The organism is Achromobacter sp. 18P8.1.1, from assembly GCF_057799415.1.
This window is the reverse complement of sequence record NZ_JBYOKH010000003.1, coordinates 57,672-260,261: the sequence shown is the minus strand read 5'-3', so window position 1 is coordinate 260,261 and position 202,590 is coordinate 57,672. Positions and strand designations below refer to the sequence as shown.

Genomic DNA, 202,590 nt, shown 5'->3' with positions numbered 1-202,590 from the left:
CCATCGCGCGCATCGACGCCGATATCGCGGACAGCGAACTGCGCGCCCCGCGCGACGGCCGCGTGCAATACCGCGTCGCGCAACCGGGCGAAGTGCTGGGCGCCGGCGGAAAAGTGCTGAACATGGTGGACCTGTCCGACGTATACATGACCTTCTTCCTGCCCGAGCAGGCGGCCGGACGCGTAGCGCTTGGCCAGGACGTGCGCATCATTCTGGACGCCGCCCCGCAATACGTCATTCCGGCCAAGGTGTCGTTCGTGGCCAGCACCGCGCAGTTCACGCCTAAAACAGTAGAGACCGCCAGTGAACGCCAGAAGCTGATGTTCCGCGTCAAGGCGCAGATCAGCCCGGACTTGCTTGCGCAGCATCTGAAGCAGGTCAAGACCGGCCTGCCGGGCGTGGCCTGGCTGAAGCTGGACGCCGACGCGGCATGGCCCGCCAACCTTGAAGTCCGCGTGCCCTGATGGACACGTCCGCCCCTCCCGTCGTCAAGCTGGCAGGCGTCAGCCTGCGCTACGGCAAGACCGTGGCCCTGGACGGCATCACGCTGGACATCCCGGCCGGTCGCATGGTGGGCCTGATCGGCCCCGACGGCGTGGGCAAGTCCAGCCTGCTGGCGCTGGTGGCGGGCGCCCGCGCCGTGCAGGAAGGGCGCATCGACGTGCTGGGCGGCGACATGGCCAGCAGCCGCCACCGCGACGCGGTCTGCCCGCGCATCGCCTACATGCCGCAGGGCCTGGGCAAGAACCTGTACCCCACCCTTTCGGTGGAAGAGAACCTGCAATTCTTCGGCCGCCTCTTCGGCCATGATGAGGCCGAACGGCGGCGGCGCATCGACAGCCTGACGCGCAGCACCGGCATGTCTGCATTCCTGTCGCGCCCAGCCGGCAAGCTGTCGGGGGGCATGAAGCAGAAGCTGGGCCTGTGCTGCGCGCTGATCCATGATCCCGACCTGCTGATCCTGGACGAACCGACGACCGGCGTGGATCCGCTGGCGCGCGCGCAATTCTGGGACCTAATCAACGAGATACGGGGCGAACGCCCGGGCATGAGCGTGATCGTCGCCACCGCCTACATGGACGAGGCGCAGCGCTTCGACTGGCTGATCGCCATGGACGAGGGCCGGGTACTGGCCACCGGCACCCCGGTAGCGCTGACCGAGCGCACCGGCGCAGACGGCTTGGAAGCCGCCTTCATCGCGCTGCTGCCCGAGGCCAAGCGCCGCGGCCACAAGCCGGTGGAAATCGTGCCGCTGGCCATCGACGACCAGGCCGAAATCGCCATCGAAGCCCGCGACTTGACCATGCGCTTCGGCGACTTCGTGGCCGTGGACCACGTGAACTTTCGCATCCGTCGCGGCGAGATCTTCGGCTTCCTGGGATCCAACGGCTGCGGCAAATCCACGACGATGAAAATGCTGACGGGCCTGTTGCCCGCCAGCGAAGGCCAGGCATGGCTGTTCGGCCAGGAAGTCGACCCGAAGAACATCGACACGCGCCGTCGCGTCGGCTACATGTCGCAGGCCTTCTCGCTGTATGGCGAGCTGACCGTGCGGCAGAACCTGGTGCTGCACGCGCGCCTGTTCCATGTGCCGGAAGCCGAGATTGCCGGCCGCGTGGACGAGATGGTGGCGCGCTTTGACCTTGCCGACGCGTTGGACAGCTTGCCCGAGAGCCTGCCGATGGGCGTGCGCCAGCGTCTGTCGTTGGCGGTGGCTATGGTGCATAAACCCGAACTGCTGATCCTGGACGAACCCACCTCGGGCGTGGACCCGGTTGCGCGCGACAATTTCTGGCGCTTGCTGATTGCACTGGCCAGGCAGGACCAGGTCACCATCTTCATCTCGACGCACTTCATGAACGAGGCGCAGCGCTGCGACCGGATGTCATTGATGCATGCGGGCAAGGTGCTGGTCAGCGCATCGCCCGCCGAAATCACGCGGCTGCGCGGTGCGAAGACGCTGGAAGAGGCGTTCATCGCGTATCTGATCGACGCCGGCGCCGGCACGCAGCCCGAAGACGGGGCCGAAGCGGCCGATGCCGCGCCCGCCGACGCGCCCGCCCCGGCGCCGCATCGCGGCTTCAGCTTCCAGCGCGCCCTGAGCTACATGTGGCGCGAATCGCTGGAGCTGCGGCGCGACCCGGTGCGCGCCACGCTGGCCCTGGTGGGTTCCCTGCTGCTGATGTTCGTGATGGGATACGGCATCAGCCTGGACGTGGAAGACCTGCGCTACGCCGTCATAGACCGCGACCAGACCACGCTTAGCCAGAACTACAGCCTGAACCTGTCCGGCTCCCGCTACTTCATCGAGCAGCCCCCCATCAAGGACTACCAGGACATGGATGCGCGCATGCGCAGCGGCGAGCTGTCGCTGGCGATCGAGATCCCGCAGGGTTTCGCCCGAGATGTGGCGCGCGGCAAGCCGGCGCAGATCGGCGTCTGGATTGACGGCGCCATGCCACAGCGCGCCGAAACCATCCGCGGTTATGTGCTGGGCATGCATCAGGGCTGGCTGATGCAGCAGGCGCGCGAACGGCTGGGGGCCAACGCCCCGCAGCCAGTCAGCATCGAAACGCGGTTCCGCTACAACCCCGACGTGCGCAGCCTGCCGGCGATGGTGCCGGCGGTGATTCCGCTGCTGCTGCTCATGATGCCCGCGATGCTGACCGCCCTGGCCGTCGTGCGCGAAAAGGAACTGGGATCCATCATCAACCTGTACGTCACGCCGGTCACGCGCCTGGAATTCCTCCTGGGCAAGCAGGCGCCCTACGTGGCGCTGGCGATGCTGAATTTCCTGCTGATGACCTTGCTGGCGGTCACGCTGTTCGGCGTCCCCATCACCGGCAGCTTCGCGACCTTGCTGGCGGCCGCGCTGATCTACAACGTGGTGGCCACCGCCATCGGTCTCTTGGCCTCGACGTTCACGCGCAGCCAGATCGCGGCGCTGTTCTTCACCATGATCGGCACGCTGGTGCCGGCCGTGCAGTTCGCCGGCCTGCTTAATCCGGTGTCGTCGCTGGAAGGCGGCGGACGGTTGATCGGGCAGATCTACCCCGCCACGCACATGCTGACGATCAGCCGCGGCGTGTTCAGCAAGGCGCTGGATTTCACGGCGCTGCAAGGGTCGTTCTGGCCGCTGTTGGCCGCCATCCCGATCATCCTGGGCGCGTCGGTGCTCCTGCTGAAGAAACAGGAGGCATGAATGAGACACTTGGCCAATATCTTCCGTCTGGGCGTCAAGGAGCTGTGGAGCCTCGCGCGCGACCCGATGATGCTGATCCTGATCGCCGTGTCGTTCACGCTGATGATCTATACGGCGGCCACGGCGATGCCCGAAACCCTGCACAACGCGCCCATTGCCGTGGTGGACGAGGACGCCTCCCCGCTATCCGCGCGCATCGCGTCGGCCTTCTATCCGCCGCACTTCACGCCCCCCGCATTCATCACCGCGGCCCAGGCCGATGCCGGCATGGATGCGGGCAAGTACACATTCTCGGTGAACATCCCCCCGAACTTCCAACGCGACGTGCTGGCCGGCCGTCCGGCGGAAATCCAGCTGAACGTGGACGCCACCCGCATGAGCCAGGCGTTCACCGGCAGCAGCTACATCCAGCAGATCGTCACCGACGAGATCAACGAATTCGTCAAACGCTACCGCGCCCCCACCGAACTGCCGGTGGAGCTGGCCGTGCGCATGCGCTTTAACCCTAACCTGACGCAGGCGTGGTTTGGCGCGATGATGGAAATCATCAACAACGTCACCATGCTGTCCATCATCCTGACCGGCGCCGCGCTCATTCGCGAACGCGAACACGGCACCATCGAGCACCTGCTGGTGATGCCGGTCACCCCCACCGAAATCATGGTGGCGAAGGTATGGTCGATGGGGCTGGTCGTACTGGCCTCCGCTGGGCTATCGTTGACTTTCATCGTGCGTGGCCTGTTACACGTGCCGATCGAAGGGTCCGTGGCGCTGTTCCTGGCGGGAGCGGCGCTGCACCTCTTCGCGACTACCTCCATGGGCATCTTCATGGCCACGCTGGCGCGCAGCATGCCGCAATTCGGCATGCTGCTGGTACTGGTCCTGTTGCCGCTTCAAATGCTGTCCGGCGGCACCACGCCGCGTGAAAGCATGCCGGACTTTGTGCAGCACATCATGCTGGCCGCCCCCACCACGCACTTCGTGGAACTCGGCCAGGCAATCCTCTACCGCGGCGCGGGCTTAAGCGTCGTGTGGCAGCCATTCCTGGCGCTGGCGCTGATCGGCACAGTCCTGTTCGCGTTTTCTCTGGCGCGTTTTCGCAAGACCTTGAGCCAGATGGCTTGAGGCTGATTCGTTACCCCTTACCACTTTCTTAAAAGGACGGATGATGAAGAAGACTACTGCCCCCACGACCCAAGGCATCGCCGGCGCCAATGCCGCCTACTGCCAACGGCTGGCCCAGCTTGCGCAAGAAAGCCAGCAACGCTGGATGGAACTTGGCCGCCGGTTGGCCGACGACAACGCCGCCCGGTACCTGGACACCCTCGGCCCGCTGAAGCAAGGCGGAGATTGGCAACAGATCGCCCCGGCCCTGGGCGAGATCACGCGCAAGCAATGGCAATGCCAGCTGGAAGCCAGCCAGGCCATCACCCATGCCGCGCTGGAAGAGCAGGCCGCGCTGGCGGCCGGTCTGGGCGAAGCCATGAGCGGCTGGTTCAAGAGCGCCACCGGCGCCGGCATGGCCGCCGGCACGTCGCCCCTGACGCAGATGTGGTCCACGATGTCGAACCAGATGGCCGCGGCTTGCTCGGCCATGCGCGACGCCAGCCAGCCGGGTGGGCGCCATGACGGCTAAGCGCACAGCGCTGGTCACCGGCGGCGGCGGCCTGGGGCGGGCCATCGCCCTGGCGCTTTCCGAGGCCGGACACGACGTCATCGTCACCTACCACGCCAGCGAAGACGCCACGCGCGCCTGGGTCGACGAAGAAGCGGCCAAAGGACGGCGCTTCGCCATCTATCAGGTGGACGTGGGCGACTACGCCTCGTGCCAGGCGCTGATGCGGCGGCTGGAACGCGACGGCCGCCAGATCGACATCCTGGTCAACAACGCCGGCATCACCCGTGACGCCCGGCTGCGCAAGATGAGCTTCGAAAACTGGTCCGAAGTGATGCACAGCAACCTGGATTCGATGTTCAACATGACGCAGCCATTGTGCGGCGGCATGGCGGACCGCGGATGGGGCCGCATCGTGAACATCTCATCCGTGAACGGCAGTAAAGGCGCGTTCGGACAGACCAACTACGCCGCATCGAAAGCCGGGATACACGGCTTCACCAAATCGCTGGCGCTGGAGCTGGCCAGCAAGGGCGTCACGGTCAACACCGTGTCACCCGGTTATCTGGACACGCGCATGGTGCAGGCGGTACCCGAGGAGGTGTTGAAGGAAAAGATATTGCCGCAGATCCCCGTGGGCCGATTGGGCCAGCCCGAGGAAGTCGCGGCACTGGTCGCGTTCATCTGCAGCGACCTGGCGGGCTTCATGACGGGTAGCAATGTGGCCATGAACGGCGGCCAGCACATGTATTGACGCCTGGCGGGCGCGCGGCGGTCAGGGCTGGCGCGCGCCCAATTCTTCCACCAGGAAATCCACAAACGCGCGCACCTTCGCCACCATGTGGCGGCGCGACGGATAGACGGCATAGACGTAGGTCTCGACCGGTAGCCAATCGGGCAGCACGGCTTGCAGCGCGCCGCGGTCCAGATCTTCCTGCACGTACACGCGCGGCACGAGGCTGACGCCAAAGCCCGCCCGCAACGCATCGCGCACCGCCAGGCTGGAACTGACCTTGTACCGCCCATGCACGGGCACGCGTTGCGTCTGCCCCGCGCGCGTGAAGACCCACTCATCGGCATGGCCCGACAACGTGAACTGCACGCGCTCCATGCCCCGCACGGCCTCGGGCGACGCCGGCACGCCCACGCGCCGGAAGTAGGACGGCGCCCCGCACAGTACGTGATCCAGCGTCATCAGCTTTCGGGCCACCAGGCTGGAGTCTTCCAGCCGGTCGGTGCCGCGGATCGCCAGATCAAAACCTTCCTTCACGATGTCGACGCGGCGGTCTTCCAGGTTCAGGTCCAGCGACACCTGCGGATAGCGTTCCAGGAACGCGGGAACGGCGGGACAGATGCGAAGCAGGCTCAGCGACATGGGTGCGCTTACGCGCAAGAGTCCGGCGGGTTCGCGTTGCATGGGGCCCAGCGACTGTTCGGCCTCTTGCAGATCATCCAGGATGCGGGCGACCTGCTCGTAATAGCGTGTGCCGGCTTCGGTCAGGCTCATGCGGCGGGTCGTGCGGTTCAGCAACCGCGCGGCGACGTGGCGTTCAAGCTCGGCGATGTTCTTGCTGACGGCGGCAGGCGACAAGCCCAGTTGGCGCGACGCCGACGCGAACCCGCCCTGCTCCACGACCTGCCTGAAGACCTTCAACGCCGTCAGATGATCCATTGATTATTCACCTACAGTGAATGATATTGCGAATGGAATGGATATTATCGTATAGCGGCGATTCAATTAGCCTGTGGGCATGGATCCGGCAATGCGTAGATGCCGCCGGCAACACCCCCTACCCATTGGACGACCCAGATCATGAGCCACCCGCTGACCGACGCCATCGCCGCCCGCAATTCCGCCAACTTCTTCGATCCGGCCCGCGGGCTGGAAGACGAGCAGATCCACACGCTGATTTCCTGGGCAACGCGGGCACCCACCGCCTTCAACCTGCAGAACTGGCGCTTCATCGCCGTGCGCAGCGACGCCGGCAAGCGCCGCTTGCGTGAATTGGCCTGGAACCAGCCCAAAGTCACCGACGCGGCAGTGACTTTCATCGTGGTGGGCGTGCTGCCCCAGGCCGCCTGGACGGCCGATCGCCTGCAGCCGTCTGTCGCGGCCGGCTTCATGCCCGCCGGGATGATCCCTGCCTGGGAGGCCGCCGCCAGCCAGCTCTACACCGATGCCCCGCAAACCCAGAGAGACGAAGCCGTGCGCAGCGCCACCTTCGGCGCGTCCACCCTGATGCTGGCAGGCCAGGCGCAAGGGCTGTCCGCCAGCCCGATGACCGGGTTCGACCCCGTAGGCGTGGCCGGCGCGTTCGGCTTGCGGGCCGACGAAGTGCCGGTCATGCTGGTCGCCATGGGTTACGCCACCCCGGCCAATTGGCCGCAGAAGCCGCGGCGCCCGGTATCCGACGTGCTTGAGCTGGCCTGAGCCAAACGGGAGCGACCATCATGAGCCGCAGTTCCGATCTTCTGCTGACCGCCCTGGCGCCCGCCATCTGGGGCAGCACCTACGTCGTCACCACCTTGATGCTGCCCGCGGACTATCCGCTGACCGTCGCCATGCTGCGTGCGCTGCCGGCCGGCATCCTGCTGCTGCTGGCCGTGCGCCAGTTGCCGCAAGGCATCTGGTGGCTGCGCGCGTTCATCCTGGGTGCGCTGAATTTCTCGGTGTTCTGGGCGCTGCTGTTCGTTGCTGCATACCGCCTGCCTGGCGGTGTGGCTGCGACCTTGGGCGCAATCCAGCCGCTGGTGGTGATCCTGCTGGCCCGCACGTTGCTGGGCTCGCCGATCCGCAGCCTGTCCGTCGTGGCGGCGCTAAGCGGCCTGGCCGGCGTGGCGCTGCTGGTGCTGACGCCCAAGGCCGCGCTGGATCCGGTGGGCATTGCCGCCGGCTTGGCCAGCGCCGCATCCATGGCGCTGGGCACCGTGCTTAGCCGACGCTGGCAGCCGCCCGTGTCCGCGCTGACCTTCACCTCGTGGCAATTGACCGCCGGCGGCATCCTGCTGCTACCCGTGGCGCTGATTGCCGAACCCGCCTTGCCTCCGCTTACCGCCCTGAACGTGACGGGCCTGGCCTATCTGGGGCTGATCGGCGCGGCGCTGACCTATGTGCTGTGGTTCCGCGGCGTCGCAAAGCTGGAACCTGCGGTGGTGTCATCACTGGGCTTTCTCAGCCCGATTTCGGCAGTGCTGCTGGGCTGGGGCGTCCTGGGCCAAAGCCTCTCCGCCGCACAATTGGCCGGCATGGCGATTGTGGTGGCCAGCGTGTGGCTAAGCCAGCGCGCCCAGCGGCTTCCGGCCGCCCCGCTCGCCGCGCGGCAGACGCCTTGACCCGCAGCGCTCGGACGTCAGTTTTCTTGCCGCATGCGGTGCATGGCGACGAGATTCTTCTTCGTCTCAAGAATGTGCGCTTGAACCAGGCTTGCCGCCAACTCGCCGTCCTGCTTGCGGCAGGCCTCCAGGATGCGGTGGTGATCCGCCTGCGGGCTGTCCATGCCCGCCGCTTGCGACATCACCTCGTAGGTGTAGCGGGCAGTGTTCAGGCCGTACTCCTCGATCAACCGGCGCAGGCGCGTGTTATTCGCCGGGGCGCACAGAGCCAGGTGGAAACGGCGAATCGCGTCGACCCGATCCGGCACGGAATCCGCTTCGTCGTAGGCGCGTAGCAGGGCTTCCAAGGCTTCCAGGTCGGCCCGCGCCATGTTCGGCACGGCGGCGCGCACCGCATAGCCTTCCAGCGCGATCCGGATGTCCAGCAACTCGCAGATCTGATCCACGTCCATGCGGATGACGACCGCGCCGCGGTTCAGGGGATACGCCACCAGGCCTTCCGTTTCCAGTTGGCGCAGCGCCTCGCGCACCGGGATGCGGCTGGCCTGGAAACGGGCGGCCAGTTCATCTTGCTTGAGCGGCGTGCCCGCAGGCAAGGCGCCGGTCAAGATATCGAAACGCAGCTGATCGCGGATCCGGTGCGGCAAAGCCTGGGCTGGATTGGACGAGCCCTTCTTCTGGGTAATGCTCATGACGATCGGGTGTCTCTGCGGCGAAGGACGACGGCCTGCGCCAAATGTGGGGGTGGCTCCGACGGGCGGGCCCCCATCGTAGCCCAGCGGGCAAGGTGGGCGATTGCCGCGCCTGCCGGCATTCGCAAGCGCGCGCCGCGATAGCGAAATTTGATGATGCGGCGCGCGCTTCCCGGGCATGATCGTTGCTCTTGCCCCACTGGAGACACATCATGAGCAGCAAACCCAGCATCATCCTGGTCCACGGCTTCTGGGGCGGTGCGGCCCATTGGGCCCGCGTCATCCTGGAACTGTCGCGCAAGGGCTATCAGGACCTGCACGCCGTCGACATGCCATTGACCTCTCTGGCGGATGACGCCGAACGCACTCGCAAGATGATCGCGCAGCAGAAGGGGCCCGTCCTGCTGGTGGGCCACTCCTATGGCGGCGCCGTGATCAGCGTCGCCGGCAACCAGCCCAACGTCGCGGGCCTGGTCTATATCGCCGCATTCGCCCCGGATGCCGGTGAAAGCCCCGGCGGCATCACGCAGGAACACCTGCCCGCCGCCGCTCCCCATCTGGCCCCCGATAGCGACGGCTACCTGTGGGTCCGGGCAGACAAGTTCCACGAGAGCTTCTGCCAGGACTTGCCCGCCGACGAAGGGCTGGTCATGGGCATTACTCAGAAGGCGCCGCTGGCAAGCACCTTCGGCGACACCGTCGCGACGCCCGCTTGGCGCAACAAGCCGTCGTGGTACCAGATATCCAGCCAGGACCGCATGATCGCCCCCGAAAACCAGACGCGGATGGCCAACCGGATGCAAGCCCGCAAGGTGATCACGCTGGATGCCAGCCATGCCTCGCTGGCGTCGCGCGCGGCGGAAGTCGCCGGCTTGATCGACGAAGCCGCACAGGCCTGCGCAAGCTAAGCCCTCGGCAGGGAAGGCTTGCCTTCCCTGCCTGAGCGGATCAGGGGACGCACCCCGCTATCTGTACTGTCTTTTTTGTAACGTCGACGAATCCAAAAAAACTGAGCTGCCAGCCTTTTCCCTATGAAGGAGCAAGCTATTGCGTGGATTCGCCCTAACTGATCCGCTTTTTTTCTCAGATTCTGAATCTGTACCAATCAGCGCACATATCCTAACTTCGTGGTGCAGGTTCAACACCCGTCTGCGCCTGCCGTCTTGTGACGGAACCCTCGCGCCGGCGACGAAGTCAGGAAGACCGCTATGGATAGCGACGCGCTATTGCTTGCCCGAATACAGTTCGGCTTCACCATTTCTTTTCACATCGTTTTCCCCGCCATCACCATCGGCCTGGCCAGCTATCTGGCCGTCCTGGAAGGCCTGTGGCTGCGGACGCAGAAAACCGTCTATCGCGACCTCTACCATTTTTGGACCAAGATCTTCGCCGTCAACTTCGGCATGGGTGTCGTGTCCGGCCTGGTGATGGCCTATCAGTTCGGCACGAACTGGAGCTTCTTCTCCGATTTCGCCGGCAGCGTCACCGGACCGCTGCTGGCCTATGAAGTGCTGACCGCCTTCTTCCTGGAAGCCGGTTTCCTGGGCGTCATGCTGTTCGGCTGGTCGCGCGTGGGCCCGGGCCTGCACTTTTTCTCGACCGTCATGGTGGCGCTGGGCACGCTGGTGTCGGCCACCTGGATCCTGGCGTCCAACAGCTGGATGCAGACGCCCGCCGGCTACGAGATCCTGGACGGCCGCGTGGTGCCCACCGATTGGCTGGCTGTGATCTTCAACCCCTCGTTCCCGTACCGCCTGGCGCACATGGGCATCGCCGCTTTCCTGGCCACCGCGCTGATGGTCGGGGCCTCCGGCGCCTGGCACCTGCTGCGCGGCGACCGCAGCCCGGCCGTGAAGAAGATGTTTGCGATGGCGATGGGCATGCTGCTGCTGGTTGCGCCGCTGCAAGCCGTGGTGGGCGACATCCATGGCTTGAACACCCTCAAGCATCAACCCGCCAAGATCGCCGCCATCGAAGGCCATTGGGAAAACGAGCCGGGCGCGGGCGTGCCGCTGACGCTCTTCGGCATTCCCGACATGGAGCGCGAAGAAACGCGCTTTGCGCTGAACGTGCCGCGCCTGGGCAGCCTGATCCTCACGCATAGCTGGGACGGCCAGTTCCCCGGGCTGAAGTCGTACCCGCCCGAAGACCGGCCCAACGCGACCGTGGTGTTCTGGTCGTTTCGCATCATGGCCGGGCTGGGCACGCTGATGATCCTGCTGGCCGGCTGGGCGCTGTGGACCCGGTGGCGCGGCCGCTTGTATGAGTCGCGCGCGCTGCAGCGGTTTGCGCTGTGGATGGGGCCGTCGGGCATCATCGCGATGCTGGCTGGCTGGTACGTCACCGAGATCGGCCGCCAGCCCTGGATCGTCTATGGCGTGATGCGCACGGCGGATGCGGCCACGCCCCACGGGTTGGGTGAACTGACCCTGACGCTTGCCCTGTTCGTGGTGGTCTATCTGCTGGTGTTCGGCGCCGGCGTGTCGTACATGCTGCGCCTGATCCGCATGGGCCCCAGCCCCGCACCGGGCCACGCCCCGCTGTCCGGCGGACCGGGCGAACCGCGCCAGCCGTCGCGCCCGCTGTCCGCCGCGTCCACCTTGGCGGGCACCGAGCCCGCGCAACGCAAGCATTCAGGAGTCTGAGGCCATGGGCATCGATCTTGCACTGATATGGGCCGTCATCATCCTGTTCGGCGTGATGATGTATGTGGTGATGGATGGCTTCGATCTGGGCATCGGCATCCTCTTTCCGCTGATCCGCGACCGCGATGAACGCGACGTCATGGTCAACACCGTGGCGCCCGTCTGGGACGGCAACGAGACCTGGCTGGTGCTGGGCGGCGCGGGCCTGATGGCGGCGTTTCCGCTTGCGTACTCCGTCATCCTCAGCGCGTTGCACCTGCCGCTGGTCTTCATGCTGCTGGGCCTGATCTTCCGCGGCGTGGCGTTCGAATTCCGCTTCAAGGCCGACGAGCACCATCGCCCGCTTTGGGACCGCGCCTTCGTGTTCGGCTCGGTGTGCGCCACTTTCTTCCAGGGCGTGACGCTGGGCGCCTACATCGAAGGCATCCCGGTTGTCGACCGCGCCTATCAAGGCGGCGCATGGGACTGGATCAGCCCGTTCTCGATCTTCACGGGCCTGGGGTTGCTGGCGGGTTATGCGCTGCTGGGCTGCACCTGGCTGATCATGAAGACCGAAGGCCGGTTGCACCGCCACATGTGCGACATCGCCCGGCCGCTGACGCTGGCGCTGCTGGCCGTCATCGCCGTGCTCAGCATCTGGACGCCGCTGGCGCAGCCGCAGATTGCGCAGCGCTGGTTCAGCCTGCCCAACATGTTCTGGTTCTTCCCGGTGCCCGTGCTGGTGGCGGCCGCCGGTTTCGACCTGATCCGGCGCGTGCGTGGCATGCCCGCCGCGGGGCCCTTCATGCTGTCGCTGTGCCTGGTGTTCCTGGCCTACAGCGGCCTGGGCATCAGCATCTGGCCGGCGATCATCCCGCCCGACGTGTCTATCTGGACCGCAGCTGCGCCACCGCAAAGCCTGGGCTTCGCATTGGTGGGAGCCTTGCTGATCATTCCCATTATCCTGATGTACACCGCTTGGTCGTACTACGTCTTCCGCGGCAAGGTCCGCACCGGCGAGGAGTTCCACTGATGAATGCGATGAACCGCCCCTCTCACCCGCTGCCGTCGTGGCGCAGCCGTCTGTTGTGGCTGGCGCTGATCTGGGCAGGCAGCGTCGCCGCGCTGGGCGTGACCGCCTACGCGCTGCGCCTCGTGATGCGCGCCGTCGGTATGTCGCTGTGAATGCCCCCACGCTGCACACGCTGCGCGTGCTTGCTGCCCCCCGAGGGGGCGCTTTTTACCTTGGGGCGGCCCGGCGGAAAAAAGGGCCCCCACGCTGCGCATGCTATCTGAACCGCGTAAATAGGACCTGCCATGAAGCGCTATGAACGGCTGACAGAAGACATCACCGCCTCGATCCGATCGGGCCTGCTGCAAGTGGGTGACCGCTTGCCCTCGGTGCGGCAGACCAGCACCAGCCGCGGGGTCAGCCCGTCTACGGTGTTCAAGGCCTATTACCTGCTGGAAGCGCGCGGGCTGATTCGCGCGCGCGACCGTTCCGGCTACTACGTCCTGCGCGACCCGCATGGCGCCCTGCCCGAACCCGAGGCGCTGTCGACCGCCAGCGCGGGCCGCCACCCCGTGGACGTCAGCGACAACGTGCTGCAGGTGCTGAACGCCACCTTGCGCCGCGACATGATCCCCTTCGGCTCGGCCTTTCCCAGCCCGTCGCTGCTGCCCTACGGCCGACTGGCCAAGTTCATGGCGTCCACCGTACAGCGGCTGGATCCGTGGGGCTCGATCGATGACCTCAGCCCCGGCGATCCGGCGCTGCGCCGCGCGATCGCGCTGCGCTACCTGGCCGACGGCGTGTCCGTGCCGGTGGACGACATCATCATCACCAACGGCGCGCTGGACGCGCTGAACCTGAGCCTTGCCGCAGTCACGAACCCAGGCGACGCGGTGATCGTGGAATCCCCCACGTTCTATGCCGCGCTGCAATCGCTGGAACGCAATCAACTGCATGCCATCGAAGTGGCGACGCATCCGCGCGAAGGCATCGACCTGCAAGCGCTGGAGCAGGCCATCCTGCAGCACCGCCCGCGCGCCTGCTGGCTGATGACGACGTTCCAGAATCCGTTGGGCAGCCTGATGCCCGACAGCAAGAAGGAAGCGCTGGTCAAGCTGTTGACCAAGCACGGCGTGGCGCTGATCGAAGACGACGTCTACGGCGAACTCTACTTCGGCGAAACGCGGCCGCGCCCGGCCAAGGCGTTCGACAAGGAAGGCATCGTGATGCACTGCTCGTCTTTTTCGAAGACGCTGGCGCCGGGCTATCGCGTAGGCTGGGTGGCGGCCGGGCGCTACACGCGCAAGATCATGCGCAACAAGCTGACCACCAGCCTGGCCACCGCCGCGCCGACCCAGGCCGCCATCGCGGCCTATCTGGAAAAAGGCGGCTTCGACCGCCACCTGCGGCAATTCCGGCAGACGCTGGCCTTGCAGCAGGGCGAACTGCTGCAAGCCGTGGCGCGCTACTTTCCCAAAGGCACGCGCGCGACCCGGCCGGCGGGCGGCTACTTCGTGTGGGTGGAACTGCCCGCCCATATCGACACGCTGAAGGTGCACCGCGCCGCGCTGGACCATGGCATCAGCATCGCGCCGGGGCCCCTGTTCTCGTCGTCGGGCGCGTTCGGCAATTTCCTGCGCTTAAATCACGGCCACCCGTGGAGCGTGGACCTGGAACAAGGAATGGCGACACTCGGCAAACTGCTGGGCAGTGCGTGATGGGCAAGTGATTAACACGTTCAAGACATGAAATTCCGATTCTTGATACAGATCGACACCGGGGCTGCCGCAGCCATCCTTTAGAGTTCGAGGCCTTTCATTTTCCTGCGGTGCCGCGTCGCGGCCCCATGCCTATGACCGCCTCATTTCCCCGTGTTCTGCCGCGTTATGCGTTGGGCTGCTACGCCGGCGCATTCGCCCTGCTTTACCTGTTCAGCGCCCAGTTGCTGGCCACGTTGGACATCTGGCTGCTGCCGCGCAGCCTGCTGATCGAAATGCTGCGCTATCGCGCGATGTGGCTGGTGTTCTTCCTGACTTTGCCGACCGTCGGCTATCTGCTCTGGCGCGGGTCGGATCTGGTCGCCTGGTGGCGCGCGCCTACCGAACTGACGCTGGACAGCCACGCCCTGCACATCGGCCCCCGCACGCTGGCCTATACCGATGTGGCATCGATCCGGCATCAACACAATCGCGACCATCTGGTGCTGACCCTGCGAGACGGTGAACGCGTGCGCATCCGCCTGACCATCTGGGAAGACGGCTATGCGCTTGCCGACCAGCTGGAAGAATCGGTCGGCGGCAATCTGGAGGCCACCACGCTGCGCCGGCTACAGGCCCAAGACACGGTCGGCTTCGGCCCGCTGTCCATGAATGCGTCGGGCCTGACCTACAAAGGACACATGATCCCGTGGGCCGCCATCGATTCCATCCGCACGCAATCAGACAGCGAAGGCATGGAGACCGACGAGACCCTGATCATCGTCGCGCGCGGCAAGACCCACAAGATCGACCGCTCCAAGATCGTCAATGAACCGGTCATGCTGGCCTGCCTGCGCCAGTACCTGCCCGGAGCCTGAGCGACACCCATCTCCCGGCGCCTCGCGCCCACGCCCCCTTCCCCTCTTTGTGCAGCCCCAGTCATGGAAATCTACAGCTCTACCGCCCAGCAATCCCAGACGCTCGCCGATCGTCCGGTGTACTTCTCGCGCAACCGCCTGATCGCCGGCGCCGTCGTCTGGACCCTGGCCACCGCGGCCTTCGGCGCCCTGACATTGAACGCACGCGGCAACACCGGCGCGATGGCCTTCTTCGGCGCCATCACCGCGATCGCCATCTGGCTGGTGGTCAAATGCCTCAAGCGTGCGTTCGGCCCTGCCACGCCCGTCATTACCTTCACGCGCGGCGGCCTCAAGCTGACGGACGGCACCGTCATCCCCTGGCACGCCATCAACGAGAACACCTACGTCAACCAGAACTACGTGGGCATTCCGACCGCCAAGCAGATCCAGCTGAAGACCTCATTGCCGGACAGGAAGCGCGTGCTGATTTCAGCGATGGCGCTGGAGATCAACGGCGACGAGTATCTGGCGCTGTGCGATGCGTATCAGGCGCGGTAACGCGGCAAGCACGCCTGCCGGCAGCGAGGTCATCGGGCAGCAGCACGCGCCGCCTCGACCTCGCGCAACAGGGATGCCGCGTCTGGCCGCAGCGGCAGGACAAGCCGGCCCTGACGGTCGATCGCGCCCCACTCGCCGCCCGACATGAAGCTGTGTTCGCCGTCTGGCGTGAAGGACTTGCGGCAGCCTTCACACACGACGGCCAGGCCGCCGCTGAAGCGGTCAACCCATTCAAACGGCGTGGTCAGCACGCGGTTCAGATCGGTGTCGTAGTAGGCCATGCCGCCAGACCAAGGCCCGCGCGTCAGGCCGGCCTCGAAATCGTCCGCGAAGTTGTCGTAGGTCAGCACCGGCACCGACTTGCCGTCGGGCCGTACCCAATGCCAGGAACGGTGCGCAAACACCGGCGACAAGCCATCGGCGTTGAAATCCATCACGCGCAGGATCTCGGACTGGAACACCAGTTCATCGCCCTCTACGCGGGCGCAATGCTCGGCGGATTCGATCATTCCGCCGGCATCTTTCTGGGCGTAGTGGCAGGCCAGGTCGAACGTGGCGCCGCCCCCCGGGGCGGCCGCCAGCAGTGAAAACAGCAAGGTCGTCAGCATGCCGGGAATCCTAGCATGCGGTCGTGCGCAGGCCGCGCAGGCGCCTGCCTGCCCTCAGTTCGCCGTCGCGCCCGAGTCCTTGACGGCTTGCGCCCACGCGGCGATTTCAGACTGGATGAACGTGCCGAATGCAGTGGTGTTCACGCTGGACGCCTGCGCGCCCTCCTCCATCAGGCGCTGCTTGACGGCAGGCGCGGCCAAGGCGCCGCCCAGCGCCGCATTCAGCGTGGCCACCACCGCGTCCGGCGTGCCGGCCGGCGCGACGATGCCGTGCCACGACACCGCCTGGAAACCGGGCAGGCCGGATTCCGCCATCGTCGGCACGTCGGGCATCGCCGGCGAACGCTGGGGCGAGGTCACGGCCAGCGCGCGCAAGGTGCCCGCCTTCACGTGCGGCAACACGCCGGGTATGGTGGTGAACATGAAATCGATCTGACCGCCGATCAGGTCAGTGATGGCCGGGCTGCCGCCCTTGTACGGCACGTGCGTGAATTGCAGCTTGGCCGCGCTCTTGAACATCTCGCCGGCCAGATGGCCCGGGGTGCCGGCGCCCGCCGATCCCATGTTGGTCTTGTCGCCCTGCGAGCGGATGTACGCGATCAGCTCCTGCACATTGGCGGCCTTGACGTTGGGGCCGATAACCAGCACGTTTGGCACGGTCGCCAAGAGCGTGACGGGTTTGAAGTCCTTCACCGCATCGTAAGAGATGCGCGAGTACAGCGACGGATTGATGCCGTGCGTGCTGGCGGTAGCCAGCAGCAGGGTGTAGCCATCCGGCGCCGAGGAGGCCACCTGCTTGGCGGCGATGGTGCCGTTGGCCCCGCCCTTGTTGTCGATGACGATGGTCTGGCCCAGCGTCTTGGCCGCTTCGGCCGCGACCGTTCTTGCCAGGATGTCGGACGTGCCACCGGCCGAATGCGGCACCACGAGCGTGATGGGTTTGGTGGGAAAGGATTGCGCGTGCGCCGCCGGCAATGCCGGCGACAGACAGGCGGCCAGCGCAACGCGCGCCAGCAGTCGGGTACGGAACATGGAAGTCTCCTGGGTTGTTGTTGAATGCGGCGCCTTCAAAGGACGCCGTCATGCCCGCGCGGGACGGGTCCGGTCAATCGGACCCCAGTTGCAGCTTGTTGGGCTGGCGCTTTTCAATGGACCACTTGAGCAGCGCGGCAGACCGGTAGATGCCGTGCGCGAACTTGCCGTAGGGCAGCGTCAGGAACAGCGCCATCACCACGCCCAGGTGTATCGCCAGCAGCAAGGCCATCGCACTGCCGTCGCGTCCCGCAAGCAGCGCCAGGCCCGTGGCGCTGGTCAGGAACAGCAGCATGATGAAACCGCGGTCCATCGGTTTTTGCGCCGCGTCGCCTTGTTCCGGATGCCGTTTGACGTTCAGCCAGAGCAGCCCCGCCGGCCCGATCAACAGGCCGATGCCGCCCGCCGTGCCCAACAGCACCGGCGCGCTCAGCAAGGGATACGGCGCCTGCTGGCCCAGCAGGTAGTGATAGAGCGTCGCCACGCAGGTGGCCGCGAAGCACAGCATGAAGCCGTAGAACGTGAAGTGGTGGAAGCGTCGGCGCCACAGGGTGAAGGCGTCGTCCGCGTTGTTGCAGCCCTTGCCGTGCCCGCCATCCAGATAGCGCAGGCGCAGCGCGTCGTGCGCCGCCTCCGCCACCGCGGCGCCGGACGCAGCACCCGGGCTGACGTTGCGCCAGAAGCGCGTGACCCCCACGCCCAGCGCCAGCATCGAAAAGCCGAACACCACGCCGAACATCAGCGCCAGCGTGTTGTGCGGGAACACAGCATAGAAGTTGCCGGCCATTGGCGCGTGGAACAGGCCGCCCGCCATCAGCACCGCCAACACCAGGAACAACGCCAGGCCGCCTGCCGTGGCCAAGGACAAGGCCAGGCCATTGCGCTTGTACAGCGCGCCCAGCGCGCCGGGCCAGGCGTAGTCGGTATAGGTCTGCACCCGCACTCGGGCCATGGCCTGCGGCACGTTCACCGCGAATTCATGCGGCGGCGCGTACTGGCAGGCGTGCAGACAGGCGCCGCAGTTGTGGCACAGGTTGGCCAGATAGTTCAGGTCGGCCTTGCCGAATTCCAGGCGGCGGGTCATGGCCGGGAACACCGCACAGAAGCCTTCGCAATAGCGGCAGGCGTTGCAGATCTGCATGACGCGGGCGACTTCGGTTTCGTCGGCGGTCAGCAATTCCGCTTGAGGCTTTGCGTGCTTGCCCAGCCAGCGCACCGGCTGCTCGGTCATGGCAGGCGCGGCCTCGGCATGCGGGGTGGAAAAAGACTGCGCCTCGCGGGCCAGGGCTTCAAGCTGCTTCATGGGGTGCTCTTCGCAAGGGTCTGGGCGCGCGCGGCGGCGGCAGCCCGGGTGCCGGCAATGCGGCCAAACGCCGTGCCGATGGACATGCCCACCCCGGCCGTGTAGCCCTTGCCCAGCACGTTGCCGGCCATCATTTCGCCGGCCACGAACAGGTTGTCGCTGGGCACGTCGTTGAACCGCACCGCGGCGGTGTCATCCACCTTCAGGCCCAGATAGGTAAACGTGATGCCCGGGCGCAGCGCGTAGCCGTAGAACGGCGCGGTGTCGATTGGCCGCGCCCAGTGCGTCTTGGCGGGCGTGACGCCCTCGGTATGGCAATCGTCCAGCGCGGTGTGGTCGAACGTGCCGACCCGACAGGACGCGTTGTAATCGCCCAGGGTCTGCGCGAACGTGGCGGGGTCCAGGCCCAGTTTTTCAGCCAGTTCGGGCAGCGTATCGGCCTGCACGCCCGGAAACACCGGCGGCATGAAACGGCCGATGGCCTTGGCGTCGATGATGGAATAGGCAATCTGGCCGGGCTGCATGGCGGTCAGCCTGCCCCAGATGGCGTAGCGCTTGGGCCAGAAGTCCTCGCCTTCGTCGTAGAAGCGCACGGCGTCGCGGTTCACCACCACGCCCAGCGACACGCAATCGATGCGGGTACAGATGCCGCCGTCGTACAGCGGCGCACGCGCATCGATCGCCACGCAGTGCGATTGGGATGGGTCGCCGATGCTGTCGGCGCCCGCGTCCAGCATGAATTTCAACAGCACGCCCATGTTGAAGCGCGTGCCGCGGATCAGGAAATTGTCGGCCGGCCATTCGCCGCGCTCGTTCTGGCCCCACGCTTCACGCAGCCATTTCCGGTTGGACTCGAAGCCGCCCGCGGCCAGCACACAGGCGCGCGCCTCGATGCGTTCGTCGCCGATGCGCGCCGCCTTGAAGCGGCCGTCTTCAAGCTCCAGGGCGTCGACCGGGGCGTTGTAGCGGATCTGCACGCCCAGCGCCTCGGCGCTGCGGTAATAGGCATTCACCAGCGCCTTGCCGCCGCCCATGAAGAAAGCATTGGTGCGCGCCACGTGCAGCGCGCCCGACAACGGCGGCTGGAAGTTCACGCCATGCCGGCGCATCCAGTCGCGGCAGGTAGCCGATTCGCGGATGACCAGGCGCGCCAGATGCTCATTGGTCAGCCCGCCAGTGACCTTCAACAGGTCCTGCCAGTATTCCTCTTCGGGATAGGCGTCGGTCAGCACGTCCTGCGGCGCGTCGTGCATGCAGCGCAAATTGCGCGTGTGCTGCGAATTGCCGCCACGCCATTCACGCGGCGCCGCTTCCAGCAGCATCACGCTTGCGCCGGCCTCGCGCGCCATCAGGGCCGCGCACAGCGCCGCATTGCCCCCTCCCACCACCAAGACGTCCACCATGCCATCGTCCCCGAATCAAGGGACCGACTGTACCCAGCGGGTGGCGGTTGCGATATCAGCCGGGCGTCAATGGGTGTTCACGATTCGTGAAGGGCCACCACCGCCCACTTGCCGTCGCGCGCCAGCGTGCGCGACACATCCGCCAGCACCAGGCGCGCAGCCAAACCGGCAGGTGACAGCTCGTCGTCGGACAGGCTGGCCAGCAGATTGGGGCGGAACAGGTGGGCATCTTCAATGCGCGCCATGTGCAGCTGGCCGGGCGCAATGCGGGCCGTGGCCGAACTGGGCTGGATCGTGGCGGCGTTGCCCAGCTGCACCACGTCCATCAGCAACGACAGGCCATCGACTTCAGCCACCACGCGCGGCGTCTGCCCCATTTGCTGGAACGCGTTGTTGACCAGCGCGCGCAAGCCGTGCCGGCCGCTGGGCAGCACCAGCGGCAGATGCGCAATGGCGTCCAGCCGCGTCGTGTCGCCGTCGGGCACGCCCGGCATGTCGCGCCGGGCGCAGAGGTACAGCGGTTCGTCCAGGAGCGGCATGATGCTCCAGCGCCGCGCGGACTCGGCGTGAAACACGATGGCCAGGTCCAGCAAGCGGCCGTTGAGCATGTCGGCAAGGTGTCCCGACAGCGCCTCGACCAGATGCAGGCGGATGTCGGGATAGCGCTCGTTCATGGCTTGCAGGAACGGCGCGCCCAGAATGGCCGCCGTGGTGGATGGCAGGCCGACGCTGACGTGCCCGGCCAGCCGCGCCTGCTGGGCGGCCGTCACCGCATCGTCGGCGTGGCGCAGGGCCAGCTGGGCCTGGCGGAAAAACGCCAGTCCCGCGTCCGTCGGCACGACGCCACTGGCGCTGCGCTGCAGCAGCCGGGTCGAGAGTTCACCTTCCAGCCGGCTGATCTGCTGGCTGAGGGCCGAGGTGACCATGCCCAGGGACATGGCCGCCCGGCCGATGCTGCCCGCCTCTACGACGCGGACGAAGTAACGCAACTGGCGCAGTTCCATGGCGACCCTGGTTCCTGGAAGAATGACAGGGCCGATTGTAGAAGCTCAGTAGCGCGAGTCCTTGGGTTTCTTGCCGTTGGGGAAATCCTTCTCCTTGCCGGCGAAGTCCGGACGCGGCATGTGGGTGAAGTATTCGGCCACGTCCACGGCGTCCTGGTCGGACAGCACGTCGCCCTCGCCCCAGTTGCCGTGCGTGTTCACGCCCATCGGCATGCTGTTGCGAATGAATGCCGCCGCCTTGTACGTGCGCGCGAGACCGGCCCCGATGTTGAACGATTCGTCGCCCCACAACGGCGGAAACACGATGTCGCCCGCGCGGTCCTTCTTGCCTTCGCCATTGGCGCCGTGGCAGGACGCGCATTGCGCCGCATACAGGCCCTTGCCCCGCACCGGATCAGGCACAAGCTTGGTATCGATCGGCCAGGCGTTTTCGATCTGCACCTTTGCGCCATGCGGCACGTCTTGGGCCAGCCACTTCATGTAGGCAATCATCGCCTTCATTTCGGCAGAATCCTTCTCTAGCGGCTTGCCGTTCATCGACCGCATGAAGCAGCCGTTGATGCGGTCTTCCAGCGACACCACGCGGTTCGCGCGCGGGTTGAACTGCGGGAAGGTGTTGACCGTATTGATGTACGGCGCCCCCATCGGCTTCTTGCCCTCCTGCACGTGGCAGCTGTTGCAGTTCATGCTGGCGCCCGTGTTCTGCGGCAGCAGGCGGCGGGTTTCGTTCAAGAGGCGCTTGCCGTGGTTGATCTGGTCCGCGTTGGGTTCGCCCGCGATCTGCGTATCCGACGGGATCGTGTAGTCGGGCAGTCGTTTGCCGTCCTTGTCGATCACCGCGTACGTGTTGCGGGCGCCGGCCTGCGCGCCCGGCGCCGGCGTATCGGGCGCCGCGCTTGCGGCCATCCAACCGCCGGCGGCGACGGCAAGCGCCAACAGCGTGGCGATTCGGGTGTGCTTACTCATGCTTGCCTCCGGCGACGATGTTGGGCTTCTTGCTGGCCAGGAAATCGCGGATATGCGCGACATCGTTGTCGGCGATCGGCGGCGCCTGGTTCGTCCATGCCGTGCGGATGAAATTGATGACGTCGGTGACGTCCTGGTTGCTCAAGTGCCTGAAGCCGGGCATCGCGAACGCCATCGCGTCCGTCTCGTTAGCCGGCATCTTGCCGCCTTCCAGCGTGATCTGGATGATGGACTGCGGGTTCTGCGCGTACACCGCCGAATTGCCCGCCAGCGCGGGGAAAATGCGCGGCATGCCCTGCCCGTCCGCCCGATGGCAGACCACACATTGCTCCATGTAGATGACCGCGCCGCGCGAATCGTAGCGGCCGTCGCGCAAGGCCGCGGTGGTGGTGTCGGCCTTGGGCGGGAACGCCGCAAGCTTGCCCGCGACCGGAGGCAACTGCTTCAGATAGGCCGCGATGCTGGCCAGGTCGCCGTCCGTGAAGTAGCGCGTGCTGTGCTCGACCACATCGGCCATCGCGCCAAACGCGGCGACCTTGTCGGTGCGACCCGTCTTCAGAAACATCACGATTTCTTCTGCGCTCCACGATTGCAGGCCTTGCGCTTCGCCGCGCAGGCTCTTGGCGCGCCAGCCGTCGATGACGGCGCCCGACAGGAAGGCGTCGCCGTCGGCCAGCGACAGCGCCTTTTCCTGATAGGCCAGGCCGCGCGGGGTATGGCAGGCGCCGCAGTGGCCGGGGCCTTCCACCAGGTAGGCGCCGCGCACCAGCTTTTCATCGGCGCCGGCCGGTGCCGCGAAGTCGCGCTTGCCGGCGAACAGCAGTTGCCACCAGGCCATGGGCCAGCGCATGTTCAGCGGCCAGGGGATCGTGGAATCGGCGCTGGGCTGGCTGACGGGTTCGACCTGCGACATGAAGTACGCATACAGCGCCTGGATGTCCGCATCCGGCATGATGGCGTACGACGGGTACGGCATGGCCGGGTACAGGGGCGTGCCGTCCTTGCGGATGCCAAACTGCACCGCGTTCTTGAAATCAGCGTAATCGTAGTTGCCGATGCCCGACTGCTTGTCAGGCGAGATGTTCGACGAATAGATCGTGCCTACGGGCGTCTGCATCGCCAGGCCGCCCGCGAAGGGCTTGCCGCCTGGCACGCTGTGACAGGCCACGCAATCGCCCGTGCGCGCGATGTAGGCGCCGGCCTCGATCAGCCGCCGGTCCTGGATGTCGACCGATGCGGCCGTGTCCACCTTGCGATTCGCGGTCAGCAGCTGCGCGCCGCCGATTGCCAGGCCCGCGGCCACCAGCAGGCCGGCCACCGCCTTGATCCCGAATTTCCTCATTACTACCCTCCGTATCCGCTGGGCAGCGTGCACGTCGGGGAGTTCGTACGGCCTGTCCAGCTTATGGAGGAAGCTTACGCCTTTCAGTAATAAGCTTATGACCGAAAAGCATAACTTCTGCGGGCTTGTTTGATCTCTCGCAAACCCGCATCAGGCGGCCCGGAAAGGGCCATGCTGCGGCCGCCGCATCAGGCGGCCGCAGCCATCCACATGCCGTCAGGCAGCCGGAATCGTCAGGCCCTTCACCACGGCCGGACGCGCCACAAAGGCTTCCAGCACGCGGGCCACGTTCTTGAACTGCGAGAACCCGACCAGGTCGCCGGCCTCGTAGAAGCCGACAAGGTTGCGCACCCAGGGCAGGATGGCGATGTCGGCAATGGTGTATTCATCGCCCATGACCCAGTCGCGGCCTTCCAGGCGCTGGTCCAGCACGGCCAAGAGGCGCTTGGATTCGGCTACATAGCGGTCGCGCGGACGCTTGTCTTCGTATTCCTTGCCGGCGAACCGATGGAAGAAGCCCAGCTGGCCGAACATGGGGCCGATGCCGCCCATCTGGAACATGACCCACTGCAGCGTTTCGTAGCGCCCCGCCGTATCCGCCGGGATGAACTGGCCCGTCTTGCTGGCCAGATAGACCAGGATGGCGCCGGATTCGAACAGCGCCAGCGGCTTGCCGTCCGGGCCATTGGGATCCAGGATGGCCGGAATCTTGTTGTTCGGGCTGAGCGACAGGAATTCAGGCGAAAACTGGTCCTGCGTATCGAAACTGACGCGGTGCGGCTCGTAGGGCAGACCCAACTCTTCCAGCAGGATCGACACCTTCACGCCGTTGGGCGTGGGCAGCGAATACAGCTGGATGCGGTCGGGATGCGCGGCGGGCCACTTCTTGGTGATGGCAAACGAATCAAGGGAGGTCATGCGAGGGGTTCTCCAGGGGAGCGGAAACTGCAGCGGGAATTTGCGCGGTAATCCTAGCGCAAATACGGGAAATTCCGCGACATTCCCGGGTTGTCGACCGGGCTGAATGCAAGCTGTCCTAGCCCGCGCGCCGGGCGCACAACCGCCAAAATACCGCCCTGAACGCCACCACGGCCAGTGCGAGGGGCAGCACCAGGTGCCACTGCGCCAGGAACAGCTCGCGCGTCGCCTCGCCCGGCGCCCAGGTATTGCCAAACACCACGGGCGCGGGCGGCGCCAGGTAGAGGGCGATGAGCGCGGCGGCCAGGGTCGCCGCCAGCCGCCCGGCCAGCGACCGGCGCACCGCCTGGAAGCGTTCGGCCAGCATCAGTGCGATCAGCCCGGCCAGGCCTGCCATGACGGCGTCAGCGTAGAAGTCGCGCGGCCCGTACACGTATGGGGCGTCGGGGACCACCCAGCCGTAGGCGTCGGTCGTCAGGATCGAGGTCAGGCAGGCGCCAAAAGACGCCGCGGCGGCGGCCAGCAGCAGCAGGTCACACACACGTAGCAGGAGGGTTCGCATTGCGGAAAGGCGTCGTCGCGCGGGTTGAAGATCGGCCGCAGCATGCCACAGGCCGGCCCCGGGCGCAGCCCACGCCACGTGCGCCCGTCCCGCGCTACAGTAAGCAGCCCCCTCTCCTGCCCCGGACGTCCATGCTTGCGCCCCGCCTGCTGCCAGCCTTGCTCCTGACCGCCGCCCTGCTGGGGCCGGCATCGGCCGCCCCGCTGATGGACCAGCGCTACGGGCCGGATACCGCCCAGATCGCCGACGTCTATCTGCCCGAAACTCCCGCCCCCGGCGGCGCCCCGGTGCTCGTCGTCGTCCATGGCGGTTCGTGGAAGAACGGCGACAAGGCCGCGCCCGAGGTCGTCCAGAACAAGTTGGCCTACTGGCTGCCGCAAGGCTATGTCATCGTGTCGGTCAACACGCGATTAATGCCGCAGACACGCCCCGAAGCGCAGGCCGAAGACCTGGGCCGCGCATTGGCATGGATCGGCCAACGCGCCCACACCTGGGGCGCCGACCCGGACCGGCTCATCGTTATGGGGCATTCCTCCGGCGGCCACTTGCTGGCGCTGCTGGCCGCCGATGAGCCCATGCGGCAACGCACCGGCGCGCGGCCCTGGCTGGCCAGCGTCGTGCTCGACGGCGCGGGGTTCGACCTGCTGGACGTCATGCCCCGCCCGCATGCCCCCTTCTACGACGAGGCCTTTGGCGCCGATCCCGCGCAATGGGCGGCAGCGTCGCCCGCCGCGCAACTGCGCGGCCAGCAGCCGCCTACCCTTTTCGTGTGTTCGACGCTGCGCCCCGATCCCTGCCGCCGATCGCAGCGCTATGCCGACCTACTGAAAGCGCACGGCGGCCAAGCGGAACTGGTGGGCATTGCGCGCAACCACGCCCAGATCAACGCCGACGTGGGCGCCGACAACGACGAGACACGCGCGATCCACGCGTTCATCGAGGCACAGCTGCGTCGATAGCGGCGCCTGGATTCGCCCCGGCGCGCGTTGTCGTGCACAATCCGGGCACGCGAACCTTCCCGCGGCCCCCCAAGCAGTCCCCATGACGCCTTTGCAGCACACCCCGATCACCGCGCTCGTGTTCGCCGCCGCCCTGTGGCTGCTGGCGCCGGGCGCCCACGCCGCCGACACCACCGCGCCTGAAAAATCCACCGTCCGTTCGACGACTCCGCCTGCCGGTATGCCGCAATATGGCGTGGGCACGCACGGCCGCAGCCTGACGCTTGCCTTGCCCGACAGGCAATCCATCGCGCCCGCCCCCAACACGCCGTACCGCCTGTTCCTGACCGGCAAGACCGACGCGATCCAGAACACCCCCAGCAATGACGGCATCCTGCACGGCGTCACCGACGCCCAGGGCCGCACCGCCTGGGTCTGGACCGAGCAGCCGCACGCCGCCACCGACTTCACGCTGATCCGTCGCGTCGGCGACGGCGCGTGGGGCCACTTCTTCCAGCTGAATTCCAGCGGCGACAACGCGCCGCTGCCCGCCTGGCCGTACATCCTGACGCTGCGTCAGCGCTGGGGCGAACAATGGGTCGACCTGGGCTACACCACCCGCCAGGGCTCCACGGCCTACTTCAGTCATGACATGCCAGCAAGCCCCTTATCCCTGTCGATCGAGGGCTCGGCCACCGACAACGCGGCGTGCTTTGCCGAACTGGACGCCATCAATCTCAAGTTCGCGCAGAAGGATGTGAACGGCGCCGAGCAATTGATCAGCGCCATGCGCTGCGCCGACACTTCGCAGCAGCAACTGGACCTGGCCCACCTGCTGTTGATGGTCGGCCAGCAGGACCAAGCCCGGCAATGGGTGCAGCGCGCCCGCCAGTGGCGCTTCCCGGAATCGCTCAAACGCCCCGCCAAGGCCGTGCTGCAAGACCGCCTGAACCTGGAACGCCTGCTGGGCATGCCGGAACTTGCACTGGCTGACACGCAGGTGCTGCAGCAACGCCAAGCCAAGCGCGACCGCGCACGGCAGCCCGACGACCCGGACCTGGCCAACGAAATCGCCTACTACCTGGCGGACTTTCCCGACTTTTTGCCCCAGGCCGAAGCGCAAGTGCGCGAGTCCATCCGCCGCACGGGCGCAAACCCGTACAACCAGGGAACCCTGGGCTGGATCCTGGCGCGGCGAGGCGACACGGACGAAGGCCTGCGCCTGATGCGCGAGTCCTATCGCGAGATTCCGCGCAACGAAGAAATCGTGGCCGACTATGGCCTGACGCTGTGGCAGCACGGCCAGCCGGAACAGGCGGCGCGGCTATGGGACCAAGCGCAAGCACAGTGCGTGTGGGGCCGGCGCATGTATGACGCAATGCGCCAGGCGGGATACCCACATCCGTACTTCCAAGCGTCGAGTTCCCCGGCCGTGGAGGGATATCGGCAGCGCTGCGATCGGCCGTGGGCAAAGCGCAAGGGGTGGCGGACGGACGCCGCCCTATAATCGTCCGCATACGCTGCACGCTACGCGCCTGCTGAGGGGCAGCCGCAGGAGACCGCCATGAATTCCCCGTTGAAGCACCTGATCGCCCTGCTTGCCGCCGCTTTCCTGCTTGGCGGCTGTGCCCCCGGCAACAGCGGCCCGCCCCACCCGGGCGCCGCCAACCCCTACAGCAACGGCGGCTTCCATGATGCCGGGCCCAATTACCCGGACACCGGCCGCTAGGCCATCCGCTTAGGCCGCGTCCCGGATCGCCGCGATCACGCTGTTCAGTTCCGCGTCGCGATCCGGTTCATTCGCGCTGGCGTAGCGCGGTTCCGGGTAGGCGGCCAACTGCACCACCACCAACGCGTGGCGGCGGTCGATGTAGATGCGCTGGCCGGAATGGCCCATGGCCATCATCGCGCCGTCTTCGCGCAGCCACCAGCTATAGCCATAGGCCGTCAGCCCCAGCGCCTGGCGGCTGGCGGAATGGAAGGCTTCGGGCACCGCATGGGCCACGGCACCGGCCTGGTCGATCCAGCCTTCGGGCAGCACCCGCTTGCCGCCGATCACGCCGTCGTCCAGCACGAACTGGCCCACCCGGCCCAGATCCCGCAAGGTCATGCCGGCGCGGCTGCCGCCGATCTCCTGGCCGTTTTCGGATTCCAGCGTGTAGAAGGCGTCGAACTCCATCCCGTAGGGCTGCCAGATCTTCTGCGACAGGTAATCGGCCAGCGTCATGCCGGTGGCGGCCGAAAGCAGCGCGCCCAGCAGATAGGTGTCGCCCGTGTTGTAGTGCCACACCGCGCCCGGCGCATGCAGCCGCCGGCACGCGCGCAGCAACGCCAGCACGCCGCCCGGCACCTTGTCCGCCAGCGACTTGCTGTAGCGGTTCACATCCGATTGCTTGTCCGTGTAGTCCTCGGTCCATTCCATGCCCGACGACATCGTCATCAGGTGCCGCACGGTCACCTGGTCGTAGGCGCAGCCCTGCATGGCGGGCAGGTACCGCGTGACGGGGTCGTCGATGCTGTGGATAGCGCCGTCCTGCACGGCCGCGCCCACCAGCAGCGACGTCACCGACTTGATGGTGGACATCGTGGACCAGCGGTCGTGCGGCTGCAGGCCCAGGCCGTAGCGTTCCAGCACCACGCGCCCCTCGCGCATCGCCAATAGCCCGGCCACGTTGTTGCAGTCCATGAATTCGGGCAGGCCGCGCTGCACACCATCGGACCCGTACTGCACGCGCGCTTCGGGGCCGCGCTCCAACTCACGCGTCGCCGGGCCACGCGCCACGCTGCGGGTAGCGAACAACTGGTCGACGATGCGGTAGCCATAAGCCTGCAGGCACGGCGGCCACAGCAGGAAGTCTTCGCTGCGGGGCAGATGGACGGCGGGCCGGGCGATGGCTGCGGCGGCGGAAGGAAAAGACAAGTCGGTCATGGGCAAGGCTCGATGCGTGGCGTCCCGCCGGCGATGCAGCGGTGCTGAAGGGATGAGACGGGGATCAATCGTTCTGGATGCCCAGCCGCTTGATGATCGGCCCCCAGGTCGCGGATTCGCGCTGCATGGCTTGCGCCACGGCCTGCCCGCCGAACTCGGCCGGCGGCAGCATGTAGATCTGCGCCATCTGCGCCCGCGCGTCGGGGTCGGCCCAGAACTTCTGCGTGGCCTCGGTCAGCCGCGCAAGCACGGCGGGCGGCGTCCCTTTGGGAGCCATCAGGCCGTACCAGCCGTCGCTGGGAAAATCGGTGGCGCCCACTTCGTAGATCGTCGGCACATCGGGAAGCTCGGCCACGCGCTGGCTGCCGAAGACCACCAGCGGCACCGCCTTGCCCGTCTTGATTTGCGGAATCGCCCCCGAGAGCGCATCCGCCGTCAGATCGATCTGCCCGCCCACCAGGTCCATCATGGCGGGCGCCGCCCCCTTGTAAGGCACATGCGACATGTCCAGCCCGAAATGCTGCGCCAGGAAGGCCACGTTCAAATGCGTCGAATTGCCCATCCCGGCCGAGCCGTAATTCAAGACGCCGGGCTTGTTCTTGGCCACCTTGACCAGGTCCTGGACGCTCTTGATGCCGCTGGCCGGATTCGTCACCAGCACCTGCGACGTGCCGGCAATCATCGTCACCGGGTCAAAGTCACGCACCGGGTTGTAGGCCAGGGTTTTGTACGAGAACGGGTTCAAGGACATGTTCGACGTGCTGCCGAACAACAGCGAATAACCATCCGCGGGTTGCTTGGCGACGAAGGCGGCGGCAATGCTGCCATTGGCGCCCGGCTTGTTCTCAACGATTACCGTGCCGCCGATCGCTTTGGACACATAGCTGGCCCAGGCGCGCGCCAGGGCGTCCGCCGCGCCGCCGGCCGACACCGGCACCACCACGGAAACCGGCTTGGCCGGAAAGCTCGCCTGTGCCCATACCGGGGCGGCCACGGCGGCGCTCAGGCCTGCCGCCACCATGAATCTGCATAGCGCCCCCCGCAGAAGGCCGATCGAAACGGCCGGGGCAGCAAAACGGGATGACAGCGTCGGGACCATGGCGGCTCACTGAATGGCGGGTGTCGGAATGCGACGGATGAGCAGCGATCTTAGGAGCGCCACTAATTGCCGTCCAATGCATAATCGGCTTACCTTCCATAATCAAAATGAATAATTCTGGCAGGCCGCATGAATCTTCAGCAGTTGGACCACTTCCTGGCCGTCGTGGAAACCCAGTCTTTCAGTCGCGCCGCCGACAAGCTGCACCTGACCCAGCCCGCGCTTAGTCGCAGCATCCAGGCGCTGGAAGAGGAGCTGGGCGGGCCGCTGCTGGAACGCGGCAAGAACAAGACACTGACTGCCCTGGGCGAATTGGCGCTGGCCCGCGCGCGGCGGGTGCGGGTCGAGCTGGCCGAACTGCGGCGCAGCGCCAAGATCCTGGCGAACGTCGAAGCCGGCACCCTGCGCCTGGGCCTGGGCCCTGCCCCAACGGCGATGCTGTCCGTGCACCTGCTGCAGCACATGATGCAGCGCTACCCCGCCATCAAGGTTCAGTTAAGCGGTGGCACCGCCGACATGCAACTGCAGGAACTGCGCGAAGGCGCCGTCGACGCGCTGATCCTGCACCGTAGCCAGGTCCCGCCGGACGACGACCTGAACCTGGACCTGTTCCCGCGCACCCCGCTGGGCTTCGTCTGCCGCGCGGGGCATCCGCTGGAGCACCGCCACGCGCTCAGCTTCGCCGAACTGCGCAAGTACCCGCTGGCGGCCAGCGGCCGCGCGATGAGCAATGACGTGATCCACCGCTTGAATGAATACTTCGGCAACCGCACGCACTTCTACGATGCGATCCAGTATCAATCGAACGATGTGAACGCCCTGGTGGAAGTGGTGCGCCGCACGGACGCCGTGTTCTTCGGCGTGCTGCAGGTGGCGCGCACCCTGCTGGACCGCGGCGAACTGGTGCTACTGCACCTGTCGCCGCCGCTATCGCTGAGTTCGGAATTCATGTTCGTGACGCTGGACGGCAAGACGCCACCGCCCGCGCTGGAAAAAATCCGCGACTGGTGCGCGGCGCAGATGGCGGGCTAGGCCTAGCCCGGCTGCGCCAGCAGGCGCTGGATCTCGGCCTCGGTCTCGGCATAGTTGCCTTCGCCAAAATGGCGGTAGACAATCTGGCCTTGCTTGTCGATCAGATAGACCGCCGGCCAGTACTGGTTGCGATAGGCCTCCCACGTGGCATAGCGGTTGTCCTGCGCCACCGGGTACGTGATCTTGAAGCGTTCCAGCGCCTTCTGGACGTTGGGCGTCGAACGCTCGAACGGGAACTCCGGCGTGTGCACGCCCACCACGACCAGGCCCTGGTCCTTGTACTTCTGATGCCAGCTGGTGACGTACGGCAGCGTGCGGATGCAATTGATGCAGGTGTAGGTCCAGAAATCCACCAGCACGACCTTGCCGCGTTGCGAGGCCAACGTCAGCGGCGGGCTATTGAGCCAGTTTTCGATACCGGTGAATTCAGGCGCGGGAACAGGCGTGCCAGCAGCCTGCGCAGCGCCCGGCACCACCGACGCCGCCAGCGACGTAGCAAGCAACGCGCCCAGCGCGATCTTCTTCATGGAAGCAAACATGGTCGGACTCCTTGGGGTCAGGGGAGAAAGGTCAGTTGAAAAGGTTGCTGATCCAGGCGTAGGCCAGGATGTCGTACTGGAAATAGATGGCGGCCGCGGTCAGGACCAGCAGCACGCCGAAGCCCTGTTGCAAGCGATGCGTGTAGCGCGACAGCCCGCGTACCCGAGCGGTGATGGCCTGGCCGCCATAGGCGATGGCCAGCATGGGAATGCCGGCGCCGATGGCGAACACCAGCAGCAAGGTGCTGGATTGCGTCAGGTCCTGCGCCTTGGCGGCCAGCACCAGGATCGATGCCAGCACGGGGCCCGCGCAGGGTGTCCACACGGCGCCCAGCGACAGCCCCAGCAGAAAGCCGCCCGCATTCCCGCTACCGGCTCCGCCGGCGCTGAACGCCAGCTGCTGCAACGGTCCGCCAAAGCGCGCGATCAGACGGTCATAGGGCTGCGGCCAGATCCGCACCAACCCGAACAGCGCCAGCAACGCCACCGAGGTGGACCGCACGGCTTCATGCACCGAGGCATTCAGGTTTGACAGCAGGCTGAGCGCGATGCCCAGGCCAGCGAACGCCAGTACGAAGCCGGACACGACAAACAAGGGACGCATCCGGTCAGAACGTTCCAGCGAGGTGCCAAGCAGCACCGGCAACAAAGGCAGCACGCACGGCGACGCGATGGTCAGCATGCCGGCCAGCAGGGCGATGGGGGTGTTGATCAGGTCCATGGGGTGTCCTTTGGAAAGAGGCCCCATTGCACCCGCGGCACGTATCCGGCTTGTGCCCGATTGGCGCAGTTTTTCCTGCTTATGTATCCGCTGCTGGCGCGTATACAGTACGACACACATCCCGGCTCGGGCGGCGCTATAAACCGTTCACCGCAGTCTGTGGAGCCCTTCCGATGAAACGCTTTCTTGCCGTCCTGTTGCTGCTGTTCGGCGGCTTTACCGCCGAAGCCGCCAAGCCATTCCAGTGCCAGCTGATCACCAATTCCCGCCCGCGCCGGGATCCCCTGCCCCCGGTATCATGAACGGCACGCCCTCCCACCCCAGAAAGGCATCCGCAGATGGATCACGTTGATCACGTCATGATCGTCGACGACGATCGCGAAATACGCGAGCTGGCCGGCAACTTCCTGAAGAAGAACGGCCTGGCCGTCACGCTGGCGGCCGACGGCCGGCAGATGCGATCGCTGCTGGAAAGCCTGTCCGTCGACCTCATCGTGCTGGACATCATGATGCCCGGCGACGACGGCCTGGTGCTGTGCCGCGAGTTGCGCAGCGGCAAGCACCGCCGCATCCCCATCCTGCTGCTGACGGCGCGCAGCGACGACATGGACCGCGTCATCGGCCTGGAAATGGGCGCCGACGACTACCTGGTCAAACCCTTCGTGGCGCGCGAACTGCTGGCGCGCATCAAGGCGATCCTGCGCCGCACGCGCATGCTGCCGCCCAACTTCCAGGTAACAGAGCCCGGCCGCGAGATCGCGTTCGGCAACTGGCGGCTGGACACCACCGCGCGCCATTTGCTGGATGCCGATGGCACCATCGTGTCGCTCAGCGGCGCCGAATACCGGCTGCTGCGCGTCTTTCTCGACCATCCGCAACGGGTGCTGAATCGCGACCAGTTGCTGAATCTGACCCAAGGCCGCGACGCCGACTTCTTCGGCCGGTCCATCGACCTGCTGGTCAGCCGCCTGCGCCAGCGCCTGCGCGAAGACGCACGCGAACCGATGTATATCAAGACCGTGCGCAGCGAAGGCTATGTGTTCTCGGCCACCGTCGACGTCTCGGAACCCGACCAGTGACTGCCGCCGCCCCGCGCCGCTTCCCTTGGCCGGGCACGCTGGTCGCGCGCCTGTTCCTGATCTTCCTCGTCGGCCTGCTGCTGGCGTACGGCCTGTCGTTCGCGTCGTTGTTCTACGAACGCTACAGCGCCACCAAAACCATGATGCTGGGCGACCTGGAACGCGACGTCGCCATCGCCATGGACATCCTGGACCGCCTGCCCGCTGCCGAACGCCCCGCCTGGCTGCCTCGCCTGTCCAGCGGCAACCGCGAATACCAGCTGGGCAACGGCGATGCAGACCAGCCGCTTGAACTGGATGCGGCCCGCAGCGTCGCGCAGTCCATCCAGGCAGCATTGGGCAACGCCCGCCCCGCAACGATACGGGCCATGGCGGACGACCCCCGCCATATCCAGGCGCGCGTCCTCTTGTCCGATGGGCAGCCCGTGATCCTGGACATTCATCTGTCGTCAATGCGCCCCGCGCCATGGCTGGGCGTCGTGCTGGCGGTGCAACTGCTGCTGTTGATCGGCTGCGCCTGGCTGGCCGTGCGCCTGGCGGTGCGTCCGCTGACGCGGCTGGCGCGCGCCGCCGAAGCGCTGGATCCGAACGCCAAGAGTCCCCTGCTTAGCGAACACGGCCCCGCCGAAGTGGCAAATGCTGCGGTCGCCTTCAACGCCATGCAAACACGCATCGCTGCCCACGTGGCCGAACGCATGCAGATACTGGGCGCCATCTCGCATGACCTGCAGACGCCGATCACCCGCATGAAGCTGCGCACGGAATTCATGGACGCCTCGGTCGACCGCGACAAGCTGGCGCAAGACCTGAACGAAGTGGAGCGCCTGGTGCGCGAAGGCATCGACTACGCCCGCAGTGCCCACGGCAAGGTGGAAACGCCCGTGCGCGTGGAGCTGGCCGCGTTTCTGGAAAGCCTGGTCTATGACTACCAGGACACCGGCAAAGCGGTCAGCCTGTCGGGCGACAGTGCCGGGCCGCTGTCGACCCGTCCACACGCCTTGCGCCGCGTGCTGGGCAATCTGATCGACAACGCCCTGAAGTTCGCGGGTGCGGCAGAAGTCCGTGTGGACGCTGCCGAAGGCGGTCCCGTGTCGATCTTCGTGCTGGACCGGGGGCCTGGCATTCCCGCGCATGAAATGGATGCCGTGCTGCAACCCTTCTATCGCCTGGAAAGCTCGCGCAACCGCGACACGGGCGGCACCGGCCTGGGGCTGGCCATTGCACAGCAATTGGCGGCAGTCCTAGGCGCGAAGCTGATCCTGAGCCCCCGCGACGGCGGCGGCCTATCCGCTGAACTGCGCATCGCCCGCTAGCGGCAACCCTGCCCCAGGAGCTCCCCATGAAACGCCTCTTCGCCCTCGCTCTACTGGTAGCGGCATCCACGGCGGGCGCAGCGCCCGCCAGCACGGTTGAAATCCTGTCGACCGGGCAGCAATTTGCCGAAGGCACTATCTTCGTCGGCTCGACGCTCTACTACGTGGACTACGGCCGCTCAGCCGTCTACCGCCTGGAGGACAAGCAGCCCCGGCAAGTCTGGCGGCAGGCCGGCAGCGGCGCCAACGGCTTGGTCCAGGACGGGGAAGACCTGCTGGTGGCGGGCTACGACAACGGCACCATCGTGCGCATCAGCCAAACGGGAGACACCCTCGCCGTCTATGACCACGACGATGCGGAACGCCCCTTTGTCCTGCCCAACGATCTGGCGTCGGACGGGCGCGGCGGCATCTACTTCACCGCATCGGGCGACGAGGGCGACACACTGGGCAAGGTCTACTATCTGGCGCCGGGCGAACTGCCGCATGAAGTCGCCGGCGATATCCACAACGCCAACGGATTGGTGGTCTCGCCCGACGGCAAGACGCTGTATGTGGCGGAGAGCAGCACCGACCGCCTCTTCCGCTTTGATATCGGCGCCGGTGGCACCCTGTCCCACAAACAGGAATTCCTGGCGCTGGATACCGTGCTGGCCGATGGCGTCAATCCGCGCCATACGCCCGACGGCGTCCGCATCGACCGGCAAGGCCGGCTCTTCGTCAGCCTGTATCACGGAGGCGGTTTCGCCGTATTCGCACCGGACGGCAAACTGCTGGCGCGGGTGGACCTGCCCGGTCAACATCACGCGAACCTGGCCTTGACGCCCGATGAAAAGTTCGTGGAAGGCACCATCGCCAACGACAGCGAGGTCGACGGCTACCTTGGGGCGTTGTACCGCGTCGCCAATCCCGTATCAGGCGGCTGAGAGCGCGCCCGACTTCAAGAGGGGCGCCAAGATGCCCGCCGTGTAGACCCGCGCCACCTTCTCCAGAAACGCCGTGAAGTCGGTCTTGGCGGCGTGGTCGGCGCGATCGGAAATCACGCGCATCACCGCAAACGGAATGCCGAACTCATAGCAGACCTGCGCCATCGCCGCGCCTTCCATCTCGACGCACAGCGCATCAGGCAAGCGCTTGCGCAATGCCTGGGCCTCGTCATTGTGGCTGACGAAGATGTCGCCGGTCGCGATCAACCCCGCATGGACCTTGGGCTGCGCAAGCGTGGCGCCCGCGGTATCGCCCGCTGCCCCGTAGCGCCGGACGAAGTCCTGGGCGCTGTCGTGTAGCAGCTTGCTCAGGGCGGCATCCGACTCGAACTGCACCCGGCCCAACAAAGGGATCTCGTGCTGGCCGAACAGCGGCCGGGCGTCCATGTCGTGCTGCATCAAGGTATTGGCCACCACCACGTCGCCCACGTCCACATTCGGATGCAGGCCGCCCGCCAACCCCGTGAAGATCACCTTCGACACCTGGAACTCCCGGATGACGATAGACGCCGTCGCTGCCGCCGCCACCTTGCCGATACGGCTGAGGGCGATGACGCATGGCGTACCCCACAACGTCCCCACGTGAAAATCGCGCATGGCGATACGGTGAATCGTCGCGCCCGGGTCCATCGCCGCCAACAGATCGGCGATTTCTTCGTGCAACGCGCCGAGGATGGCGAGACGTTCCATGGTGTCCTTTTTTGATCAATGCGTGAAAGGCGAAACATACTCGATCGTGGCCCATTTCTGAATCCCCCCTCGATAACCGAAGGCTTTGTATCGCAGCGTATCCGCCGAACGCGCCGATACACGAGCATGCGAGCCGGGATTCACACGACACATGGCGGATACACCCGCTTGATGCAATGCAGGCTCTCAAAACAAGTCCCTCAACGTCGCGGCCTGGCCGCAACCTTAGATCAGGAGCCATTATGGCCAAGCAACTTGAACAAGTGCTGTACACCGCCCACACCCACACCACCAGCGGCCGTGACGGCGCCGGCCGCAGCAGCGACGGCGCGCTGGACGTGCAACTGAGTCCGCCCGGATCGGGCAAGCCCGGCACGAATCCCGAACAATTGTTTGCGGTGGGGTATTCCGCCTGCTTCATGGGCGCCATGCGCCGCGCCGGCGCCACGCATGGCATCGCCATTCCCAAAGATGTCGCCATCGACGCCAGCGTGTCGCTGGGCAAGGTCGATAACGGCGAGAACTTTGCGCTGGGCGTGGTGCTGGCGGTGTCGCTGCCCGGCTTGGAGGATGACCAGAAGCGGCTGCTGGTGGAAGGCGCGCACCAGATGTGCCCGTATTCGCGCGCGATCAAGGACAACGTGGACGTGCGGTTCGAGATTATTTAAGACAAAAAAAAACCCGGCGATTTCTCGCCGGGGACGTCCCTGCACACACAACACAGCTTGCTCAGTTCGGGAACACCTTGATCTGGTCGCTTTTCAGCACGTCCGGCGTCAGGCTCTTGTCGATCCAGGCCATCGAGGTGTCCTCCACGCCCGGGGTGACCAGTTCGGCCGGCACGATGGTGATGTCGCCCAGCACCTTGAACGGGTACTTGTCGCTCTTCTTGGTCACGCCGAACAGTTGCGCTTCCAGGCCCTGGCCGTCGGCGCGGTGCATCTTGACGTCGCGGCCGTATCCCTTGAAGGTCACGTCGTGCATGGCGGCTGCCACTTGTTCCGGGCTGGGCCAGGCGCCGCCGTTGTCCTTGATGGCTTTTTCGTAGCCGGCTTTCAGGCCCTGGATGGCTTGCACCATGTGGTAGACCGAGTAGATCGGGTAGGCGCCGGTCTTGTCGTGGAATTTCTTCACGAAAGCCTGGTGTTGCGGATCGTCCTTGGTTTCCGGATGCAGGAAGTAGTGGTCGCCGCGAGCGCCCACGTATACGCCTTCAGGCAAGGCGTTGCCCAGGCGTTCCAGTGAGCTTTCGGCCAGCGACAGCACGAAGGTGGAGTTCTTGAACAGGTTGCGCTGGGACGCCTGGCGCACGAAGTTGTCCAGGTCGCCGCCCCATGAGGTGGACACGATGACGTCCGGGCGCAGCGCCTGCAGGCGGCTGATCTCGGTGGAGAAATCGGCGGCGCCGAACTTGGGGAACATCTCGGCCACGACCTTGACGTCCGGCTTGAACTTCTTCAACGCGGCCAGGAAGATGTCGCGCGAATCGCGGCCCCAGGCGTAGTCCTGGTTGACGATGGCGATGGTCTTGAAGTCGGGCTTGACCTTCATCAGGTACAGGACCTGGGCGACCATTTCCGTGGTGGCGTTGGCCTGGGTGCGGACGACGTACTTGTATTTCTTGCCTTCCAGCGCCTTTTCCGTGCCGCAGTCCCACAGCACGTTCAGCACCTTCAGGTCTTCGGCCACGGGTGCGACGATGTTGCAGTGGCCGCTGGAGATGGCCGACAGCATGACGCGGGTGCCGCCTTCTGCCAGGCGCCGGTACTCGGACAGCAGCTTTTCACCGCCGCCGCCTTCGTCGATGTAGCTGGGCACCAGTTTGACGCCGTCGATGCCGCCGGCGGCGTTGATGTCCTGGATCAGGATCTCGGCCGCGTCGCGGGCCGGCACGCCGAACACCGATGCCGACCCCGACAGGAAGGTCGAGATACCGATGTTCAGTTCCTTGGGCTTGTCGGCGGCGCCCGCAAGCGCCGTGAAGCCTGACAGCAGGGTGGCGCCCAAGAGGGCAGCCAGTCTTGAGGTTTTCATGGTCTTGTCTCCAGTGTTGTAGTCGGGTCTATGCCCTTAGAAAACGATGGCGTCGCGCAGGCTGCCGCCGGTAGCGAGGTGATCGAACCCCTCGTTGATCTGGTCCAGCGAAAAGGATTTGCCCATCATCCGGTCCACCGGCAACTGGCCGGCCTTGTACAGGTCGATATACCGGCTGATGTCGATGGCGGGCACGCCCGAGCCCAGGTAGCTGCCGCGGATGTCGCGCTCTTCGCCCACCATCTGCGACAGCGACAAGGGAAAGCTGAATTTGGGGTTGGGCAGGCCCGACGTGACGGTGGCGCCGCCGCGGCGGGTCAGTTTGTAGGCGGTCTCGAACGCGGGTACGGCGCCGGCCATGTCAAAGCCGTAGTCGACGCGGCCGCCGGCCAGGTCGAAGAGGTCGGCGTCCGTCTTCACCTGTTTGGGGTTGACGATATGGGTTGCGCCCAGCTCCTTGGCCAAGGCCAGCTTTTCGTCGCTGAGGTCGACCGCGACCACGCGGCGTGCACCGGCGGCCACGGCCGCCAGCAAGGCGCTTAATCCCACGCCGCCCAGGCCGACGATGGCGGCGGTGTCGCCGGCCTTGATGCGCGCACGGTTCAGCACGGCGCCGGCGCCCGTCAGCACGGCGCAACCGAAGAGCGCCGCTTCGCGATGGCTGAGTTCAACGTTGACCTTTACGCAGGACCGGCGCGACACCACCGCGTATTCCGCGAAGCAGGACACGCCGGTGTGGTGGTTGATGTATTCGCTGCCGATATGCAGGCGGCGGTCGCCACCCAGCAGGGTGCCTTGAGTGTTGGCGGCGGCGCCCGGCTCGCACAGCGCAGGCCGGCCTTCCATGCAAGGGTTGCAGCAGCCGCAGCTGGGCACGAACACCATGGCGACGTGGTCGCCCGACTTCAGGTCCGTGACGCCGGGGCCGGTTTCCACGACCTCGCCGGAGGATTCGTGGCCCAGCACGATGGGCACGCCGCGCGGGCGGTCGCCGTTGATCACCGACAGATCGGAATGGCACAGCCCCGCCGCCTTGATCTTCACCAGCACTTCGCCCGTGCCGGGCGGGTCCAGTTCGATCTCGGTGATGCTCAATGGCCGGGTCTGGGCGTAGGGGCCTTCCACCCCTACGTTACGCAACAACGCCGCTTTGATTTTCATGCGCCTGACACCCACGGTAGAGAGAAGACGCCCCGGCCTGTGCGGGGCCTGTCGAAAACGATCAGACGGTACGGCCGCCGTCCACGGGGAATTCCACGCCGGTGATGAATTCCGCCGCGTCACTGGCCAGGAATAGCGCCGCCGCCGCCACGTCCGACGGCTGGCAGAAGCGGCCCAGCGGGATGGTGGAGACGAACTTGGCGCGGTTCTCGGGCGTGTCGGGCAAGCCCATGAACAGTTCGAACATGCCGGTAATACCCATCACCGGGCAGATGGCGTTGACGCGGATGCCGTCGGGGCCCAGCTCCACCGCCATGGACTTCGACAGCACGTTGACGGCGCCTTTGGACGCGTTGTACCAGCTGAGGCCCGGCCGCGGACGGATGCCGGCCGTCGAGCCCACGTTCAGGATCACGCCGCGCTTTTGCTTGCGCATCACCGGCACGACTGCCTGGGCCATGTGGTAGATCGACTTCACGTTGATGTCGAACATGCGGTCGAACATGGCCTCGTCCACATCCAGCATCGGCTGATTCTTGTGGGTGATGGCGGCGTTGTTGACGACGATGTCGACCGAGCCGAACTTTTCTTGGCAGACGCGCACCACGTTGTCGATGTCGGCGCGGCTGGACACGTCGGCCTTCACGGCCAGCGCGGCGGCGCCGACTTCGGCCGCCACGCGGTCGGCGGCTTCCTTATTGATGTCGGCGATGACGACCTTCGCGCCTTCCTTGGCGTACAGCTTGACGATGCCTTCGCCGAAACCACTGCCGCCGCCCGTGACGATAGCAACCTTGCCTTGCAACTGACTCATGACTTGTCTCCGGATAGCTTGGCGATCACTCGCCATAGAATTGGATGATCGTTTTGGTCGTGCTCATTTCTTCCAGCGCGATAAAGCCCTTCTCGCGTCCGTGGCCGCTTTTCTTGACGCCGCCAAACGGCAGTTCCACGCCGCCGCCCGCGCCGAATCCGTTGATGTAGACCTGGCCGCACTTGATGCCGCGCGCGATGCGTTGCTGGCGCCCGCCGTTCTCGGTCCAGACGGCGCCCAACAGGCCGTAGTCGGTGGCGTTGGCCAGGCGGATGGCGTCGGCCTCGGTATCGAAGGGCAGCGCCACCAGCACGGGTCCGAAGATCTCTTCGGTCAGCAGCGTGCTGTCGTGCGACGGGGCGCTGAACAGCGTGGGTTTGACGAAGTAGCCGCCCGTCGGCACGCCGTCGGCGATGGCGCCTTCGGCCGCCACCTTCAGGCCGTCCGCCAGGCCCTTGGCGATGTAGCGGTTGACGCGGTCGAACTGCGCCTTGTTGACCACAGGGCCGCAGGTCAGGTCCATGTCCGGGGTGCCAGCGCGCACCTTGGAGAACTCCTCAGCCAGTGCCTTCATGAAATCGGCGTAGATGCCCTTCTGCACCAGCAGGCGGCTGCCGGCCGTGCAGGTCTGGCCTGCGTTGTGGACGATGCCTTTCACGATGGCGGGAATGGCCAGCTTGTAGTTCGCGTCGTCGAACACGATATGGGCGGACTTGCCGCCCAGTTCCAGCACGCACTTGACCGCGTTGACGGCGGCGGCCTGCTGGATCAGCACGCCGACCTCGTTGGAACCCGTGAAAGTGATGAAGTTGATGTCGGGATGGCGCGACAGGCTCGCGCCCGCCTCTTCGCCCAGGCCTGTGACAATGTTCAGCGCGCCGGCCGGAAAGCCCACTTCCAGCGCCAGTTCGGCCACGCGGACGATCGAGAGGCAGGCGTCTTCGGCAGGCTTGACCACGCTGGCGTTGCCCATGGCCAGCGCCGGGGCGACGCTGCGGCCGAACATCTGGGCCGGGTAGTTCCAAGGGATGATGTGGGCGGTGACGCCCAGCGGTTCACGGATCAACTGGACCGAATAGTCCTTCTGGAACGGGATGGCCTGGCCGTGCACCTTGTCGGCCGCGCCGCCGTAGAACTCGAAGTAGCGCGCCAGCACGGTGATGTCAGCGCGGGCGGTGAACATCGGCTTGCCGGTGTCGCGCGATTCCAGTTGCGACAGTTCTTCGTGGTGCGCCAGCACGGATTCGCCCAGGCGCAGCAGCAGGCGCCCGCGCTCAAGCGCCGTCATGCGGCCCCAGTCGCCCTCCAGCGCGGCGCGTGCGGCCTGCACGGCGGCGTTCACGTCGGCCTGCTGGCCGCGCGGGATGGTGGTGAACACCTTGCCGTCCACCGGCGACACCACGTCGATGGTGCGTCCGTCTGCGGCATCGGCCTGACGGCCATCGATAATCATCTGCGTCATGGAAAGTCTCCGGGTATTCAATTCAAGGTGATCGAGCCGCGCTCGATCGTCCATATCTGGTCGGGGATGTCGCCAAGCAACTTCACGTTGGACTCGGTGATCACCACGCATAGGTCGGGTTGCAGCTCTTTCAGACGCGCCAGCGCTTCCGTGTAGTCGCGCGCCAGCTTCGGGGCCAGGCCCTGGAAGGGCTCGTCCAGCATCAAGAGGCGGGTGCCGACCATGATGGCGCGTGCCAACGCCACCATCTTTCCCTGGCCGCCAGACAGCGCGGACCCGGAACGGTCCAGCATCGGCGCAAGCTGCGGCACCACCTTCAGCACCGTGGCGATGCGCGCGGCGATCTCGGCCTTGGACTGGCCCTGCACTTCGCACGGCAGGTTCAGGTTTTCTTCCACCGTCATGGTCGGGAAGATCACGCGGTCTTCGGGCGCGTAGCCCACTTTCAACGCGGCGCGCTTGTGGCCGGGCAAGGCGGTCAGGTCCGTGCCGTCGAAGGCGATCTTGCCGGACTTGATCCGAGTCAGGCCCATGATGGTGCGCAGCAGCGTGGTCTTGCCCGCGCCGTTGCGGCCCACGATGCCGATGGTCTTTGACGGTTCGAAGCTGGCGCTGACGTCGCGCAGGATGCGGTTGCCCGCCAGGTCGACATTGATGGCCGATAGATTCAACATGGTTCAGGCCCCCAGCACTTCGCTTTTGATCTGCGGGTTGTTCAAGACCTCCGCCGGTGTGCCGTCGGCGGCCACCTTGCCCGCAATCCAGGCCGCGACCCGGGTGGCATAGCGCGACACGATGTCCACATCGTGCTCGACGAACCAGCTGGTCACGCGGCGTTCGTCCAGCGCATGCATCACGGTTTCCATCAGCGCGAACTTGTCTTCGGACGCGACCCCGCTGGTGGGTTCGTCCATGATCAGCAGCTTGGGCTGCAGGGCCAGCGCCATGGCCACGTCCAGCAGCTTGCGTTTGCCTTCGGGCAGTTCGATGGACGCTTCGTCGGCTTCAGGCAGCAGGCCCACCAGGTCCAGCGTGGCATCCACTTCCTTTTCGTCGATGGTGCTTTCCAGCGAACGGAACCAGCTGAGCTCCTTGTTGCGGCGGGCGGCGGCGATCTGCACGCACTGGCGCACCGTGTGCTCGGTGAAGAGTTGCGGCAGCTGGAACGACCGGCCCAGCCCCAGGCGCACGATCTTGCGCGGCGCCATGGCGGTAACGTCGCGCCCGTCGAAATACACCTTGCCCTTGGACGGTGCCAGGTAGCCCGTGCAAATGTTGATGAAGGTGGTCTTGCCGGCGCCGTTCTGCCCGATCACGGCCAGCCGTTCGCCTTCGTGCAATTCGAAATCGATGTTGTCGGCCGCGACGACGCCGCCGAAGGCCAGATACAGGCCGGTGGTTTGAATGAGGGGTTTCATCTTCAGTTCCTCACCGAGGCTTGCGCATTGGCCTGGACCCGGGCCGCCACGGTGTCGTTTGCGCGTGCCTGCGCACGGGCCAGGTCCCGCTTCTGCGTGGCAACGCGCTTCATGATCTGGCCCACGAATCCGGTGGGGAACATGAAGATCACCAGGATCAGCGTCAGGCCCAGCAGGAACTGCCACAGGCCGGGGAAGTACGCGGCAGACACCAGCTTGACCGTTTCAAAGCCCACTGCCCCCAGGAATGCGCCCGCCGCATGGCCGGCCCCGCCCAGGATGGTGATGAATACGAACTCGCCCGAACGCAGCCACGAACCGATCTCGGGGGTGACCAGGCCCTGCATCAAAGCCAGAATGGCGCCCGAGAAACCCACCACCACGGCCGACAGCAGGTAGCCCTTCCACATGATGAAGTACGCGGAAAAGCCCAGGTATTCGATGCGCGTTTCGTTCGTCTTGATGGCCGAGAGGGCCTGGCCGCTACCCGACCGAAAGTAGCGCTGCACCCACCAGGCCAATGCCATCGACAGCACCAGCGTCAGCACCAGCAGCGCACGTTCGAACGACTCGCGCTCCATCAGGACGCCGGCCATGGAGGGGCGCACGATGCGCAGGCCGTCCGAACCGCCCGTCAAGGTGTAGAGCTTGCCCAGCAGCGCGAACAGCACCATGCTCAGCGCCAGGTTCAGCATGCCGAAGAAGATGCCGCGGTAGCGCACCACGAACAGGCCGATCACGATGGCGGCCACGAAACTGGCTGCGACGCCCGCCAGGATCAGCACCAGCGCATCGGTGCCCGGCATGGCGCGCGCCAGGAAGGCCACGGTATAGGCCGAGATGCACGAATACATTGCGTGGCCGAACGAGATCTGGCCAGCGCGGGCCATCACCGACACACCAAGCGCGGCAATGGCGTAGGTCAGGCCGATGACGATCGGCGTGATGGTCCAGGAATAGGTATAGCCCAGGAATAGCGTGACCAGCGCGGCCACGAGGCTGAGGACGGCAACTTTCATCAGATCCTCCGAGCCTGGGCGACGGTGAACAGGCCATGCGGCCGGATGATCAGCACCAGCACCATGATGATGTATGGCACTGCCACTTCCAGTTCAGGTGCGGCGTACACGGCGATGGCGCGGATGATGCCGATCAACAGCGCGGCGATCAGCGCGCCGGTGATCTGGCCCAGGCCTGCGGTGGCGACGACGGCGAACGACAGCACCGTCATGTCCGTGCCGGCGCCCGGCACCAGCGACGTGGTGGGGGCCGCCAGCGCGCCACCCAGGGCGCCCAGGATGGTGGCGATCACAAAGGTGACGTATCCGATCTTCTTGGCGTTGATGCCCAGCGACGTCGCGACCTCGCGGTTGTGCGTGGTGGCCACCGTCTGCTTGCCCAGCTTGGTGTGACGCAGGAAGAACTCCAGGCACACGTAGGCCAGCACGGCCGTCACCGGCACCACCACCAGTTGGTAGGTCGTGTAGGTGATGTCGCCGATTTCGATGTTGCCCAGCCGGTTGACGACTTCGCTGGCGCTGTAGGGCTGCGCGCCCCACAGCAGGCGCTGGATGTCTTCCAGCATCAGGAAGCCGCCGAAGGTGATCAGCAGCTTGAGGATGGGGTCGTAGTTCTGGGCCCGGCGGATCAGCACGAATTCCATGATGCTGCCCAGCGCCAGGCCGACGGCGATGGCCGCCACGAACAGGGCGGCGAACAACAGGATGGGGGAGTCGGTCTTGGGCGCCAGGAACATGACGAGGCTTGCCGCGGCATACCCGCCGAAAGCATAGAAGGCGCCGTGGGCGACGTTCAGGATGCCCATCACACCGAACACCAGGGTTAACCCCATCGACACCAGGAACAGCAGACTGGCGTACGCCACGCCGTCCACCAAGGCGAGAGGCAGTAGATCCAAGGTCAAGCGTCTTCTCCCAATACGCTAAGCACCTGCCGCAGCGGTGGACGTGTTGCCGCGGCAACGTGGATCCCCTGCACGGCGGTACGGGCATGTCGCCCTGGACGCGCTGGCGCGCCCTTGTCTCGTTATGGACCTTGCCGTGCTTGTCTCCGATGCGACGCGGAGCAGGCCGGAAGGCGTTTATGTGGACGGTTCCGCCGGCGGTTGACGTCGCCGATTCGTACCCGTCCGATAATGGAATCGAAGTATAGGTACGCCCCTATTCAGCGCCTATTTATCTTTGTGCAAGCCGGGTTTCACAAGCGATAGAGTGGGTCCAGACTACGGGCTTTCCGCACCCGGGTTTACCTGAAGCATCGCCGCCATCGGCGCCCGCGTCTGGTAGTCGGGGATGATGCGGATGTGCGGCTCATCGGGCAATTGCACATAACGGCCTAGCCCATCCGGCGCAAGCGCGCCCACCGCCATTCGGGCGAGCCCCACACCGCCGGCATCGCGGATGTCGATCCGCAATTGGGGCGGGTTCAATCCATACGACTGATCGTCGTGAGGCGTCAGGACGCGGTCGCTGCGGGCTTGTGAAAACAGGGCCAGGAACGCTGCGGCATCAAACCCCGCCGCGCGGTCCGCCGGCGCTGCCGCCCAGCCTTGGCCGCCGCGCGTCAACGTCACCGCGGCAGCGGGCGTGGCCAGCGTGACTTGCACGGCGTCTCCAGCGTCCCAGGAATACAGCCGCGCCGGCTTGCCGGCGTCATCGTGCAGATGCGTGTGGCCGCCGTGTCCGGCCGGCGCCTCCGTGGCCTCGTGCCACTGCCAGGCCGACAGCCCCACACCGGCCGCCAACAACAGCGGCCACAGGGCACGTGCCGGCTTCATCGGCGCCTCCACCACAATACGAGTCCGGTCATCAGCGCCAGCAAGGGCAAGGCCACCGTGCTGGTCCAGAACACCGTGCGCATCTGCCGGTTGGTAAGTTCGACGCGGCGGCCTTCGTAGTGGCGGGGCCGGATCGTCAGCAGCGCATCCTGGCCCGCCAGCAGCGTCACCGCGCTGGTGAACAGCGCGCCATTGCCCAGCGTGGCGAAATGCCGGTTGGTGGCAAAGTCGCTGTCGCCCGCCACCAGCAAGGTCGGGTGCGCGTCCCCGTCCGCGTTGGCTGCCTGCGCGTTGCGCGTGGCCAGCGCCATCAGGGTGTAGCGCGAAGGCGCTTGCCCAGGCAGATGCGCCTGGCTGGACGTTTGCGCCAAGGGGGTCACGACGACGCCTTTGGGCAGGCTGTCGCCAGCCGGCTCCAGGCCCGCTGCGCCGGGAAAGAAGCTCAAGGGCAAGCCGCGCGTCATCTTGTGGCGGGTGTAGTCGCTGACAGCGGGGCTGCCCGGATCATTGCGGTAATGGCTGCCCGGATCCGCCAACGCCCCAGGCGGCCGCGCGATGCCGAAGTCGGCCAGCAAGGCGTCCAGGCCATGACGCGTGTCCGGCTCAAGCAACAGCAGGGTCTTGCCGCCCGCGGCCGTCCAGTCGCGCAGCGCCTGCGCGTCATCGTCGCCAAATGGCGTGCGCGGTCCGGCCGCCACGACGACCGCGCAGGCAGGCAGCGCTTGCGCCAGGCTGCCGGCATTCACGCCGCGGGTGGCAAACCCCAAGGTCTGCAAGGCGTTGCGGGCCATCGCCATACCGTGCTGTTCGTGGACTTCGACGCGGGCCACCAGGTTTTCATCGTCGCCGTGGTCTTCCAGGTCGTCCAGCGACGTCAAGCTGTCCAGCATGGCTTCGCGGTGCCCCTGCGTGAAGCAGACCGTTTGCGCGCCGCGCTGGCTGATGCGGATCAACGCATTGGTGAAGTCGGTTTCCGTGCCGCCGTTGATCGTCAGCTTGCGGCGATCGGCCGTCAGCACGGCGCTGCCCGCGAACTGGATGCCCGCTTCGCGCGCCTCGGCCGGCCGCAGCGCCGGGTCCACACCGCGCACCCGGATCAGCGGATTGGCGTGCTCGTACTGGCGCAGCAGTTCCAGCGCATCGACCATGCTTTTGTTGCGCAGGTCGTAGAACCACGTCACCTCGACGGGCTGCTTCACCTGGCGCGCCACCTCGATGCTTTCCGGCGCCAGGCTATAAAGCCGTTGCGCGGTCAGGTCCACGCGCCCCAGGTTGCGGGCCGCCCACAGATTCAGCGCCAGCAGCAGTGCGGCCACCACTAACACCGGCAGCCACAGCGACAGGCGTTTGCCCGCACGGCGCCATTGCGCACGCGGCATCATCGCAGCCTCCAGCGCTTCAGATTGACGGCCGCAATCATCAGCGCCAGCACGGCAACGCTGGCCAAGGTCAAGGTTGCCGGCCCAGGCAACACGCCCCGGATGAAGTCCACGTGCTGCGCCGACAGCGACAACGCCTGAAAGAACGGCGACAGCGCCGGGAACGCATCGAGCGCCGCGGGATAGTCGATGAACCACAGCAGCACCAGGATGCCCCAGGTGGCGCTGGCCGCCACGATCTGGTTGGTGCAGGCGCTGGATACCGCGATGCCGATCGCCAGGAACAGCGCCCCGTAGAGAAACACGCCGATGTATCCGCCCAGGATCGGACCATAGTCAGGCTGCCCGTACCAGGCCAGCGGCAACACGGCGGCGGTCGTGCCCGCCAGCATCAGCGCCAGCACGGTCAGCCCTGCCGCGTACTTGGCGGCCACCAGCGCCGCATCCGACAGCGGCAGGGTCAGCAGCAGTTCCAGCGTGCCCTGGCGCGCTTCCTCCGCGAACGCCCGCATGCTGACCAGCGGCATCACCAGGATCAGCAAAATCGTCATGTTGTGGAATGCCGTCACCATCTGGCCGGTGCTGACGAAAAACAGGTTGAAGCTGAACAGGTAGCCCGACAAGGCCCAGAACACAGCCACCACCACCAACGCCACCGGCGACCCGAAATCCGTGCGCAGCTCTTTCCGGTACAACGCGGCAAACCCTGTCATGCCCGTCTCCGCATCAAAGGGTCGTTGGGCGCCAACGCGGCCAGCAGGCGAGTTTCCACCGCGTCGTGCAGGGTCAGCACGGCACGCAGTTCGGCGTGCGCCAGCGCAATGCGCAGCACCGCGTCGCAGGTGGCGCCGCCCGCGTCCGTATCCCAACTGATGCGCCACTTGCTCAGTTCGCCGTCCAGCGGGACGGCATCCACGCCGCGCACGCCCGGGCAGGCCGACAAGGCGGCAAGCAGGGCGGCGTGGCGGGCCGCCGGCAAGGCCAGTTGCAATTGCAGGGCCGCCTGCACCCCGCCCAACACCGTGTCTTCCACCAGCCGGCCCTGGCGCAGGATGGCGATACGGGTGCACAGCGCCTCCACTTCTTGCATCAGGTGACTGCTGAACACGACGGCGCGGCCTTCAGCGCAACGGCGGATCATGGCGCGCGCCTCCACGATCTGCACCGGGTCCAGGCCATTGGTGGCCTCGTCCAGCAGCAGCACCGGCGGGTCGTTCAGCACCGCCTGCGCCAAGCCCACGCGCTGGCGCTGGCCCTTGGAGAGCCGGCCGATTACCGTGCGCGCCACCCCTTGCAGATCAAAGCCGTCAATGGCGCGCTCGATGGCCTGGCGGCGCGCACGCGCCCCGCCCGCCACTTTGACGCCCGCCCCGAACTCCAGGTACTGCGTCACCGTCAGCGTGTCGTACAGCGGTGCGCGTTCCGGCAGATAGCCGATGTCTGCGTTGCCACGTCCCGGCGCCGGTTCGCGCCCGCGAATCGTGATGCGGCCGCTGTCCGGCGCATAGAACCCCGCCATCAGGCGCAAAGTCGTGGTCTTGCCGCTGCCGTTCGGTCCCAGCAGGCCCACGATTTCGCCCGGCCTGACCGACAGGCTTAGCGAATGCAGGACCTGGCGGGGCCCGAACGACTTGCAGACCTCGTGCAAGGCAACTGCGGGCTGCATGGCGTGGCCCGTCAGTCGAAGACTTTCGTCTTGGCGTTCTGCGCGTGCTGCTCCGCGTCATGGCTGTACCAGAGCTGGCCCTGACGCGCATCGCGGATCTGCTTCAAGCGATCTATGGCCTGCATGGACGCCGCCGTGTTCCAGGTGATGCCGGGAATCACGCCTGCTTCGTTCTCGCCCGTATAGATGGCATCCGCCGCCAGTAGCACCGTGCCCGTGTTCTTCAGTTTCACCTGCAGGGACTGGTGGCCTTGCGTGTGTCCCTTGGTGTCCAACAGCACGATGGTGCCGTCGCCGAACAGGTCGAAGTCGCCTTCCACCTGGATGAAGTCGTAGTCGCGCGTGGTGTCGAAATCCTTCATCACATAGGCGGCGCGCTGGAACTTTTCGGGCCACCAGGCGGCGCGCAGTTCGGCCTTCTGCACGACGTGCCTGGCCTTGGGGAACATCTTGATGTTGCCGGCGTGGTCCAGGTGGAAGTGCGAGTAGACGACGTACTTCACGTCGCTGACGTCAAAGCCGGCCGCCTTCAACTGGCGGTCCACGACTTCGTCGCGTCCCTGGATGGAATTGAAGGCGCCGCACAGGCCCTGCCCCCAATAGTTGGCGCAGTTGCCGTCGGCGGTGGCCTGGTTCATGCCGGTGTCGAACAGCACCAGCCCGCGCGGATGCTGGATCACATAGGCCGGCACGGGGATCTTGATCTTGGTGCCCACATCCACCATGGCGGTCATGAAACCTTTGTCCAGCTCGATCTTGCCAACCGAAAGCTGCATTAGCTTGATGTCCGGCGGCGCATCGGCGGCCTGCGCGCCACCCGCTGCCATCACTGCCACCGCGCCCACTGCACCTACCGCACCCAAAAACGACTTCCAGCTCTTGCTCATTGTTGTCTCCTCGGACCAACAGGGGGAGCCGACGCCTGATGGCGGCAGCCGATAGCAAGCAACCCGGTGTGTCCCGGATTTCTATTGATAGGGGTGTGCTGTGCGGGGCTGACTGCCGGACGGATAAGCTCGCCGGCCGAGACGGCGTCTTGGTGGCCGTTGACTCTGTTGCGCACTCTGACGCAGCGCCGAAGGACTGCCAATTAAGCTTTCATTAAGCTGGGTTTCACGGCGCCTGAACTCGGAAGAACCCCTAGACGCCAGGCAGTGGCCGTCCAACCCATTGGACGTGACCGGGTCGGCACAACGGTGCCATCCCATGTCACACTGCGGCGGTATCCATTGCCCTGAATTCCACCGCATCATGAATCAGCCCTTCACCCCTCCCAGCTACCGCAGCGCGCCTGACGTGAACTGGGCGACCGCAGACCTGTGCGACAGCTGCCTGGATCAGCCCGCCGCGGGGCTGCGCGTCCTGCCGCCCGTGTTCCGCCCCTATGGCGCGCCGACGTGGTATTTCGGCCAGGTGGTGGCGGTGCCTTCGCCCGTGGCGGACGGCGCCCTGTCGCTGGCCAGTTTGCTGGCCGAACCGGGACACGGGCGCGTGCTGGTGGTGGATGGCTTGGGCAACGCGGGCCACGCAATCCTGGGGGACCGGATGGCGGGCATGGGCGCGCAGAACGGATGGGCTGGCGTGCTGATCAACGGCTACGTGCGCGACATCACCGTCCTGGCGCGCATGCCGCTGGGCGTGCATGCGCTGGGCGCGGTGCCCAACCGGGCCCCGACGCTGACGACGGCCGCCGCCGGCGACCAGGTGCGGATCCAGGGCATCGACATCCGCACGGGAGACTGGCTCTACGCCGACCCGGACGGCATCATCGTGCTGTCTTGCCGTCACACGGCGCTGGCAACGGAATAAGCCTTCAGGCCGCGTACCCGGCCTGCAATTCCGCGAACGACATCAGCTTGCCGGCCAGGGCGCTGGCCATGACGGTGGGCGGACTGCCCAGCCACACGCTGCCCGGGCCGGAACGGCCGGGGAAGTTCCGATTGATGGCACTGATGGTGACCTGATCCGGATCGGTGGATGACCCCGGGCCACAATTGGCACAGGCGCCGCACGACGGTTGCAGGATGCGCGCGCCAATGGCGGCGAAGGTCCGGTCATACCCTTGCGCCACGCAATAGTCGCGCACGGCCGTGGTGCCGTATTGCAGATAGAGCGTCACGCCGTCTGGCAGCGTCAGGCCGCGCGCCACGGCCCAGGCCAGCACGTGGTGATATGCATCGAAATCTTCACGCTTGCCAGCGGTGCAGGAGCCTCCGTAGGCGATATCGATGCGCGGCCGGGCCTGCAGACTGGAAAGCGGAATGCCATTGCCCGGATCCCCCGGCGCGGCTACCAGCGGCGACAGGGCCTGGCAATCCACGCGCAAGGTGGCCGCATAGACGGCATCGGGATCGCTATGCATCCAGGGCTCGATCACCACGTCCACGCCGCGGCGTTCGCGCAGGAAGCGGACGGTTTCGGCGTCGGGCGCCACAATGCCGGTCAGCCCGCCCAATTCGGCCGTCATGTTGGTCAAGGTGGCGCGTTCGTCGACGGACAGGCCCGCAATGGCGTCGCCCGTGAACTCGAACACCTTGCCTACTCCCGCGCCGGCGCGGATTTCGGGCAAGGCCAGCAAATGCAGCACGATGTCTTTGGCCGTCACCCCCGGCGGCAAGGCACCCGCAAGGTCGACGCGCAGCGACGCCGGCATCGTCAGGCGCACCGCGCCCGTCACGAAGGCGTTGGCCATGTCGGTTGTGCCGACACCGAACGCCACGCACCCCAGCGCGCCGCTATGGGGCGTATGCGAATCGGTGCCCACCACCACCTGCCCCGGCAGCGCGTAATGTTCGGCCATCATCGCATGCGAAATGCCCGCCACGTTGGCCCCCGGATCCTGCGCGGCTTCGGACTCGGTCAGGGTGCGGTGATGCCGCAGTTGGTAGGCGTCGACGAAATCGCGCTGCGCCTGGCACATGACGCGGACGTTGGGCACGATGCCGGCCCTGACGTGGTTGGGGCTTTCCTCGACATACGAGGTATGGTCTTCGAACACCACGATGCGCGCCGGATCGACGAGCCGCAGCGGACGGCCAAAACGCGCGTGCAGCATGTGCGCGGCCATGCCGGTGTAGTACTCGTGGATGAAACGCCAATCCGCCCGGAGGAACACCCCCGCGCCTTGCTGCGCGTCGCGGGGGGTAACAGGCGTTTCCAGCAAATGGCGCCGGATGATTTTCTCGAAAAGCGTGCGCGGCGCATCCCCTTCTGTTGCCTGGGCTGGCCCCTTGTCACCCGCCCGCCCCTGCCCCACGTCTTGCAAGTGCGCCTGCCCGAACGCCAGCAAGCCGCCCGCCCGCACGATGGCGGCTGACAAGGCGTCGCGGCCCGCCACGATCTCGTCCACGGTGATCGGCTCGCCGCGCTGCAGGCGCGCCACCAGGCCCAGATCGGTACTGGTGTACAAGCCGATGTTGTCTGCATTCTGCCGATAGATGCGTTCAAAGCTCTCGGCGATGACCAAGCGCACGCCGGCCGACTTTTCGGCCATGGGGCTGTGTTCACGCGACGAGCCCTTGCCGTAGCGCTTGCCGGCCACCACCACATTGACGCCGGCCCGCTTGATCGCATCGATGCCGATGGGGCGCGCCGTCCCCGCCGCAAGGCCGGTGTAGGGATAGCGCCCCAGCTTCTCGTCGAAATGCGTCAGGATCGGCACCGGCGTGATCTCGTCGGTGGAAATGTCATCGCGCAACGGGACGGCAGACGGTGATCCGCTGGCGGCCCCGTCCAACTGCGCGGCGATGCCGGCAGGGTCTTGCGACAAGAACAGCAATCGGGCGGGTGCATCAAGCACGCCAGCCGGTAACGCCACAGCAGCAGTCATAACCTGTCCAATCCTTATTCCGCCGTCACCGCCGCCGCCTTGACCAGCGCCTGGCTCTTGGTGATTTCCGCGTTCAGTGTCTGCACCGCCTGTTCGGTGCTGCTGCCCTGCGCCACGAAGCCCTGCGGCGACAGCGTCTTCAGCACGGCCGGGTCAGCCATGGTCCGTTGGGTCGCGGCCTGCAACGTTCGCACCAGATCAGCCGGCAGCTTGGCCGGGCCGATCAGCGAGATCCAGGCGTCATACGAATAGTCCTTTACCCCGGACTCATCCAGCGTGGGCACGTCGGGCAGCGCCGCCACGCGCTGGGGCGTGCTCACGGCCAGGGCGTGCAGCTTGCCGGCCTGCACCTGCGCCAGCACCGACGGCACGGCCAGGAACGCCACCTGGATCTGGCCGGACATGACATCCGTGATCAACGCGTTGCCGCCGCGGTACGGGATATGCATCATGTCCACGCCCGCTTTGGATTTCAGCAGTTCCCCTGCCAGATGCAGCACGCTGCCATTGCCCGACGACCCGTAATTGATCTTGCCGGGTTGCGCGCGGGCGGCGGCCAGCAGGTCGCCGATCGTGCGGTACGGCGAGTTCTCGGCCACGACCATGACCAGCGGCGTCGTGCCGATGACCGAAATCGGCGTGATGTCCTTCACCGAGTCGTACGGCATGCTCTTGTACAGGCTGGGGTTGATGGCGTGGTTGGACGATACGATGGCCAGCGTGTAGCCGTCGGGCTTGGCGGCCACCAGCTGGCGCGTGCCGGGGATGCCCGCGGCGCCCGCCAGATTCTCGACGATCAGGGGCTGCGCGAGCGTCTTGCCCAGGTTTTCCGCCACCACGCGGGCGACGACGTCGGCGGTGGACCCCGGCGATGTCGGCACGATCAGGCGGATAGGATGGTCGGGGTAGCCCGCCGCCTGCGCGGACGCCGCGGGCAGCAAGGCGCTGAATGCAAGCGTACAGCTCGCCAGGAATCTGGTGGGGGTGTTCATGTTGTCTCCGTATCGTCGCAGCGGGGTCTGTCTGCCCCGGCTTGGGCTGCGCCCGCGAGTCACGTCAAAGGCGCGCTTTGACTATAAGGAGCCGGCATCGATTGCCGAAGTGTCGTCTCGGCAAGCCAGCCATCTCGAATGGAGATGCCGGATCAGCCTTGCTGGGCCAGGAACTTGACCAGCGTTGCCGCGGTAGCCGACAACTGGCTTTCGTCAGGGAATACGATGCAAAGCTGCCGCCGCGCCCACTCGTCGGACAGGGGTCGCACCACGACGTCCAGCGATTGCAGATAGAGTTCGGCAACTTGCTGCGGCATCACGGCGATGCCAAGGCCCGCATGCGTCATGCGGCACAGCGCATCCAGGCTGGCCACGCGGATCTTCACTGCCAGGGTCGCGCCCAACGCCTGGGCTTGCGCCGCCAGCAGCTGTGTCAGCGCGCTGTTTTCGCGCAGGCCCACAAAGGTTTCGCCCGCAATATCCTGCAGGCTCAGCTGCCGCGCGGAGGCTTTGGGATGCTGCGACGGCAGCATTACCGCCAGCCGGTCGCGCCGGTAGGGCAGTTGCGTAAGACCCTCAGCGCCCGCGATGCGGTTGCAGATGCCGAAGTCCGCGGCGCGCTCGCGCACCAGGCGCAGCACGTCGGGGCTGTGCTGCTCTTCCAGATCGATGTCCACTTCGGGAAACAGGCGTTGAAACGCCGCCACGTCTTCGGGCAGGAACTGCACGATGGCCGACAGATTGGCGACCACCCGCACATTGCCCTTCACCCCTGCATAGAAGCGCGACAGCTCCGCCCCCATGGACTCGACGTCGCCGATGATCTGCTGCGCATGTCGCAGCACCGTCTGGCCGGCGGGCGTGACGCTCACGCCGCGCGTATGGCGCTCGATCAACGGCAGCCCCACCAATGACTCCAACTCCGCAATGCGCCGGCTGACGGCGGACGGCGCGATAAACTCGCGTTCGGCCGCCCGCGCGATGCTGTTCTCTTGGCAAACGGCCACGAACAGGCGAAGCGAGGTCAGATCAAGTTTGCGCAGGAGGTTTTCCATGGCCGGGCGGATAGAGACGCGGGGTGATCCGCATTGACGGGGGATCGTACACCAGCCGATCCCCGTCACCGTGCCCTGCCTTCCTACGCCGCCAGCGAATCCTGCTGCGGGTGGCGGTAGCGTTGCAGCAGCCCCTCCTGGCGTGCCTGCGCCTGGCCCACGCTTTTCTCCTTCACATGCCCATATCCGCGGATCGCATCCGGCAGATTGGCCAGCTCCAACGCGGCCTCCCGGTTATCGGCATTCAGCGTTTGCGAGAACTCGGCGGACAGCGCCAGGTAGTCGGCCGCCAGCTGGCGTTCCATGCGGCGTTCGGCGGTCTTGCCGAACAGGTCCAGCCACGTGCCGCGTACCCGCTTCATCGGCGCCAGCATGCGAAACGCCACGCCCATCCACGCCCCGAACGCGCGCTTCTGCAAGCGGCCCTGCGTGTCGCGGCGGGCGAAGGCCGGCGGCGCCAGGTAGTAGCGCACGCGATAGTCGCGCCCGGGTTCGCCTTCAAATTGCGCTTGCAACTTGGCCTTGAAGGCGGGGTCGGTGTACAGGCGCGCCACCTCGTATTCGTCCTTGTAGGTCATCAACTTGGCCAGGTTGCGTGCCACGGCGCGCGTCACCTCGTATCGCTGCCCTTCGGGCATGGCGGATTCCCGCGCACGCACCGCGTCCACCGCCGCGCGGAAACGCGCCGCGTAGGCCTCGTCCTGGTAAGCGCCGACGTGCGCCGCCAGCCGCTGGATCAACCCGTCCAGCGATTCCGGCAACGCCACCACTTGCGCGGCCTTCTTTGGACGCAGCGCCTCGACGCCGCGGTGCGCGGCCTGCCGGCCCAGTTCGAACGCGGCCAGGTTCTTGTCCACGGAGACGCCATTGATCTCGATGGCGCGGCGCAGGCTGTCGCGGCTGAGCGGCAGGCCGCCCTTTTGCCATGCGTAACCCAACAGCAGCGGGTTGGCGTAGATGGTGTCGCCCAACAGGGCCTCGGCCAGCGGCCCCGCGTCAAGGAAGTCGCAATTGCCGCCCGTGCTTGCGGCAACCGCGGCTTCCGCCTGCGCGCCGGGAAAGCGCCAGGCCGGTTGCGACAGGAATGCCGCCGTCGGCGCCGCCGCACTGTTCACCACTGCACGCCCATGGTCCGGCCGCAACCGCGACAGCACCTCGGGCGACGCCGACACCAGCGCGTCGCAGCCGATGACCAGGTCGGCCTCGCCCAGCGCCACGCGGGTGGCGTGCAGGTCTTCCGGCCGGTTGGCCAGCTGCACATGGCTGAGCACGGCGCCGCCCTTTTGCGCCAGGCCCGCCATGTCCAGCACGGTGACGCCCTTGCCTTCGATATGGGCGGCCGCACCCAGCAAGGCGCCGATCGTGACGACGCCGGTGCCGCCCACGCCCGCGATCACAACGCGATACGCGGCGCCCCCCGCGATGGACGCGGGCGCCGGCAACGGCGCGTCGGGCAATGGCGACTCGCCCGCGCCCGACCTTGCCGGCTTGCGCAGCACGGCGCCTTCAGCCGTCACGAAGCTGGGGCAGAACCCTTCCACGCAGGAAAAGTCCTTGTTGCATGAGGATTGGTTGATGCGGCGCTTGGTGCCCAGCGGCGTGTCCAGCGGTTCAACCGACAAGCAGTTGGACTTGACCGAGCAATCGCCGCAGCCTTCGCACACGGCGTCGTTGATGAAGGCGCGGCGCAGCGGGTCGGGGTAGTCGCCGCGCTTGCGGCGACGCCGCTTCTCGGTCGCGCAGGTCTGGTCGTAGATCAGCACCGTGGTGCCTTCGATGTCGCGCAGCGCACGCTGCACGTCGTCCAACGCCTTGCGGTGATGCACCTCGATCGCGCCGGGCAGCGCCGCCGCCCCCGTGTACTTGTCGGGCTCGTCCGTGACCACCACGGTTTTCACGACCCCTTCGGCCTGCATCTGCGCCGCGATCTGCGGCACCGTCAGCACGCCGTCCACCGGTTGCCCGCCCGTCATGGCGACGGCGTCGTTGTAGAGAATCTTGTAGGTGATCGACGCGCGCGCCGCCACCGCCGCGCGGATCGCCAGCAGTCCCGAATGGAAATAGGTGCCGTCGCCCAGGTTGGCGAAGATGTGGCGTTCGCTGGTGAAATCCTTCTGCCCCAGCCACGCCACGCCCTCGCCGCCCATCTGGCTGAAGGTGTCGGTGTCGCGATTCATCCACATGGCCATGTAATGGCAGCCAATGCCGGCCACCGCGCGCGATCCTTCCGGCACGCGGGTAGACGTATTGTGCGGGCAGCCCGAACAGAACCAGGGCTTGCGCTCTTCCACCAGCGTGGGCCGCGCGGCTTCGCGTTCCTTGGCGTCGATGACGGCCAGGCGCGCAGCGATGCGGGCGCGCAGTTCATCGGACAGATCAGCCTTGTCCAGCCGCGCGGCGATGGCGCGCGCGATCAGCGCGGGCGATAGCTCGTAGCGCGCCGGCAGCAGCCAGCCACCGCGCGGCGTGGACCATTCGCCGCCGCCGTGCTCGCGCTCGTCGAACTTGCCGTACACGCGCGGACGTACGTCGTCGCGCCAGTTGTAGAGTTCTTCCTTCAGCGCGTATTCCAGGATCTGGCGCTTCTCCTCGACGACCAGGATCTCTTTCAGGCCCGTGGCGAACTCGCGCGCGCCTTGCGCGTCCAGCGGCCAGATACAGCCGACCTTCATGACGCGGATGCCGGCTTCGGCACAGGCCGCTTCGTCCAGGCCCAGGTCGTTCAGCGCCTGCCGCACGTCCAGATAGGCCTTGCCCGCGGTCATGATGCCGAAGTTCGCGCGAGGCGAATCCAGCACCACCCGGTTCAGCTTGTTCGCGCGCACATAGGCCAGCGCGGCATACCACTTGTGGTCCAACAGCCGCGCCTCTTGCGCCAGCGGCGAATCCGGCCAGCGGATGTTCAGCCCGCCTTCGGGCAGCGCGTCCTCAGGCAGCACGATCTGCACACGCGCCGGGTCCACGTCGACCGAGGCGCTGGATTCCACCACATCCGTCACGCATTTCATCGCCACCCACAAGCCGGTGTAGCGGCTCATGGCCCAGCCGTGCAGCCCGTAGTCCAGGTATTCCTGGACGTTGGACGGGTACAGCACCGGGATGCCGCTTGCGATCAGCACATGTTCGGACTGGTGGGCCACGGACGAGGATTTCGCGGCGTGGTCATCGCCCGCCAGCATCAGCACGCCGCCGTGGGCGGAGGAACCCGCGGAGTTGGCGTGCTTGAGCACATCCACCGACCGGTCCACGCCCGGCCCCTTGCCGTACCACATGCCGAACACGCCATCGCGCGTGGCGCCAGGGAAAAGGTTCAGTTGCTGCGTGCCCCACACCGCCGTCGCGGCCAGGTCTTCGTTCACGCCGGGCTGGAACACTACGTCGTGCGACTTCAGATGCTTCTTGGCCTTCCACAGCGCCTGATCCAGGCCGCCCAGCGGCGAACCCCGATAGCCCGAGACATAGCCGGCCGTGTTCAGGCCGGCCTGCTGGTCGCGCAGCTTTTGCAACAGCGGCAAGCGCACAAGCGCCTGGGTGCCGCTCAGGTAGATGCGGCCGGTCGTCTGGGTGTACTTGTCGTCGAGCGTCAGGCCATGGGTATCGGCCACGCCAGGGGGTAGTGGGGCGTTCACGCGTTTGTCTCCTGCTGGGTGCGGATTTGAGTGTTTTCCGCAGTGTAGGAACGCCGCTCGTTATCGTATATTCATAGTTTCAGGTAGCAGGTATTCGAAAATCAGATGGCAAACGACGTCACCCTGCGGCAGTTGCGCTACTTCGCGGCGGCCGCCCGTACGGGCCGGTTTTCCATGGCAGCGGCCGACGAGCATGTCTCGCAGTCCGCCGTCACCAATGCCGTGCTGGCGCTGGAAGCGCAGTTGGGCGTGCGCCTGTTCGACCGCCACCCGCATGGCGTCACGCTGACGCCGGAAGGCCACAACTTTCATCGACGCACGCAGGACATCCTGGATTCTCTGGACGACGCCATCCGCGAACCCGGGTTCCAACGCTATGCGTTGCGCGGCACGGTGCGAATCGCGGCCTCCTATACCGTGCTGGGCTATTTCCTGCCCGACCTGCTGGCGCGCTTTCGCCGGCGCTATCCCGAGGTGGTGCTGGACCTGGTGGACCTGGACCGCCCGGAGATCGAAGCGGCGGTGGCCAGTGGCGACGTGGAACTGGGCGTGGCGCTGCTGTCCAACGTGGAAAAGCGCGACCGTTTCGGCCATCAGGTACTGGTACGGTCGCGCCGGCAACTCTGGACGGCCTCGAGCCATCCGCTGCTGTCGGCCTCCGCGCCGTCGTTGGCCGACATCGCCCGCTATCCCTACATCCTGCTGGAAGTGGATGAAGGCGAGCGCTCGACGCTGGGCTATTGGCGCACCCACGGTCTGCAGCCCGACATCGCGCTGCGCACCCGGTCCATGGAGGCGCTGCGCGGGTTGGTGGCGCATGGCTTTGGCGTCACCATGCTGTCGGACATGGTCTATCGCCCCTGGTCACTGGAAGGGCGCAAGATAGAAGCCATGCCGATCACCGACGCCGTGCCGCCCATGGAGGCGGGGCTGCTCTGGCATCCGCGGGCCACGCTGGCCAAGCCTGCCGACGCCTTCCGGCAATTCATGATGGTGGCCTGCGGCGTGTAGGCGCATGGCCCGGGAAGGCCAGACCCCGGCTAGACCAGCACGGCGCCCTTGCGGCGCGTGAACTGCGCAAGCGACTGCAACGCCAGCGCGTGCATGGCAGCCACCGACGGCAGCAGGGTTTCCTCCTTGCGGGTCAGCACCCCGACGATGCGTTCCACCGTCGGTTCGGCCAGCGGCACAAAGGCCAGGCCTGATCCGACGGACGGCCGCGCCAGCACGGGCAACACCGTCACCCCCAGCCCGCTGACCACGCTGGCCAGCAGCGACGCGCGGTTGGACACCACCATCGCGGGGTCGTCGATGCCCCCGCCCAACTGACGGTTCTTCAAGGTGTCGAACGTGGCGTTTCCGATCAGCCGTTCGGCGTCCAGCGCCGACCAGGGCACCGGCCCCCGCCGGCGCGCCAAAGGATGCCCCTTGCGGCAAACCAGCCCGAAGGCGTCGCGCGCAACGGGCGTGAATGCGACTTCCGCCGTGCGCGGCACCTGCCCGGCCACACCAACCTGCACTTCGCCCGTCAACACCAGCCTGTGCACATCCTGCGACGATTCGTCCACGGCACGGATACGGATATCCGGGTGGCTGCGCGCGTAGCGTTCCAGCAGCTTTGGCAGCCACTCATCCGCCAGCGACGGCATCACCGCCAGCGACACCGGCCCGGTATGGCCCTGCCCCAACTGGCGCGCCGCATCCAGCACGCGGTCGTGCGTGGCAAGCAATTCGCGCAACAACGGCGCCACGGCATGGCCCAGCGGCGTCAACTGCGCGCGCTTGCCGGCTTCGAACAACGGCGCGCCCAGTTGCTGCTCCAGATCCTGCATGGCGGCCGACACCGCCGCCTGCGAACGGTGCGTGCCCTCGGCCGCCAGGCGAAAACTGCCGTGGTCAGCCGCCAGCAGGAACTGGCGCAAATGTTGGATCTTCAGAGGCTGAGGCATGACGGTGGGCCAATCAAATTCAGGTTTTCCGAAATTAACTTACGTTAATTTGGATTGTCAAAATTCCGTGCCGGCTTCAACAATGCACCCATCGTTCATCACATATGCATGGGAGCAATGGAATGGCTTTGCAAGTGCGAAAAATCGTCAGTTACGTCGAGAAGACCTGCATTGAAGGCGGCAAGGCGGCCGAGCGGCCGCTGATCATGATCGTGGCGGCCGCCGTGATCCGCAATCCGTGGGCCGGCCTGCCCTTCCAGGAAGACCTGCGCCCGCAGATCCTTGAAGCCGCGCCGCCGCTGGGCGAACTGCTGGTGGCAGAGATCCTGCGCCAGGCCGGCTCCGCCGACCAGATCGAAGCCTACGGCAAGGCTGCCGTGGTGGGCACCGCTGGCGAAGTCGAACATGCCTCGGCGCTGATCCACACGCTGCGCTTCGGCAACGCCTACCGCAACGCCGTGGGCGGCACCAGCTACCTCAGCTTCACGAACACGCGCGGCGGACCGGGCTGCGTGATTTCGGTGCCGTTGATGCACAAGCAAGACGAAGGCCTGCGGTCGCACTACCTGACCGTGCAGACCAACATCAACGACGCCCCGGCCCCGGACGAGATCGTGATTGCCTTGGGCGCCGCCACCTCGGGCCGGCCGCACCACCGCATCGGCAACCGCTATTCCGACCTGCAGGAACTGGCGCAAGAGGCGCAGTCGAAATGAGCACGCCGCGCCGCCGTTCCGGCCAGGGCGCGCCGCTAGTGCTGTTGCACGGCGTCGGCCTGGACCACACGTTGTGGGATGACCTGGTCCCGCTGCTGGAACCGGATTTCGACGTGCTGCGCTATGACCTGCTGGGCCATGGCGCGGCCCCGGGCATCCCAGGCGAGGCCCGCGTGCAGGACTTCGTCGCGCAGTTGGACGCCGAACTGGATCAGGCCGGCTGGCCGCAAGCCAACGTGCTGGGCTATTCCATGGGCGGCCTGATTGCGGGAGCTTATGCGGCGGCCCGGCCGCGACGCGTGAGCCGGCTGGTGTTGCTGAGCACCGTGTTTCAGCGCACGCCGGAAGAAGTCCGCGCCGTGACGGCCCGCCTGGCCGCCGCCGCGACCCAGGATGTGGAAGCCGCCGCCGGGGTCTCGCTGCAGCGCTGGTTCACGCCCGGCTTCCAGGTCGCGCGCCCGGAGCGGGTGGCGGCCATCGGCCAGCGTCTGCTGCGCAACGACCGCGCGAATTTCCTGGCGGCTTACCGGCTGTTCGCGCAGGGCGACCCGATCCTGGCGCACGCCGCGCCCGATATCGCTTGCCCCGCGCTTGCCATGACCGGCGACGAAGACGTCGGATCCACCGCCCGCATGACGCGCGGCCTGGCACGTGCGCTGCCCGACGGCCGAGCCCGCGTCGTGGACGGCCAACGGCATATGCTGCCGGTGGAAGCTCCGGCCGTGGTGGCTGCGGCGCTGCAGGCCTTTTTACTGCCGACAACCGCTGAATCGTCCGCCTGACAGAGACGATCGGCCAACGCCCCGAAAGGGGCCGGAGAGGGAGACAAACCCATGCATCGCAGAACCCTACTGAAGCATCTGGCCTTGGCCGCCGCGGCGCCGGCGGCCCTGTCGCTGACCCGTCTTGCCGCCGCGCGCGAGGCGCCCTTGCGCGTGATCGTGCCGTTCCCGCCGGGCGGCGGCACCGACGTGCTGGGGCGCGTCATCGCCGCCACGCTGGAAGGCGCGCTGGACCGGTCCGTCGTGGTCGAAAACAAACCCGGCGCCAGCGGCATGCTGGGCGCTGACTACACCGCCAACGGCGCCAAGGACGGCAGCGTGCTGCTGTTCGCGGGGCTGGTGCCGTCGGTGCGCTACTACGCCCGCCCGCCTGAGGAGGTCTTGAAACAGCTGGCGCCCGTCTGCCCGATTGCGCGGTCGCCCTATATGGTGGCCGTGAACAGCGACCTGCCCGCCAAGACATTGGCGGAACTGGTGGCCCAGGCCAAACGGGAACCCAAGGGTCTGACGTTCGGGTCACCGGGCAACGCCACGCCGCAACACCTGGCCACCGAGCTGTTGCAGGCCGCCTGCGGCATCGACATGCTGCATGTGCCGTATCGCGGCACGGGCCCCATGATGACTGACCTCTTGGGTGGCCAGATTCAACTGGTGGTGGCCACGGTTGCCGCCGTCGAACCGTATTTGAAAAGCGGCCGGTTGCGCGTGCTGGCCGTGACCAGCCGCGAGCGCCTGACCAAATACCCCGACATTCCCACTGTCGCCGAAAGCGGTTACGACGGCTTCGATGCGCAGATTCAATTCGGCACTTACTGCGCGGCGGGCACGCCCGAAGCTACGATTGCCGCACTGAATCAGGGCATCAATCGCGCGCTGCAAACCGACGCCGTCCACGCCAAGCTGGCCGAACAGGGGTTCCAGCCGACCGGCGGCACGCCCCAGCAGTTGCAACAGGCGTTGCTGTCCGAAATCCGCGACGTGGCCGGGCTGGTCAAGGCAGGCAAAGTGCGGGTGGACTTGTAGCGATCTGTAGCGGCCGGTAGCGAAAGGGGCGCAACGCCGGCGGGTGGCGTGATTAGAATTCGGTCTTCTTCGTCCCTGCCCGTCTACGATGCCCCGCCCCCTATCCTTCTTGACCGGCGCCCTGACCTTGTCCGCCCTGTTGACGGGTGGTGTGGCACACGCCGCAAGCGGCCCCTGCCCCGAGGCGGCCGACATCGTGCGCAGCGTGTATCAGAACCAGGACAAGCCCGACCGCGAGGGTCGCATCCGCTTAAAGCAAGGCCACGCTGTCGTGACGCTGTCTGACGCGGACGTCGGCGCGCCCTTCGCGGTGGCCTGCAAGGCCTGGCCCGCCAACCCCGACTTGCTGCTCGTGGCCGTGCCGTTGATGCAAGACACGCCCGACCCCGAAAACGGCCACGAAGGCGATCTGGAAGTGCTGGTGCTGGACCGCCAGACGCTGCAAGTGCGGCAGCGCCGCACGCTGGTTGATCTGATGTCGGATGATGCCTTGCGCATCGCCAGCCTGTCGTTCGATACGGCGCGCTATGACGTCACGGCCGACCGCCGTGCATTTGGAATCCGCATCGAACGCGAAGGCGCCTCGCGCGCCAATCCCCTGGACGAAACCAGCTTGCGGCTCTTCACCGTGGAAGACAAGGAATTGCGCCTGGTGCTCGACGGCCTGATCGTCAACCACTCGTCCGGCCAGTGGGACACCAGTTGCGCGGGAAAATTCACGGAACGCGCGGTGAGCCTGGCGATCGGCACCGCGCAAACCAAGGGCTACCGCGACTTGGTTGCCACGGACGCGCACTCGTCCAGCCGTGCCGCAGTGCAGCAAGGCGGCTGCGAGGAAAAAACCGTCAGCCAGGGCAAGACCCGCCACACGCTGCGCTTTGACGGCACGCGTTATCGGATTCCCAAGGGGCTGCGTTCGATAGACAGCGAGACCGCTGGATAACCACCATTTACAAGCGGGTCCGTCTCTGGGCATGCTGCCTTGTTGATCCGACGCAGATCGGGCGCAACATGGAGACGACATGCCTAGTCAGGAATCCCTGCATTCCGCCCATATCCGCGAGATCGAACAGGTAGGCCGCGGACGCCCCTCGCAGCGCGACGCGCATGTGGTGCGCAGCTGGCTGCGCTGCCTGGATCAATACCAGCTGGACCCCGCCCAGGCTTGCGAAGCCTACATCGTGCCGGACGGCCGGCTGCGCGAACATCGCCAACAATCCGAAGCGCTGATCAACATTGCCCGCAGCGGGCTGGATCATCTGTTCAAGCAGGTGGCGGGCCAGAACTACGTGCTGCTGCTGGCCGACCGCCAGGGCGTCACCGTGGAATTTCTGGGTGACCCGTTACAGACCGACAAGCTGCGCAAAGCGGGCCTGTACCTGGGGTCTGAATGGTCCGAACCGCGCGCCGGCACTTGCGCCGTGGGCGCCTGCCTGGAAACCGGCGAAGCGCTGACTATTCACCAGACCGACCACTTCGACAACACGCACACACCGCTGTCCTGCACCGCTGCCCCCATCTACAACGCCGATGGCGAATTGGCCGCCGTGCTGGATATTTCTCTGCTCAGCTCGCCCAGCCTGAAAACCAGCCAGAATCTGGCGCTGCACCTGGTCAACAGCACCACGCGCCGCATCGAACTGGCCAACCTGATGGCGCGCACGCGCAATGAATGGGTGCTGCGCTTTGCGCGGTCACCCGAGTTTCTGGACGTGGACCCGGAAGCGGCGATCTCGCTGGACGGCGCCGGCCGCATTCTGGGCATGACGCACTCCGGCGCCAAGTTGCTGGCGCGCGCAGCCGGGCTGGACTGGCGCAGCCCTGCCGGGCTGATCGGCCAGCCCGTAACCCGCTTCTTTGATGTGCAACTGGACGACCTGCCGCACTACACGCGCGGCCACGCGCCACAAGACCGCCTGATCGTCGCCCGCGACGGCAATGCGCTGTTCGCGCACGCCATCGAACCCAACCGTCACCTGCGCGGCGCCACGGTCGCCGTGCGCGCCACGCCGTCTGCATTGCGCGGGCTGGACGGCGGGGATGCCAAGATGGCGGCGCTGCAAGTTCGAGCCGCCAAACTCGCGCGCCAAGGCCTGCCCATCCTGCTGCAGGGCGAAACCGGCGTGGGCAAGGAATACCTGGCCCGCGCCATCCACGACGACAGCCGCCGCCCGGGCAGCTTTGTCGCCGTGAACTGCGCGGCCATTCCCGAATCCCTGATCGAAAGCGAACTGTTCGGCTACCTGCCCGGCGCCTACACCGGCGCTGCCCCCAAGGGCCGCAAGGGCCTGATCGAGGAATCCGACGGCGGCACCTTGTTCCTGGACGAGATCGGCGACATGCCGTTGACGCTGCAAAGCCGCTTGCTGCGCGTGCTGGCGGAGTCCGAAGTCACGCCCATCGGCGCCAACGGACCGCGTGCCGTGCGGCTGACGCTGGTGTCCGCGTCGCATCGCGACCTGGGCGCGCTGGTGCGCGAGGGCCGCTTTCGCGAAGACCTGTATTACCGCATCAACGCCGCCACGCTGACCGTGCCGCCGCTGCGCGAACGGCAGGACCTGGACTGGCTGATCGCCCGCATGCTGGCGCGGCATCAGGGCGAGTCCGGTGCGCCGGTGCTATCGCCTGCGGCGCTATTGGCGCTGAAAGCGCATGCCTGGCCGGGCAACATCCGCGAGCTGGCCAACGTCATCGCGGTTGCCGCCGCCTTGTGCGAAGACGGCGTCATCACGCCGCAAGACCTGCCGGACACCTTTGCCCCGGCGGGCGCGGCGCTGAGCGCGGAAGAAGCCGCGCTACGAACCACGCTGGCCCGCTGCGGCGGCAATGTGTCGGAAGCGGCGCGGCAGCTGGGTGTGGACCGCTCTACCGTCCACCGCCAGATGCGGCGCTACGGGCTCACGCGTTAGACGCGAACTCGGCGCCTGGGGCCACACCCTGCTGCAACAGGTGTGGCGCGTTGCGACAGTGCATCGCGCCGCCGTCAGGCGCGCGCCCCGTCGCCACGGCCTGTCGCAAGCTGGCACGGCATTTGCATGTGTAGTCTTGACGCCCCAGCGGCCGGCACAGGCCAGGGCGTCAATGGACGGAGCCATCCGCCATGACCACGACGCCCGCCCCGGGCAAGGAGACAAGACATGCAGACAGACCCCGCCAATGCCGCTCTGGACGCGGTGCTCGCCCGCCTGAACACCGCGTTGGGCAACAAGGAGATTGATGCCGTTGCCGGCCTGTTCCAGGACGAATGCTATTGGCGCGACCTGGTGCTTTTCAGCTGGAACCTGCGCACGCTGGAAGGCCCCGACCAGATCCGCGAGATGCTGACGCAGCAGCTGTCGCAAGTGGAGCCGGTACGCTTCACCCGCGACGAACGTGAGGCTGTTTCCGACGATGGGGGCCTGCTGCAAGCCTGGCTGCATATCGACACGAACCTGGCACGCGGCTATGGCCACATCCGCGTGAAAGACGGCAAGATCTGGACGCTGCTGACCACCATGTCCGAACTGAAGGGGCATGAAGAGCCCAGCGGCACGCGCCGCCCCAAGGGCGCCGAACACGGCCACGACCGCGACCGCCAGACCTGGCTGGAAAAGCGCGAGCAGGAAGCGGCCGAGCTGGGCTACAAGTCGCAGCCCTACGTGCTGATCATCGGCGGCGGGCAAGGCGGCATCGCCCTGGGCGCGCGGCTGCGACAACTGGACGTGCCCACCATCATCATCGAAAAGAACGAGCGCGCCGGCGACAGCTGGAGGAAGCGCTACAAGTCCCTGTGCCTGCACGACCCGGTCTGGTACGACCACCTGCCCTATATCCCCTTCCCCGAAAACTGGCCCGTCTTCGCGCCGAAGGACAAGGTCGGCGACTGGCTGGAGATGTACACGAAGGTGATGGAGCTGAACTACTGGACCTCCAGCGTCTGCCAGTCGGCGCGCTACGACGAACAGAAAAAGGAATGGGAAGTCACGGTGCTGCGCGACGGCAAGCCCGTGGTGCTGCGGCCCAAGCAGCTGGTGCTGGCCACCGGCATGTCGGGCAAGCCGAACATCCCGCGCTTTCCGGGCCAGGACGAGTTCCAGGGCGAGCAGCAGCATTCGTCGCAACACCCCGGGCCTGACGCGTACCGGGGCAAGAACGTGGTGGTCATCGGTGCCAACAATTCGGCCCACGATATCTGCGCGGCGCTCTGGGAGGGCGGCGCCAACGTCACCATGGTGCAGCGATCGTCCACCCACATCGTCCGGTCGGACACGCTGATGGACATCGGCCTGGGCGGGCTGTATTCCGAACAGGCGCTGGCCAACGGCATGACGACCCGCAAGGCAGACCTGACATTCGCGTCCCTGCCCTACAAGATCATGGCGCAGTTCCAGATTCCGCTCTACGACCAGATGCGCGAGCGCGACGCCGAGTTCTACGGCAAGCTGGAGAAGGCGGGCTTCATGCTGGACTGGGGCGACGACGGCTCCGGCCTCTTCATGAAATACCTGCGTCGCGGATCGGGCTATTACATCGACGTGGGCGCCTGCGACCTGATCATCGACGGCAGCATCAAGCTGCAATCCGGCACCGACGTCAGCCACCTGGCGCGCGAGGCCGTCGTGTTGAAGAACGGCGTTACGCTGCCGGCCGACCTGGTCGTCTACGCCACCGGTTACGGCTCGATGAACGGCTGGGCAGCCGACCTGATCAGCCCGGAAGTGGCCGACAAGGTGGGCAAGTGCTGGGGCCTGGGTTCGGACACCACCAAGGACCCCGGCCCCTGGGAAGGAGAGCAGCGCAATATGTGGAAGCCCACGCAGCAGGAAGGGCTGTGGTTCCACGGCGGCAACCTGCACCAGTCCCGGCACTATTCCCAATACCTGTCCCTGCAGTTGAAGGCACGGCACGTGGGGCTGCCCGTCCAGGTCTATGGCGTGCAGGAGGTGCATCACAAGCGGTAGCCCGCCCGCCGAGCACGGCGCAAGCGGCCGCCCCGCCGCTTGCGCCCACGGGCCACCCAAGGTAAATTGTTGACAATCTGGCGCCATACAGCGCCTTATCCCGAATATTTCTCCTGAATCCGGATAGATTGTTGACACTATGAGCAAAGTGCTGACCCTGCCGGGCACTCCACCCGGCGATGGCGAAACCTTGTCGGATCACATCTTCAAGAAGATACAGGCCGCCATCGTCAAAGGCGAGATCGCCCCGGGCAGCAAGATTTCCGAGCCCGAATTGGCGCGCCAACATGGCGTCAGCCGGGGTCCGCTGCGCGAAGCCCTGCATCGGCTGGAAGGCCAGAAGCTGCTGGTGCGCGTCCCGCACGCCGGCGCGCGCGTCGTGTCGCTGTCGCAGCAAGAGCTGTCCGAGCTTTACGAGATCCGGGAATCGCTGGAAGGCATGGCCTGCCGCCTGGCCGCCGAGCGCATGCCGCCCTCTGAAATCGCCGAACTGCGCGGCGTGCTGGAAGCCCACGAACGCGACGCCGCCTTTCAGGCCGGCCTGGGCTACTACCAGCAGGAAGGCGATTACGACTTCCACTACCGCATCGTCAAGGGCAGCGGCAACCAGATGCTGTTCCGCATGCTGTGCGACGAGCTCTACCAGCTGGCGCGCATGTACCGCATCCAGTATTCGACAACGCCCAACCGCCCGCGGCAGGCCTATGCCGAACACCATCGCATTCTTGACGCCATCGCCGACCGCGACGGCGAGCTGGCCGAAATCCTGATGCGCCGGCATATCCGCGTATCCCGTATCAACATCGAACAACAGATCGCCCAGAGCAACCTGCGGCGCACGGAGGCATGATGAACCACTCGTACCGCAAGACCCTGCCCGGCACCCGCCTGGACTATTTCGACGCGCGCGCCGCGGTTGAAGCCATCGCCCCCGGCGCCTACGCCGCCCTGCCCTATACGTCCCGCGTGCTGGCGGAAAACCTGGTTCGCCGCTGCGACCCGGCCATGCTGACCGATGCGCTCAAGCAACTGATCGAACGCCGCCGCGACCTGGACTTCCCGTGGTTTCCGGCACGCGTGGTCTGTCATGACATCCTGGGCCAGACCGCGCTGGTGGACCTGGCCGGCCTGCGCGACGCCATCGCCGAGAAAGGCGGCGACCCCGCCAAGGTGAATCCGGTCGTGCCGGTGCAGCTGATCGTGGACCACTCGCTGGCTGTGGAATTCGACGGCAACGACCCCGACGCCTTCGCCAAGAACCGCGCCGTGGAAGACCGCCGCAACGAAGACCGCTTCCATTTCATCGACTGGACCAAGCAGGCCTTCCGCAACATCGAAGTCGTGCCCCCGGGCAACGGCATCATGCACCAGATCAACCTGGAGCGGATGTCGCCCGTGATCTACACGCAGGACGGCGTGGCGTTCCCCGACACGCTGGTCGGCACCGACAGCCACACCCCGCACGTGGACGCGCTGGGCGTCATCGCCATCGGCGTGGGCGGCCTGGAAGCCGAAAACGTCATGCTGGGCCGCGCCTCGTGGATGCGCCTGCCGGACATCATCGGCGTGGAACTCACCGGCCGCGCGCAGGCCGGCATCACCGCCACCGACGTGGTGCTGACGCTGACCGAATTCCTGCGCCGCGAAAAGGTCGTGGGCGCGTACCTGGAGTTCTACGGCGAAGGCGCTGCCAGCCTGACGCTGGGCGACCGCGCCACCATTTCGAACATGGCGCCCGAATACGGCGCCACCGCCGCCATGTTCTCGATCGACCAGCAGACCATCGACTACCTGCGCCTGACCGGCCGCGAAGACGAGCAGATCGCCCTGGTCGAAACCTATGCCAAGACGGCGGGCCTGTGGTCCGACAGCTTGAAGACCGCCGAATACGAACGCGTGCTGCGCTTCGACCTGTCCACCGTGGTGCGCACGCTGGCCGGCCCGTCGAACCCGCACCGCCGCCTGCCGGTGTCCGACCTGGCCGCGCGCGGCATTTCGGGCGTCGTGGAAAACGAACCGGGCCTGATGCCTGACGGCGCCGTCATCATCGCCGCCATCACCAGCTGCACCAACACCAGCAACCCGCGCAACGTGATCGCCGCCGGCCTGTTGGCGCGCAACGCCAACCGCGCCGGTTTGACGCGCAAGCCCTGGGTGAAGAGTTCGCTGGCCCCCGGATCAAAGGCCGTGCAGCTGTACCTGGACGAAGCGGGCCTGACGGAAGACCTGGAAAAACTGGGCTTCGGCGTGGTCGCCTTCGCCTGTACCACGTGCAACGGCATGTCCGGCGCACTGGACCCCGTGATCCAGCAGGAAATCATCGACCGCGACCTCTATGCCACCGCCGTGCTGTCCGGCAACCGCAATTTCGATGGCCGCATCCACCCGTACGCCAAGCAGGCGTTCCTGGCGTCGCCCCCCTTGGTCGTGGCCTACGCCATCGCCGGCACGATCCGCTTCGACATCGAACGCGATGTGCTGGGTATGGGTGCCGACGGCCGGGAGATCCGCCTGAAGGACATCTGGCCCACCGACGAGGAAATCGACGCCGTCGTCAAGGAATCCGTCAAGCCAGAGCAGTTCCGCAAGGTCTACGCGCCCATGTTCGGCATCCAGGACGACCGCAAGGCCGGCGTCAGCCCGCTGTACGCCTGGCGCCCGCAAAGCACCTACATCCGCCGCCCCCCGTACTGGGAAGGCGCGCTGGCAGGCGCCCGCACGCTGCGCGGCATGCTGCCGCTGGCCGTGCTGGGCGACAACATCACGACCGACCACCTGTCGCCGTCCAACGCCATCATGCTGGACAGCGCGGCCGGCGAATACCTGGACAAGATGGGCCTGCCCGAAGAAGACTTCAACTCGTACGCGACCCACCGCGGCGACCACCTGACCGCGCAACGCGCCACCTTCGCCAACCCCAAGCTCTTCAACGAGATGGTGACGAATGACGATGGCACCGTGAAGCAAGGCTCGCTGGCGCGCGTGGAACCGGAAGGCCAGGTCATGCGCATGTGGGAAGCCATCGAAACCTATATGGACCGCAAGCAGCCGCTGATCATCGTCGCTGGCGCCGACTACGGCCAGGGCTCGTCGCGCGACTGGGCCGCCAAGGGCGTGCGGCTGGCCGGCGTGGAAGCCATCGTGGCCGAAGGCTTCGAACGCATCCACCGCACCAACCTGATCGGCATGGGCGTGCTGCCGCTGGAATTCAAGCCCGGCGTGAACCGCAAGACGCTGGCGCTGGACGGCACGGAAAGCTATGACGTCATCGGCGAACGCGAACCGCGCGCCGACCTGACGCTGGTGATCCATCGCCGCAACGGCGAAACGGTGCAGGTGCCCGTGACCTGCCGTCTGGACACCGCGGAAGAGGTATCCATCTACGAAGCCGGCGGCGTACTGCAACGCTTTGCGCAAGACTTCCTGGAAGCCGAATCCGCCACCACCAAGAAGGCCGGCTGACACCCAACCGGACAGGCGGGCGCCCCGCGCGCCCGCCGCCCCAGACTCCGATACCGCACCAAGACATCAGGACGATTCCATGGCCCATGCTCCCCAAACCAAGATTGCCGCTACCTACATGCGCGGCGGCACCAGCAAAGGCGTGTTCTTCAAGCTGGATGACCTGCCCGAATCCGCCCGCGTGCCGGGCGCGGCGCGCGACGCGCTGCTGATGCGCGTGATCGGCAGCCCCGACCCCTACGGCAAGCAGATCGACGGCATGGGCGCCGCCACGTCCAGCACCAGCAAGACCGTCATCGTCGGCAAGAGCACCCAGCCGGACCATGACGTGGACTACCTGTTCGGCCAGGTCTCCATCGACCAGCCCTTCGTGGACTGGAGCGGCAACTGCGGCAACCTGTCCGCCGCCGTCGGCCCCTTCGCCATCACCAATGGCCTGGTCGACCCGGCGCGCGTGCCCGCCAACGGTATCGCCGTCGTGCGCATCTGGCAGGCCAACATCAAGAAAACCATCATTGCCCACGTGCCGATGACCGACGGCGCCGTGCAAGAGACCGGCGACTTCGAACTGGACGGCGTGACCTTCCCCGCCGCCGAACTGCGGCTGGAATTCATGGACCCTGCCGAAGACGGCGATGGCGGGTCGATGTTCCCCACCGGCAACCTGGTCGACGACCTGGAAGTGCCCGGCGTGGGCACGTTCAAGGCCACGATGATCAACTCGGGCATCCCCACCATTTTCCTGGACGCCGAAGCGCTGGGCTACACCGGCACGGAACTGCAGGACGACATCAATGGCGACGCCGCCGCGCTGGCGCGCTTCGAGACCATCCGCGCGCACGGCGCGCTGCGCATGGGCCTGATCGGCAAGCTTGAAGACGCCGCCAGCCGCCAGCACACGCCCAAGGTCGCCTTCGTGGCGCGCCCCAAGGCCTACGTGTCGTCCAGCGGCAAGCAGATCGGAGCGGGCGACATCGACGTGCTGGTGCGCGCGCTGTCCATGGGCAAGCTGCACCACGCGATGATGGGCACGGCGTCCGTCGCCATCGGCACCGCCGCGGCGGTGCCCGGCACGCTGGTGAACCTGGCCGCCGGCGGCACCGAGCGCGACAACGTCAACTTCGGCCACCCCTCCGGCACCTTGCGCGTGGGCGCGCAAGCGCAGTTGGTGGACGGCGAATGGAAGGTCACGAAAGCCATCATGAGCCGCAGCGCACGCGTGCTGATGGAGGGCCGCGTCCACGTGCCCAAGGAAGGCTTCTGAGCCGGTATCCGTAGATTGCGGGCCGCGAGCAAAGGCTCGCAATTTACATTTTTACCCCGGGTTTTATGGCTGCAAGGGTAGACGCTGTCCCCGTCTACCCCTATACTTAACAGATGTTGTAATTCATCACCGGACCCCGCCGATGCTCTGTCATCGAGGGCACCCGTCACATGGCCGCGCACAGCGGCCCGGCGTCAGCGCCGAAACACCACCACCCAGCCGCCGGGCCGAAAGCCGGCGGTTGCGGAACAAAAACCTGCTTACCCAGCAGGACCATTGCTCACCGCATTGAGCCGCACCCGCGTCAACGGCATCCGTGTCCGCGACGCCCCGGCCCCATGCCGCAGCAAGGCACCAATACGGTGTGTCTTGTGTTTGTCCGATCCGGGCTGCCACCCCTTGCCCGGTTGGGCAGGCACGCGATCGCGCGCTCGAAACAAAAACGAAAAGCCCGCGGTCCATTGGTGTTTCGCCTGCGCCATGGGAAGGCTTGCCGCCCATCGCACTCCGCGGAAACGGCACTCACGCAGCCCCGGCCGGCAGGCCGCGACCAGGCTGTCGAGGAGTAAGGACCCACAAGATGCAAGAGACAGTTTTCTTCCAGCTATCGGCGACCACCGCCATCCTGTTGCTGGCCGGCTTCTACGGCGCGACCTTCCTGATGTCGCTATTCATCGGTGAAAAAAACGAGAACGTCGACGGCTTCATGGTGTCGAACAACGCGGTCGGCTTCGGCCTGTCGACCGCCAGCATGATCGCCACCTGGATCTGGGCCGCCTCCTTCTACGCCAGCGCCACGTCCGGCTACAAGTACGGCTTGTCCGGACCGCTGCACTACGGGTTCTGGGGCGCCCTGATGATTCTCTTCATCTACCCCTTCGGCAGGCGCTTCCGGCAACTGGCGCCCAAGGCCCATACGCTGGCAGAAGTCATTCACGCGCGCCACGGCACGTCCAGCCAGATGATCATGGCGGTGTCGAACATCGTGGGTAGTTGCATCAGCCTGATGGTGAACTTCACGGCCGCCGGCGCGCTGGTCTCGATCCTCAGCCCGCTCACGTTCATCCAGGGCGTGCTGATCGCCGGGCTGGGCGTCCTGTCCTACACCCTGTGGTCGGGCTTCCGCACGTCGGTCATGACCGACTTTGCACAGCTGGCTGCGATGATCATCGCGGCGGTCATCATCATCCCGCTGATCTTCTTCAACGCCGGCGGACCGGACATGCTGCAAGCGAACATGTGGCGCTTGAACAGCGATCAGGCCGACTTTTATTCCTCGAAGGCGATCCTGGAGCAAGGCGCACCGTACTTCGTCGCCGTGCTGGCCTATGCCATCGGCAACCAGACCATTGCGCAACGCCTGTTCGCCGTGCGCGAAGACCTGATCAAGCCCACCTTCCTGACCGCCACGGTCGGCTACGGCGCCGTCGTGATCGGCCTGGGCATGCTGGGCCTGCTGGCGCTGTTCGTCGGGCTGGAGCCCGCCAACGGCGACATGAACAACATCATCCCGCAGATGGCGTCCACCTATCTGCCGCCGTTCGGCATCGCGCTCTTCTTCCTCCTCGTCGTGGGGTCGTTGTCCTCCACCGCCGACTCCGACTTGGCGGCGCTGTCCGCCATCGTCATGACCGACGTGTACGCCAAGAACCTGGCCCGCGGACGCCCGGATCCGCAACGCATGCTGTGGTGGGGCCGCGCCACCATGATCATCGCCACGATGATCGGCGTGATCTTCGCCAGCCTGCGCCTGGACATCCTGGTCATGCTGGTGTTCGTGGGCGCGCTGTGGGGCGCCATCGTCTTCCCGGTGATCGCCAGCTTCTACTGGGACCGCGTGAACAACCGCGCCTTCGTCGCGTCGGTGTTGTCGGCCGTGGTGCTGTTCACCATCGTGCGCTTTGAATTGCTGCCGATTACGGGCGTCATCGCCGTCTTCTTCGAAATCTGCGCAGCCATCGGCGGCGGCGTGGTGTTGGGATTGATGGCGTTCGGCTTCCTGGGCCGCACCGTCGCCATCACCGTGGGCACGATCGCCGTGGTGGTCATGCTGCCCGTCTTCATCGGCAGCCTGCGCGACTACATCGTGCTGATGGCCTCGCTGACCGCCTACGGCGTGAGCGCCACGATCTGCGTAGCGCTTAGCCTGCGCAACCGCGAACGATTTGATTTCAGCGTGCTGGCCGACCGCGTCACGTCCTTTCACCAAGAGCAGGACGACCTGGCGCGCGAAGCGCCGTCCAACCAACTTGCCGCAGACACCGCCGGACGCTGATCCGCACCCATTGAAAACAAGGAGATCGATATGTGGTTGACCGTTTATTTTCTGATCTGGCCGGCCCTGTCCGCGGCCATCCTGGCGCTCTTGTGCGTGACGTTAGGCAAGGACATCCGCGCCGCCCGGCGGAGCGGGCAGGCGATGGTGTAGCCGGCGGGGTCGCGCATCGGCTCAGCTGCGGGCGGACAGCAACTGTGACAACGTGTGCGCTTCGGCCTGCAGGTCCTTGGCCAAGGCGTGGGCGCGGGCGTCATCAAGCTGTTCCGCCAGCCCCGCCGCGACCAGCGAATGCGTCATGCGGTTCTGGCTGTTCAACACAGGCACCGCAATCACCACGACGCCGTTGATGTAGTTGTTGCGGTCCATGCTGTAGCCGTCGCGGCGCACCGCCTGCACGTCCGCTTTCCAGGCGGCGAATTCAGGCGCCTGGTCCCATCGCAACGCCTTGAAGCGGCGCTCCAGTTCCTTGTCCGTCAGGTCTGAAAACGCCGCCACCAGGCGGCCGGTCGCGCTGATCAGCGCAGGGAAGCGGCTGCCCACGTCCACATGCAGCCGGAACGGTGCCGTGGAACGGGACAAGGCCAGCACCACCATGTGGTCCCCGCCCGCCACTTCCACGCCGATCGCGGTGACGTTGGCCGCGCTGGACAGCTTGTCCAGCACCGGCTGCACCAATGTCGGAAAGGGGCTGCTTTCGATCACGCTGCGGGCCAGCGTCAGCATGCCCACGCCCAGGCTGTAGCGCTTGGTGCCGGTATCGACTTTCACCAGCCCTTCCTCCACCAGGACCCGAAGGATATGCAGGCAGGTGCTGGTCACCATCTCAAGCTCCTGCGAAATCGTCTTCAAGGTCATCGGCGCACCGCCGCGCCCCAGCAATCTCAAGATGGCGATCGACCGCGTAACGGCCGGCACGGGACGGACACGCGGCCCCGCCGCAGCGGCGGGTTCCTGGGGACTGGACTGGCTCATCTGACTCTCCGTTTTTATTGCGGCAAGCATACCCTGCGCACGGCAGGTTCTGCCTGGGACCGTCCGCCTTTAATTGTCTATATACAATCAATAGACGTAATTGACAATTTTAAAAGCGACGCGCAATATCGCTTCAACAGATTGCGGACCCCACACAGGCACGACGACATGACGACGCTGACGCAGGCCACTTCTTATGCGGACGCCCAGGCGCTCTGCACGCCGGACAAACTCTGGGAACTGTTCGACGGCGACCGCGAATGGATGAACATCGCCCATGAGTGCATCGACCGCCATGTCGGCCAGACGGAGCCGGCGGTGATTCTGGTGCGTGCCGCCGGCGGCGACGAGACCTACGGCTTTCAACAGCTTTCCGACGCCTCATCACGCTTCGCGCACTATCTGGCCGCGCAGGGCATCCAGCCCGGCGACCGGGTCGCGGTGATGCTGGAGCCGTCGTTGGCGTTCTACGTGGCGATGTTCGGCGCGATGAAGATGGGCGCGATCGCGGTGCCGCTTTTCACGCTCTTCGGGCCGGACGGCATCCGGCTGCGCGTGCAGGACTGCAAGCCGCGCATGTTGGTGACGAATGCCGAAAAAGCCCCGCTGGCCGGCGGGCGCGACGACATGCGCGTCGTTATCGCGGACGAAGACTTCATCGGCACGCTGGCTGCGTTCCCCTCCCGCTACGAATGCCGTACACGGGCAGACGATCTGGCCATCTTCCAATACACCTCGGGCACCACCCGCGAACTGCCCGACGCGGTCAAGCACACCCACCGCGCGCTGGTGACCCTGATGCTGGCCGCCCTGTACGGCACGGGCGTGCGGCCCGGTGACCGCTTCATGTGCCCATCGTCGCCGGCCTGGGGCCACGGACTTTGGCACGGCACGCTGGCCCCGCTGGCCCTGGGCGTGACCATCGGCGCCTACGCGGGCAAATTCAACGCCGAACGCCTGCTGCAGGCGTTGCAGGACCACGGCTTCAACAACATCTCGGCCGCCGCCACCCACTACCGGATGATGCGCAACTCGGGCGTAGCGGACCGGTATCGCTATCAGCTGCAGAAGGTGTCCTTCACCGGCGAGCCCATCGACAGCGAAACGTCCGCCTTCGTGCAGGCCGCCTTCGGACGCCCGGTCTGCAGCATGTACGGCACGACGGAAATCGGGGTGTGCCTGGTGAACTACCCGGGCGCCCCGGACTTCACGGTCAAACCCGGGTCGCTGGGCAAGCCCGTGCCCGGCCTGCGGGTGCAAGTGCAGGACGCCAATGGTGCGCCCTGCCCGCCCGGCGTGACGGGTGAACTGAAGCTCTGGCGCCGCGACGCCTGGGTCGCCACCAAGGATCTGGGCCGCGTCGATGAGGACGGCTACTTCTGGCACGGCGGCCGTGCGGACGACGTCATCATCTCGGCCGGCTGGACGATGAGCGCAGTCGAGATCGAAGACGCCATCCTGAAACACCGTGACGTGACCGAAGCCGCCGCCATCGGCGTGCCGGATGCCTTGCGCGGCCAGGTCGTCAAAGCCTTCGTCGTGTCGGCGCGCACGGGCGACGACGCCTTCATCGAAGAGATCCAGAACACGGTGCGCAGCCAATTGGCCCAGCACGAGTATCCGCGCCAGGTGGTGTTCGTCCCCGAACTGCCGAAGACGCCCGCAGGAAAGATCCATCGCCGGAAACTGCGGGAGCAAGAACTTGCGACCGCTGATGCTTCAACCGTAAACGCCGCGCCCGCCGCGCACGTCTGACCCATCCCCAGGAGACATCATGCTGACCAAGACCAAGACCGAAAGAAGCTTCCCCAAAATCACCGAAAGCGGCCTGGACGAACTGCGCGCCCGCATCGGCGTGAAGATCGGCGCCACCGCCGAACCGTGGTGCTACGAGGCCACGCGCGACAACATCCGCCACTACGCCCACGGCATCGGCGACGACAACCCCCTGTGGTCCGACCCGGAATACGCGGCCAAGACCCAGCACGGCGGCATCATCGCCCTGCCCAGCTTCCTGTTTTCGACCAGCCGCATCGTGTCGGGTTATGTGGGCGGGCTGCCCGGCGTGCACGCGATGTGGTCGGGCGCCGACTGGACCTGGCACAAGACCGTCAAACGCAACGACGTGATCTCGACCGAAGCGCACCTGAAGAACCTGATCGAGCACGAGACCCGCTTCGCCGGCCGTGCGGTGCAGCAGATCTATCACGTGGACTTCTTCAACCAGGATGGCGACAAGGTCGCCGAGGCCGACAGCTGGTGCTTCCGCACCGAGCGCGACCACGCCCGCGAACAAGGCAGCAAATACAAAGAGGTGCGCGCCCGCGAACCCCGCCGCTACAGCCCCGAGGAAATCAAGGAAGCCTACAAGCTGTATGCGCAGGAAGAAGTGCGCGGCGCCACCCCCCGCTATTGGGAAGACGTGAAGGAAGGTGAAGCCCTGCCCGTGATGTTCAAAGGCCCCATGACGGTGACGGGCTTCATCGCCTTCGCGCAGGGCTGGGGCGGCCTGTACATCCGCGCCAACAAGCTTGCGTGGCAATTGATCGACGCACACCCCGGCGTGGGCATCACCAACCGCTTCGGCATTCCCGACGTGCCCGAGCGCGTGCACTGGGAAGAGGATTTCGCGCTGGAAGTCGGCGCCCCTGGCGCTTACGACTACGGTCCGGAACGCAATTCCTGGCTGACGCACCACCTGACCAACTGGATGGGCGATGCGGGGTTCCTGCGCAAGTCCACGTGCAAGATCCGCCGCCACAACCCCGAAGGCGACATGCTGTTCTTCAAGGGACGCGTCACCCGCAAATACATCGAAGACGGCCGGCACCTGGTAGAAATCGAGCAGGAAGCACGCAACCAAGACGACGAGCTGTCTGTGCTGGGCTTGGGCGTGGTTGAATTGCCTGCCCGCGGATGACGCGCGGGCCGCCAGACGCACGCCGCGCCTGGCGGTCTGATCTCCGACGGCTGACCGGCCGCCGCTGCCTGCCATGATCACGCGCCCGCGGTTCCCGCCCGCGCGTCGGACATGACCAACTCGAGGTCGATGATGTCTGGTTCAACGGAGCATGCTGCACACCCCCCAAACGCCCGGGCCGCCGGCGCGCTGGACGGCATTCGGGTCATCGACCTGTCGCGGGTACTGGCGGGTCCGCTGTGCACTCAGATGCTGGCTGACCAGGGCGCGAACGTGATCAAGGTCGAGCCGCCTGGCGGCGACGAGACCCGCACGCTGGGGCCTCCCGTCAACGCGGAGGGCGACGCGGCCTACTTCACCGCCGTCAACCGCGGCAAGCGGGCGATCGGGCTGGACCTGTCGCTGGCGGGCGGGCGCGACGTCCTGCTGCGCCTGCTGGAGGACGCCGACATCCTGGTCGAGAACTTCATCCCCGGCACGATGGCCAGGTGGGGGCTGGATTACGAGACGGACCTCAAGCCGCGCTTTCCGCAGCTGATCTACTGCGCCATTTCGGGATTCGGCGACGACGGACCGCTGGGCGGGCTACCGGGCTACGACGCCATCCTGCAAGCCATGTGCGGATTGATGAGCGTGAACGGAGACCCCGCCAGCGGCCCCACCCGCATCGGCATCCCCATCGTGGACCACCTGACGGGCTACACCGCGCAAGCGGGCATCCTGCTGGCGCTGTACCACCGCGCGCGCACCGGGCGCGGCCAACGCGTGGATGCCACCTTGTTCGACACCGCACTCAGCCTGCTGGTGCCGCACGCCGCCAACTGGATGCACACACAACACGTGCCCGGACTGCTGGGCAGCGCCCATCCGAATATCGCCCCTTATGACCGCTTCGCGTGCCTGGACGGCGAGATCTTCCTGGGCGTCGTGAACGACCGCCAATTCCGCAAATTCTGCGATCACGTCGGCCTGGCGCCCCTACTGGAAGACGAGCGCTTCACGACCAACCGCCAACGGCTGCAACATCGCGACGCGTTACGCGAGGCGATCGAAGCGGCGCTGGCCACCCGCACGCGTGACACCCTCTGCCAGGACCTGATGCAGCGGGGCGTCCCCGCAGGCCCCGTCCACAGCGTGCCCGAAGCCTTCGAACAGGCGCATGCGGCGCATCGCGGCATGCGCATCGACCGCGACGGCTACCACGGCATCGGCGCCGCCACCCGGCTGGCCGAATCGCCCGCGCGCCTGCGCCGGCCGCCCCCTGCCTATGCGCAGCACACCGACGAGGTCCTCCGGGAGGCCGGCCTCGACGACACCCATATCGCGGCCCTGCGGGAACAGGGCGTCCTGCCGCGCTGGCCTCCTCCCAAGCTGTAGCCCCCAAATCGCTACCCATAAAAACATCGAGGAGACCACCATGAAACCCTTACGCCTCATCGCCGCGCTAGCGGCGTCCCTGCTATTCACGCAGCCCGCCGCGGCGGCGGACAAGTATCCGTCCAAACCGGTGCGGGTCATCGTCCCCTACCAGGCCGGGCAAGGCACCGACGTGGCCGGCCGCTATCTGGCCGAATACCTGGCCAAATCGCTGGGCCAGGCCTTCATCGTCGAAAACCGCCCGGGCGCGGGCGGCAATATCGGCGCGTCCGAAGTCGCCCGCGCCGCGCCTGACGGCTACACGCTGCTGATGGGCACCAACGGCACGCACGTGCTGAACCAATACATGTACGCGTCCACGGCCTTCGACCCCGAGAAGGATTTTGAACCGATCATGCTGGTCAGCTCGTTTCCGATGGTGCTGCTGTCCCCGCCAGGATCGCCCTACGCCAACTTGCCCGACCTGCGCGACGCTGCCAAGGCGAAGGCCGACAGCGTCAACGTCGGCATGCCCAGCACCACCGCGCGGCTGGTCTTCGAACTGCTCAAGCAGCAAGGCGTCGATAGCATCCGGGGCATTCCCTACAAGGGCTCGGCCACCGCGACGACGGATCTGATGGGCGGGCAAGTGCAAATCGGCATCGATACCGTCAGTGCCGCGCGTTCGTTCATCACGGGCGGCAAGCTGCATGCGGTGGCGGTGACCTCGCTGAAGGAATCCGCCCTGCTGCCGGGCGTGAAGTCCGTCGCTGAACAGGGGCTGCCGGGATTTCAGGTCATCGCGTGGAACGGGTTATACGCGCCGAAGGGCACGCCCCCCGCCGTCGTGCAGAAGCTGAACGCCGAGCTCGCAAAGATTTTGGCGCGCCCAGAGGTGCGGCAACGCCTGCTGGAATTGGGCCATGAACCGGGCGGCGGCACGCCTGCGGAATTGGCCGAATTCGCGCGTAGCGAACGCCTGAAATGGCAGCCGCTGATCGTCCAGGCGGGGTTGAAGGCCGAGTAGCGGAAGCAAGGCGATCTCGGCTGGCGCAGCGAGGGCCACCTAGTCCCGCCCCCGCACAATAATGACCAAGGCCAGTATCAGCATTACGGCGGCCAGCGCATAGGTCCAGCCCATGCCCGCAGCCAGCGCGGCGGGCGAGGTGATCCGAAGGTCGCCCGCCCCCGATGCCCAAGCGAATACCGCGCCCATCAACGATGCGCCGGTAATGAACCCCAGATTGCGCGACAGGTTCAGCAACCCGGATAAGGCGCCGCGCTGGTCCGCGCCGGCACACTGCATGACGGCGCTGCTGTTTGCCGCCTGGAACAACGCATAGCCCGCAGTGGTCACGGCCAACGGCGCCACGTAACCCAGCGCGCCGAACGCCACGGGCGCCAGGGACAGCAAGGCCACCCCCGCCACCATGACGGCCAGCGCCACGCGCATCACGCGCTGCGCACCGTAGCGGTCCACGCCGCGGCCCGCCGGCACACCCGCCAGCGCCGCCACGGCCGGACCGCAAGACATCACCAGCCCCACCCGCGCCGCGTCCAACCCCAACGCCCCCGCCAGATAGAACGGCCCCACCACCAAGGTCGTCATCATGACCGTCGAGACCAACCCGTTGGCGGCCACGCCCGCGCTCAGCACGGGGTGGCCGAACAGCGCCAGCCGGATCAATGGCGAAGCCGACGTCGCCTGCACCCGCACAAACGCGATGGCCAGCCCCCCGGCGGCGGACAGCAGCGCCCCGATCATCCAGCCCCCGCCGACCGCCCCGGTCATCGCCAACGCATACGCCGCAATACCGGCGGCCAACAACAGCGAACCCCGCATGTCGAAAGTGGCCCGCGACCTGCCGCTGCCCGACGGGTCCGCCGGCAAGTGGAACCAGGCCAATCCAAATGCCAGCAAGCCCAACGGCACGTTGATCAGGAAGATCGACGACCAACCCGGCCCCGCAAGCAGCAATCCACCCAGCGAAGGGCCAAGCGCCGTGCCAATGGCCGACATCGTGCCCAGCAGGCCCATCACGCTGCCAGTCTTCTCCTTGGCGACGGCATCGCTAGCGTAGGCCATCGTCAACGCCATCATGATGGCGGCGCCCAAGCCCTGCAGGGCGCGTGCGGCAATCAAGCCACCCAGCCAGGGCGTGGTGCCGCACAACGCCGAGGCCACGGTGAACACGCCAATCCCCGCCAGCATCAGACGGCGCCGGCCAATTAGATCGCCCAACCTGCCGACGCTGACAATCAGCGCGGTCACGGCCAGCAGATAGGCCAGCACGACCCATTGGATAGCGTGAAACGGCGCATCGAAGGCTTGCGCCAGCGTCGGCAAGGCAACGTTGGCAACGCTGGCGCCCAGCGCCGGCAGCAACATCGACACTGACAGGCAGGCCATGACGGGCAATGACGAGCGGGCGGAGACTAGCGGGGAAGAATTCAGGGGCAACACGGTCTGGCCTACGGAAAGTCCAGGACGCCAACATGACGCCCCGCACCCATCCTAGGCGCAGCCTGCATCAGGCGGAAGGCGCAGCAGTTGCACTGAATACCTGCACCAAACGCCATGCCAAAGCGCGCCATCACGCGCGCGCCGTGCTACGGTTGCGGCATGGCCACCCCCGACCTGAACCTGCTGATCACCCTGGACGTCCTGCTGGCCGAAGGCAGCGTCGCGCGCGCCGCCCGCCGCTTGCGGCTAAGCCCGTCCGCCATGAGCCGGGCGCTGGCCCGTCTGCGCGACGCCACGGGCGATCCGCTGCTGGTGCGTGCCGGGCGCGGTCTGGTGCCCACGCCGCGGGCGCTGGAACTGCGCGACCGGGTTCACGTGCTGGTGCAAGACGTGGAAGCGGTGCTGCGCCCTGCGGCGCAGCTGGACGTCACGCAGTTGTCGCGCACCTTCACGCTGCGCACCAGCGACGGTTTTGCGGAGAATTTCGGTCCGGGCTTGCTGGCGCGCCTGGGCGCCGAAGCGCCTGGCGTTCGGCTGCGCTTCATCCAGAAAACCGATAAGGACAGCGCCCCGCTGCGCGAAGGCGCCGTAGATCTGGAAACCGGCATCGTGGGCGATGCGGCCAGCCCCGAACTGCGCACCCGGGCGCTGTTCCAGGACCGCTTTGTCGGCGTGATGCGTGCCGGGCATCCGCTTAGCCAAGGCAAGGTCACGCTTGCCCGCTATGCGTCCGCGCGTCACATCCTTGTCTCGCGGCGCAACCTGGACAGAGGCCCGGTCGACGATGCGCTGGCCTCGCACGGCCGCGAACGCCACGTCGCCACCATTGCAGGCGGCTTTTCCACCGCGCTGGCGCTGGCGCGCGGGTCCGACCTGATCGCCACCGTACCCGAACGCCACACCGGCAGCTTGCGGGCAGGCATGCATAGCTTTCCGCTGCCCTTCGCCATGCCGGCGTTCACCCTGTCGATGCTGTGGCATCCGCGCATGGACGGCGACGCCGCCCATCGCTGGCTGCGCGGATGCGTGCTGGACGCCGTTCGCTGACGGCGCCTGCCAACGCTTACTTCGTCTTCGCTTCGCTGGCCGCGAGCGCGTTGAACTTCTTGTCCAGGTCCGCCAGCGACGTGTTGATGTGGTCGCGGCGGTCCTTGATCCACTTGCCTTGCGCGGTCAACTGGTCGCGTGCCTCTTTCAGCATGCGGTCCATCTCGGCGGGCTGCGGACCGCCGCTAGTGGCGCGGTTCTTCACGATGGCCACGGGGTCCAGCGTCGAACGGAATTCCGCTTCGCTCATCGGCAGCTCGTTGCCGTACTTCGAATCCTTCATAGCGTCGGCGTAGATGCGGCGGGCCTGCTCGTACGGGAAGTCCAACGGCTTGATGTTGTTGGTCTTGGCGTACGTCACGACTTCGGACGCAAAGTGGTGGCCGTCGCGGAACGGCAGCTTGTACTTGCGCATCAGCACATCGGCCAGCTCCTGCGAGGCAGTCCAGTCGCTGTTCAACTCTTCCAGCGCGCGGTCCGGGCTGATGACCATCGCCTTCAGCACGCGGTCCCAGCGCTTGAGCGCCGAGATGCCGCTGTCCACCATGGCGGAGTTCTGCTTCACGTCTTTCGGGTCGCTCATGCCCGGCGTGATGTTGTGCGTCTGGATGACGGGGCCCATCGCCAGGGTCACGGCGGTAGACGCATCGCTGCGGGTGTCGTTCAACAGCCCGGGGTTGCGCTTTTGCGGCATGGCGCTGGACACGTAGGTGTTGCCACCGCCCTCTTCCAGCAGGATCCAGGGACGCGACTGCGCATACTGCGTCATGACGTCTTCGACGAAGTTGCCCGTGCGCAGCGCGATGCTGGTCACGATCGAAGCCACTTCCACCGGCTGGTCCATGGACGAGATCTGCGAGGCGTCGTAGGCGTTGTCGACCAGCGCTTCAAAGCCCAGGTATTGCGCCATGCGCTTGCGGTCCAGCGGCCAGCTGGTGCCGTTGAGCACCGTCGTGCCCATGGGCGAACGGTCGATGCGCACATACGCTTCGCGGATGCGCTGCGCGTCGCGCGCCAGGGCGGCCGCCTGGCCCAGCAGATAGTGGCCATAGCTGTTGGGCTGCGCGGCTACGCCGTTGGTGTAGTTCGGCACGATCGTGCCCGCATGCTTGGCAGCCAGCTCGACCAGGGTGGTGGACGTCTTGTTCAACTGGTCGGCCAGTTCCAGCAGCTTGTCGCGCAGGATGGCGCTGCGGTAGGTGGCGTGCATGTCCTGGCTGGAACGGCCAGCGTGCAGCAAGGTCACGTCTTCGCCCGCCGCCTTGATCAGCAGCGGCTCGAAGGTGATGACGCTGGCAGGCCGCTTGGCGCCCGGCTGGTTGCCGTCGTTGATCACCTTGGCGACGCCCGCGGCCAGGCGCGGCGCGATGGACTTGTCCAGCAGGCCTTCATCGGTGTTGATGACGGCGGTGGCCTTGTTGATTTCTCCCAACCAGAAGAAGGGATCGCGCGGCACGGCGGTGGCAGCAGCAGGTGCGGCCGAGGAAGCGGCGGCGGGCGCCGGTTGGGCCAGCGCGGCATGCGTGCTCAGCGACAAAACCAGGGCGGCGCCCAGGGTGGGAAGAAACTGTCTCATGGCGTTCTCGTTATGGGGATCGTTATCGGGGTCGATACAGGGGCGGTCCGGTAGTTTATGGAAAAGCCTCTACCCCGAAAACCGGGTATTACACGGATAGCCCGCGAATGCGTAACAAGAACCGTCGTGGCTGAATGTTTCCTGACGCGATGACGCGACGCAAAAAAAAAGCCCCTGTCCCCGGGAGGAAGACAGGGGCCAAGCCGGCGCGCTGGCTTAGAACAAGTACTGCGCGCTTACCCAGAACAAGGGTTTGTGGTCCCGGCTGTCGGACTGCGGTGCGCCGCCATCGGTGCGCCAAGCGACCGTGGCTTCGCCCCGCCAGCCGCCTACGGCAACGCGGGCACCGACGCCTGCCCCGGCGACGCGGCGGAAGTTCTCGCCGGCCTGCCAGGGATGGGAGGAAATCTCTACCCGGCCCGCGTCGTAGAACGCGAACGGGGTGACTGCGCCTGCCGCGTAGCGGACTTCCACCTGCGCCAGCCAGCCACGGTCACCGTAGCCTTCGCCTACAGGGTAGGCCCGCACGCCAGCGGGTCCGCCCAGACCGAAGTCTTCGGACGAATCCAGGTTGTCGTTGGTCCATTGGCCGCTGAAGCGGCCGAACAGGCTCCAGCGCGACGACACGGATTGCAGGCGCGCAATGTCAAGATTCAGCTTGCTGTAGTGCCCCGCCGAGTTCGCGCTCAGGCTGTCGGCGGTGGCCAGATTGCCGTCCAGCTTCAAGGTGCCCGGCGTCCAGCTCAAGGCGCCATACGTCAGTCCACCGCCACCCAGGCTGTCGCGCACATCGAACTGCGCTGCGATCGGCACGCTGTTGCTGAACTTGTTCTGCTCGATCTCGGCGGCGCGATAATCGTCGCGCAGCTTCTTGTGCAGGAAATCAATACCGATGGTCAGGTTGCGGCTTTGCGAACGGATCAGCGGATAGCTCAGCCCCACGCTGGCCACCTTGGCGGTGCCGTGCGCATCCAGGTCGCTGAATTCCTTACCCAGCTCATAGCCGGTGTAACCGTAGCCGACGCGGCCGCGCAGACCCGAACTGCCCAGCGGCGCGCTATAGCCTACATCGCCGTAGTTCAGGCTTTCGCTGGTGCGCTGCGCGCGCAGCGTGATCTGGTCGCCCAGCATGAAGGGACTGTTGATCGACAGCGCTGCGTTGGCGCGGTACTGGCCCGTGTAGCGGTTGCCCTGGTTGTCCAGGCCGACGCTGCCGTTGACGCGGTCCCCGCGGTCCACCTGCACGACCAGGTCTCCCGTGCCCAGTTGCTGGCCCGGGCGAATGATCGGGCTGGCGGTCACGCCAGGCAGGTCCGACAGCAGCAGCGCCGCGCGCTCCAGCGAGGCGCTTTCGATGATGTCGCCGGATTTCAGCGGGCTCAGGTAGGCCTGGGCACGCGCGGCCAAGGTGGCATCGCCTTCGGTCTTGACCTCGCCGTAACGGCCTTCGACGACTTGCAGGCGCAGCACGCCGTTTTCCAGCCCTTGCGCCGGCAGATAGACGCGTGCAAACGGATAACCCGCATCGCGGTAGTAGCGCGTCAGTTGATTGGCCAGGTCTTGCATGCCGGCCAAGTCAAAGGACTTGCCTTGATAGTCGCCCAACCGCGCCAGCAATTGCTCGGTCGAAAAGGCCTGGTTGCCCGTCAGGTCAATGCGGGTCACGCTGGCTTGCGGGCCGCCCGGCGCAACCGTGCCGGGAACGGGGCTGCTCAGGTTCAGTTCGGGCGACGGGGCCGGCGCCGCAGGTTCGGTCGCCTGTTGCTCCTGAAGCACGCGGCCGGCGTTGGGAACCTGCTGCGCCCAGGCGGGTGCGGAAGCGGGCAGCAGCGCGGCAAGGGCCAGCGCCAGGTAATGCGGACGAGCGGTAAACGAAGCTAGCGTCATGATCTTGTGAAATCGGGTATGCGGAACGGCGGCCCACGGCCCCAAAGGGCCGTGGTCACCGGCAAGCGGATAAGTAAGGAACAGATTGCCGTATCGGAGTGCAGGGATCAGATGTTGCCCGGGAGGAGACCTTCCGGCAGGCGGACACCGCCATCGATCACCAGCACCTGAGCAGGGCCTTGCATGGCACGGGCGCCTTGGCCAGCGTTCTGTGGCGGTCGCTCCGTGGAAGGCTGATCTTGGCCTTGACTGCTCGAGGTGACCGGCACATAGCTCAACTCTCCAGTCAGGTTCGGCGGGATCGAGTTGGCGGTGCCGACGGCGGCCTGCAACCACTGTGCGGCGGACTGCGCAGACGCGCGGCGGTTATCCGGCGGCACGGGGCTGCCGACCACCACGGTGTCGGGCGGCTGCACCGCGTTGCTGACCACCAGCGTGCCATCTTGCGCGGCAATCAGGTAGTTGCTGTTGGACAGGCCGTTAGCGCTGATCGCGTAACTACCTGCGCTCTCGCCAAGAGCGCGGCTCAGTGCACCCGCCAGCGAGTCATTGCCGATCAGGTTGCCCTGGACAATGCGCCACGTCAGTGCCGGGTCCGCGTCACCCACGCGCTTGGTCTTGTCTTCCGCCACCACGGTGATCGCGCGACGATCGATGACAGCCTGGTGCTGCGTATCGGCCAACACATAGTTGGCGGCAAGGCCGGAACCGGTGTCGGTCAGCGCGTAGTGCACATTGACGTTACGGCTGCCGGCGTTGGCGCTGTCGAACTGCGCCAAGGTGCCGACGCCCAGTGTTTCGCCTCCGACAAGATTGGTAAGCGAACCGGCGACAGCCTGCGCGGTGGTGCTGCCGTCGTAAGTCTTGCCCGCGACCGTGGATCCGGCGATGCCCAGCACGCGTTGCCTGATGGTGGCGCGCGCATCGGCAACACTCAACACGTAGTTGCCTGCGTCTTCGCCCGTCAGGGAGAAGGCTACCGCCTTGTTTGCCCCCGCGTTCTTGTCAGCGAATGTCCCCGCCACGCCGAGCGAATCGCCTTCGATGATGCCGGTGATAGTGTTGCCGCCAGTGACGGTGGCGGCCGTGTTGCCATCGTAGACCTTATCCGATGTACCCAACGTGGCGGTCAGCTGGCGCCCGGCGATGTCTGCAGTGGTGGTGGTATTGGCGTTCAAGACGTAGTTGCCCGCATCTTCCCCTGCCAGACTGCCGCTGACGTTGACCAACTTTCCACGCCCGGCGTTCTTATCGGCAAAGGCGCCCGTCGTGGACAAAGTCACGTCGTCGCCCGCGACCCGGCCCGCCAGCGCCCCGTTGGTGTCGGCGGTGAGCGTGCCGTCATAGGTCTTGCCCGACGCGGTGATCGTGCCGGTGAGCTCCTTGGCCGAGATGGTTGCCTTGGGAGCGATCGACGTGATGGATGAGATGAAGTAGTTGCCGGCATCCGTGCCGTTCAGCGTGATGCCGCCGACCGTGACGGTCTTGCCGGCGCCCGCGTTCTTGTCCGAGAAATTCCCGACACCGAGGGCGCCCAGGTTATCGCCCGCAATCAAGCCACTACCGGCCTGACCGCGCACGACGGCAAGGGTATTGCCGTCATACGTCTTGTCATCCGCCGTGACGTCTATCGTGACGCCCTTTTTCAGCACGTTCAGGCTCAGGCCATCGGCATAGATGATGTCGTAGCCTTGCTGGTTGGAATACAGGCTTCCATTGACGGTCAACGAGCCGTCGGCCACGGTGTACGTGCCTGCGTTCTTGGAGTTGGCGGTGTAGCTGATGCTGCCGCTCAGCTCTGCACTGGGATTGGACGAAATGTAGCCGGTGCCGCCGCTCAATTGCCCGTCGTAGACCTTGTCGGCCAGGCTCACGGTCACTTGCTTGAGGAAGGCGCGGAGCAAGGGCGTCGAGTAGCCCTCGTAGATGCGCCACGTCGCACCCGTGCCACCCCGATTATCGATACTCCAGTCTGCGAACGTCGACTGCTGGCTAAGCTGCGCGGCAGTCTTCATGCCGCCGCCATTCACCATCATGTTATTCACGCCCACCAATCTGGAATTATTGACGGAACCCAATGGATTACCCGCCGCATCCGTGCTGGCTGCCACGCTGTTATTGATCATGCCGTTGTTTGTGCCGACAAGCGCGCCAGCTGTGTTCCGGGCAATGCCTGTCTGGACAAGACTCGTGGAGTACGCCTGACTGATGTTCGCGTTATTGATGCCAACCAATCCACCAACATGCACGTACGTTCCGGTCGTCGCGCCACTTTGCACGGTTCCAGACGTGTAGACGTTGGAAATATGGCCATAATTCCGGCCAACCAGGCCACCCAACTCCGTTGTTGGGCGCGCGCTCGACACGCTTCCATTGACGTAGACGCTATCCACGACGCCGCCGTTGAACCCCGCCAGTCCACCCACCAGTTCACCATTGCCGCTGACGCTGAGATTGTCGAGACCCAGGTTCCTGACGGTAGCGCCTTCCGAAATCATGCCGAAGAGTCCGGCATATGAAGCCGCTTCTACGATCGACAAATCGGAAATCGCATGCCCATTGCCATTCAGACTTCCCGTGAAGCCATAACCCACGCGGCCCAGGGAGCTGAAGCCATTGGCGCTCCACATACCACTGGTGCCCGCCGACGCCGCGCCAGTTGCAGACGCGGAGAAGTCCCGAACGATGTTGTAGCTGGCGGCTTGGTCATAGGCTATCAGCTGCAGTTGATGGTCGTTGGAAATTGCCAAGCTGTATTCACTGGCCAGGAACGGACGGGTGCGCCCTTCGATCATGATCCACTTTGCGTTGCCGCCGGTATCCTTGGCGACATAGACGTCCTGGGTTCCCGGCACCAGCGTCCAGGTGCCGTAATTGGCGTAGGCCGAGCGCGAGTAGCGGTTGAGAGCCGTGACGCTGGTCGTAGTGGGAGCGAACGTCGTTCCTTCGGTGGATGTTCCGACCGCGACGGAGACTCCCGTACTGGCGCTATCCCACACGGCATTGGTCACGGATGAGGCGAAGCGCAGGTAGCCACCGATACCTCCTGTCGTGGTCTGGTTCGTGATCGCCGTCAACTTTCCGGTCGCGTGAACCGAGTCGATCGTCACACCATAGCCATAGCCGATCAACCCGCCCACGTTGAAGTTTGCCGTCACATCCCCGGTCGCATAGGCATTCTTGATCATGCTGGCCAAGCTGGCGCCCACCAAGCCGCCGGCAGAATTGCCGCTCGTGATCACATTGCCCGTCGCGTAGACATCGGTCAGGTTGCCGGCGGTGACGTAACCCACCAACCCGCCAAAATACGAGCCCGCGCCGCCAGCGACGGCGCCGGTCGCGTGGGAGTTGGAAATGTCGCCGGCGTTGTTGCCCACCAGACCGCCGGTGTAACCGGACGTCGTCGTCACGTTCACGTCGGCATGGGAATTCTTGATGCTGCCGGTGGACATGCCGACGAGGCCGCCCACCGTCGCCCCACCGTTCACGACCCCTTGCGCATACGAGTTGATGATCTGGCCACCCTGGTTATCACCAACCAAAGCGCCGACGCGCGTGCCACCCGTCACAGAGACGTTCTTCAGGCCGAGATCCCGAATCACGCCGTTGGCTCCAGTCGTCGAGATCAGGCCAATCATGGCGACGTTCGAGGCCGCGTTGATGGTCACGTTGGAAATCGTGTGCCCCATGCCGGCCAGCACGCCATTGAAGCCCGCATTAATGAGCGACCGGGTGTAGGCCTGGCCGCTCGCGTCCAGATCCTGGCCCAATGCGTAGCGACCGGTCAGCCCGGAACTATTGATGGCCTTGAACTGATCCATGTTCTGAATCAGCGTGTAGTTCGCGCCGTTGATCGTCAAAGACGCGTTGGCACCGCTCAATGTGACAGGGGCATTGACCGTATAGGTGTCGCCCGTCGAGGAGAATCCCCGCTGCTTGAAACCGCCGAGATTCAACTCCAGTCCTGCCGCATCGCCCGTCGCAGTGATGGGTGCGTTGATCGTCACGGCGCCATGCGCGCTGAGCGTCAGCTTCGTGCTGGCGCTCCATTTCACACCCGAGTTCACGTTGATATTGCCGGCCTGCGAGCCGTTATCAACGGTCCTCAACTCTACATTGCCGTTGTCCAGGTTGGCCGACAGCGTATCGGCGCCGATGCCGCTGTCTGTCTGACCCGTCGTGCCCGGGCTGACCGTGAAGTCCGTCGGATCGATCAGCCACGATCCATGCTGGCCGCTGACCGCCTTGGTGGTGATAACCGCGCCTGCCGCCACCGTCACTTTTGCCGCCGACGTTTCCACAAAACCGCCCTTGCCGCCGTTGGGCGCGCTGGCGTCAAGCTTGCCGGCCACGGCGATGCGGTCATTGACCATGTCGCCCAGCAACACGATCTTGCCGTTCTCGCCGGTGGCCAGCGTCTTGGCTTGCGTGATGCCGGTGTGGTTGATGACGGTGCTGGCCAAATCGCCCGCGGCCTTGGCCGTCAGGTAGACCACGCCGCCGTCGGCGCGAATGGCGCCGCCTTGTTCGATCAGCGCGTCGATCGCGCCTTGTTCCACTTCAATCTTGACCGGGCCGCCCAGGTCAAGATTGACGCGGCTGCCGGCGCCCAGCAGGACGTTGCCCTTGTCGGCCGTCAGGTTGCCGGTGTTGGTGATCTTGGCCGCGATCAGCGCGATGGTGCCGCCCGGGGCCGCCGTGATGTTGCCCTGGTTGATGATGGCGTTGCTGCTGGCGCCTTCAAACTTGTAGTTGCCCGCCAGGAAATCCTGGGTGCTGATGTTGAGCGTACTGGCGACGATGCCGCCCACGTTCACCTGCGCCGTCGGCGTGAACACCACGCCGTTCGGGTTGACCAGAAACACTTGGCCGTTGGCGTTCAGCGCGCCCTGGATCACCGACACGTCCGGACCCAGCACCCGGTTCAGCGCGACCGAATCGCGGCCCGGCTGGTTGAACGTGACGCTGTTGCCCTTGCCGATGGAAAAGCTCTGCCAGTCCACCGCCATCTTGCCGGTCTGCTGGTTGATGGTCATCGCCGAGCCGTTCTGGCTGATCGACCCCGCCCCCGCCACGACATTGCCCCCGGTGGGCAGATCCGCGGCCAATGCCGGCCCGGACAGCAACAATGCCGCTGTCAATGCCGCGGCAGACCCGCTGCTGCGCTTGCGACGCGCGCTGGCGTGTTCAGCAACCGGCACATACACGCCCAGGGCTTCATTCCAGACCAGGCGGAAGATGTGGTTAAGGGAAGGCTTTTTCATCGGATATTCCTGAATCGGGCAGCGTCACAATTTGTAAATTTCGCTGCTAAAATATACCGATGATTGCGTTTTTAAATCTGAGCAAATCTAAGCACGTCGAAAATGTTCGAGAATTGGGCTTACGAGATTCAAAAAAACGCGATGTAGCGTGCAATTAGGCGAAGTTACCCTTCCGGGCGCTAGCCCCGCCAGAAACATATAGATGCTTTTCTGCAACAGATTGTCGGGTGTCGACACCGCGGGCGGCGCCATCCCCGGCGCGATCAGCCTGCCCCCGCTCCCTTCAGCCGGCGCGGCAGGCTCAGGCAGAAACACACCGGCTCAGCCCCACCCGCGCTCTTCAGGAACACCGAACCGCCCAAGCGCTCGGCGATTGTCCTGACCAGGTATAGCCCTAAGCCGGCACCTGGATGGCGCAAGGCGTTCGGGCCCCGGTAGTACTTCTGGAACAAGCGCGCCTGCTCGGCGGAAGCAATGCGGTCGCCGGAGTTGGCCACGTCGATATGCAGGCAGTCGCCCTCTTCGCGCAGCGTCACTCGAACCGCCCTGCCCGGCGCGCAATGCCGGTCGGCATTGGCCAGCAAGTTGCGCAACGCGATGCGCAGCAAGCCGGCGTCGCACAGCAAGACGTGTTCGCCCGCGCCATAGACGCACTGGATGCGGCCCGCGGGAAACTCGCGGTCCAGATCCGCCAGCAGCGCCAGCAGGTCGCATTGCGTCAGGCGCAATTCGGCGCTAGGTTCGCGCATACGGTCATGGGTCAGGTATTCGTCGACCAGCGCCAACAGGCGCATGGCCGCATCGCGGATATTGCCGCAGCGCGCCAGGCTTTTCTCGACGGGCGCGGCCAGATTGCGGCCCAGTTGCTGCGCCGATGTGGTGATGATGGCAAGCGGCGTACGGAATTCATGGGACACCATCGCCACGAATTCGCGTTGCTCGGCGAACACGCGACGTTCCTGTTCCAGCGATGCGCGCAGTTCATCCTCAAGTTCGACCCGCCGCTGGATCTCACCCTGCATTTCGGCCGTGCGCAACGCCACCTCCTGCTCTAGCCGATGGCTGTGCTGGCGCGCCATGTCGGCCGCCAGATTGGCCTGCTGGCGCTCCATGTCGCGGCGCTGGCGCTCGTAGCGCCCCACGATGATCAGGCTGAGCAGCAGCATGTGCAGCATCGTGCCCAGCGTAGAGACGTATTCCGTAAACACGTTGACTGGTAGCACGCCCAGATTGCGCAAGAAGGCAATCAGCACGCCGATATAGAACACCCCGAAAGCCAGGGCGAAAAAGCGCGCCGGACGCCAGCCCTTTTTCAGCAGATAGGCGGCCAGCGTCGTAAACCCCACGATCAGCGCCAAGGCCAGCAACTGGACCGGTTGCATGCCCCACCCGTAGTGTCCCGACACGACCAGTGCCGAGCACACCACAGCAATACCCCAGAACAACCGCTCCAGCCAGCGCACCGCACGCGGATACAGCGCGCCCAGATTCAGCTGGGCAAAAGCAATCCGCAACGCCACCGGCAAGCTCACTGCAATGCCCACGCCGAGCATCCGGTCGCTCCAGCCCACCGGCAAGCCCGTCAGCTGCTGCACCAGTCCCAGCGACATCACTTCATTGAAAACACAATTGCCGATGTAGGCCAGGAACAAGCCGCTCATGGGTGCGCGCGTCGCCCACCAGAATACGGCGTGCACGCAGATCAGCAGCAAATAAAAGCCGAAATACAGGCCGAACAGCAGCCCTTCGCGCCGCGACTGGTTATCGAACGCCAACCGCTGCCAGACCTCCAGGCGCGTCGCCAGGGCGTTCTTGCTTTGCAGCCGCGCCAGGATCACATAGGACCCCGGCGCGGGCGGATCAAACTGAATCACCGGGGTGCGATAGTCAACCGGCCAATCGCGCCGCCGCACATCCTCCCCGCTGTACCCCAGCGGCCTCCAGTCGCCATCCTGATGGACGTATAGGCGCACATCGTCCAGCAGCGCGTTGCTCAGCCGCAGCATCCAGCCCCCGCGCGCCAGATCATCCACCTGCACCGGCAGACGCAGCCAGACGGTGGTCGGGGTGAAACCCGCGCTCAGGCCAGCCGGCAGGCCAGCCCACCCCGATGCATCGGCCGCTTCGTCTACCGTCAACGTACCGGCCGGATCGTCCAGGCGTTCCAAATGGCCCGCGGCGTCCGCCAGCCCCAACTGCGCGTTCAGACGCAGCGGCTCTGCGCGCGCCTGCCCGGCGCCCGCCAATGCGGCGGCCAAGGTCAGCGCCAACAGCATCAATCCCGCCCACACCGTGGGGTAATATTTCCGTTTCATCGAGTCGCAATCCCGTGCAGCCACGCAGATTACACCACCCCTCCAGCGGTTTCCGCGCAGGCGCGTCCCATGCCTGAGGTCATCCTGCTGGAAGACGAACCCGTCTTGCGCCAAGAGCTGGGCGAGTTTCTGGAAGAGCTTGGCTACGCGCCCAGTTGCGTGTCCAGCCTGCAAGAATTCGACCGGCATTTCGACGCCGACCGCCATCGCCTGGCGGTGATCGACATCGGATTGCCCGACGGCTGTGGCCTGGACCTGATCCAACGCCTGCGTCAGGAAGGCCAGCAAGTGGGCATCGTGGTGTTCAGCGCGCGGCAGACCAGCGCAGACCGGATTTCCGGACTGGGGCTGGGCGCCGACCACTACTTGGGCAAAGGTTGCGACCTGGACGAACTGGCCGCCGTGCTGGCCGCCCTGGAGCGCCGACTGGGCCTGCAGCGGCTCCCGCCGCCTGCAGTCCAACCGACAGCGCCCAACTGGACCCTGGAAGTGGGGCCTCGCCGGTTGATCATTCCCGGCGCGCCGGCCGTGCCGCTGTCGCAGCAGGACCTGTTGGTGTTGCGCTGCCTGATGAGCCAACCCGGCGAGAACATCAGCCGCCGGCAGATCATCGAAGCACTGGGCTTCGACTACCTGGACTACGACCAGCGCCGCCTGGATACGCAGATGCGCCGCTTGCGGCGTCGCGTGGAAGACGTCAGCGGACAGACGCTGCCGGTCAAGACGCTGCGCAACAGCGGCTATTGCTTCTACGAGCCCGCGAAGGTGCAGGCATAGCACCAAAAGCGGTCTGTTGAAGCATTCCGATGTGGCATGAAATGCCAGTCCACATCACTCCTACACTTTGCGCCTTGTTCCGGCTGCGCGCCCTGCGGCCCCTTTCGCAATCTGGAGTGATTCATGACGACATCGCCGGCTCGCCTTCGACCCGCCGACTTCTTTTCGCCCACCGTCGCCGCCCTGATCTCGGTCCTCGTTAACTACGGCGGGACCTTCGTGCTGGTGTTCCAGGCGGCCGAACTGGCCCGGCTGACGCCCGCCCAGACGGCGTCCTGGGTGTGGGCCGTTTCCATCGGCGTGGGCGTTACCGGCGCCCTGCTCAGTTTTCGCTACAAGGAACCCATCATCACGGCCTGGTCGACGCCGGGCGTGGCCTTCCTGGCCACCGTGATGCCGTTCACGCCCTATGGCGAAGTGATTGGCGCCTATGTGGTCTCGGCGTTGGGCTTCATTCTGCTGGGCTGGTCCGGTGCGTTTGAGAAACTGGTGCGCATGATCCCCGGCGGCATCGCGGCCGGCCTGCTGGCCGGCATCCTGCTGCAGTTCGGCGTCAACGCATTCGGCGGCGCCAGCGTCGACCCGCTGCTGGTCATCGTGCTGGTCATCTCGTATGCGCTGCTCAAGCGCTATACCTCACGCTTCGCGGTGGTCGGCATCCTTGCAATCGGCGTGGCGATGCTGATCGCACAGCACCGGATCGACTTCTCGGCCATCCACCTGCGCCTGGCCGCGCCCGTTTTCGAAATGCCCCGCTTTTCAGTGCAGGCGCTGCTGGGCGTCGCACTGCCTCTATTCATCATCACCCTGACGGGCCAATACATGCCGGGAATGCTGGTGCTGCGCAACGACGGGTTCAAGACCAGCGCGAATCCCATCCTGACGGTGACCGGCTTGGGTTCGTTGATCATGGCCCCGTTCGGCGCGCACGCGTTCAACGTGGCGGCCATCACCGCAGCCATCTGCACGGGACCGGACGCGCACCCGGATGCGCGCAAGCGCTACGTTGCGGGGCTGGCCTGCGGGGCGCTCTACATCCTGGTGGGCACCTTCGGCGTGACGCTGGCCACGTTGTTCATGGTATTGCCCAAGGCCTTCATCACCACGCTGGCCGGGCTGGCCCTGTTGGGCGCCATCGGCGGCAGTCTGGCCAACGCCATGGCCGACGCCCGCACCCGGGAAACCGCGCTGATCACCTTCCTGGCCACGGCTGCCAACGTCACGCTGCTGGGCGTGGGCGGCGCCTTCTGGGGGCTTGTCGCCGGCCTGACGGCGCACCTGCTGATGCACGGCGGCAGCCGCGCGCCGATCCCAAATTCGGCCAACCCGGCCAAACCGTAGCCTCGCCGCCTACCGCTTCCTGAGCGCGGCAGACAAGCGCCGCATGGCGGTGTCGATCTCGTGCGCGGTCAACGACGAATATCCCAGGATCCAGCCTTGCCGCTTGTCTGCGCCGGCATACAGGCGGCTTAGCCCCGGCAGCAACAGGCCGGCGCCGGCCGCCTGCCGGATGGTTTTTTCTTCGGACCAGCCGCGGGCAAGCAGGCAAGGGATCTGCAACCCGCCTTCCGGCCGCAGCGCCACCGCAATGCCGTCCATGTGCTTGTCCAGCGCTTGCAACATGGCGTCGCGACGCGATGCGTACAGCTTGCGCATAGCGCGGATGTGGGCGTTGTAGTGCCCGTCTTCCATGAACCGAGCCAAGGTCAGCTGCAAGATTTGCGGCGTGTGTCCGTCCAGGATGCTGCGCGCATAGGCAAAGGCGCTGACCAGCTCGGTGGGTAGCGCCATGTAGCCCATCCGCAGGCCCGGATAGAGCGTCTTGCTGAAGGTGCCGATATAAAGCGTGCGCTGATACTTGTCCAGGCCCTGCACGCAGGCCGTCGGCAAGCCTTCGTAATGGAACTCGCTGTCGTAATCGTCTTCGATGATCCACTTGCCGTTCTCTGCCGCCCAGCGGGTCAGCTCCAGCCGGCGCGCCAGTGACAGCGTCGCCCCCGTGGGGTATTGATGCGAGGGCGTCACGTAGACGCAGTTGGCGCCGCTGCGATCCGCGCGCAGCAGGTCCGTGCGGATGCCCTGCTCGTCCACGTCGATGGGCACGATCCTGGCCTCGGCCGATTCGAAGGCCTTCTTCGCGCCGAAGTAGCCCGGGTTCTCCAACAGGATCGGCTTGCCGGCATCCACCAGCAATTGCGCGCACAGGAACAGGGCTTGCCGCGTGCTGCTCAGCACCAGGATCTGGTCCGCCGACACGTTGGCGCCCCGCTCCAGGTTCAGATAGGACGCGATCGCCTTACGTAGCGGCGCGGCGCCTTGCGGGTCGCCATGCAGCAACACCTGGCCGCGGTGTTCCTTCATCGCCTGGCGCTGCAAGCGTTCCCAGATGTCGGTTGGAAACGTCCGGGTCTCGGGCAGCCCCGTGGCAAAGGCCCGGACCGCCTGCTGATCCGTCACGCCACCGCTGTCGAATATCATCCTGCCCCGGCGGCTCAGGCCCGCGCCGGGCGCTGCCGCCTCGCGCTTGTCGTCGACCAGCTTGATGCGGCGCCTTGCGGCCCCGCGCAACTCCGCGCCCACGGTGTCGGACACGTAACTGCCCGACCCCGCACGCCGCACGATGTAGCCGTCACGGTGCAACTGGACGTAGGCATTTTCGACCGTGTCGCGCGCCACCCCCAGCGAGGTGGCCATGGCGCGCGTCGCGGGCAACTTCACGCCCGGGTCCAGCGCGCCGTCCAGGATCAGGGCGCGCAGCGCCCGCTGAATGCGCTGATGCAGATCCAACGGCTGAAGGTCCGCGTCGTTCATGCGGATCTTCAGCGTTTCAAGTTCGAATGCCCGGGTCATGCGGTCTGTTCGCCAGAGGAATGGTTGCCATAGAAGCAGACCATTCTATCCGGCGGCCGACCCCTGGCTTATCCCAGGTGCTCCACGTTGCCGCACACGGAAATGCTTTGCCCGCTGATCATGGCGCCCTCGTCCGAACACAGGAACGCCACTTGGTTGGCTACATCCTCCGGCTGCGTCATGCGGCGCAGCGAGACTTTCTCCACCAACTGCATGCGCATGTCATCGTTGCTGACCCCGCCCGCCGTCGCACGGGCGGCGATCACGCGTTCCACGCGGTCTCCGGCCACGACCCCCGGCAACACGGAATTCACCCGGATGCCGTCGGGGCCCAGTTCCATGGCCCAGGTCTGCGTCAGGCCCGCCAAGCCGAATTTGCTGGCGCTGTAAGGCGTGCGCAACGAAAAGCCCAGGCGGCCCGCCACGGACGAGATATTGACGATGGACCCGCCCCCCGCCGCCCGCAGCAAAGGCACGGCGCTCCGAGAGCAAAGGAAGGTTCCGGTCAGATTCACGTCCAGCGTATTCCGCCACGCGTCCAGCGCGGTGTCTTCCAGCCGGCTTGTCGGGCCCGACACGCCCGCATTGTTGATCAGCGCATCCAGCTTGCCCCATCGGCCGGACAGGTCTTCGAACATGGCAAGCACCTGGGCTTCGTCAGAGACGTCCGTGACGCTGGCGCTCAAGGCCGGATGCGCGGCACGCGCAGCCTCGCACGCTTGCGCGTTCACATCGCAGATATGCACGTCGGCGCCAGACTGCAGAAATTTGCGGGCAATGGCCAGGCCGATGCCGTGCGCCCCTGCGGTGACGAGGACGCGTTTGCCTTTCAATGAGTCGATCATGTTGCTTGGTCGGTGGAGGGTTGGGGGCCGGTCACAGCGCGAACGCCGGCCGGATGCCGCTACGCAGAGGCAGGCCCAGCATTTCGCGCGCCTCGGCAGGCGTGGCCGGTTCCATGTCCATTTCCCGGATCACGCGCACGATCCGCTCGGTCAACTGGACATTGGTAGCCAATTCCCCGTGCCGGTAGTACAGATTGTCTTCCAGGCCCACGCGCGCATGCCCACCCAGCAGCAAGGCGCTGATGTTGGCTTCCAGCTGCGCGGGTCCGATGCCGCTGACGCAGAAAATGCTGTTCTTGGGCAGCAGGTCCACCATCATCTGCAGATGACGCGGCGAAAACGGCATGGCGTTCTGGAAATTGCGGTGCACGTTCATCACCAGGTTGATGAAATGCGGGGCTTCGTCCAGGCCCTCGTTAATGAGCGTCGTCGCATCCTGCAGGATGTGCGTCGGGCTGAACACCTCCCATTCTGGCTTGATGCCGCGTGCCTGCATGGCGGCCGCCATCTCGCGCGCCCGGGTCAGCGGCGTGTTCATCAGGTATTCGCGGTCACCGAAGGCCAGGTTCAAGGTGGTGGCGTCCAGCGTGCACATCTCGGCGCCGGCGTCCATGCCCTTGAGCCGCTCTTCCCACAGGATCTCCCACGTACCGGGCGACGTCTCCTTGACCATGTCGCCATGCACGCCCCCACCCGTGGAGTTGTTCAGGACGATGTCGCAACGCGCGCGGATGCGCTCGTTCATGTCGCGATAGATGTCGGCGTTGCAGGTGGCCAGATCGTCCGGCCGCCGCGCATGCAGGGCCACCACGCTGGCCCCGGCGTTGTAGCAGCGGTAGACGTCGTCGGCGATCTCCGCGGGTTGGGTCGGCAGATGCGGATTCTGGCTTTTCAGCGCCATGCCCCCCGTCGGGGCGATGGTCACGATCACTTTGCGTTTAGACATGGGTTCTCCTTACTTCCACAGCGCGCAGCGGCTTTCCGCCTTGGTCGTAAAGGCCTCGTTGCCGTCGATGGTCTGCACCACGTTGAAGTAGTCCCAGGGCGCCTTCGACTCGGCGGGCGTCTTGACCTGAAGCAGATACATGTCGTGCACCACCCGGCCGTCCGGGCGGACGACGCCGTCCTTGATGTAGAGGTCGTTCAGCTTGTTTTCGCGCATATGCGCCAACACGCGGTCGGCGTCGTCGGTTCCGGTGGCCTTGACCGCACGCAGGTACTGCAACGCCGCCGAATAGTCCGCCGCCTGCAGCGACGACGGCATGGCCTTGCGCCGTTCGAAGAATTTCTGGCTCCAGGCGCGCGTCTCGTCCGACGTGTTCCAATACCAGCTGTCGGTCAGGTACAGTCCCTGCGCCGCATCCAGCCCCATGGCGTGGATGTCGTTGATGAACATGATCAGCCCGGCCAGCCGCATCGTCTTCGTGATGCCGAATTCGTTGGCCGCCTTGATCGAGTTAGTCGCATCGGCGCCCGCGTTCGCCAAGGCCAGGATTTCCGCCTTGCTGCTTTGCGCTTGCAGCAGGAAGGACGAGAAATCGCTGGAGGCCAGCGGATGCTTGACCGACCCCACCACCTTGCCGCCCGCCGCCTCGACCACCTTCGTGGTGTCGGCCTGCAGCGCATTGCCGAAGGCGTAGTCCGCCGTCAGGAAGTACCAGGTCTTGCCGCCCGCTTTCACCACCGCCGCGCCCGTGCCGCGCGCTTGCGCGACGGTGTCGTAGGCGTAGTTCAGGGTGTAGGGGGTGCATTGCTCGTTGGTCAGCGCCGGGGCGCCCGCGCCCACCACGATGATCGGCTTCTTCTTGTCGGCCGCCACCTTCGACATGGCAAGCGCCGTGCTGGAATTGGTGCCGCCAATCAGCATGTCCAGGCCCCGCTGGTCGAACCATTCGCGCGCCTTGGCCGACGCGATGTCCGCCTTGTTCTGATGGTCCGCCGTCAATAGCTCGATCTTTTTGCCGTTGATCTCACCGCCCATTTCCTCGATGGCCATCTTGATGGCCTCTGCCCCGCCGGGGCCGTCGGGGCCGGAATAGACGCCGGACATGTCGGTAATGAACCCGATTCGAATAACATCGTCGGAAATCTGCGCATGCGCGATGCTCGCGCTCAGCAACGAGGCAGCGCCCGCGCAAGCGAGCGCGGTGCCGGACAACATGCGTGGCATTGACAACATACCCATCTCCTCTTATGGTTTTTGGCTCTTAAGGCCTCAACTATTCTGGGACTGGACCCCGAGTGCGGACAGTCATCAAGTTGACAAAGCGCCCTAGGGTTTACCTGTGCGTGAACATCACTGCTGAATAGGGAGCACTATGCGCGGACCGCCCACCGGTACCGGCAGCGAATCGCCAGGCGCCAAACGACGGCCGGCGCCATGCCCTGTCGACAAAATGCTGGACGTTGTCCCCTGGTACAACGGCTTGCCTCAACTTGAACGTGAAGTGGTCCGCGCCGAGCTGCGTGTGGTGTCGCTGCGCACAGGCGAATACCTGTTTCGCGAAGGCGCAAAGTCCCCGGGCTGGTATGGCGTGGTCGAAGGCCTGGTGAAATGGTCGTCGCGGGGGTCGGACGGCCGATCCCTGTCGCTGGCCGGTTTCAGTACCGGCAGCTGGTTCGGCGAAGCCACCATGATCCGCCGGGAACGCTTCGAATATGAAGTGGTGGCGCTACGGCCAAGCCGGGTCGTGATCTTGCCGCGCGACACCTGCGAACGCCTGTGGAACAACAATATCGAGTTCACCAAGGCGCTGATGACGCACCTGGCCCATCGGGTCAACTGGCTGATGGCCTCTTACACGGGCAACGTGCTGCTGGATGTCGACACCACGGTTGCACGCGCCGTCGCGGCGCAACTGGACGCCGAAGCGCATTCCGGCACCAACGGCCGCTTGAAGATATCCCAGGAAGAGATCGCCAGCCTGTGCGGCGTGTCGCGCCAGCGTTGCAACACCGCGTTGGTGACATTGGCCCGGGCCGGCGTCCTGCAGACGCACTACGGCGGATTGACGGTCCTGGATCGGGTCGCGCTGTACCGCCATGCAAAACTCGAGCAGGAGCCCTCATGAAAAAGCCGCGCCACCCGGCCGCCTAGGCAGGCAACGTTGCCGCAAAAGGCACGGCCCCAGCCCCGAAGCCGGACGGCAACCGCGCCGACGGCTTACCAGGCATGCTTGGCGTCATCGGGAAATGACCCGCTCTTCACCGCATGTACATAACGCGCGATCGCGTCCTTGACGCCATCGCTGCCGTCCATGAAGTTGTGGACGAATTTCGCCATCCGGCCCAGGTTGATGCCCAGCATATCGTGCAGGACAAGCACCTGCCCGGCAGTGCCGCGGCCCGCACCAATGCCAATCGTGGCGCAAACGGCCAGATCCGCCGTGATCGAGGCCGCAAGCGCCGCTGGCACCATTTCCAGGACCAGCATGGTGGCGCCGGCAGCTTCAAGCGCCGCGCTGTCTTCGCGCAAGCGCGCGGCGGCCTCATCCGTGCGGCCCTGCACGCGAAACCCGCCTAGCGACGACACCGTCTGGGGCGTCAGCCCAAGATGGCCGCATACCGGAACGCCACGTTCCACCAGGAACCGAGCCGTTTCCGCGACCCATCCTCCGCCCTCAAGCTTGACCATCTGCGCGCCGGCGCTCATTAGCGCCACGGCGGAGGTGATCGCCTGCTCTTTGGACACCTGATAGCTGCCAAAGGGCAGATCCGCCACAATCAGCGAGCGTCCCCCGGTGCGCCGGACGCCTTCCGCCACGCATCGGGTGTGATAAGCCATGTCCTCAAGCGTGACCCCGACGGTCCCATTGCCGCCCTGGCACACCATGCCCAGCGAATCGCCCACCAGCAGCGTGTCCACGCCGGCCGCATCCGCCACCGCCGCAAACGTCGCATCGTAGGCGGTCAGCATGGCGATCTTCTCGCCGCGGGCGCGCATGTCGGCGAAGGTCGGGACAGTGACCTTTTTCTGCGCTTCAGCAGGCCGCAACCCGTAAGGGGCAGCGGACGATGGGGAGTTCTCGGGCGTATTCATCTTGAGCGACCTGGCCTTCCATAACATCGAATCGTATCGGATGGTGTGCGACCGATGCCGGCGGCCAGCAGGCCCGCTTCGCACCTCACACGCTGGGGCGAGCATAGCTCAGGCGGCGCTAGGCGGCGCTAGGCGGCTTCCAGCCCGGGCGTGCGCGGGCGACGCAGCACGACGACCTGTTCGGCGCCGACGGCTCGCGCGCGCAACTGGCCACAGCCGCCGTCCACATCCTGCCCGGCGCTGTTCCTCACCTTGGTCAACAACCCTCGGCTATGAAGGTAGTGGACGATCTCGCGGATGCGTTCGGGATCGGGGCGTTGGTAGTCGTCCCCTTCAAGACTATTGAAAGGGATGACGTTGAGCACGCAGTACTTGCCCTTCAGCAGGTGCAGCACGGCGTCGAGCTCGTCGTCACCGTCGTTGACGCCCTTGAGCAACGTCCACTGGTATTGGATCGGGTATCCGGTGTCGCGGGCGTACTTTTCGCCCAGCTCGACCAGCGCTCCCGGCGAGATTTTCGCGGCACGCGGCAGCAGGTGTTCACGCAGCTCGGTCTTGGTGGTGTGCAGCGACAACGCCAGTGCGGGTTTGACCCGCTGCTTCGGCAAGGCCTCGAACACGCGCAGGTCGCCCACCGTGGAGAGCACCAGGTTCTTATGCCCGATATTGCCTTCGGTGCCCAACAGGTCGATGGCTTCGAGCACATTCTCCAGGTTGTGCGCCGGTTCGCCCATGCCCATGAAGACGACTTTCTTCACCGCGCGCAGACGCCGTGCCAGCACCACCTGGGCCAGGATTTCCATGCTGGAGACCTGGCGGATCAAGCCACTCTTGCCGGTCATGCAGAAACGACAGCCCACCGCGCAACCAACCTGCGTGGACACGCACAGGCCGTCACGCGGCAGCAGCACGCTTTCCACCATCTGCCCATCGGCAAGGTCGACGAGCAAGCGCGAGCCGTCGTTGCCGACATGCTCGGAACGGATACAGGCAAGACCGTCCAGTTCCGCCGTCACGGCGGGTAGCGCATTGCGCAGCGCCAGCGGCAGGAAATCTTCTGCGCGCCGCCGCCGCGTGCCGGTGTCAAGCGCCTGCCCGTTCAGCCAGACGCGCATGAGCCGGCCGCGATGGACAGGCTGGGCGCCGAGTGCGGCAAGGCGATGATCGAAGTCGGAATAGCGCATAGGGAGCGGATTGTACCCAGCCGGGCATGGGTCGGACGGACGCCAGCCCGGCAGCGCCGCCTCGCTTCCCGATCAATAAGCCGTTTCCACCCGCCAGCTGATCGGTATTTCCGCCACGCTGGCCGTGGCGGGAAGCTCCAGCGCCATCCGGGCGATCCTGGCAACTTCCTGGGGCTGGGTCAATTGCGCCTTGACGGAGTCGTCCACGCCGTCGGCCATGTCGGTGGCAACGAAGCCCGGGCAGATTGCGGTGCAACGGATCCGATCCCCTTCGCCGGCATGGCGGATGCCATGAGCCAGCATCAGTGCAGCGGCCTTGCTCATGGAATACAGCCCGCCTTCCGCCGCCCGCACGCGCTTGCCGGCCAACGAGGCAATCACAAGCACCTTGCCCTCCGGCGCGGCCTGTAAATGGGGCCAGACCAACCGCGTCAGACGCATGGGCGACTTGACGTTGACGGCGAAGATATCGTCGAAGTCCTGGTCGCTCGCTTCGATCACGGACTTGCCGCTAAGGATGCCAGCGTTATGGACGATCGCGTCGATTCGTCCAAAATGGCCGTGCGCCGCGGCCACCCAGGCCGCTTCACTTGCCGGATCCCGCGCATCGAAGGGCGCCCCATGACAACGATCCGCTCCATACTCCGCCAGCGCCGCCACAGGCTGGCGTGTCCCCGCCGACACTCGCCAGCCATGCGCTAGCAGTTCACGTGCCAGGGCCAGCCCGATGCCCCGGCTGGCGCCGCTGATAAGCACCACACGGCCCTCACCCGCCTCGCGTTCAACAGTCATCATGCCTAGGCTCCCTGGCGGTTCAGATAGCCCTCGACCAGCGAATTGACGTTGGCGCGCAGGGTATCGACCTTGTAGCCCCCTTCCTGAACGAACAGGGTGGGCAGGCCAAGCTGGGCGATTCGATCCCCCAGTACCGCGTAATCGGCCGTGTCGATGTCCAGGTTGCCGAACGGATCGTGGCGGAACGTGTCGAAGCCCGCCGCCACCACCAGCACGCCTGGCGCGAAATCCTTGATCCGTTCCAGGGCATGATCGAAGTGCTCAAGGTAACCGTTGATCGCCGTGCCGCCCTCCATGGGCAGATTGCAGTTGTAGCCTTCGCCGGCGCCGCTTCCAATCTCGTCGGCATAGCCGCAGATGAACGGAAACAGCGTTTCTGGCTTTCCGTGCAGCGACACGGTCAGCACGTCGTCGCGGTCGTAGAAGATCTGCTGCGTGCCGTTGCCATGGTGCACGTCGATATCCAGCACGGCCACGCGGCCAAAACGCTTGGCCAGACGCTGCGCGGCAATCGCCGTATTCGCGATGTGGCAGCCGCCCATCGCCAGATCGCGCATGGCGTGATGGCCGGCGGGCCGCAGCAGCGCGTAGGCGCTGCGTTCGCCTTCGATGATCGCGTCGGCAGCCGCCACCGCGGCGTCGACGCTGCCGTTCATGTTGACCCAGGCGTCCTGGACCAATGGCGAGCCGCCATCGCCCAGATAGCGGCCGGCGAGCGTCACCGGAATCTGCGTACGCAACGTCGGGAAATAGCGATTCGTCGTGATGTAGGGCCGCACTTCGAAAGACGCATCCGGCGCCTTGGACCATTCGTCCCAGGCGGTCTCCAGATAATGTAGATAGTCCGGGGCGTGGACTTCGAACAATTCCACTGGACGTTCGGCTGCGCGTTGCACGAATTGGCAATCCAGACGCAGGTCATCCTTCAGCGCGGCAAGGATTTCGATGCTGCGTTCGGCGCGATCGTGGTGCTGTTTGAGCAGCCCACGGATCATGGCGTTGCCAGGCCAGGGCACGTCATGGGTCGGGGAGATGAATGCTTTCACTGCGCGATCCTATAAAGCGTGTGGGTGTGTTTATTTCCAGCTTCTTCCGGGCACCGCGGCAATCAGCTCGCGGGTGTATTCGTGCTGCGGGTTTTCCAAGACCTGGGCAGTCAGGCCCTGCTCGACGATTTCGCCATGCTTGAGCACGATGACGCGGTCGCACAGCTGGGAGGCCACGCGCAGATCATGCGTGATGAAGAGCATGGAAAGATGCAGCTCTTGCTTGAGTTGGCGCAGCATGGCCAGCACCTGGTCCTGCACCGAGACGTCCAACGCCGACACAGGTTCGTCCGCCACGATCAGTTCCGGCGTCACGGCGATGGCGCGGGCAAAGCCCAGGCGCTGGCGCTGGCCGCCCGAAAATTCGTGGGGATAACGATCCAGCGCGGACGGGTCCAGCTTGACCAGTTGCATCAATTCGCGCGCCCTGCCCATGGCCGCGCTGGCCGACATGCCATGCCGGCGCATGCCTCCGGTCAGGATGCGCGCCACGGTATGGCGGGGGTTTAGCGACCCATACGGGTCCTGGAAGATCATCTGCACCGAACGGCGCCGCGCCGGATCGGCGAACGCGCCCTCCGCCAGCATGTCGGCCCCGCGCAATCGCACCTCGCCATCGTCGACAGAAACCAGACCCGCCAGCATGCGGCCGATGGTCGACTTGCCCGAACCGGACTCGCCCACCAGCCCCACCGTCTCGCCGCGCCGGATGTCGAACGACACGCCCTTGACCGCCGGGAACTGCTGGGCCGGACCGAACCACTTTCCCTTGCGCACGTACGTCTTGCGCAGGTTCTTCACCGTAAGCAAGGCATCCGGCTGAACCTCGCCGGCGGGCGGTGGCCGGAACGACGGCACGGCCGCCAGCAGCGACTGCGTGTATGCCTCCTGGGGATCGCGCAGCACCTGCTGCGCCGAGCCCGACTCGATCACGCGGCCGCCCTGCATCACGACGATCCGGTCGGCAATTTCGGACACCACGCCAAAGTCGTGCGTAATGAACAGCACGGCCAGGCCCTTGCGTTGCTGGATGTCCTTGATCAGGGCCAGGATCTGCGCCTGGGTGGTGACGTCCAGCGCCGTGGTCGGCTCGTCGGCGATCAGGATGTCCGGCTCCAGCGCCAGGGCCATGGCGATCATGACTCGCTGGCGTTGTCCGCCCGACAATTGGTAAGGATAGGAATCGGCAATGCGGGCATGATCCGGCAAGCCGACCGAAGTCAGCAGCTCGGCGACACGCGCATTCACCTGTGCGGCATGGCGCATGCCGTGCGTACGCAACATTTCGCCGATCTGGCGTCCGCAGCGCATCAGCGGATTGAGCGCGCTGAGCGGTTCCTGGAACACCATGGCGATGCGCTTGCCCCGCACTTTACGCAGCTCGCCCAGGGGCATGCCGGCCAGTTGCAGTTCTCCCAGCCGGATATCACCGCCGGCGATCCGCAGGCCGCGCGGCAATAGGCCCAGGACGGCATGCGCCAACGTGGACTTACCCGACCCGGACTCGCCCACAACGCAGACGATTTCGCGCGGGTTCAGGGCAAGGCTCACGCCTTCCACCGCAAACGCGCGGTCTCCGCCGTCCGGCAGCGAGATCGACAGGTTTTCAATCTGAAGCAACGACGCCACGGCTCACCCCTTGCGATGGAGACGGGGATTGAGCGCATCATTGAGCCCCTCTCCCATCAGGTTGACCGCCAGCACGGTGACGAAGATCGCCACGCCCGGGAACAGGCACATCCACCAAGCCAGGCGCAGAAACGTGCGCGACGCGCCCACCATGTAGCCCCAGGTCATCAGGTTGGGATCGCCCAGGCCCAGGAAGCTGATCGCGCTCTCCAGCAGAATGGCGTTGGCCACCATCAGCGAAGCCATCACGATCAGCGGCGACACGCAGTTAGGCAGGATTTCGGCAAACACGATGTGCGTGCGCGAATAGCCCTGCACCGTGGCGGCCTCGACGAACTCGCTGGACTTGACCCGCATGAACTCGGCGCGCACCAGCCGGGCGATCGGCGGCCAGCTCACCAGCGCCACGGCAGTAATCACCGAACCGAAAGACGGCTGGAAGATCGCCACCAGCACAATGGCGAACAAAAAGCTGGGAATGGTCTGGAAGATCTCGGTCACGCGCATCAGGAGCTCGTCCCAGCGCCCGCCCAGGTAGCCGGCCGGCACGCCCACCAGCATGCCGATGAACACCGCGACCACGGTCGCCACCACGCCCACCAGCAGCGAGGCCTGCGCGCCATGCACGATGCCCGCTGCGATGTTGCGCCCCATGGAGTCCGCCCCCAACCAGGCGCCGGCCTGCTCGAACGGATGCAGGAACGGCGCTTCAGTAGCGTCCCAAGGGTTGATCGGATAGAGCCACTGAGCGCCCAGGGCCATCAGCACGATGGCTGCCAGGCAGACCAGCCCCACCACCGCGCCGGCATTGCTGAAATATCGCTTGATCAATGACTTCATGATTGACTCTGCATGCGAGGATCGACGACGCGGTAGATCAGGTCGGTCAACAGGTTGAACGCCACCACCACCACCGATGTGCAGAAAAACACCCCAAGCAGGACGGGATAGTCGCGCTGCTGCAGCGCGTCGAAAGCCAGCCGGCCAATACCCGGCCAGGCGAACACCGTTTCCACCAGCACCGAGCCGCCGATCAGTTGACCCGCCTGCATGCCGGCCAGTGTGATGACGGGCAGCACGGCGTTGCGCAGCTGGTGCACCCACACCACCCGGCCCGAAGACAGGCCCTTGGCCCACGCCGTCTTGACGAAATCGGCGCCCTGGATCTCGTTCATGGAGGCCCGCGCCAGACGGGTGTAGACCGCCAGGTTGAAGCCCGCCAGGGTGACGATGGGCAAGAGGGCGTGCTTGGCAATGTCCAGCATTCGCGGCACGCCGGTCAGCGACGAACCCATCGTCTCGTAGCCGAACGCGGGCAGCCAGCCCAGGCTGACCGAGAATCCCAGCACCAGCAGCAATCCGACCCAGAAGATCGGCGTCGCGTAGAACGCCAGCGATGCCGCGGTGATGACCGAATCCAGCCATGATCCGCGGTAACGGCTGGCCAGCGCCCCCAGCAGGATCCCTCCCAGCAGGGCGATGAGGAAAGCGGGGATCGCCAGCACCAGCGTGGCCGGCAAGCGGTCGGCAATCATGTCCCACACGGGGCGTTGCTGCCGGTAGCTGTAGCCCAGGTCCAGCGTGGCGATGGATTGCAGATAGCTCCCCAGTTGCACCACCAGGGGTTGATCGAGCTTGAACTCCTGGCGCAGCTGTTCCAGGAACTTCGCGTCGGACGACCCGGCTTCGCCAGCCAGCACGCTGACCGGGTCGCCGGGCGCCATGTGCACCAGGGCGAAGTTGATGACGGCGACTGCAACCAGCACCGTGACCGACTTGCCCAGCACGGAAAGTAAGGGCCGCAGCCACCTCATCATCCGTTCTCCCTCTTACTTCTCGATGTAGGTCGTCGCGAAGCTTTCCGCCACGCCGATGGCGGACGTCGTCACGTTCTTGACCTTCTTATTGGTGATTGTGGGGAACGCCAGTTCGACCAACCAGGCGGTCGGCGCATCCTTGGCGACCTGGCCGTAGGCCTGCGAGTACAGCTGCTGGCGCTTGACCGGGTCGACTTCCTTCGCGGCGGCGATCAGCGCGGCGTCCACGTCCTTGTTCACATAGCCCGATGTGTTGGTGCCGTAGCCGCCCTTGTGGATATTGTCTGACCGGTAGGTGCGATCCACGCCCAGCGCCGGATCCGAATATTGGTACAGGTACTCGACCACCGAATCGAACTCCCAGTTGGAGTAGCGACGCGCCCAGCTGCCCGCGTCGGTGTTTTCCAGCACCACTTCCACCCCGACTTTGGACAGCGAACTCTTGACGTACTCGGACACCTTGTTCCAGGTATCGCCATAGGGCAGGCCCAGCAGTTTGATGCTGGCCCGCTTGCCGCTGGCATCCGGCTTCAGGCCCATTTCGTCGAGCAGCGCAATAGCCTTCTTCGGGTCGTAGTCATAGCGCGGCAGCTTGTCGTCGTAGAAACGCGTGACCGACGACACCGGGCCCGTGGCCGGGCGCGCAGCGCCGAAGAAAATGCGCTCGGCGATGAACTTGCGGTCAATGGCGTACTGGATGGCCTGGCGGAAACGCGCGTCATCCAGCGGTTTGGCGCGATGGTTAAGCTCGATCGCGGCGTGCGAGCCAGTGAACTCGTACCCTTGGGTCGTGATCTCCAACTGCGGGTTGGCCTTGATCTGCGGCAGGAAGGCGAAATCGATGTCGCCAAAACTGGCGACCTGCACCGAGCCGCTTTCCAGCGCGACCAGGCGCGAGTTGGCGTCCGGAATCACCTGGAAGTAGATCTTGTCCAGGTACGGCAGGTTGGGACGCCAGTATTTGTCGTTGCGCTCCAGCAGCACGAAGCGGCCGCGCTGCCATTCCTTGAACTTGAACGGCCCGGTGCCGATCGGCGTCTGGTTGGCGGGGTTGTTGCGGAAATCGGTGCCCTTGTATATGTGCGCCGGCACGATGGGCGCGGACGACACTTCAAAGGCATTGATGAATGGTGAGTACGGCTCTTTAAGCGTAATGACGACGGTGAGCGGCCCGGTCTTCTCGATATTCGCCACATGGCTGAGGTTGTTGCGGGCGCGCGCATGCACCTCGGGCAAGTACTCCTTGAGCGAGAACAGCACATCGTCGGCGCCGAACGGCTTGCCGTCGTGCCAGGTCACGCCTTCCTGCAGCTCGAAGGTATAGGTCAGGCCATCGGGCGATACGCTCCACGACTTGGCAAGGCTGGCCTGGGGATTAAGCTTGAAATCATAGGTCAGCAGGCTCTCGTAGATCTTGCCGCCGACGATTTGGGTAGGCGTCTGCTGGTTCAGGCCCAGCATCAGGACGGGAGGCTCGGGATTCAGGATGACGTTGAGCGTGCCGCCATGCGTCTGCGCCATGGCCGACGCGCCTGCGCCGAGAGCGGCTGCGCCTGCCAGCAGGACATGCAGTGCCGTTTTTCTGAAGAACATAGTGTTGCGCATGATGATTCCCTTGCTTGTTCGACGTGGTGGGGTGGGACCGGTCTTCTTATGAAGCGTCTAGTTATCTTGTTGGTGGCTCAGCGCATCGCCGTGCGGCACTGCTCATCCAGGGCAGCGGCGAGAAGGCCGGCATGCTCGGGCTGGAACACAAGCGGCGGGCGGATCTTGAGCGTCGAAGCATGCCGGCCGGCCGTGCCGAGCAGCACGCCGGACTGGCGCAACCCATTGACGATTCGTTGGGTCAGGCGGGCGGCACTCGCCGCATCCCCGTCAGGCGCGACGATGTCGACGCCCCAATACAGGCCCTGCCCGCGCACTGCCCCCAGGCAATCGTGGCGCTGCGCCAGCTCGTCCAGCGCTTGCGCCATGACCTGGCCGGTGCGCTCGACGTGGGCTGGCGCATCCATGCGCGCCAGCTCGTCCAGCACTGCCAGGCCGACGGCCGACGACACGGTGTTGCCCCCGAAAGTATTGAAATAGCGGCATTGCCGGCCGAAGACCTCTGCCAGGCGCGACTGCACGACCAGGCCGCCGATCGGATGGCCGTTGCCCATGGGCTTGCCCATGGACACCATGTCCGGGATCACGCTATCGCGCTGAAAAGCCCACCAGTTGGCGCCCATCCGGGCAAAGCCGCCTTGCACTTCGTCGGCGATGAACAGGCCGCCGCGGACGCGCACGCGCTCGGCCGCCAACGTCAGCGCTTCGCCGGGATCGGCGTACATGCCGTCGCTGGCGAACACGGTGTCGACCATCAGCGCGGCCACTGGCGTGCCGGCGGCTTCCAGCTCGTCGGCCGCAGCATCCACGCAGGCGGCGAACTTCGCCGCAACCTCGTGCGGCGATCCCTTTAGAAGGCAAGGCGCCGGTATCGTCCGGACGTGCGCCCCGACAGGACGCAGCGAAGGCGACACATCGGCCAGCGCCATCGTCACGCCGTGATAGGCATTCTCGGTAACGATCACGCCTCGCCGCCCCGTCGCTTCGAAAGCGATGCGCAGCGCCAGGTCATTGGCCTCGCTGCCCGTGCAGGTGAACATGGCGATGTCCAGCGCATCCGGAAACAGCGCCAGCAAACGTTCGGCGTAATTAACCACGCCTTCGTGGAGATACCGCGTATGCGTGTTGAGCTTGGATGCCTGACGCGACAGCGCTTGCACCACGGCGGGATTGGCGTGCCCGACCACGGGTACGTTGTTGTAGGCGTCCAGATAGCGACGCCCCGAGGCGTCGTACAGCCACACGCCCTCGCCGCGCACCAGTTCCACCGGTTCTTCGTAGAACAACCGGTAAGCCGGCCCCAGCGCCTTGCGCCGCGCCAACAAGTCTTGATGCGCCTCGTTGCGGTTTACTGTCATCGCATGTCCTTGGTTCGATTCGTACGCGGCGTCGCGCAGTTCCATGCAGGACGCGCTCAACGGGCGCCCCGGCCCCATTCGTCGTACAGCTCGTTGAACAACGCCGTCGCCGCCGCCCGGCTGCGCAGGATGTAGGCGCCATTACCGGGAAAGCGCAAAGCGCGCCAGGACGGAATCGCCATGCGCTGCACCAGCCGCGCCAGCACCAGGTCCAGCACATGGCGCCGCTCTTGCGGCGTCAGCGCAGACACCGACTCGTAACCCGCCACGACGGCCGACAGCACGTCCAGGGGATTGCCGGCAGCCGTCATCTGGTAGGACGCGGCGATGGCGATCTCGGCGATCCGCGGCGCGTGGACCATATCGCCGAAGTCCAGGATGCCCGCCAGATCCGAGCCCGCCGCATCGACCAGAATGTTGCTGGGCGACAGATCGTTGTGGATGATCTGGCTGGGTAGCGCGGCCAGCGCAGGCATGACGTCCAGCTCGAACACGTCCAGATAGGCAGCGATGCGCGCCCGTTCGTCCGCGGACTCGACTGCCCCCAGCATCGGCCGCACGCGCGCCACCTGGCAGGCATCCCACAGGAACAGGCGATGCGCCGCCGGATGTTCGAAGTCGGCAAGCTGCCCATCCAGTTGCCCGGCCGCCCTGCCCACGGCGTACCAGGACTGCGGCGCGGCCGACATGGCCGTTCCCGCCCGGCCAGGCAGGTAGCCATAGGCGCGCACCCGCACAGGGCCATCAACGTCCGGCACATGAAAATCCAGCCAGTCCTGCGACGCCGAGCCATCCCCGCACCCCGGCCTGATATCCGGGTAGTCCTCTGTCAGCCTTGCCGCGTCGGCAGGCTGGTGATGCGGCGCCCGCACCGAGCCCATGCCGTGACTGCGCGCTTCCAGATGCTTCAGCACCGCAATCTGCATGCGCGTTTCGTCCAGGCTTTCCGCGCCATTGATGAACTTCAGCGTCAGCGACTCGCCGTCCGCCCGGCTGATCCGGAAATTCATGTCGCGCTCGCCCGACAACGGGGCGCACTGCGCATAACCGGGGTAGCAGGCCCTGGCGACGCGTTCCGCATCCTTGAGCCGGATCGGCGGCGGCGAATTCACCAGCAGGGCGTCCACCGGTTCTTCCATGCCGGTGGCGGCATTCGACAGCATCACGACACATCCCGATTTAGATATTTGATGCATCATGCATCAAGATACAAAAACCCCGATATCGGTGTAATCCCGAAGACGGCAATATCCCGGGAAACCGCCCTCGAATGCCGGTTTCACCTATAAGGCTGATAAAGTAGGGAGTGGGCAGCAAGCCCGCCATCCGCCCGCCCGGACCAACGTCTCTGTGGCGATCTTCAGACTCTTGGCACGTACTTTGATGCATCATCCGAGCGCAAGCCCGCATTCCGACCCTAACGCCGACGCGCCTGCGACAGTGCTGCCGCCGCAAACAGAGGCCCGCTTTTCCGCCATGCAGTACGAAAGCATGGGCAAGCGGGTCTACACCAGAATCTGCAGCGCCCTGATGGAGGGCCAGCTACGGCCGGGAGACCGGCTGCGTATCCGGGAGCTGGCCGCAGAGCTAGGCACCAGCATCACCCCCGTGCGCGACGGCGTGCTGCGCCTGGTGCAGGATGGCGCGCTGACCATGCGTAGCGCGCGCGATATCCGGGTGGCCGAAGTCACCCTGCCCGAATACCTGGAAATCCGCGACATCCGCCTCGAGCTCGAAGGCATGGCCGCTGCGCGGGCCGCCGAAGTCGCCACCGCCGAAGACATCGCGCGCATGGAGGCGCTGATCGAGCAGAACGAACAGGCCTTGGCCGCCGGCGACGTCCTGGCGGCCATCAGCCTGAACCAGCACTTCCATTTTGAGTACTGTCGGATCGCCAACATGCCGGTGCTCTTGAGCATCCTGGAACGTCTATGGTTGAAGATGGGGCCGTTGATCGCCCAGTGCTATACGGCAGGTGGACGCGACATGATCGACGGTCACTATTCCCTGCTGGCGGCGATGCGCAATCGCGATAGCCAGGCAGCGAGGGTCGCCGTCCAGACCGACATCCTGTCGGGCGGCCAGGTCATCCTGGAATTGAAGAAGCGCTCGGCGAAGGCCGCCGACAATGCTGATACCGCGCAGGCGGCAGCGCCGGCGGCGAAACAGGCACGCGCGTCAATGTGAAGGCAATGAAGTCACGCCGGTCGGGCAGGTCAGAAATCTGGGAATGGCTTGCGACGATCACCGGCGTGCGGTGGCGGTTCGTGAAGAATCGAAGTGGAGCGGGTGAAGGGAATCGAACCCTCGTATGAAGCTTGGGAAGCTGCCGTTCTACCATTGAACTACACCCGCTCGGGTGTCGTGCCGCGGCGCAGGGCCGGAGCAGAGCCGACGATTATAGCGCGCCTTTTTTTGGATTCCAGGGGGATTTTTGTCCTCCCTGCCGCGCCTTCCGGCTGGCTCGGCGCAAATGCGTCCCCAATTTAGTCCATCCGGCCGACTCCGCCCCGCCACACCTGCCACTACAATTCGGGGCTATGAATACGAACAACCCCGCGGACAAGCCCGCGACGCCCCCCGTGACCACCCCCGACACGACCGCCGACTCCGCCGCGCCCGCCGCTGCGCAAGCCCCCGTTTCCCCGGAAACCCAGGCCGCGCTGGCCAGCACCGCCCACGCCCCGAACAGTCCGGGCGCCACGCACATCCGCAGCTTCGTGCATCGCCGCGGCCACATCACCCAGGGCCAGTTGGCCGCGCTGGAGCGCCTGATGGGCCAGTGGTCCATTCCGTACGCGCCCCGCCGCCTGGACCCCGCCGCCGCTTTCGGCCGGCAGGCGCCGACGGTGCTGGAGATCGGCTTCGGCATGGGTGAGACCACCGAGAAGATCGCGCTGGCCCGTCCGGACGACAACTTCCTGGGCGTCGAAGTGTTCAACGCCGGTGTGGGCTCGCTGCTGCGCCGCATTGAAGATTCCAACATCCCGAACCTGCGCATCATCCAGCACGACGCCGTTGAAGTCGTGCGCGACATGATCGCCCCGGATTCGCTGGCCGGCGTGCATGTGTACTTCCCGGACCCGTGGCCCAAGAAGCGCCATCACAAGCGCCGCCTGCTGCAGCCCGCGTTCGTGTCGCTGCTGGCCAGCCGCATCGCACCGGGTGGCTACATCCATTGCGCCACCGACTGGGAAGACTACGCGGTGCAGATGCTGGAAGTGCTTAGCGGCGAACCGCTGCTGGCCAACACGGCGGACGGCTATGCGCCCCGCCCCGATTACCGCCCTCTGACCAAATTCGAGAACCGCGGCCTGCGTCTGGGCCACGGCGTCTGGGACCTGATCTTCAAGCGAGTCGCCTAATGCTCTACCCGCCAATCGAACCCTACCGCCACGGCATCCTGGATACCGGCGACGGCCACCAGATTTATTGGGAAATGTCGGGCAATCCGAACGGCAAGCCCGCCGTCTTCCTGCATGGCGGCCCGGGCAGCGGTTGTTCGCCGGTGCATCGCCAATTGTTCGATCCGCAGCGCTACAACGTGCTGCTGTTCGATCAGCGCGGTTGCGGCCGTTCCAAGCCGCACGCCAGCCTGGACAACAACACGACCTGGCACCTGGTGTCCGATATCGAGCGCCTGCGCACCGAGATCATGGGTGCTGACAAGTGGCTGGTGTTCGGCGGGTCCTGGGGGTCGACCTTGGCGCTGGCTTACGCCGAAACGCACCCGTCGCACGTGAGCGAATTGGTGGTGCGCGGCATCTTCGGCCTGCGCCGCGCGGAAATCCAATGGTTCTACCAGGAAGGCGCATCGTGGCTGTTCCCGGACCGCTGGGAAGAATATCTGGCGCCCATCCCTGAAGCTGAACGCGGCGACCTGGTGGCGGCGTACCACAAGCGCCTGACGGGCGACGACGCCGCCGAGCAGCTGCGCGCCGCCAAGGCATGGAGCAAGTGGGAAGACAGCACGATCACGCTGTTGCCCAGCCCGCGCCATCAGCAAAGCCACGCCGCCGACCGCGCCGCGCTGGCCTTTGCCCGCATCGAGAACCACTATTTCGTGAACGCCGGCTTCATGGAAGAAGGCCAGTTGATTCGCGACGCCCACAAGCTGCGCGGCATCCCCGGCACCATCGTGCAAGGCCGCTACGACGTCTGCACGCCCGCGCGCACCGCGTGGGACCTGCATCGCTCCTGGCCGGAAGCTGAATTCCATCTGGTGCCCGACGCCGGCCACGCCTTCGACGAGCCCGGCACCTTGGCGCGCCTGATCGCTGCCACCGACGCCTACGCGAAACAGTGAGGAGACCCGATATGCACATCACCCTGAATGGCGACGCGCGGGAGTTCCCGCTGAACACCACCGTCATCGAACTGCTGCAAACGCTGGGCTACGCGGGCAAGCGCGTGGCGGTAGAGCGTAATGGCGAGATCGTGCCCAAGAGCCAGCACGAACAGACCACGCTGACCGACGGCGACCAGATCGAGATTGTCGTCGCGGTGGGCGGCGGCTGATTTCGCGATTTGTTTGCGCCGCACTTATTGCGCCGCAAACAGGCATTTTCAAGACGAAGGGCCGCTTGATCAGCGGCCCTTTTGCTTATGCGTTTTCCATCAGGTTCTGACGCACGGCACCATGCGCCTGATAGGGTTTGCGCCTGCCGCGCTACGCCGCCTGCAAACTGACGAGCATTCTTGCGTAGTCTGCCGCGGTACTAGCAACCTGTTACACGTTAACCCCTCGTCTGGCGGCGAGTCTGCGAGTAATAATCGTTGCTGCTGGCGTCGTTACGTTGTCTTGCTGTTGTTCTAGCGTTGCACATCGCCCTACGGGGCAAGGAGGCATCATGAACACCGCGGTCATCATCAATCTTCTCATCCAGCTTGTCGCTGGCGCAGCCGGTGGCAATGGACTGGGGAAAATGCTCCAGCAGTTCAATCTTGGCCCACTCGGCAACACCATCGCAGGGGCCATCGGCGGCCTGGCGGGCGGTTCGTGGCTGGCGCCCATGATCACCGCCGGCGCGGGAGCGGCCGCAACGGCAAGCAATACCGGACTGGATCTTTCAACGATCGCCGGTGACGTGGTGGGCGGCGGCGTCGGTGGCGCCGTGCTTACCCTGATCGTCGGGATCGTGCGCAAGATGCTTGTGGGCCGCGCGCCCTGAAAGCACTTCTCGTTTTCTCACCGCAACATAGATAAAGGAAACACTATGGGTCTGCTCAATTTCATCAAGGACGTTGGGGAAAAGCTCTTCGGCGCCAGCGAGGCCAAGGCCGCGACGGCAGACGAGTTGAAGAAAGAGCTGGATAAGCACGGCCTGAACGCGGACGGCCTGCAAATCACGGTGGATGGCGACAAGGTCACGGTGGCGGGCGAAGCCCTCAGCACCGAAGCGGCCGAGAAGATCTCCCTGGCGCTGGGCAACACCGTCGGCGTGGCCGCGGTGGACAATCAGTTGAAAGTGAAGCAGGCCACGCCCGAAGCCAAGATGTACACGGTGCAAAAGGGCGACAACCTGTGGAAGATCGCCGAGGCGCAATACGGCAAGGGCCAAGGCGCCAAGAACTCGCTGATCTTCGAAGCCAACAAGCCGATGCTGACCAGCCCCGACAAGATCTACCCGGGCCAGGTGCTGCGCATCCCGCCCTTGGCGTAAGCCGCAAAGCAATCCAACAACCCGGAGAACACCCATGCGTTTTCCGGCTTGTGTCGCGGCGAGGCGCCCCCTGCCTGCCGCGATTGCTTGGCCAGACGCAACGTCTGGCCATTTTTTTACTTCATTCCGAAACGCCCAAGGCCCTTCATGCCGCCCATGGCGCGCATCATCTTTGCCATGCCGCCCTTCTTCATCTGCTTCATCATGCCCTGCATCTGTTCGAACTGGGCCAGCAGGCGGTTGACCTCTTGCACCGGCACGCCGGAGCCCGTTGCGATGCGGCGCTTGCGCGAGGCCTTGATGAGTTCGGGCTTGGCGCGTTCGGCGGCCGTCATGGAATTCAGGATGCCTTCCGTGCGGCGCAACTGCTTTTCAGCCTGGCCGCCTTGCAGCTGGCCGGCGGCCTGCTGGAACTGGGCGGGCAGCTTTTCAAGCAGCGAACCCATGTCGCCCAGCTTCTTCACCTGGCCGAGCTGGTCGCGGAAGTCGTTCAGGTCGAACTTGTTGCCCGACTTGATCTTCGCCGCCAGCTTCTGAGCTTCGGCGATGTCGATGTTCTTCTGCGCCTGTTCAACGAGCGAGACGATATCGCCCATGCCCAGCACGCGTTGTGCCATGCGGTCGGGGTAGAAGGGCTCAAGGCCATCCAGCTTTTCCGACACGCCGACGAACTTCAGCGGCTTGCCGGTGACGTGACGCACCGAGAGCGCCGCGCCGCCGCGGGCGTCGCCGTCCAGCTTGGTCAGCACCACGCCGGTCAGCGGCAGCGCATCAGCGAAGGCACGCGCGGTGTTGACCGCGTCCTGGCCCTGCATGGCGTCCACCACGAACAGCGTTTCAACCGGCTTGACCAGGTCATGCAAGGCGCGGATTTCGCGCATCATGGCTTCGTCGATGCCCAGGCGGCCGGCCGTGTCCAGGATCAGCACGTCGTAGTGATGGCGCTTGGCGTGGTCCACCGCGCCGCGCGCGATGTCTTCAGGCTTCTGGCTGGGGTCGGACGGCAGGAAATCCACGCCGACCTGCGCCGCCACGCTCTTTAACTGGTCGATAGCCGCGGGACGGTAGACGTCGGCGGACACCACCAGCACTTTCTTCTTGCCGGTCTTGCGGCCGTGCTGCGTGTGCTGGCCTTCGGACAGCCAGCGGGCCAGCTTGCCGGTGGTGGTGGTTTTACCGGCGCCTTGCAAGCCGGCCATCAGGATGACGGCGGGCGGCTGCACGGCCAGCGACAATTCGTTGGAATCGGCGCCCAGGTCGCCGCCCATCAAGGCGGTCAGTTCCTTGTGGACGACGCCCACCAGGGCCTGGCCGGGGCTGAGGCTGCCGGCGACTTCTTCGCCCAGCGCCTTGTCCTTCACGCGGGCGACGAACTCGCGCACGACGGGCAACGCCACGTCGGCTTCCAGCAGCGCCATGCGCACTTCGCGCAGCATCTCCTGGGTGTTGGCCTCGGTAAGGCGGGCTTCACCGCGCAGCGTCTTGACGACGCGCGATAGGCGTGTAGTTAGGTTATCGAGCATGAGAGGCGTTTCCGCTTAAACTAGTTGATTGAACGGTGGCCGCAGGCGCGGATTCTGCGCTTTCGGGTGACATGCACCCCAAGGCCCCATCCAGACAACGGTTTCTATGTCACTAGGCATTGTATTTCACACAGCGGCTGCCTTGGCGTACGCAGTGCTAGGAGGGTCACTTTGGATCCGATTGGCCGGCGCCGGGGAAGTGGAAAAGACGGGCAGAATCGCCCGTCTGTGCCTGCTGGGGGCCCTGGTTCTCCATGGAATCGGCCTGCAACAAGCCATGCTGGGCGCCCAGCATCTGTTCATTGGGTGGGCACTTGCCCTGTCGGCGGCCATCTGGCTGGGCATGGTGGTCTTCTGGCTGGAGAGCCTGCTGGTGCGCATCGACGGCCTGCAATTGCTGCTTTTGCCCGCCGCCGCCATCGCCAGCGCCCTGGCCGCGCTGTTCCCGCAGGGGCAATTCGTGCCCCACGCCGACGACGCCTGGCTGCGTGTCCACCTGCTGATCGCCCTGGCCGCCTACGGCCTGATCACCATCGCCGCCCTGCACGCCATGATGATGGCCCTGCTTGACCGCCATCTGCACCGCCCGCTGGACGCGCCCACCGAACGCAGCATCATCGGCCGCGTGCTGGACTCCCAGCCCCCGCTGCTGGTGCAGGAACAACTGCTGTTTCGTATCATCTGGATCGGTTTCATCGTACTGACGCTCGCCGTGGGATCCGGGTCGGTCGCGTCCATGAAGCTGACCGGCAAGATCCTGCCCTTTGACCACAAGACCGTCTTCACCCTGCTGTCCTGGCTGACGTTCGGCGTGCTGCTGGCGGGCCGGCACATCTGGGGCTGGCGCGGCCGCGTGGCCCTGCGCTGGACATTGACGGGCTTTGGTTTCCTGATTTTGGCGTACACCGGCAGCCGGTTCGTGCTGGAAATGATTTTGCATCGAGGCTGACGTGGGCAAGTTGCTGTTTTGGGTGGTTCTGATCATTGCGGTGCTGTTCGTGGCCCGCATCGCCGCCCGCATGGCGGCGGCAAAGCAGGCAGGCGCGCAGAACAGCGCACGCCGCAGCCAGCCTGCGCCGGCGGCTCCGGAGTCCATGGTGCGCTGCGCGCACTGCGGCATCCACCTGCCGCGCTCCGAGGCCGTGCTGCAGAACGGGCTGACCTGGTGCAGCACGGAACACGCAAGGCTGGGACCCGCAAAGAAGTAACCAACGCGGCGCGATGGGGTTCACGCGCCGCGCAAGTGCTGATTTGGGAGGCTGCGGCGACCACGGCATAATGCCTGTTGGATTCACCACGCATGCTCTCTCCCATGGCTCTGCTTCTGGATCGACATGGCTGGCTGGCGCCGGCCCCGGGCGTCACCCTTCTGCCTTCGCCCAACCGCGACGCGCGCCCCGCTGGCGCGCAGGTCTCGCTCTTGGTGCTGCACAACATCAGCCTGCCGCCCGGCCGGTTCGGCGGCCCCGAGGTTGCCGGGCTGTTCCTGAACACGCTGGACTATTCCTCGCACCCCTGGCTGGAACGCCTGCGCGGCTTGCGCGTGTCGGCCCACTTCTTCATCCGCCGCGACGGGCGCATCATCCAGTTCGTATCTACCGAGCAGCGCGCGTGGCACGCCGGCGTGTCGCGCTTTGGCGGACGTGAACGCTGCAATGACTTCTCCATCGGCATCGAACTGGAAGGCACCGACACGCTGCCCTACGCCGACGAGCAGTACCTGGCGCTGCGCAAGCTGACACCGGTGCTGCGCACGCGCTATCCCCTGGCCGCGGCCTGGGGCCACGAACACATTGCCCCGGGCCGCAAGACCGATCCGGGGCCCGCATTCAACTGGACGCGCTTTTCGCGCGACAGCGGCTTTGCGCGGCGGCAATTGCCGCCCGCCTGACACAACTCAAGGACTGGATATGTTGAAGATCTGGGGACGCCTGACTTCCGTCAACGTGCAGAAAGTAATGCTGGCCGTGCGCGAGCTGGCGCTGCCGCACACCTTCATCCAGGCCGGCGGGCCGTTCGGCGTGGTGGACACACCCGAATTCGCCAAGCTGAATCCTAACCGCACCGTGCCCGTCATCGATGACGGCGGCTTCGTGCTGTGGGAATCCAATGCCATCGTCCGCTACCTGGCCGCACGCTATGGCGCGGGCACCTTGTGGCCGGAAGACGCGTGTATGCGCGCGGACGCCGACCGCTGGATGGATTGGCAGACGACGGAATGGCAGGGCGCGATGGCGCCGGCCTTTCTGGGCCTGATCCGGACGCCGGAAGACAAACGCGACCGCGCCGCCATCGACAACTCGGTCAAGCGCTCCAACGCCCGTGCGCAGATCCTGGACCAGGCCTTGCAAGGCCGCGAATTCATCGCCGGCCGCCATCTGACCATCGGCGACATCGCACTGGTGACTTCCGCGCACCGCTGGCTGGCCCTGCCGATCGAACGCCCGGACACCCCGGCACTATCCGCCTGGTACCGCCGCGTAATGATGCGCCCCGCCCCGCAGGGCGTGCTGACGCTGCCATTGGAATAACCGCTGAAGGGGGCAGACGCCCCCTTTAGCCGCGCTCCACCTTCCACCCCATCTCCGCAGAGATCTCCGCTGCGGCCCCCTGCACCACCGCGACCATGTCGTGCATGCGTTCCAGTGACATGTACGGCACGGTGCTGGACACGCTGATGGCCGCCACGATGCCGCTGGACGCGTCGCGCACGGGCGCGGCCACGCAGCGGATCGAGGGTTCGTTGTCTTCCAGGTCGAACGCATAGCCTTGTGCGGCATATTCGCGCATGCGGTCGCGGAACGCCTCCCAGCTCTGCTGCCCGCCGGGCGCGCGCGACGAGACCGGCGCGCCGATGCGGTGCAGCGCCTTCCATTGCGGTTCTTCGGTGTCCAGCAGCAACGCCTTGCCCACGCCCGTGGCGGCCAGCGGCATGCGGTGGCCCACCCGCGAACGCATCTCCAGCCCCTTCTTGCCGGGGATCTTCTCCAGGTACAGCACTTCGTCGTTGTCGCGCACGGCCAGGTGGATGGTGTCGCCCGTCAGCTCGGCCAGGCTATCCAGGTACGGCCGGGCCAGCGTGGCCATCGGAAACGCCTCGCGCGCCTGAAAGCCCAGTTCGATCAGCTTGGGACCCAACACGTAGCCCACGCCCGGCAGGGCACGCAGATAGCGCTCCTGCACCAGGCAACTGGCCAGCCGGTGCGTGGTGCTGCGCGCGACACCGATACGGGCGCATATCTCTTTCAAGTCGCGCGCGCCATCGGCAACGGCCTGCACCACGGCCAGGCCGCGCATCAGGGTCTGCGTGCCGGCCGGCGCGGCGCCATCGGGGTCCAGCGAGGGGGAGCGTGCGGAAGTCAGGGCGGTAGCAGTCATGAAACGTCGAGAAGGCGGGATACGTGGCAGGGAGTGCGCTTATGGAGCCGCATGTATTCCCTGTATGTGGGATTTAATTCTATATTTTGAGATTTTTCAAGCGCTGATCTAGAATTTTTCGCAAACCGCGCCGTCTGCGTTCTTGCGGCTGGCGCGTCCGACAACAAGGTCTGCAACGCCCGCCCCCACCGCGCCCTCCCCGCGCGGCCCCGGCACCCGGCGCTGCGGCCAGAGACGAGACAGATCAGATGACTACCGGATCGCCCGCCCGCGCGGCGCTTATCGCGCTGGACTGGGGCACCTCATCGTTGCGCGCCTACCGCCTGGACGCCCGGGGCAACACCCTGGACACCCGCCATCTTCCCTGGGGCATCATGCGCCTGCCGCAGCCCTTGCAGGACGGCGCCGCCAGCACCGCGCTGTCCGGTTTCGACCTGGCGTTCGAGCAAGCCTGCGGCGACTGGCTGCGCGCCGAACCCGCGCTGCCGGTGATCGCCTGCGGCATGGTGGGCAGCGCGCAAGGCTGGAAAGAAGCGGCTTACCTGGATGTGCCCGTCGACCTGGAACGCATCGGCACGCTGCTGACGAAAGTCGAACGCGGCAACGCGACCCCGGTGCACATCGTGCCTGGCCTGATCCAGCGCCATGGCCTGCCCAACGTCATGCGCGGCGAAGAGACGCAAGTCTTCGGCGTGATGTTCGACCAGGCACGCACTTCCGACCCGCACGCGGCCGACAGCGTCCTGATCGGCCTGCCCGGCACGCATTCCAAATGGGTCAATGCCCGCCGTGGCCGCGTCACGCATTTCGACACCTTCATGACCGGCGAGGTCTACGCCGCGCTGCGCGGCCACACCATCCTGGGGCGCACCATGAGTGAAGCGCCCGCCGCCGACATGGCCGCCTTCGAGCGCGGCCTGAAAGTCGCCGGCGCCCCCGCAGGACGCGCCGGCGTGCTGTCCACCATCTTCAGCACGCGCGCCCTCGGCCTGACTGGCGAACTGCCGTCCGCCTCGCAAGCCGACTACCTGTCGGGCCTGTTGATCGGCCACGAAGTCGCCGCGCTGGCAGAGATGCTGCGCCAGCAAGGCGAGCCGCCCCGCATCGTGCTGTGCGGCGAACCCGCCTTGTGCCAGCGCTACATCCTGGCCATGCAGCACTACGGCCTGGGCACACCTGAACAAGCGCAGAACGCCACCGAGCGCGGCCTGTGGCATCTGGCCGTCTGTGCCGGACTGGTCGCGGCAGAAACCCCTTCTTCGGCATCCGTCTAGGAACCCACCATGAACCACCCTGGTCTGCAAACCGCCATGGCCCACTGCGGCCTGATCGCCATCCTGCGCGGCATCAAGCCCGCCGAAGCCGAGGCCGTCGGCAACGCGCTCTACGACGCGGGCTTCCGCCTGATCGAAGTGCCGCTGAATTCGCCGGACCCGCTTGCCAGCATCCGTGCGATGCGCGCTGCCCTGCCCACCGATTGCCTGATCGGCGCCGGCACGGTGCTGAATCCCGACGACTGCGCCCGCGTCCAGGATGCGGGCGGCGAACTGATCGTCATGCCGCACAGCGACGCCGCGGTGATCCGCGCCGCCAAGCAGCTGGGCATGGCGTCTTGCCCCGGCGTCGCCACCCCCACGGAAGCCTTCGCCGCACTGGCCGCCGGCGCCGACGTGCTGAAGATGTTCCCCGCCGAACAGCTGGGCCCCATCGTGCTGAAGGCCTGGCGCGCCGTGATGCGCCCGCCCATCGCGCTGGTGCCCGTCGGCGGCATCACGCCCGACAACCTTTCCATCTATGCCCAGGCGGGCGCCAGCGGCTTCGGCCTGGGCTCCGCCTTGTACAAACCCGGCCTGTCGGCCACCGAAGTCGGCCAGAACGCCCGCGCATTCATCGCGGCCTGGCAACGCGCCTATCCCGTCCAGGAGATCCAAGCATGAAGATCACCAAGCTCACTACCTACATCGTGCCGCCCCGGTGGTGCTTCCTGAAAATCGAAACGGACGAAGGCATCGTCGGCTGGGGTGAACCCGTCGTCGAAGGCCGCGCCCACTCGGTGGCTGCCGCCGTGGAAGAACTGTCCGACTACCTGATCGGCAAAGACCCGCGCAACATCGAAGACCACTGGACGGTGCTGTACCGCGGCGGCTTCTACCGCGGCGGCGCCATCCACATGAGCGCGCTGGCCGGCATCGACCAGGCGCTGTGGGACATCAAGGGCAAGCACCTGGGCGTGCCGGTGTCGCAACTCTTGGGCGGCAACGTGCGCGACCGCATCCGCGTGTATTCGTGGATTGGTGGTGACCGCCCGGCCGACACGGCCGCCGCCGCCAAGAGCGCGGTGGACCGCGGCTTTACCGCCGTGAAGATGAACGGCACCGAAGAACTGCAATACATCGACTCGTTCGACAAGGTCGAGAAGTGCCTCGCGAACGTGGCCGCCGTGCGCGACGCCGTGGGCCCCAACGTGGGCATCGGCGTGGACTTCCACGGCCGCGTCCACAAGCCCATGGCGAAGGTGCTGATGAAAGAGCTGGACCCGTTCAAGCTGATGTTCATCGAAGAGCCCGTGCTGAGCGAACACTATGAAGCGCTGAAGGAGCTGGCCCCGCTGACGTCCACGCCGATCGCGCTGGGCGAACGCCTGTTCTCGCGCTGGGACTTCAAGCGCGTGCTGTCCGAAGGCTATGTGGACATCATCCAGCCCGACCCCTCGCACGCCGGCGGCATCACCGAAACCCGCAAGATTGCCGCCATGGCCGAAGCCTATGACGTGGCGTTGGCGCTGCACTGCCCGCTGGGCCCGATCGCGCTGGCCACCTGCCTGCAGATCGATGCGGGCTGCTACAACGCGTTCATCCAGGAACAGAGCCTGGGAATCCACTACAACGCCGCCAACGATCTGTTGGACTACGTCAGCAACCGCGAAGTGTTCGCGTACGAAGACGGCATGGTCACGATTCCCCAAGGCCCTGGCCTGGGCATCGAGGTCAACGAGGAATACGTGAAGGAACGCGCCGCCGTGGGCCACCGCTGGCGCAACCCGATCTGGCGCCATGCCGACGGCAGCTTCGCCGAGTGGTAATCGGATAAAAGAGAGAGGAGACAACCTTGTCCACCGCCACCCACGCGGGCCTGCAAAGCGCCCAGCGGCCTACCCGCAGCCGCTACCTCATCATGGTGATGCTGTTCATCACCGTCGTCATCAACTACCTGGACCGCAGCAACCTGTCCATCGCCGCGCCCGCGCTCAAGGACGAGTTCGGCCTGGACACGGTGCATGAAGGCCTGATCCTGTCCGCCTTCGGCTGGACCTACGCCGCTATGCAGATCCCCGGCGGCTGGCTGGTGGACCGCGTGTCGCCCCGCGTGCTGTACGCCGCGGCGCTGATCCTGTGGTCGGCCGCCACCTTCTTCATGGGATTCGCCGGCAGCTTCGTCATCCTGTTCGTGCTGCGCCTGGCAGTCGGCGCGCTGGAAGCGCCCGCTTACCCGATCAACAACCGTGTCGTCACCACCTGGTTCCCGGAAAAGGAACGCGCCACCGCCATCGGCTTCTATACGTCGGGCCAGTTCGTCGGCCTGGCGTTCCTGACGCCCGTGCTGGCCTGGCTGCAGCACCACTACGGCTGGCACATGGTGTTTGTCAGCACCGGCTTGCTGGGCATCGTCTGGGGCGTGCTGTGGTACCTGATCTACCGCGAACCGCGCCAGTTCAAAGGCGCCAACGCGGCCGAGCTTGAGCTCATCCAGAAAGGCGGCGGCGTCATCGACCTGGACCGCAACGTCAAAGCCAAGAAGGCGCCGTTCGACTGGAATGACCTGGCGCTGGTGATGACCAAGCGCAAGCTCTGGGGCGTGTACCTGGGCCAGTTCTGCCTGACGTCCACGCTGTGGTTCTTCCTGACGTGGTTCCCCACCTATCTGGTGAAGTACCGCGGCATGGATTTCATCAAGTCGGGTTTCCTGGCGTCGGTGCCTTTCCTGGCGGCGTTTGTGGGCGTGCTGTGCTCAGGCGTGCTGTCCGACTTCCTGATCCGCCGCGGCGCCACCGTTGGCCTGGCGCGCAAGCTGCCCATCATCCTGGGCCTCTTGATCTCGACGTCGATGATCGGCGCCAACTTCACCGATTCCACGCCGTGGGTGATCTTCTTCCTGGCTGTCGCCTTCTTCGGCAACGGACTGGCGTCGATCACGTGGTCGCTGGTGTCGACGCTGGCCCCGGTGCGCCTCTTGGGCCTGACTGGTGGCGTCTTCAACTTCGTCGGCAACCTGTCGTCGATCTGCACGCCGATCGTGATCGGCTTCCTGGTGTCGAAAGACAGCTTCGCGCCGGCCATCGTGTACGTATCGTCGCTGGCTTTGCTGGGCGCGCTGTCGTACATCCTGCTGGTGGGGAAAGTGGAGCGGATCGAGGCTTGATCCCGCGGCCCGGGCCTGGCACCCGGGCCCGCCTTCCCCTAGCGCAACAGCGTTTGCGCCAGATGCACCCAGAAGCTGCCGCCGACCAGGATCAGGTCGTCGTTGAAATCGTATCGGGCGTTGTGAAGCGCGGGCCCTTCGCCCGCCCCGATATTGATATAGCAACCCGGCACTTTCTGCGCCATGAACGCGAAATCGTCTGCCGCCAGAATTGGCGGATGGTCCACCACCACGTAGTCCTTGCCGAAGTGCCGCGTGGCGACCTCACGGGCCGCTTGTGCCGCCGTTTCCGCATTCACCAGCACCGGATAGCGCGCCGCCGCCTCAACCACGCGCGCATTGGCGCCGAAGCTGGCGGCCTGGGCTTGGACGATATCGTGGATGCGGGCCAGCACCTGGCTGCGTAGCGCTTCGTCGTAAGTCCTGACCGAGAGCTTCATCTCGAGCTCGCCTGGAATCACGTTGAACGCGCCGCCCGCGTGAATACTGGTGACGCTGACGACCGCGCAGCGGTAAGGGCTGACATTGCGCGAGACGATCGTCTGCAGCACCTGGACGATGGCCGCGCCGGCCACGATGGGGTCGCACGTGAACTCCGGCGAGGCCGCGTGTCCGCCCCTGCCGCTGACGACCACGATCAGGCTGTCGACCGAGGCCATGATCGCCCCCGTGCCGATGGCCATCTGCCCGACCTTCAGCGTTGGCGTCGGATAGTTGTGCAGGGCGTACACGGAATCGCAAGGCGCGTGATCGAAGAGCCCGTCGTTCAGCATCGCCAACGCGCCGGCGCCGCCTTCCTCGGCGGGCTGGAAGATCAGATTCAACGTGCCGGAAAACGCACGAGTGGCTGCCAGGTGCTTGGCCGCGGCCAGCAGCGTCGCCGTGTGGCCGTCGTGGCCGCAGGCGTGCATGACGCCTTCGTGCACGCTGGAATGAGATTGCCCGCTGGCTTCGCTGATGGGCAGGGCGTCCATGTCCGCGCGCAGCCCGATCGACCGATTGCCGTCCCCCGCCTGCAGTGTGCCCACCACACCGGTTCCCCCCACCCCGCGCCGCACCCGGTAGCCCCAGCGCTCCAGGTAGTCCGCCACGATCGCGCTGGTGCGTTGCTCTTGATAGCCCAGTTCAGGATGCCGGTGGATGTCCCGGCGGATGCGCTTGATGTCTTCGAACGAATCCACCAACCCGGGAACAATTTTTCGATGCAGGTCTTTCATGCCGTCGGTCTCCTCATGCGGCCTTTTCCCTGTGGCTATTCGCCACGGCGTTCCTTGAACATGCAGGTGGCGGCAAGGCTGACAGCCAGCATGCCGATCACGTACCAGGCGGGCGCCATGGCGTTTCCCGTCGCCTTCAACAGCCATGTGACGACCAGTTGCGCGGATCCGCCAAAGATCGTGACGCCGAACGCATAGATCATGGCCATGCCCGTGGCCCGCACGGCGCGCGGCAGCGCTTGAACGATCAACATGGTGCTGGTCAGCATGTTCACGCCAAGGGCCACGATGAGCAGCATGCGGAATATGACAGCCAGCCACAGATAGCCGGGAAGCGCCAGCAAGCGGAAGGTGGGATAGGCCATCGTCATGCCGATCAGGATTGAAACGATCATGGCCTTCTTGCTGTTCTTGACCCGGTCTACGTATCGTCCCGCGCCATAGACCGACACCACCTGCACGATCGCCGCCAGGCAACTGAACAGATAGGCGGTGGGCGCCGCAATGTGGTGGGTCTGCATCATGTACGTCGGCATGTAGAAAAGCACGACGTACACCATCACCGTGCCAGACATGATCATCAGAATGCCCAGCACCAGATCGCGTGTGTGGTTCGACAGCATCGCCCGGACGGGGGCCTTGCCCTTGGAGGCGTCCTCGTCGCCGACGTAAGTCTCGTGGATGTTGCGCCGGATGTAGACGCCGACCGGGATGATCAGAAGGCCCAGGACGAAGGGCACGCGCCACCCCCAGGAATACAGCGCGTCTTCCGGCAGCACCGAGGTCAGCAGCAAGCCCGATGACGCGCCCAGCAACGCGGCGATGCCCTGGCTGATGGACTGCCAGCTGACAAAAAATCCACGCTGGTTGGCGCCAGCGGATTCCAGCAGAAGCGTGGTGGCCGCCCCGACCTCTCCGCCGGCTGCGAACCCTTGCAGCAGGCGTCCCGCGATGATCAAGCCTGGCGCGAACACGCCGATCTGCGCATGAGTGGGGGCAAACGCGATCAGGGCCGTGCCTGCCCCCATCAGCATGATGGTCGCCAGCATCGCGGCCTTTCTTCCTTTGCGGTCCGCATAGGCCCCGAGCACCATGCTGCCCAGCGGCCGCATGACGAAGCCCACGCCGAAGACCGCCACGGCCATCAACAGCGAGCCATAGGCCGAGTCGCTGGGAAAGTACAGCTTTCCGATCACGCTGGCGAAAAAGCTATACACCGTGAAGTCGAATATCTCCAACCCATTGCCAAGACTGGCACCCACGATCACCCGACGGTTTCCGGCCCGGCTTTCCGGTATTGGCCGGGCGCGCTGGCTGGCGCTAGCTGCGGCAGTTCTTCCCACGGGTTCCCCTTGAGTCTGGCTGTTGCAAGAGCCCCCCGGATGCCGCCGTCTACAGGGCGCGCAGCACAAGGCCTCTTGTCTATACAAGACTAGACAAGAGACTGACGAGCACAACCTAGGGAAAACCTTCACGCTCTCTGATCCGGGAAGGCGATGTCAGACGGCATTACCAGGCGATCCCAATGCGGCGGCTCAAGCGCCGCCACGTATCGCCGCAGATTCGCCCTTTTTAGTTATGATATAACATACTATTATTGACACCCCTGAACGAAGAAGGATCCGTAGTGCTCGAAGCCATCGGCCTGACCAAACGCTACGGCGACCAGATCGCGCTGCATCCGCTGCATCTGTGCATCGAACCGGGCGAGATCTATTGCTTGCTGGGCGCCAATGGCGCCGGCAAGACCACTACCATCAACCTGTTTCTGAACTTCATTCAGCCTGACGGCGGGCAGGCGCTGATCCATGGCCTGGACGTGGTGCGCGAGCCCCTGGCCACCAAGCAGCACGTGGCATACATCCCGGAACAGGTAAACCTCTACGGCACGCTGACCGGGCTGGAGAACCTGAGCTACTTCGCCGCGCTGGCGTTGGGGCGCGTCCTGCCGCGCGAGCGCCTGATGGCGCTGCTGGATGAGGTCGGGCTGGACGCCGCCGCGGCGGACAAGCGCGTCGCGGCGTATTCCAAAGGCATGCGCCAGAAGGTCTGGATCGCGGTGGCGCTGGCCAAGAACGCCCGCGCTCTGCTGCTGGACGAACCGACCTCTGGATTGGATCCGTCGGCAGCAGCCGAATTCACCCGGCTGCTGCAGCGGGCCAGCGAATCCGGCGTGGCCATCCTGGCCACCACGCACGACCTGTTCCACGCCCGGCAGACGGCGACCCGCGTCGGCATCATGAAGCGTGGCCGGCTGGTCGACAGCCTGGACAGCCGGCAGATCGCCGCGACCGACCTGCAAGCCCTGTACCTGGACCACATGAGGGCCGACGCATGATCCTGCTGATCGCGCTCAAGGATCTGCGCGAACGCTTGCGCGACGGTCGGCTTTACTGGGCGGGTGGCGTCGTGGCCCTGCTGCTGCTGACAGCGCTGGCCGTGGGCTATTCGCACCAGCAGGACGCGCGCGCCGAACAGGCCGCCGCGCAGAATGCCGACTACCGCGACTGGTTGCGCCAAGGCGCACGCCATCCGCATGACGCGGCGCATCAGGGCATGCACGTCTTCAAGCCCGAGGCGGCGCTGTCCTTGCTGGACCCCGGCATCAACCCGTACATCGGCAGCACGGTGTGGCTGCAGGCTCATCGCCAAAGTGAAGTCAAGTTCCGGCCCGCGCAGGACGCCACGGGGCTGCAGCGCTTTGGCGACCTGTCGGCCGCGTGGATCTTGCAAGCGCTGGGGCCGCTGCTGGTCATCGTTTTGGGATTCAACGCCTTTTCTGGCGAACGCGAACAGGGCATCCTGCGCCAGACGCTGAGCCTGGGCGTTGCTCCCTGGCGCCTGTTGTGGGGCAAGGCGGCGGCGCTGGGCATGAGCCTGGGACTGTTGCTGGCGCCCGCGGCGCTAGTCGCGGCAGGCGCCGTCTGGATCGCCGGCGGGCGTGCCGATGCGTTGTGGCGGTTCGTGGCACTGGCGTCCGGATATGCGCTGTATCTGGCGGCCTTCGTCTTCATCACCCTGGGCGTGTCGGCCGCGGCCCGTTCCTCCCGCATCGCCATCACGCTTCTGCTGGCCGTCTGGATCGCCAACACCGTCGTGGCGCCCCGCGTGATGGCCGAGCTGTCGCGTGCCCTGTATCCCAGCCCGACGCGGCTGGAATTCAACCAGGCGCTGAACACCGACCTGAAAGCGACGTCCGACCGCGTCTGGATGCAGGCTTTCGGCACCACGGAACGCTGGAGCCGCGATGTGCCGCTGAATAAATGGGGCCTGGCCCTGAAGCTGGATGATCAGTCCAGCTATGCCGTCTACGACCGCCATTTCGGCGGATTGTGGGATACGTGGGAACGGCAGCAGACGGTGCAGGAAGGCGCGGGATGGCTGATGCCCATGCTGGCCATCCGCGCGTTCTCGGCCGCCATGGCCGGCACCGACTTCGCGCACCACCGGAACTTCACCGTGGCCGCCGAACAGCAGCGGCGCGTCATCCAGGACATCGTCAGCCAAGACCTGGTGCAGCACGCAGACACCCAAGACCACGCGCACTTTTCGTATCAGGCCGATCCCGAACTCTGGGCGCGCGTACCTGAATTCCAGTATCAGACGCCGACGGCCGGCTGGGCGTTGCAGCGCGGCGCCATGGGCGTGCTGATGCTGTGCGTCGGCCTGCTGTTGAGCATGGCCTTTGCGTGGCGCGCCGTGACCCGGCAGCAACCCCTGTAGGAGCCTCTCCGGTGCACGCTTTCCAGTTTCCCCGTTTCCGGCTGATCGTCCGGCACGAACTGCGCTTGATGGCCAAAGAGCGCCTGCTATGGATCGCCGGCGGCCTGTTCCTGCTGTTGGTCGGCTACGCCGTCTTCAACGGTTTGCTGCAGACGTCCCTGCGCGACAACGCCCAGACGGCGCTGACAAACGCCGATACCCAGGCACGCGGCGAACAGCTGGCGCAGTTGAACCGCATCATGGCCGGCATCGAAAAGCCAACGCCGTTCGGCAACCCCGCCAGCCCGGCCAACATGGGCGGTGGCCTGGGCGCGCACTACGCCATCATGCCCAGCGTCGCCATGGCACCCGTGGCGTTGGGGCAGACGGACCTGTTCCCGTCCCAGTTTCGCGTGACCTATCAAAGCAAGGTCAACTTCATCCATAACAACGACATCGAAAACCCGTGGCATCTGCTCAGCGGGCACTTCGACCTGGCGTTCGTCGTGGTCTACCTGCTGCCGCTGCTGATCTTTGCGTTGGGCTACAACCTGCTGTCCGGCGAAAGGGAAGACGGCACGCTACGGCTGCTGCTATCGCAACCGCTGGCCCTGGCCACGCTGATCGCGGGCAAGATCGCGGTGCGAGCGGCCGTGCTATTGGGTGCGGCCGTACTGACGCCGCTTGCCGTATTGCTGATCGCCCGCCCCCAGGTCTTGCAGGCGGCGGACGCCACGCTCTGGTGGGTGCTCTTGGTCGGCGCCTATGCGCTGTTCTGGTTCTCTGCGGTTGTCGCAGTCAACGCCTTCGGCAAATCGTCCGCGGCCAATGCCATGATGCTGATGGTGGGGTGGGTCGCACTGGTTCTGGTGACGCCTGTGCTGCTGAACATCGCGGCCGCGTTCGCCAGCCCTGCCCCGTCGCGCGCCGAATTGGCCACGCGCACCCGCGTGGCGACCGCCGAGGCCATGCATGCCAATGCGGCGCTGCTGTCCTCCGACTACGAACACATGGACAAGCCCGATGCGCTGATGCCCCGCGACGGCACCATTCACATCAGCGGACGCCCCTTGGGGCAGGCTCGGGTCGAACGCCAGGTGGACGACACCATGGCGCCGGAACTTGCGCGCTTCGAGGCGCAGCTCAAACGCCAGCAAGCACTGGTGGCGCGCTACAGCGTGTTGTCTCCCGCAGCGGTGGCCTATGAAGGGATCACCGCGCTGGCGGGCACGGGGCAACGCAGGCACGCCCATTTCATGGCGCAGATCGACACCTATCACCAGGCCTGGAAGGCGTTTTTCCTGCCCCGCATCGAACACGGACGCGCCATCACCGCCGCGGATTTTTCGGCCATGCCGGCGTTCCATTGGCAAGAGGAAAATCGCGGCGCCGTCCGCACGCAGGCGCTGCGGGCGCTGCTGCAACTGCTGACGCCGGCCTTGCTTCTGCTTGGTCTTGCGGCGTGGCGGTTGCGCCGTTACCGCGTCGTCTGACTCCCCACGTTTACCCATCACTCATCAAGTCCATCGGGAAAGATCATGAGGAAAGTCGTATCCGCCGCCGCGATCGCGGCGTGCACAACCGTGCCTGCCGTTCAAGCGCAGGAAGGAGACAATGAGCTGCCGGCCATCCGCGTCGAAGCCGCCGGCGAAACGGAAGGCCTGGGGTTGAACGCCAAAAGCGGCACGGCGTCGCGTCTAGGCCTGACGCTGCGTGAAACCCCTGCGTCAGTGGAAATCGTCTCGCAGGAAGCGATGCGTCAACGCGGCGCCAGCACGCTGAGCGAAGCGTTGCGCGGCGCGACCGGCATGGCGGGCGGCGGCCCGCCTTCGTCGCCCACCACGCTGTCTTCGCGCGGCTTTACCGACATCCTTTACCTGTACGACGGCCTGCGCATGTCCGGCGCCGGCTCGACCAACCGCGTCCAGGACACCTGGAACTACCAACGCATCGAAGTGCTGAAGGGCCCGGCGTCCGTGCTGCAGGGCGACAGCGCCATCGGTGGCATCGTCAATTTCCAGACCAAGCGTCCCGACCGCGACAACCCCGGCCGCGAAGCGATGGTGTCTTATGGCAGCTATGGCACCACGCGCACCGGCATCGGCTTGGGCGACAATTTTGGCGAGACCGGCGCCTACCGCATCGACTACAGCCATAACCAGACCCAAGTCGGCACCATCGAACGCAACACCAACAAGCTGGACCATCTGACCACAGGCGTCGCCTTCGACGTGGCCCCTGCCACCCGCCTGGACTTGTCGTTCGACTATTCCCGCGATACCGGGCACGCCTACTGGGGCACGCCGCTTGTTCCGCGCAGCGTCGCCACATCGCCCACCGGCGTCGTCAGCACGCCCGACGGCCGCGTGCTGGACCGGGACCTCGTGCGCAACAACTACAACGTGCTGGATGATAGAAACGAAGCGGAGGCCTACTGGCTGCGGGCGCGGGCCACCCACAACCTGACCTCGGCCTGGAGCCTGCGCAACGAATTCGCGGTGAATAAGGTCGACCGCCTGTGGAAGAACTCTGAGTCCGCCGTGTTCCGCGCGCCGTCGTGGGTGGATCGCGACCAGACGACGATCACTCACAATCAACGCTACATGATCGACCGCTTCGACGCGACGCATGCCGGCCAGATCGCCGGCTTGCAGAACAAATTCGTGATTGGCGGCGAACTCAGCAAGACCCGCCTGGATAGCGAACGGCGCTTCTCGAACAGGGCCGCCGCCACGGGCGACGCGCTGCGCGTCTCACTGCGCCAGCCGGATGTGGGCTACTACAACGATGACCCCGCATTGATGAGCGGCCCCGGCAACCGCACCGACTTTTCGACGGACGTGCGGGGCGCGGCGCTGTTCCTGGAAGATTCGCTCAAGCTTGCCGACCCGTGGACCGTCGTGGCCGGCTACCGGTACGACCGAATCCGCGTGGACCGCAGCGTGACCGACCTGAACGCCGGCACGCGCAGCGAATTCGGCACGCGGTACTCCGCCAGCTCCGCGCGCCTGGGCACGGTGGTGGACCTGACGCCCTCGTCGTCGGTCTACGCGCAATACACCAACGCCACGCTGCCCGTGGGCTCGCTGTTCCTGCTGTCACAGTCCAACGCGGACTTCCCGCTGTCCAAGGGCGAGCAATGGGAACTGGGCTTCAAGCAAAGCCTGGACAATGTGGAGTGGACGGCGGCCGTCTATCACATCACGTTGGACAACGTGCTCTCGCGCGACCCGGCCAACGCCGCCCTGACGGTGAACAACGGCAAGCAATCTTCACGCGGCGTGGAGCTCTCGGCCGACTGGCGCGTCACGCCCCAGTTCACGCTGTCGGGCAACGTCGCCATGTTGAATGCCCGCTATGATTCCCTGATCGAAGGCGATGGCACGTCGCGCATCGGCAACACGCCGCCGAACGTGCCCGAGCGGATCCTCAATCTGTACGCCAACTATCGCTTCAAGGACGTGCCGATGAATCTGTTCGTCGGCCTGAACCACACCGGCAAGATATACACCGACCGCGCCAACCAGATCCGCATTAACGGCTACACCACCGTGGATGCGGCCGTCAGCTACCGGATCCGGCCCGCCCTGCTGACATTCCGAGTGCGCAACCTGACGGACAAGCTGTATGCGTACTACGGCGGACGCGACACCGGGCAGGTCCTGGTCGCGCCCGGGCGGACTTACGAGCTGGTGGCGTCATTCGATTTCTAGACAAAAAAAACCGGCCCGGTCGACCCGGGCCGGCAATCCGCGCAGGGCTCAGCAGCCCTGCACGGCCAGCCTGCGGCGCTGATTGGCGGCGCGCTGCAACAGCACCAGCACCAGACCAGCCACGGCGATGACGGCGCCGGCGATCGGCACGGCGGCATAACCCATGCCGGCCGAAATCACCGCGCCACCCGCTGCGGCGCCGACCGCATTGCCCAGGTTGAAGGCACCCACGTTCACCGACGATGCCAAGCCAGGCGCATCGGTCGCGGCCCGCATCACGCCCATTTGCAGCGGCGGCACCACGGCGAAAGTGGCCACACCGAAGATCAGCAGCGAAATCGCCGCGCCGACAGGGGTGGAACCGATCCACGGGAACGCCAGCAGGTCGATGATGACGATCACCAGGAACGTGATCAGCGTGCCATCCAGCGAGCGGTCGGCCATGCGGCCACCCAGGCCGTTACCCAGCGTGAAGCCCAGGCCAATCAGCACCAGCATGCCAGTAATGAAGGCGGGCGATGCGCCGGTGATGTCCGCCAGGGTCGGGGCGATATAGGTGTACAGCGTGAACATGGCGCCTGCGCCCAGCACCGTGGTCAACAGCGCCAGCAGCACGACGGGGCTCTTCAGCACGGCCAGCTCATGGCGCACGTTGGGACGGCGTCCGGCTTCACCCGCCGGCAACGCGAACCACAAGGACAGCATGGCGATCAGGCCCAGCACGGCGGTGGCCGCAAACGACATGCGCCAGCCGATTACCTGCCCCAGCCACGTCGCGGCGGGCACGCCGCCCACGTTGGCGATGGTCAGGCCCATGAACATGGTCGCCACCGCACTCGCCTGCTTGTGGCGCGGCACCACGCTGGCCGCCACCAGCGAGCCCAGACCGAAGAAAGCGCCATGGTTCAGGCTGGTGACCAGACGCGCCAGCAGCAGCGTCGTGTAATTCGGGGACAGGGCAGACAGGATATTGCCGATGGTGAAGATCGCCATCAGCAGGATCAGCGCCTTGCGCCGCGACCAGCGCGAAAACGCCAAGGTCATCAGCGGCGCGCCGACCATCACGCCGATCGCGTAGGCGCTGATCAGCATGCCCGCGCTGGGAATGGACACGTTCACGCCCTCGGCGATGACGGGCAGCAGGCCCATGGGGGAAAACTCGGTCACGCCGATGCCAAACGCACCGACGGCGAGCGCCAACAACGGCAGGCCGGCTTTCACCGGTTGGGTATCTTGCGGGTTCATGCAGGTTCCTTGGGTTCGATCGCGCCGGCAGGGTGTCCCTGGGGCGTGGCCGGCCAGAATTGGCGGGCATATCGGGGAGACAGGGCTGCAGTATGACGGCTGCATCCTTGCGGAAAAAGCCGTCTGACGGGTAAACACTTTTGACTTGGGGTCACGAATCCGGTCAGGAAAGCCCCAGCAACTGCTCCGTTTCCCGCGCCAGGGCCACCAATCGGGGCCCGATGTCCGCCGCGCGTTCCCGGTAAGGGCCATCGCCTGACGGCACGCCGCAGTTGAATACGTACAACAGCGACTGGTAGGGGCGGCATAGCGGCGCTGCAAAGCCGAAGGCGTCCGGGCGCCACTGCATGTTGTTGCCGCAATAGCCCTTGCGCTCCAGATCGCGGGCAGCAGTCTCCAGGCTGGCGAAATGCTGGGCGTAGTGACCGGCGTCGGCTACGCGCAGCTGGTTCAGCACGGCCGCCCGTTCGCTGTCCGGCGCCCGGCACAGCCAGGCCTTGCCGGCGGCACTGGCCAAGAGCGGCAACGACCCGCCGATGTCCGGACGCGTCTGCAAGGCGTCGTTGGATCGGGCGGTTTCGACGAACACCATCTGCAGGCGGTCGCGCACCACCAACGACACCGCGCCACAGGCGTGGTCGGCCAATTGCTTCATCAACGGCCGCGCCAGTTGGCGGATCTGCATGCTGGCCAGCAAGGGGTAGCTCAGCGCCAGCACCGACGCACCCAGCCGATACCGGGCAGGCGGCCCCGACCGCTGCAGGAAACCCAATTCCACCAGCGTGTGCGTCAAGCGCGCCACCGCGCTCTTGGACAAGCCGGTCTGCAGCGCGAAATCCTTGTTGGCCAGTTCGGGACGATCCGCCCGGAAACACGCCAGGATATCGATGCCGTGCGCCAAGGTGGTCGCAAAGTCGCGATCGCGGTCAGGCGCCATCCTGACGCTCCAGCATTTTTTCCACCCGCGCCACCAGGCTGACGAGGCGCGGCGCGATGCGCCGGCGCAGATCCCCCCCACGCAGCCGCCGCACGGGCACGCCGCAGTTGAAGACGAATATTTGCCCGTCCACGCGCCGGCGCATGGGCACGGCCACGGCGTGCACATCGGTGTGCCAGTCGCCCTCGGCCAGGCAATAGCCATGCAGGGCGTAGTCGCGGCGCGCCTGCTCCCAGCCAGCCACATTGCGCTGCCACGCCGCAGGGTCCTGCTGGCGCGATGCCTCCAGCAGCGACTCGGCCTGCCCGGCGTCGGCCTGCGCCAGCCAGGCGCGTCCCATGGCGGACTGCAGCAGGGGCAGCATGGCGCCGATATCGGGGCGGAATGCCACGGCGTCATGGCCGCGGCAGGTCTCCAGATACACCATGTGCATGCCATGGTGCATGCCCAGTGACGCCGAACCGCCTGCCGAATTCGCCAACCGGGTCATCAGGGGCCGCGCCAGTTGCCGCAGCTTGATGCTGGCCAGCAGCGGGTAGCTCAACGACAACAGCGCCGTGCCCAGCCGGTAGCGGCGCAGGCTGCTGTCGTAGCGCAGCAGGCCGCGTTGCACCAGCGTCGAGGTCAGCCGCGAGATCGTCGCCTTGGACAGACCGGTGCGGTCGGACAGTTCGCGGTTGCTGAGCGCCGGTTCGCCATGCCGGAAGGTCTGCAACAGCGACAGGCCATGGGCCAGCGTGGTGGCGAATGCGGGGTCAGGGTGGCGGCCGCCCAGGGGCGTGGTCATGGTCGCAATCCGGAAGTCGGCGCCGCGTCGGACGCGCGGGGCCCTGATGCCGATGATAGAGCAAGGCCACGCGGTTCCGGCGCGCCGCACGTTCAAGATAGCGAAACACTTGTCTCGCATTGGGCGGCGCTTTGCTAGCCTGAATCATCAGTCGCCCCGGACCAGACATCCCAATCCGGCAGGCGCCGCAACTAGAAAAATGGAGACATTTCATGATCAGAGACCCTGACGGCTTCCCCGCCTTCCTGGAATCGCTGCGACGCTTTGTCCGCGAACAGCTCGTGCCCCGCGAAGCCGAAGTGGCCCGCCTGGACGAGGTGCCCGACGATCTGGTGCGCGCCATGGCCGCCCAGGGCATGTTCGGCTACTCGATCCCAGAGGCCTACGGCGGCGCGGGCATGAGCACCGAAGAACTGATCCGGGCCGCGATCGAACTGTCGCAATGTTCCGTGGCATTCCGCGCGCGGGTCGGCACCAATACCGGCATCGGTTCCGAGGCCCTGGTGGCCGACGGCACCGAGCAGCAGAAGGAACGCTACCTGCCCAGGATGGCGTCCGGCGAATTGACGGGATGCTTCGCGCTGACCGAACCGCAGGCGGGATCCGACGCCACGGCGCTACGCACGACCGCCGTGCGCGAGGGCGACAGCTTCGTGTTGAATGGCGAAAAGTGCTTCATCACCAATGCACCGCTGGCCGGTCTGTTCACCGTCATGGCGCGCACCGATCCCGATGCGCCCGGCGCCAAGGGGATCTCGGCCTTCATCGTGGAACGCGGCACGCCCGGGCTATCTACCGGCCAGCCTTACGAAAAAATGGGCCAGGCCGGGTCGCCCGTGTCGTCCGTCCATTTCGACAACTGCCGCGTGCCCGCCGCCAACATCATCGGCGGCCAGGCCGGCATGGGCTTCAAGACGGCCATGAAAGTCCTGAACAAGCAACGCATCCATCTGGCCGCGCTGTGCATCGGCCCGGCCATCCGCATGCTGGACGACACCATGCGCTTCGTGGCCGAGCGTCAGCAGTTCGGCAAGCCGCTGATGGACTTCCAGTTGATCCAGGCGATGCTGGCCGACTGCCAGACGGAAATCCAGGCGGCATTGGCGCTGGTGCTGCAAACCGCGCGCGAACGCGACGCCGGCCAGGACGTGACGCTAAACGCCTCGATCTGCAAATACTTCGCGTCGGAAATGTGCGGGCGCGTGGCGGACCGCTGCGTGCAAATGCATGGCGGGTACGGCTACATCGCCGACCAGGGCATTGAACGCTTCTATCGCGACGTGCGCCTGTTCCGCCTGTACGAAGGCACGAGCCAGATCCATCAACTGACCATCGCCCGCCATACGCTGACCCAGGCAGGTTACACGCCCGGCCGCTAGGCTTGGGCGAACCCGGGACCGCAGCCAGTAGAAGCCTGCGGCCCACCGGGCCTGTACCCCGAAACAGGCCTTGAACCAAAGGAGAGACTGACATGCTGCACAAGCACCTGCCCAAATGGATCGCCGCCACGGTGGCCGCGCTGGCGTTCACCGCGGTCGCGCCACAGGCCGCGGCCGCCTATCCCGACAAGCCCGTCCGATTGATCATTCCGTTCGCTCCCGGCGGCTCGACCGACATCCTGGGGCGGTTGCTGGCCGAAGCGCTGCACCCCATCCTGGGCCAGCCCGTCATCGTTGAAAACAAGCCGGGGGCCGGCGGCAACATCGGCGGAGACTTCGTCGCCCGGTCCGCTCCCGACGGCTACACGTTGCTGCTGGCCGCGGCCGGCCCCACCGTCATCAATCCCAGCCTGTACGCCAACATGCCGTTCAATCCGGCCAAGGACCTGACCGCCATCACCTGCATCGAAAAAGAGCACAACCTGATGGTGGTGACGAAGTCCCTGCCCGCCAAGACCCTGCAGGAATTCCTGCAATATGCCCGCGCCAATCCCGGCAAACTGTCTTTCGGGTCGCCCGGCAACGGATCTCCCGCCCAACTGGCCGGAGAACTGCTGAAGCAACAGGCCGGCCTGCAAGCCGAGCATGTGCCCTACAAGGGCACGGGCCCGGCCATCACCGACTTGGTGGCCGGCCATATCGACTTCATGATCGACAACATGCCCGCACTGCTGCCGCAGGTGAAGGCGGGCACGATCCGCGCCTTGGCCGTGCCCAGCGACCAGCGCGCTTCCGCCGCCCCCGATATCCCCACGTTCGACGAAGCCGGCCAGACGGGATTCGTGGTGATGGCCTGGAAAGGCCTGATGTCGCCGGCGGGCACGCCCCCGGCCGTGGTCGACCGCCTGCACGCCGCCGTGGTCAAGGCCTTGCAGGATCCGCAACTGCGCACCCGCTTCCAGGAACTGGGCGCAGAGCCCTTGGGTAGCTCGCCCACCGAATTCGCCAAGCAGATCGCCGACGAAACCGTTTGGTGGGGCAAGCTGGTGCAGTCCACCGGGACCAAGATCCAATGAGCGCCGCCAATCCGACCGCCATGCCGGCGGATCAAGCCCCTGACACCGACGCCATCGCAGACCTGTGCGAACGCGTGCGCCGCTTCGTGGACGAGGTCGCCATCCCCGCGGAATCTCCTGCCATCGCGCGGGACGTCGCCGCCTTGGACCGATGCGTGGCGCGCCTGCGCGACCAGGCGCGCCAGGCGGGCCTGTATGCGCCGCAACTGCCCGTCGAATGGGGCGGGCTGGGCCTGGGCTGGAGTGCGCTGGCCCAGGTGCTGGAGGCGGCAGGACGCGGGTTCCTGGGGCCTGCCGCCCTGAACTGCGCCGCCCCCGATCAACCCAACATGCTGACGCTGCTGCGCCTGGGCACGCCCGCCCAGCAGGAGCGCTACCTGCGGCCCCTGGTCCGCGCCGAACAGCGCGCCTGCTTTGCCATGACCGAGCCCGCGCCGGGCGCCGGTTCCGACCCGTCCATGCTGCGCACCCGCGCCGAACGGCGCGGGCAGCGCTGGGTGCTGAACGGGCACAAGCAGTTCATCAGCGGTGGCGTGGGCGCGGACTTCGCGCTGGTGCTGGCGCAAACGGACGCGGGCGCCACCCTGTTCGTGGTGCCTGCCAACACCCCGGGCTATCGCGTCGTGCGCGATATCGGCATGGTCACGGGCTACCAGATCGGCGGCCACGCCGAGATCGAACTGGACGGCTGCGAAGTCGGCGACGACGCCGTGCTGGGCGAACCCGGCCGCGGCCTGGAATACGCGCAATTGCGGCTGGAGCCCGCCCGCCTGTCGCACTGCATGCGCTACATCGGCCGCGCCCGCCGGGCGCTGGACACCGCGCAGGCCTACGTCGTGCAGCGTGAATCCTTCGGCTCGCGCCTGGCCGACCTGCAGCAGATCCAGGCCATGGTGGCGGATTCGCACATCGACCTGCACGCCAGCCGGCTGATGACGCTGGATTGCGCCCGTCGCATGGACGCAGGGCTTTCGGTGAAGCAGCACAGCGCCATGACCAAGGTCTTCGTGTCCGAAGCCGTGAACCGCGTGGCCGACCGCGCGGTGCAGATGATGGGCGCGGCGGGGCTGTCGGACGACACCCCCGTGGCCATGATCTGGCAGGAAATGCGCCCGTTCCGCATCTACGACGGCGCCAACGAACTGCATCGCGCCACGCTGGCGCGCCGCCTGCTGGCGCACGCCTGACCGCCTGAAGGAGACCCCCATGAGCACTCCAGAATTCCAGGCCTATCGCCTGCATGCCGGCCCGGCCGGCGAGGCCCCGCAAGGCCGCTTCGACACGTTGACGGTAGATCAGCTGTCCGCCGGCGATACCTTGATCAAGGTGGCCTACGCCGGCCTGAACTACAAGGATGCGCTGGCGCAAGCCGGGCGCGGCAACGTCGTCCGCGACTATCCGCGCATCGGCGGCATCGACCTCTCGGGCACCGTCGTGCATTCCGCGGAACCGGCGCTGCCACCCGGGCAGGAAGTCGTGGTGCACGGCTTTGGCATCGGCGTGGACTGCGACGGCGGCTATGCGGAATACGCACGCGTGCGCCACGATTGGGTACTGCCCCTGCCACCCGCCATCAGCTTGCGCGACGCCGCCGTGCTGGGCGCTGCCGGCTACACCGCCGCCCTGTCGCTGCACTGGATGGAGCACTGCGGGCTGACACCCGAACAAGGCGAAGTGCTGGTGACGGGCGCCACGGGCGGCGTCGCCAGCATTGCCATCGACATCCTCAGCCAGCGCGGTTACACGGTGTGCGCCATGTCCGGCAAACCGGAGGCCGGCGACTATCTGCGGTCGCTCGGCGCCGCCGAGGTCATCGCGCCGCCCGACCTGTCAGGTCCGCAGAAACCGCTGATGAGCACCCGTTGGGCCGGCATCATCGATTCCGTGGGCGGCAAACTGCTGGCCCACGCCCTGGCCAGCCTGCGGCCCGACGGGGTCGCCGCCGCCTTCGGCAATGCCGGTGGGGCCGACCTGCCCGCCTCGGTCATTCCGTTCATCCTGCGCGGCGTCAAGCTGCTGGGCATCAACGCCAACAGCCCGATGCCGCTGCGCCGCGCGCTGTGGCAAAAGCTGGCCGCCGACTACCGCCCCGCGCGCCTGGACCTTGCCTCGCGCGTGATCGAACCCCGCGACCTGCCCCAGGCGCTGGCCGCCATGCTGGAACGCGGCAGCACCGGCCGAAGCGTCGTGCGTTTTTCCTGAACGCGTATCCCGCTTGCGTTCGCTGAACCTTCTTGCCCAGACCATGACCCAGAATCCCGATTCCTCGCTGACCCGTTTGTTCAACCCGCGCAGCATCGCCATCGTCGGCGCATCCGCCACGCCCGGCAAGATCGGCGCCATGCCCGTCAGCCTGCTGCGCCAGCATGGCTACGACGGCCGCATCCTGCCCATCAACCCGCGTGCGGAATCCATTCAGGGCTTGCCCGCGACGCCCGATCTGGCGGCACTGGACGGCGAGGCCGATCTGGTGATTCTGGCCGTACCTGCAGCGCTTGCCGCGCAAGCGCTGGAACAGGCACGGCCCGGCCAGGTCGGTGGTGCCGTGGTGTTCACCTCCGGGTTTTCGGAGACCGGCGCCGCCGGCGTCGCCATGCAAGAACAGCTGTGCGCCATCGCCCGCGAGCGCGGCATCCGGCTGCTGGGCCCCAATTGCCTGGGCTACATGAACATCCGGCGCAACATCTACGCCACGTTCTCCCCCGCCCCCGCCAACGGCACGGTCGCCCCCGGCGGCATCGGGATGGTGTCGCAAAGCGGCGCGTTCGGCGCCTACGCCTACTGCATGGCGCGCGACCGGGGCTTAGGGCTGTCGCACTGGATCAGCACCGGCAACGAGGCCGACGTCGACGTGGCAGACTGCATTGAATGGCTGGCCCGCGATGCCGACACGCGGGTCATCATGACGTACATGGAAGGCTGCCGCGACGGCGACAAGCTGCGCCGCGCCCTGTCCGCGGCGCGCGAAGCCGGCAAGCCGGTCGTCGTCACCAAGATCGGCCGCACCCAGGCCGGTGCGCAGGCCGCCGCCTCGCACACCGCCGCGCTGGCGGGCGACGACGCGGTCTATGACGCCCTGTTCCGCCAATACGGCGCGGTGCGCGCCCGCACCATCGAAGAATTCTTCAACCTGGGCTATGCGCTGGACACCTGGAAGCAACTGCCCCAAGGTAAACGCCTGGGCATCTTCACGATATCCGGCGGCGTGGGCGCGCTGATGGCGGACGACGCCCAGGACGCGGGGTTGTCGCTGCCCGAACCCGCCGCCCACGCGCAGGCCAGACTGCTGGAACGGGTGCCGTTCGCCAGTGGCCGCAACCCGGTCGATGTCACCGGCCAGATCGTCTCCGAACCCGGGCTGCTATTGGCCACCGCCGAAGACATGCTGGCCGATGGCCGCTATGACGCGCTGGCGGTCTTCCTGGCCGCGGCCGGCTCGTCCGAGGCCCTGTGGCCCACCTTCGAAACCTTCGCCCGGGAAATGCGCGCACGCCGGCCCGACGTGCCGCTGGCCATCAGCGCGCTGTTTGCGCCCGAACGCCGCCGCGAACTGGAAAAGCTGGGCACCCTGGTATTCACGGACCCCAGCGCCGCGATCCGTACGATCGGCGCGGTGGCGGGCCTGGCTGCGCAGCCGGATGCCGACCCGGATCAGGCCATCCCTTCTGTGCAAACCACAGCGCCGCTGCTGGCCTCCTACAACGAAGTGCAAGCCATGGACGTGCTTCGCCAAGCCGGCCTGCCGGTGCCCGACTGCACGCTGGCTGCCGACGCCGACGCGGCCGCACGCGCCGCCGCCGGAATGGGTGGCCCGGTCGTGCTGAAAGTGGTGTCGCCCGACATCCTTCACAAGAGCGACGTGGGCGGCGTGAAGCTGGGCCTGTCCGGCGACGATGGGGTACGCGGCGCCCATGCCGCCATCCTGGACAGCGTCCGTACCCACCGCCCCGACGCGCGCATCGACGGCGTGCTGGTCGCGCCGATGGCAAAAAAAGGCGTGGAGTGCATCGCGGGTGTGCATTGTGACCCGGTGTTCGGGCCGGTGGTCATGTTCGGGCTGGGCGGCGTCTTCGTGGAAGTGCTGAAAGACGTCAGCTTCCGCCTGGCGCCGTTTGGCCGCGAGCAGGCGCTGTCGATGATTCGCGAAATCAAAGGCTATGCGTTGCTGCAAGGCGCACGCGGCACGCCGCCGTGCGATATCGAGGCGCTGGCCGATGCGCTGGTCGCGCTGTCGCGCTTCGCCTACGCGCGGCGCAACGACTTCAGCTCGGTCGAGATCAACCCGCTGCTGGCCTTGCCGCAAGGCAGCGGCGCGCTGGCCCTGGACGCGGTGCTTATTCCCACCGCTTAGCGTGTTTGCGCGTGTTGGACGCGATCCACCGGCCCAAGCGTTCAATCAGCGTGCGCTCGGTGCCGGCGGCGGCTTGCTCCAGGAGGGATGACTGCACCTGATCCAATGCGGCCGGCAGTTCGGCCATCAGCGCCCGCGCCACTGCTCTGACGTAGCGCGGATTAAAGCCCAGGTCGTGGGCCATCGCGTCAAGCTGTGCCGGCCCAATATTGCCCGGCTTCATTTCACCGCCGATGGCGAACGCGAAATGCTTGGCCAGCCCCGGATACATCGCCGTGCACATCAGATCGTAGAACGGTGCCAGGCGATAGCGTCCATCGGCGGTCTGCAGCACGGACAGATTCTTGGCATGACTATCGTTATTGCCCACGCACAGATTGAAAATCACCCACTGCAGGAACCGCTTCAAGTCGGTTGCGCCAACGCTCATGGCCTTCAACAGCTTGCAGCAGTCCGCCAGCGTCGGTCCACCGTCCGCCTCGTACTTCACATCGGACGGTTTTCCCGCCAATTGGCACAGATCCAATTGGTGCAAGCGCAACAGCCCGCCTTGCCCGTCGGGCAGACGGTCATAGCGCCTTATCAGGCAGGCGCGCGTGTCGGACTGATAGCAGGCTTGCGCTACGCCCAGCCCTAGCTTGTCTGCCAGTTGCATCACCAGGGCTTCGTTCAGGGCCGACGCCCACACGCCGTCCAGGCCCTGGATGTCCGGCTTCAGGATATGCGAGGACGGGGCCGTTCCCTCAGGCAGCGCGGGCGAGCCATCCTGCGCCACCATCAACAGCAACTTGTCCTGTGCGCCTGCCAGCGATATGCGCGCGCCCTCGGCGTTCTCGGCCACCAACGCCGGCACCGCCCCATTGCGCAAACGCGCCGCCACCTCCTGCCATGTCGAAGGCCGGTAATGTGGAGGAGCCGGTTGTTCGCCTTGCGGCAGTATTGTCAGTCCGCTGGCGGTATCGCCCCCTACGCTGCGCAACAAGCCGAATACTGTCGTCGCGTGGCGGCTGATCTGCAAAAACTTGCGGACGTGCCCTTCGGGCAGCAGGTTTTCGAAGAAGGCATGTACGGCATCACCCGCGTGATCGTGTCCATTCAGCGCGATGGCTGGCGAGATGGCTCGCGCGCCGGGCGAGTTCAACCACGCATCGTCGTAGACAAACCGCAGCGGGCGTTCGTCGAACAAGCGGCCGACCTTGCAGTCGGCCTGATACAGGTCCAGGGCGTCGGCGACGGTCATGGCAGACTCGCAGGCTTGGGCGCCACCTGCACTTCAAGACCCAGCAGATCCAGCATGTCCAACACCTTCTGCAATTGCAGGGTGGGTTTGCCCCGTTCCAGATCCACCACAAAACGGTTGCCCGTGCCTGACAGGCCGGCCAGGTCGGTCTGCAGCAAACCTTGCGAACGCCTCACGGCCTTCACCAGTTCGCCTAACTCGACCGAAGAGTGGACCGCGACGGGCATCGCCGGGATGCCATCAGATGCATCTTGCGGGGACATGGGACTCTCCTGAATTACCGTTCGGTAAGTTTATGGTGCTTTCAGAGGAAAAACCAACTTTCATTACCGATCGGGAAGTTATTACGCTTCATCGATCAATTTCGATGAAATATTCCCGAACGGGAAGATTTCATCAAATCGCATGCCTCAAGGCGCGACAAATTGCCGATCGGGAATATTTTAGTTTCCACGCCAACAAAAAGGGCGCCCTCACAGGCGCCCTTTTCTCTCCAATCCGCTTGCGGTTTACTTCAGCAGCAGCGCGTTCAAGCGCTTCACGAAGGCAGCCGGGTCCGCGATCTGGGCGCCTTCGGCCAGCAAGGCTTGATCCAGCAGCAGACGCGCCCATTGGTCGAATTCGCCGTCTTCCGCTGCGCGGATGCGGGCCAACAGCGGGTGTTCCGGATTGATTTCCAGCACCGGCTTCACATTGGGCGCTTCCTGGCCGGCGGCCTTCAGCATGCGCAGCAGGTGCGGGCTGAGTTCGTTCTGGCCCACCACCACGCATGCCGGCGAATCCACCAGACGCAGGGTCACGCGCACTTCCTTGACCTGCTCTTCCAGCGTCTTCTGCAGGCGCTCGACCAGCGGCTTGAAGTCTTCGGCCACTTCGGCCTGGTGCTTCTTCTCTTCTTCGTCAGCCAGTTCGGCCAGGTCCAGGCCGCCCTTGGCTACCGACACCAGCGACTTGCCGTCGAATTCGCGCAGGTAGGACAGCATCCATTCGTCCACGCGGTCCGACAGCAGCAGCACTTCGATGCCCTTCTTGCGGAAGATCTCCAGATGCGGGCTGTTGCTGGCCGCGGCAAACGTATCCGCCGTCACGTAGTAGATCTTGTCCTGGCCTTCCTTCATGCGCGACACGTAGTCGGCGAACGACACCGTCTGCGCCTGGTCGCCCGAATGCGTGGACGCAAAGCGCATCAGCTTGGCGATGCGTTCCAGATTGGCCGAGTCTTCGCCCGCGCCTTCCTTCAACACCTGGCCGAATTCCGACCAGAACGTGGCGTAGTCTTCCGGCTTGTTCTCGGCCAGGTCTTCCAGCAGCGACAGGATGCGCTTGGCGGAACCTTCGCGGATGGCGCGCACGTCGCGGCTTTCCTGCAGGATTTCACGCGACACGTTCAGCGGCAGGTCCGCCGAATCGATCACGCCGCGCACGAAACGCAGGTACGACGGCAGCAGCTGGTCGGCATCGTCCATGATGAACACGCGCTTGACGTACAGCTTCACGCCATGGCGGCCGTCGCGGTCCCACATGTCCATCGGGGCATGCTTGGGCACGTATAGCAGCTGCGTGTATTCGCTGCGGCCTTCCACGCGGTTGTGCGTCCAGGCCAACGGGTCGTCGTAGTCGTGCGACACCGTCTTGTAGAACTCGCGGTACTGCTCCTCGGTTACGTCCGACTTGCTGCGGGCCCACAGCGCATTGGCCTGGTTCACCGTTTCCAGTTCGTCGGTCTTGACCTGTTCGCCCTTCTCTTGATCCCACTCTTCCTTGGCCATGCGGATGGGCAGGGAAATGTGGTCCGAGTAGCGGCGCAGGATCTCGCGCAGCTTCCAGCCGTTCAAGAGGTCGTCTTCGTCGGCGCGCAAATGCAGCGTCACGTCCGTGCCGCGCGTGGCCTTCTCGGCGGCGGCAATCGTGAATTCGCCCTGCCCGTCCGATTCCCACTGGATCGCGTCCGCGGCGCCGGCGCGGCGGCTGACCACCGTGACCTTGTCCGCCACGATGAACGACGAATAGAAGCCCACGCCGAACTGGCCAATCAGTTGCGCATCCTTCTGCTTGTCGCCCGTCAGTTGGGAAAAGAATTCCCGCGTGCCGGAACGTGCGATCGTGCCCAGGTTGGACACGGCCTCTTCCCGCGACAGGCCGATCCCGTTGTCCGAGATCGTGATCGTGCGGGCGGCCTTGTCGTAGCTGACAGCAATGGCCAGTTCGCCATTGCCTTCCAGCAGCTCGGGCTGGTCGATGGCTTCAAAGCGCAGCTTGTCGCAGGCGTCCGATGCGTTCGACACCAGCTCGCGCAGGAAGATTTCCTTGTTGCTGTACAGCGAATGGATCATCAGGTGCAGCAGTTGCTTCACCTCGGCCTGGAACCCCAGGGTTTCGGACGTGGAAGACGTGGCGGTTTGGCTCATAGTTTTACGGGAAGGTCGGAAAAATTAGGGACAAATAACAATACGGGTGCCGGGACGGCAATGCTGCGCGGCATCCCGGAAACCCTACTGTTGTGGGGGCTATCAGGGGCTTTTCAAGGGCGGCATGGCGGCGCGGCAGGCGACCATCCGGCTTGGCCGCAGAGGCGCGCCCCAACGAAATCCGGCATCGCCTACTTGAACAGGCGCTGGGCCATGAAGTCCACGAACACCCTGACTTTCGGCGACAGGTTGCGGCTTGACGGCCAGATCGCCTGGAATTGCCCCTGGGTTTGAACCGCTTCGACAAGCACTGCTTGCAGGGCGCCATTGGCGATCGCGTCGTCGACCAGGAAGTCAGGCATCCAGCCAATGCCGAACCCTTTGATGGTGGCCCCCAGCAACGCCTCCATGTTGTTGCAGGTCAACACCGTGCGAACCTTGAAGTCCGGCTCGTCCGCCCCTTTCGGAAGGGGCCAATCCTGCAATACGCCTGTGTCGGTAAACCGGAACCGCACGCCCAGATGCTGGTCGAGGTCCCGCACGCAGGCCGGGATGCCATACCGGGCCAGATACTCAGGCGACGCGCACAGCATCATCCTGTACCGGCCAACGGGGCGCGCCATCAGGCGCGAATCGGGCAGGTTTCCGCTGCGGATAGCGACGTCGACGCGTTCGCCGATCAGGTCCACCAGGCGATCGTTGAAATCGATGTCGAGCTCGATCTCGGGATAACGCGCCGCAAACGCCCGCAGGGCCGGCAGCAAGAAGTGGTAGCTGACGGTCGGCGTGCTGACGCGCAGCCGCCCCCGCGGCACTTCAAGCGTCTGCGCCAGCATGGCGTGGGCGTCGTCCAGATCTTCAAGGATGCGCCGGCAGCGCTCGTGGAAAATCCGCCCTTCTTCGGTGAGCTGCATCCGGCGCGTACTGCGCTGGAACAACCGCACGTGCAGCTCCTTTTCCAGCTTGGCGACCGCCTTGCCGACGGCCGACGGCGACAGCCCCAAGTCGCGCCCCGCTGCGGCGAATCCCCCCAACTCAGCGCTGCGCACAAACGGCATCAACCCGCTCAGGCGATCCATATTGCTCCGATTAAAGAATTTTGTTCCTGAATATACGGATTTTTAGCCTATTTTTTGCAGACTGACATACCGCTATCTTCAATGTCGTCTCCCCTTTAATTCTTATGTCCCATCCATGACGCCCCCCTCTTCAACTCAAAACGCCGCGTGGCGGAAAGCCTTGATCCTGCTTGCCGTATGCCTGGCTTCCGCCGCCATGCCGCTGAGCTTTACCGGCCCCGCCGTTGCGCTGCCCTCCATCAGCCATGCGCTGGGCGGCTCCGCCGAGGCGTTGAACTGGGTGACCAACGCCTTCATGCTGGCGTTCGGCAGCACCCTGTTGTTGGCCGGCGCGCTGGCGGATCGCTTCGGCCGGCGCCGGATATTTCTTGCTGGCGCGGCGACCTTCATCGCAGCCTCCATTGGCCTGCTGTACGCGCCGGGCATCACAAGCTTCGATCTACTGCGGGCCGCGCAGGGCTTGGGCGGCGCCGCGATCTTCTCCGCCGGCGCCGCTGCCCTGGCGCAAGAGTTCAACGGACGACAGCGCATCCGCGCGTTCAGCCTGCTGGGCACCAGCTTCGGCATCGGCTTGTCGTTCGGACCGATCTCCTCCGCCTTGCTGATCGAGCATTTCGGATGGCGCAGCATCTTCCTGCTTGTGACCGGCGTCGCCGTCGTGGCATTTGTCGTCGGCGCTGCGTTCCTGCGCGAAACGCGCGACCCGGAGGCCGGGCGCCTGGACTGGCCCGGAGCGGCGGCATTCACCTCTGCCCTGACACTACTGACCTGCGGGATCATGCGCGCGCCGCAAGAGGGTTGGAGCAATCCCTGGACCATCGCAATGCTGGCTTGCGCCGCAACGCTGTTCGCGGCTTTCACCGTCATCGAACGCCGGACCGCGAGACCGATGCTGGACCTGGACCTGTTCCGCTTTCCGCGCTTTCTGGGCGTGCAACTGCTTGCCGCGGCGCCGGCCTATGCGTTCGTCGTGCTGCTTATCCTGCTGCCGGTCCACTTCATCGCCATTGAGGGCATGCGCGAGATCCAGGCAGGACGCTTGATGATCGCGCTGTCCGCGCCGCTGGTGGTGCTGCCCGTCGCCGCCGGCCTGCTCACCCGTTGGCTCGCGCCCGCGACCATCTGCGCGGCCGGGCTGCTGGTTTCCGCAGCGGGACTCGCATGGCTAAGCGTCGCGATGGGGCACGCCGGCATCCACGCACCCATCGCGCCCCTGCTGATGATCGGCGTCGGCATCAGCTTGCCCTGGGGCCTGATGGACGGCCTGGCGGTCAGCGTCGTGCCGATAGAGCGGGCAGGCATGGCGACAGGCATTTTCAGCACGACCCGCGTCGCAGGCGAAGGCCTGGCCCTGGCGATCGTCAGCGCGGTGCTTGGGACGCTTACCGCGGGCCAGATCGCGGGGCACGTCCCCGGCCAGGAAGCGCATGCGGCAACCGCCGCCCAACGACTGATCGCGGGCGACTTTTCCAGCGCCGCGCACCTGCTGCCCGGCGTCGGACGTGCGACCTTGGCGCAGGCCGCCGGCGGCGCATTCTCAACCCTGTTGATGCTGCTGTCCGCCATCACCGTCCTGACTGCGCTGGTGGTTTTTCTCTTCTTGGGCAACAAGGCGCAAAGCCGCGCAATACCCGACCCGGCCGCGCCCGCTTGCCCGTAATGTGCCAGGCCGAACACATGCTTTGTCAAAACCAGGACAAGAATCCTCGATACCGGACCCTCGCCTCCAGCACGTCGTCGCTGACCGGTGCCCTCAGCTTTCCGGACCGGATCAGTTTGCGGATATCGTCCATCCGGATATCCAACGTCTGCTGCGAGCGCAGCAGGAAATCCGCCGTTTCGCGGTCCATGATCCGGTAAATGGGGCTGAAGACGAGCTGGCTGCTGCCCGTCTGGTCCAGGTAATACCGCTGGTCGCCGTTCTGCCAGACCGAACCGAACCGGTGATACACGTCGCCCAGCTTTTTCCATTCGCCGCCCGGTGCGTCCTTCAAGCGCTTGATCAGCGTCGAGCGGGAAATCAACCCGCCGCCGCCCCGGGAAGAACTCCAGGATTCCGCCCCCTTCAAAAACAGCACCTGCTTGCCGTCTGAAAACACAAAAGGCGACAGCGCCGTAAACCCGCCGGAGGCGAACGGATCATCGCCCGCCCGCTCCATCCGCAGCTTTTGGCCGTTATAGAAATAAATGCCGTCGCGACCGGCAAACAGCGCCTGTTTCACGTGCTGCCCGTCCTCACTAAGCAACCGGTACGGCGCGTGTGCCGCATCAAAGGCGTGGGTGCCCACGTACACCATGCCGTCGCGCGGGTCATATAGATAGGGCTCGCGATCCAGGTCCCCGACCATGAACGCACGCAGCCCGGGATCGTCCGACAGGGGCAGCAACGCTTCATGGAAATAGACCCGGCGTCCGTCGCCAAAGAAATCGTCGCTTAGCAACTCCCTGCCGTCACGGGACGCGGGCAACCGCCGCAACGTATCCGGATTGGCTTGCGGCACTTCATTGCCGCGGTAGAACACCTTTGCCCCGTCGGTCGCCAGGTCACGGTCCAGCAGCGCCCGATAAGGCTGCGCGCTGGCGGGCAGGGCTTTGAAGGGGTACAGGTAATTCTGCGGCTTGGCGCCGCGCCCCAACCCGAAGAGGATCGTCTGCCAGACTTCGGTCACGGGGCCTAATTCGGGGTTCACCACGGAAAACAGCGAGCAGTAATAAGTCGTCGACCCATCGCCGAAATAGCTGTTGCCCAGGTATTGCGTGGACGCCGGCAACATGCTCGGCAGGATCCGGTTGCCGCAATACACGTGACGGGCGTCTCTTGCGGCTTGGCGGCCATCGTAGACCAGCGTGTCGAACGGCTTGAAGCTTTCCGGGTCCGCCTCGTCCATCCGGTAATAGCCGTTGCTGGGCACGGCGGCGTAGACGACGTCCTGATAACGCTTGTAGATGCTGGCCCGATACGATTCGCCCTTGTCGGCCGCCGCATACGGATCATCGTCCAGCACGAATATCAGCAGGGACATTGGCAAACCGGCGATGACCAAAGCCAAGACAATCCCGATCCATCTAGCGCGTTTCTGCATCAATATCCGGCCCGGCGGGCCCTCGGCGACATTCGGTTGGCGGCCCGAAATTCTATCAAGCAGGCGTGCCCCCAACGCCGGGCCCATGCCGCCCCCGGGCGGGCCGGGGCCTTCCCCGCTAAAATCCCGCACTTTCCCCTCCTACCCCCACCTGGCCGGCCTCCCGCCATGCAACCCGCCTCCCTCTCCCAACCCGCCCCCCATAGCGCCACCGACGACGCGCCCAGCCATGACCTGGTCTACGGCCCCGACGATCGCCCCGCGCCTCCCGTCGCCTTCGTCGCCGCGCTTCAGCACCTGCTGGCCATCCTGGTCCCCATCGTCACCCCTGGTCTCTTGATCTGCCAGGCGCTTGGCGTCAGCAGCCGCGACACCACGCTGATCGTGTCGATGTCGCTGGTCATCTCCGGCATCGCCACCTACGTGCAGTGCAAGCGCTTCGGCCCGCTGGGTGCGGGCCTGCTCATCGTGCAAGGCACCAGCTTCAACTTCGTCGGACCGCTGATCGCGGGCGGCTCGGTCATGGTCAAGCAAGGCACCCCGGTCGAAGCCGTCATGGCCGCGATCTTCGGCGTCGTCATCGCCGGCTCATTCGTCGAGATGGGCATCAGCCGCATCCTGCCCTTCGTCAAACGCCTGATCACCCCGCTCGTCACCGGCATCGTCGTGCTGCTGATCGGCCTGACGCTCATCAAGGTCGGCCTGATCAGCATGGGCGGCGGCTTCGGCGCCATGGCCAACGGCACCTTCGCCAGCGCAGAAAACCTGACGCTGTCGGGCCTGGTGCTGGGCACCATCATCCTGCTGAACCGCGTGCCGGTCGTCTGGATCCGCAGCACCGCGCTCGTCCTGGCGCTGGCCGTCGGCTACATCGCCGCCGCCTCCATGGGCCGCCTGGACTTCACCGGCGCCCGCGAGGCCGCGCTCTTCCAGATCCCCGTGCCGCTGCACTTCGGCCTGGGCTTCTCGTGGGCACTGTTCGTGCCGATGCTGATCATCTACCTGGTCACGTCCCTGGAAGCCATCGGCGACGTCACCGCCACCAGCAAGGTGTCCAAGCAGCCCGTCGAAGGCCCGCTGTGGATGCAGCGCATCAAGGGCGGCGTCCTGGTGAACGGCGCGAACTCGCTCCTGGCCGGCGTGTTCAACACCTTCCCCAGCTCGGTCTTCGCGCAGAACAACGGCGTGATCCAGCTGACCGGCATCGCCAGCCGCCACGTCGGCGTGTGGATCGCCGGCATGCTGATCCTGCTGGGCCTGTTCCCGGGCGTGGCGGGCGTGCTGCAAGCCGTGCCGGAACCCGTCCTGGGCGGCGCCGCAATGGTCATGTTCGGCGCCGTGGCCGCCTCGGGCATCAACATCCTGGCCGGCATCCACCTGGACCGCCGCGCCCTGCTGATCATCGCCGTGTCCCTGGCCCTGGGCCTGGGCGTGTCGCAAGTGCCGGAAATCCTGTCGCACCTGCCGCATGCGGTCAAAAGCGTGCTGGAGTCGGGCGTGGCCACCGGTGGCATATGTGCCCTGGTGATGAACTGGTTTCTGCCCGAAAAGAAGTAAGTATTGGAAGGGGCCGATCCGGGTTGCCGCCTGCGGGCAGCGCCCGGAATTGGCCCGGTCAGACGGCCCCAATACGGGGCCGCCTGACAATTTATGAAAGTCCGCATATAATCGCTGTCTTCGTTCTCCCGCAGCCGTCATCTGGACGTGTTCGCGACCCCCTTGCCCGGGTGGTGAAATTGGTAGACGCAGGGGACTCAAAATCCCCCGCCGCAAGGCGTGCCGGTTCGATTCCGGCCCCGGGCACCATCTGGCCTTCCCATCAAGGCCCATAGCCAACAAATCGCTTTTACATCAGCGAGTTAGCGCTAGAGAAAACTCCCAGCAAGTCTCGTCTGCCAGAACTGGCTGCTCCGGTTCACGGCGCCTGACGGCCGCAAGTGCTGCTGTCGGCTAAGCGCTACCTCCGCCACCCCGGGGCCGGACACTGACCATGCCCGCCCCTCACCCGACGCAACCGCGGCGAACTACCAGCGCACCGTCACACCTACGCTCCCGTTGGGTCCCCCCTCGGTCCTGACGCTGCCGCCCGCAGCCCACATCTGGCCGAGTTCGCCATACACGCCAACGTTCGGACTGACCTGCCAATATCCGCCCAGCGCCACTTCCGTGCGGGTGCCGCCGGTGGGCGTCGAGATGTCGGTGGAGGCCGCCGGGCCGACGAAACGCGCGCTGTCCGTGCTACTGCCCGAATGCCACATATCGATGCGCGCGTAAGGCTGCACGGTGCCCGCGGCGGTGGAGATGCTGCTCTTAATACGCACGCCGATACGGGCGGCCCAGTTGCTCGCGGGGTCCTGTTGCACCTGAGCACCGACGAGGGTGCTGTCTTTCAGGCTCAGGCGCTGGTGCACCAGTTGAAGCTGCGGCTCGATGCGCCAACTCGACGCCACGTTGAACGACCGCCCCACTTCGACCGAGGCCAGCAAGCTGTGACCCTTGTTCTGGCTGGACTGGAAACCGTCCGGACCGATAGTGCTGCGGTGACGACCTGCCTGCAGCACGCTGTCGACATACAGGCCCTCGTCATTACGGTAGGTGGCGTAGCCACCCAGGTACTGGTTTTTCAGATCGTTGCGACCGGCGGCATAGCGGTCGATGCCCCGCGCAAAGCCAGTGACCTTCATGTCACCGTCGAGCTGGCCCACATAGAGGCCCGCGCGCCAGCGGGCATCGGCCCAGACGTCCGTGCCGGTCTGGAAACCGGTCAGGCGGCCCTCACTGTGCGGGCTGACGGCACCGCCCTGGCCCGTCTCGCGGTCGATGCTCACGATGCGGGCCCAGGCTTGGCGTTGGCGTTGCGCGCCGTCGCCGCCGTTCGCGACACCTGCATCGCCGACGCGCCGGTGCAGGGTGGCCAGCATAGCCAGGTTGGCCTCGCGCAACTGCTCGGGCAGGGCGGCGTACAGTGGCACTTCGGCGCGGTACGACGTCGGGCGCGGCGCCGCCGTCGTGGTGCTGCTCAGGTACGCGCCGCTGGTCGTGTTGTGGAGCTGGTACTCGTAGGCGCCCGCCAGCACCGGGGCCGACAACGCGAAGACATCGCCCTGGATGCTGGCACCGTTCTGGGTCCCGACGATCTCGATGCCGTCGCCCGTGGTCTGACCTCCCAGGCCGCCAAGGTTGGTGATGGCCACCTTGGTGTTGCCACTGGCCACGGCGCTGGCGCCGCTGAGCATCACCTTGTCCGTCGCGCTGCGGTTGTCGCCCAAGGCCGTGCTCACGGCCAGGGTGCCGCCCTGGCCGACCCAGGGGCCGGTGACAGTGAGGGTGGCGCCCGGTGCGCGGCCCATGAGGCTGACGGTGCCACTGTGGCTGATGCTGGCCACGCGCTGGTCGTAGCCCGCCAGGTCCAGCGTGGCGCCACGCGCGATCGTCATGGCGCTGCTTGTGCTGAAGGCGTTGGCCACGCCCGCGCGCAACGTGCCCTCGGCGACGGTGGTGGCGCCGCTGTAGCTGTTATTGGCCGCAGCCAGGATCAGCGTACCGCTGCCTTGCTTGGTCAGATCTGCGTTGCCGCTGATGCCGCCCGTGAGGGTGGCGGTGTAGGTGCCGGTGTCGAAAGTCGGATCGTTGGTGCCCGTCATGCGGACAGGGTTGGCGACGATCAGGCCATCAGCGACGAAGCCCAGCGTGGTGCCGTCATCCATCGCCAGCACGCCGCTGCCCAGCGCGTCGCTGTGCCCCAGATCGATGCGCCCCGCCTTCAGTTCCGTGCCACCGCTGTAAGTGCTGGCGTCTGCAAGGGTCTGCGTGCCCGTGCCTAGCTTGATCAGACCGCCCGTGCCGCCGATGGTGCCGGCAAAATGCTGGTCGCTCGCGTCGCCGAAGGTCAACGTATGCGTGCCCAGCTCGACGCTGCTGCCAGCCACGCCCGAGAGCCAGCCGATGCCGCGATGGCCGTTGGCCGCGCTGATGTCCAGGGTGGCGCCACTGGCATTCAGGCCCACGCCGCCTCCGCCCAGATCGCCCGCACCGCGGAGCGCCAGCGTGCCGCCATGAACGATGGTGCTCACCGGTGCCAGCGCCCGGTCCAAGGTCCAGCCGCCACTGCCGTTCTTCACGAGTTCACCCGCGAAAGTGGTGCTGCCGGTCACTGCCTGCGAATAAAGCTGGTCCGGCGCGCTGCCGTCGAGCGTGAGGCTTGCAGCCGTATTGCTGCCGATGTTCAGGTCGCCCAGGATCTGGCTGCCGCTGAACAAGCTGACTGCATTCGCGCCCGTTGCGTTGAGCGCGACATCGCCCTGGATCGTTGCGCCCGAGCGGTTGAACACCACGGCCGCTCCCGTCACTGCGCGCACCGGGGTGCCGGCTGCGGCGAGCGTGCCCGCGTTGTCCAGCGTGCCGCCGTTGTTCAGCGAGATGGCGTTGGTCAGTGTCACTCCGCTGGCGACTTGCAGCGTCGCCCCCCGGCCTGCTCCGTTGTCCACCGTGACTGCGCCGCTGCCCAGCGCGCCATGGCTGCCCGCCACCAGCAGGCCTTCGTTGACCTGCGTGCCACCGCTATAGGTATTGGCGCCCGAGAGCGTCAACGTGCCGCCACCGACCTTGACCAGCGCATTGCCCGCCCCATCGACGATCGACGCCGAGATGCCGGCGCTGATGCCCGCATCGGTATTGATCGTGGCCTGCGTGCCCAAGGCCGGTTCCATGACCAGGCGACCCGGCGTAGCGCCGCTGTTGTCGGCCACCAAGTTGTAGCCATTGGCCGAAAACTGCAGCGTGTCGAAACGCTGCGGGCCCTGTACCGTCACGGTACCCGGCGTGGCGCCCGCGTCGCTGCCGAACACGGCCACCGAGCCCAGCGATGTAGCCGGTGTCGTATTCGTCGGCGCATCGTTGACCCAGGCGCTGGTGAAGCCGTTCCAGACGTCCCCCGAACCACCGCGCCAGAACTGCAGCGTCTGGCCCGTCCCCTGCACCGACAGGTTGATCTGGCCGTTCTGGCTGGTGTCCAGTTGATGCCCGGCCACCGTGAAGCTTCCACCCGTGCTGCTGACCTGTTGCGCATCGAACTGGCCGGAGAGCGCGCCCCCGTACTCGAACAGCCGGTACCAACCGGCCGACGCTGCGCTCGCCTGCAGCGTACCGCCCAGTGCGAGATCCCTCCCCACCTGAACCAAGTCATTGCTGACGCCGCCCACGGCGCCGGACTGGCCCAGTTGGAAGATGCTGGTGGAGCCGCTGCTCAGCGCGAGCACATCGCCAATGGTCAAGGTGCCGGGGCTGCTGCCCGGCGACAGCGTGCCGCCGCTGGCGACAGTCACACGGCCATCGATGCGGCCCACGCCGCCCAGCGTGCCGCCATCAACCTGCACATAGCTGCCGATGGCACCGTTCACCACCAGCGTGCCTGCGTTGACGTAGACCGGCCCGCTGTACGCGAGGCTGTTCCCGGAAAGCACCAGCGTGCCCGCGCCGGCCTGGGTCAGCGCACCCGCGCCACTGACGACGCCGCGCAAGGTCAGCATCGTCCCCGCGATCGGATCGAAGCTGCCATCGCCCGCACCGGCAGCGATGGCCCGCGACGTGCTGAAGGTGGTCGTGCTTTGCAGGCGGCCGCCGTTCAGCGTCAGGGCGCCGCTCGCCGCGCCAAGATTGGCGTCGGACGCCACGGACAGGATGCCGCCCTGGACCGTGGTGCCGCCGGAATAGCTGTTGCTGCCCGAAAGCGTAAGCATGCCGGTCCCGGTCTTGACCAGCGCCCCCCCGGAAAGAACACCGGTCAGGCCGAGCGTGGTTGCAGCGTTCGTGTTCAGGGTGCCGCCGGCGCCACCAATCACCACATTGCGCGACATGCTCAGGTTCGCCGTCGTCTGCAAAGTGCCGCCGTCGAGTGTGAGGCCGCCACTCTCAGCACCGAGGCTGGCATCGCCGCTGATGGCCAGCGTGCCCGCGCTGACCGTCCATGGCGTGTGGGATGCGATCGAGCCGCTCAGCGTCCAGGTGCCCGTGCCGACCTTGCCGAAGCTGCCGAAGTTCCGGTATTTGGCGCCGATCTCGCTGACCGCAAAACTGCTGGCGCCCGTGCCGCCAAGGTTCAAGGCATTGTGGGACCCCGCGCCGGTGGCGCCGACGACATTGCCCTGGATATCCGAGCCCGTGTTGATCTGCAGTGTGTTGTCGCCCGCAGTGAAAGCGATGGCATCCGCCCGCGTCGTGCCATCTGCGGCCAGCCCTCCCCTGATCGTGCCGCTGTTGGTGACGTTGAGGCTGGCCCCCGTGATGCCGACGCCGCCTTTTCCCACCGAGGCGCCGCCGCCGAGGATGGCACCGCCGTTGCCACCGCTGATGGTGCCGCTGTTGTTGATCGTGAGCGCATTGCCCACGATGCCGCCACCGCCCTGACCCGAGCTCATGCTGCGACCGGTGCCACCCACACCGCCTCTGATGGTTCCGGTATTGGTGATGCTCAAGTTGTTGCCGTTGAGACCCGCGCCACCGTTGCCAGCTCTCTCGCCGGCACTCCCGGCAGTGGTTTCCCCCACAGCACCGCCGTCTCCCCCCACCATCGTTCCGCCGTTCGCAACGGTGCCGCTGCTCGCATTGGAAAAGAGGACCGCCGTACCGCCATCGCCGCCAAACCCGCCGTAGGAGCCACCTTGTGAGGGATTCGGGCTTCCGCTGCCACCGGCACCAGCGTTGCCTCCGGTCAGGATCCCATTGTTGTTGTTCAGCGTCCCCCCGGCGCCCGTGGTGATCAACACGGCTGCACCGCCTTGCCCTCCCCCTGCGCCGGAACTGTTGCCCCACCCCGATGCCGTGAGCTGACCTGCCGCGCCCCCGGTGCCCCCCACACCGCCCGTGATCTGGATCCCACTGTTGACAGTCAAGGCGCCATTGGAAGAGACAGCACCCGCGCCGCCGCCGCCGCCACCACCACCACCGCCACCGGCCTCGCCGGATCCGCTGGCTTTCGCAGGCGCATCGGCGCCATTGCTACCCGCGCCGCCGGAACGGTTGGAACTGATGGTCGACGACGTCGTCAGAATGCTTCCGTTGCGAGCGCCCGCCGGCCCCCCTGCGCCGCCGTTGCCGCCGTTACCGCCGCCCCCTCCGTTGCCCGCGCCAGCACCCGAGATGTACATGGCGCCACCGCCGCCACCGCTGCCTTGTCCGGGATATTGGGCGCCACTCGGATTCGACGTCCAGGCCGTGCCATCGCCGCCTTCTGGGCTGGCACTGGTGCCCCCGGCGCCACCCGGAGCGAAAGGGTAAATGCTGGCTTGGCTGCCAGCGCCGCCATCGGCCCAGGCGCCACCGGCCAACAGCAGGCCCAAGGCCAGCCAGGCCGACTTTCCACACACCCCCGACACCCGCGCCACGCTTTGCGTGGCAGATTTGCCCGAGGACTTGCCCCGCGCAGCCCCCACTTCGGCCACCGCCTGCCAAACACCTACCGCCTCGTTGAACACCACGCGATACATCTTGTTCATACTTCTTCCCGCCCCCGTTGATTGCAGCGTCCACGGGGTAGCGAAAGTCTCCCCTGCCGCACCTCGACAGAAATGGGTGGCGCCCTTGCCGCGGAAATTAAAGAAATATAACTTTTTGAAACAGGACGGCCCATCACCGAAACTTGGTATTTCCCGGTGTTGCCCCAACGGCCCGACTCGCCGCGTTCGGGGCGCAGGCGCAGCACAAAGGCCCACGATGTCGGCGGATTGCCCCCCGGCATCGGCACCCTCAATTCCTCTTTCCGACTCCATGCACGTCGCTGGAAGACATCGCAGTCCATTCCCCGCCTCGGGGACATCCTCATCGTCGTGTCAGGTACAGTTCCGGTACCGTAATGTGGCGCATGCCCCAGACATTCCGCTCCCTGCGCGATGACGACAAAAACCTACCGGCACTACCTCTTCGGCATCATTATCTCGATCGCGTTGGCAGGCTGGCTTGCCGCGCTTGGCATCATCGCCGTGGCCTCCCCGAACCTGGGCTGGGGCATCGTGGCCTTGATCACGGCGGCGATCTGGGTGGGGGTGCCGCTTGCGATCGTGCTGGTGATCACCTGGCTCGCCTACATGGCACGCGACCGCGGGCAGGTGCCGGGTCGCGTGCATGCGCTGCTCTTCCTGCCGACCTTGGCGGCCTTGATGATTTATCCCATCAGCGAATCCATCGAGCAGGGAAAGTACGATTCGTTCAGCGCCGCCCATCCGCCCATTGCCGAAACGCATATCAACCTGAGCGGCAAGGACCTGTGGATCGATACCAAGCCGTATGCCAGCACTTCTTCGGGTGCGGGCCCGGATATGCCGCTTGCGGCCAGCGAACCCGCCCGGTTCGCGGCGTTCATCCGCTATCCCAACCCGCAAGCGGACGCCAGCGCGCCCGGCACGTTTCCTTATACGGGCGCGCGTTTGAACGACAAACTGGAACGCTACACCTATCGTGTTGCGTCCGGTGAAACCGGGGATTCGCTACCGTTGACCCGTCTGCCCTACCCCGACGTATCGCCGTTCTTTCCGATCCTTGGCAAGAAGGAAGCGACGATGCTCAGGCATCTCTATTTCCACTATCCCGATCATGTGGAAGTTGCACCCACGCTGCAACGCCTGGCGGGCATGACTGAGCAGCAGCTGGACGGCAAGAAGCTGAAAGGGCTGGTGTTGTTCAAGGCCCAGAACTACACGCCGAACGGGATTGCTCGGCTGGAGATCAATGGGCGAACGCTGGACGTCGGTGACCGCGCACTCGCGTCGGTTGCGCCGCTACCCGCAACCTGCCACGACTTCGCGTATCCGGTGGGCGGAGCGTTCCTGGATCTGGACCAACCACTGACCGTGCGTTGGCAGACGGTTGATGCGCCTCAGGCCTGGCAGACGGCGACCTTGCAAGTTCCAGCCTTCCGGCAGCCTCGGCCTATGGACGGGGAATCGACGCTGCTGCGTGTCCAGCTTTATTTCCTGCCGGATGGTAGCGTCGAGGGCGAACGTTTTGTCGAGGTCCGGCAGTCTCGCAATCAACTGGCCATACGCGCGACGGGCGTCCCGACGCGGGCGGCCGCTTATGCCGGCTGCGGCGGCGCATTCAGTGCGTTCAATCCGCAAACGGTGAAGCTGCTGGCGGACTAACTTTCGGTTCAAACGAAACCCACCGCCGCTCAAACCGTGTACCGTTGACAAAAGTCATGATATTCACCGCAGCACTTCAGATAGGCTTATGCGCAATATGAAAGGCAAGTCCTCGTCCACGAAGGATGGCTATTTGTTTTCTGATCAGATAGGTCACCTGCTGCGGCGGGTCTATCAGCGGCATACCGCCCTATTCCAGCAATACATACCCGACTCCCAACTCACCGCTGCGCAGTTCGTCGTGCTGTGTTCGGTGCGGGACAATGGCGCGAGCTCGTTGGCTGATCTGGTCAAGGCCACGGTCATCGACCAGGCCACCGTGCGCGGCGTGGTTGACCGGTTGAAGCAGCGCGAACTGGTCCAGGTGGACCACGACCCGATCGACCGCCGCAAGGTCGTCATCAATCTGACGCCCATCGGGCAAGAACTGGTTACGCAGATGGAACCGTTTGCCAAGCAGATCACCGAGAGCACGTACGGCAACCTGAACCCCGCCGAACGCCTGGCGCTGGATTTCCTGCTGACCAAAATGCTGAACGGCGACGAACAGGCATAAGGCCCGTTGGTCGCCGTTCGTCGCCGTTGGTCTTTCTTCCTGGCAATCAGCCAGGCGATCCATCAACCGTAGATCACTCCAGCGCGCGGTTGCGCGACTCCACGTCCACCGACCAGATGGCGACGGCGCCCGCCACCAGCATGCTGGACAGCACGACCAGCGACAGCGTGAAGTGGCTGGTCATGATGGGCGCGATGATGGCCGGCGCAAACAGCCCGCCGAAACGTGCCACCGCCCCCGCCATGCCCATGCCGCTGGCGCGCAGGTCGGTCGGGTAGACCTCGGGCGTGAACGCGTACAAGGCGCCCCACGTACCCAGCAACGAGAAACTCATCAGCAAGGTGGAACCGATCACGACGGCCGGCGACGTACCCAGGCTGTACAGCATGCACCCTACCGCGCTCAGGATCAGGAAGCCGACCAGCGTGGGCTTGCGGCCCCAGCGTTCCACGCCATAAGCCGACAGCGCGAAGCCGGGCAACTGCACCAGCGCCAGCAGCACCAGGAACTCCTGGCCGCGCATGAAGGCGAAACCTTCCGTGCTGAGCTTGACGGGCAGGTAGACGAAGACGCCGTAGTAGGCGATGGAGATCAGCGCCCATGCCAGGAACAGCCCGATGCTGCGGCGGCGGTAGCTGGCCGAGAACAACGCGAACATGGACTTGTGCACCGGCACTTCCGGCTGCAGGTGGGGCAGATCGACGTCGCGGCGGTTGACCCGCGCCACGCGCTCCAGCACCTTGCGCGCCTGATCCGATTTGCCGTTGCGGTTCAAGTACATCGGCGACTCGGGAATGTAGAAGCGCAACACCACGCCGATCAGGGCGGGCAGCCCGGTCACGAAGAAGATCACGCGCCAGGCGTCATCGCCCCAGGACGTTGCGGCCAGCGCCAGCAGTGCCAGGAAAATGGTGCCCACGGCCCAGAACGATTCCAGCAGCACCAGCCAGCGGCCGCGACGGTCGCTGGGCAGGAATTCCGCCATCATCGTGTAGTCCACAGGCAGCGTGCCGCCCACGCCGATGCCCGTCAGGAAACGCAGGAACAGCAACCACGTGAACTCCGGCGCGAAGGCCGATGCGACGCCGGCGCAGGCGTCGATGACCACGGCGATCATCAGGACCGGACGGCGCCCGATGCGGTCGGCCATCCGGCCGAACACGAACGCGCCGATCAACATGCCGATAAAGAAGATCGTGCCGCTTTGCAATGCCTGCGGCACGGTGATGCCGAAGGTCTTGGCGATCGACGGCGCACTGAAACCGATCGACAGCACCTGCATGGCATCCGCCATCCAGACCAGGCCAAATATCACGAAGAGCCGATACTGGAACTTGCCGACACCTGCCACCTGGATGGCCTTGTCCACTGAAACCAATGAAGCTGACATAGATGAAAAACCCCTTGTTGTGATCAACACAAACTGCTGCACGCGTTGTGGCCGCGCTTCCTTTAGTTCAGCTCCGCGTGCTCGCGCAGCCTGCTAATCGTGTTCGTCGGGTCTGGCCAGGGGTCTTTGCCTGGCGCATGGCGTTCCCGCAAATAGCCCACCAAATCCGCGATCTGCCTGTCGTCCAGCGCGTCCTTGAACCCCGGCATGTAGCCCAGCTCGTCGTTGGCCGGGGTCTGGATGCCGTTGAGGATCACCTGGATCAGGTTGTCGGGCGTTGCGGCGTGCAAATTGGTGTTCGAGCTCAACAGGGGCTTCACGCCGAACAGCGTGGGGCCGCTGCCGGCTTCATGGCAGACGGCGCACGCGTTCTGATAGACGCGTTCGCCGTTCACGCGCCGGCCCTGGAGGGATTGAATCGTGGCAGCCGCCGGCACAGGTTGCGCGGTGGGTCTCGCTTCGGATTGCGATGCGGGAGCGGGAACGGGCGCCGGCGCCGGCGTCGACTCCGCGGGCTGCTTGGCGACCGAGGCACCCGCCGCTTGCGGCAGGTCCAGCAAATAGGTCGTGATGGCCCTCACGTCGCTGTCGGGCAGTTCGGCCAAGCCGTGAATCACCGGCGCCATCGGCCCGGCCGCCACGCCGTGGCGAGGCGAATATCCCGTGCGCAGATACTGGAACAGTTCGTCTGCCGTCCAGCCGCGAGCGCCGGTCGCCAGCTGGTTCAGAGCGGGCGCGGTCCAGCCCTCGGCCTCGCCGCCAGCCAGGTAGTGCTCGCCCGTCTTCTCCGCGCCCAGACGGTTGCGCGGCGAGTGGCAGGCTGCGCAGTGGCCGGCACCCTGCACCAGATACGCACCGCGCAGCCATTGCGCGCTACGCGACGGATCCGGCGTGAAAGGCGTGGCGTCGTGGAACAGCGCATTCCAGCCCGCCAACAGCGGACGGAAATTGAACGGGAATGCCAGCTGCGTCTTGGGGGGCTCGGCCCGCACGGCGGGCTGCGACATCAGATAGCCGTACAGCGCCTGCATGTCCGCATCGCTCAGCTTGGCGTACGCCGTGTACGGAAAGGCGGGATACAACTGCCGCCCGTCCTGGTGCACGCCTTGGCGCATGGCGCGCTCGAACGCGGTGTACGACCAGCGGCCGATGCCGGTGCCGTTGTCGGGCGTGATGTTGGTGGTGTAGATCGTGCCGAAGGGCGTATCCAACGCCAGTCCGCCCGCATTGGCTTTGCCGCCGGGCGCGGTGTGGCAGGCGACGCAATCGCCCGCGGCCGCCACCAGGCGCCCGCGTTCGATGGCGCGCATTGAATACAGCGACACGTCGGGGCCGGCGGTCAGCGGCAGCGCCGGCTTCATCGGCCACAGCGCGGCGGCGATGCCGGCCAGCCCCGCCATGCCGGCGGCCAGCCACACCCACCCGCGCGCCAAGGGATTGCGTGTACGCTCGCGACGGCGGTCAGCCAGCGCCAACCGCAACTGCTCGGAATCAAACGGCACCTGCCGCAGGCGCACACCCGTTGCGTCCTGAATGGCATTGGCGATGGCGGCCGCGGCCGGTAGCGTTACCACGCCATCCAGGCCCAGTTGCCCCTGCGTCACCAGACCGTCTTCGGCGGGATCCACGCGGGACAGGTCCTTGGCGCCTTCGCGTCGACTCAATGCGCCGGCCTGTTCGTCCGCGGCGTTGATGGCGGGGCTTGACCAGTCATCAAATGCCGGCGGGCCCGCCAGCAGGCGGCGGGCGTTAGCCAGCAATCGCGGCGTCTGCTGCTCGATTTCGGGCAGGATCGGCGCGCGCTGCGCCGGATGCAGATGTTGGCTATCGTGGCCGGCGACCACGCGTGTCACGTCGACCTGGCCGGTTTGAGGCTGGACGGTGACCTCCGCCACCCAGGCGCTCCACACCATGCGGGCCGTACCGCTCTCGTCCACACACTGCACCTGCGCCGTGGCGAAGCCCGTGCCCCGCAACATACCGGGGCGCGGCGCGCCCCCGTCATCCGCTGCAGGCAACCCCGCCTGCTCCGCGACCCGTTGCGCCAGAGTTCGGCCCTGCCCCTGGGGCAGGTGCTGCAACCGCCACGCCAGCGGATCTTCATCACGGGCCAGCGCCTGCTCATGCCAGAGGCTTTCCTGGGCGAACACCTGGGCCGCGTTCAGCTCGTCGACGCTGGCGCGTAGCGGAACGGATGCCCGCTTACCGACTTGCACCGCCACGTCGCTATGCACCGTGGGCTGCGCGGCCGCCCGCGCCTGCGTCGGCTGGCTCAACAGGCGCGCCAAGCTGGGGCGCATCGCCCAAGGCGCGTCGGCCGCAAATACGGTGGTCAACGCCTGATTGCCATCAGCGCCGTGCGCCATCGCGGCCGGACTTGGAACGCGCTCGATCAAGTCCGTCGCTTGCGGCACGTACAGCACCAGTTCATCCGCCGCCTCGGTGTGGCAGGCCACGCAGACCGGCCGGCCGACCGCTTGCGACAGCAACGCCGCATCGGCGGCTGCATCCATCAGATCCAGCGGATGCACCGCATCTTGTTGGCCGACGAGCGCGTCATCGGCGCCAACAACCGCCAGCCGTATCGTGGCCTCGGGCTGTTGCAGCACGGCAGCGAGCTCGCGTCGCAGTATCTGTTGAACAGCCTGCGTGCAGGCCGGCAGCCACACGCTGGTATGCCCGTTCAGGCTCCATGCGGTGACTCGGGCACCAGGGCTGGGGTCAACTGAAGGAAGCCGCAGGCCGTAGCGGACCTGATCGGCGTCGGGCGGGATGGAACGCGGGGTCTCGACCGCATGGGCAGCTTGCCAAACGGGCGCGAGATCCGCCGCGGCCTGGCGGGCATATAGCGGCGATACCGCCACGACGCCCACGAAGTGCATGTGCTGCACCGTTGCCACCACGCCGGCCAGGGTTCGAACCTCGGCCAGGCGCACGCCCAGCAATTGGCTCCCGCGGTAACGCGTCCCGTCCCACGCCAGTTCAGGCGGACGCAGCGCAATGCCGTGCAACAGATCGGCGGGCAGCGCAGCCGGCAGGCCAGCGTTACCCGACGACGCCGCGCAAGCGTTCGCGCTCATCGGGCGGGCTCTTCCGTGACGGCAGCCGCGCGCAATTGCACGGCCCGCAACGCCGCCTGCATGATCTCCACATGCGTGCCGCAGCGGCACAGGTTGTGGTGCAGTTCGCTGCGCAGCGCTTGCTCGGTGGGGCAGGGATTGCGGCGCAACAGGGCCTCCACCGTCATGATCATTCCGTTCAGGCAATAGCCGCACTGCGCCGCCTGGCAGTCGATGAACGCCTGTTGCGTCGGCCCTGGCTGCTGCCGCGTGCCCAGCCCTTCCAGCGTGGTCACTGCCCGCCCCTGCGCCGCCCTGACCGGGATCACGCAAGACCGCGCCGCCACACCGTCGATCAGTACCGTGCACGCACCGCATTCGCCCAGTCCGCAGCCGTACTTCGGGCCGTTCAGCTCAAGGTCATTGCGCAGCACGTGCAGCAGCGCCGTATCGGGCGCTACCGGCACGTCGTACACGCCCCCATTGACCGTCAAACGGATCGGTGGCGGGGCGCTGCTTGGATTGACTGTGGATCCCATGGGCGTGGCGCGTGGCTACAGGTTGAAAGGGTGAAAGGTTGCCGTTACGCGGGCCAGGGATCAAGTCCCTTCTTTTGCCGGGGCCCTTTGTTGCCCGGCGTCGCGGCGCCCATCATGCTGCAGCCCGGGCTTTGGGTTCTACGAGCGGCTCACTGAACACGTCGTACCCGAAGCACCAAGACGGGTCTTCATTGGTGCGCAACCAGGTGTTGTCGTGCGAAATGCGCTGCACCTTGCTGGCGCGTTCAGCGCGGTTCGCTTCGTACAGCGCAAACGCCAGTTCGTGATTGTTCACGCCCACTTCCTTGAAGCACCGCGCCAGCATCGCGCCGTCTTCAATGGCCATGGCTGCGCCCTGCGCCATATGGGGCTTCATCGGATGGCAGGCGTCGCCCAGCAGCACCAGGCGGCCGCGGCTCCACAGCGGCAGCGGATCTCGCTCCAGCAATGACCACTTGGTTACCTCTACCGTGGCGTCGATCAGCGCCTGCACCGTGGGGTGCCAGCCGCTGAAGGCCTCGCGCATTTCATCCTTGCTGCTGGGCAGCCAGCGGTCGTTCAAGTCCCAGTGCTCTACGGGCACGCCCGTGACGTAGTAGAGCTCGTCGGCCTTGCCGGTCACGAAGTAGGTCATCATGTGGCGATCATCGCTCCACCACTTCACGCAGGCATCGAAGGGCAACATGCCGCCCTTGACCTGCGGCGTCGGGAACACCGCGCGGTGCGCCAGATACCCCGCGTATTTCGGCAGTTCCGGCCCCAGCAATTCTTCGCGAATCCGCGAGTTCACGCCGTCGGCGCCGATGACGATGTCGGCCTCTTCCGACGTGCCGTCGGCAAAGTGCATCACCACCACGTCACCCCGGTCTTCCACCTTGGTCAACGACTTGTCGTAGACGACGGCGCTTTTCGGCAGGGCGTCGATCAGCAAGGCGTGGAAATCGCCCCGATGCACCGTGAGATAGGACGCGCCGTAGTTTTTGACGGCGTAATCGCCCAGCGGAATCTGCGCCAGGATGTCGCCCGTTTGCCAGTGGCGGCTGTACCAGTAGTCGGGATGGGAGCCCTGGGCGTTCAGCGCGTCTTCCACGCCGATGCGACGCAGGATCTTCATGACGTTGGGCCCCACATGGATGCCGGCCCCTAGCCGCGAAAAGCCCGGCGCCTGCTCATAGACGCGGACGTTCAGTCCTTCGTTGAGCAGCAGCGCGGCGGTGGCGGCGCCGCCAAGACCGGCGCCGACGATGGCGATACGGGGGGATGTAGACACGGGGCTTCTCCTTGCTGGATGGTGAATGACTGGATAAGTAGATGCTTGAACACGTTGCCGGCCACCGTCAGGGCGACACCTGCGCACGGCCTTGGGATTTGAAAAATTATGAAGTACACACTTTATTTTTAGATATCAAATTTTTCAGAACCCGCGTAAACCCGAAGACAGATCACCAAAATAGTGCATGCTTTTCACAGCATTAGGTGAAAACCACTACGAAAACCAGGTTGGCTATCTGCCTCGCTCTTTGCAAGAATAGAGCGTATACGCTTCTTTTGAATTTATCGGAAACCCTAGCCCCCCCCCTTTCAAGGCACCTCATGACGAAGAATTTTCGAATCGGCCAGATCGTCCCCAGTTCCAACACGACCATGGAAACCGAAGTCCCCGCGATGCTGCAGGCGCATTCGTCCCTGCGGCCCGAGGACCGCTTCACATTCCATTCCAGCCGGATGCGCATGAAGAAGGTGCAGAAGGAAGAGCTGGCGGCCATGGATGCCGAGAGCGATCGCTGCGCGCTGGAGCTCAGTGACGCACGAGTCGACGTGCTGGGCTACGCCTGCCTGGTGGCCATCATGGCGATGGGCCGGGGCTACCACCGCGTCTCGCAGAAGCGCCTGTCTGAACGCACCGCCGAAAACGGCGCGGCCGCGCCCGTCATCACCAGCGCCGGGGCCTTGGTTGACGCACTGCACGTCATGGGCGCAAAGAAGATTGCGCTGGTGGCGCCCTACATGGTGCCGCTGACCGAACTGGTCATGGACTACATCGCCGCCGAAGGCTTCGAGATCGTCGACTGGCGTGCCCTGGAAATTCCCGACAACCTTGAGGTGGGCCGCCACGACCCCGCCCGCCTGCCCGGCATCGTCGCCGGCATGAATGTGGCCGACGCCGACGTGATCGTGCTGTCCGCCTGCGTGCAGATGCCGTCGCTGCCCGCCGTGTCGCAGGTCGAAGCCGAAACGGGCAAGCCCGTACTGACGGCCTCCATCGCCACTACCTACGCCATCCTCAAAGCGCTTGGCCTGGACCCCGTGGTGCCCGGCGCAGGCGCCCTGCTCTCCGGCGCCTACCCCTATTCCAGGAACCCGCAATGAGCCGCGCAGCCAGCACTTACCCTGCCAGTACCTACCTGTACGGCGGCCACGTCCACGCCAACGGCATCCGCCAGCACTATCTGCGCTACGGCGGCAACGCCGGCGAACGCGCCGAACGCCTTGCCGTCATCGTCATCCCCGGCATCACCAGCCCCGCCGTAACGTGGGGTTTCGTGGCCGAACACCTGGGCCGCCAGTTCGATACCTATGTGCTGGACGTGCGCGGACGCGGGCTATCGGCATCCGGGCCCGACCTGGACTACGGCCTGGACGCGCAAGCGGCCGATGTAACGGCCTTTACCCAAGCGTTGGGGCTGCAGCGCTACGCGCTGGTCGGCCACTCCATGGGTGGCCGCATCGCCATTCGTGCTGCCCGCCAACAGCCACAGGGCCTGGCACGCCTGGTGATCGTGGACCCGCCCGTGTCCGGCCCCGGCCGCCGCGCCTACCCCGCCAATCTGGCCTGGTACGTGGATTCCATCCGCCAGGCCACCCGTGGCATGACCGCCGAAGACATGCGGGCGTTTTGCCCGACGTGGACCGAAGCGCAGCGCCAACTGCGCGCCCAGTGGCTGCACACGTGCCACGAACCCGCCATCGTCCAAAGCTTCGAAGACTTCGGCCGTGACGATATCCACGCCGACCTGCCCGGCATCGCGCTTCCCCTGTTGCTGATGACCGCGGAAAAAGGCGGCGTCGTGGGCGACGACGACGTGGCCGAATGGCAAACCCTCGCGCCACAGACTCAGCACGTGCGCGTGCCCGGCGCGGGTCACATGATCCCCTGGGACAACGAAGCCGGGTTCTACGCCGCCTTCGGCGACTTTCTCGGTCGCCCGGTGGACTGACGCACCTCCCCTTTTCCCCCACATCTGCCGACCCAAGGAATCCCCATGTCCGTCAGCGATATCGATCTGATCCACGCCTGGAAGCAGGTGCTTACGCTCTCCCGGCTTGAAGCCGGCCAGATTGTCACGGTGCTTACCGGCGCCGACACGCATCCGCAAACCCTGCGCTGCGCCATCGCCGCTGCCACCGACATGGGCGCCCGGGTCAACCGGCTGGACCTGCCGCCCGTGAATGCCGACAAGTCGATCAGCCGCGACGCCCTGGCCTACCTGGGCACCACGCCGCTGACCGGCAACCCGGCTGCCATTGCGGCGCTTACGGCCAGCGATCTGGTGCTGGATCTGATGACGCTGCTGTTCTCGCCGGAACAGCACGAGATCCTGCAGACCGGCACCAAGATCCTGCTGGCGATCGAGCCGCCAGAAGTGCTGTGCCGGCTGGCGCCCACCGAGGCGGACCGCACCCGCGTGCAGGCCGCCGCCCGCCAGATCGAGGCGGCGCGTCAGATGCACATTACTTCCAAGGCCGGCACCGACCTGCGCTGCCAACTGGGGGATTTTCCGGCGATCTCGGAATACGGCTTCGTCGATCAGCCCGGCCGCTGGGACCATTGGCCCAGCGGCTTCGTGCTGACCTGGCCCAACGAAGGCCAAAGCGAAGGGCGCGTGATACTGGACCGCGGAGACATCCTGCTGCCCATGAAAGACTACGTGACCGAGCCGATCGAGCTCGTCATTGAAAAAGGCTACGTCACGCGCATCAACGGCGGGTTGCAGGCGGACATCCTCAAGGAATACATGGCCGCCTACGAAGACCCCGAGGCCTATGCGGTGTCTCACATCGGCTGGGGCCTGCAACCGCGCGCGCAGTGGTCCATGCTGGCCCACTACAACAAGGAAGCCCACATCGGCATGGACGCCCGCGCCTTCGAGGGCAACTTCCTGTGGTCCATGGGCCCCAACAACGAAGCCGGCGGCAGCCGCAATACCGCCTGCCATATCGACATCCCGATGCGCCACTGCAGCGTCGCGCTGGATGACCAGCCTGTCGTGATCAACGGCGTCGTGCAGGACGAACCGGGATTGGCCCGCGCCGCCCGCCGCAAGGAAGACAAATGAACGCAACCGTCCAGACCATCCCCTCCCAAGGCGCTTCCGGCGATATTTCCGCTTATTCGCGCCAAGGCTTCGGCACGCCGCTGCCGCTCAAGGCCCCTTTCGGGCTGCTGATCGTCGACTTCGTCAACGGCTTTGCCGATCCGGCGGTGCTGGGCGGCGGCAACATCCCCGAGGCCATCGCGCAGACCCGCCACCTGCTGGCGCACGCCCGCGCACAGGGGTGGCCGGTGGCGCACAGCCGCATCGTCTTTTCCGACGACGACGCCGACAGCAACATCTTCTGCCTGAAGGTGCCCGCGATGCTGGCCCTGAAGGAACACAGCAAGAACAGCGCCATCGTGCCGGAACTGGCCCCGGCTGCGGGCGAATACGTGGTGCGCAAGAGCACCCCGTCCGCCTTCTTCGGCACCATGCTGGCGCCGTGGCTCGCGCAGCGCGGCGTGCAGACCCTGCTGGTTGCCGGCTGCGTCACCAGCGGCTGCGTGCGGGCCAGCGTGGTGGACGCGATGCAGGCGGGTTTCCGGCCGCTGGTCGTGTCCGACTGCTGCGGCGACCGGGCCTTGGGGCCGCACGACGCCAACCTGTTCGACATGGCGCAGAAGTATGCCGCCGTCATGCCCCTGGCCCAGGCCATATCCAATACCGACGCCCTAGCGCAAACCCCGCTGTCTGGCGCCAGGTAATGCCGGCATAATCATTCCCCTGGCCCGAATGCCCTCTGCCCCATGACCCTGCCTCAGCCTCAAGCATTGGTTGGCACGCTGCTCGCCCACCCCGACGCGCTGCTGGTCGTGCGCGAGCCTTCGGCGCCGCCGCGCCCTGCGCCGGGCCAACCCGGGACCGCGACCGATTACGTCCAGGCGACGCCGGAAATCTTCATCGCGGTGCTGGGCGGCGCCGGCCTGCCCCACGAAGGGTCAGACCCTTCCGGCTGGCGCGTGCTTGCCTTCAACGGCCATGTGGATCTGGGTACGGGCATCAAGACCTCGTTGGCCCAGATCGTCGCCGAAGAACTGGATGTTCCGATGGCACGCCTGGAGATGGTGCTGGGCCACACCAACGCCGCCCCCAACCAGGGGCCGACGATCGCCAGCGCCAGCATCCAGATATCCGCGGTCCCCTTGCGGCGCGCCGCCGCGCAGGCCCGCGAGCATCTGCTTGCCATGGCAGCGCAACAGTGGAACCTGCCGCGCGATGCGCTACGGGTGCGCGACGGCGTGATCCGGGCCCGGGACGACAGCGACCCGCGCCAACTGCACTACGGCCAGTTGGTGCGCGGCCAGCACACGCGGCTGTCGCTGGCGCCACCCGACCAACCCGTCCGCCTGAAACCCGCCGAAGACTACCGGATCGTCGGGCAAGGCGTGGCCCGGGTCGATATCCCGGCCAAGGCCGCCGGCGAACTCAGCTTCGTGCATGACGTGCGCGTGCCCGGCATGCGCCATGGGCGTGTCATCCGCCCGCCCCACCCGGGACGCGACGCCGGTGACTTCATCGGGCGCTGCCTTATTGATGTGGACCGAAAATCCGTCGCGCACCTGGCCGGCAACGTGCAAGTCGTGGCGCAAGGCGACTTCATCGGCGTGGTGGCGGATCGCGAAGAACAAGCCATCGCCGCGATGCGTGCGCTGAAGGTCCGCTGGAAGCCGGTGCCGCCCGCGCCCCGCCTGGATAATCTTGCCGAGGCCATCCGCGCCCAGCCCGCGCGCGCCAGGCCGCTGATCGAAGACGGCGATGTCGACGCCGTGTGTGCCGACGCCGCCACGCACCTGCGCCGCAGCTACGTCTGGCCCTACCAGATGCATGCCTCCATCGGCCCCTCGTGCGCCGTCGCCGACTTTCGCGACGGCTGCCTGACGGTCTGGACCGGTTCGCAGAATCCGCACATGCTGCGCACCGATCTCGACCGCCTGCTGAAACTGGGCGAAGGCCAGATAGAACTGATCCGGCTGGAGGCCGCCGGCTGTTACGGGCGCAATTGCGCCGATGACGTCTGCGCCGACGCGGCGTTGCTGTCGATCGCGGTGGGCGCGCCGGTGCGCGTGCAGCTCACCCGCGAACAGGAGCATCAGTGGGAACCCAAGGGCACCGGCCAATTGATGGACGTGGGCGCCGCCATCAATGCCAATGGCGATCTGCTGGCCTACGACTTCGCGGTGCGATATCCCTCCAATGACGCGCCCGTCCTGGCGCTGCTGCTGACAGGTGCGATCTCTACCGAACCGCGCACACTGGAAATGGGCGACCGCACGGCGGCACCGCCCTATCGCTACCAGAACCGGCGCGTCGTCTGCCACGACATGGCGCCTTTGGTGCGCGCATCGTGGCTGCGCGGCGTGTCGGCGCTGCCCAACTCGTTCGCGCATGAATGCATGATCGACGAACTCGCCCACGCCGCCGGCGCGGATCCTGTCGAATACCGCATTCGGCATCTGGATGATGCACGCGCCGTCGCGCTGATCGACGCCACGGCCCAGCGGGCAGGCTGGCGTCCGTTCACGCCAGGCAGCCGCGGCACGCCCGACGCCGACGGCCAGTTACATGGGCGCGGCCTCGCGTACGCCCGCTACGTGCACAGCAAGTTCCCCGGATTCGGCGCTGCATGGGCGGCGTGGGTCATCGACCTGCACGTTGACCCGGCCACCGGCCGCATCACCGTCGAGCGCATCGTCGTCGGCCAAGACACGGGCATGATCGTCAACCCCGACGGCGTGCGCCACCAGATCCACGGCAACGTGAACCAGACGCTAAGCCGCAGCCTGCTGGAAAAAGTGGATTTCGATACCGCGGGCGTGGCCAGCCGCGAATGGGGCGGCTACCCCATCATCGGCTTCAAGGACTTGCCGCCCATCGACGTGCTGCTGATGCCGCGCCAGGACGAACCGCCCATGGGCGCGGGCGAGTCCGCCTCCGTTCCGGGCCCTGCCGCCATCGCGAACGCCCTCTTCGACGCCACGGGGCGGCGCTTCTATGAAGCGCCCTTCACGCCCGACGCGGTACGCGCCGTGCTGGCTCAGCCGGCTCAGACGCTATCGAGCTGAGACCGGTCCACCTGCGCGGCCGCCGACTGCGCAGCCCGCATTTCCTCAAGGAAAACCGGCGCGCACAAGCCGGCTATCACCGCCGCCAGGTCCTGATCGGCCGCGTCATAAGCATGCCGGCCAGCCAGCAGGTTCAGCGATCCGATCACCCGGCCTTCGTGGCGCACCGGAATATTCAGCGCCGATTGCAGGCCGCGGTCGATCAGCATCGGCGCTTCGGAAAACACCGACCGCACATCGTCTTCGTTACTGGCCACGTACAACCGCCCTTGCTCCAGTACATGGCGCGACCACGGACCGTTTCCCGTCGCCTTGAAGCCGCCCAAGGGGCTGATGCTCTCGTCAGACGTGTACAGCCGCTTCATCAGACGATGTTCCTCCAGATACAGCAGGGCGGTGAAGAGCCGATGTCCAAAGGCGGCGTCCAGCAATCCGGACACCACGTCCCACTGCGCTTCGCGGCCGCTAGCCAACCCCAAGGCGCGCGCGTACCCGGCCCAAGGCGAAAACACGGATGCCGGCGTCATGCGTTGATCTCCTCAAGCACCACGCCGCGCGTGTTCTTGCCGAAGAACAGGATGCCCAGGCCGCCAACCAGCAGAATGGCCGTCATCATCGCGAACACCCCCGCGAAGCCCAGCACCGGATACGCCACGCCCACGATGGTCGGCGAGGCGATCGAGCCGATCCGTGCGAAGGCGGAGGCCGCGCCCATGCCGGTCGCCCGGATCGACGTGGGATAGATTTCAGCCGTGTAGGTGTACTGGCCCGCGATCACGCCATTCATGCCGAAGGACAGCAGCATGCTCAACATGATGATCTGATGTTCGCCGCTGGCCAGCGCCAGGCCCAGCGCCGACAGGCACGACAGCAGCATGTAGATCAGGATCGTGTACTTGCGGCCGATCTTGTCGTTGAAGTACGCGGCCGAGAAATAGCCCGGAATCTGCGACAGGTAGATCAGGATGGTGTACGAGAAGCTCTTGGTGATGGTGAAGCCGCGTTCGACCAGCAGGCTGGGAATCCACACCAGGAAGGCGTAGTAGCAGAACAGCACGGTGATCCAGAACACCCAGACCAGCACGGTCGTGCCCAGATACGTCTTCGAAAACAGCGAGGCCAGCTTCGCCATCGCGCCTTGGGGCTCGGCAGCAGCGGAAGCGGCCTTGCGGGTGGCGATGGGCGTGGGCAGCGGACGGCCCAGCTTTTGCTGCACTTCAGCTTCGATCGCCGAGCAGATGCGGTCGGCTTCGGCGGTCTGCCCGGTATGCTCAAGCCAACGGGGCGACTCGAACAGCGACTTGCGCCACCACAGCAGGAACACGACGGGCACCGACGCAATGATCATGATCCAGCGCCAGCCGTCATCGCTCAACGGCACGATGAAATAGCCCAGCAAGGCCGACAGCACGAAGCCGAACGAAAAGAAGCCGGCCAGCGCGCCCGTGAAGCGGCCGCGGTACTTGCTGCTGACGAACTCCGCCAGGTACGGTGCGATGATGGCGCCTTCCGCGCCCATGCCGATACCCGCGATCATGCGCAGGATGTAGAACTCGTGATAGTTGCGGGCGAAGGCGTTGAAGAACGTCGCCACGCAGAACAGCAGCAGCGCCCACATCATGATCTTCTTGCGGCCGTAGCGGTCGCCCAGAATCCCCGAGAACAGCGCGCCGACCAGGAAGCCCACGTAGGTGCTGCTGGCGATCCAGCCGATCTGGCCGGTGGACAGGCCCCACTGCACGCGCAGCGAGGGGATGATGAAGGCGATGATGCCGGCGTCCAGCGCTTCAAAGGCAAGCCCCAGGCCGCCGATCATCAGCAGCCTGAAATGGAAGCTTGAGAACGGCAGCCGCTCCAGGCGGTCTGATACGGAATACATGGTGGAGATTTCCGGAGAAAAGGGGAATAAGAGAACGTCAGCAGGCGTTCTTGTGCAGCAGGCCGCGGTTCATGATCAGCTTGATCGAATCGGGTTGGGTCAAGAGCGCGATGTCGTCCAGCGGGTTGCCGTCAACAAGCAGCAGGTCGGCGTAGGCCCCTACGCAGACCTCGCCCAGCAAGCCTTCCTGGTTCAGGATTTCGGCGCCGATCAGCGTCGCTTGCTGGATGACCTTGGCATTGCCCAGCACGCGGCTGCGCAACACCAGCTCGTCCGCCTGCATGTAGTGGGTTTCGCCCAGCAGATCGCTGCCGTAACCCATCTTGACGCCCACTTCGTCCAGGATCTCAAGCGCCTTCAGCCCGTGCGTGCGCACCGTGGCGATCTTCTTCACGGAGTCCAGCGGCAAGCCATAGCGCTCACCGTCGTTGGCCAGGCCTTCATAGGTGATCAGCGTGGGCACCATGTAGGCGCCATGCTCTTTCATGACAAGCGCCGCCTCGCGGTCGACCAGGTTGCCGTGTTCGATGGTGCGCACACCGCAGCGCACGGCGCGCGAGATCGCGCGCGGCGTGTAGGCATGTGCCATCACGTACGTATTGGCGTTGCTGGCCTCTTCCACGATGGCAATCAGTTCCGCCTCGGAGAATCCCAGGTTCTGGATCGGATCGTTGGGCGAAGCCACGCCGCCCGACGCCATGACCTTGATCTGCGTTGCGCCCTTCAGGATTTCTTCGCGCACCGCCAGGCGGCAGTTGTCCACGCCATCCACCACCCGGCCGATGTTGCCGATCTTGACCGAGCACGGGCAAGGATCAAGCTCGTCATTGCGTTGACGGAAATCGCCATGTCCGCCGGTCTGCGACAGCGCCTTGCCCGAGCAGAACAGGCGTGGCCCGTCGATCACCCCGTCCAGCACCGCCTGCGCCAGCGCCCAGTCCGCGCCGCCCGCATCGCGCACCGAGGTAAAGCCCCGGTCCAGCATGCCCTGCATGATCGGCAAGGCGCGCAGCAACGCCAATGCGTTCGGCAGGGCCGCCACACGGCCCAGATTGAACGACGAGGCCACCACATGCACGTGGCAATCGATCATGCCGGGCATCAAGGTCATGCCCTTGGCGTCCACCACCTCGGCATCGGGCACCGCGATATCGTCCGCACTGATGCGGGAGATCATCCCGTCTTCGATCAGCACATTCGCCGCGGCTTCAAGGGCCAGCGATCGGGTATTCAAAATCTTGCAATTCTTGACAACAACCGGCTTCATAAATAAATCACGCTATCCGTTCGACATGCAGGAAATTCAGCATGGCGAACTCTACCGGTACAATCCAAACGTCCGATACCGGGTCTCCCCTTAGGCGTCCGACACAAAATTGAACAGCCTTATGAGCATTACTCATACCCCCTATGAGACGTCGCTGCCCCACCCTTTCTGAGTTGAATGCGTTCACCGCGGCGGCCCGTCATCTGTCGTTTTCGAAGGCGGGCAAAGAGTTGTTCGTCACGCAAAGCGCCATCAGCCGGCACATCGCCACGCTGGAAAGCTACCTGGGGCACGCGCTGTTCATCCGCGCCACCAACGGCCTGCAACTGACCCGCATGGGCGCCACCTACCTGAGCCTGATCCGGCCCGCGCTGCACACGCTGGAAAGCGCCACGTCGCAGGTCATGGCCACGCAGCAGTCCGCCAAATCGCTGAACGTATCGGCCGCGCCCACCTTCGCGGCGCAATGGCTGTTTCCCCGGTTAAAGACGTTCCGGGACGTCAACCCGGACATCTCCATCAATTTCGTCCGCTACAGCGTGGCCGATTACAAAAGCACCGAACTGGATTTCGATGCGTCAATCCAATATGGCTATGGGGATTGGCATGACGGGGACGCCATGTACCTGACCGGCCGGGAAACGCGGCTGGTCTGCTCACCGGAATATCTGGAACAGCATCCGATAAGCAGCCTGGAAGACATCAAGCGATGCACGCTGCTGCAGCACATTGAAATTCCCCTCTCTTGGGAATACTGGTTTTCAACGTATATCGGCGATTATGACCGCGCACGATTCGGGCCCGGGTTCAATCTGTTTTCGATGATTATCCAGGCGGCCTCGTCGGGCTTTGGCGTCGCGCTGATGCCGCACTGCCTGATCGAAAAAGAGCTGGCGACCGGACAACTGGTCGACATCTTCGACCGCACGTTTGAGAGTCCCCTTGGCTACTACCTGTGCGCGCCCAACTGGCGCAGCAATATGGAAAGCTACGATCGGCTGAGCCAATGGCTGTCGCATGAGTGCTTTCATGGCGTGCACACCGACCTGCAAGATGGGAAGCCCGCGACCGGTAAAAGCGGTGAAGCCGAATGCCGTTATTGCGACGCAAATTCCGCTTAGTGGATTTAACGGGAATTCCCTGATATTCCCGTTTCGACCCCGTAGCTACCATTCCGCGCACATCCGCCCACCGGCGGACGAATACCATGCGCATTCAGCGCGGAGACACCATGAAAGCACTCAAACATGTTGCGGCAGGCACCGCCTTATTCCTCTCGTCCTGGGCCGCTGCCAACGCCGGCGTGACTTTCGACAGCGTGAAGAACAAGGGCTTCGTCCAATGCGGCGTCTCCACCGGCGTCGCGGGCTTCTCCGTGAACGACAGCAAGGGCGGTTGGATCGGCCTGGACGTCGACCTGTGCCGCGCGCTTGCCATCACCATGTTTGGCGATGCTTCCAAATCCAAGATCATGGCGGTCAGCGCCGTGCAACGTTTCACCGCGCTGCAGTCCGGTGAAGTGGACGTCCTGCCGCGCAACACGACCCTGTCGTTGACGCGCGACACCACCCTGGGCCTGATCGGCGTCGGCGTGAATTACTACGACAGCCAGGGCATCATGGTGAACAAGTCCCTGAACGTGAAAAGCGCCAAGGAACTGGACGGCGCGACGGTATGCGTGCAGCCGGGCACGACCACCGAGTTGAACCTGTCCGACTGGTTCCGCTCGCAGAACATCGTATTCAAGCCGGTTGTCGTCGAACGCCTGGACGAGATCATCCGCGCCTTCGCGGTGGGACGCTGCGACGCGTTCACCGGCGACAAGTCCCAGCTGGCCGCGGCCCGCACCAACCTGGAGAACCCGGAAAAGTACGACATCCTTCCGGAGAACTTCTCGAAGGAACCGCTGGGCCCCATGGTGCGCCAGGGCGACGAGCAATGGTTCAACGTGGTCCGCTGGACCATGTTCGCCATGCTGGAAGCGGAAGAGTACGGCATCACGTCGAAGAACGTGGACGAGATGCTGAAAAGCACCAACCCCAACGTGCAGCGCCTGCTGGGCGTGACCCCGGGCATGGGCAAGAACCTGGGGGTGGATGACAAGTGGGCATACAACATCATCAAGCACATCGGCAACTACGGCGAAAGCTTCGAAAAGAACCTGGGCCCCAGCAGCCCCCTGAAGCTGCCGCGCGGCTTGAACGCGTCTTATCGTGATGGCGGCCTGATGTACGGCTGGCCGGTGCGCTAAGCGGCAGGATTTCAGCCTGAACGGCCGGCAGGTGCCCCGCGCACCCGCCGGCCGCTTGCATTGGGCGGAGCCGTTTTCGGAATCGTTACACTGGCGGCTGACTCCAGCGACATTTCTGCTCGCGCCTTTACCGCCCCGATGACGACAAGCTCCCCTTCCACCCAGTTCTTCCCTGCAGGATTTGTTCCCACCGAAGAACAGAAAAAGATCCAGGCTTCGCGCAATCGCACAAGCCTTGTGATCGCCAACGCGGGGGCCGCCAAGACCACTACGCTCGCCCTGCGCATCGGGGAGTCGCTTGCCAGGGGATTGGCGCCCGAAGACATTCTGGCCCTGACCTTCACCGACGAAGCCCGGCAAGTCCTGCAGGCGCGTTTGGTGGAAGTAGGCATCGCCTACAACACCGCCAAGCGGATTCCCGTCCAAACGGTTGAAACGTTTTCCCAGCAGGTCCTGTCCCGCATCGAGGACGCCAAGCCGGAACGGCTGCCCTCCACGCGCGAACAGCAAAGCTATGCGCTGTCCGTGCTGGACAACGTGGCCCATAACCACCCGCAGTACGCGGACATCCTGGATATCCGCACCCACAACACCGCCGTCAGCCAGTTCCTGGACAACTTGCTGAAGCTGAAAGCCACGATGATGCTGGCGCCAGACGGCGACGACGATCCCGAATATGCGGCAGAGACGTTGGGGCTGCCGCTGACGGATTATCTGTGGGCCATCGAATACGAGAAGCAACGCGTTGACGTGTTCGGTTATGTGGACGCCCGCGGCTTTTTCGATGCCACCTATGACCTGGCGCGCCTGCTGCGGTCCAGCCCCGATGCCCGCCACGACCTGCCCCGCTATAAGCTGGTGGTGTGCGATGAATTGCATGACATGAACGAAGCCTCGTTCTGCATTGTTGAAGCCCTGGTCAGCCTGGACACCACCTATTTCGTCGGCGTGGGCGACAAGGACCAAGTCATTTATTCGCACCTGGGCGCAGACGAAGCGTTTCTGCAATATCGCATCGCCTCCAGCTTCCCCGACTGCGCCAGCTTCCCGTTGACGATGACGTACCGCCACGGGCCGCATCTGGCCTACGCGATGGAAGCGTTCAAGCACAAGCCCGTCGATTCAAATCTTCCGGTGCGCACGGATATCCACGAACTGACCTACGCCAACACGCCCGGCGCGTGCGGCGCCGAAGTCGTCAAAGCGGTTATTCAATGGAAGCAGGACGGCAAGAAACTGGAAAACTGCTGCATCCTGTTCCGCGACGCCCACCAGTCCATCGAAATAGAAAACGCGCTGATGAACGCCGGCCTGCAATACCGCACGCTGACGATGAACAGCTACCTGCTGCGCGAAGAGATTCTGTTCCTGCGCGGCATGATCGCCATTGCGCTGGACGACTTCCACCACGTTGCGTCGCCGACTACGCGAGAGGCCATCGTGGAAGCGCTGGCGACCTTTGCAGAGGTTCCGCTGACCCCGGAAGAGCTAAGCGAGGCCAAATCCACCCTGGCCAAAGAACCGTCGGCGTTGAAGCACTTTTTCGATGGCCAGATTCAACGCGTAGGCAGCGTCTCCGCCCGCACCCGCATTGCGGATGCCGTGTCATTCCTGCGCGGCCTGTCCGTGGACTCGCCTGCCCACACGGCGCTGGAGAAAGTCTGCGACATCATGGACATGGATAAATTGGCCAAGCGCCTGTATGTGCACCCCTATGAAGCCTCGGTCGTCACCAAGTCCGTCAGCGGATTCCTCACCTCGGCACGAAACTCGGGAAAGACGCTGAATCAGTTTTCCGAATGGATTGGCGCGGCGGAAGCGTTCGTTGGCGCCCGGCCTGGGAAGAACGCGGTGTTGATGGACTGCATCATGAATGTGAAGGGCAAGGAATTCGACCATGTCGTCCTGCCGTTCCTGGACGCGGGCGAGTTTCCGAATCCGCTGCAGGAATTGGGGGAAGAAGAGAATCTGTTCTATGTCGCGGCGACACGGACGAAAGCGCGCCTGACGCTGGTTTCGTCGGAAGAAGCGGCGCGGCGGAGCGTGTTCGTTGACCGGATGCAGCTGGCGGCGATTCAGAAGCGCGCGGACACCGCGCTACGCCGCAACATGGCCGCGCCTGCGCAGGCGGTGGGTCACCGGGATCTTCGCGTCGCCTATGAGAACAAGGACGTGGTGAAGGCACTGGGGGCACAGTGGGATAAGACCAGGAAGGTCTGGTATGTGCCTAGCGGGTTGGATTTGGAGCCCTTCAAGCCGTGGCTGGCGGATTAATCAAGCGACGGCGGCGGGCACTGCGGAATCTGCAGTCAATAGCGCCAAGGATCTATCACGTTGATGCCGCAGTCGGCAAAATTCTTGACGTTACGTGTCGCCAGGCTTGCCCCCCGCGATCGAGCAATCCCAGCGATCATCGCATCAAACTGGCTAACCGGCTTGCCCATCGCTCGGCGCTCGGCAGCGATCTCTGCATACGCATCTGCGGCCTCACCATCAAAGTTGAGAACCTGCCCCGCCAGATCTGACGCAAAGATCGCCAGCACCGCTCGCAGAAGCGCATCCCGGCGCTGTCCCTCAGGCAGCAACCTGACTCCGCAGAGCAATTCGCCACGGGTGATCGTCGTCGTAAACAACGCCGTTCGCGGCTGCGTCTCAAGCCAGTCGACCACACGGGGATCGGGCTCTGGCCGAAGAATCTCCGAAATGACGTTCGTATCCAGCAGGATCATGCGCCCAGCTCCGGAGGCGTGCGTAGGGGTTCGCGCGCTGGAAGATCCAGCTCAAGCCCTCCCAACGGCGCGACACGCGCCCGGATCGCCCCTACGAGCGAAAGGCCACGGGGAGGCTCAGAGGACAGAGCGGCGCGGAGAATGTCGCGGGCCTCGTCTTCCATCGAACGCCCGTGCTGCGCCGCCTGCACCCGGAGCCGGGCCTTGAGCTGGTCATCGATGTTGCGGATCGTCATGGTCGCCATGAAAGCCTCCATTAGTCAATGACTGCATGTTAATCATTGACTAATGATGGCGCAACGCCAGGGAGACTCGGTCTACCCGTATCAGGCAGAAACACTGGCAACAGGCAGCGACCCGCCCAGAGAGGCCGGATTCCCCGTTTATGATTGCAGGGTAGCGAGCAACGCCGAATGCGTTACTCTCCCCTCCCCCAATCATTCCCCGCAAGGAGCCCTCATGGCACAAGCCTCCGCCCGTCACATCCTCGTTTCCACCGAAGCCAAGTGCAACGAACTCAAGACCGCCATTGAAAACGGCGCAGATTTCGCTCAGGTCGCCAAGGAAAACTCCAGCTGCCCGTCGAGCCGTGACGGTGGCAACCTGGGCACGTTCGGCCCGGGCCAGATGGTCAAGGAATTCGATACCGTCGTGTTCAGCGCCCCGGTTGGCGTGGTCCAGGGCCCGGTGAAGACCCAGTTCGGTTATCACCTGGTTGAAGTGACCAGCCGCAAGGACTAAGTCCCGCTGCTGCATGCAAAAAGGCCGCCGCCAGGGGAAACCCGGCGGCGGCCTTTTTTTGTGCGGATTCGCAGTCGTAGGATGGGTGTAGCGCGAGAGAATCCAGCCACCCGTACCAGCGCACATCGCGCGTAACCCATCAGGCAGCGTTGCCATACTTAGGCGTTTCAGCCATGACGCCGGCGCGGCTTGATGGGTTGCGCGCGTTTGGCATTGATGTGCTTGGGGCCGATTTCTCGCGCTACACCCATCCTACATGTTTGGTGTGCCGCCGATCGCGCGAGTCAACAACCCGCTGGCGCGTCCCTCATTCCTTCCCCGTCATCACCATGTGCGCCAGGGCATCTGCATTCAGCCCGGCCACGTCGCGTTCGATGACCTTCACGCCGCTCTTCAGGATCGCCACGCGGTCCGCCAGCGCCACCACGTCGGCCATGTTGTGGCTGATGAGGATGACGGTGCGCCCTTCCTCGCGCAGCTTGCGCACCAGGTTCAGCACCAGCGCCGTTTCCTTGACGCCCAATGCCGCGGTGGGTTCATCCATGATGACGACGCGCGCGTCCCAGCGCAGCGCGCGTGCGATGGCGACGGCCTGGCGTTGGCCGCCGGACATGCGTTCGACCGGGCGGTCCATGTCTTCAATGGGCACGGACAGGCGTTGCAGGTAGCCGCGTGCGTCCCGGGCCATGCGGCGCTTGTCCAGGACGCTGAATGGCCCCACCCGGCGCACCAGTTCGGCGCCCATGAAGACGTTTTCCCAGATGGACAAGCGCGGCGCCAGGGCCAGGTCCTGATAGATCGTCGCGATGCCTTGCACCAGCGCGTCGTGAGGGGATCCGAATACGACCTTCTGGCCGTTCAGGCTCAGCTCGCCGCCCGTGGGTTCTTGCGCGCCGGAGATGATGCGGATCAGCGTGGACTTGCCTGCGCCGTTGTCGCCGCAGATGGCCATGACGCGGCCTTCGGGCACGTCCAGATCGACGCCCTTCAGGGCCTCGACCGCCCCATAGGACTTGCGGATCTGGCGTAGCGACAGCGCGGCGGTCATGGTGGTCAGGGCGGTCACGGCAATTACTTGGCGGCGGGTTGCAGGAATTTCTGGACGTTGGTGGCGTCGACCAGCACCGAATCCATGAACAGGTACGGGCCGGCGGCGACGGTCTCTTTGGGCTCCTTCTTCACCACGATGCGATCGATGGAGTCGATGGCGCTTGCGCCCAGCTGTTCGAACGGGATCATCATGGTGGCGGTGATCAGGCTGTTGGGGTCGGCGATGCGGCGGTAGGTTTCCGGGCCGCCGTCGACCGACACCAAGGTGATGTCGCCTTTCTTCATGCCCTGGGATTGCAGCAGGTCGTCGATGACGTAGGCCTGGCCGTCAAACGAGGCCCAGACGCCCTTGAACTGGCCTTGATGGCGCAGGAACAGGGCCTGCATGCCGTTGCGTACGTCGTCGCGCCAGCTTTGCGTGCGGGCCATGCTGAACTTGGCCAGGTCTTTGACGGCGGTGTTTTCCGTCAGGACGGCGTCCAGCATCTTGCCGCGGATGCGGGTGCCGGAGTTGCCGTCGAAGCGGGCGGACAGGATGTTGCCCTGGTAGCCCATCTTGCCCAGCAGATACAGCACCGACTGCGCGCCGGTGGCGTATTCATTGACTTCGACGTCGAACAGCATGTGCGGGCTGGCGCCGGACATCACGCCCACGACGGGGATGCCCTTCTCTTTGGCGGCTTGCAGCTGGGCGTCGGTTTCCACGGGTTTGCCCATGGCGACGACGATGGCGTCGACCTTTTTGTTGACCAGGGTGTCCAGTTGTTCGGCCAGTTTGGGCAGCGAGCCTTCGGCGTTCAGTTGGGTAACGGTCCAGCCTTTGGCGCGGGCGGCTTCGGCCGCGGCGTTGGCGACGCGGGCGTGCGTTTCGGACGACATCTGAAAGGCGACGATGCCGACGTCAAAGGCGTAGGCAGCGCTGGCCACCAGCGATTGCAGGGCGAATGCGCTGGCAAGCAGCGTGCGCTTCAAGGTTTTGGTCATGGTGGTTTCCCCTTCGGATCAGAATTTGAAGGCCGCTTTCTTCAGGACGGCCGATGACACCGCGACGGACGCGATCATGATGAAACCCAGCACGATGTCCTGCACGTAGTACGGCGCGCCCATCAGAACCAGACCGTTGCCCAGCACCTTCAGGATCAGCGCAGCGACGAGCGTGCCAGGGATGTTGGCGTGGCCGGGGTTGAACATGGTCATGCCCAGCAAGACGGCGGCGATCGCGTACAGGAAGTAGTCGCCGGCCATGTTGGGCGCGGCGGACGACAGGCTGGATGTCAGCAACACGGCGGCCAGCCCTGCGCACAGGCCGGACAGAGCCAGGCCGATGCTTTTCATGGCGCGGATGTTGATGCCGGCCAGCCGCGCGGATTCCCCGGCTTCGCCGGTGGCGGTCATGCGGGCGCCGGTGCGGGTCCATTTGATCAGGAAGTAGGCGACCAGCACCGCGCCCAGCATCCACAGCACCAAGGCGGGAATGCCAAAGGGCTTGGCGCGAGCCAGGTCCGTGAAGGTGGCGGGCCAGCGGCCGACGTAGGACACGCCGTCGGTCAGCATGAAGGCGAAGCCGCGTGCCATGGCGGCCATGCCTAGGGTGGCGATCAAGGACGGGACGCGCAGGCGGGTGACGGCGATGCCGTTGACCAGGCCGCAAAGCAGGCCAACGCCCAGGCCCGCCGCGATGGCGATCAACACCGGCTGCCCCGTGTGCACCAGGGCGCCGGTGACGACGGCCGCCAGACTGGCGACGTCGGCCACTGACAGGTCCAGTTCGGCGGTCACCAGCGCCAGCGTGAAGCCGATGGCAATGATGGCCAGGAAGCTGGTTTCCTTGGCGATGTTCAACAGATTGTTCGGTGCCGCGAAATTCGGGGCGGCGATTGCGAAGAAGCCCACCAGGACCAATCCCGCGATTGCCGTGCCGTACTTTTCCAGGATGCCGCGCATCGACTCAACCCTTGCTGCGTTGGTATTCGTTGTAGTGCAAGGGTTATCCACCGCCTGCCGGGCGTTCGCGCCCTGATGGCGTAGGAGTTTATACCCCGACGGTGCCGCAAGGGGCTGCCAGGCGGCGCAAGCGCACCTAGGGTTTTTACGGCAACCGCATCCCGGCCAGCGCGTGCGACACCGGCGTCAGCGCTGCTTCCGCCGCGCGGAACTGGGCGTACAGCTGGCGGTAAGCGGCGCTGCGGTCAGCCTGGGGTTCGTAGCGGTGCGCCGTGCGGACCAGCGCGTCCTGCGCCTGCGCGAAGCTGCCGTAGCGGCCCAGCGCCGTCCAGCCAGCTACGGCCGCACCGACGACACCGGGTTGTTCCGCTTGGCCGACGACGACAGCGCGTTCGCAGATGTCGGCCTTGACCTGGCACCACTGCGGGCTGGACGCGGCGCCGCCGCCAAAGCGAATTTCCCCCACCGGCGCGCCCAGGGCGGCCTCGGCGCGCTCCAGGACGGTGCGGTTCAGGAAGGCCACGCCCTCCAGCACGGCCCACGCCAGGTCGCCTGCGCCATGCCGCCGGTTCAGGCCAAGGAATGCCCCGCGCAGGTGCGGGTCCCAGTACGGGACGCGCTCGCCCTGCAGGTACGGCAGGAACAAGGCGGGTTGCGGGTCGCGCGGCGCATTCAACAAAGCGTCCATGGCGGTGCCCACGCCCGCCATGCCCTCGGCGCCCAGGCGGCCCAGCAGCGGCAACAGCCAGGCTACCGTGTCCGCGCCGTTCTGGCCTGGGCCGCCGATCTGGTGGTGGCCGCTGCCCCAGTCCACGGTCATCAGGCCCTGGGCCTGCACGGGCTCGGCGCCCACCGCGCCAAAGACTTCGGTGGTGCCCGATATGTTGTAGGCGTAGCCCGAGCGCAGCGCGCCCAGGCCGGCCACCGCAGCCCAGGTGTCGTTCGCGCAGGCGACGACGCTGCGGCCCGCCAAACGGGCCAGAGTGCCCGGCAGGCCGGCTTGCACGGGCCCGACAATATCCAGGGGGCTCAGCAAGGGGGGCACCCAGGCGGGATCGGCGCCCAGGGCCGTCAGCAGATCAGGCCCGGCCGCGTGCCCCCGGGCAGCAGCAGCCAGACGCGCCATCGACACGGTATCGCTGGCCGCCGTGCCCGTCAGGCGAAAATTCAGGTAGTCCTTGGGTTCCAGCACGACCCGCACCCGCGCCGCATGCTGCGGCTCGGCGCGCAGCAGCCACGCCAGCCGCGCCCAAGGGTGGAAGGCATTGATCTGCTGGTTTTCGGGATGGCCGGACGGCATGGCCGCCAGCCATTCGGCCACATCCGCGGCAGTGCGTGTGTCGCGCCAGGTGATGGCAGGGCGAATGGCGGCGCCTTGCGCGTCGACGAAGACCTGGGTGCGCGTGATGCCGCAGATGGCGATCGCCTGCACGGCGTCGAAGGCAGCGCCGGCCTGGGTGGCCAAGGTGTCGGACAGGGATTGCAGGCCGCGCCACCAGGCATCGGCGTCGATGTCGTCCCAACCCGGATGCGGCCCGGCGCCTGCGGGGCTATCGATGGCGCAGGAATGGGCAATGCCGCCGCATTCATCCACCAGCGCCGCGCGAAAGCGCGTACCGCCCAGGTCCACCGCCAGGACGTATCCGCTGCGGGGCGTTTGAGGGGAAGACGGGGAAGGAAGCGGGCGGTCGGACATAGCGCCCGATTGTATTTCAGCCTGCTGTTCCAAAGTCGCCCGCATCAAGTATTCTCGGCAGACGCCACCCGGCGTGTTGCAAGTTGCCCAAGCGTTACCCCTTCAACAAGAACGGAGACGACGATGAGCGGTTACTTTGTACTGAAGCGCAGCGGGACGCAGTTCATGTTCAATCTGCACGCGGGTAATCACGAGGTGATCCTGACCAGCGAGCAATACACGACCAAGGCCTCGGCCGAAGGCGGCATTGCCGCGGTGCAGAAATATTCCGCCGACGAGGCGCGCTACATGCGCAAGACGGCAAAAGACGGCTCGCACTACTTCACGCTGGTGGCGGCGAACGGCGAATCGGTCGGGCGCAGCGAAATGTATTCGACGGCCCAGGCGCGAGACAAAGGCATCGAATCCGTCAAGACGAACGGCCCCAAGTCGCCGACCAAAGATCAGACCTGAGTGCGTTTTCGATTACGGCCGCCGCCCGCCCTGGGCGGCGGCTTTTTATCGGGCCGCGCCAGCCCGGCGCATCCTCGTTGCGCCGCAGCACCGTAAAGCCTATCAGTTGATAATTTCTGTTCAGGTGACAAGGCCAGGACCGTGCGACAGAATGGGCCGCACCCGGAGGAGACAGCCGGGGCCCATAAGAAAACACGAATCGTCCAAGGCCCATGAAGAAACGCAAAAACAATGTGATCATCACCTGCGCCATTACCGGCTCGGTGCACACGCCGTCGATGTCGCCGTACCTGCCGGTGACGCCCGACCAGATCGCGCAGTCGGCGCTGGAAGCCGCCGAGGCCGGCGCGGCAATCGTGCATCTGCATGCGCGCGATCCCCAGACCGGCCGGCCCACGCAGGACCCCGCGCTGTACGCGCAGTTCCTGCCGCGCATCAAGGCGGCCAGCGATGTGGTCATCAACATCACCACCGGCGGTTCGCCCGTGCTGCCGGTCAGCGAACGCATGCTGCCCGCCACCACGTTCAAGCCCGAAGTGGCGTCGTTGAACATGGGGTCGATGAACTTCGGCATGTATGAATTGCTGGAACGCTTCAAGGAATTCAAGCACGACTGGGAACGCCCGTATCTGGAAGGCAGCAACGACCTGATTTTCAAGAACACGTTCAAGGACATCGAGCACATCCTCAGGTCCTGCAACGACAACGGCACGCGTTTCGAGATCGAGTGCTACGACATCGGGCATCTGTACACGGCCGCGCACTTCGTGGACAAGGGCCTGCTGAAGCCGCCCTTCCTGATCCAGTCCGTCTTCGGCATCCGCGGCGGCATCGGCACGCACCCCGAAGACGTGATGATGATGCGCCGCACGGCCGACCGCCTGTTCGGCGACGACTACCGGTGGTCGGTGCTGGCCGCCGGACGCAAACAGACGCCGCTGGCCACCCAGGCCGCCACGATGGGCGGTTACGTGCGCGTGGGCCTGGAAGATTCGCTGTGGGATGGGCCGGGCGAACTGGCGCATTCGAACGCCGACCAGGTGCGGCGCATCCGCCGCATTCTGGAAGACCTGTCGCTCACCATCGCTACGCCTGACGACGCGCGCGACATCCTGCAGCTCAAAGGCCGGGACAACGTCGCGTTCTGACGCGTCACCGGAACCACACCAAAACCCTCGCGGGGAGACCTCATGAAAAAGACCTTGAATGCGGCCGTGGCCGCCGTATTGCTGAGCCTGGGCGGCGCGGCCAGCGCCGATGACGGCGTGATCCGCATCGGCTTCATCACCGACATGTCGGGCTTGTCCGCGGACGCCGACGGCCCCGGCGGCGCCGAGGCCATCAAGATGGCGGTGGCGGACATGGGCGGCGCCGTGGCGGGCAAGAAGATCGAGGTGCTGGTGGCCGACCACCAGAACCGCGCCGACATCGCCTCGTCCCGCGCCCGGGAATGGCTGGACCAGAAAGGCGTCGACATGCTGATCGCCGGCGCGAACTCCGCGGCCGCGCTTGCGATGGCGAAGGTGGCCGAAGAGAAGAAGACGCCCTTCTTCGTCGTCAGCGCGGGGGCCTCCGAATTGACCAATGCGCAATGCACGCCCTACACGGTGCATTACGTGTACGACACGGTGTCACTGTCGCGCGGCACGGCCCGCGCGATGCTGAAGGAGGGCAACAAGGACTGGTTCTTCCTGACGGTGGACCACGCCTTTGGCCACGCGCTGGAGCGCGACGCGTCGGCGGTCGTGCAGGCCGACGGCGGCCAGGTGAAGGGCCGCGTGCGGCACCCGTTGAACTCGGCGGACTTCTCGTCGTTCATCCTGCAGGCGCAGGCATCGGGTGCGACGGTGCTGGGGCTGGCCAATTCAGCCAACGACACCAGCAACGCCGTCAAGGCCGCAGCGGAATTCGGCCTGACGCCCAAAATGAAGATCGCCGGCCTGCTGGTGCTGATCACCGACATCCACGCGCTTGGCCTGGCGGCGGCTCAAGACATGTACCTGACGACGGCGTGGTACTGGGACCAGGACGATGCGTCGCGAAAGTGGGCAGCGCGCTTTGAAGAACGCATGAAGAAAAAGCCATCCATGCTGCAGGCGGGCGACTACTCCGTGACGACCACCTATCTGAAGGCGGTGCAGGCCACCGGCACCACCGACGGCGACACGATCATGAAGTGGCTGAAGGCCAACCCCGTGAACGACTTCTTCGCCAAGGACGCGCACATCCGCGCTGACGGCCTGATGGTGCACGACATGTACCTGATGCAGGTGAAAAAACCGTCCGAATCCAAGGGGCCGTGGGACTACTACAAGCTGATCGCGCAGATTCCCGGCGACCAGATCTACACATCGCCGCAGGAATCCACCTGCCGCCTGATGAAACCCTGATCCGAACGCATCCCGGGAAAACCACATGAACCAGCAAGACCTTACCGCCCTGCCGGTGGACCTGAGCGGCTGCCGCGTCATCATCACCGCCGGCGCGGCAGGCATCGGCGCGGCCCTGGCCGACGCCTTTGCCGACCGCGGCGCCCGCGTCCACCTGTGCGACGTGGACCAGAACGCGCTTGCGTCCAGCCGCCACGCCAACCGCCATGCCGACGTCAGGCGGCGCGAAGACATCGACCGCTACATGGAGAGCGCCCTGGCGCATCTGGGCGGCCTGGACGTGCTGGTCAACAACGCCGGCATCGCCGGCCCCACGGCGGGCATCACCGACATCCAGCCCGATGACCTGAGCGCGACGCTGGACATCAACCTGGCCTCGCAATTCCACACCGTGCGGCACGCGGTGCCCGCGCTGCGCCAGGCGGGCGGCGGGGCCATCATCAACATCAGTTCGGTGGCCGGCCGCATGGGCATCCCCATGCGCACGCCGTATGCCGCGTCCAAGTGGGGCGTAGTCGGGCTGACGCGGTCGCTGGCGGTGGAACTGGGCGGCTATGGCATCCGGGTGAACGCGCTGCTGCCCGGGCTGGTGGCGGGCCCGCGCATCGACCGCGTGATCGCCGCCCGCGCCCGCAACATGGGCCTGACGGTCGAGGAAGAAACCGAGCTGGAACTGGCCGGCGTCAGCCTGCGCCAGTTCGTGCGTGCCGCCGATATCGCGAACATGGCGCTGTTCCTGGCCAGCCCTTACGGCGCGATGGTCAGCGGCCAGGCCATCAGCATCGACGGCGACCTGCAATCGCTGCCGTGGCAACCGCCGGCCGCCTGATGCGCGGCAAAAGTGCGGCGCGCTAGCCGATCAGCTGGATCGTGTCCGCATAGACGCCGGTGCGGCGCGCCTGGGCGGTAGCATGCAACGCGCCCAGCAGCCGCCCGGTCAGTTCCTGGTTCTGCGCATCCTTACGGGTGATCAGCACGAATTCAAACCACTGCCGCGACGCCAGCGGCAGCGCCACCAGATCGGGGTAGACCAGCGTGATATCGGAGGCCGACAGCGCGTTGACCAGACTGATCCCCTTCATCGCCCGCACGGTGCCCGGCACCAGGGTCATGTGCGCCTGCATGGCGAAATCCAGCTGCGTGGTGTCGCCGGTGTCGCCCTGCGCCACCACGTAGTCGGACCACAGCGGCTTGACGAAGGTGTCCGGCGCGATATCCGCCACGGCCACCACGCGACGCTTGGCCAGCGGATGATCCCGGTGCGCAATCGCCATGACATCGGTACGCAGGAAAGGCGTGAAGTTCAGCCGCGGGCTGTCTTGCCCGACCGCACCCAGGCCGAAGTCTGCCCGCATGGTCTCCACCGCGCTGATTACCTGCACCGACGATTCCACGTCGACCGAGAACGGCCGCTTGCCGTGTTCGTCCAGGTAGCGCTTGACGGCCTCAGGCGCATAGCTCAGCGCCAACGCCGGCGACGACGCGATACGCAAGCCACGGCCACCGAACTGCTCGATGCTGTGCAGGGCTTCGTCGATGCGCACCAGCTCGTCCAGCACGAACTTGGCTTCGGTGTACAGGTACTGCCCCGCCTCGGTGGGCCGCAAGGTCTTGTGCGACCGGTCGAACAGCTGCACGCCCGTGGCGCTTTCCAGGCGCGAGACCGCATGGCTGATCGCCGGCTGCGTCAGGTGCATCACCTGCGCGGCCTGGCGGGTCGACCCGGTCATGACAACCGTATAGAAGATACGCAGATCGTGGATATTGAAGTTGCGCTTCATGCCCGTGACTCCTCCCCATGGGAAAGGCGGCCGGATTTGCGCCCGCCGCCCTCCGGAGCCCGATTCTAGGCTGTGCGCGCCGATGCGCCTATTGCGGCACCCGCTCTATTTCCGGCGACACCCACTTGCCTTCCAGCAGTTCCGGCTTGGGCCAGTAGTACCGCATCGTCACCATGAACGGGCCTTCCGGCGCGGGCAGCCAGTTGGACTCCTTGGCCTTGCCGGGAGATTGCGCCTGGATATAGAGCGTAAGCCCGCCATCGGCGTCCTTCTTCAGGGACGGCAGCATGGGCGAGTTGATCAGGTAGCGGTTGATGGGATTGGGCGCCAGCAACTGTTCGGGCAGCCGATACATGGTCATGGACCAGAACGCGTTGACCGGCGGCAGGCTGCGCGGCGCGAAGCGCAGCGTATAGGCGTACTTGCCGTCCAGTTCCTGGCCGCGGCTGTCTTTTTCCAGGACCGGATACAGCGCCTCTTCGCGGCTGTTGGCCCCGATGCCGACTTGCGTGCCGGTGGCGCGCGTCAGGTAGTCGTTCTTCAGCTTGCTACGGTCGCCGAACAGCGTATCGGTCTTGCCGCCGAGCGCGGCACGGTTCTTGTCGATGTCGTTCTGCGCCGTATGCATGCCTTCCTGCAAGGCGCGGCGCAAGGCGGGATTCAGGGCGTCGGCCTTGTAGGGTTGGCCCGGTTTCAAGCCGATGCTGGCGAAGCGTTCGCGCAGCCATTTCTCGGTGGGATGCGTGGGCGCGAACTGCAGCAGGAAGGCCAGCTGGTTGTAGAACTCCAGCGACGTGCGCATCTCGCCGGGCGGCACTGGCGGGATCCACTCGACGGCCGGCGGCGCGGGTGGGGCCGGGCGCTTGGCGAAGGCCGACAAGGGCTGGATCTTGTAGCGGGCCTGGATGCGCTTGACGTTCTCGAGGTCGGCCGGGTTGAACATCTGGGTGCGGCCCACCATGTTCACCAGTTCGGTTTCCGACTTGATCACCTTGGTGATGCCGGGGGGCACCTTGCCCGTCCAACGGGGGCCGGCGATCAGGAAATTCCCGCCGCCATTGCCCGTGCTGCGGCTGCCGATGTAGGCGAAGTTGTACGTGTACAGGTCCATCAGCTGCAGGACGAAGTACCGGCGCTTTTCCATCGGCGGCACGGAAATCACGACCGGTTCGGCGCGCAGGTCCAGGATGGCGAACGAGTATGGCGTATCGGAGTTGGGCGTGACGAAGGCTGTGTCTTCGGGGGTGAAGACGCGCGCGATATTGTTCACCGTGTTGAACGGCCCCTTGTACTGCGGGTTGTTCTTGTCGATGCTGAACGCGTACATGGTCTGGTAGCTGGCGACCATGGGCGTGCCGTACAGGTAGGCCTCGCGGGCGATGCTGCGCGCCTGCTGCCCGGTGACGCCGTGGATGCCGACCGATTGCGACCCCGTGGCCTCGTCCGGCGATGTGAAGCTGCAGCCGGCCAAGCCGCCTGCCAGCAGCGTCGCCATGAACCACCGGGCGGGCACGCCGCGAAGGGCGGTGGAAAATCCAGTGCTACTCTGGCGGTCGCGCATGGTTGGCTCCAACACGTTGGGGATGTTGGCAACGCCCTGGTGGCGGCAGCGTCGCGGGCTAAGCAGAAATTCCGGGACAGATTCTGGCATATTTCCCGGCGATGAAGAAGAACCGGTACCCCACAACTAGGACCGGTTCGCACAGGAACAACATTTCAGGCATGGATACGCAGAATAGCAATACGGGTGGCGACGGCGAATCAGGCGCAAACCTGCGAGCATCGTCGTACTACGTGCTGCAAGCCACGCACTGCTGCGCCCAGTGTGGCGAATCCACACCCGTGTTCGCGCTGGCGGTGCCGCCCGATCACGAAAGCACGGAAGCCGACATCGAGCTGGACGAAGACGGCGACAGCACCGGGCTGGACCCCATGGCATTCCACGAATGGCTGTTCGGCCCGGAGCAATGGCAGCGCATCGAAGGGCCCGCGCTGTTGTCGCAAGTTGGCATCCTGTCGGCGCCGGTCGTGCGAACCTTGCAGGCGCTGGCGCCCACCGTCCGCCAAAACCCGGACCGCAACGGCCAGTGGAGCAATTTCTGCGAACACTGCGGCAGCCCTGTTTGGGAAGGGACGCTGTACCCGACGCCTGGCCAGCCCTTCTGCCCCAAGGACGACGCCGCGGCCGCGCAAGTCACGGTGCATGCGGTGGATGAACCGCTGTCGGCGTTTACCGCCATGTGCTGGACGGATGGCTACCGCAACAAATGGCCCCTGTTCAAGCGCCTGGGCGTGGTGTGTAGCGAAGCGGAATGATCGCTGCGGCCTCTACCCAGGGCCTGTGAAGCGGGTTATTGCGTAGCCGCTTCCAGCGCCACCTCGGTCAGGTCTTCCAGGCGTTGCAAAGGGATCTCCACGATAGCGCTTTCCGTTGCTCGCGCGTCGGTGGTCAGATGCTGGATCAGGTCCACCGTGGTGGATCGCCGCGTCAACATCAGGCAGGTCACTTCCCCATCGACGACGCGGGTCGCGTGCCAGCAACCCGGCCGCATGCAGATGCCTTGGCCTTGCGGCACGCGAAAAGCCGCCAGCGTCGCCAGGTCCGGGCTGCCGTCGGCGGCGCTTTTGGCGACCACCTGGATGATCTGGCCAGTCAGCGGCACGATGGCCTGCTGCGTCAATAGATGCTTTTCCAGGCTCGCGATTTCCACGGATGGGCTGCGGTAGTTGACCCACAGCAATTCGGCGTCGCCGCCCGCCCCCGTGTTGAACACGTGTTCCTGCCAGAAATCCGTGGCCGGGTTGGAGAACAGCGGCACGCCATTGCCGTCCGGCATGGGCTTGCCCAGCATCCAGCCGTAAGCCGAGAAAGCCTGCGGCGTCAGATCATTGACTATCAGCTGCGTGTTGCTTGTCATGCGGACCCTTGTGGTGGCTTCGGAGGCGTGCTGCGCTTGGGGAATTCGGCGTCGTAGTCGAAATCGCCGCGCGCGATGGCCTCCAGGATGGCCGCCCGGCGATCGGCGGCCCGTTTCAGGTTGGCGGCCGTGGGCTTGACCCGGATGCGTTCAACGCAGTGCCTGCCGTCATAGAAGAAGCCGATCTCGATGGACGATTCGGACGCGGGCCTGACCCCATCGAACCCCTGGCTCATCGCCTTTCCCGTTGTGGTTGCTGATGGGCGACATGATATCGCTTCAAGATGACGCGCTGAAACCGGCGCGAAAGCCCGGGCCAAATCCGGGCCGCCTCGTTACTATGGCCCCAAACCCGCAACACAAGCCCCCCCACATAAGGATGCGCACCATGGCTACCGATCTGTCGTCGCATTACGTCTTGCTGGACGCCACCGGCACCGCTTCCACCGTCAACGGCGGGGACGCGTTCTGGTCCCAGTCCCCCGATGAGCTGGACCGTTTCGGCCGCGGCTGGCTGGTGTCCGAATACGCCTTCTCCAAGGATTGGCCGCAGTGGGAGATGCACCCCGAAGCCGACGAGATCGTGCGCCTGATGTCAGGCGCGGCCGAGCTGCACCTGGAATGGCCGACGGGCATCCAGACGGTGAAGATGCTGGACGGCGACGCGTACGTGATCCCGAAAGGCGTGTGGCACACCGTCAAGGTGATCGAGCCCTGTCGCATGTTGCACATCACCATGGGCGCGGGCACGCAGCACCGCGCCCTGTAGCCTCAGCCGGGCGCGGTGACGGGACACGCCCGCGTGAGCTCGCGGTCGTCTATCGGCCAGTGCAGCAGGGCCGACAGGACGCCCAGCGCCATCGCCCCCATCCAGATCAGGTCATAGGACCGGGTGGCTTCGAACACGATGCCGCCCAACCACACGCCCAGGAACGAACCCAGCTGATGGCCGAAGAACACGAAGCCGAACAGCGTGGTCAGGTAGCGCACGCCGAAGACCTGCGCAATCAACCCGTTGGTCAGCGGCACGGTGCCCAGCCACACGAAGCCCATGACGGCCGCGAACGCGTAGACGGTCCAGGTCGATAGCGGCAGCAACAGGAACAGCGCGATGGCGGCGGTGCGCACCAGATAGATGCCGGCCAGCAGGTACTTGCGGCGGTGCCGCGCGCCCAGGATGCCGCAGACATACGTACCCGCGACGTTGGTCAGCGCAATGATTGCCAACGCCCCCACGGCGTCGGCCGCGCGCAGGCCCTTGTCCATCAGGTAGGCAGGCAGGTGCGTGCCGATGAACGCCAGTTGGAAACCGCAAGCCAGAAAACCCAGGTTCAACAACCAGAACCCGGGCTGCGCGAAGGCTTCGCGGATGGATGCCCGCAGCGACAGGCCTGCATCCGGCGCCGCCGGATCGTGCGCGGCACGGGCCGGTTCGCGCAAGGGCCGGGCCAACGGCAGCACAATCGCCAGCAGCAATGCGAACACCAGCAAGGCGTTCACCCAGCCCCAGCCTGCGATCAGCCACTGCGCCGCCGGCACCATGGTGAACTGGCCCAGCCCGCCCACGGCGCCCGCCACGCCCAGCGCCCAGCCGCGGCGTTCGGGCGGCACCAGGCGGCTCAGCGCGCCGTAGATGACCGCAAACGCGGTGCCGGACAGCGCAATGCCGATGCACACGCCCGCCGTCAGCAGGAAGGCCGCCGGCGTCGCGGCGTAGGCCATGCCGGCCAGACCCAGCGCGTAGAACGCGAGTCCTACGACGATGACCTTGGCCGACCCGTAGCGGTCGGCCACCATGCCGGTGAAGGGTTGCGCGATGCCCCAGGTCAGGTTCTGGATGGCCATCGCCATGGCGAAGGTTTCGCGGCTCCAGCCCCGGTCCATCGATACCGGCAAGAGAAACAGGCCCTGCACGTGGCGTACGCCCAGGGCCATGCCCATGACGATGCCGCCTGCAAGCACCAGCAACCACAGCCGCGAGGCATCCGGGGACGATGGGGCAAGCGGGGACGGCATGGCGGTTCTCCTGTCGGGCGCGACGCCTTGCGATCAAGGGCGCCTGGCGTCCATTACAGAAGAGCCGGGCCCGGTCATCAACTGATTATTTTTTGTCCGCTGCATGCTCGGCAGGAATGTGACCGGACCGCGCGGACGCAGGCGCGCGGACCGAAAACACCGATCCCTTGCCCGGTGTGGACCGCAATTGGATGTCAAAACCCAGCAGCCCCGTCAGCCGCCGCACGATCGCCAGCCCCAACCCCAATCCCAGGCCCTGCCCCGCGGGCGCGTTGCCCACGCGCGTGAACTCATTGAAGACGGCCTCTTGCGCGTCCGGCGCGATCCCCACGCCGGTGTCCCACACCTGAATCAGCGCGCCGCCGGCCTGCGGGCGGGCGCACAGCAGCACGCCGCCTCGGGGCGTGTACGACAGCGCGTTGCTCAGCAGGTTATGCAGGATGCGGCGCAACAGGGTGGGATCGGTCTCCAGCACCAACTGCGTGGGCAGGACAGACAGGCGCAACCCTTGCGCTTGCGCCTGCGGCTCGAAGTCCTGCCGGATCTCGTCGAACAGCGCGTCCAGGCTGACGGGGCGGCGCTCGATGCGCAGCAGGTGCGCGTCCATGCGGGACACGTCCAGCAAGCCGTCCAACAGACGGTTCAAGCTGGCCAGGACGGTTTGCTGGCGCTGCGCAACGTGCAACACGTCTTTCGGGCTGGCGTCGCCCTGCTGGGCGCGGCTGGCCAGGATGTCGGTGAACAGGCTCAATGCATGGACCGGTTGACGCAGGTCGTGCCCGGCGGCCGCCAGGAAGCGCGTCTTGGCCTGGTCGGCGGCAGCCACGCGGTCGCGTTCGCGCTGCAGGTCGCCGATCAGGCCCAGGTTTTCGAACCGCAGCGACACCGTGGTCTTCAGGCTGCGGTAGGTGATGGCGCTGAAATACATGTTCACGCCCAGCAGGCAGAACGCGAAAGCGGCGTAGACCAGATGCAGCGCGTCGCCCTGGATCAGGCAGGCCACGGTGAACGGCGCCAGCATGCCCAGCGCAGATCCCACGTAGGCTGGCGGGTAGGCCGACAGCGATGGCACCGCGCCACTGCACATGCCGGCCAGCATCACGCACCCGAACGCCAGCATCATGTCGTCGTGCGAGAGCACCGCGGCCAGTCCGGCTAGCCCCCAGAACAGGCCCGACAGCCATGACAGCACGCAGAACGCCGACACCCAGCGCGGCACGTCCGCGGAGGCGACCTGGCGCCGCAGGAACCGGCGGTTCACGACCACCCGCAAGGCGGTGAGCAGGTACAACGCGGCGGCCCACGCGGCCAACAGCCAGAGCGGCACGCTGGCGCGCATCACATAGGCGACGGGGATCACGATGGCAAAGTTGGCGAACAGCACGCCGTAGGATTGGCGGTATAGCAACCGGGCCAGTTCGGCGCGATGCGAGGCATCGTGTCCGGGGGTGGACGGCAGGGCGGATGGGGATAGCGCGGCTGGGGCGGTCATGCGCCTGATGGGTCCCTGAAATGACGCATCATTTTGACACAAGTAGGCCCTACTTCCCGCTGGTCATGCTCTGGGGCGGCACGTCTAGCCCGCCGTATTAACGTTTTCTTTTCTATCGTTACATTTGTCGCTTCATTGACTGCTACTGCTGGTTACAGTGCTGCCTTCGCATCATTTTGACAGGCACCTGACATGTGGCACGTCCGGCTTGGCGTATTCCTACCCGCGGCTTCGACCCGCGCCCTCGCAGAATGAGGGCCGCGTTCAAGCCCCTGACGCTGGCCCTGGCGTTTGCCTTGCCCGGCATCCCCGGCACGGCGCAGGCCGACTCCTGGATTGACCGGTGCACCACCACCTACTACGGCCAGGGGTCCGACACCTATTGCCACCAGGCCTTCAGCGAAGGTTTCGCGGCCGTGCTGATCGGAAATCGCGCCGACGACAGCGGCACCTGGGGCTACATCGACAAACAAGGCCGCATGGCCATCGCCCCCGCCTACTCTGACGCCAAGCCATTCCAGAACGGCCTGGCCGCAGTCAGCCAGGGCGATCGTTGGGGCTATATCGACACCAAGGGCCAGTGGGTCATCAAGCCGCGCTTCGGCATGGCCTCGGGTTTTAACGCCGAAGGCACCGCCTTGGCCGAAGAGGACGATCGCGATGTGCTGATCGACCGTCAGGGCAAGGTCGTCAAGGCCTTCGAACTGGGCACGCGCACCTGGGGTTTCCAGCCGGGTCAGAAGCTGGCGTCGATGGAAGTGCCCACGCCGCCGCGCCTGTTCAATATCGCCACGGGCAAGGCCGCGACCTTGCCGCCCGGGGTGATGACGCTTGGCGCCCCGACGGATGGCTATCTGCCCGCCCAGTTGCGCGAAACCCGCTACAACGGCTGGTGGGGCCTGCTGGACGACAACGGCCGTTGGGCGGTGCCGCCGGACGTCCTGCGTTCGCAGGAAGCGCCGATGCGCGACGGCGACGTGCTGGCCGTGCGCCGCGACAATCGATGGGAATTTGTCGATGCGCGCGGCAACTCGCTGTCGACGGCGCGGTACGAACGCGTGCAGTGGGTGGCGTCCGGGCTGTGGCTGGTCAAGCCCGAAAACGGCAAAGCGGCCTTGCTGGACGGCAAGTTCAAGACCCTGCACACCTTCTCGCAGCCCTATGTGGGTCTGCAGGAACGGGATGGCTGGCGCTATCTGCCCGATACGACCTTGACGCTGCTGATCAGCCCGGGCGGGAAGATTGAGAAATTGGCGTTGCGCGATGGCCGCGTCGAGATCAATCAGGGGCGCGCCTGGGTCTACGGCGCCTCGGCCGCGCCGGCGGCAACGCCCGAGGGCGATGCCGCGCAGTCCGATACCCATGCGACGGGCCTGTCGGACGCCGTGAAAGAAGCCGCCCCGGAAGAAGCCGAGGCCGCCGACGCCGCGACCGTTGCCGAAGCAGCCGACGCCGCCGGCAATGCCCCCACCGCGGAGCCGGTCGCCGATGCCGCCGCGACCGTCATGACGGACGTCGCGACGCCGGCTCCTGATGCCACCGCCGCCGCAGAATCCGCCTCCGTGGCAGACGTGGCCTCTGTGGCCGCCGCCGACGCGACCGTGTCGCCACTCTTGGTCGAAGACGACGATCAGACGACGTCCATGGCGCCCGCAGGCCCTGAAGTCCTGGTCCAGGTCTACGGCCCGGACGGCAAGCCGCTGCTTGATGCCGCCACGACCGCGCAATTGGCCGAGTTGCAGATCAGCGCCTTCTCGCCCGGCAAGTCGGCGTTGCGCGGGCAGGCGGCAACGGGCATGCCGTTGGCGTTGCTGCGCACCGGGGACTACCAGCAACCGCCGTCCATCCTGACGGCCGACGGCAAAATCGTCTCGAATCCGGAATGGGATGCCATCGAAAGCTACAACGTGACGATGCCGCTAATCGTGCGGACCACCGGCGGCAAATTCGGCGCCATCGACGGCAAGGGAAATTGGGCCGTGCGGCCCCAGTTCAGCGGTATCCGCAACTTCAGCGGCCCCTACACGTGGGCCCGCAAGCCGGGGATGCAGCGCGACGATGCCATCTTGATCGATGCGCGCGGCAAGACCGTGCCGATCCCCGAAGCCGTCGCGGCCGACTCCGGCCGGCTGGACGGCGAACTGCTGTTCTACCGCGCGCCTGATGAAAACCGCGCGCGCCGCTGGGGCCTCTGGAACATCCGCCTGGGCGCGCCGGCGCTGAAACCGGATTACGAACAGATCGAGGAATTCGAAGACGATTGGGCCCGCGTCC

Annotated in this window: 173 protein-coding genes, 2 tRNA genes and 1 pseudogene (1 of these 176 cut by a window edge); 88 read left to right on the top strand and 88 right to left on the bottom strand. The window is 65.7% G+C overall.

The window, feature by feature from the left end; genetic code table 11:
- The 5 genes from AC27VE_RS04310 to phbB all read left to right on the top strand — a co-directional run.
- The coding region (locus AC27VE_RS04310) for an HlyD family secretion protein (RefSeq protein ID WP_488703132.1) at positions 1-464 on the top strand (464 nt) is incomplete at its 5' end.
- Entirely contained in the window at positions 464-3,202 is a 2,739-nt protein-coding gene (gene rbbA / locus AC27VE_RS04305) for a ribosome-associated ATPase/putative transporter RbbA (RefSeq protein ID WP_488703131.1), read from the top strand. The genes AC27VE_RS04310 and rbbA, both read left to right, overlap by 1 nt.
- Entirely contained in the window at positions 3,203-4,327 is a 1,125-nt protein-coding gene (locus AC27VE_RS04300) for an ABC transporter permease (RefSeq protein ID WP_427957470.1), read from the top strand.
- A 40-nt stretch (positions 4,328-4,367) separates the two neighbouring features.
- Complete coding sequence (locus AC27VE_RS04295) at positions 4,368-4,838, top strand: hypothetical protein (RefSeq protein WP_006226164.1); 471 nt, start codon at positions 4,368-4,370, stop codon at positions 4,836-4,838.
- Positions 4,828-5,571, top strand: coding sequence for an acetoacetyl-CoA reductase (phbB, locus tag AC27VE_RS04290; RefSeq protein ID WP_427957305.1), 744 nt, complete (start codon positions 4,828-4,830; stop codon positions 5,569-5,571). Before AC27VE_RS04295 ends, phbB begins: the two co-directional genes overlap by 11 nt.
- A 21-nt stretch (positions 5,572-5,592) precedes the next feature.
- On the opposite strand, the gene AC27VE_RS04285 is transcribed toward phbB, so the two are convergent.
- Complete coding sequence (locus tag AC27VE_RS04285) at positions 5,593-6,489, bottom strand: LysR family transcriptional regulator (RefSeq protein ID WP_488703130.1); 897 nt, start codon at positions 6,487-6,489, stop codon at positions 5,593-5,595.
- A 141-nt stretch (positions 6,490-6,630) separates the two neighbouring features.
- Between AC27VE_RS04285 and AC27VE_RS04280 the strand changes: the two genes are divergently transcribed.
- Complete coding sequence (locus AC27VE_RS04280) at positions 6,631-7,248, top strand: nitroreductase family protein (protein WP_488703129.1); 618 nt, start codon at positions 6,631-6,633, stop codon at positions 7,246-7,248.
- Positions 7,249-7,268: 20 nt separating this feature from the next.
- A complete protein-coding gene (locus AC27VE_RS04275; protein ID WP_427957309.1) occupies positions 7,269-8,150 on the top strand; it encodes an EamA family transporter in 882 nt (293 codons plus the stop codon).
- Between the two features lie 17 nt (positions 8,151-8,167).
- Here AC27VE_RS04275 and AC27VE_RS04270 read toward each other — a convergent pair whose 3' ends face one another.
- Positions 8,168-8,842: a GntR family transcriptional regulator gene (locus AC27VE_RS04270; RefSeq protein ID WP_488703128.1), complete on the bottom strand. Its 675-nt coding sequence runs from the start codon at positions 8,840-8,842 to the stop codon at positions 8,168-8,170.
- A 212-nt stretch (positions 8,843-9,054) separates the two neighbouring features.
- Here AC27VE_RS04270 and AC27VE_RS04265 point away from each other — a divergent pair, with 212 nt between their 5' ends.
- The 7 genes from AC27VE_RS04265 to AC27VE_RS04235 all read left to right on the top strand — a co-directional run bounded on the left by AC27VE_RS04265 (position 9,055) and on the right by AC27VE_RS04235 (position 15,593).
- A complete protein-coding gene (locus tag AC27VE_RS04265) occupies positions 9,055-9,750 on the top strand; it encodes an alpha/beta hydrolase (RefSeq protein WP_006226159.1) in 696 nt (231 codons plus the stop codon).
- A 300-nt stretch (positions 9,751-10,050) separates the two neighbouring features.
- Complete coding sequence (locus AC27VE_RS04260) at positions 10,051-11,487, top strand: cytochrome ubiquinol oxidase subunit I (protein ID WP_088590698.1); 1,437 nt, start codon at positions 10,051-10,053, stop codon at positions 11,485-11,487.
- A gap of 4 nt (positions 11,488-11,491) precedes the next feature.
- Entirely contained in the window at positions 11,492-12,499 is a 1,008-nt protein-coding gene (gene cydB, locus AC27VE_RS04255) for a cytochrome d ubiquinol oxidase subunit II (RefSeq protein ID WP_006226157.1), read from the top strand.
- 8 nt (positions 12,500-12,507) lie between these two features.
- Positions 12,508-12,651 (top strand): DUF2474 domain-containing protein, encoded by a 144-nt coding sequence (locus AC27VE_RS04250; RefSeq protein ID WP_280029867.1) that lies wholly within the window; start codon positions 12,508-12,510, stop codon positions 12,649-12,651.
- A gap of 132 nt (positions 12,652-12,783) precedes the next feature.
- Complete coding sequence (locus tag AC27VE_RS04245) at positions 12,784-14,196, top strand: aminotransferase-like domain-containing protein (RefSeq protein ID WP_006226155.1); 1,413 nt, start codon at positions 12,784-12,786, stop codon at positions 14,194-14,196.
- Between the two features lie 134 nt (positions 14,197-14,330).
- Positions 14,331-15,053, top strand: coding sequence for a hypothetical protein (locus tag AC27VE_RS04240; RefSeq protein WP_488703127.1), 723 nt, complete (start codon positions 14,331-14,333; stop codon positions 15,051-15,053).
- Between the two features lie 63 nt (positions 15,054-15,116).
- Complete coding sequence (locus AC27VE_RS04235) at positions 15,117-15,593, top strand: hypothetical protein (RefSeq protein WP_488703126.1); 477 nt, start codon at positions 15,117-15,119, stop codon at positions 15,591-15,593.
- Positions 15,594-15,622: 29 nt separating this feature from the next.
- Here the strand turns inward: AC27VE_RS04235 and AC27VE_RS04230 are convergent, their stop codons facing one another.
- The 9 genes from AC27VE_RS04230 to AC27VE_RS04190 form a co-directional block, all read right to left on the bottom strand.
- Positions 15,623-16,201: a hypothetical protein gene (locus tag AC27VE_RS04230; protein WP_488703125.1), complete on the bottom strand. Its 579-nt coding sequence runs from the start codon at positions 16,199-16,201 to the stop codon at positions 15,623-15,625.
- A gap of 54 nt (positions 16,202-16,255) precedes the next feature.
- A complete protein-coding gene (locus tag AC27VE_RS04225) occupies positions 16,256-17,233 on the bottom strand; it encodes a Bug family tripartite tricarboxylate transporter substrate binding protein (protein ID WP_488703124.1) in 978 nt (325 codons plus the stop codon).
- 73 nt (positions 17,234-17,306) lie between these two features.
- A complete protein-coding gene (tcuB, locus tag AC27VE_RS04220; RefSeq protein WP_488703123.1) occupies positions 17,307-18,536 on the bottom strand; it encodes a tricarballylate utilization 4Fe-4S protein TcuB in 1,230 nt (409 codons plus the stop codon).
- Positions 18,533-19,939 (bottom strand): FAD-dependent tricarballylate dehydrogenase TcuA, encoded by a 1,407-nt coding sequence (gene tcuA / locus AC27VE_RS04215; protein WP_488703122.1) that lies wholly within the window; start codon positions 19,937-19,939, stop codon positions 18,533-18,535. Before tcuA ends, tcuB begins: the two co-directional genes overlap by 4 nt.
- Positions 19,940-20,016: 77 nt before the next feature.
- Positions 20,017-20,943, bottom strand: a complete 927-nt coding sequence (locus AC27VE_RS04210; protein WP_427939683.1) for a LysR family transcriptional regulator — start codon at positions 20,941-20,943, stop codon at positions 20,017-20,019.
- A gap of 45 nt (positions 20,944-20,988) precedes the next feature.
- A complete protein-coding gene (locus AC27VE_RS04205) occupies positions 20,989-21,909 on the bottom strand; it encodes a c-type cytochrome (RefSeq protein WP_488703121.1) in 921 nt (306 codons plus the stop codon).
- A complete protein-coding gene (locus AC27VE_RS04200) occupies positions 21,902-23,251 on the bottom strand; it encodes a c-type cytochrome (RefSeq protein ID WP_488703120.1) in 1,350 nt (449 codons plus the stop codon). Before AC27VE_RS04200 ends, AC27VE_RS04205 begins: the two co-directional genes overlap by 8 nt.
- A gap of 216 nt (positions 23,252-23,467) precedes the next feature.
- Positions 23,468-24,169 carry a glutathione S-transferase N-terminal domain-containing protein gene (locus tag AC27VE_RS04195; protein WP_006226146.1) on the bottom strand — a complete coding sequence of 234 codons (702 nt, stop codon included), beginning with the start codon at positions 24,167-24,169 and terminating at the stop codon, positions 23,468-23,470.
- A 118-nt stretch (positions 24,170-24,287) separates the two neighbouring features.
- On the bottom strand, positions 24,288-24,731 hold the full coding sequence (locus AC27VE_RS04190; RefSeq protein WP_427939679.1) for a hypothetical protein: 444 nt from the start codon (positions 24,729-24,731) through the stop codon (positions 24,288-24,290).
- A 131-nt stretch (positions 24,732-24,862) separates the two neighbouring features.
- On the opposite strand from AC27VE_RS04190, the gene AC27VE_RS04185 reads away from it, so the two are divergent.
- From AC27VE_RS04185 to AC27VE_RS04175, 3 genes are all read left to right on the top strand, one after another.
- Complete coding sequence (locus AC27VE_RS04185) at positions 24,863-25,690, top strand: alpha/beta hydrolase (protein WP_488703119.1); 828 nt, start codon at positions 24,863-24,865, stop codon at positions 25,688-25,690.
- 82 nt (positions 25,691-25,772) lie between these two features.
- Positions 25,773-27,176 carry a tetratricopeptide repeat protein gene (locus AC27VE_RS04180; RefSeq protein WP_488703118.1) on the top strand — a complete coding sequence of 468 codons (1,404 nt, stop codon included), beginning with the start codon at positions 25,773-25,775 and terminating at the stop codon, positions 27,174-27,176.
- Between the two features lie 57 nt (positions 27,177-27,233).
- Positions 27,234-27,398, top strand: coding sequence for a hypothetical protein (locus tag AC27VE_RS04175; protein ID WP_488703117.1), 165 nt, complete (start codon positions 27,234-27,236; stop codon positions 27,396-27,398).
- 9 nt (positions 27,399-27,407) lie between these two features.
- Here the strand turns inward: AC27VE_RS04175 and AC27VE_RS04170 are convergent, their stop codons facing one another.
- Both AC27VE_RS04170 and AC27VE_RS04165 read right to left on the bottom strand, forming a co-directional pair.
- Entirely contained in the window at positions 27,408-28,598 is a 1,191-nt protein-coding gene (locus AC27VE_RS04170) for a serine hydrolase domain-containing protein (protein WP_488703116.1), read from the bottom strand.
- A gap of 64 nt (positions 28,599-28,662) precedes the next feature.
- Entirely contained in the window at positions 28,663-29,619 is a 957-nt protein-coding gene (locus tag AC27VE_RS04165; protein ID WP_488703115.1) for a Bug family tripartite tricarboxylate transporter substrate binding protein, read from the bottom strand.
- Between the two features lie 207 nt (positions 29,620-29,826).
- Between AC27VE_RS04165 and AC27VE_RS04160 the strand changes: the two genes are divergently transcribed.
- Positions 29,827-30,729, top strand: coding sequence for a LysR family transcriptional regulator (locus tag AC27VE_RS04160; protein WP_488703114.1), 903 nt, complete (start codon positions 29,827-29,829; stop codon positions 30,727-30,729).
- 2 nt (positions 30,730-30,731) lie between these two features.
- On the opposite strand, the gene AC27VE_RS04155 is transcribed toward AC27VE_RS04160, so the two are convergent.
- Both AC27VE_RS04155 and AC27VE_RS04150 read right to left on the bottom strand, forming a co-directional pair.
- On the bottom strand, positions 30,732-31,268 hold the full coding sequence (locus AC27VE_RS04155; protein ID WP_488703113.1) for a thioredoxin family protein: 537 nt from the start codon (positions 31,266-31,268) through the stop codon (positions 30,732-30,734).
- A gap of 31 nt (positions 31,269-31,299) precedes the next feature.
- A complete protein-coding gene (locus tag AC27VE_RS04150) occupies positions 31,300-31,989 on the bottom strand; it encodes a cytochrome c biogenesis CcdA family protein (protein WP_488703112.1) in 690 nt (229 codons plus the stop codon).
- A gap of 173 nt (positions 31,990-32,162) precedes the next feature.
- Here AC27VE_RS04150 and AC27VE_RS04145 point away from each other — a divergent pair, with 173 nt between their 5' ends.
- From AC27VE_RS04145 to AC27VE_RS04130, 4 genes are read left to right on the top strand one after another with little or no spacing between them, the layout of a single operon-like run.
- Complete coding sequence (locus AC27VE_RS04145) at positions 32,163-32,291, top strand: hypothetical protein (protein ID WP_267880229.1); 129 nt, start codon at positions 32,163-32,165, stop codon at positions 32,289-32,291.
- 36 nt (positions 32,292-32,327) lie between these two features.
- Positions 32,328-33,068: a response regulator gene (locus AC27VE_RS04140; RefSeq protein WP_488703111.1), complete on the top strand. Its 741-nt coding sequence runs from the start codon at positions 32,328-32,330 to the stop codon at positions 33,066-33,068.
- Positions 33,065-34,381 (top strand): sensor histidine kinase, encoded by a 1,317-nt coding sequence (locus AC27VE_RS04135; RefSeq protein ID WP_488703110.1) that lies wholly within the window; start codon positions 33,065-33,067, stop codon positions 34,379-34,381. Before AC27VE_RS04140 ends, AC27VE_RS04135 begins: the two co-directional genes overlap by 4 nt.
- Before the next feature lie 26 nt (positions 34,382-34,407).
- A complete protein-coding gene (locus tag AC27VE_RS04130; protein ID WP_488703109.1) occupies positions 34,408-35,307 on the top strand; it encodes an SMP-30/gluconolactonase/LRE family protein in 900 nt (299 codons plus the stop codon).
- Here the strand turns inward: AC27VE_RS04130 and AC27VE_RS04125 are convergent.
- Positions 35,296-36,057: a 5'-methylthioadenosine/adenosylhomocysteine nucleosidase gene (locus AC27VE_RS04125; protein ID WP_488703108.1), complete on the bottom strand. Its 762-nt coding sequence runs from the start codon at positions 36,055-36,057 to the stop codon at positions 35,296-35,298. The genes AC27VE_RS04130 and AC27VE_RS04125 overlap by 12 nt on opposite strands.
- Before the next feature lie 242 nt (positions 36,058-36,299).
- Between AC27VE_RS04125 and AC27VE_RS04120 the strand changes: the two genes are divergently transcribed.
- Positions 36,300-36,725: an organic hydroperoxide resistance protein gene (locus AC27VE_RS04120; protein WP_488703107.1), complete on the top strand. Its 426-nt coding sequence runs from the start codon at positions 36,300-36,302 to the stop codon at positions 36,723-36,725.
- A gap of 61 nt (positions 36,726-36,786) precedes the next feature.
- Here AC27VE_RS04120 and AC27VE_RS04115 read toward each other — a convergent pair whose 3' ends face one another.
- From AC27VE_RS04115 to AC27VE_RS04055, 13 genes are all read right to left on the bottom strand, one after another.
- Positions 36,787-38,091: an ABC transporter substrate-binding protein gene (locus AC27VE_RS04115; protein ID WP_488703106.1), complete on the bottom strand. Its 1,305-nt coding sequence runs from the start codon at positions 38,089-38,091 to the stop codon at positions 36,787-36,789.
- Positions 38,092-38,127: 36 nt separating this feature from the next.
- A complete protein-coding gene (locus AC27VE_RS04110; RefSeq protein WP_488703105.1) occupies positions 38,128-39,252 on the bottom strand; it encodes a zinc-dependent alcohol dehydrogenase family protein in 1,125 nt (374 codons plus the stop codon).
- A gap of 61 nt (positions 39,253-39,313) precedes the next feature.
- Positions 39,314-40,066, bottom strand: coding sequence for a glucose 1-dehydrogenase (locus tag AC27VE_RS04105; protein WP_006222329.1), 753 nt, complete (start codon positions 40,064-40,066; stop codon positions 39,314-39,316).
- Positions 40,067-40,091: 25 nt separating this feature from the next.
- Positions 40,092-41,528, bottom strand: a complete 1,437-nt coding sequence (locus AC27VE_RS04100) for an aldehyde dehydrogenase family protein (protein WP_488703104.1) — start codon at positions 41,526-41,528, stop codon at positions 40,092-40,094.
- 17 nt (positions 41,529-41,545) lie between these two features.
- Complete coding sequence (locus AC27VE_RS04095; RefSeq protein ID WP_488703103.1) at positions 41,546-42,202, bottom strand: ABC transporter ATP-binding protein; 657 nt, start codon at positions 42,200-42,202, stop codon at positions 41,546-41,548.
- 3 nt (positions 42,203-42,205) lie between these two features.
- The gene (locus AC27VE_RS04090; RefSeq protein WP_006222332.1) at positions 42,206-42,946 is read right to left on the bottom strand and encodes an ABC transporter ATP-binding protein; all 741 of its coding nucleotides are present in this window, start codon (positions 42,944-42,946) and stop codon (positions 42,206-42,208) included.
- Between the two features lie 2 nt (positions 42,947-42,948).
- Positions 42,949-43,965 carry a branched-chain amino acid ABC transporter permease gene (locus AC27VE_RS04085; protein WP_006222333.1) on the bottom strand — a complete coding sequence of 339 codons (1,017 nt, stop codon included), beginning with the start codon at positions 43,963-43,965 and terminating at the stop codon, positions 42,949-42,951.
- Positions 43,965-44,870, bottom strand: a complete 906-nt coding sequence (locus tag AC27VE_RS04080) for a branched-chain amino acid ABC transporter permease (protein WP_006222334.1) — start codon at positions 44,868-44,870, stop codon at positions 43,965-43,967. The genes AC27VE_RS04085 and AC27VE_RS04080 overlap by 1 nt, the downstream gene beginning before the upstream one ends.
- Before the next feature lie 318 nt (positions 44,871-45,188).
- Complete coding sequence (locus AC27VE_RS04075) at positions 45,189-45,743, bottom strand: electron transporter SenC (protein WP_488703102.1); 555 nt, start codon at positions 45,741-45,743, stop codon at positions 45,189-45,191.
- A complete protein-coding gene (locus AC27VE_RS04070; protein ID WP_488703101.1) occupies positions 45,740-47,125 on the bottom strand; it encodes a GldG family protein in 1,386 nt (461 codons plus the stop codon). The genes AC27VE_RS04075 and AC27VE_RS04070 overlap by 4 nt, the downstream gene beginning before the upstream one ends.
- Positions 47,122-47,835: an ABC transporter permease gene (locus tag AC27VE_RS04065; protein ID WP_006222337.1), complete on the bottom strand. Its 714-nt coding sequence runs from the start codon at positions 47,833-47,835 to the stop codon at positions 47,122-47,124. The genes AC27VE_RS04070 and AC27VE_RS04065 overlap by 4 nt, the downstream gene beginning before the upstream one ends.
- Entirely contained in the window at positions 47,832-48,788 is a 957-nt protein-coding gene (locus AC27VE_RS04060; protein ID WP_427955437.1) for an ABC transporter ATP-binding protein, read from the bottom strand. Before AC27VE_RS04060 ends, AC27VE_RS04065 begins: the two co-directional genes overlap by 4 nt.
- 11 nt (positions 48,789-48,799) lie before the next feature.
- The gene (locus tag AC27VE_RS04055) at positions 48,800-49,675 is read right to left on the bottom strand and encodes an N-acyl homoserine lactonase family protein (protein WP_088590758.1); all 876 of its coding nucleotides are present in this window, start codon (positions 49,673-49,675) and stop codon (positions 48,800-48,802) included.
- 364 nt (positions 49,676-50,039) lie between these two features.
- On the opposite strand from AC27VE_RS04055, the gene rraA reads away from it, so the two are divergent.
- Complete coding sequence (rraA, locus tag AC27VE_RS04050) at positions 50,040-50,597, top strand: ribonuclease E activity regulator RraA (RefSeq protein WP_488703100.1); 558 nt, start codon at positions 50,040-50,042, stop codon at positions 50,595-50,597.
- A 4-nt stretch (positions 50,598-50,601) separates the two neighbouring features.
- Here the strand turns inward: rraA and AC27VE_RS04045 are convergent, their stop codons facing one another.
- The 4 genes from AC27VE_RS04045 to AC27VE_RS04030 form a co-directional block, all read right to left on the bottom strand.
- Positions 50,602-52,617 carry an aconitase family protein gene (locus AC27VE_RS04045; protein WP_488703099.1) on the bottom strand — a complete coding sequence of 672 codons (2,016 nt, stop codon included), beginning with the start codon at positions 52,615-52,617 and terminating at the stop codon, positions 50,602-50,604.
- Positions 52,618-52,631: 14 nt separating this feature from the next.
- Entirely contained in the window at positions 52,632-53,609 is a 978-nt protein-coding gene (locus AC27VE_RS04040) for a Bug family tripartite tricarboxylate transporter substrate binding protein (protein WP_088590761.1), read from the bottom strand.
- Positions 53,610-53,761: 152 nt separating this feature from the next.
- On the bottom strand, positions 53,762-54,664 hold the full coding sequence (locus AC27VE_RS04035; protein ID WP_488703098.1) for a LysR substrate-binding domain-containing protein: 903 nt from the start codon (positions 54,662-54,664) through the stop codon (positions 53,762-53,764).
- A gap of 83 nt (positions 54,665-54,747) precedes the next feature.
- Entirely contained in the window at positions 54,748-58,293 is a 3,546-nt protein-coding gene (locus AC27VE_RS04030) for an indolepyruvate ferredoxin oxidoreductase family protein (RefSeq protein ID WP_488703097.1), read from the bottom strand.
- A 105-nt stretch (positions 58,294-58,398) separates the two neighbouring features.
- On the opposite strand from AC27VE_RS04030, the gene AC27VE_RS04025 reads away from it, so the two are divergent.
- Positions 58,399-59,304 (top strand): LysR substrate-binding domain-containing protein, encoded by a 906-nt coding sequence (locus AC27VE_RS04025; protein WP_488703096.1) that lies wholly within the window; start codon positions 58,399-58,401, stop codon positions 59,302-59,304.
- Between the two features lie 29 nt (positions 59,305-59,333).
- Here AC27VE_RS04025 and AC27VE_RS04020 read toward each other — a convergent pair whose 3' ends face one another.
- Positions 59,334-60,242, bottom strand: a complete 909-nt coding sequence (locus AC27VE_RS04020) for a LysR family transcriptional regulator (RefSeq protein WP_280026703.1) — start codon at positions 60,240-60,242, stop codon at positions 59,334-59,336.
- A 122-nt stretch (positions 60,243-60,364) separates the two neighbouring features.
- On the opposite strand from AC27VE_RS04020, the gene AC27VE_RS04015 reads away from it, so the two are divergent.
- The 11 genes from AC27VE_RS04015 (at position 60,365) to AC27VE_RS03965 (ending at position 74,857) form a co-directional block, all read left to right on the top strand.
- Entirely contained in the window at positions 60,365-60,958 is a 594-nt protein-coding gene (locus tag AC27VE_RS04015) for an amino acid synthesis family protein (RefSeq protein WP_006222347.1), read from the top strand.
- Positions 60,955-61,740: an alpha/beta fold hydrolase gene (locus AC27VE_RS04010; protein ID WP_488703095.1), complete on the top strand. Its 786-nt coding sequence runs from the start codon at positions 60,955-60,957 to the stop codon at positions 61,738-61,740. The genes AC27VE_RS04015 and AC27VE_RS04010 overlap by 4 nt, the downstream gene beginning before the upstream one ends.
- 51 nt (positions 61,741-61,791) lie before the next feature.
- Positions 61,792-62,763 carry a Bug family tripartite tricarboxylate transporter substrate binding protein gene (locus AC27VE_RS04005; protein ID WP_488703094.1) on the top strand — a complete coding sequence of 324 codons (972 nt, stop codon included), beginning with the start codon at positions 61,792-61,794 and terminating at the stop codon, positions 62,761-62,763.
- A gap of 127 nt (positions 62,764-62,890) precedes the next feature.
- Positions 62,891-63,706, top strand: a complete 816-nt coding sequence (locus AC27VE_RS04000) for a PA3715 family protein (protein ID WP_488703093.1) — start codon at positions 62,891-62,893, stop codon at positions 63,704-63,706.
- Between the two features lie 79 nt (positions 63,707-63,785).
- The gene (locus tag AC27VE_RS03995; RefSeq protein WP_488703092.1) at positions 63,786-65,672 is read left to right on the top strand and encodes a sigma-54-dependent Fis family transcriptional regulator; all 1,887 of its coding nucleotides are present in this window, start codon (positions 63,786-63,788) and stop codon (positions 65,670-65,672) included.
- Positions 65,673-65,900: 228 nt separating this feature from the next.
- On the top strand, positions 65,901-67,703 hold the full coding sequence (locus tag AC27VE_RS03990; RefSeq protein WP_488703091.1) for an NAD(P)/FAD-dependent oxidoreductase: 1,803 nt from the start codon (positions 65,901-65,903) through the stop codon (positions 67,701-67,703).
- A gap of 139 nt (positions 67,704-67,842) precedes the next feature.
- On the top strand, positions 67,843-68,553 hold the full coding sequence (locus AC27VE_RS03985; protein WP_006222353.1) for a GntR family transcriptional regulator: 711 nt from the start codon (positions 67,843-67,845) through the stop codon (positions 68,551-68,553).
- Positions 68,553-71,165 (top strand): Fe/S-dependent 2-methylisocitrate dehydratase AcnD, encoded by a 2,613-nt coding sequence (gene acnD, locus AC27VE_RS03980; protein ID WP_488703140.1) that lies wholly within the window; start codon positions 68,553-68,555, stop codon positions 71,163-71,165. Before AC27VE_RS03985 ends, acnD begins: the two co-directional genes overlap by 1 nt.
- Before the next feature lie 79 nt (positions 71,166-71,244).
- Complete coding sequence (gene prpF, locus AC27VE_RS03975) at positions 71,245-72,429, top strand: 2-methylaconitate cis-trans isomerase PrpF (protein ID WP_280026696.1); 1,185 nt, start codon at positions 71,245-71,247, stop codon at positions 72,427-72,429.
- A 580-nt stretch (positions 72,430-73,009) separates the two neighbouring features.
- Positions 73,010-74,704, top strand: coding sequence for a sodium:solute symporter family protein (locus AC27VE_RS03970; RefSeq protein WP_488703090.1), 1,695 nt, complete (start codon positions 73,010-73,012; stop codon positions 74,702-74,704).
- Between the two features lie 30 nt (positions 74,705-74,734).
- On the top strand, positions 74,735-74,857 hold the full coding sequence (locus AC27VE_RS03965) for a putative transporter small subunit (RefSeq protein WP_006222357.1): 123 nt from the start codon (positions 74,735-74,737) through the stop codon (positions 74,855-74,857).
- Positions 74,858-74,878: 21 nt separating this feature from the next.
- Here the strand turns inward: AC27VE_RS03965 and AC27VE_RS03960 are convergent, their stop codons facing one another.
- The gene (locus AC27VE_RS03960) at positions 74,879-75,679 is read right to left on the bottom strand and encodes an IclR family transcriptional regulator (protein WP_488703089.1); all 801 of its coding nucleotides are present in this window, start codon (positions 75,677-75,679) and stop codon (positions 74,879-74,881) included.
- A gap of 168 nt (positions 75,680-75,847) precedes the next feature.
- Here AC27VE_RS03960 and AC27VE_RS03955 point away from each other — a divergent pair, with 168 nt between their 5' ends.
- From AC27VE_RS03955 to AC27VE_RS03940, 4 genes are all read left to right on the top strand, one after another.
- A complete protein-coding gene (locus tag AC27VE_RS03955) occupies positions 75,848-77,434 on the top strand; it encodes an acetate--CoA ligase (RefSeq protein WP_488703088.1) in 1,587 nt (528 codons plus the stop codon).
- Between the two features lie 19 nt (positions 77,435-77,453).
- The gene (locus AC27VE_RS03950) at positions 77,454-78,599 is read left to right on the top strand and encodes an FAS1-like dehydratase domain-containing protein (protein ID WP_488703087.1); all 1,146 of its coding nucleotides are present in this window, start codon (positions 77,454-77,456) and stop codon (positions 78,597-78,599) included.
- A 129-nt stretch (positions 78,600-78,728) separates the two neighbouring features.
- Positions 78,729-79,976: a CaiB/BaiF CoA transferase family protein gene (locus tag AC27VE_RS03945; protein ID WP_488703139.1), complete on the top strand. Its 1,248-nt coding sequence runs from the start codon at positions 78,729-78,731 to the stop codon at positions 79,974-79,976.
- A gap of 40 nt (positions 79,977-80,016) precedes the next feature.
- Positions 80,017-80,982 (top strand): Bug family tripartite tricarboxylate transporter substrate binding protein, encoded by a 966-nt coding sequence (locus AC27VE_RS03940; RefSeq protein WP_488703086.1) that lies wholly within the window; start codon positions 80,017-80,019, stop codon positions 80,980-80,982.
- Between the two features lie 39 nt (positions 80,983-81,021).
- Here the strand turns inward: AC27VE_RS03940 and AC27VE_RS03935 are convergent, their stop codons facing one another.
- On the bottom strand, positions 81,022-82,419 hold the full coding sequence (locus AC27VE_RS03935) for an MFS transporter (protein WP_488703085.1): 1,398 nt from the start codon (positions 82,417-82,419) through the stop codon (positions 81,022-81,024).
- A gap of 159 nt (positions 82,420-82,578) precedes the next feature.
- Between AC27VE_RS03935 and AC27VE_RS03930 the strand changes: the two genes are divergently transcribed.
- A complete protein-coding gene (locus AC27VE_RS03930) occupies positions 82,579-83,466 on the top strand; it encodes a LysR family transcriptional regulator (protein WP_488703138.1) in 888 nt (295 codons plus the stop codon).
- A 16-nt stretch (positions 83,467-83,482) separates the two neighbouring features.
- Here the strand turns inward: AC27VE_RS03930 and AC27VE_RS03925 are convergent, their stop codons facing one another.
- From AC27VE_RS03925 to AC27VE_RS03910, 4 genes are all read right to left on the bottom strand, one after another.
- Positions 83,483-85,042, bottom strand: a complete 1,560-nt coding sequence (locus AC27VE_RS03925; RefSeq protein ID WP_488703084.1) for an argininosuccinate lyase — start codon at positions 85,040-85,042, stop codon at positions 83,483-83,485.
- A gap of 216 nt (positions 85,043-85,258) precedes the next feature.
- On the bottom strand, positions 85,259-86,929 hold the full coding sequence (locus AC27VE_RS03920) for a ShlB/FhaC/HecB family hemolysin secretion/activation protein (RefSeq protein ID WP_488703083.1): 1,671 nt from the start codon (positions 86,927-86,929) through the stop codon (positions 85,259-85,261).
- A gap of 107 nt (positions 86,930-87,036) precedes the next feature.
- Positions 87,037-92,193, bottom strand: coding sequence for a YDG domain-containing protein (locus AC27VE_RS03915; protein ID WP_488703082.1), 5,157 nt, complete (start codon positions 92,191-92,193; stop codon positions 87,037-87,039).
- A 263-nt stretch (positions 92,194-92,456) separates the two neighbouring features.
- Positions 92,457-94,508 (bottom strand): sensor histidine kinase, encoded by a 2,052-nt coding sequence (locus tag AC27VE_RS03910; RefSeq protein WP_488703081.1) that lies wholly within the window; start codon positions 94,506-94,508, stop codon positions 92,457-92,459.
- 69 nt (positions 94,509-94,577) lie between these two features.
- On the opposite strand from AC27VE_RS03910, the gene AC27VE_RS03905 reads away from it, so the two are divergent.
- Positions 94,578-95,285 (top strand): response regulator transcription factor, encoded by a 708-nt coding sequence (locus AC27VE_RS03905; protein ID WP_088590781.1) that lies wholly within the window; start codon positions 94,578-94,580, stop codon positions 95,283-95,285.
- Between the two features lie 123 nt (positions 95,286-95,408).
- Positions 95,409-96,626: a benzoate/H(+) symporter BenE family transporter gene (locus tag AC27VE_RS03900; protein WP_488703080.1), complete on the top strand. Its 1,218-nt coding sequence runs from the start codon at positions 95,409-95,411 to the stop codon at positions 96,624-96,626.
- A 9-nt stretch (positions 96,627-96,635) separates the two neighbouring features.
- Here AC27VE_RS03900 and pdxR read toward each other — a convergent pair whose 3' ends face one another.
- The 4 genes from pdxR to AC27VE_RS03880 form a co-directional block, all read right to left on the bottom strand.
- Positions 96,636-98,135 (bottom strand): MocR-like pyridoxine biosynthesis transcription factor PdxR, encoded by a 1,500-nt coding sequence (gene pdxR, locus AC27VE_RS03895; protein ID WP_488703079.1) that lies wholly within the window; start codon positions 98,133-98,135, stop codon positions 96,636-96,638.
- Between the two features lie 68 nt (positions 98,136-98,203).
- Positions 98,204-98,980, bottom strand: a complete 777-nt coding sequence (locus tag AC27VE_RS03890; protein ID WP_315133272.1) for an SDR family oxidoreductase — start codon at positions 98,978-98,980, stop codon at positions 98,204-98,206.
- A gap of 31 nt (positions 98,981-99,011) precedes the next feature.
- Positions 99,012-99,926: a beta-keto acid cleavage family enzyme gene (locus AC27VE_RS03885; protein WP_280026679.1), complete on the bottom strand. Its 915-nt coding sequence runs from the start codon at positions 99,924-99,926 to the stop codon at positions 99,012-99,014.
- Between the two features lie 9 nt (positions 99,927-99,935).
- On the bottom strand, positions 99,936-101,150 hold the full coding sequence (locus AC27VE_RS03880; RefSeq protein ID WP_488703137.1) for an ABC transporter substrate-binding protein: 1,215 nt from the start codon (positions 101,148-101,150) through the stop codon (positions 99,936-99,938).
- Positions 101,151-101,376: 226 nt separating this feature from the next.
- Here AC27VE_RS03880 and AC27VE_RS03875 point away from each other — a divergent pair, with 226 nt between their 5' ends.
- A complete protein-coding gene (locus tag AC27VE_RS03875) occupies positions 101,377-102,051 on the top strand; it encodes a Crp/Fnr family transcriptional regulator (RefSeq protein WP_427958161.1) in 675 nt (224 codons plus the stop codon).
- A gap of 92 nt (positions 102,052-102,143) precedes the next feature.
- On the opposite strand, the gene panB is transcribed toward AC27VE_RS03875, so the two are convergent.
- From panB to AC27VE_RS03825, 10 genes are all read right to left on the bottom strand, one after another.
- On the bottom strand, positions 102,144-103,019 hold the full coding sequence (panB, locus tag AC27VE_RS03870; RefSeq protein WP_088590787.1) for a 3-methyl-2-oxobutanoate hydroxymethyltransferase: 876 nt from the start codon (positions 103,017-103,019) through the stop codon (positions 102,144-102,146).
- Between the two features lie 128 nt (positions 103,020-103,147).
- Positions 103,148-104,203, bottom strand: coding sequence for an RNA methyltransferase (locus AC27VE_RS03865; protein ID WP_488703078.1), 1,056 nt, complete (start codon positions 104,201-104,203; stop codon positions 103,148-103,150).
- Between the two features lie 72 nt (positions 104,204-104,275).
- Positions 104,276-104,998: an SDR family NAD(P)-dependent oxidoreductase gene (locus AC27VE_RS03860; RefSeq protein ID WP_088590789.1), complete on the bottom strand. Its 723-nt coding sequence runs from the start codon at positions 104,996-104,998 to the stop codon at positions 104,276-104,278.
- A gap of 2 nt (positions 104,999-105,000) precedes the next feature.
- A complete protein-coding gene (locus AC27VE_RS03855; RefSeq protein ID WP_488703077.1) occupies positions 105,001-106,044 on the bottom strand; it encodes a histone deacetylase family protein in 1,044 nt (347 codons plus the stop codon).
- Between the two features lie 30 nt (positions 106,045-106,074).
- Positions 106,075-107,673 (bottom strand): ABC transporter ATP-binding protein, encoded by a 1,599-nt coding sequence (locus tag AC27VE_RS03850; protein ID WP_488703076.1) that lies wholly within the window; start codon positions 107,671-107,673, stop codon positions 106,075-106,077.
- Positions 107,674-107,676: 3 nt separating this feature from the next.
- Positions 107,677-108,513, bottom strand: coding sequence for an ABC transporter permease (locus AC27VE_RS03845; RefSeq protein ID WP_006222381.1), 837 nt, complete (start codon positions 108,511-108,513; stop codon positions 107,677-107,679).
- Positions 108,510-109,487 (bottom strand): ABC transporter permease, encoded by a 978-nt coding sequence (locus AC27VE_RS03840; RefSeq protein ID WP_202803386.1) that lies wholly within the window; start codon positions 109,485-109,487, stop codon positions 108,510-108,512. The genes AC27VE_RS03845 and AC27VE_RS03840 overlap by 4 nt, the downstream gene beginning before the upstream one ends.
- A gap of 15 nt (positions 109,488-109,502) precedes the next feature.
- Positions 109,503-111,095, bottom strand: coding sequence for an ABC transporter substrate-binding protein (locus AC27VE_RS03835; RefSeq protein ID WP_488703075.1), 1,593 nt, complete (start codon positions 111,093-111,095; stop codon positions 109,503-109,505).
- Positions 111,096-111,172: 77 nt separating this feature from the next.
- Positions 111,173-112,453: an aspartate aminotransferase family protein gene (locus AC27VE_RS03830; protein ID WP_488703074.1), complete on the bottom strand. Its 1,281-nt coding sequence runs from the start codon at positions 112,451-112,453 to the stop codon at positions 111,173-111,175.
- 56 nt (positions 112,454-112,509) lie between these two features.
- Positions 112,510-113,616 carry a phosphotransferase gene (locus tag AC27VE_RS03825; protein WP_488703136.1) on the bottom strand — a complete coding sequence of 369 codons (1,107 nt, stop codon included), beginning with the start codon at positions 113,614-113,616 and terminating at the stop codon, positions 112,510-112,512.
- A gap of 220 nt (positions 113,617-113,836) precedes the next feature.
- On the opposite strand from AC27VE_RS03825, the gene AC27VE_RS03820 reads away from it, so the two are divergent.
- Positions 113,837-114,640: a GntR family transcriptional regulator gene (locus AC27VE_RS03820; RefSeq protein WP_488703073.1), complete on the top strand. Its 804-nt coding sequence runs from the start codon at positions 113,837-113,839 to the stop codon at positions 114,638-114,640.
- Between the two features lie 94 nt (positions 114,641-114,734).
- Here the strand turns inward: AC27VE_RS03820 and AC27VE_RS03815 are convergent.
- Positions 114,735-114,808, bottom strand: a tRNA-Gly gene (locus AC27VE_RS03815).
- A 185-nt stretch (positions 114,809-114,993) separates the two neighbouring features.
- Here AC27VE_RS03815 and trmB point away from each other — a divergent pair.
- The 5 genes from trmB (at position 114,994) to lysM (ending at position 118,116) form a co-directional block, all read left to right on the top strand.
- On the top strand, positions 114,994-115,818 hold the full coding sequence (gene trmB, locus AC27VE_RS03810) for a tRNA (guanosine(46)-N7)-methyltransferase TrmB (RefSeq protein ID WP_488703072.1): 825 nt from the start codon (positions 114,994-114,996) through the stop codon (positions 115,816-115,818).
- Positions 115,818-116,759, top strand: coding sequence for a prolyl aminopeptidase (gene pip / locus AC27VE_RS03805; RefSeq protein WP_488703071.1), 942 nt, complete (start codon positions 115,818-115,820; stop codon positions 116,757-116,759). Before trmB ends, pip begins: the two co-directional genes overlap by 1 nt.
- An 11-nt stretch (positions 116,760-116,770) precedes the next feature.
- On the top strand, positions 116,771-116,971 hold the full coding sequence (thiS, locus tag AC27VE_RS03800) for a sulfur carrier protein ThiS (protein ID WP_315525877.1): 201 nt from the start codon (positions 116,771-116,773) through the stop codon (positions 116,969-116,971).
- A 332-nt stretch (positions 116,972-117,303) separates the two neighbouring features.
- Positions 117,304-117,624 (top strand): hypothetical protein, encoded by a 321-nt coding sequence (locus AC27VE_RS03795; protein ID WP_427958171.1) that lies wholly within the window; start codon positions 117,304-117,306, stop codon positions 117,622-117,624.
- Between the two features lie 45 nt (positions 117,625-117,669).
- A complete protein-coding gene (gene lysM, locus AC27VE_RS03790; protein ID WP_006222391.1) occupies positions 117,670-118,116 on the top strand; it encodes a peptidoglycan-binding protein LysM in 447 nt (148 codons plus the stop codon).
- Positions 118,117-118,232: 116 nt separating this feature from the next.
- Here lysM and ffh read toward each other — a convergent pair whose 3' ends face one another.
- Positions 118,233-119,639 (bottom strand): signal recognition particle protein, encoded by a 1,407-nt coding sequence (ffh, locus tag AC27VE_RS03785; protein ID WP_169269606.1) that lies wholly within the window; start codon positions 119,637-119,639, stop codon positions 118,233-118,235.
- 106 nt (positions 119,640-119,745) lie between these two features.
- On the opposite strand from ffh, the gene AC27VE_RS03780 reads away from it, so the two are divergent.
- The 4 genes from AC27VE_RS03780 (at position 119,746) to AC27VE_RS03765 (ending at position 122,170) form a co-directional block, all read left to right on the top strand.
- Positions 119,746-120,588, top strand: coding sequence for a cytochrome C assembly family protein (locus AC27VE_RS03780; protein ID WP_035212267.1), 843 nt, complete (start codon positions 119,746-119,748; stop codon positions 120,586-120,588).
- Between the two features lies 1 nt (position 120,589).
- Entirely contained in the window at positions 120,590-120,847 is a 258-nt protein-coding gene (locus AC27VE_RS03775) for a PP0621 family protein (protein WP_006222394.1), read from the top strand.
- A gap of 104 nt (positions 120,848-120,951) precedes the next feature.
- Positions 120,952-121,530, top strand: a complete 579-nt coding sequence (ampD, locus tag AC27VE_RS03770; RefSeq protein ID WP_006222395.1) for a 1,6-anhydro-N-acetylmuramyl-L-alanine amidase AmpD — start codon at positions 120,952-120,954, stop codon at positions 121,528-121,530.
- A 19-nt stretch (positions 121,531-121,549) separates the two neighbouring features.
- Complete coding sequence (locus AC27VE_RS03765; RefSeq protein WP_006222396.1) at positions 121,550-122,170, top strand: glutathione S-transferase family protein; 621 nt, start codon at positions 121,550-121,552, stop codon at positions 122,168-122,170.
- Positions 122,171-122,195: 25 nt separating this feature from the next.
- Here the strand turns inward: AC27VE_RS03765 and AC27VE_RS03760 are convergent, their stop codons facing one another.
- Positions 122,196-123,017: an IclR family transcriptional regulator gene (locus AC27VE_RS03760; RefSeq protein WP_427958173.1), complete on the bottom strand. Its 822-nt coding sequence runs from the start codon at positions 123,015-123,017 to the stop codon at positions 122,196-122,198.
- Between the two features lie 248 nt (positions 123,018-123,265).
- On the opposite strand from AC27VE_RS03760, the gene AC27VE_RS03755 reads away from it, so the two are divergent.
- Genes AC27VE_RS03755 through AC27VE_RS03740 form a run of 4 tightly spaced genes read left to right on the top strand, consistent with a single transcriptional unit; the run spans position 123,266 to position 127,436 of the window.
- Positions 123,266-124,291 carry a 2-dehydro-3-deoxygalactonokinase gene (locus AC27VE_RS03755; RefSeq protein ID WP_315133244.1) on the top strand — a complete coding sequence of 342 codons (1,026 nt, stop codon included), beginning with the start codon at positions 123,266-123,268 and terminating at the stop codon, positions 124,289-124,291.
- Positions 124,292-124,300: 9 nt separating this feature from the next.
- Positions 124,301-124,954, top strand: a complete 654-nt coding sequence (locus AC27VE_RS03750) for a 2-dehydro-3-deoxy-6-phosphogalactonate aldolase (RefSeq protein WP_488703070.1) — start codon at positions 124,301-124,303, stop codon at positions 124,952-124,954.
- Positions 124,951-126,099, top strand: a complete 1,149-nt coding sequence (gene dgoD / locus AC27VE_RS03745; RefSeq protein WP_006222400.1) for a galactonate dehydratase — start codon at positions 124,951-124,953, stop codon at positions 126,097-126,099. The genes AC27VE_RS03750 and dgoD overlap by 4 nt, the downstream gene beginning before the upstream one ends.
- Positions 126,100-126,125: 26 nt before the next feature.
- Positions 126,126-127,436 carry an MFS transporter gene (locus AC27VE_RS03740; RefSeq protein ID WP_006222401.1) on the top strand — a complete coding sequence of 437 codons (1,311 nt, stop codon included), beginning with the start codon at positions 126,126-126,128 and terminating at the stop codon, positions 127,434-127,436.
- 38 nt (positions 127,437-127,474) lie between these two features.
- Here AC27VE_RS03740 and AC27VE_RS03735 read toward each other — a convergent pair whose 3' ends face one another.
- Together AC27VE_RS03735 and AC27VE_RS03730 are read right to left on the bottom strand one after the other, a co-directional pair.
- Positions 127,475-128,653 (bottom strand): amidohydrolase, encoded by a 1,179-nt coding sequence (locus AC27VE_RS03735; protein ID WP_488703069.1) that lies wholly within the window; start codon positions 128,651-128,653, stop codon positions 127,475-127,477.
- Positions 128,654-128,688: 35 nt separating this feature from the next.
- Positions 128,689-129,915 (bottom strand): MFS transporter, encoded by a 1,227-nt coding sequence (locus AC27VE_RS03730; protein ID WP_488703068.1) that lies wholly within the window; start codon positions 129,913-129,915, stop codon positions 128,689-128,691.
- Positions 129,916-130,280: 365 nt separating this feature from the next.
- Here AC27VE_RS03730 and AC27VE_RS03725 point away from each other — a divergent pair, with 365 nt between their 5' ends.
- The 4 genes from AC27VE_RS03725 to AC27VE_RS03710 are packed head-to-tail and all read left to right on the top strand — an operon-like array spanning position 130,281 to position 136,068.
- On the top strand, positions 130,281-130,991 hold the full coding sequence (locus AC27VE_RS03725; protein WP_488703067.1) for an ABC transporter ATP-binding protein: 711 nt from the start codon (positions 130,281-130,283) through the stop codon (positions 130,989-130,991).
- The gene (locus tag AC27VE_RS03720) at positions 130,988-132,376 is read left to right on the top strand and encodes an ABC transporter permease subunit (RefSeq protein ID WP_488703066.1); all 1,389 of its coding nucleotides are present in this window, start codon (positions 130,988-130,990) and stop codon (positions 132,374-132,376) included. Before AC27VE_RS03725 ends, AC27VE_RS03720 begins: the two co-directional genes overlap by 4 nt.
- 11 nt (positions 132,377-132,387) lie before the next feature.
- Positions 132,388-133,848, top strand: a complete 1,461-nt coding sequence (locus tag AC27VE_RS03715; protein WP_488703065.1) for an ABC transporter permease subunit — start codon at positions 132,388-132,390, stop codon at positions 133,846-133,848.
- A 45-nt stretch (positions 133,849-133,893) separates the two neighbouring features.
- The gene (locus tag AC27VE_RS03710; protein ID WP_488703064.1) at positions 133,894-136,068 is read left to right on the top strand and encodes a TonB-dependent receptor; all 2,175 of its coding nucleotides are present in this window, start codon (positions 133,894-133,896) and stop codon (positions 136,066-136,068) included.
- Positions 136,069-136,116: 48 nt separating this feature from the next.
- Here the strand turns inward: AC27VE_RS03710 and AC27VE_RS03705 are convergent, their stop codons facing one another.
- The 3 genes from AC27VE_RS03705 to AC27VE_RS03695 form a co-directional block, all read right to left on the bottom strand.
- Entirely contained in the window at positions 136,117-137,313 is a 1,197-nt protein-coding gene (locus AC27VE_RS03705) for an MFS transporter (RefSeq protein WP_488703063.1), read from the bottom strand.
- A gap of 163 nt (positions 137,314-137,476) precedes the next feature.
- Entirely contained in the window at positions 137,477-138,250 is a 774-nt protein-coding gene (locus tag AC27VE_RS03700) for an IclR family transcriptional regulator (protein ID WP_280026666.1), read from the bottom strand.
- Positions 138,240-139,037, bottom strand: coding sequence for an IclR family transcriptional regulator (locus AC27VE_RS03695; RefSeq protein WP_427958189.1), 798 nt, complete (start codon positions 139,035-139,037; stop codon positions 138,240-138,242). Before AC27VE_RS03695 ends, AC27VE_RS03700 begins: the two co-directional genes overlap by 11 nt.
- 212 nt (positions 139,038-139,249) lie before the next feature.
- Between AC27VE_RS03695 and AC27VE_RS03690 the strand changes: the two genes are divergently transcribed.
- From AC27VE_RS03690 to AC27VE_RS03670, 5 genes are all read left to right on the top strand, one after another.
- A complete protein-coding gene (locus AC27VE_RS03690; protein ID WP_488703062.1) occupies positions 139,250-140,416 on the top strand; it encodes an acyl-CoA dehydrogenase family protein in 1,167 nt (388 codons plus the stop codon).
- Positions 140,417-140,508: 92 nt separating this feature from the next.
- Positions 140,509-141,492: a Bug family tripartite tricarboxylate transporter substrate binding protein gene (locus tag AC27VE_RS03685; protein ID WP_488703061.1), complete on the top strand. Its 984-nt coding sequence runs from the start codon at positions 140,509-140,511 to the stop codon at positions 141,490-141,492.
- Complete coding sequence (locus AC27VE_RS03680) at positions 141,489-142,679, top strand: acyl-CoA dehydrogenase family protein (protein WP_488703060.1); 1,191 nt, start codon at positions 141,489-141,491, stop codon at positions 142,677-142,679. The genes AC27VE_RS03685 and AC27VE_RS03680 overlap by 4 nt, the downstream gene beginning before the upstream one ends.
- Before the next feature lie 19 nt (positions 142,680-142,698).
- Entirely contained in the window at positions 142,699-143,694 is a 996-nt protein-coding gene (locus tag AC27VE_RS03675) for an acrylyl-CoA reductase family protein (RefSeq protein WP_488703059.1), read from the top strand.
- A 43-nt stretch (positions 143,695-143,737) separates the two neighbouring features.
- Complete coding sequence (locus AC27VE_RS03670; protein WP_488703058.1) at positions 143,738-145,843, top strand: acetate--CoA ligase family protein; 2,106 nt, start codon at positions 143,738-143,740, stop codon at positions 145,841-145,843.
- Here the strand turns inward: AC27VE_RS03670 and AC27VE_RS03665 are convergent.
- The 4 genes from AC27VE_RS03665 to AC27VE_RS03650 form a co-directional block, all read right to left on the bottom strand.
- The gene (locus AC27VE_RS03665) at positions 145,827-147,083 is read right to left on the bottom strand and encodes a type II toxin-antitoxin system HipA family toxin (protein WP_006222416.1); all 1,257 of its coding nucleotides are present in this window, start codon (positions 147,081-147,083) and stop codon (positions 145,827-145,829) included. The two genes, AC27VE_RS03670 and AC27VE_RS03665, sit on opposite strands and share 17 nt — an antisense overlap.
- Positions 147,080-147,346 carry a helix-turn-helix transcriptional regulator gene (locus AC27VE_RS03660; RefSeq protein WP_006222417.1) on the bottom strand — a complete coding sequence of 89 codons (267 nt, stop codon included), beginning with the start codon at positions 147,344-147,346 and terminating at the stop codon, positions 147,080-147,082. The genes AC27VE_RS03665 and AC27VE_RS03660 overlap by 4 nt, the downstream gene beginning before the upstream one ends.
- A 246-nt stretch (positions 147,347-147,592) precedes the next feature.
- Positions 147,593-149,491, bottom strand: coding sequence for a molecular chaperone HtpG (htpG, locus tag AC27VE_RS03655; protein WP_488703057.1), 1,899 nt, complete (start codon positions 149,489-149,491; stop codon positions 147,593-147,595).
- Between the two features lie 191 nt (positions 149,492-149,682).
- Positions 149,683-150,570 (bottom strand): LysR family transcriptional regulator, encoded by an 888-nt coding sequence (locus AC27VE_RS03650; RefSeq protein ID WP_427958195.1) that lies wholly within the window; start codon positions 150,568-150,570, stop codon positions 149,683-149,685.
- 160 nt (positions 150,571-150,730) lie between these two features.
- Here AC27VE_RS03650 and AC27VE_RS03645 point away from each other — a divergent pair, with 160 nt between their 5' ends.
- Positions 150,731-152,230 carry an MFS transporter gene (locus tag AC27VE_RS03645; protein ID WP_488703056.1) on the top strand — a complete coding sequence of 500 codons (1,500 nt, stop codon included), beginning with the start codon at positions 150,731-150,733 and terminating at the stop codon, positions 152,228-152,230.
- Positions 152,231-152,255: 25 nt separating this feature from the next.
- On the opposite strand, the gene AC27VE_RS03640 is transcribed toward AC27VE_RS03645, so the two are convergent.
- Complete coding sequence (locus AC27VE_RS03640; RefSeq protein WP_488703055.1) at positions 152,256-153,593, bottom strand: DKNYY domain-containing protein; 1,338 nt, start codon at positions 153,591-153,593, stop codon at positions 152,256-152,258.
- A 228-nt stretch (positions 153,594-153,821) separates the two neighbouring features.
- Between AC27VE_RS03640 and AC27VE_RS03635 the strand changes: the two genes are divergently transcribed.
- A complete protein-coding gene (locus AC27VE_RS03635; protein ID WP_280026660.1) occupies positions 153,822-155,210 on the top strand; it encodes a uracil-xanthine permease family protein in 1,389 nt (462 codons plus the stop codon).
- Positions 155,211-155,374: 164 nt separating this feature from the next.
- A tRNA-Leu gene (locus AC27VE_RS03630) sits at positions 155,375-155,459 on the top strand.
- Positions 155,460-155,677: 218 nt separating this feature from the next.
- On the opposite strand, the gene AC27VE_RS03625 is transcribed toward AC27VE_RS03630, so the two are convergent.
- Together AC27VE_RS03625 and AC27VE_RS03620 are read right to left on the bottom strand one after the other, a co-directional pair.
- On the bottom strand, positions 155,678-160,126 hold the full coding sequence (locus AC27VE_RS03625; RefSeq protein WP_488703135.1) for an autotransporter outer membrane beta-barrel domain-containing protein: 4,449 nt from the start codon (positions 160,124-160,126) through the stop codon (positions 155,678-155,680).
- 906 nt (positions 160,127-161,032) lie between these two features.
- Positions 161,033-161,137, bottom strand: a pseudogene (locus tag AC27VE_RS03620) (ESPR-type extended signal peptide-containing protein); the annotation flags it as partial.
- A gap of 402 nt (positions 161,138-161,539) precedes the next feature.
- Between AC27VE_RS03620 and AC27VE_RS03615 the strand changes: the two are divergent.
- Both AC27VE_RS03615 and AC27VE_RS03610 read left to right on the top strand, forming a co-directional pair.
- Complete coding sequence (locus AC27VE_RS03615) at positions 161,540-162,787, top strand: hypothetical protein (protein WP_488703054.1); 1,248 nt, start codon at positions 161,540-161,542, stop codon at positions 162,785-162,787.
- An 88-nt stretch (positions 162,788-162,875) separates the two neighbouring features.
- Complete coding sequence (locus AC27VE_RS03610; protein WP_488703053.1) at positions 162,876-163,343, top strand: MarR family winged helix-turn-helix transcriptional regulator; 468 nt, start codon at positions 162,876-162,878, stop codon at positions 163,341-163,343.
- 73 nt (positions 163,344-163,416) lie between these two features.
- On the opposite strand, the gene AC27VE_RS03605 is transcribed toward AC27VE_RS03610, so the two are convergent.
- The 4 genes from AC27VE_RS03605 to AC27VE_RS03590 form a co-directional block, all read right to left on the bottom strand.
- On the bottom strand, positions 163,417-164,733 hold the full coding sequence (locus tag AC27VE_RS03605; protein ID WP_488703052.1) for an MFS transporter: 1,317 nt from the start codon (positions 164,731-164,733) through the stop codon (positions 163,417-163,419).
- 62 nt (positions 164,734-164,795) lie between these two features.
- Positions 164,796-167,813 carry a c-type cytochrome gene (locus tag AC27VE_RS03600; protein WP_488703051.1) on the bottom strand — a complete coding sequence of 1,006 codons (3,018 nt, stop codon included), beginning with the start codon at positions 167,811-167,813 and terminating at the stop codon, positions 164,796-164,798.
- Positions 167,810-168,331 (bottom strand): (2Fe-2S)-binding protein, encoded by a 522-nt coding sequence (locus AC27VE_RS03595; protein WP_035212282.1) that lies wholly within the window; start codon positions 168,329-168,331, stop codon positions 167,810-167,812. Before AC27VE_RS03595 ends, AC27VE_RS03600 begins: the two co-directional genes overlap by 4 nt.
- Before the next feature lie 112 nt (positions 168,332-168,443).
- Positions 168,444-169,601, bottom strand: coding sequence for an FAD-dependent monooxygenase (locus tag AC27VE_RS03590; RefSeq protein ID WP_006222426.1), 1,158 nt, complete (start codon positions 169,599-169,601; stop codon positions 168,444-168,446).
- Positions 169,602-169,924: 323 nt separating this feature from the next.
- Between AC27VE_RS03590 and AC27VE_RS03585 the strand changes: the two genes are divergently transcribed.
- From AC27VE_RS03585 to AC27VE_RS03565, 5 genes are read left to right on the top strand one after another with little or no spacing between them, the layout of a single operon-like run.
- On the top strand, positions 169,925-170,701 hold the full coding sequence (locus tag AC27VE_RS03585) for a maleate cis-trans isomerase family protein (protein ID WP_006222427.1): 777 nt from the start codon (positions 169,925-169,927) through the stop codon (positions 170,699-170,701).
- Positions 170,698-171,549 carry an alpha/beta fold hydrolase gene (locus AC27VE_RS03580; RefSeq protein ID WP_488703050.1) on the top strand — a complete coding sequence of 284 codons (852 nt, stop codon included), beginning with the start codon at positions 170,698-170,700 and terminating at the stop codon, positions 171,547-171,549. The genes AC27VE_RS03585 and AC27VE_RS03580 overlap by 4 nt, the downstream gene beginning before the upstream one ends.
- Positions 171,550-171,594: 45 nt before the next feature.
- Entirely contained in the window at positions 171,595-172,668 is a 1,074-nt protein-coding gene (locus AC27VE_RS03575) for a 2,5-dihydroxypyridine 5,6-dioxygenase NicX family protein (RefSeq protein ID WP_488703049.1), read from the top strand.
- The gene (locus tag AC27VE_RS03570) at positions 172,665-173,351 is read left to right on the top strand and encodes an isochorismatase family protein (RefSeq protein WP_488703048.1); all 687 of its coding nucleotides are present in this window, start codon (positions 172,665-172,667) and stop codon (positions 173,349-173,351) included. Before AC27VE_RS03575 ends, AC27VE_RS03570 begins: the two co-directional genes overlap by 4 nt.
- 42 nt (positions 173,352-173,393) lie before the next feature.
- Positions 173,394-175,709, top strand: a complete 2,316-nt coding sequence (locus AC27VE_RS03565; RefSeq protein ID WP_488703047.1) for a xanthine dehydrogenase family protein molybdopterin-binding subunit — start codon at positions 173,394-173,396, stop codon at positions 175,707-175,709.
- Here AC27VE_RS03565 and AC27VE_RS03560 read toward each other — a convergent pair.
- From AC27VE_RS03560 to AC27VE_RS03550, 3 genes are read right to left on the bottom strand one after another with little or no spacing between them, the layout of a single operon-like run.
- Entirely contained in the window at positions 175,691-176,236 is a 546-nt protein-coding gene (locus AC27VE_RS03560) for a GAF domain-containing protein (protein WP_488703046.1), read from the bottom strand. The genes AC27VE_RS03565 and AC27VE_RS03560 overlap by 19 nt on opposite strands.
- Positions 176,233-177,588 (bottom strand): MFS transporter, encoded by a 1,356-nt coding sequence (locus AC27VE_RS03555; RefSeq protein WP_088591338.1) that lies wholly within the window; start codon positions 177,586-177,588, stop codon positions 176,233-176,235. The genes AC27VE_RS03560 and AC27VE_RS03555 overlap by 4 nt, the downstream gene beginning before the upstream one ends.
- A gap of 37 nt (positions 177,589-177,625) precedes the next feature.
- Positions 177,626-178,855, bottom strand: coding sequence for a metal-dependent hydrolase family protein (locus AC27VE_RS03550; RefSeq protein WP_035212284.1), 1,230 nt, complete (start codon positions 178,853-178,855; stop codon positions 177,626-177,628).
- 173 nt (positions 178,856-179,028) lie between these two features.
- Between AC27VE_RS03550 and AC27VE_RS03545 the strand changes: the two genes are divergently transcribed.
- The 3 genes from AC27VE_RS03545 to AC27VE_RS03535 all read left to right on the top strand — a co-directional run bounded on the left by AC27VE_RS03545 (position 179,029) and on the right by AC27VE_RS03535 (position 183,380).
- Positions 179,029-179,976 carry a LysR substrate-binding domain-containing protein gene (locus AC27VE_RS03545; protein ID WP_488703134.1) on the top strand — a complete coding sequence of 316 codons (948 nt, stop codon included), beginning with the start codon at positions 179,029-179,031 and terminating at the stop codon, positions 179,974-179,976.
- Positions 179,977-180,086: 110 nt separating this feature from the next.
- Complete coding sequence (locus tag AC27VE_RS03540; RefSeq protein WP_035212286.1) at positions 180,087-181,106, top strand: amino acid ABC transporter substrate-binding protein; 1,020 nt, start codon at positions 180,087-180,089, stop codon at positions 181,104-181,106.
- Positions 181,107-181,244: 138 nt separating this feature from the next.
- Entirely contained in the window at positions 181,245-183,380 is a 2,136-nt protein-coding gene (locus AC27VE_RS03535) for an ATP-dependent helicase (protein ID WP_488703045.1), read from the top strand.
- A 35-nt stretch (positions 183,381-183,415) separates the two neighbouring features.
- On the opposite strand, the gene AC27VE_RS03530 is transcribed toward AC27VE_RS03535, so the two are convergent.
- Together AC27VE_RS03530 and AC27VE_RS03525 are read right to left on the bottom strand one after the other, a co-directional pair.
- Positions 183,416-183,835, bottom strand: coding sequence for a type II toxin-antitoxin system VapC family toxin (locus AC27VE_RS03530; RefSeq protein WP_488703044.1), 420 nt, complete (start codon positions 183,833-183,835; stop codon positions 183,416-183,418).
- Positions 183,832-184,080: a FitA-like ribbon-helix-helix domain-containing protein gene (locus AC27VE_RS03525; RefSeq protein ID WP_280026648.1), complete on the bottom strand. Its 249-nt coding sequence runs from the start codon at positions 184,078-184,080 to the stop codon at positions 183,832-183,834. Before AC27VE_RS03525 ends, AC27VE_RS03530 begins: the two co-directional genes overlap by 4 nt.
- A 214-nt stretch (positions 184,081-184,294) precedes the next feature.
- Between AC27VE_RS03525 and AC27VE_RS03520 the strand changes: the two genes are divergently transcribed.
- Positions 184,295-184,576, top strand: coding sequence for a peptidylprolyl isomerase (locus tag AC27VE_RS03520; RefSeq protein WP_006222441.1), 282 nt, complete (start codon positions 184,295-184,297; stop codon positions 184,574-184,576).
- Between the two features lie 307 nt (positions 184,577-184,883).
- Here AC27VE_RS03520 and AC27VE_RS03515 read toward each other — a convergent pair whose 3' ends face one another.
- The 4 genes from AC27VE_RS03515 to AC27VE_RS03500 form a co-directional block, all read right to left on the bottom strand.
- Positions 184,884-185,624 carry an ATP-binding cassette domain-containing protein gene (locus AC27VE_RS03515; protein WP_488703133.1) on the bottom strand — a complete coding sequence of 247 codons (741 nt, stop codon included), beginning with the start codon at positions 185,622-185,624 and terminating at the stop codon, positions 184,884-184,886.
- Positions 185,625-185,647: 23 nt separating this feature from the next.
- Complete coding sequence (locus tag AC27VE_RS03510; protein ID WP_006222443.1) at positions 185,648-186,610, bottom strand: sugar ABC transporter substrate-binding protein; 963 nt, start codon at positions 186,608-186,610, stop codon at positions 185,648-185,650.
- An 18-nt stretch (positions 186,611-186,628) separates the two neighbouring features.
- On the bottom strand, positions 186,629-187,570 hold the full coding sequence (locus AC27VE_RS03505) for an ABC transporter permease (RefSeq protein WP_006222444.1): 942 nt from the start codon (positions 187,568-187,570) through the stop codon (positions 186,629-186,631).
- 145 nt (positions 187,571-187,715) lie between these two features.
- Entirely contained in the window at positions 187,716-189,266 is a 1,551-nt protein-coding gene (locus AC27VE_RS03500) for a xylulokinase (RefSeq protein ID WP_488703043.1), read from the bottom strand.
- Between the two features lie 123 nt (positions 189,267-189,389).
- Here AC27VE_RS03500 and AC27VE_RS03495 point away from each other — a divergent pair, with 123 nt between their 5' ends.
- The 4 genes from AC27VE_RS03495 to AC27VE_RS03480 all read left to right on the top strand — a co-directional run bounded on the left by AC27VE_RS03495 (position 189,390) and on the right by AC27VE_RS03480 (position 192,938).
- The gene (locus AC27VE_RS03495) at positions 189,390-189,719 is read left to right on the top strand and encodes a YegP family protein (RefSeq protein WP_006222446.1); all 330 of its coding nucleotides are present in this window, start codon (positions 189,390-189,392) and stop codon (positions 189,717-189,719) included.
- 212 nt (positions 189,720-189,931) lie between these two features.
- On the top strand, positions 189,932-190,867 hold the full coding sequence (gene kce / locus AC27VE_RS03490; protein ID WP_006222447.1) for a 3,5-dioxohexanoate:acetyl-CoA acetone transferase: 936 nt from the start codon (positions 189,932-189,934) through the stop codon (positions 190,865-190,867).
- A 42-nt stretch (positions 190,868-190,909) separates the two neighbouring features.
- Positions 190,910-192,109 (top strand): ABC transporter substrate-binding protein, encoded by a 1,200-nt coding sequence (locus tag AC27VE_RS03485; RefSeq protein ID WP_006222448.1) that lies wholly within the window; start codon positions 190,910-190,912, stop codon positions 192,107-192,109.
- Between the two features lie 25 nt (positions 192,110-192,134).
- Positions 192,135-192,938 carry an SDR family oxidoreductase gene (locus tag AC27VE_RS03480; protein WP_488703042.1) on the top strand — a complete coding sequence of 268 codons (804 nt, stop codon included), beginning with the start codon at positions 192,135-192,137 and terminating at the stop codon, positions 192,936-192,938.
- 22 nt (positions 192,939-192,960) lie between these two features.
- Here the strand turns inward: AC27VE_RS03480 and AC27VE_RS03475 are convergent, their stop codons facing one another.
- Together AC27VE_RS03475 and AC27VE_RS03470 are read right to left on the bottom strand one after the other, a co-directional pair.
- Complete coding sequence (locus tag AC27VE_RS03475) at positions 192,961-193,890, bottom strand: LysR family transcriptional regulator (RefSeq protein ID WP_424626589.1); 930 nt, start codon at positions 193,888-193,890, stop codon at positions 192,961-192,963.
- 88 nt (positions 193,891-193,978) lie between these two features.
- Positions 193,979-195,451: a DUF1254 domain-containing protein gene (locus AC27VE_RS03470; protein ID WP_088591346.1), complete on the bottom strand. Its 1,473-nt coding sequence runs from the start codon at positions 195,449-195,451 to the stop codon at positions 193,979-193,981.
- A 161-nt stretch (positions 195,452-195,612) separates the two neighbouring features.
- On the opposite strand from AC27VE_RS03470, the gene AC27VE_RS03465 reads away from it, so the two are divergent.
- Positions 195,613-196,206 carry a hypothetical protein gene (locus AC27VE_RS03465; protein ID WP_488703041.1) on the top strand — a complete coding sequence of 198 codons (594 nt, stop codon included), beginning with the start codon at positions 195,613-195,615 and terminating at the stop codon, positions 196,204-196,206.
- 35 nt (positions 196,207-196,241) lie between these two features.
- Here AC27VE_RS03465 and AC27VE_RS03460 read toward each other — a convergent pair whose 3' ends face one another.
- Positions 196,242-196,808, bottom strand: a complete 567-nt coding sequence (locus tag AC27VE_RS03460) for an ureidoglycolate lyase (RefSeq protein WP_088591348.1) — start codon at positions 196,806-196,808, stop codon at positions 196,242-196,244.
- Positions 196,805-197,044: an Arm DNA-binding domain-containing protein gene (locus AC27VE_RS03455; RefSeq protein ID WP_088591349.1), complete on the bottom strand. Its 240-nt coding sequence runs from the start codon at positions 197,042-197,044 to the stop codon at positions 196,805-196,807. Before AC27VE_RS03455 ends, AC27VE_RS03460 begins: the two co-directional genes overlap by 4 nt.
- Positions 197,045-197,196: 152 nt before the next feature.
- Between AC27VE_RS03455 and AC27VE_RS03450 the strand changes: the two genes are divergently transcribed.
- Entirely contained in the window at positions 197,197-197,577 is a 381-nt protein-coding gene (locus AC27VE_RS03450; RefSeq protein ID WP_006222455.1) for a cupin domain-containing protein, read from the top strand.
- 2 nt (positions 197,578-197,579) lie between these two features.
- Here AC27VE_RS03450 and AC27VE_RS03445 read toward each other — a convergent pair whose 3' ends face one another.
- Both AC27VE_RS03445 and AC27VE_RS03440 read right to left on the bottom strand, forming a co-directional pair.
- Complete coding sequence (locus AC27VE_RS03445; RefSeq protein WP_488703040.1) at positions 197,580-198,824, bottom strand: MFS transporter; 1,245 nt, start codon at positions 198,822-198,824, stop codon at positions 197,580-197,582.
- A gap of 85 nt (positions 198,825-198,909) precedes the next feature.
- The gene (locus tag AC27VE_RS03440; protein WP_488703039.1) at positions 198,910-200,316 is read right to left on the bottom strand and encodes a sensor histidine kinase; all 1,407 of its coding nucleotides are present in this window, start codon (positions 200,314-200,316) and stop codon (positions 198,910-198,912) included.
- A 251-nt stretch (positions 200,317-200,567) separates the two neighbouring features.
- On the opposite strand from AC27VE_RS03440, the gene AC27VE_RS03435 reads away from it, so the two are divergent.
- A protein-coding gene (locus tag AC27VE_RS03435; protein ID WP_488703038.1) for a WG repeat-containing protein crosses the window boundary here: on the top strand, positions 200,568-202,590 show its 5' portion. 1,088 nt of this gene lie beyond the right edge of the window; the window shows 2,023 of its 3,111 coding nt (coding positions 1-2,023); its start codon is at positions 200,568-200,570; its stop codon lies off the right edge, out of view.

Excerpts from the sequence above, each read along its gene's own strand:
- rbbA (WP_488703131.1), top strand. The coding sequence starts at position 464 with ATGGACACGTCCGCCCCTCCCGTCGTCAAGCTGGCAGGCGTCAGCCTG.
- AC27VE_RS04300 (WP_427957470.1), top strand. The coding sequence starts at position 3,203 with ATGAGACACTTGGCCAATATCTTCCGTCTGGGCGTCAAGGAGCTGTGG.
- AC27VE_RS04295 (WP_006226164.1), top strand. The coding sequence starts at position 4,368 with ATGATGAAGAAGACTACTGCCCCCACGACCCAAGGCATCGCCGGCGCC.
- phbB (WP_427957305.1), top strand. The coding sequence starts at position 4,828 with ATGACGGCTAAGCGCACAGCGCTGGTCACCGGCGGCGGCGGCCTGGGG.
- AC27VE_RS04285 (WP_488703130.1), bottom strand. The coding sequence starts at position 6,489 with ATGGATCATCTGACGGCGTTGAAGGTCTTCAGGCAGGTCGTGGAGCAG.
- AC27VE_RS04280 (WP_488703129.1), top strand. The coding sequence starts at position 6,631 with ATGAGCCACCCGCTGACCGACGCCATCGCCGCCCGCAATTCCGCCAAC.
- AC27VE_RS04275 (WP_427957309.1), top strand. The coding sequence starts at position 7,269 with ATGAGCCGCAGTTCCGATCTTCTGCTGACCGCCCTGGCGCCCGCCATC.
- AC27VE_RS04270 (WP_488703128.1), bottom strand. The coding sequence starts at position 8,842 with ATGAGCATTACCCAGAAGAAGGGCTCGTCCAATCCAGCCCAGGCTTTG.
- AC27VE_RS04265 (WP_006226159.1), top strand. The coding sequence starts at position 9,055 with ATGAGCAGCAAACCCAGCATCATCCTGGTCCACGGCTTCTGGGGCGGT.
- AC27VE_RS04260 (WP_088590698.1), top strand. The coding sequence starts at position 10,051 with ATGGATAGCGACGCGCTATTGCTTGCCCGAATACAGTTCGGCTTCACC.
- cydB (WP_006226157.1), top strand. The coding sequence starts at position 11,492 with ATGGGCATCGATCTTGCACTGATATGGGCCGTCATCATCCTGTTCGGC.
- AC27VE_RS04250 (WP_280029867.1), top strand. The coding sequence starts at position 12,508 with ATGAACCGCCCCTCTCACCCGCTGCCGTCGTGGCGCAGCCGTCTGTTG.
- AC27VE_RS04245 (WP_006226155.1), top strand. The coding sequence starts at position 12,784 with ATGAAGCGCTATGAACGGCTGACAGAAGACATCACCGCCTCGATCCGA.
- AC27VE_RS04240 (WP_488703127.1), top strand. The coding sequence starts at position 14,331 with ATGACCGCCTCATTTCCCCGTGTTCTGCCGCGTTATGCGTTGGGCTGC.
- AC27VE_RS04235 (WP_488703126.1), top strand. The coding sequence starts at position 15,117 with ATGGAAATCTACAGCTCTACCGCCCAGCAATCCCAGACGCTCGCCGAT.
- AC27VE_RS04230 (WP_488703125.1), bottom strand. The coding sequence starts at position 16,201 with ATGCTGACGACCTTGCTGTTTTCACTGCTGGCGGCCGCCCCGGGGGGC.
- AC27VE_RS04225 (WP_488703124.1), bottom strand. The coding sequence starts at position 17,233 with ATGTTCCGTACCCGACTGCTGGCGCGCGTTGCGCTGGCCGCCTGTCTG.
- tcuB (WP_488703123.1), bottom strand. The coding sequence starts at position 18,536 with ATGAAGCAGCTTGAAGCCCTGGCCCGCGAGGCGCAGTCTTTTTCCACC.
- tcuA (WP_488703122.1), bottom strand. The coding sequence starts at position 19,939 with ATGGTGGACGTCTTGGTGGTGGGAGGGGGCAATGCGGCGCTGTGCGCG.
- AC27VE_RS04210 (WP_427939683.1), bottom strand. The coding sequence starts at position 20,943 with ATGGAACTGCGCCAGTTGCGTTACTTCGTCCGCGTCGTAGAGGCGGGC.
- AC27VE_RS04205 (WP_488703121.1), bottom strand. The coding sequence starts at position 21,909 with ATGAGTAAGCACACCCGAATCGCCACGCTGTTGGCGCTTGCCGTCGCC.
- AC27VE_RS04200 (WP_488703120.1), bottom strand. The coding sequence starts at position 23,251 with ATGAGGAAATTCGGGATCAAGGCGGTGGCCGGCCTGCTGGTGGCCGCG.
- AC27VE_RS04195 (WP_006226146.1), bottom strand. The coding sequence starts at position 24,169 with ATGACCTCCCTTGATTCGTTTGCCATCACCAAGAAGTGGCCCGCCGCG.
- AC27VE_RS04190 (WP_427939679.1), bottom strand. The coding sequence starts at position 24,731 with ATGCGAACCCTCCTGCTACGTGTGTGTGACCTGCTGCTGCTGGCCGCC.
- AC27VE_RS04185 (WP_488703119.1), top strand. The coding sequence starts at position 24,863 with ATGCTTGCGCCCCGCCTGCTGCCAGCCTTGCTCCTGACCGCCGCCCTG.
- AC27VE_RS04180 (WP_488703118.1), top strand. The coding sequence starts at position 25,773 with ATGACGCCTTTGCAGCACACCCCGATCACCGCGCTCGTGTTCGCCGCC.
- AC27VE_RS04175 (WP_488703117.1), top strand. The coding sequence starts at position 27,234 with ATGAATTCCCCGTTGAAGCACCTGATCGCCCTGCTTGCCGCCGCTTTC.
- AC27VE_RS04170 (WP_488703116.1), bottom strand. The coding sequence starts at position 28,598 with ATGACCGACTTGTCTTTTCCTTCCGCCGCCGCAGCCATCGCCCGGCCC.
- AC27VE_RS04165 (WP_488703115.1), bottom strand. The coding sequence starts at position 29,619 with ATGGTGGCGGCAGGCCTGAGCGCCGCCGTGGCCGCCCCGGTATGGGCA.
- AC27VE_RS04160 (WP_488703114.1), top strand. The coding sequence starts at position 29,827 with ATGAATCTTCAGCAGTTGGACCACTTCCTGGCCGTCGTGGAAACCCAG.
- AC27VE_RS04155 (WP_488703113.1), bottom strand. The coding sequence starts at position 31,268 with ATGTTTGCTTCCATGAAGAAGATCGCGCTGGGCGCGTTGCTTGCTACG.
- AC27VE_RS04150 (WP_488703112.1), bottom strand. The coding sequence starts at position 31,989 with ATGGACCTGATCAACACCCCCATCGCCCTGCTGGCCGGCATGCTGACC.
- AC27VE_RS04145 (WP_267880229.1), top strand. The coding sequence starts at position 32,163 with ATGAAACGCTTTCTTGCCGTCCTGTTGCTGCTGTTCGGCGGCTTTACC.
- AC27VE_RS04140 (WP_488703111.1), top strand. The coding sequence starts at position 32,328 with ATGGATCACGTTGATCACGTCATGATCGTCGACGACGATCGCGAAATA.
- AC27VE_RS04130 (WP_488703109.1), top strand. The coding sequence starts at position 34,408 with ATGAAACGCCTCTTCGCCCTCGCTCTACTGGTAGCGGCATCCACGGCG.
- AC27VE_RS04125 (WP_488703108.1), bottom strand. The coding sequence starts at position 36,057 with ATGGAACGTCTCGCCATCCTCGGCGCGTTGCACGAAGAAATCGCCGAT.
- AC27VE_RS04120 (WP_488703107.1), top strand. The coding sequence starts at position 36,300 with ATGGCCAAGCAACTTGAACAAGTGCTGTACACCGCCCACACCCACACC.
- AC27VE_RS04115 (WP_488703106.1), bottom strand. The coding sequence starts at position 38,091 with ATGAAAACCTCAAGACTGGCTGCCCTCTTGGGCGCCACCCTGCTGTCA.
- AC27VE_RS04110 (WP_488703105.1), bottom strand. The coding sequence starts at position 39,252 with ATGAAAATCAAAGCGGCGTTGTTGCGTAACGTAGGGGTGGAAGGCCCC.
- AC27VE_RS04105 (WP_006222329.1), bottom strand. The coding sequence starts at position 40,066 with ATGAGTCAGTTGCAAGGCAAGGTTGCTATCGTCACGGGCGGCGGCAGT.
- AC27VE_RS04100 (WP_488703104.1), bottom strand. The coding sequence starts at position 41,528 with ATGACGCAGATGATTATCGATGGCCGTCAGGCCGATGCCGCAGACGGA.
- AC27VE_RS04095 (WP_488703103.1), bottom strand. The coding sequence starts at position 42,202 with ATGTTGAATCTATCGGCCATCAATGTCGACCTGGCGGGCAACCGCATC.
- AC27VE_RS04090 (WP_006222332.1), bottom strand. The coding sequence starts at position 42,946 with ATGAAACCCCTCATTCAAACCACCGGCCTGTATCTGGCCTTCGGCGGC.
- AC27VE_RS04085 (WP_006222333.1), bottom strand. The coding sequence starts at position 43,965 with ATGAAAGTTGCCGTCCTCAGCCTCGTGGCCGCGCTGGTCACGCTATTC.
- AC27VE_RS04075 (WP_488703102.1), bottom strand. The coding sequence starts at position 45,743 with ATGAAGCCGGCACGTGCCCTGTGGCCGCTGTTGTTGGCGGCCGGTGTG.
- AC27VE_RS04070 (WP_488703101.1), bottom strand. The coding sequence starts at position 47,125 with ATGATGCCGCGTGCGCAATGGCGCCGTGCGGGCAAACGCCTGTCGCTG.
- AC27VE_RS04065 (WP_006222337.1), bottom strand. The coding sequence starts at position 47,835 with ATGACAGGGTTTGCCGCGTTGTACCGGAAAGAGCTGCGCACGGATTTC.
- AC27VE_RS04060 (WP_427955437.1), bottom strand. The coding sequence starts at position 48,788 with ATGCAGCCCGCAGTTGCCTTGCACGAGGTCTGCAAGTCGTTCGGGCCC.
- AC27VE_RS04055 (WP_088590758.1), bottom strand. The coding sequence starts at position 49,675 with ATGAGCAAGAGCTGGAAGTCGTTTTTGGGTGCGGTAGGTGCAGTGGGC.
- rraA (WP_488703100.1), top strand. The coding sequence starts at position 50,040 with ATGAATCAGCCCTTCACCCCTCCCAGCTACCGCAGCGCGCCTGACGTG.
- AC27VE_RS04045 (WP_488703099.1), bottom strand. The coding sequence starts at position 52,617 with ATGACTGCTGCTGTGGCGTTACCGGCTGGCGTGCTTGATGCACCCGCC.
- AC27VE_RS04040 (WP_088590761.1), bottom strand. The coding sequence starts at position 53,609 with ATGAACACCCCCACCAGATTCCTGGCGAGCTGTACGCTTGCATTCAGC.
- AC27VE_RS04035 (WP_488703098.1), bottom strand. The coding sequence starts at position 54,664 with ATGGAAAACCTCCTGCGCAAACTTGATCTGACCTCGCTTCGCCTGTTC.
- AC27VE_RS04025 (WP_488703096.1), top strand. The coding sequence starts at position 58,399 with ATGGCAAACGACGTCACCCTGCGGCAGTTGCGCTACTTCGCGGCGGCC.
- AC27VE_RS04020 (WP_280026703.1), bottom strand. The coding sequence starts at position 60,242 with ATGCCTCAGCCTCTGAAGATCCAACATTTGCGCCAGTTCCTGCTGGCG.
- AC27VE_RS04015 (WP_006222347.1), top strand. The coding sequence starts at position 60,365 with ATGGCTTTGCAAGTGCGAAAAATCGTCAGTTACGTCGAGAAGACCTGC.
- AC27VE_RS04010 (WP_488703095.1), top strand. The coding sequence starts at position 60,955 with ATGAGCACGCCGCGCCGCCGTTCCGGCCAGGGCGCGCCGCTAGTGCTG.
- AC27VE_RS04005 (WP_488703094.1), top strand. The coding sequence starts at position 61,792 with ATGCATCGCAGAACCCTACTGAAGCATCTGGCCTTGGCCGCCGCGGCG.
- AC27VE_RS03995 (WP_488703092.1), top strand. The coding sequence starts at position 63,786 with ATGCCTAGTCAGGAATCCCTGCATTCCGCCCATATCCGCGAGATCGAA.
- AC27VE_RS03990 (WP_488703091.1), top strand. The coding sequence starts at position 65,901 with ATGCAGACAGACCCCGCCAATGCCGCTCTGGACGCGGTGCTCGCCCGC.
- AC27VE_RS03985 (WP_006222353.1), top strand. The coding sequence starts at position 67,843 with ATGAGCAAAGTGCTGACCCTGCCGGGCACTCCACCCGGCGATGGCGAA.
- acnD (WP_488703140.1), top strand. The coding sequence starts at position 68,553 with ATGAACCACTCGTACCGCAAGACCCTGCCCGGCACCCGCCTGGACTAT.
- prpF (WP_280026696.1), top strand. The coding sequence starts at position 71,245 with ATGGCCCATGCTCCCCAAACCAAGATTGCCGCTACCTACATGCGCGGC.
- AC27VE_RS03970 (WP_488703090.1), top strand. The coding sequence starts at position 73,010 with ATGCAAGAGACAGTTTTCTTCCAGCTATCGGCGACCACCGCCATCCTG.
- AC27VE_RS03965 (WP_006222357.1), top strand. The coding sequence starts at position 74,735 with ATGTGGTTGACCGTTTATTTTCTGATCTGGCCGGCCCTGTCCGCGGCC.
- AC27VE_RS03960 (WP_488703089.1), bottom strand. The coding sequence starts at position 75,679 with ATGAGCCAGTCCAGTCCCCAGGAACCCGCCGCTGCGGCGGGGCCGCGT.
- AC27VE_RS03955 (WP_488703088.1), top strand. The coding sequence starts at position 75,848 with ATGACGACGCTGACGCAGGCCACTTCTTATGCGGACGCCCAGGCGCTC.
- AC27VE_RS03950 (WP_488703087.1), top strand. The coding sequence starts at position 77,454 with ATGCTGACCAAGACCAAGACCGAAAGAAGCTTCCCCAAAATCACCGAA.
- AC27VE_RS03945 (WP_488703139.1), top strand. The coding sequence starts at position 78,729 with ATGATGTCTGGTTCAACGGAGCATGCTGCACACCCCCCAAACGCCCGG.
- AC27VE_RS03940 (WP_488703086.1), top strand. The coding sequence starts at position 80,017 with ATGAAACCCTTACGCCTCATCGCCGCGCTAGCGGCGTCCCTGCTATTC.
- AC27VE_RS03930 (WP_488703138.1), top strand. The coding sequence starts at position 82,579 with ATGGCCACCCCCGACCTGAACCTGCTGATCACCCTGGACGTCCTGCTG.
- AC27VE_RS03925 (WP_488703084.1), bottom strand. The coding sequence starts at position 85,042 with ATGAGACAGTTTCTTCCCACCCTGGGCGCCGCCCTGGTTTTGTCGCTG.
- AC27VE_RS03920 (WP_488703083.1), bottom strand. The coding sequence starts at position 86,929 with ATGACGCTAGCTTCGTTTACCGCTCGTCCGCATTACCTGGCGCTGGCC.
- AC27VE_RS03915 (WP_488703082.1), bottom strand. The coding sequence starts at position 92,193 with ATGAAAAAGCCTTCCCTTAACCACATCTTCCGCCTGGTCTGGAATGAA.
- AC27VE_RS03910 (WP_488703081.1), bottom strand. The coding sequence starts at position 94,508 with ATGAAACGGAAATATTACCCCACGGTGTGGGCGGGATTGATGCTGTTG.
- AC27VE_RS03905 (WP_088590781.1), top strand. The coding sequence starts at position 94,578 with ATGCCTGAGGTCATCCTGCTGGAAGACGAACCCGTCTTGCGCCAAGAG.
- AC27VE_RS03900 (WP_488703080.1), top strand. The coding sequence starts at position 95,409 with ATGACGACATCGCCGGCTCGCCTTCGACCCGCCGACTTCTTTTCGCCC.
- pdxR (WP_488703079.1), bottom strand. The coding sequence starts at position 98,135 with ATGACCCGGGCATTCGAACTTGAAACGCTGAAGATCCGCATGAACGAC.
- AC27VE_RS03890 (WP_315133272.1), bottom strand. The coding sequence starts at position 98,980 with ATGATCGACTCATTGAAAGGCAAACGCGTCCTCGTCACCGCAGGGGCG.
- AC27VE_RS03885 (WP_280026679.1), bottom strand. The coding sequence starts at position 99,926 with ATGTCTAAACGCAAAGTGATCGTGACCATCGCCCCGACGGGGGGCATG.
- AC27VE_RS03880 (WP_488703137.1), bottom strand. The coding sequence starts at position 101,150 with ATGCCACGCATGTTGTCCGGCACCGCGCTCGCTTGCGCGGGCGCTGCC.
- AC27VE_RS03875 (WP_427958161.1), top strand. The coding sequence starts at position 101,377 with ATGCTGGACGTTGTCCCCTGGTACAACGGCTTGCCTCAACTTGAACGT.
- panB (WP_088590787.1), bottom strand. The coding sequence starts at position 103,019 with ATGAATACGCCCGAGAACTCCCCATCGTCCGCTGCCCCTTACGGGTTG.
- AC27VE_RS03865 (WP_488703078.1), bottom strand. The coding sequence starts at position 104,203 with ATGCGCTATTCCGACTTCGATCATCGCCTTGCCGCACTCGGCGCCCAG.
- AC27VE_RS03860 (WP_088590789.1), bottom strand. The coding sequence starts at position 104,998 with ATGATGACTGTTGAACGCGAGGCGGGTGAGGGCCGTGTGGTGCTTATC.
- AC27VE_RS03845 (WP_006222381.1), bottom strand. The coding sequence starts at position 108,513 with ATGAAGTCATTGATCAAGCGATATTTCAGCAATGCCGGCGCGGTGGTG.
- AC27VE_RS03840 (WP_202803386.1), bottom strand. The coding sequence starts at position 109,487 with ATGAGGTGGCTGCGGCCCTTACTTTCCGTGCTGGGCAAGTCGGTCACG.
- AC27VE_RS03835 (WP_488703075.1), bottom strand. The coding sequence starts at position 111,095 with ATGCGCAACACTATGTTCTTCAGAAAAACGGCACTGCATGTCCTGCTG.
- AC27VE_RS03830 (WP_488703074.1), bottom strand. The coding sequence starts at position 112,453 with ATGACAGTAAACCGCAACGAGGCGCATCAAGACTTGTTGGCGCGGCGC.
- AC27VE_RS03825 (WP_488703136.1), bottom strand. The coding sequence starts at position 113,616 with ATGCTGTCGAATGCCGCCACCGGCATGGAAGAACCGGTGGACGCCCTG.
- AC27VE_RS03820 (WP_488703073.1), top strand. The coding sequence starts at position 113,837 with ATGCATCATCCGAGCGCAAGCCCGCATTCCGACCCTAACGCCGACGCG.
- trmB (WP_488703072.1), top strand. The coding sequence starts at position 114,994 with ATGAATACGAACAACCCCGCGGACAAGCCCGCGACGCCCCCCGTGACC.
- pip (WP_488703071.1), top strand. The coding sequence starts at position 115,818 with ATGCTCTACCCGCCAATCGAACCCTACCGCCACGGCATCCTGGATACC.
- thiS (WP_315525877.1), top strand. The coding sequence starts at position 116,771 with ATGCACATCACCCTGAATGGCGACGCGCGGGAGTTCCCGCTGAACACC.
- AC27VE_RS03795 (WP_427958171.1), top strand. The coding sequence starts at position 117,304 with ATGAACACCGCGGTCATCATCAATCTTCTCATCCAGCTTGTCGCTGGC.
- lysM (WP_006222391.1), top strand. The coding sequence starts at position 117,670 with ATGGGTCTGCTCAATTTCATCAAGGACGTTGGGGAAAAGCTCTTCGGC.
- ffh (WP_169269606.1), bottom strand. The coding sequence starts at position 119,639 with ATGCTCGATAACCTAACTACACGCCTATCGCGCGTCGTCAAGACGCTG.
- AC27VE_RS03780 (WP_035212267.1), top strand. The coding sequence starts at position 119,746 with ATGTCACTAGGCATTGTATTTCACACAGCGGCTGCCTTGGCGTACGCA.
- ampD (WP_006222395.1), top strand. The coding sequence starts at position 120,952 with ATGGCTCTGCTTCTGGATCGACATGGCTGGCTGGCGCCGGCCCCGGGC.
- AC27VE_RS03765 (WP_006222396.1), top strand. The coding sequence starts at position 121,550 with ATGTTGAAGATCTGGGGACGCCTGACTTCCGTCAACGTGCAGAAAGTA.
- AC27VE_RS03760 (WP_427958173.1), bottom strand. The coding sequence starts at position 123,017 with ATGACTGCTACCGCCCTGACTTCCGCACGCTCCCCCTCGCTGGACCCC.
- AC27VE_RS03755 (WP_315133244.1), top strand. The coding sequence starts at position 123,266 with ATGACTACCGGATCGCCCGCCCGCGCGGCGCTTATCGCGCTGGACTGG.
- AC27VE_RS03750 (WP_488703070.1), top strand. The coding sequence starts at position 124,301 with ATGAACCACCCTGGTCTGCAAACCGCCATGGCCCACTGCGGCCTGATC.
- dgoD (WP_006222400.1), top strand. The coding sequence starts at position 124,951 with ATGAAGATCACCAAGCTCACTACCTACATCGTGCCGCCCCGGTGGTGC.
- AC27VE_RS03735 (WP_488703069.1), bottom strand. The coding sequence starts at position 128,653 with ATGAAAGACCTGCATCGAAAAATTGTTCCCGGGTTGGTGGATTCGTTC.
- AC27VE_RS03720 (WP_488703066.1), top strand. The coding sequence starts at position 130,988 with ATGATCCTGCTGATCGCGCTCAAGGATCTGCGCGAACGCTTGCGCGAC.
- AC27VE_RS03710 (WP_488703064.1), top strand. The coding sequence starts at position 133,894 with ATGAGGAAAGTCGTATCCGCCGCCGCGATCGCGGCGTGCACAACCGTG.
- AC27VE_RS03705 (WP_488703063.1), bottom strand. The coding sequence starts at position 137,313 with ATGAACCCGCAAGATACCCAACCGGTGAAAGCCGGCCTGCCGTTGTTG.
- AC27VE_RS03700 (WP_280026666.1), bottom strand. The coding sequence starts at position 138,250 with ATGGCGCCTGACCGCGATCGCGACTTTGCGACCACCTTGGCGCACGGC.
- AC27VE_RS03695 (WP_427958189.1), bottom strand. The coding sequence starts at position 139,037 with ATGACCACGCCCCTGGGCGGCCGCCACCCTGACCCCGCATTCGCCACC.
- AC27VE_RS03690 (WP_488703062.1), top strand. The coding sequence starts at position 139,250 with ATGATCAGAGACCCTGACGGCTTCCCCGCCTTCCTGGAATCGCTGCGA.
- AC27VE_RS03685 (WP_488703061.1), top strand. The coding sequence starts at position 140,509 with ATGCTGCACAAGCACCTGCCCAAATGGATCGCCGCCACGGTGGCCGCG.
- AC27VE_RS03680 (WP_488703060.1), top strand. The coding sequence starts at position 141,489 with ATGAGCGCCGCCAATCCGACCGCCATGCCGGCGGATCAAGCCCCTGAC.
- AC27VE_RS03675 (WP_488703059.1), top strand. The coding sequence starts at position 142,699 with ATGAGCACTCCAGAATTCCAGGCCTATCGCCTGCATGCCGGCCCGGCC.
- AC27VE_RS03670 (WP_488703058.1), top strand. The coding sequence starts at position 143,738 with ATGACCCAGAATCCCGATTCCTCGCTGACCCGTTTGTTCAACCCGCGC.
- AC27VE_RS03665 (WP_006222416.1), bottom strand. The coding sequence starts at position 147,083 with ATGACCGTCGCCGACGCCCTGGACCTGTATCAGGCCGACTGCAAGGTC.
- AC27VE_RS03660 (WP_006222417.1), bottom strand. The coding sequence starts at position 147,346 with ATGTCCCCGCAAGATGCATCTGATGGCATCCCGGCGATGCCCGTCGCG.
- htpG (WP_488703057.1), bottom strand. The coding sequence starts at position 149,491 with ATGAGCCAAACCGCCACGTCTTCCACGTCCGAAACCCTGGGGTTCCAG.
- AC27VE_RS03650 (WP_427958195.1), bottom strand. The coding sequence starts at position 150,570 with ATGGATCGCCTGAGCGGGTTGATGCCGTTTGTGCGCAGCGCTGAGTTG.
- AC27VE_RS03640 (WP_488703055.1), bottom strand. The coding sequence starts at position 153,593 with ATGTCCCTGCTGATATTCGTGCTGGACGATGATCCGTATGCGGCGGCC.
- AC27VE_RS03635 (WP_280026660.1), top strand. The coding sequence starts at position 153,822 with ATGCAACCCGCCTCCCTCTCCCAACCCGCCCCCCATAGCGCCACCGAC.
- AC27VE_RS03615 (WP_488703054.1), top strand. The coding sequence starts at position 161,540 with ATGACGACAAAAACCTACCGGCACTACCTCTTCGGCATCATTATCTCG.
- AC27VE_RS03610 (WP_488703053.1), top strand. The coding sequence starts at position 162,876 with ATGCGCAATATGAAAGGCAAGTCCTCGTCCACGAAGGATGGCTATTTG.
- AC27VE_RS03605 (WP_488703052.1), bottom strand. The coding sequence starts at position 164,733 with ATGTCAGCTTCATTGGTTTCAGTGGACAAGGCCATCCAGGTGGCAGGT.
- AC27VE_RS03600 (WP_488703051.1), bottom strand. The coding sequence starts at position 167,813 with ATGAGCGCGAACGCTTGCGCGGCGTCGTCGGGTAACGCTGGCCTGCCG.
- AC27VE_RS03595 (WP_035212282.1), bottom strand. The coding sequence starts at position 168,331 with ATGGGATCCACAGTCAATCCAAGCAGCGCCCCGCCACCGATCCGTTTG.
- AC27VE_RS03585 (WP_006222427.1), top strand. The coding sequence starts at position 169,925 with ATGACGAAGAATTTTCGAATCGGCCAGATCGTCCCCAGTTCCAACACG.
- AC27VE_RS03580 (WP_488703050.1), top strand. The coding sequence starts at position 170,698 with ATGAGCCGCGCAGCCAGCACTTACCCTGCCAGTACCTACCTGTACGGC.
- AC27VE_RS03575 (WP_488703049.1), top strand. The coding sequence starts at position 171,595 with ATGTCCGTCAGCGATATCGATCTGATCCACGCCTGGAAGCAGGTGCTT.
- AC27VE_RS03570 (WP_488703048.1), top strand. The coding sequence starts at position 172,665 with ATGAACGCAACCGTCCAGACCATCCCCTCCCAAGGCGCTTCCGGCGAT.
- AC27VE_RS03565 (WP_488703047.1), top strand. The coding sequence starts at position 173,394 with ATGACCCTGCCTCAGCCTCAAGCATTGGTTGGCACGCTGCTCGCCCAC.
- AC27VE_RS03560 (WP_488703046.1), bottom strand. The coding sequence starts at position 176,236 with ATGACGCCGGCATCCGTGTTTTCGCCTTGGGCCGGGTACGCGCGCGCC.
- AC27VE_RS03555 (WP_088591338.1), bottom strand. The coding sequence starts at position 177,588 with ATGTATTCCGTATCAGACCGCCTGGAGCGGCTGCCGTTCTCAAGCTTC.
- AC27VE_RS03550 (WP_035212284.1), bottom strand. The coding sequence starts at position 178,855 with ATGAAGCCGGTTGTTGTCAAGAATTGCAAGATTTTGAATACCCGATCG.
- AC27VE_RS03540 (WP_035212286.1), top strand. The coding sequence starts at position 180,087 with ATGAAAGCACTCAAACATGTTGCGGCAGGCACCGCCTTATTCCTCTCG.
- AC27VE_RS03535 (WP_488703045.1), top strand. The coding sequence starts at position 181,245 with ATGACGACAAGCTCCCCTTCCACCCAGTTCTTCCCTGCAGGATTTGTT.
- AC27VE_RS03530 (WP_488703044.1), bottom strand. The coding sequence starts at position 183,835 with ATGATCCTGCTGGATACGAACGTCATTTCGGAGATTCTTCGGCCAGAG.
- AC27VE_RS03525 (WP_280026648.1), bottom strand. The coding sequence starts at position 184,080 with ATGGCGACCATGACGATCCGCAACATCGATGACCAGCTCAAGGCCCGG.
- AC27VE_RS03520 (WP_006222441.1), top strand. The coding sequence starts at position 184,295 with ATGGCACAAGCCTCCGCCCGTCACATCCTCGTTTCCACCGAAGCCAAG.
- AC27VE_RS03515 (WP_488703133.1), bottom strand. The coding sequence starts at position 185,624 with ATGACCGCCGCGCTGTCGCTACGCCAGATCCGCAAGTCCTATGGGGCG.
- AC27VE_RS03510 (WP_006222443.1), bottom strand. The coding sequence starts at position 186,610 with ATGACCAAAACCTTGAAGCGCACGCTGCTTGCCAGCGCATTCGCCCTG.
- AC27VE_RS03505 (WP_006222444.1), bottom strand. The coding sequence starts at position 187,570 with ATGCGCGGCATCCTGGAAAAGTACGGCACGGCAATCGCGGGATTGGTC.
- AC27VE_RS03500 (WP_488703043.1), bottom strand. The coding sequence starts at position 189,266 with ATGTCCGACCGCCCGCTTCCTTCCCCGTCTTCCCCTCAAACGCCCCGC.
- AC27VE_RS03495 (WP_006222446.1), top strand. The coding sequence starts at position 189,390 with ATGAGCGGTTACTTTGTACTGAAGCGCAGCGGGACGCAGTTCATGTTC.
- kce (WP_006222447.1), top strand. The coding sequence starts at position 189,932 with ATGAAGAAACGCAAAAACAATGTGATCATCACCTGCGCCATTACCGGC.
- AC27VE_RS03485 (WP_006222448.1), top strand. The coding sequence starts at position 190,910 with ATGAAAAAGACCTTGAATGCGGCCGTGGCCGCCGTATTGCTGAGCCTG.
- AC27VE_RS03480 (WP_488703042.1), top strand. The coding sequence starts at position 192,135 with ATGAACCAGCAAGACCTTACCGCCCTGCCGGTGGACCTGAGCGGCTGC.
- AC27VE_RS03475 (WP_424626589.1), bottom strand. The coding sequence starts at position 193,890 with ATGAAGCGCAACTTCAATATCCACGATCTGCGTATCTTCTATACGGTT.
- AC27VE_RS03470 (WP_088591346.1), bottom strand. The coding sequence starts at position 195,451 with ATGCGCGACCGCCAGAGTAGCACTGGATTTTCCACCGCCCTTCGCGGC.
- AC27VE_RS03465 (WP_488703041.1), top strand. The coding sequence starts at position 195,613 with ATGGATACGCAGAATAGCAATACGGGTGGCGACGGCGAATCAGGCGCA.
- AC27VE_RS03460 (WP_088591348.1), bottom strand. The coding sequence starts at position 196,808 with ATGACAAGCAACACGCAGCTGATAGTCAATGATCTGACGCCGCAGGCT.
- AC27VE_RS03455 (WP_088591349.1), bottom strand. The coding sequence starts at position 197,044 with ATGAGCCAGGGGTTCGATGGGGTCAGGCCCGCGTCCGAATCGTCCATC.
- AC27VE_RS03450 (WP_006222455.1), top strand. The coding sequence starts at position 197,197 with ATGGCTACCGATCTGTCGTCGCATTACGTCTTGCTGGACGCCACCGGC.
- AC27VE_RS03445 (WP_488703040.1), bottom strand. The coding sequence starts at position 198,824 with ATGCCGTCCCCGCTTGCCCCATCGTCCCCGGATGCCTCGCGGCTGTGG.
- AC27VE_RS03440 (WP_488703039.1), bottom strand. The coding sequence starts at position 200,316 with ATGACCGCCCCAGCCGCGCTATCCCCATCCGCCCTGCCGTCCACCCCC.